Raw genomic sequence first — 230,686 nt, forward strand, 5'->3', positions numbered from 1 at the left:
CTGGCGCAGCTTTGCCGCCAGTTCAAGATAACGCCGGTCGCGCTGCGACTGCGGCAGCACGTGGGCCGGGACCAGATACGGTTCGATGTGGTACTGGACACCTTTCAGGCGCGCGCCCTCGGCAGCAGACGCGTTGTAGGCGGCGTAGGCGCGCATGCGGGCGACGGCCGCATCCTGGGACGCAGGCAGCACCATCTCGGGCGCGCCTTCCATCGCACTGACGGCGATGCCGCGGCTGCCGGCCTGACGCACGAAGGCGCCCAGCTGGGCTGCGTCGTCGACACTGCCGTCCCGCAGCGGGACCGTGATGAAGACCGCGCCCATCTTTTGCTCGGCGGCCCAGTCCAGCAGCGCTGCGCCGCGTTCGCGCCATTCGTTCGGGCTCCAGGTCCAGGTCGCACGTGATGCCGCAGCCGCATCGGCGTCACCGGCAGGCTGGAGCGTCAGCGCGGCGAGCGTGAGTTTGGCGGCGCCTTGCGGACAGGCCAGCGACAGCGCGCGCCAATTGGCACGGTCCAGTTTTTCGGGCAGGTCGAAGCGCGCTGTCTGCACCGGTTGGCCGGCGTCCAGGCTGCCCAGGCTGAATGCCTGGTCCGGCTTGCCCGGCGCGCCGCTGGCGAGCTGCAGCGCAAAGCGGCCTTCGCCGGAAAACGCGGCCTGCATGACGGCGCGTGCGCGGGGCATGAACCACGGGCCAAGCAGCGTGACGCTGGCGGGCTTGGCGCCGGCGCGGCACGTCAGGTACAGCCGGCCGTCCTTGACGTCGGCGCCCATGCGCGCCGTATCGCCATGGGTGCGGGTCTGCATCGCGCCCAGCAGACTGGCGCCGAACGGCATCGGGGTCTGGGGGCGTGGGGCGGGCTGGTCGCTCACCAGCGTGTGTTCGCTGACGCTGAACGACTTGCCCTTGTCGGCCTCGATCCCGCGCAGCAGGATGGTCTTGCCGGGGCTGGCGTCTGGCGGCAGGAAGTGCAGCCCCTGCACACCCATGACGGCCGTGGGCAGTGACAGCACGCGGCAGTTCGCCTGCTGCTTGCCGGGTTCTTCGGTGACGATGGCATGCAGGATGGTGCCGTCGGGCGCGGTGGTCTGCGCGGTGATGGCACCAGGGGAGACGACCAACGGACCCGGGCACAGCTGCAGGCTGGCAGCAAACGCGGGTGTGATCGACAGCGAGACAACAAACAGGAGTGGGAGCGAACGGGACATGACTTGATTTTAAGTCAAGAGCCCGAATCGGCGCGTACGGTTCGGTCCTGTCAGGCGGCCTGGACCTGGATCAGGCGCCGCACGCGCGCGAGCAGCGCATTGGGCTCGAACGGCTTGCTGACGAAATCGTTGGCGCCGGCGTCGAGCGCGCGCACCGTATCGCGTTCAGTGTTTTTTGCCGTGAGCATCAGGATCGGCACCGCGTTCCAGTCGGGCCGTGCACGCACCAGCGCAACCAGCTCGAAGCCGTCCAGGTAGGGCAGCATCACATCCATCAGGATCAGGGCCGGCGCCTCGGCGGCGGCGATGTGCGCGCTCGCGGCGCGGCCGTCGGCCAGGTGCGTGACACGGTAGCCCTGGCGCTCGAGCATGAAGCGCAGTACCTGTGCGATGTGGTCATCGTCTTCGACGACCAAAACCAGTGGCGATGATGCTTGTTCGTTCGGCATGATGAACTCGTCAGTGAATGTACGATTATACCGATCCGCATCGGCGGTATGTCACATTAATTGCCAGAAAGTATCAATTATCCGCGCCGGTTCGACGGGCCGCGCAGCGGATCGAGCAGGCCGCGCAAATCGTTGTGATCGAGTTCGTACATCAGGGCCAGCAACTGTCCCAGTTCGCCGCGCGGAAAACCCTCGCGCGCGAGCCAGCCGAGATAATGGCTGGGCATATCGGCAATCTTGCGGCCTTTGTATTTACCGTAGGGCATTTCCCGAACCAACAGGAGGGCTAAATGGTCAGCATTCATTGTGCGGCACTTTAGCAAACAACGGCGACGTTGTAGCATTTCGATGACAAGGGAGACCACCATGAACAATCAATTTGATCTCGACCGTTTTGTGCAGGCGCAGGATCCGGTATATGCCGCGGTGTTGACGGAGCTGCGCGCCGGCCACAAGCGCACGCACTGGATGTGGTTCGTGTTTCCGCAGATCGCCGGCCTGGGCACGAGCGCGATGGCGCAGCGCTATGCGATTGCGTCCGCCGACGAAGCGGCCGCCTATCTCGCGCATCCAGTGCTGGGAAAGCGCCTGCGCGAGTGCGCCGGCATCGTCGCCGTGCTCGACGGCGAATCGGCCGGCGCCATCTTCAGCCATCCGGACGAGCTGAAATTTCACTCGTCGATGACGCTGTTCGCCGACGTGGCGCCAGATGAAGCCGTGTTCCAGGCCTGCATCGACAAATACTTCGATGGCCAGGCCGACCCGGCCACGCTGGCCCGGCTGTAAAGGGGCAGCTGCCGGGGCGCTCAGGCCTCGGCCAGTTGCGCCAGCAGTTCGTCCGGGCGCCCGCGCATGGCCACGTGCAGGATGACGGCCGTGTTCAGGCGCAGCGCCGGGTGGCTGGCGCGGTGGCGCGCAAACCAGAACACCTCGTCGAGGTCTTCGTCAGCGTGCTGCGACACCGTCACGATCTGCTCGGGCGGGATGTCGTCGTAGTCGAAGGCTTCAAGCGCGGCGTCCTCGACGGCGTCGTGCCAGCTCTCGCATTCCTTGCCCCAGGCCAGCATGCTGCGGCAGCCCGATGCGACGAGCCAGCGCGCCACGTCCCAGCGCCACATTTCGTCGCTGTCATCGTCGATGACGACGATTGCCATGAACGGCGCCAGATGGGTCAGGTCGGGCAGGGCGTCGTGGGGCCGTAGTTGCAGGTAATGGGCTTTGGCTTGCATGGTGTCGGTGCCGGGTCGTGGTGTAAAGGCGTCATTATCGCAGGCTCCAGGTCGCAACATGCGGCGGCCTGCAACTGATGCGGACGAACAATAAAGTGGACAGAAAATAATAAAGTTCGACACTAAATGAAAATGTTTGACACAAGAGGCCGAGACGGACATGCTCCCGTGAACTTGTGCTTTTCAAAGATTGTATTTTGTGCAGAAGCGCTATTTCACCAAGAACAATGCAATGTTCCTGATATGGACGGTGACCGCGATGGCTTTCCGTGCGAGCAGCAATGGTGCAATGGCCTCAGGATTGGTGACTCTTTCTAATTGATGATCTGCTAACTTAATGCATTATCCCATATCAACAGATTAGCTATGCCAAACCGAATTTTAGCTGCACTATTTCTTTGTGTCCTCAATTCCTTTTGTGGTGTCGTCAACGCGGAAGAAATTTCATCAGATAAATGTCGATTTGACCGTGCTCGTCTACTTGCCTTGGACGAAAACGAATTTGATCAGGATATTTCGGGAGGATGGCGAGCACTGGCATCGACACCTGGATGCCTCTTGATTGCAGCCGACCTGCTTCGCGATTACCGGAACACTCATGATAAAGAATCTGGCCTGTTGTTCTGGCATGAGGCGCAGGTGAGGGCTGATGCTGGGCAGTATCCCGAGGCGATCGCTTTGATGGAACATGCTTACAAGCCCACTAAAGACGATAAGGCTGGTTGGAATCCGTATGTCGATGCAACAATTGCCTTCCTCCGCAGAGACAGGCCTGCACTAAAGCGGGCACGGGAAAGGCTCACTGCAGTCCCACCGCCAGCAGGAGTGGGCGTGCCGCCTGTCATCGACGGCTACATGGAGGCAGACTTTGACGATGGTTCAAAAAAGAGAATTCGTTGGCCGATAAATATCGACGTCGTCGAAGGACTCGAGAATTGCTTCGACAAGACCTATGCAGAAGCATACAAGGAAGTCTGTCGCCCGAAAAAGCAATGACGTCATGCGGGCGTTGTTCGGCTGGATCAGGTCGGCAGCTGCCTGTCGATGCAGTCGGCGACTTTTCCAGTCCAGCAACCTGCTAAGCTGACGCGAATGGCGGGGTCCGGCCAAAAGCGGACTTGTTGATCCACTAAGATTTTTTGCCTTTCGCGCCGTCTTTAAGGAAAATATGCTCCTAGATTTATTTGTTAATATCGTTGGTCCCATTGCAGAAAAACGCTATCCAGCAGTTCGCAAAGCGGTCAGATGGTCCAGTGCGGTCTTTCTGGGTGCATTCGCTCTCTACGTCGCATATTCGTTCTTCGCGTCCTAAGTAATGGCGGCTTTGGGAAGTATGTCGCAGCTATTTCGATATTCCTACAGGTCAGTCGAAGCTACTCAGCGAAAATTCGTCGCAGCTATTGGCAAAATCTGTTGGACGCAGCCCTGTGCCGCAGTACCTTTCGTCGCATCTATTCCAGAAAGTCGCACAACGCGCTGAAAAACCACAACGTACAGATCGAACGGGTTTATTACTTGTAGTTATGATCGCCTCCTCCGTATAATTTTCTTTTTAACAACGGTGGGGCATGGGATGAAGACGAACAATTTGGCGGGCCTGCTGCTCGTTGCCATGGCAATGGCTGGATGCGGGGGTGGCGGCAGTGATGGCGGTGGCGTCAGTACGACGCAGCCGGCGCCTGTCGCTGTGCCGTCTCCGGTTCCGACGCCCGTGCCGACGCCTGTGCCAGAACCGATTCCTGTCGCCACAATGACCGTGCAGTCAGGCGCCATCGCCCGGGTAATTGCCAAGGACACCGGCATTCAGATCGACGTGACGGCGCAAGCTGCGAACTTTACGCCAGCCGGCACGCTGTTTGCGAGCGCCAGCGACAGCGCCGGCCTGGTGCAGCCGGCCGTCACGGTGACAGCCAACGGCGCCGGCAGCTACACCTTTACGCTTGCGACCCTCGCATCCCAACCGGCCAGCCGTTACACCGGCAATGTGACCATCAAACTGTGCAGCGACGCGCCTTGTACCGTCGCGCAGGCTGTCCCATCGATCACCGTCCCTTACGATGTGACCGTGCAGTCGAACCTCAGCGCCTGGCCTGGCGACAAGCTCACGGCCTTGTCCGCATTGAGCGGCGTGGCCGACTGGGCGACGTTTCAGGGGAACAATGCCCACACTGGCTATGTGCCAATCGACATCAACGCCGACAAGATGGTGCTGCGCTGGAAGCGCGGCGCAGTCAATAACAACGGAAGCAACTACGGCGCCATCTCCCCACTGGTGACGTCAAATGGACGCTTCTTTGCCAGCGGCGATAAAAAACTCACGGCCTACCAGGAAAGCGATGGCGCGCCGCTCTGGAGTTACGATACCACCGGCTTGACGTACGCCTCGGTCAATCCGCCAGCTGTCGATGGTGGCGTGGTCTACATGGCAGCCGGCCAGCAACAATCGACCTACATGATGGCGTTCGATGCCGCCGACGGCAGCTTGCGCATGAAGTCGACGATGACCTCGCAGTGGGAGAACTACCTGTCGCCAATCGTGCAGAATGGCGCGGTTTACACCAACGGCGGGTCGTATGGCGGCATCTACGGTTTCGCCACGACTGGCGAGCAATTGTTCTTTAGCAGCTTGTCCCAAACTTCGGGCTGGTCGCCAGCAGGGGATGCACGCGCCATTTATGCCTATACCGGCGATGCACTGACATTGTTCGAACCGAAAACGGGCACTGTGCTGTCCTCGATCAAGGACACCGGTTTTACCAACTACGTCTATCAGGTCGGCGGTTCCGCCGTCATCGGCGCCAATGGCGGCGTGTATGCGGCTGCCTATGCCAACGGCTACCTCAACGGCGGCAACATCGGCAATGCACTGACCCGCTTCGATACGCTCAAGGGTTTCGTGGACTGGCGCGTGCCTGGCGTGTACCGGGTCACGCCGGCGTACGCTGACGGCGTGCTGTATGCGCCCAACGCCAATCCGTACCGCATCGAAGCGCGCGCCGAGGCCACTGGTGCGCTGCTGTGGTCGTGGATTCCACCGCTGAGCGGCGAGACATCGTTTTTCGCGTCGCCTGTCGTGACAAAAAACCTGCTGATCACCAGTACCAACCTGAACACCTATGCGATTGACCTGAAAAGCCATAAAGTCGTCTGGAGCTACCCGGCGCCCGGCTACCTGGCTATCAGCCAGAACGGCATCCTGTACATTCAAAATACCGATGGGCTGGTCGCGGTCAACCTGAAATAACCAGCGGCACGCAGACAAAAAAAACCCCGCAGCATTGACGCGCTATGGGGTTTTTTTTATTGATGCAAATTCTAAATATGACCGGCTTACCTTTGCTGAGCTTAGCTTTGGGGGGCTTTCCGAAATAGATGCGACGTTTTTTTTTGGAAATTACTGCGGCGGCAGGGCGTGAAGTAGCGAAGTCCACCGCTTCTTGCTCAGTTACACTGGCAACCACGAACTTCCGCTCTCGGCCAAGAGCGGACGGTCACGATAGACACCTCAACAATCAACTGGGAAGTCAGTATGTCCTTATGCGATGCACTCGTGCGTGACCTTTCAGCATTGATTGGGGAAGAATGTTGGGGTGTCGTTTGCGGTGAAGGCTCAGGGTCTGTCCTCGGGCTGCACATGGGCCTCCGAACACTCGCACGTAAGCCCGTTAACAATCCTCATTTGAGTGAGCTAGTTCGGCTATATGACGGTGCCTATTCGTTGTTGGTCTGGTGCCCTTGGCGGATCGATTCAGACTCGAAAGTCGTTGCTGGAAGCTATATGTCGAACGCCAACGATGGTCCAATGGTCAACGGCAGCCAATCTATTTGTGGACAACGAATCATGGCTGTGACTTGTTCCACTCCGGCTTTTGACCTGCGTCTCGACTTTGAAAACAGGCACTCGCTCGTCGTTCATTGTGGCGCCATCGGAAGGGATTACGAAGATTGCTATACGTTTGGAACACCGCTCGGTCACTATGTCATTGATCTGGAAGGAGAACTTAGCTTCGAAGCCTGAAAGTGACCGTCTGATTCGGGTCGAAAACGGTCTTCATGACAGTCAGAGGTTTCAAGCCTTGGCGGCCTGCTATGCTGAGCCCACCGCCTAGGTTAGGCCATGAGTGGACGCGACAAGGTATACGAGCGACCTGAGAGAATTCCCGTTCACAGTTACCGAGGGTGCGGCTAACCGCCGCAGAGATTACCGATGTATCCGCTGACACGACTCATACCTTGGTTATTGGTCATTGCCAGGGCACTACTCGCTCCGGTCGCAATATGGATCGCAGTTGCAGGACTACCTGCAGCGCTGTGGATGGGGCAGTTCGTCGTGGCTGCGATGTCTGATTGGTTTGACGGGAAGCTGGCCCGCCGCTGGGGAACTGCAACACCAGGTTTGCGCCAGCTGACAGCATAGCGGACACGATCTACGCTTTTGGGATCGCGATCAGTCTCTGGGTGAGTCATCCTGAAATTATCTATGCGCATCGCTGGGGTATCGGCATCGTGATCACATTGGAGCTACTTCGTTATCCATTGGATTGGTGGCGATTTGGGCGCGGCGCGAGCTACCATGCGTTGAGCGCAAAGCTTTTTGAAGGTTCACTGCTGGTCGCAGTCAGTATGATTGTGATGTTCGATTATGCGGGACCCTTGCTCTGGATCTCCTTGTTCGTAGGCCTTCTGTCGGAACTGGAAGGTATTTTGATTTCACTAGTCCTTCCGAAATGGACCCATGACGTCAGGAGCCTAAAAAGTGCGATTGACATCCGTGCCGGCAAAGCGCAGTAACAGGCCACGATGCTTGATCCTATGTCTGCATCGGGTCGCATCCGGCCAGTTTCGACAGGCAGGAATCGGCCAAAAGCAGACCTTGGACGCAAGCTGCAATTGCGTCGCTTCAGCTAATGCGTAAAGATAGATTGGAAACAGTAGGCGCAGTTCGCGTGCGCAAGAAGTGGGGCATTTGCTATGGGTAGAGGTGGATTGGACGAGTACGAAGCATGGCTGGGTACACTCGATGCCAAGTTTCGTATAGTGAATGGAGGAATTCGTTCTGATTTTGATGTACCTTTCTCCATATCTCTTCTTGACTGCAACGACGTTGACGGGATTGTGAAGTGCGCGACAAAACTAAGGACTGTTTTTTTGTCGAACTCATCACATCTTCCCGTTGAGTATCTTCTCAAGCGATTCATACGGCTTGCCATCGACGCAAATCGCCTTCCGATCCCGAAAGCAGAGATCCTAAGCCGACTTCCAAAAGAGTGGGATTTCAGCAATTGGATTTGATGATGTCCGGTTAACTCGTCACCGCTTAGGCAACGGCTGCTTCAGGGCGGTACCGGCCTGTCGTGACAGGCGGTGCTTTTTCAAGCGAAGCAACCTGCTAAGCTGACACAAACGGCCTGGTTCGGCCAAAAGCGGTTAGTCGATATGAATACGGATGACCTATTTAATCGAAATTCTATGAAAAAAGAGGTGTTTTTTTTTGGCATCAGCGTCATATGGACTGCGGCTGCTGGTGCGATCCAGCCAGCAGAAACAAGTGATGAAGATTGGGCCTCAGCTGCGCGTATTTCACTGGTTTCAGCTCATCGGTTCCTGCCTGTCGCAGCCACCGCCGGATTTTCGACTTGGCAACCTGCTATGCTGGCCTCAATGGCCGAGTTCGGCCAAAACCAGGCAGCTAGTGTCCTTGGTGAACAGTTGCACCGCGACCATTCCTATGCAGAAGAAGATCCTCATTGACCTGGCACTGATGCTGGCCGGCTGTTTTGTCGTGCGCCTGGGCGGCTATTGGCTGGACATCGGTATCGGTCTGTTTTTGCTGGGCTGCGTAATGGCGTTATTCCGCGTACGTGACATCATCCATCGCACTTTGCAACGACGTGGCTTGGACGTCAGCCGCGACCGGGTGCTAGTCCATCTGTGCGCGGTGGTGATGGCCGCGTTTGGTGCGGCCATGACGCTTGACGATACTGATCCTCGTATGGCTGGCATCCGCTGGCCATTAATCATTGGACTTGCGCTCAGCGTCTACGCGTTCGATGCCTTGTGGCGGCTACTGTTCGGGCGCCGCTGATCGCTTCGCGTCCCTGGAGCGCCGCCCCCAAGCCGCTAGCCCGGCTGGGTTATCGTTTCAGCGATGAAGATGGGCCTGAGGACAGTTGGTTTGATTCAACCTTCTTGAGCGAGAGTGACTGTCCGGATTGGGTCGGATGCGGCCTGTCGCACCGGCCCCTACTTTTCGTTTGGCAACCTGATAAGCTTCACCCTACGATCGGGTTCGGCCACAAGCCGCCAGTGCACCTGTGCAGGGAATACAATGGTCCGGCGAGGCGATTCGCCTGACGCCGACATCATTAATCAAGCCGCGAGCCGGACCTATCCATGTACCTGATCAACTCGAAGACCGGAAAACCTGTAGAGGTCACCGATGACGACCTTAAAGGGTATGGGCGTGGCGAAAAGCCGAAGCGATCAAGCTTCGGAGCGAGACCGAAGAGCAAGGATGACCAGACCGACCGGCCCAGCAAGCTTCCGCAACATACTTTTGAGACGGAGGAGGCGCCGGCGCAGGATGGTGTGCCCAAAATCACACGCAGCTCTGACTACAAGAAGAAGGTTGCCAAGACCAGTTTCGGGACGAAAAAGCCTGTTCCTGGAGAATATGCAAGGACATCCGACAAAAAGCCAAAGTACAAGGCGCGCGACCCGGCTCAACCACAGCAAAAACCGAAGCAACCGGCGCACCAGTATGCCGGATGGCTCCTATCCAAACGGGAGTATTCGGCAGACGTACTGCGGCGCAAGCTAGTCCTGCGAGGCTACAGCGAACAGGAGGCAGATGACGCACTGATCCTCCTGCAGGGGTTGAATTACCAGTCAGATGAACGGTATGCGGAGATGAAAACCCGGCAGATCGAACCACGGGTCGGCGACGCGCGAGTCGCCCTGACTCTCCGACAGAAGGGTATCGATGAGCAACTTACGAAGGCAACCATCGAGCAAATGGAGCCGGAAGATGAGCGCGTTGTCGTTGTGGTCGAGAAGTTTCGCAAGGACATTGCACAGACGGGGATGACACAAGAACTGCGGCAGAAGGTTTATCGCTTCCTGGCTTATCGGGGCTTCAGCGGCCATTCGATCAATATCGCCATGGAGCATCTGAAATCGGGTCCTGAAGATGACTAGACATTGCACTAGTGATGCGATGTGAAGCGATCAAGGCTCAGAAATTATTCAAGATTTCCCTGCGCGATTGCGAGTGACACGGCGTTAGAATCCCGAGGCGGTTTTTCTTGAGCCAATAATTTCCCGCTTGATAGGCTGCCTCGGGGCGACGGGAGCTAACGGGTGGCTGGGAAATGATGTGCTTGGACCGGTTGGCGGCTACAAGCCAGAACCAGGACAGTCAGCCACCTAGGCCGTACCCAAATTTTTCAAATGAGCAATTCTGTCCGGTCGACTGCGGATGATGGAACTTCCGCTATCGGCCAAGAGCAGCCGATCAGTGTGTGACAAAGCGTGCATTTTCGGGTACGGCCATCTGGTAGTGTAAGCGGCTGATTACACAATAAAGCTCATAACGAACTCAGGCGTGTCTATCATCCCCGTTGCGGTCGAACACGCAATTGCCCTCGCGTCATTGGTCGAGAAAAATATCGAACACCTAGCGTCCTTTTTTCCTGCTGTCTCAAATCTATCCTCAGTCGAGGCCGCAAATGATCATCTTTGCTCTGCCTTGGAACGAGCCTCAAAAAGGTGATATTTTTGAGTGGCACCTTTTTGTTGAACGGGCATTATGCGGATCGATCAATGTCTTCTCGACGTCTGGTTTCGGGCAGGGAGAAGTCAAGAGTTCCAGCAGCTATGTCGCTGCCAAGTATGCAGTGCCGCTGAACGAGCGCCTTTCGGCCTATGGCAAGCTGGGCGTGGCCCGTAACGAGCGCAAGGTCAATCTGGCGTCCAACGGCGTCGGCTATTCGGACAACGACAATGGCGTGTACGGCGCAGTCGGCCTGCAGTATGCGCTGGGCCAGAACCTGTCGCTGGTCGGCGAATATGAACGCTATGGCAAGCAGCCAGAAATCGGCGCCAAGGCCGACGTGGTGTCAGTGGGCCTGAAGGTCGGCTTCTAACAGGCCGAGCCCCGCGCGAGACACCGCTCGCTCAAGCGCGCGGCGTCTCGCGTCCGCCCATCACGGTCGACGGTTCTGTCGCGTTGTTAATCAAACGACAGAATTTTCCTAGAACGACACTGCACCGCTCAAACTGGACGGACTATTCCTGCCAGCGCAAAAAATTGGTCGGCGAACGACATGGCCTCAACGCCGTCGATCGCGAACTGGCCCTTGCGGATCATGTGCATCAATTCGATGCCGACAACTCAGTGCGTCGTTTTCATCGTCACAAGTCCGTAAAGCGAGGAAGCAGGTCTTGATCGACCATTCGAATCTCGATGGCATTGGCGATCTTGACGTGCTCGGGGTTCTTATCTAAAAACGGCTCATCTGTGACGCTGACGACAATGGTTCCAACTTGCCTGTTGTTGCCCTTCGCGTCCTTGCCCATGACGGGCACAAACGAGCGAGCCTCGGGGATTTGCTGGACGGTCAACACTCGAGGCAGGTAGAGCATCCAACCGACGCCGGGGCGATCCTTAAACACCTTGATATCCGAGTACCCGTTACTTTCCACTGCCCCGTAAAGTGGCGACCAGATTTTCGCACCAGTAGCGATGACATTAGCAACCTTCTGCCAGTCATCCGAGAATGATTCCGGCCGACCGACGAAATTAACGATACTTAAGTGGGGGGCAGGTCGCGCCATAACGCGAAGGGACGCGCCTGCATGTCCTTCATGCCCATTCCAAATGGCAACAATCCGTGGGTCAATCTGATTTTTGAGGCGTACGTCAAGAACTGCCAGTGCAGCTGTAGTTACTTTGTCTTCTTTGAAAGCTTCATACAGCAGGGCCGCTTCCTTCGTCTCGCCAACCAGTAGCCACTCATTGAGCGTGGGGGACAATGTACCAAGATCGACGGTTAGTCTGCGTAGCTCTTCGACCAGCACGCTCACGGACAAATCTTCCACGTGGCGCAAAGACATCGATATTTCGTAGGCATGTTTCATAGTTGAAAGACCGTTTTCATTGGGAATTTTGCAGTTGCAAATATCTTGGAGAAATACCGATAACTGCTCGGCTCCATAAAGTACCAACGCAGCTGGACGGGAGGCTGCGGTAAGGCAACGCCAGATTGACTTGAGGCTTGTTTGAGGAGGGCCTCTTCTCCCTAAGTGCTGATTGCCGACCGCGGTGCATTTTTCGGCGCCATTCACGATTAGAGCTGGCAGAAACTTTCCCCTCGGGTCGAAACCGAACGCCCGTAGGGACAGATCGTGGATATTGCGTCTCACTTCATTGCTGCAAGCTACGAACCTTGAAGCTCCGGTATGCGATCGCAGCTAACTTTATTGTTACTGGACAGCCGATCGCGGCAGTGCGCTAGCCGACGCCATCCAGCAGCGTGTACAGCTGCGCGATATCGATCGGTTTGACCAGGTGATGGTCGAACCCGGCCTGCAGGATCTGCTGGCGGTCGCTGTCCTGGCCGTAACCGGTGACGGCGATCAGCAGCGCGTGGGCGGTGCCGGGGCGGGCGCGCAGGCGGCGCGCCAGTTCGAGGCCGTCGATGCCGGGCAGGCCGATATCGAGCAGGCATACCTGTGGCGGGTTGGCCAGCGTGGCGGCCAGCGCCTCCAGAGGATCGTGCTCAACCTGCACCTGATGGCCGCTCGCTTCCAGCAGCATCGCCAGCATGACGGCCGCGTCGACATTGTCATCGACGACCAGCACGCGCAGCAGCGCCGTTTCCGCGCCCGGCTGCATATCGGGCACTGGCGCAGCCGCCTCGGGTGCATGCAGCAGTGGCAGGCACACCGAGAACCGGCTGCCCTGGCCCGCGCCCGCGCTCTCGCAGGCGACCTCGCCGCCATGCAGCTCGATCAGGCTTTTCACGAGCGCCAGGCCCAGTCCCAGCCCGCCCGATGAGCGGTCCGAACTGCGCTCGGCCTGCGTGAACAGATCGAACGCGCGCGCCGCCAGCTCGGGCGCCATGCCGATCCCGTTGTCGAGGACATCGATGTGCAGCCGATCGCCGTGCGCGAAGGCAGTCACGGCCAGGCGGCCGCCCTCGGGCGTGTACTTGGCGGCGTTGCCCAGCAGGTTGGCCACCACCTGCACCAGGCGCTTGCGGTCGCCCAGCACCTGCGTGCCGGGCGGGGGCAGGTTCAGCGCCAGCGCGTGGCCACGTGAATCGATCAGCGGCGTGACCTGTTCGACCGCTTCGTGCAGCACGGCGCTCACGTCCAGCACGGTCTGATCGAGTTCCACCAGCCCGCGCGTGACGCGCGAGACGTCGAGCAGGTCGTCGATCAGCGCCGTCATGTGTTTCACCTGGCGCCCGATGATCTGGCTGGTGCGCTTGAGCATGCCTTCGTCGAGCTTCGTGCGCTGGAGCAGTTCTGCCGCCGCGCCGATCGGCGCCAGCGGGTTGCGCAGCTCGTGCGACAGCATCGCGAGAAATTCGTCCTTGCGGCGGTCGGCTTCGCGCAGCTTGTCTTCCCAGGCCTTGCGCTCACTGATGTCGCTGGCCGCGCCGATCCATTCATAGAGTTCGCCGGCCGCGTCGAACATCGGCACGGCGCGCGACAACGTCCAGCCGCAACTGCCATCGCTGCGCCACACACGGTGCTGCAGTTCGAGGACGGCACTGTCCTGCATGGCACGCGCGATCCCGGCCCGGACCAGGGCATGGTCGCCAGGCGGAATGTAGTCGTCGAGCCAGTTGCCCGTGGGGGAATCCGTGTCCTTCATGAAGCCGCGTCCTTCGAGGCGGCGCATTTCGGACCAGTCGGCGCTCATGCGGTAGATGACGTCGGCCGTCGCATTGGTCAGCGCGCGGAAGCGTTTCTCGCTTTCGCGCACGGCCGCTTCGGAATTGACCTGGTCGGTGACGTCGATATTGCTGTGTGAAATGCAGACCAGTTCACCATCGGCGCCGAAGATCGGCGTGCTGGTGGCGGTCCAGAAGCGTTCTTCGAACCCCGTTTCGCCATTGGGCAGCACGACCGGAATCGGATAGCGCAGGGCGGGAAGGGTGTCAGGATGCCTGCTGGCGCGCACGCGCGCCAGCGAGTCGCGCAGCAGCGCCTCGCCGAAGTCGGCCGGGTCGGCCGGATTGTTGGGGAATGCCGTGAACAGGCTGAGGCCCACGAGTTCGGTGCGCGTGCGCGCCGAGGCCTTCAGGAACGCGTCGTTCACGGCCAGGATCGTCGCTTCGGGCGTAGGAGACAGCAGGTAATGCCCGAAGGGCGATCGGTTGAACACCGACTCGAACAGGTTGGTGGGCAGCATCGATGTTCGACAAATGGTTGCAAAAGGTTAAATAATTATAGGCCACATTTGACGGATGCTGCACCAATTCCAAATGTCAATTGTGGCCGTTGATCATTCGGCGACGCGTACCACCAGCTTGCCGAAATTCTTGCCGTCCAACAGGCCAATGAATGCCTCGGGCGCCTTGTCCAGCCCCTCGACGATGTCTTCGCGGTAGCGCAGCGATCCATCCTTGATCCAGCCTGCGGCTTCTTTCAGGAAGGTCGGCTCGAGCCGCTCGACAAATTCGTTCTGCAGGAAGCCGCGCACGGTCAGGCTCTTGAACAGCGTGAGGCTCAGGTCGATCGACGCGCCCGCGCCCGCATCGTTGTAATGCGACATCAGGCCGCACACGGGAATGCGCGCGAAGTTGTTCAGCAGTGGCTTGACGGCTTCGAGCACCTGGCCGCCGACGTTCTCGAAATACACGTCGATGCCGTCCGGGCAGGCCTTGGCCAGCTGCTCGGCGAAGTCCGGTGCGCGGTGGTCGACGACGGCGTCGAATTTCAGCTCGTCTTTGACGAACGCACACTTCTCGGGCCCGCCGGCGATGCCGACGGCGCGCGCGCCCTTGATGCGGGCGATCTGGCCGACGACCGAGCCGACGGCGCCGCTGGCGGCGGCCACGACGACGGTTTCACCTGCTTTCGGCTGACCGATTTCGAGCAGGCCGGCATACGCCGTGAAGCCCGGCATGCCGAGCACGCCAACGGCGGTGGAGACAGGCGCGCTGTCCGGATCGACGCGGCGCAGGTTGCTGCCATCCGAGATGGCGAACGACTGCCAGCCGGAGTAGGCCACGACGACGTCGCCTTCTTTCCAGTCCGGATGGTTTGACTGCTCGACGCGGGCGACGGTGCCGCCGACCATCACGTCACCCAGCTCCAGTGCGGCGGCGTAGGTGGCGGTGCCGTTCATGCGCGTGCGCATATACGGATCGAGCGACAAAAACAGCGTTTCAAGCAGCAGTTCGCCGTCGCCCGGCGTCGGGATCGGTGCATCCTCGATGCGGAAGTTCTCTGCGGTTGGCTTGCCCTTCGGGTGCGAGACGAGGACGACGCGGCGGTTGGTTGTTGCGGTCATGTGTTGAGCTCCTTCGAGTGGATCGGATGGCGTAGCATAAAGAACCTTGGCCGATGCTGCCCACGCACCACACCCAATCGCTGAAACTGGCCGCCGGGCAATGTCATACGGCGCGAAACGGAAGGGCGTGCGTATAATCGCCATACGTTTGCCCTATCACTACAGAAAAAACAACTCATGGCCTCTTCTTCCGACAACATCAGCATGGCGGTGTTCTGCGACTTTGAAAACGTCGCACTGGGCGTTCGCGACGCCAATTACGAAAAATTCGACATCAAGCCAGTGCTGGAACGCCTGCTGCTCAAGGGCAGCATCGTGGTCAAGAAGTCGTACTGCGACTGGGACCGCTACAAGGGCTTCAAGGCGGCGATGCATGAAGCGAACTTCGAGCTGATCGAGATCCCGCACGTGCGCCAGTCAGGCAAGAATTCGGCCGACATCCGCCTCGTCGTCGATGCACTCGATCTGTGCTACACGAAGTCGCACGTCAACACGTTCGTCATCATCAGCGGCGATTCCGACTTTTCGCCGCTGGTGTCGAAGCTGCGTGAAAATAACAAGCAGGTGATCGGCGTGGGCGTCAAGCAGTCGACCTCCGACCTGCTGGTGGCAAACTGCGACGAATTCATCTTCTATGATGACCTGGTCCGCGAACAGCGCCGCACCGCCGCCAAGCGCGACGAGCGCAAGGCCGCGCCGCAACCGCGCCGCTCGAACGCCAGCAACAATACCAACACGAATGTCGGCGACGACAAGCGCAAGGAAGAACTCGAAGCGCGCAAGGTGCAGGCGCTCGACATGGTGGTCGAGACGTTCGATGCGCTCACGTCCGAGCGTGGCGACACCGGCAAAATCTGGGCTTCGCTGCTGAAGGACACGCTCAAGCGCCGCCGTCCCGATTTCTCGGAAACCTATTATGGCTTCCGCACCTTCGGCAACCTGCTCGAAGAAGCGCAGACGCGCGGCCTGTTCGAATTCGGCCGCGACGAAAAATCCGGCACCTATGTATTCCGCAGCGCGCATGCAGGCAACGCAGCAGCAGGCCAGGAAGCCCAGCAGGACGGCACGCAGGCGCCGGACGCCGTGGTGCAGGACATGCTCGACGCGGCAGCGCCGGTCGAGGGCAATGACGAGCCGGTCAAGAACGATGGCCGTCGTGGCCGTGGCCGCGGTGGCCGCAAGGGCGGTAACCGCAACGAACCGTCGAACGTGCCGGCGCTGATGGAACCGGTGGCGGTCGAGCCGGAACCACAGGAAGAACTGTTCGAGGAACCGAAAGCGCAGCTGGAATCGCAACCGGAAGCGCAACCGGCCAGGACCGACGGCCGCCGTGGCCGTGGTCAAGGTGCACGCAAGGGCGGCAACCGCAATGATGCATCGAACGTGCCGGCGCTGCTGGAGCCGGTCGCTTTCGAGCCCGAAGCCCAGGACGAGACCTTCGACGAACCGGCATCGCAACCGACGCTGGTCGTGAGCGACGCCGAGCCGGTGGAAGCTGAAGCAGCGCCGGCGCCGGTCGAGAAAGAACGTCGCCGCGCACCACGCAAGCCATCGGCCAAGAAGCTGGCGGAGCAGGCTGCAGCTGCTGAAGCCGAAGCTGCTGCAGCAGCCGAAGCCGAAGCCCAGGCGGCGGCTGCCGCAGCGCAGGAAGACGTCGCGCCCGAGCCAGAAGCAGACGCGGATGCAGAAGCCGCCACGCCGGCACGCACCAAGGGCGCCCGTCCGGCGCGCAAGGCTGCACCGCGCAGCCGTCGTCCGGCCAAGCCGAAAGCCGGTTCCGACAACGGCTAATCGCAGACTGCCGCGCGCCGCGCACCGCTGCGCGATGCCATAATCACGACGCCTGTCCGGTTTTCGGGCAGGCGTTGTCGTTTGATGGAGCCTCGCATGCGCGCACGTGCCGTCCTGTTCCTGCTGTCCTGCCTGGGCGCGCCGGCGCTGGTCGCCGCACCGGCGGTTCCACCGGCGGGCGTCGCCGCCGGTCATCCGCTCCTGGGCATCTGGCGGCTGACGGTGCCGGGCACCGAATGCGCCGAGACCTACCGCTTTCGCGCCGACGGCACCACGTTCGTCACCAGCGCCGCCGAGGTCTCCGAAAGCGTCTATACCGTTTCCGCGCAGCCCGACAAGCAAGGCTTCTACCGCCTGCAAGACCGCATCGTCAAAGACAACGGCAAGCCCGATTGTTCGGGCAACGTGATGAAGCCGGGCGCGCAGGTCATCAACTTCATCCAGTTCCACCCGTCACGCACAATTTTCCTGATGTGCGCCGACCAGACCATGCAAACCTGTATCGGGCCATTCCGGCGGGTGCGCAGCGAAGAGGTTTGAGCGCCGGTTGCCCGGCAGTGTATATTGCTGGGCAAAACGATCATCCCCGGCTTTTCATGTCACCGTTACTCCTGTTTTGCATCCTCATCGGCTACTTCGCCTTGTTGCTGGCCGTGGCCTGGGCCACCTCGCGCGGCGCCAACAACGACAGCTTCTTCATCGGTAACAAGAGCAGCAACTGGGTGCTGGTCGCCTTCGGCATGGTCGGCACCACGCTGTCGGGCGTGACCTTCGTCAGCGTGCCGGGCGCGGTTGGCGCCGATGGCTTTGGCTATGCGCAGATCCTGATCGGCTACGTCATCGGCTATCTGGTCGTCACCTGGCTCCTGCTGCCGCTGTACTACCGGCTGCAGCTGACGTCCATCTACCATTACCTTGACGTGCGCCTTGGCCGGCGCGCCTACCAGAGCGGGGCCGGCTTCTTCATCATCTCGCGCCTGCTCGGCGCCACCGCGCGCCTGTACCTGGTGGTGAACATCCTGCAGGTGGTCATCCTCGACAGCCTGGGCGTGCCGTTCTGGCTCAGTACTCTTGTTGTGCTGGGGATGATCCTGCTCTACACCTACCAGGGCGGCGTCAAGACAATCGTCTGGACCGACACGCTGCAGACAACCGGCATGCTGTTCGGCCTGTTCGCGTGCGCCTGGTTCCTGCTGGGTGAACTGAACCTGTCGGTGCCCGATAGCCTGGAGCAGATGCGCTCCAGCGGCCTGGCGAGCGTGTTTACGACAGACCTGAACAGCCCGAATTTCTGGCTTAAGCAGATCGTGGCCGGCGCGCTGATCACCATCACCATGACGGGGATGGACCAGGAGATGATGCAAAAGACCATCTCGGTCAAGACGCTGGCCGACTCGCAAAAAAACCTGCTGGCGCTGACGGCCGTGCTGGTCGTCGTGCTGCTGTCGTTCCTGTTCCTGGGCGGCCTGCTGTATCTGTACGCGCCGACCGTGGGCGTGACGGCCACCGGCGACAAGATCTTCCCGGCCGTCGTGATGGGGCACCTGCCACCGGCGCTGCAGATCATCTTTCTGATCGCGCTGATCTCGGCGCTGTTCCCGAGCGCCGACGGCGCGATCACGGCGCTGACCTCGTCGACCTGCATCGACCTGCTGGGCATCAAGCGCAGGACGGATCTGACCCAGGCGCAGGCCGAGGGCCTGCGCCGCCGCGTGCACCTGGGTTACGCGTTCCTGTTCCTGCTGCTGGTGATGGGCTTCAAGGCGGCCGACAATCCCAGCATGATTGGCGTGATCCTCAAGCTGGCGGCCTACACCTACGGTCCGCTGCTTGGCCTGTTCGCGTTCGGCATGTTCACGGCGCGCGTGCCGCGCAATCGCCTTGTACCGCTGGTCACGATCGGTGCGCCGGTCCTGTGCGCGATCCTTGAGTACAATCAGGCATATCTGCTCGGCTCGTACCGGCTCGGGCTGGAACTCTTGATGATCAACGGCATGCTGGTGTTTGCGGGGCTGTACGCGATTTCGCTGCGCCACCAGGACCGTCATGCCATGCAGTCTGCTTAATTATGCATCAACCTTCCATGCAACAACCTTTTATGGAGTATCGATGGCCTTCAAGCCCCTGAGCGCCCTGCGGCGCGGGTTCGTCATGCTGTGGACCGCGCTCGACGTGACCCGCCGCACCTTCGTCAACCTGCTGTTCCTGCTGATCGTGATCATCGTCGTCTCGCTGTTCTTCAGCGGCGGCGTCAAGCCGATTTCGACCAAGACGGCGCTGGTGCTCGAGATCCGGGGCGACCTGGTCGAGCAGTATGAAACCACGCTGCGCGACGCGGTGCTCGACAATGTCGGCGGCGATTCCAAGCGCACCGTGCGCCTGCGCGACGTGATCGTCGTGCTCGATGCAGCGGCGCGCGATCCGAACATCTCGAGCGTCGTGCTGCTGCTCGACGAGATGCAGGGCGGCGGCATGGCCATGCTGCGCGAGATCGGCGCGGCAGTCGACCGCGTCAAGAAGAGCGGCAAGACGGTCGTCGCCTGGAGTGGCAGCTATGACCAGAAGCGTTACCTGGTCGCCTCGCACGCCAGCGAAGTGTATGTCCATCCGATGGGGATGGTCATGATCGAAGGCTTCGGCGGGCGCCGCAACTATTACCGCGATGCGCTGGACAAGGTCGGCGTCACGGTCAACCTGATCAAGGTCGGCACCTACAAGAGCGCCGCCGAGCCGTACATTGCCAACGGCCCGTCCGACGCTGCGCGCGAAGCCGACGCCTATCTGTACAACGCGCTGTGGTCCGGCTACACGGGCCTGGTCGAGAAAAACCGCAAGCTGCCCGATGGCGCGATCGCGGGCATGATCGAATCGCTCCCCGAGCGCATGGACAATGCTGGCGGCAGCGCTGCGAAAGTGGCGCTGCAGGCAAAACTGGTCGATGGCCTGAAAACCCGCGACGAACTGCGCGACCTGATGATCAAGCGCGGCGCGCCGGACGACGACAACAAGTCGTTCCGCCAGATCGGTTTTTATGACTACCTGTCGCGTCATCCGCAGAAGCAGTTCGGCGATGCGGTCGGTGTCGTGGTTGCCGCTGGTTCGATCACCGACGGCGACGGTGGCCCCGGCGTGATCGGCGGTCGCAGCATGGCCAACCTGATCCGCCAGGCGCGCGAGGACGACAATATCAAGGCGCTCGTGCTGCGCGTCGATTCGCCGGGCGGCAGCGCCTATGGTTCAGAGCTGATCCGGCGCGAGCTGGAACTGACGCGCGCTGCCGGCAAGCCGGTGGTCGTGTCGATGGGCAGCGTGGCAGCGTCCGGCGGCTACTGGATCTCGATGGCGTCGGATGAAGTGATCGCCGACCCGGCCACCATCACCGGTTCGATCGGCGTGTTTGCGCTGCTGCCGACGGCCGACAAGGTCGCCGCCAAGCTGGGCATCCACACCGATGGCGTGACCACCACCTGGCTGGCCGACGCCTACAATCCGCTGCGTCCACTCGATCCGCGCTTCCAGCAGCTGATCCAGTCGAGCATCAACAACGTCTACAGCGACTTCACCACCAAGGCGGCAGCGGCGCGCAAGACCACGCCGGCCAAGATCGATGAAGTGGGGCAGGGTCGCGTCTGGACCGGTGTCCAGGCCAAGGAACGCGGCCTGGTTGATCGCCTGGGCGGCTACAACGATGCGCTGGCCTCAGCTGCCGGCCGCGCCAAGCTGGGCAAGGATTACCGCGTCGTGTATGTCGAGCGGCCGGTTACGCGTGTCGAGCGTTTCCTGCAGATGGCAGGCGCCTCGGCGGTCCAGGCCATGACCATTCAGGTCAAACTGGGCCTGATCGAGAACGCGATTCCTGCCGGGCCGGTAAACCAGGTTGCCGCCGACATGGCGTTCCTATCGGAGCTGACCACCGAGCGCAAGCCGTTTGCTGCCGTCACGCATTGCTTCTGCGGCAACTGGTAAAGCACGGTAGCGCGCATGGTCCACATGTAGCGACTTTGTAACTGATTGAGACAAAGGCGGGACGGGCGCAACACCCTGGTGTTGCGCCCGTTTGCCGTTTACAGCCGTCATTCAGGGGCTAACCGTGTAAATCGGTGTTAAGCGAGTTGGCAGGGCGCCGTTTCAAGGCCGGTTCGCCCGCTTTTCTATGTACGTTACGAAACATTCCATGCGAAATTCGCATGCTACAGTCGTCGTGAGTAGTAGTGCGTAGCGCGCATTGACAAAAAAATCGACAAGGACAAGCATGGACCAGCATTCTCCGATCCCTCCCGCCACCAGCCGCCCGCCGCGTAAAAAGCGCACCCGTGTCATCGGCGGCACCATCGCCGTGCTGTCGATGGCCGCCCTGGGCTACCTGGCCTGGACGCTGATCAATCCGGCACCTGCTAGCGGCCCGGGCGGACCGGGCATGTCGGCAGGCGGGCCTGGCGGGCCTGGCGGTGGTGGCGGTGGTGGACGTGGCCCTGGCGGCCCTGGTGGTGGACGGGGCGGCCCGGCGACGACGGTCGGTGTCGCCACCGCAACGGTGGCCGACATCCCGGTCACGCTCGAAGCGCTGGGCACCGTGGTGCCGGCCGCGATCGTGACAGTGCGTCCGCAGGTCTCGGGCGTGGTCCAGAAGATCCACTTTACCGAGGGCGAGCTGGTCAAGCCGGGCCAGGTGCTCGCGACGATCGACCCGCGCCCGTTCCAGATGGCGCTGCTACAGGCGCGTGGTCAGCGCCAGCGCGACGAAGCGCAGCTCGACAGCGCGCGCGTCACGCTCAAGCGCTTCCAGACCCTGCTCGAACAGGATTCGATCGCACGCCAGGAAGTCGATACCCAGGCCGCGCTGGTCAAGCAGCTCGAAGGTACGGCGACGATCGACCGCGCCGCCGAAGGCACTGCCCAGCTCAATCTCGATTACGCCACGGTGCGCGCACCGATCGGCGGGCGCGTTGGCCTGCGCACGGTCGACGTGGGTAACCTGGTGGGCAGCGGCGACACCGCCGGCATCGCCGTGATCACGCAACTGGCCCCGATCGACGTCGAATTCGCGGTGCCGCAAGATGGCTTGCCGGTGCTGCAGCAGCGCATCACGCAGGGCGCGAAGCTGCCGGCCACCGCGCTGGACCGCACCCGCACCGATGCACTGGCCACGGGCAGCTTCATCGCGCTGGACAACCAGGTCGATACGTCGACCGGCACCGTGCGCGCCAAGGCCCGCTTTACCAATACCGATGGCAAGCTGTTCCCGAGCCAGTTCGTCAACCTGCGCCTGACCGTCAACACGATCCAGAACGCCGTGCAGGTGCCCGTCACGGCGCTGCGTCATGGCACCGACGGTGACTTCGTCTACGTGCTCGACGCCGCCAAGCGCACCGTGTCGCTGCGCACCGTCAAGCGCGGGCAGGCGACCGTGGACAAGGTGCAGATCGCCAGCGGCCTGAAAGCTGGCGAGCAGGTCATCACAGAAGGCGCCGACCGCCTGCGCGATGGCGCGAGCGTCGTGCTGCCGGGCGATAAACCGGGCGGCGGGCGTGGGGCGGGGCAGGGCGGGCGCGAGGGCGCAGGCCGGCCAGCGCGGGGAGCACCGCAATGATGGTTGGGAATTTCGTGCATAGCGCCAGCATGCGCCTGGCCCGTGCCCAAGGCACGTCGTTCCCGCGCAGGCGGGAACCCAAGGGTGCCAGCGTCGCCAGAAGCGCATGCCGCGTCGACGGCGCCACGAACTTGGGTTCCCGCCTTCGCGGGAACGACGTTGGTATGCCAGCAGCCGGCCTGCGCTTGGCCCGCGCCCACGACGGTAGCGGGAGCAACGCGTGAGTCCTTCCACCCCCTTCATCCAGCGGCCGGTCGCCACGGCCCTCCTGATGCTGGCGATCGTGCTGTCCGGCCTGGTGGGCTACCGCTTCCTGCCGCTGGCCGCGCTGCCGCAGGTCGACTTCCCGACCATCCAGGTGCAGACACTGTATCCGGGCGCCAGCCCCGAAGTCATGGCGCGCACCGTCACCGCGCCGCTCGAACGCCAGTTCGGCCAGATGTCCGGCCTGACCCGCATGAGTTCCACCAGCGCCGCCGGCGTCTCGATGGTCACGCTGCAGTTCGCGCTGGGCGAGACGCTCGACGTGGCCGAGCAGGAAGTCCAGGCCGCGATCAATGCCGGCGGCTCGCTGCTGCCGACCGACCTGCCGGCGCCACCCGTCTACGCCAAGGTCAACCCCGCCGACGCGCCGGTGCTCACGCTCGCGATCACGTCCGACACGCTGCCGCTGACCGAAGTCCAGAACCTCGTCAACACGCGCCTGGCCCTGAAGATCAGCCAGGTGTCCGGCGTGGGCCAGGTGTCGCTGTCGGGCGGCCAGCGGCCGGCCGTGCGCATCCAGGCCGATACCGACGCCCTCGCATCGTATGGCCTGGGTCTCGATACGCTGCGCACCGCGATCACCGCCGCCAACGCCAACAGCGCCAAGGGCAGCTTCGACGGCCCGACGCGCTCGTACGCGATCAATGCCAACGACCAGCTGGTCACGGTGCCCGACTACCAGAACCTGATCGTCGCCTACCGCAATGGCGCGCCGGTCAAGCTGCTCGAGGTGGCCAAGGTCGTCGACAGCGCCGAGAACGTGCGCCTGGGCGCCTGGGCCAATATGAAGCCGGCGATCATCCTCAACGTGCAGCGCCAGCCGGGCGCGAACGTGATCGCCACCGTTGACGCCATCAAGGCGCGCCTGCCCGAACTGCAGGCCGGCTTGCCGAGCGCGCTGCGCATGGATGTGCTGAGCGACCGCACCACGGGCATTCGCGCTTCGGTCAAGCACGTGCAGATCGAGCTGGTGCTGGCCGTGATCATGGTGGTGCTGGTGATCTTCGCGTTCCTGCACGACCTGCGCGCGACCGTGATTGCCAGCCTGGCCGTGCCGATCTCGCTGATCGGCAGCTTCGGCGTGATGTACCTGCTCGGCTACAGCCTGAACAACCTGTCGCTGATGGCGCTGACGATTGCCACCGGCTTTGTCGTCGACGATGCGATCGTCATGATCGAGAACATCGCGCGCTACATCGAAAAAGGCGAAGCCCCGATGGCCGCCGCGATCAAGGGCGCCACGCAGATCGGCTTTACCATCATTTCGCTGACCGTCTCGCTGATCGCCGTGCTGATTCCGCTGCTGTTCATGGGCGACGTGGTCGGGCGTCTGTTCCGCGAATTTGCCGTCACGCTGGCCATCACGATCCTGATTTCGGGCGTGGTCTCGCTCACGCTCGTGCCGATGATGGCCGGGCGCTGGCTGCGCAGCCATGAGAACGACAAGCCGAGCCGCTTCGCTGTCAAGTTCCAGGCATTCTTCGACCGCGTGATTGCGCGCTATGACGTGATGCTGGGCTGGGTGCTGAAGCGCCAGGGCCTGACCCTGCTCGTCGCCCTGGCCACCGTGGTGCTGACCGCCGTGATGTGGACGATCATCCCGAAAGGCCTGTTCCCTACCCAGGACACCGGCCAGTTGCAGGCGCGCGTGCAGGCACGCCAGTCGATCTCGTACACCGATATGGCCAAGCTGCAGCAGGAAGCGGCGCGCCGCATCATGCAGGACGAGGCGGTCGAGTCGGTTGCGTCGTACGTGGGCGTGGACGCGGCCAACAACACGATGCTCCATACGGGCACCATGCTGATCAACCTGAAGGCCGAGCGCGGCGACCAGTCTGAAACGATGGTGCGCCTGCGCGAACGCGTGGCGGGCGTGGCGGGGCTGCAGTTGTTCCTGCAACCGACCCAGGACTTGACGATCGACGCCGAAAGCGGTCCGACTCAGTACCGCTTCTCGGTCGAAGGCGCCGATACGGAGCTGGTCAACGCATGGGCGCGCAAGCTCACGACCAAGATCGGCACCTTGCCCGAGCTGCGCACGGCGGTGACCGATGCCGGCGCGACGGGCGCCGCCGCCTTCATCGACATCGACCGCGACACGGCGTCGCGCCTGTCGATCACGGCGGCGTCCATTGACGATGCGCTCTACAGCGCCTTCGGCCAGCGCATCGTCTCGACGATCTTCACCGAGACCAACCAGTACCGCGTGATTCTGGAAGCGCAGCGGGACGAGGCGATGTCGATTGCCGCACTGGGCCGGCTGCAACTGCGTACCGGCTCGGGCCAGTCGACGCCCCTGTCGGCGGTGGCCACGATCACTGAACGCCAGGCGCCGCTGCAGGTGATCCACGTGGCGCAGTACCCGGCGGCCACGGTCGGTTTCGATACCGCAGCCGGTGCCTCGCTGGGCGATGCGGTGGCGGCGATCCGCGCCGCTGCGGTGGACATCGGGATGCCAGCGTCGGTCAGCATGACCTTCCTGGGCGCATCCGGTGCCTACGAGTCGTCGCTGTCGAACCAGCTGTGGCTGATCATGGCGGCCGTCGTCTGCGTCTACATTGTGCTGGGTGTGCTGTATGAAAGTTATATCCACCCGCTGACCATCCTGTCGACGCTGCCATCGGCCGGCGTGGGCGCGCTGCTGGCGCTGTGGGTCAGTGGCCAGGGCCTGGGCGTGATCGGTATCATCGGCATGATCCTGTTGATCGGCATCGTCAAGAAGAACGCGATCATGATGATCGACTTCGCGATCGAGGCCGAGCGCGAAGAAGGCAAGTCGCCACTGGATGCGATCCGTCAGGCGGCCTTGCTGCGCTTCCGCCCGATCCTGATGACGACACTGGCGGCGCTGTTCGCGGCCGTGCCGCTGATGCTGGGCACGGGCGAGGGCGCCGAACTGCGCCGTCCACTGGGCCTGGCGATGTTCGGTGGCCTGGTCCTGAGCCAGCTCCTGACGTTGTTCACGACACCGGTGATCTACCTGGCATTCGACCGCACCGCGCGGCGCCTGACGGGCAAGGCGCCGCACAAAACCGAGGGGGCGGGCGCATGAACCTGTCGCGCCCCTTCGTCGAACGGCCGATCGCCACGGTCCTGCTGACCATCGGCATCGCGCTGGCCGGCATCGCCGCGTTCTTCGTGCTGCCGGTGGCGCCGCTGCCGCAGGTCGATTACCCGACCATTTCGGTATCGGCCTCGCTGCCGGGCGCGAGTCCCGACACGATGGCCTCGAGCGTGGCCACGCCGCTCGAGCGGCGCTTGGGCGCGATCGCCGGCGTCAACGAAATGACGTCCAGCAGCGGCACCGGCTCGACCCGGATTAACCTGCAGTTCGAACTGAATCGCCAGATCGACTCCGCCGCGCGTGAAGTGCAGGCGGCGATCAGCGCCTCGCGCGCCGACCTGCCGGCCACGCTGCGCAGCAATCCGACCTACCGTAAAGCCAACCCGTCGGATGCACCGGTACTGATCCTGGCGCTGACGTCCAAGACCAAGGCGCCGGCCGAGATTTTCGAGTCGGTCTCGAATCTCGTGCAGCAGCGCCTGGCCCAGGTCAAGGGCGTGGGCGAAGTCGAAATCGGCGGCGGCTCGCTGCCGGCCGTGCGGGTCGAGCTGGTGCCGTATTCGCTGAACCGCTACGGCGTCTCGGCCGAGGACGTGCGCGCCGCGATCCAGGCCACCAACCCGAACCGCCCCAAGGGCGAGATCGACAGCAACGGCAACCGCCTGCAGATCTATTCGCAGCCGGCCGGGGGCGATGGCCGCAGCGCTGCCGATTACAAGGACCTCGTGGTCGCGTGGCGCAATGGCGCGGCCGTGCGCCTGTCCGATGTGGCGACCGTGTTCGACGGCCCGGAGAACATCTACACGCTGGGCCTGTTCAATGGCCAGCCGGCCGTCATCGTGCTGGTCACGCGCCAACCCGACGCCAACGTCATCGAAACCGTCGACGGCATCCGCGACCTGCTGCCGTCGCTGCAGGCGCAGCTACCCGGCGACATCCAGCTGGCGATTGCGTCGGATCGCACCAACTCGATCCGCGCCTCGCTGCACGAGATCGAATTCACGCTCGTGCTGTCGATCGTGCTGGTGGTGGCCGTGGTCAGCGTGTTCCTGCGCAGCCTGCGCGCGACCGTGATTCCTGCGGTAGCCACGGTCGTCTCGCTGCTGGGCACCTTCGGCGTCATGTATGCGCTGGGCTTTTCGCTGAACAATCTGTCGCTGATGGCGCTGACCGTAGCCGCTGGCTTTGTCGTCGACGATGCCATCGTGGTGCTGGAAAACACGGCGCGCCATATCGAGAACGGCATGGATCGCATGGCGGCTGCATTGCTCGGCGCGCGCGAAGTGGGCTTCACGGTGCTGTCGATTTCGCTGTCGCTGGTGGCCGTGTTCATCCCGCTGCTGTTCATGGGCGGGCAGGTGGGCCGCCTGTTCCGCGAATTCGCCGTCACGCTGTCGGCCGCGGTCATGATTTCGCTCGTGATTTCGCTGACAACCACGCCGATGATGTGCGCCTGGCTGCTGCGCGCCGAAGACAAGGACAAGAAGCCGGGGCGTCTCGCGCGCTGGTCGGAAGGCGGCTTTGCGCGCGTGCTGCGCGTCTATGAGCATGCGCTCGACTGGGCGCTGGCCAGCAAGGTGCTGGTCATGATCATCCTGCTGTTTACGGTCGGCCTGAACATCTATCTGTTCACCAACGCGCCCAAGGGCTTCTTCCCGCAGCAGGATTCGGGCCAGATGAATGGCGGCATCCGCGCCGACCAGAGCATCTCGTCGCAGGCCATGCAGAAGAAGATTTACCAGCTGGTCGAGATCATCCGCAAGGATCCGGCCGTTGAAACGGTCGTCGCGTTCACGGGCGGCGGGCGCGCCGGTGGCGGCTTCATGTTCGTCAACCTGAAACCGGTGCGCGAGCGCGATGTCGCGGCGCAGGCCGTGATCGCGCGCCTGCGGCCGCAACTGGCCAAGGTCACCGGCATCTCGATCTTCCTGAACCCGGTGCAGGACTTGCGCATGGGCGGGCGCTCGAGCAACTCGACCTACCAGTACACGCTCAAGAGCGACAACGCGGAAGACCTCAAGCAGTGGGCCGCCAAGCTGGCCGAGGCCATGAAAGGGCAGCCCGCGCTGGTCGACGTCGACACCGACCAGGCCGAAAACGGCGTGGAAACCTATGTCATGATCGACAAGGAAAGCGCGGCGCGCATGGGCATCACCACGCGCGACGTGACCAATGCGCTGTACAACGCGTTCGGTCAGCGCCAGGTGGCGAACATCTACGATGAGCTGAACCAGTACCACGTGGTGATGGGTGTGGCGCAGAAGTATGCGCAGTCGCCCGAAGCGCTGAAGGACGTGTACGTGCCGGCGCGGGCCGCCGGCGGAAGCGAGAACGTCGTGTCCTCCAGCACCGGCACGGCGGCCGCTGCCGGCGCTGCCGGCGCGGCGACATCGGCGACCGCGAGCCTGACGGCGGCGCGTGATCCATCCGGTGGCCAGGCGCTGGCCGACAACGCCGCGACGATGGTGCCGCTGTCGGCGATTGCCCGCTTCGCCGAGAGCGCGACCGCCACCTCGGTCAGCCACCAGGATGGCGAACTGGCCACCACGGTGTCGTACAACCTGAACGAAGGCTTCACGCTGACCGACGGCGAAGCTGCCGTGCGCCAGGCCGAAGCCGACATCGGCATGCCGATCAATGTGCGCGGCAGCTTCCAGGGTACTGCGGCCGCAGCGCAGGCGTCGAGCCAGGAGCAGCCGCTGCTGATCCTGGCGGCGATCGTCGTCATCTACATCGTGCTCGGGATTCTGTACGAAAGCCTGATCCACCCGATCACCGTGCTCTCGACGCTGCCATCGGCCGGTGTGGGCGCGGTGCTGGCGCTGTTGATGTTCAAGATGGAGTTCTCGATCATCGCGCTGATCGGCGTGTTCCTGTTGATTGGCATCGTGAAGAAGAATGCGATCCTGATCATCGACTTCGCGCTGGAGGCCGAGCGTGCGCGCGGCCTCACCGCAATGGAAGCCGTGCGCGAGGCCTGCATGCTGCGCTTCCGCCCGATCCTGATGACGACGCTGGCCGCGGCGCTGGGTGCATTGCCGCTGGCGATCGGCTTCGGCGAAGGCTCCGAATTGCGCCGGCCGCTGGGCATCGCCATCATCGGCGGCCTGGTCGCCAGCCAGCTCCTGACACTGCTCACCACGCCGGTCGTGTATGTCCTGCTCGACAAGCTGCGCACCCGCAAACCCGATGAACACGCGTTGACCCGCCACCCGCACGACGTCGATCCGACGCCGGGTTCCGGTCCATCGCTCGCCAAACCATGATGCCCATGCAAATCTCTACTTCCCTGCGCCTGACCGTTCTCGCACTGGCCCTCGGCCTTGGCGGCTGCGCCGTCGGGCCGGCTTATGAACGGCCCGCAGCGCTGCCGGCCGGTCCGGTACCGGCATCGTACAAGGGCGTCAACGCGCCCTTGCCGGGCTGGGCGCCTGCAGCGCCCGCCGACGCCCTTGAGCGCGGTCCCTGGTGGCAGCTGTTCAACGACCCGGAACTCGATCGCCTGAGCCGGCAGGTGGAAACGGCCAACCAGAACATCGCTGTCGCCGTGGCCAACTATGCCCAGGCGCGCTCGATCGTCGCGCAGCAGCGCGCATCGCTGTTCCCGGTGGTGTCGCTTGGCGCCGGGGGTGATCGCGCCGGCGGTGGTAGCGGCGACACTAACCGCGGCGCCGCCAGCGCGTACCGCCTGCAGATCGGCGCAAGCTGGGAGCCGGACGTATTCGGCCGCCTGCGCACGGCGGTCGATGCGGCCGAAGCCAGCGCCCAGGCCAGCGCCGCCGACCTGGCCAGCGTGCGCCTTGCGGCGCTTGGCGAGCTGGCCATCAACTATTTTTCGCTGCGCCAGACCGATGCCCAGATCGGCATGCTTACGGCCACCATCGAAGGTTACGAACGGGTGCTCCAGATCACGTCCAACCGCTTCGCAGCTGGCGTCTCGGCGCGCTCGGACGTGCTGCAGGCGCAGACGCAGCTGGCCACGGCGCGCAGCGACGCGCTGGGCCTCGCGCGCTCGCGCGCTGAACTCGAACACGCGATCGCGGTGCTGGTCGGCCAGAGTCCGTCGAGCTTTGCGCTGGCAAGCACGCCATGGCAGGTCGTGGTGCCGGCCGTGCCGGTCGGCGTGCCATCCACACTGCTGCAGCGTCGGCCCGACATCGCCGCCGCCGAGCGCGATGTGGCGGTGGCCAATGCCAACATCGGCATCGCCCGCTCGGCTTATTTCCCGACTTTCGGGTTGTCGGCTTCGTACGGCAACAACACGAGCCGCGTGGGCGACCTGTTCTCGCTGTCGAACGCGGCCTGGTCGTTCGGCCTGTCGGCCGCGCAGACGCTGTTCAATGCCGGCGCTACGCGCGCCAGTGTCGAAGGCGCCGAGGCGCGCCAGCAGGCCACCGTGGCCAACTACCGCCAGGTGGTCCTGACGGCGTTCGCCGATGTCGAGAACGGCCTGGCCGCCACCCGCGTGCTCGAGCAACAGCAGCAGTTGCGGGTCGAGGCGGCCGAAGCGGCGGGCCTGGTCGAACAGCAGATCCTGAACCGCTACCAGGCGGGGCAGGTGAGCTATACCGAGGTGGTGCAGGCGCAGGTCACGGCGCTCAATGCGCGCCGCCAGCTGGTGCAGGTGCAGGCCGACCGCCAGACGGCGGCGGTGGCGCTGATCCAGGCGCTGGGTGGTGGCTGGACCGACGCAGACGTGAACAACACGCCGGCGATTGTCAATTAAGCCGCGCCAGGGCTTACAATGACGCATCCGAGGCCCGAGCGACTTTATGAAAAAATGGATTGACCGTATGCTGGGCGCCGACAAGGCGCCGGCCCCCGATGCCAGCGAAGCGCCGGCCGGTGAAGCGGCGCACGACCTTGCCGTAGAGGTCGATGCCGCGTATTACCGCTGGCTGACCGCTTCGGCCGGCTACGAGGCCACGCCGGATGTCGAAGAGCACCTGCTGGACCTGGTGCGCACGCTGGCGCTCGACCCGGGCGCGGCCAGCGGCCTGGTGCCGCGCATCCCCGAACTGATCCCCGAACTGCTGCGCGACCTGGCCGACGACGCCGTGTCGCAGGGCGCGCTCGCGCGCTCGGTCGAGCGCGACACGGTGCTGGTGGCCGAGGTGATCCGCGAAGCCAACAGCGCGTATTACCGCCCGCTGCAGCCCATCAAGTCGCTCGATGCCGCGCTGTTGATGCTCGGCCAGAACGGCCTGCGCATGCTGCTGGCGCGGATTGCGTTCCGACCACTGCTACGCATGGCCGACACCGGCTTTGCACGCCACGCCGCGCCGCTGGTATGGCACCAGGCCGAGAAATGCGCCCTGGCGTCGAGCCTGATGGCACCGGGCATGGCTGCTGGCGTGTTCGAAGCTTACCTGGCTGGCCTGATGCAGAACCTGGGCTTGCTGGTGGCCTTCCGCCTGGCCGAGCGCGCGGCCGAAGCGGGCAAGATTCCCGGCTCGAGCGAATTCGGCGCCCGGTTGTTTGCCGTCAGCCGGGGGCTGTCGGCGGCGATCGCGGCGCACTGGGAGTTCCCGCCGGACGTCGTGCACGCCATCGCTACGTCCAGCACGCCGGCCGCATCGGCGCTGGCCCGGGCGCTGGAGCGGGGCGACCAGATCGCCAAGCTGCGCCTGTTGATCGATGCGCACGTCGTCGCAGAGGACGACAGCCTCGTCACCGCTGGCCTGAACAGCTTTGAACGGCGCTGCCTGGGCAAGCTGGCCGACAGCCGCGCTTAAGCTCGGGGCGCCGGGCAAATCCGGTTGCGTCCATCCTGCTTGGCCGTGTAGAGCATCGCATCGGCCTGCACGAACAGTTCGTTTTCGCTGCGCTGCGCGGGAAACGCGGCCAGCCCGCCGCTGAACGAAAAGCGCCGTTGATCGCCCGGCGCCACCTGGAACGCGATGGCGCCGAAGGCCGTGCGCAGCGCATCGAGGCGGGGCCAGGCCTGCGCCAGCGTGCAATCCCAGAACACCACCACGAACTCCTCGCCGCCAAAGCGGCTGAGCAGATCGCGCTCGCCCATCTGCGGCGCCAGGCACAGGCATAGCCGCTTGATGACGATGTCGCCGAAATGGTGGCCCCAGGTGTCGTTGATGGTCTTGAACTTGTCGATGTCGATGACGCCGAAGGCCAATGGTTTGTCTTCCAGCGTGGCCTGGCGGATCAGGTCCTGTGTTTTACGCCGCAGCCCGACCTTGTTGAGCAGGCCCGTGGCGCGGTCCTTGCCGATCAAATCCTTGTTGACCCGGATCTTGGCCGCGCGGTTGGCCAGTTGCGCTTCGAGCATGCCCGAGCCGGTGTCGGGCAACACCGCATCGAAGCCATCGCCCAGCGCGCGCCGTGCCAGGGCGTCGTCCGGGCGGCGTTGCAGCAGCACGATTTCGCGCACCGGGTCGGCTTCGATATTCTTTTGCATCACGCGCGCCAGGGCGTCCACCCGCAGGTAGTCACTGTCGGGGATCAAGACCAGGTCGGGCTGCAATTCCTTGACGCGCAGGTGCAATGTCGATGGGTCGGCATGGTAGCTGACATCGATGCGCTGATCGCGCAGCGTGGCGTCATCAAGGCTGCCGGGCAGGCCGAGCGTGACCAGCGTGACGGCGTCGCCCCGCTTGCTCTGCACGAACAGGTTGAACAGCTTGTCGACCAGCACATCGTTGGCGATCGGCTTTTCGGCATACGCCAGGCAGTGGCTGTCGACCAGCCGCTGCTGCAGCAGGAAGCGGCTGCCCTGGCGGCTCGATTGCAGGTACACATAGCTGTGACCGGGCGGCAGCCGGGCCAGCAATTCACCCAGCATCAGCGTCTTGCGCGCATCCTGCAGGTCGGCCTGCATATTGTGCAGGGTGTCGAGGTCGATCACGAACAGGCTGTTGCCGCGATCGGCTTCAACCGCCGCGACAAATTGCGCCAGTTCGCTGAAGAAGCGGATGTCGAAATCGTATTTGTGCGCGTGCAGCAGCAACTCTGCCCGGTTGTCCTTGATGAAGAAACTCTGGCAGAGATACAGAACAGTATGTCGGTACAGTGATGCCTCGCTTGTCATGTTTGCATGCCTTCCCTGGATGCCCGTCTTGCAAAACGACAATATTACATCCTGCCAGACCAATATGACGCAGTGTTGACGCGACCGGTGCGGAGGTCGCATCGCCATAAATCGACACGGTTGGGATACAACGGCGATATACTCCCGCATTGCTTTTTTCATCCAGGGTGTTGTCTTGTTCAAATCGATTTTCCTGCCTGTCGCCCTCCTGGGCGCCGCGACCGCCGCCTTCGCCGACGAAGGCCAGTGGCAACCGCACCAGCTGCCGCAGCTCTCGTCCGAACTGAAGCGCATCGGCATCACGATGCCGGCTTCGAAGCTGGCCGACCTGAGCAAGCACCCGATGAGCGCCATGGTGTCGCTCGGGGGCTGCTCGGCCTCGTTCGTCTCGCCCGATGGCCTGGTGGTCACGAACCACCACTGCGCCTACGGCGCGATCCAGCGCAATTCGACGCCAGAGCAGAACTACATCGTCAATGGCTTTCTGGCCAAGACCCGCGCCGAAGAACTGCCGGGTGGCCCGAACACGCTGATCTACGTGACCGAAAAGGTCGAGAACGTCACCAGGCGCGTGCTGGATGGTTTGAGCCCCACGCTGTCGGGCAGCGAGCGCCATGCGCTGGTGGCCGCGCGCGTGAAGGCCCTGATCGCCGAATGCGAGACCGACAAATCGACGCGCTGCTCGGTGCCGGCGTTTCACCGCGGCCTGGAGTATTACCGCATCAAGCAGCTGATGATCCGCGACGTGCGCCTGGTGCACGCGCCGTCAGACCGCATCGGCAACTTCGGCGGCGACATCGACAATTACGAGTGGCCGCGCCAGACGGGCGATTACTCGTTCCTGCGCGCCTACGTCGGCAAGGACGGCCGTCCGGCCGACCCGTCGCCGGACAACGTGCCGTACCGCTCGAAGGACTTCCTGGTGGTGTCGGCCGAAGGTCTGAAGAACGGCGATCCGATCCTGCTGGCGGGCTACCCGGGCCGCACCAGCCGCTACAAGCTGCCAAGCGAGATCCGCTTCGCACGCGACGTCGATTTCCCGGCCAAGGCAGCCACGATCACGGCCGACCTGGCGATCATCGCTGCTGCAACCAAGGACAATCCGGCATGGGACGTGCGCTATGCGAGCGTGGCCAAGAGCCTGAACAACGTGCTGAAAAAGACGCAGGGCCTGATGGATGGCTTCGCGCGCAAGGACATCGCCGCCATCAAGGACGTGCAGGACGCGGAGTTCCGCACCTGGCAGCAAGCCCACGCCGGCGCCAACAAGAACCTGCTGACCGAACTGGACGCCGTGATCGCCCGCGACATGGCGCTGCAACGCCAGGAAGCCGCCTGGAACGAGGCGACCCACAGCGACCTGCTCAAGAGCGCGCGCACGCTGTATCGCCTGGCCCTCGAGCGCCAGAAGCCGGACGCAGAGCGCGAAGGCGGCTACCAGGAACGCGACCTGTCGTTCATCAAGGCGCGCCTGACACGGCTCGAGCAATCGTTCGTGCCGAGCGTGGACGAAGCGCGCTACAAGGCCGCATTGGCCCGCTATGCACGCATCGACGGCGCCATGCGCCCGCAGGGCCTCGATGCACTGCTGCCGACTGAAGCGGCGCTGCCGGCAATGTACCGCAGCAGCGAGCTGGCCGACACCGCCAAGCGCCTGGCCTGGATCGGCAAGGACCCGCAGGCATTCCGCGCCTCGAACGATCCGTTCATCGCACTGGCCGTGCGCCTGCACGACGCCGGCATGGTGCTGGAAAACGGGCGCAACGAGATCGACGGCAACCTCGAACGCGTGATCCCGCAATACATGGCGGCCGTGATCGCGTTCAAGACGTCGCAGGGCAAGCCGGTCTACCCGGACGCCAACTCGACGCTGCGCGTGACCTACGGCACGGTGTCGCCGTACTCACCGCGCGATGGCCTGCTGAAAGGGCCGTTCACGACCGTCGAAGGCATTCTTGAGAAGGAAACCGATAAGGATCCGTTCATCGTCCCGGCCGCGCTCAAGCAAGCCATCCAGGGCAAGCGCTACGGCGTGTTCAAGGACAAGGCGCTGGGCACCGTGCCGGTCAACTTCCTGTCGAGCGCCGACACCACGGGCGGCAATTCAGGTTCGGCCGTCATGAACGGGCGGGGCGAGCTGGTGGGCCTGAACTTCGATTCGACCTATGAATCGATCACCAAGGACTGGTACTTCGACACCGCCATCACGCGCGCGATCCACGTGGATATCCGCTACATGCTGTGGGTGATGAAGGAGGTCGACCATGCCGACAACCTGCTCAAGGAAATGACGATCAAGTATCCGAAGAAGTAATCCGGGTACGTCCGCATGAACGAACCTCTTGTCCTTGCCGGCCTGACGACGTCGCCACTCGAACTGATCTCGTTCGTGCTGGCCGTCATTACCGTCGTGCTCAACATCCGCCAGAAACACTGGGCCTGGCTGTTCTCGATCGCATCGTCCGCCACCTACGCGGTGGTGTTCTTCGACGCGCGGCTGTATGGCGACATGGGGCTGCAGTTCGTGTTCATCATCGCGTCGATCTGGGGCTGGACCATGTGGCTGCGTGGCGCCGGCAATGGGCCGCTGGTCGTCAAGCGCCTCAATCCCGGCACCCGCGCCTGGGTGCTGGTCGCCTGGTTCGCCGGCTTCGTGGTGCTCTCGACCTTCCTCGATCATTTCACCGACACCGACGTGCCGCACGCCGATGGCTTCCTCACCGCCGGGAGCCTGATGGGGCAACTGCTCCTGGCGCGCAAGAAGCTCGAGAACTGGCACATCTGGATCGCGGTCGACATCCTGTATGTCGGCCTGTATGTCTACAAGGGCCTGATGCTCACGGCGGTGTTGTACGGCGTGTTCGTGCTGCTGGCCATCGCTGGCCTGCGTGCCTGGTCTGCGCATGTGGAGCAGCGGGCGTGAAGATGCCAGTTGCCGGTATTGATGGAGTAGCCCGGGTTGCAATCCTGGGTGCGGAATCGTCGGGCAAGTCCACCTTGTCCGAAGCGCTGGCGCGCCGCTACAGCACCGTGTGGGTGCCGGAATACCTGCGCGAATTCGTCGACGTCCATGCGCGCGTGCCGCGTGAGGAAGACCAGTTCGGGATCGCGCGCACGCAACTGGCGCGCGAGGATGCGGCCGCCCATGTCGCGCAGCGCTACCTGTTCTGCGACACGACCGCGCTGATGACGGCGCTGTACAGCCGCGTGTACTGGGACCGTGTGGACGCGCAACTGGCGCAGCTCGCCGCGCGTCACGCCTACGCCATCACGCTGGTGACGGCGCCCGATGGTCCGTGGGAGCCGGACGGCTTGCAGCGCGAATCGGAGGAGGTGCGCCAGATGGTGCACCGGCTGCTGCTCGAGACGCTCGACGCGCGCGGCATCGCGTACACCTTGCTGGCAGGGGACCTGCCGCAACGTTTGCGGCAGGTAGAACAGCTCCTCGGCGCACCGTAAGTCATATCGTCGGCAGGCTTGCCACGACGTTTGATCGCCATCATGCGCTTGTCGCGCGCTGCGCCGATAGGACAGAGACGGGCAGGGTGACGGCAAATAGTTTCACGACCGCGTTACTTTGTTTCTTTGTGGCATTACAATATGCTACTTTCTGAACACGGGGCGGGACGCGATGAAAAATTGGATTGGTCGTTTGCTGGGCGGCGCCGAGAAGGAAACCGTCGCGCCGGCACCCGTCAGCGCAACGCTGACGTTCGACGACGCTCGAACCATGGCGACCGAGGTCCAGGCCACCTACTACCGCTGGTTGACGGGCAGCAGCCGCTGCACGGCGTCCCCCGAACAAGAGGCGCAGATCCTGCGCGAAGTGCGCTCGCTGGCCGCCGATCCCGTCTGCGCATCCGGCCTGGTGCCACGTATCCCCGAACTCATTGCGCAGCTTCTAACTTCGCTGTCGGACGAGAACATCTCGACCGGCGCGCTGTCGGCCCAGGTGGGACGCGACCTGGTGCTGGTCGCCGAAGTCATTCGCGAAGCGAACAGCGCCTATTACCGCCCGGTGACGCCCATCGAAACGCTGGAAGGCGCGGTGACGATGCTGGGCCTGAACGGCCTGCGCATGCTGCTCGCGCGCATCGCGTTCCGCCCGCTGCTGCGCGTGACGACCCAGGGCGTGGCGCGCCAGGTCGCGCCGATCGTCTGGAAGCATGCCGAACGCTGCGCATTCGCCGCCAGCGTCATGGCGCCGGGTCTGTCGGCCGGCGTGTTCGAAGCCTACCTGTCCGGCCTGATGCAGAACCTCGGCTTGCAGGTGGCGTTTCAGGTGGCTGACCGCGTGTGCGAAGGCAAGGTGCCGGGCTCCGGCGAATTTGGCATCGCCTTCTTTGCCGCCAGCCGCGAGCTGTCATCGGTGATCGCCAGCCACTGGGATTTTCCGCCGGATGTCGTCAAGGCGATCGCGCACGCACATGAGCCGGAGGGTTCGCATCCGGCGCAGGCGCTGGCGCTGGGTGACCGGATCGCGACGCTGCGCTTGCTGCTGGACGCGGGGGTGATTGGTGATGATGATCCGCTCGTGATGCAGGGGTTGAATGGGTTTGAGCGGCGGTGTTTGGGCAAGTTGTTGGAGTTGTCGGAATAAGTCCTGGTCCAGTCCAGGCGTGCAGCAGGAGGGCGATGCTTTCCTGTGGAGTTTCTGCTCTGCCTCATCAGAAATTCACGCGGTATCTTGGTAAAGACCCGTCCCATAATAAGGCAAATATGTGGCGCCGAATCGACACGCTCCCGTGATTTCTCTTCCTAACCAAGAGTTCGCTCAATAGTCGGCACGGCGGTATTCCCCGTGCATGGACAGTCAAATACCTCAAAGTTACGATCTCTTCCGTCTAGCCGACAAGCAGTCGACAGATCCTGCGCTACTCATCGCAGCGACTCGACATGGCGGTGACGACGTCAATTCAGAGATGGAGGTTACCCAAGCATGGCCGGTCCGCATCCATCCCTGTCTCTTCGCCAGGCACTGATTGCCCAGCACGACCGACTTCTCAAACTCACCACGATTCTCGGTGATGACATGTTGCTGCCGCAGCGTGTGATGGGACATGACAGACTAGGGCGCAGTTATGAGTACGTGGTCGACACGGTCTCAGCGCGCAGCGATATCGAGCTGAAAAAGCTCATCGCTCAGCCAGTCACGCTGTGGATCCAGCAGGCGAACCGCTCGTATCTGCCAATCAGTGGTTATGTCCATACCGTCAAACGATTGGGGAGTGACGGCGAGCTCACTTTTTGCCAACTGACGTTCGCGCCCTGGCTGCACTTTCTGAGATTCCGCCGCGACGCCCGGTTATGGCAAGAGAAACCCGCCGACGACATCCTGGCCAGCGTCTTTGCCGCTCACCCGCAGGCCCAGGGGCAGTTCCGTTTCGAGGTCAGAACACCGGTATTGCGCCGTTCATATTGCACCCAGTATGAAACGGACTGGCACTTTGTACATCGCATGATGGAAGAAGAAGGCTGGTACGGTTATCACGAACATAAAAGTGATGGCTCCGGACATATCCTCGTGATCACCGATTCGCCCCATCAGTTGGATCCATTGGCGCAGAAGCGCGTTTTTTTTCATGGCGGCGCGACAGACGATGAAGCACACAAGATAGTGCATTGGAGCGCGAGTCGCTGTTTGACGTCAACCCGGCTTACGACTCAATCAGACAATTACAAGTCCCCCAATTCTTCGATGCGCACTGAAAGCTGGGTGTTTCCGGAACATGGCGATCTCCCAAGCCAGCTCGAAATTTACGAATACACGGGTGCTTATTCATTTTCAAAACACGATCAAGGCGTGTGGCGAGCGCGGGTTCGTATTGAGCAGTGGGAGTCGAGCATGAAACGCTTCTACGGCGTTTCGTCCACGCGTTCGATGCAGCCCGGTCGCTGGTTCATACTGGAAGACCATCCAGTGCACCGGTACGATACGGACGAAGACCGGGAGTTCATGATCATTGCGGTTGATTGGTGCATCGAGAATAATTTGCCGCTGTCGAACCGGGTGCGTGAGTTTCCCGGTAGCCTCGCGGCGCAAGTCGAGGCATTCAAGGAGTCCATTGGGCGCGATGTCCAGAATGGACCAGCCAATAGCCCAAGCGCTGCGCGCAGGGCGCAAACAGGTCATTGCTTCAATCGTTTCGAAGTCCAGCGCCGTAAAATTCCCTTTCGAAGCCCGTTCGAGCATCCGAAGCCGACGCTCCACCCGCAGACCGCAGTCGTGGTCGGGCCGGAAGGTGAGGAAATTTTTACCGACCAGCTCAACCGCGTGAAAGTCCGGATGCGCTGGGATCGGATCAATCCCAGCAATGAAAGAGCCTCATGCTGGGTCCGTGTCAGCTACCCAAACGCGGGTCAGCATTGGGGCGCACTGAATGTGCCGCGCATTGGACAGGAGGTCATCGTCACCTTCCTGAACGGTGACGCAGACCGCCCCGTTATCACTGGTCGCCTATACAACGACCTCCAGGGACCGCAGTGGCATTCAAATGGCAGGCTGTCGGGTTTCAAGTCCAAGGAATTCGAGGGGAGCGGTTTCAATCAGCTTGTAATGGATGACACGAACTCCCAAAACCGGGTGCACCTGTATAGCACCAATACCCATGCACAGCTCAATCTCGGTTACCTAGTAAGTCAAAGCGGCAACGAACGCCGACGCTTCTTTGGGGCCGGTTTTGCTCTGAGTACCGATGATTACGGCGCAATCGTCACGCACAAAGGTCTGTATATCAGCACGTATGGCCGCCCCGGTGCGCAAGGTACCCAACTCGATGCGATCGAAGCGACAACCAGACTGAAGGCAGGCGCCTCGCTGACCAAAGCATTGTCTGACACTGCATGCAAGGCAGGGGCCGATGCGTTGATCGGGCAGGGTGCACTCAACCACTTTATTGAGGCAACGCAGGAGCGTTATCCGGTTCACGGGCAAGGCGACGCGAACCGGTTCAAGGAAGCGATATTGCTGGCCGCCTCCTCGGATGGACTTGGTCTCACGAGTGCAAAAGGCACGCACGTGCATGCTGGGGAGGAGGTGACGGTGTCGTCAGGCTTGGACACCAATATCGCCGTAGGCAGGAGCTTGCTTGCCAGTGTCGCAGAGAAGGTCAGTCTGTTCGCTGCAAACGCAGGCATCAAACTGTTTGCGGCGAAGGGCAAAGTCCAAGTCCAGGCCCAGAGCGACGATCTTGACATCATTGCGGAGAAAGTCCTGCGTCTGCTGTCGACCACGTCTCGCGTCGAAATTCATGCGAAAGATGAAGTGATGCTGTCTGCCGGTGGCTCGTCCATCAGAATCAATGCAAGTGGCGTCACCGAATCGACTTCCGGCACATCGACTGCACATGCATCGCTGCACACCATGCTTGGGCCGGCAACGTCCAACTATGTGATGCCGCACGTGGAGAAGGCTGAACTTGGAAAGACGGACCTGGAATTTCGGCATTTAACGGATTGGGGCGCCCCACTCGCTGGCGCCGCCTACAAGGCGACCTTGAGCGATGGAAGCACCCGCGAGGGCACACTCGATGCGATGGGCATTGCTCGTATCAGCGGCATGCCTGCAGGGGCGGCGGCGAAGATCGAGTACGACTATCGACCGTTGGATGCCAGCTCGACTGTTTCTGTTGAACTGGATGACGATATAGATGAGTTGCTGAACTGGACAGCCGAAAATGTCAGCAAGAAGGGGGGCGCATGAATAAGCCAATCCCGAAGCCAGATAACGACTCGATTCTCCACGAGGCCTGGGGCCGCGTTGTCGGCTGCATGACATGGCTGCAAGCGGTCCTCTACGGCGAGTTTGCCGATCATCGGCCACTGTCGGCCGTCATCGCAGACATGCTTCTGAGTTTTATGCCGGGGGTGGTCATCGTTACCAGCGCACGTGACGCAGTTGCCATCGTCCTGCGACTGGCATGCCATCCTGAAAAACGCGAAGAGTTGATGGAGTGGGTACTGCTTTGCTCCTGCCTGATCGTGATTGCATTGCCGATAGCGATGGCAGCAGGCGGCGCACTAGCAGCAGGTGCTGGCGCAGCCGTCGGAGGAATCGTGGGCTCCGAGCTTGCTGCTGCCCTGCGTGCAGTCATGCTTTTGATGATCAGGAAGTCGTCGACGTTGGTTGAGCTTGTGCTGTTTTTGCAAAAGTTCATCAAAGGCGATGTGTTGAAACTTCTGCGTACTGTGAAGTTTGTAACGTATGAAAAGGTGCTCCTTCAGGCACTGAATAAGATCATTGGCAAGCTTCGCGGGATTGCAGGCTCGCTTCGAGCGCATCTGGAAGGTTTCCGGTATTTTGATTCCGTTAAAGTCACGATTGCTAGATTAACGGAGTGGGAAGGCAGGTTCTACAGTCTCCAGCAGGATGCGCTACGGCAGATCCCGAGGGCGCTGGGCGAGCTCGATGCACGGTTGGCGAAGGTACTAACAGAAACCTCCCCAAAGGAAGCGCATACTATTGCATCCGGCGTTCAGGTGGAGAAGCAAGCTTTAACGGAGCCTCAACGTTATCGAGTTCATGATACGCCAGGCAAAATATTAGCGAAAGTCGACAATACAACCCCTGAAGCTGCCGCTCCACTGCATCCGAATTCTGAACCCAAATCGTTGCTCAAGGCTAAGCCTAGCGCTGATTCTACTGCGCATGCCAGAAAAAATCCTGATCCAATCAAACCTCCTGAAGAAGGAGCGAATACCAAAAAGCAGGTTGCCGCTGATGCCGCCGCTGCAGCCGATCGTAAAAAAATTACTGAACTATCTGATGAGGCGCGCTCGGCAGAAAAAAGTGGTAATAAGGTACTGGCCGATGCAAAGATTAAACAAGCACGGGATATATTGGAGCCTTACTTGCCAAAGAATCCAGATGACAGTTGGGCTGAGGTGATCAAACGGCTGGACGTGTCATCGCCAAAAGATCTTGCAGTTTTTTGGTCAGGTGATAACGCTGCAGCGAAAAGATTTGCGGAAAGCATCGGCGGAGTAACCTTGGAAACTACCGCAGGCGGACGAATAATCGATAATTGGCCCGCACTGGACAAGTACTCTTGGAGTGTTGACAATGGCGCACCTCCATATGCCCGTGACCTTTGGGCGGGAGTGTCAAGTGAATATGCGAAAGGTGCGATGGGTAGGATAAATGTGGTGCAAACTATATATAAATTAACTGATAGTCGTACCTTATGGCACAATGTCGAAAAAAATATTTTGAAGACCAAGATGTTGTCAGGCGATATAAGCTCTATAAAAATACACGAAATAACCGATCAAGGAAAAATAAATATTTTGGACAGCGGTGTTATTAAATCTTTGTTAAATCTCAAGGGAACTGCTCCGTTATGAATGCGAATCCACCTTCAGGATTGGAAAGACTGTACCGGTTTTTCCAAAAAAAAGACTCTGAACGGTTGCATGGACTAGACGAAAGTTATTTTCTTGGTCTTTCCCCAATTGAAAAAATTCAGGCTTGGAATTTTATTTCAAGCTCTTCTAGATTGTCAGATGAAAGAATAAGCGGATTATTTCTACTGGATCCAGATCGTGCCATTGAGTTTTTCAAAAAGATTTGTTTAAGTCCTGTCGAAGAATCTGATTTTCCAGCGGAGCGTAGAGCATTTGAACGGGCTCGCCTTGCGTTGTTGCATTATATAAACTTGGTTGAGCCAAATGCGGAGTATATGAATCAAATGTGTAATTTCTCTTCAAGCAAATTTGAAGAAATCAGGATAATGTTTGCGACATCGGTGCCAGAAAAAGTGACTACCCCAGAGATAATCAGTGCATTGAAAAGCATGATTTTTACTGAAACTGACGAGATGGCAGTAAGTTCTGCGGTTATGAAGTTTATGGCTATCTATGGAATGGAATTTGATGCTGACAACGAAGATTACAAGGTAATTTATAATGTATTGCGGGGTGGCGACGGAAGCGGGAAATTGGCTGCTATGAAACGGCTAAAGAAAATTAGTAATCCCAATCTTATTTAGCTATCGCTTGGATTTTCCGTCTACATTTAGTTATGTGACGTCGCTTTTCCCTGCGTCAACTTGAAGTGGTTTAAGAGCCGGTATTCACTAAAAGAAGTGACAGTTGACCAGGATATCTTTGAATATCCATCGTTGCGATGCAAGCATTTCAACTGGTAGTGGTGTCACGGGTCTTATGCCAAGCTATTAGAGAAATATACGCCCCGGCTTTGTATTAACTACGGTTATTTTAGAAACCGTAGTTAGGTACTCAATCAAATCAAAAATCAATCTGCGCCGACACCCTGAACGTCCTAGGCGCCCCTGGCAGCAAATACCCACCCAGCGACTGCGTCACGTCGCGCCAGTAGAACTTGTCGAACGCATTGTCCATCCGCGCCCGGATGATCGTGTTCAAACCACCCGCACGCAGCAGGTACGATGCGCCAAACCCGGCCACGTGGTACCCCGGCACCTTGACGCGATTGGCCGGATCGAACACCTTGTTACCCGAGTACTGCCACTGCGCGTCCAGCTTGAGCCCCGCCACCTGCGGCACCACGTACTCGACCCAGGCGGCCGTGCGCAGTTCCGGCACATTGGTCACGCGCTTGCCTTCGGTGCTGGCGTCGCCTGTGTCCTTCTGGTCGGTATCGAGCGCCATCAGCGACAGGTTGTAGTTCAGGCCGGGCAGGGCGCGGCCCTGGGCCGACAGCTCGACGCCGCGGTGCGTCTGCTCGCCCGCGCGCACGAAGATATTGGCGGCGTTCGTGTATTCGAGGCCCTGGGTGATTTCAAACACGGCGCCCGACAATGCCAGCTGCTCGTTCACATTGCGTTTGACGCCAAATTCGAACTGCTTCGAGCGGCTTGGCGAGAGCACTGTGTTCTGGTTGACCGTCTCCATCGGCGCGATGCCGCCGTATTGCAGGCCATGGCTGATCGAGCCGTACACGCGCCAATCCGGCGCCGGCGCATACACCAGCGCCACGTTTGGCAGTGCGAACGAGTCTTTCGATTTCACGCGCGCCTGGTCGATTTCTTCGAGCGCGTCGAGCTTGAGCTGGACGTAGCGCACGCCGGCGTGCAGCGTCCAGGCCGGTGACAGGGTCAGGATGTCCTGCACGAACAGCGAACGCTCTTCGGTTGCGCGGCGTTCCATCACCGGGCCGGTGACGCGGCTGCTGTCCACCGGCGGCACGATCTGGTTTTGCCAGATATTGCTCGAGCCGACGTAGTCGTAGACGTATTCGCCGAAGCTGTCGTGGCGTTCGGCGTAGGCGCTGCCGATCGTCAGTGCGTGGCGCACCGCGCCCGTGTCGAAGCGGCCCTGCAGCATCGCTTGCGCGCCCCACGGCGTCTTGCGCTCGCCGGTGCTCTGGAAGTCATACACGTCATAGTCGCCGTTCGAGCAGTAGCCCGGATAGTAGCCGTCGCCCTCGTTGCTGCAGCCGTATGGGAACGCGGTGAAGTCGTCGCGCTTGAACCAATGCTTGTTGGCGTTGACGGTCGCGGTCCAGGTGTCGCTGATGCGGTATTCGAAGCGCAGGCCAAGGTTGCTGCTGTCGGTGTCGACGGGGCGCGTCCATGGCTGGTCGTTGAGCAGCGTTTTCGCCGAGATCCCGGTGGGCAGGACTTCGTTGCGCAGCAACTGGTAGCCGGGGGCGGTGACCTGCTCTTTGTGCTGATGGTCGACGTCGATCTGGAACAGCGCGTCGGGCGACATCTGCCAGTCGAAGGCGGCCGAGATGAACTGGCGCTTGCCGTCGGCGCCGCGCACGTACGATTTCAGGTCTTCGGCGGCCGCATTGACGCGGTAGCCGAAACGCCGGTCGGCGAAGCGTCCGCCCAGGTCGACCGCGCCGTACACGGTGCCGCGTTCGCGCACTTCAACGGTGGCCGAGCGCAGCGGCGCATTGGTCGGCCGCTTGGTGACGAAGTTGAGCATGCCGCCAGGCGCCGCGACGCCGGCCTGCAGGCCCGCCAGGCCGCGCAGGACTTCGATGCGCTCCTTGTTCTCGAGCGGGATCTGGGTGTCGCCCGAGATCGCGATCATGTCCTTGCGGTAGCTGGTCGCGTTGTCGAGCGTGAAGCCGCGTACCGAAAACTGTTCGGCGTAGCCGATGGCGTTATAGGCGTCGCCGATCGAGGCGTCATAGCGGCTCGCATCGCTGACGCTGCGGATCGACAGGTCCTGCATCTGGCCCTGGCCGATCGAGGTAATCGACGCCGGCGCGTCGAGCAGCTGGGTTTCGGCGAAGCCGCCGACGCTGGCGCGGTCGAGCGCGATCCATTTGCTGCTGGTGACGACGACCGAGGGGATGGCGTCCTGCGCGACTGCAGCAGGCGTGACAACGAAGGCCTGCACGATGGCGCAGGCAAGGACTGGGTGCTTCAGAGTGAAGGTCATGGTGTGCTCGTGTTTGCGCGCCACGAGGGCGCGCCGCTTTGAAATCAAGCCGGAGCCAACGTGGGGGAAGGGCAAACGAACGGGAGGGCTGCTTTGCGCTTTCCTTCGCTGGCATTATCCAGATCAGGTACGAAGGGTATGTCTCACCCGGAACAACGTTCCAGGACCCCTAGCGAAGGCGCGAGTGTAGCACGGCGCTTGACAGCCGTGGTGAATCTGGCAAGCGTCGAGAAGGTTCAGGCTTGCGCGGTGGTGGGCGCTCTGGCCGCGGCAGCGGTCGTGGCGACCGGCGCCATATAGTGCAGCAGCGCCGTGCGGGCAGCTTCGCCGATTGCGCGCCACTGATCGCGGCGCTGGGCGGCGCGCTTGCGGTGCTTCGATGGCATGTCGGCCAGCGGCTTGAGGTAGAACGGCAGCGTGATCTGGTAGTGACGCGCATCGTATTCGGCGCCGCCGAGAATGCGCCAGAAACCATCGTAGCCGCTCTCGAAAGTCGCGTGCTGGTCTGCCTGGTAAGTCGGGTGCGCGGTGGCGCGCAGCGCGAGCACGCGGTCGATGCCCAGCGCCTGCGCCGCGCCCTGCAGGGCGGCAAACGCAAAGAAGCTGGGCGAGTTGTTCGGGAAGGCGCGCTCGAACGCATCGAAGGCCGGACCCGCATTGCGCCACAGGCCGGCGTTGTGGGTCACCAGCGGCACGCTCGCCACCGGAAGCGCGAGCTGTGCACCGTCGGCCCAGGTCCAGGACAGGCGATGCAACACCGCGTCATTGGCAAGCAGCGTCAAGGTCAACCCATGCTGCGAATCGTCGCGCTGCGCCGTGCGCAGTTGCAGCGCAAAGCGCCCATGCTCGCCATCGTGCTGCCACAGGATCAGGCCGGCGCTGCCATGCACCGCATCGCGGTACGCCCGGTTGAAGGTCGTCTCCTCGAAGCGGGCGTGAGAATCGGGGGACTGGTGCGCGCGCCAGCGGCGCAGGGCGTGCCAGCGTTGGGTCAATCGCGCGATGATCATGGGCGCTCCATTGGACAAAAAAGTGACGGGTAAACTTTATTAAATTAGTTCCTCAGTGCAATTATGTTCCCGATTGCCAACGTGTGCTTGGAGAAAGTGTAATGATTCGTCAGGAACCAACGCGATCAGGGGCAGTGGCCCTGCTGACGGGGTTCAGTGCCCCTGAAGGGCGTTGCTCAATAGCCACAATCGGTCCATGTCTGTGGCGCGCCACGCTCGCCGCGTCACGTTGACGACCGCGAATGCCCGCTTGCCATCGGGAGCAGGTCATAATGGCGGCACTTATTTATCAGCACGGAAGAACTTTTATGACGCACAACCAGCCGCCGGAAGGCCCCCTCGCGCAGGGCCCTGTGACCGAGCACGAATCTGCGAATGACACGCAGTCCCGCAGCATGCACCGCACGGCGTCCAGTCGCGTTGTCGGCCAGGCAGCGCGCGCTGCGACCGCCAAGACGGCCAAGGGCAAGGACAAGGACAGCACGGGCATTCCGCAAAGGCCGAACGCCAGCCAGGTTTCGGCATGGAAGAAAGAAAACAAGGCCTCGATTGCAGAAACGGCGAAGCATTTCAATCTGCCGCCAACGATCGCCAAACGGTGGTGCGCAGTCGCCTGAAAGACAGGCAAAGTCCGCATGGCCGGCGTACCGTGCTTCCCGGCCTTCCGGATCGGTCTACCATAACTTTTCTCCATCAACAGGAAAAGCAATCATGGTGCAACCCTACGAACTGTTTTACTGGCCGTCGATCCAGGGCCGCGGCGAATTCGTACGACTGGCGCTGGAAGAAGCGGGCGCCGATTACGTCGACGTGGCGCGCCGCGATGGCGGTGTCGATCTGCTGATGGCCGCGCTCGAAGTCGGCGACCATCCTTCCTTTGCCCCGCCGTTCCTGAAAGCCGGTGAGCAGACCATCGGCCAGGTGGCCAACATCCTGCTGTACCTGGGCGAACAGCATGGCCTGGCCCCACGCACCGAACCTGGCCGGCTCTGGGTTCATCAGCTGCAACTGACGATCGCCGACCTGGTCACCGAGGCGCACGACACGCACCACCCGATCGCCTCGATGCTGTATTACGAAGACCAGAAGCCCGAGGCCAAGCGCCGCGCGGCCGATTTTGTCGAGACGCGCATTCCCAAGTTCATGGGCTATTTTGCTCGGCTGCTGGCCAATCCCGAGCCGCGCGACTACCTGTTGGGCGAGCGCGTGAGCTACGCCGACCTGTCGCTGTTCCAGGTCATCGAGGGCCTGCGCTATGCATTCCCCAATGCGATGAAGAAGGTCGAGCAGGAGCATCCCGAGCTCACCGGCCTGCGTGACCGGGTGGCGGCGCGGCCGAAGATCGCAGCCTATCTGGCATCGCCGCGCCGCATCCCGTTCAACCAGGACGGCATCTTCCGTCGCTATCCCGAGCTGGACGCATAAGCAGGTCAGTGCAACGCGACCGTCGCGGCGGTCATGCCTTGTGCAGGCACGCCGTCGCGGCGATCGAGCCACCCGGCCAGCGTCGTGAGCAGCAGGGCGCCCACGACCACCAGCGCGCCGATCCACGGCGTGGCCATCAGGCCGAGGTGCGCGACGATCAGGCCACCGCCCCAGGCGCCCAGCGCGATGCCGACATTGAAGGCGGCGATGTTCAGGCCAGAGGCCACATCGACGGCCTGCGGCGCATCGCGTTCGGCGCGCCGCACCACATACACTTGCAGGCCCGGCACGTTACCAAAGGCGACCGCGCCCCAGGCCAGGACCGTCATCAACACCAGCGGTTTGCTCGGCGCCGTGAACGCCAGCACGAACAGCACCAGCGCCAGCAGCGCGAACACGATCTGCAGCGCGCGCACCGGTCCGAGGCGATCGGCCAGCTTGCCGCCCCAGATATTCCCGGCCGCGACTGACACGCCGTACACCAGCATCACGAGGCTGACGGTCGACGCCGCAAAGCCGGCCACTTGCTGCAGGATGGGTGCCAGGTACGTGAAGGCGATGAAGCTGCCGCCGTAGCCAAGCGTCGTGATTGCATATACCAGCAGCAGGCGCGGCTTCTTCAGCACCGCCAGTTGCATCAACAGCGGCGCTGGCTTGCTGCCGGCAATATCGGATGGCACCAGGATAGCGCTGCCGATGACGGCAATTACGCCCAGCAGCGACACCGCGAGGAACGTCGCCTGCCAGCCGAAGTGCTGGCCGATGAACGTTCCGAGCGGCACGCCGGTGACCAGCGCCACAGTCAGGCCGGTAAACATCAGCGCGATGGCGCTGGCCGCTTTTTCCTTCGGCACCAGGCTGGTGGCGATGGTCGAACCGATCGAAAAGAACACGCCGTGCGCCAGGCCCGTGAGCACGCGCGCGGCCATCAGCGCCGTGTAGTCCGGTGCCATCCAGGCCACCAGGTTCCCGATCGTAAACAACATCATCAGGCCAAGCAGCAGTTGCTTGCGTGGCACGCGGCCCGTCATGGCGGTGAGCAGGGGCGCGCCGATGGCCACGCCCAGCGCGTACAGGCTGACCAGGAGGCCTGCCGAGGGCACCGACACCTGCAGGCTGGCGGCGATGGTGGGGATCAGGCCGACGATGACAAATTCGGTCGTCCCGATGGCAAAAGCGCTCAATGCGAGCGCCCAGAGTGCGAGTGGCATGGTGTACTTTCTTCAGAGATGGCAGGCGTGCAGTGTGCCGCCTTTGCCAGCCCGGAAAAACAGGTCCGGCTACAATGGACTTTTGATTCGGAGTCATCAATGATCGACGTGGATGCGCTGATTGTGTTTTCGGCAGTCATGGATACGGGCTCGTTTTCACGCGCTGCCGAACGTCTGGGACAGACGCCGTCGGGCGTCTCGCGCACCATCTCGCGCCTCGAGGGCAGCCTGGGCATGACGCTGATCCAGCGCACGACGCGGCGCCTGCAATTGACGGAAGAGGGCACTTGGTTGCTGGGCCGGGCGCGGACGATCCTGGCCGACCTGGCCAACACCGAGGCTGAAGCGGCGGCGCGCCGCTCGCAGCCGGCGGGCCTGGTGCGGGTGAATGCCGCCACGCCGGCGCTGGGCCACTTGCTTGCGCCGCTGGTCGCCGAATTCCTGGATGCGTATCCGCTGATCGGGCTGGAACTGGTCAGCGGCGAAACCTATGTCGACCTGATCGAAGAGCGGGCCGACCTGGCGATCCGTATCGGCGCGCTGCCCGATTCGACGCTCAATGCGCGCCGCCTGGGCGCGGCGCGGCTGCGCGTGCTGGCGTCACCTGCCTATCTCGAACGCCATGGCGCCCCGCCTGACACTGCGGCGCTGGCCGGGCATCGCACGCTGGGCTTCACGGCGCCGGCGCTGTTGAATACCTGGCCGCTGCGTCATGGCGGCGGCGAAGGCTGGACGATCACGCCGCAGGTGGTGGCGTCGAGCGGCGAGACGCTTCGGCAGCTGGCGCTGCATGGCGCGGGGATCGCATCGCTGTCGGATTTTCTGACGCGCGCGGATGTCGCGGCGGGGCGGCTGGTGCCGGTGCTGGAAGAACACACCCTGCCGTGGACACAGCCCGTGTGGGCCGTGTTCTACAAGCAGGGTGCATTGGCGCCGCGGGTGGCGGCGCTGGTGGACTTCCTCGCCCACAGGCTGGGCGAGGTGCTGGAACGCTAGATCAGAACGCGTAGGTGGCGCGGCCGTAGATATAGCGGCCCGCACGACCGAACGGCGCATACGTCGAGAACGGCGTATTGCCGGTGGTGTTGATGGATGGCGGTTGCGTCTCGGGATACTGGTCGAACACATTGTCCGCGCCCAGCGCCAGGGTCAGCTTCGGCGTGACCGCCATGCGGCCTTCCAGGTCGACCGTGGTCTTGGCGCCCATCTCGAAGTCGAACGCCGCCGTGGTGCCCGGCGAGAGCACTTCGCCGTAGCGCGTGGCGCGCAGCGTCGCGCCCCACTGGCCCAGCTTCCAGTTCACGTTCGCGCTGACCTTGTTCTTCGGCTGGCCTTTTTCAAGCGACAGCACGTTGAGACGATCGAACAATACCGGCGCCGGGCTCAGGTTCGAGAGCTGCGTCGTCGTTGGCGTCTTGGTCACCTTGGTGTCGGTGAAGTTGGCTGCCAGCGTGAAGTCCAGCTTGCCTGCATCGCCGGCGTTGTACGGCATGCTCAGCACGATGTCCACGCCCTTGGTGGTGGTGTCGACGCCGTTGATGAAGAAGCGCCCGCCGCCCACGCCGATGAAGCCCTGGCTGGCGATGTAGTTGCGCACGTTCGTCTGCGTCAGGTTCTCGGACAGGATGATGCGGTCGTCGATGTCGATGCGGTAGGCGTCCACCGTCAGGCTGACGGCGCCCAGGCGCATTACGGCGCCGAGCGATGCGTTGATCGATTTTTCGGCGTCGAGCGGCTTGGCGCCCAGCGCGACGGCGACCGGATCGTCCGGGCGGAAGGTGGTGATTTCGAACGGCACGCCGTTGATGAAGTTGGTCGAGGTCGCGGTAAAGTTCTGCTGCTGCGGCGAAGGTGCGCGGAAGCCATTCTGGATCGCGCCGCGCACGGCGAAGTTCGGGTTGAAGTCGTAGCGCAGCGCGAGCTTGCCGGCCAGGCTGTTGCCGAAGTCCGAATAGCGCTCGCCGCGCACGGCCACCGATGCCAGCAGCTCGGGCGTCAGGTTCGCTTCCAGATCGACAAAGGCGCCAATGGCGTTGCGGTGCGCATCGACTTCGTTCGATGGCCGGAAGCCCGGGAACACCTGGGCGCCCGGCGCCGTCGGCGTGCCGTTCGGCAGCAGCGCGCCGCCGAAGCTGTACGACTGCTCTTCGCCGGCAAACAGCTCATAGCCTTCGCGGCGCGCTTCGATACCCACGGCCACGTTCAGCGGCGACGAGAACGACGCCATCTCGACGCTGCGCACACCGGTCAGGTTCAACACCGCCTGGTCGTACGAATAGCCACCCGCATAAAACGCGGTCTTGCTGGTCGGGCCAAGGGAGCGGTTCAGCGTGTTCTCGATGGTGTACTCCATCTTGTTCTTGCCGTAGCCAAGCGAGGCGTCCATGTCCCATGCGCCGGCAACCCAGGTCACGCCGCCGGTGGCCGAAAAATCTTTCACGGTCGGCGAGATCAATGGCAGGAAGCCATCCGGGTAGATCGACTGGATGTTGCGCGCGTCCTGCGGAATGCGGGCGTAGCCGGCCGACGTGGCATCGCGGTCCTGGTAGCTCGCCCAGCCGTACACCTTGACGCCGCCGCCCATGTCGTTGCCCGCATTGGCAAACAGCGTGGACTGCTTCATGTCGGGTTCACCGGTCCACGCATTGAAGCGGTTGATCGTGTTCTCGCGCGGGTCGAACCGACCATTGACCAGCGCGTACTGCTGGCGCATGTCGTAACCGGCCCGCTCGGTGCGGTTCTGGTCGCGGAATTCGCCGGCGATCGTCAGGTAGCCGGTCTCGCCCAGCGCCAGGCCTTTCCAGATGCTGACCGTCGCGGTCTTGCCATCGGTGCGCTTGCGCGAGGCCGGGGCGGTCCAGGTGCCGCCGGCCGGTGGCGCTGCGTTGTACAGATCGTATTCGGTCTTGTTGGCGCCGTAGTTGACGGTCGCTTCGCCGCCCGTGCGGTCGGTGCGCAGGCGCATGTTGACGACACCGGAGATCGCGTCCGAGCCATACTGGGCCGCAGCGCCGTCACGCAGCACCTCGACCGTTTTGACGATGGCGGTCGGGATGGTGTTCAGGTCGACTGCCGCCGAACCGCGGCCAATCGAGCCGTTCACGTTCACCAGCGACGACGCATGGCGGCGCTTGGAGTTCACCAGCACCAGGGTCTGGTCGGGCGACATGCCGCGCAGCGTGGCAGGGCGGATGGTGTCGGTGCCGTCCGTCAGCGCCGGGCGCGGGAAGTTCAGCGAAGGCAGGGCCATCGACAGCGCCTGCGTCAGCTCGGTGCTGCCCGAGTTCTTCAGGGTCTCGGCCGAGATCACATCGACCGGTGCAGTGGTATCGAGCACGGTGCGGTTGGCCACCCGGGTACCGGTGACGACGACTGTCGCGGACGCTGCGGTGGTCTCGGCTTGCGGCGCCTCCTGGGCGTGGGCAAAGCCTGCGCACAGCGCGGCAATGGCAAGGGCAACTGCTGTCTTTTCCGTCTTGGCTCTCTGCATGGTGCAATCCTTTGATATTCAAACGCGGGTGTTCCACTGGGAAGGGCGAGGCCGGGACCTCCATTCCATACTGCTCAGCGCTTGCCATGGTGTCAATTCGTGCTAATCGCGAATGACGTAATTACAACAATAGCGGGATGTCAGGCTCGTGTAAGGGCAGAAGCGCACGCGCGGGCCGGTCTTTTTTTTTCATGACGGCCCCGTGTATATTCGATGTTGCGGCAGCAAGCCGCTCACCGAATACGAGAGACGATGACAGCCCTGTTCCCCCATTTTCGCGCCCTGCAAGTCGAGATCGACCCGACCGTGACCATCAACGCCATCGTCGGTGGTTCCGGCCCGCCGCTCCTGCTGCTGCACGGCCACCCGCAAACGCACGCCATCTGGCACCGCGTCGCACCGCGCCTGGCCGAGCACTTCACGGTCGTGGCCTGTGATCTGCGCGGCTATGGCGAGTCGTCCAAGCCGCAGGGCGCGCCGGACCACGCCAACTACAGCAAGCGCGCGATGGCGGCCGACATGGTGGCGGTGATGCAGTCACTGGGATTTGCCACCTTCCGCGTGCTGGCCCACGACCGCGGCGCGCGCGTGGCGCACCGGCTGGCGCAGGACCATCCGCAGGCCGTCGAGCGGATGGCGCTGCTGGACATCGCGCCCACGCTCGCGATGTACGAGCAGACGTCGGACACGTTTGCACGCGCCTACTGGCACTGGTTCTTCCTGATCCAGCCGGCGCCGCTGCCCGAGCGCCTGATCGAGGCTGATCCGGCTGCCTACGTGCGGGACGTGATGGGCAAGCGCAGTGCAGGCCTGGCGCCGTTCGATCCGCGCGCGCTGGCCGAGTACCAGCGCTGCCTCGCGTTGCCGGGCGCCGCGCATGGCATCTGCGAAGACTACCGCGCCGCTGCAACGATCGACCTCGAGCACGACCGGGTCGATCGCGATGCCGGGCGCCGTCTGGCGCTGCCGCTGATGGTGCTGTGGGGCGAGCAGGGCGTGGTGGGGCGCTGCTTCGATCCGCTCAAGGAGTGGCAACGGGTGGCGGCTGATGTGCAGGGTGGGGCGCTGCCGTGTGGGCACTATATTGCCGAGGAAGCGCCGGATATGCTGCTCGAGCGTGTGCTGCCGTTTTTGGTGCAAGGCTGACAAAATCAGGCTGCTCGCGGCGACTACGAATGGATGTCACCAGCGACGCATCTACTTCGCCCACGCCAAGGCCAGCAAGGTGAAATGCGATTCTGTGCAAGCGCCTTGTTGGCCAGTAGATCCGTCGGCGGAAACCTGACCGGCCAGGCCGCCGTCGCCCCCTCACTCTTCGCGCATCAGGTCGACGTGGCTCAGCTCAACGCCAAGGACGACGGTAGCGCTGACGACATAGAGGCCTGCAAAAGTGCACTGACTTGTTCTCCCGAGACCGAATAGTCCGGGCCCGGGTTAGGTGGGAGATAACTTTGACCATGTCGGCGTTGTTCTAACAGGACACGCTAGGAATACCCTTTCCACTGATTAGATCGACACCGACCCAGCACCGATAGCCCATGCCCGTCTCAGAAGCCTTGAGCGCTGTGAAGGTACACTGAACGGCCCCTTTCGCCCGCTCACGGTCGCCGTTCGATGTGCTGCACATATCTTGCGCACGTGCGTCGGGACCAATCGAGTCAAAAATTTCCTTGGCCGCCTGCCCCCTGAGCAGGATGCTCAATTTGCGATCTTTAGCCGTAGGGGCATCACTGTACGCGACAGTTTCACCGGAAAATATCCGATAATTTGCCCCGGGTATTGGAGTCCACCCTCCGAGCGTATCGGACGCCAGCGCGGACAGCGTGGCCAATCCGCACACGGCGATTGCTGAGATAGCGCGTCGCATATCATCCCCTTAGTCCGACATGAAAGTGGTCGTGATGGCCCCGCATAGGGCGAACGAACGGTATCGACATGTCGTTGAACCAGACCACTTGGACTGGTGTGAACGCACGAAACAACTCGATAATTTTGGTGGTTGCTGCTCGGTCATACTCTGGAGAGAAGCAGCTTACCGGACATTCGACGCCGTCTTTGCGAATAGGCCGTAAGTCAACTTGTAGCCCATCCAAATGAGTAGCATGCTCGCCATCGTCGCGCATGTCGGCTCGGCTGATATTGCCAACACCAACGCGGCGCGGATCTATCTTCTGCCATTCGTGCGCTACACGCAGGATGGCGGTCATCATGATCGGGTGGGCGTATTGGTACCCGCCACGATCAGGTCTTTTATCCATCGTGCCGTAGGTGTAATAGCCAGCATCACGAGCCGCTCGCGGCAGCATGAAGAACCCGCGCGAATCTTGGGTGGGCCGCAGCGGATCAGGTTTTGCGTCAGTCATGATTACTCCGGCTAAGCGCACGAATTGTTGCAGGACAGATCCCATCCATCAGCAGTTTGGCCAACTTCGCCGCCGCCGATTCTCTGCTGAGAGTTTTTCCATTTCACTTTGCTAAATTGCAGGGAGACGAGGTCAATCAGAAGCATCCCCTCGGTCCCCTCGATATGCAAATAGACGTCAATCGCCATGTTGAGCTTTCAAGAAATGGGGAGATGGCCAATTTTGAACTCATCCTTTGCAGCGAAATTTGGCGTGCCACAAGCTAGTCCGCGTTGTTGCTCGGACTCCAGTCTGCCGAGATGCGACGCTTGAAGGTCGGTGTACTTCGCCAGAACGTCTGGATAAGGTACAACTTAATTGCTGAGCTACGCGACCAACTCTCGGCGCGGCGACTGTGCAAAGTCCTCGAAGCGCATTCGAAAGGCTTCCATGTCTGGCGGCTAAACCCTGAACGCAAGCGTGATCTCCGCACATTGATCCCGAGTTCGAGCGGTACCAGCGGCTCGACAGCCATCGAGGCCAGCGCCGGGCCCGGCAAACCGGTTACAGAGCCAGCATCCTGCGCAGCCGCAGCGCATCCATGCCGTCGTGGTAATACGCACCATGGCTTCCGAACGCAACATAGCCGCGCCCGCGGAATAGCGCGAGTGAGGCGGCATTGTCGGCTCGGACTTCGAGACGCACTTGCACGCAGCCGTGGGCCGCAGCCCAGCGCTCGGCCGCAGTCAGCAGGCGTGCGGCCACGCCGCAGCCCAAATGGGCCGGATGCGTGGCGATGGAATACACCCGCGCACCCCGCCAGCCAGTCCGTAGCAACAGCAGGATATAGCCCCGCACGGCGGCGCCGTCCACGTCGACGAATGTCACGCTATTGGCTTCTCTGAGCAGGTAGCGAAAGCGGCGCCGGTCGAGCCGGTCGCCGGGAAAGCTGGCGTTTTCAATGGCCACCAGCGCGGCGATGTCGCCCGGTGTTGCTGGCCTGATGCCGCTGTTCGCGAAGGCGTTCGTGGACACCTCTGCTGCGCGTCGCGCGGTCGGACCATCAGGTGTTGCGTGCCGCATGGTCACTCGCTTCGCGTTGCAGTCTTACGGATAAATGAATTGCAAATAGTGACGCGCCGCGCGTAAAAACGGTGTCAGCACCTTCAGCGCCACAGCGCATGACCCGCGCCCATCCGCGCTTCCATCGAATGCGCCATGGTCGGCAGCGTGGCATAGACCTCGTCGTACAGTGCCTGCATTTCGGCGGCGGCGTCCGGGTCACAGGCCGCCGCATCCGATACGCAGCGCCCCAGGCCGTAGTTGACGTCAGCCGGCGCGTGCAGGATGGTCGAGGCCAGCGTGGCGTTCTGCACCCGACTCACGTGCGCGAGCACGGCGGCGCGCTCGTTGGCGTCCGGCCCGTCCGGGCCACTGACGGCGACGAACAGCACCCGCAGGCCAGGATTCAATACGCGCGCACCGTTCAACCGGGCCAGCAGGCGGTATTGCAGGTCGAGGTCGAGCGCGCCGCCGCGCACCGGCACCACCACCAGGCGGCTCGCCGCCAGAACGCAGCGGCAACCGTCGGTATCGCGCGCACCGGCGTCGATCAGGATGTCGTTGAACAGCGGGCGCAGCGCGGCCAGGCGCGTTTCGACAGCGCGACTGCCCACGTGACGCGTGTCGATCCAGGGCCGCACGCCGCCGCTGCTGCGGTCATTGCACCAGTCGCTGTCCGCACCTGCGGCGGTGGTCATCAGGCATACGCGTCTGCCGCTGCGTGCGCGCAGAACCGCCAGATTGCGCGCCACGACGGTGCGTTCCGGGGTGCCGTGCTGGTTGACGATGGCGATGATCATTGAAACCCTTCCGAAGTTGATGCGATGTTCGCCAGCGTAGCGGGGCGCCCGTAAAAACAGGACAAAAGGGGCGGGCGCCTCCGTCAATGCCGTGTAAACGCGCCCTGTCGCGGCCTGCGGGGCAGGGCTAAGCTGCGCGCTTTTCCACTGCGAAGCGAGCCACGTCATGACCCCGATCAACCCTGTCAGACTGGTGACCCCACGCCTCTACCTGCGCGTGCCGACGGACGCCGACACACATGGCTTGCTGGCGCTGTATGGCGACCGCGAGGTGATGCGCCACTGGAGTCACCCGGTGTGGACGTGTCCTGGGCAGGCGCGCGCAGCGATCGCCGAAGCGCAGACTGACCTTGCACGGGGAAGCGGGCTGCACCTGATCATCCTCAGCCGCAGCGACGACGGCCTTGCGGGCAGTTGCGCGCTGTTCGATATCCATCCGCAGCATCGTCGCGCCACGCTCGGCTATCTGTTGGCGCGGCCGTACTGGGGGCAGGGCCTGGCCGGCGAAGCCGTGCGCGCGCTGCTCGCGCACGGCTTCGATGCGCTCGAGCTGGTCCGCATCGAAGCTGAAGTCATCCCCGGCAACGACGCATCGACGGCGCTCCTGGCTCGTCTCGGATTTCGCTGCGAAGGGTCGCTGCGCGCGCGCTGGCGTGTCGATGAAAAAGCGATCGACGTTCAGTTGTGGGCCTTGCTGCGCCCCGACCGGTCTGCATGAAACCTGCGCGAGGTGATGAGCGCCTCATTTACGCGGGCTTGTCGCGCTGCGCCGTTTTCTTTACGCGGTTTTTACGGACCAGTCGCTAGAGTCTGGACAGCGCCGGCCATCGTGCCGGGCGCGCGTTTCGATCCACCCCCGATCAACTCCGATACCTCCAATGACCACGCTTCGCATGATTTCTCCCGCCGTCACGGCGACCCAGGCAGCGCCTCCCGAACCCGAGCCTCACGCCCCCGCCTTCCTGATCATCGTCGACCGTGCCGGCGACTGGCGCGCCGCGCGCACTGGTTGCACCGTCATCGAAGCCGATGACTTCCTGGCCAACCCTGTGCTGGACGCAGACATCCTGGTCATCAACCTGTGCCGCAGCTACAAATACCTGTCGGTCGGCTACTACTGCTCGCTGATGGCGCAGGCGCGCGGCCAGCAGGTGCTGCCGTCGGTGAAGACGATCAACGACCTGTCGCGTAAGGCGATCTATTCACTCGACACGGGCGAACTCGATCGCGCCCTGAATGATGTGCTGGGCGCCGACGGCAGCGCCCCGATGCCGGTCGAGTTTTCGATGGACATCCGGTTCGGCCGCACCGACTACACGCCGTTGGCGGCGGTGGCGCGCAGCATTTTCGAGACCTTTCCGGCGCCGCTGATGCGGGTCGAATTTGCGCGCGGCGATGAGCGCGGCGAAGCGTTGCATATCGCGGCGATCCGCACCCAGGGGCTCAAGGCGCTCGGCGAGCATGGCCGCGCGGCCTGCGAGGCGGCCCTCGGGGCATTCGCCGGCTTGCCGCAGCCGGTGCCTGGCGCGCGGCGCTACCGCTACCGCATCGCGGTGCTGCACGATCCCGATGAAGAGCTGGCGCCGAGTAATACCGGGGCGCTGGCGCGACTCGGCGCAGTCGGGCGCGAACTGGGCCTGACGGTTGAACTGATCGGGCGCCAGGACTTTGCGCGCCTGGCCGAGTTCGATGCGCTGTTCATCCGCGAAACCACGGCCGTCAACCATCACACCTACCTGTTCGCCAAGAAGGCCGAGAGCGAAGGGCTGGCGGTGATCGACGACGCCGGCTCGATCCTGCGCTGCACCAACAAGGTGTACCTGGCCGACCTGCTGCGCCTGCACGGGGTGCCGACACCGCGCACCTTCACGCTGCAGCACGCCGACGCCCAAGCGCTGGCCGCGATCGAGGCGCAGATCGATTATCCGATGGTGGTGAAAATCCCGGATGGTGCCTTTTCGCGCGGCGTGATGAAGGTAAAGGATGCGGCTGAATTCACCCGCGTGGCCGAAGAACTGCTGCAGCAATCGGCGCTGATCCTGGTGCAGGAATACATGTTCACCGAATTCGACTGGCGCATTGGCGTGCTCAATCGCCAGGTGATCTTCGCCAGCAAATACTGGATGTCCAAGGGCCACTGGCAGGTCGCCAAGCGCGACGCCAATGGCAAGGCCGAATTCGGCATGGCAAGCGCCGTGCCGCTGGACGAGGCGCCGGCCGACTTGCTGGCCCACGCGCTGCACGCGGCGAACCTGATCGGCGACGGCCTGTATGGCGTGGACATGAAGATGACGTCGCGCGGCCCGGTGGTGATCGAAGTGAACGACAACCCGAATATCGATGCCGGCGCCGAAGACAGCGTGCTAGGGGACGAGTTGTACCGGATCGTGCTGCGCGAATTCGTGCGCCGGCTGGACCTGCTGCACCGCCAGGTGCCGGCCGCGCCGTGCTGACAGTTTTGCCGCATTTTTGACAAAATTTTTACGCGGCGCTGCGTAGAATCGCGGCCACGATCAATTTTGTACGCCGAGACCGCATGACTATCCGCCGAGACATCGCCAGGGGGCGCAACCCTGGCCAGCGCGCATTGAAGGAGCCAATCCGTGAATGAAGTGGCCGCGCGCATCAACTGCACCGTGTACCGGAAGGGCGTCAAGCTGGAAGAAATCCGGATCGAGGACATCAGCGTCGCGCTGGAAGACGAGGACACCTTTGTCTGGCTCGGCTTGTTTGAGCCGGACAAGGAATTGATGGACATGGTGCAGGACGAATTCGACCTGCACGACCTGGCGGTGGAAGACGCGCGCAAGGCGCACCAGCGGCCCAAGATCGAAGAGTACGGCGAGAACCTGTTCGTCGTGCTGCATACCGTGTCGCTGGTCGAGCAGATGCTCCACTTTGGCGAGACGCACGTGTTTGTCGGGCCGCGCTTCGTGATGACGATCCGGCATGGAACGTCCAACGGGTATCGCGCGGTCCGCGAACGCGCCGAGAGCGTGCCGGCCAAACTCGCGACGGGCCCCGGGTACGTGCTCTACACGATCATCGATTTTATCGTCGACCATTACCAGCCATGCATGGACATGCTGCAGGACCGGTTCCGCCAGGTGGAGAAGGCATTGTTTCTGCCGAATCCATCGTCGGACAACCTGGAAGAATTCTACAACCTGAAAAACGAGCTGCTGTCGGTGCATGGGGCGGCTGCGCCGTTGATCGACATCTGCAACGAATTGCTGCGTTTTCACGGCGATATCATCCCGGCCGGAAACCGCATCTATTACCGGGATATCCTCGACCATGTCGCGCGCGTAACGCAGACGGCAGACCGGATCGGCGAGATGATCAATGCCGCCATGCAGGTCTCGCTGGCGCAGGTGACGATCCGCCAGAATGATGTCGTCAAGCGCCTCGCCGGCTGGGGCGCGATCCTGGCGGTGCCGACGATGGTGTTCAGCCTGTATGGCATGAACTTCCAGCACATGCCGGAGCTGGCCTGGCGCTGGAGTTATCCGGCGGTACTATTCGGGATCGTCGCCGGTTGCGCGCTACTGCACCGGCGCCTGAAGCGCGTCGGCTGGCTGTAGCCGGCGCCCGGAAAACTACCCCACGGCGCCAGTGAACGTAATGGTCGCGCACACGCCGCGGCGGTGCTCGCCATCTTCCAGCGAGATCGTGCCGCCATTTCTCGCTGCGCCCCGTTCGGCAATCGCCAGCCCCAGTCCGGAACCCAGTTGCTCCTGCCCCGGCACCCGGTAGAACCGTTCGAACACCTTGTCGCGCAGGTCTGGCGCAATCCCCGGCCCGCCGTCGCAGATCGCCAGCCGGTAGCCGTGCGCAGCGCGTGTCAGGCGCACGGTGATGCGGCCATCCGTCGGTGAATACTTGATCGCATTGCTGATCAGGTTATCGACCGCCGACGCCATGCTTTCCAGGTGCAGCGGCAGCGCGCCACCGGCGTCCGGGGCGGCGTCGAATTCGATTTCGATATTGCGTTGCACCGCCAGGTGCGCCGCCGTCGCGACGCGCTCGCGCACGAAGTCGGCCACGTCCGTCAGCGGACACGCCTGCGCCACCTGCGGTTCGGCCCGGGCACGTTCGAGCGCCAGCAACTGGTGCACCGTGTGCGTGGCGCGCGCGACGCCACTGCGCAGGCCGGCCGCCGGCTCGGCGCAGCGCTCGGCCATTTCGGCGCCGGCGCGGCTCATCAAGACGTGGGCGTTGATCTGGATGGCCGCCAGCGGCGTCTTGAGCTCGTGCGCAGCGTCGGTCAGGAACTCGTGTTCGTGCTCGATGCGTTGACTCAGGCGATGCATCAGGCCATTGATCGCCACCACCAGCGGCGAGAGTTCCTTGTACTTCGAGTCGGGCAGCGGCGTCAGGTCGGCATCCGTGCGCTGGGCGATGCTCGACGCGATCGAGCGCAGCGGCCGCAGGCCGATGCCAACGATCAGCCACGCCGGGATCAACAGCAGCGGCAGGCTGAAAAAGGTCGACGACAGTAAAAAGCTCACGCCCCAGATGGTCAGCATCCACTCGTCGTCGACTTCGTGGCGGCGCTCGACGACGATACGGTTGCTGGCATCATGCGCCGTCCAGCGCACCCACGCGTAGGCGCCGCGCGCGGCCACCTCGGGCAGCACGTCCGGCAGCTCCGGCATCGAGTTGTAGAGCAGGCGACCATCGAGCCAGACCCGCACGCGTACGCGCGAGTGGTAATCGAGCTCCCTGAACATGCGCTCGCGGTTCACCTCGATCGCGGCGAGCGCCGGCAGCATGCGCTCTGGCCGGGCGCCGGTGTCCACCAGGTGCGACAGGATGTTGAGCGTGTGCGCCTTGTTTTCACTGAAGGTGCGTGTGCGCTGCGTGACCTTGGCTTCGTAGAACATCCACAGCACGCCGATGATTGCGACGCTGACGATCACGCCGGCAAAGCTGAACATCAGGCGCCGGAACAGCGAGGACTGTCTAAACGTCACGCTGCACCATGTAGCCGACGCCACGCACGGTGCGGATCACGCCTTCGCCCACTTTCTTGCGCAGGTTGAAGATGTGCACGTCGAGCGTCTGACTCTGGCCTTCGCCGGAGGGCAGGGCGCGCCGTTCGAGTTCGACGCGCGTGAGCACGCGGTTGGCCTGCTTCATCAAGGTGAGCAGCAGCGCGAATTCGGTTTTTGACAGCGTGACGCTCTGGCCGCCGCGCGTGACGAGCATGCGGTTTTCATCCAGCTCAATATCGCCCGCCACCCACAGGTTTTCTTCGAGCGCGCCGTGGCTGCGGCGCACGATCGCGCGCAGGCGCACCAGCAGTTCGGGAATCTCGAAGGGCTTGATCAGGTAGTCGTCCGCGCCCAGGTCGAATCCCTTGAGGCGGTCCTGCAGGCTGTCGCGCGCGCTGATGATCAAGACCGGCAAACGCACGCCCTCATCGCGCAGCGCGCGCAGCACGTCGGTGCCGTCGCCATCGGGCAGGCCCAGGTCGAGCACCACGGCGTCGAACGATTCGCTGCGCATGCGCGCGGCTGCGCCCTGGGCCAGGCGCAGCCAGACTGCCGTGTGGCCTTCGTCCTGGAACACCGACAGGAGGGCCTGGCCGATCGCCAGATCGTCTTCGATCATCAGAATTTTCATGCCGGAAGTGTATCAGTGCGCTGCGCTTCGGGCGCCGCAGCGAATCTTCAGATTCGCTTCAGCCGCACATTGACCGCGCATCCCCGATGCCGGACTATCCGGGGCGACCGCTTTCAGGTTGAAAATGCAACAGAAAACAAGACGAGACAGGAGACGAAGGATGCGTACCAGTTTATTGAAGATGAGCCTCGTGGCGCTGGGCATGGTGATCAGTACCGGCGCGTTCGCCGCCGAAGACCTGATGGCCACCGTCGAGTCGCCCGGCAAGGTGCTCAAGGTGTCGTTGCAGGTGGCGCCGGACGGGCGCCTGTCGTACCAGGTCGAGCGCAATGGCCAGCCGGTGATCGCGCCGTCGCGCCTGGGCTTCGTGCTGGCCAGCGACAAGCCACTCGACGCCGGCTTCGCGATGGAACGTCACCTCGTCACGGCCCATGACAGCACCTGGGAGCAGCCGTGGGGCGAGCGCCGTACGGTGCGCAATCACTACAGCCAGCTGCGCGTGGACGTGCACCAGAAGAAGGATGGCCGGCGCCTGGCCATCGTGTTTCGCGTGTTCGACGATGGCGTGGGCTTCCGCTACGAATTCCCGAAGCAGGCCAATAACCGTGCCATGCACATCGCTGACGAGCTGACCGAATTCGTGGTGGCGCAGCCGGCCACCGCCTGGTGGCAGCAGGCCGGTGAAGTCTGGGCGCTCGAATACCCGATCCAGAAAACGCCGCTGCGCGAAGTGGGCATGGCCAACACGCCGATGACGGTGCGCATGGAAAACGGCACGCACATCGCCTTCCACGAAGCAGCACTGGTCGACTACGCGTCGATGTGGCTGCGCCGGGTCGAAGGCCAGCGCCTGCGCGCGCACCTGACGCCGTCCGCCAACGGCGCGCCGGTCGTGCGCACCGGCAGCTTCACGACGCCGTGGCGCACGATGCAGATCGCGGGTGATGCGGCGGGCCTGTACATGTCCGACCTCGTGCTGAACCTGAACGAACCGAACAAACTGGGCGACGTCTCGTGGGTCAAGCCATCGAAGTATGTCGGCGTCTGGTGGGACATGCACCTCGAAACCAAAACCTGGGCCGCGGGCGACCGGCTCGGCGCGACCACTGACTACACGAAGCGCTACATCGACTTCGCGGCAAAGAATGGCTTTCGCGGTGTGCTGGTCGAAGGCTGGAATCCGGGCTGGGACAGCGACTGGGCCGGCAACGGCGCGGACATGGACTTCACCCGCTCGAACCCGCGCTTCGACCTGCCGGCACTGGCGGCGTACGGCAAAGCGCGCGGCGTGCACATCATCGGCCACCACGAGACCGGCGGCAATATCGCGCACTACGAGAAGCAGCTCGATGCAGCGCTGCGCCTGTATGCAAAGAACGGCGTGGACAGCGTCAAGACCGGCTACGTGACCGATGGCGGCGCCGCGCAGTTCATGGGCAAGAACGGCAAGGTCCATTTCGGCTATACGGATTCGCAAGAGGGCGTGCGTCACTACCAGAAGGTGGTCGAGGATGCGGCGCGCTACAAGATCGCGATCAACACGCACGAGCCGGTGAAGGACACGGGCCTGCGCCGTACCTATCCGAACTGGATCTCGCGTGAAGGCGCGCGCGGCGTGGAGTACAACGCCTGGGGCAATCCGGTCAACAGCGTCGAGCACGAGGCCAATCTGGTGTTCACCCGCATGCTCAGCGGCCCGCTCGATTACACGCCGGGCATCCTGAGCCTGGAGGGCAAGGACAAGAAGCCGTTCAACTCGACCCAGGCCAAGCAGCTGGCCAACTTTGTGGTGATCTATTCGCCGGTGGTGATGGCGGCCGATCTGATCGAGCATTACGACCGCTACCCGGGTGCGTTCAAGTTCATCCGCGACGTGCCGACCGACTGGGACGATACGCGCGTGCTGCATGGCGCTGTCGGTGAATACGCGACCATCGCGCGCAAGGACCGCAACTCGAGCGCCTGGTACGTCGGCTCGGTCACCGATGGCAATGCGCGCACGCTCGATCTGCCGTTGTCGTTCCTGGATGCCGGCAAGTCGTATGTGGCCGAGATCTACCGCGATGGCGACAAGGCTGACTATCGCAGCGAGCGCCGGTTCGACCTGGTGATCGAGAAGCGCACCGTCACCAGTGCCGATACCATCAGGATGGTGCTGGCGCCGGGCGGCGGGCAGGCGATCCGGCTGGTGCCGGCGGGGTAGCACCTCGCCTGTAGCGGCAAGCCCGTCTCCGTCGTTCCCGCGGAGGCGGGAACCCAAGTCGTTTGCCTGGCCACCAATACGCAAGTCGGTGGCTGCTCGTGCAAAACTGGGTTCCCGCCTGCGCGGGAACGACGTGCATATGGCAGTGGTGTATGCCAATACGTCACACGTTATCAGGATTTTTCGCATATCCTGTCGGACTGTTCTGTCCACCCGCGTCGTCCATGTCCACATCTTCCTCGCCGTCCAGCACCACCGCCGCTACCACCCAGGCCGTCCCGGGTGCGGTCATGCAAATTCTTCTCTCGGTTGCCTTCGTCCACCTGCTCAACGATTGTGTGCAGGCGGTGCTGCCGTCGATCTACCCGCTCCTGAAGCACGAATTCAACCTGACCTTCACCCAGGTCGGCCTGATCACGCTGACGTTCCAGTGCACCGCCTCGTTGCTGCAGCCGTGGATCGGCCTGTACACCGACAAGCGGCCGATCCCGTTCCTGCTGCCGGCCGGGATGTGCGTGACGCTGCTCGGCGTCGGTCTGCTCGCGTGGGCGGGCAGCTATCCGATGCTGCTGGTTGCGGCCGGCATGATCGGCGTGGGCTCGTCGACCTTCCACCCGGAAGCCTCGCGCGTCGCGCGCCTCGCGTCGGGCGGGCGCTTCGGTTTTGCGCAGTCGGTGTTCCAGGTCGGCGGCAATGCCGGCTCGGCCCTGGGGCCGCTGCTGGCCGCGGCGATCGTGGTCGGCCGCGGGCAGGCCGAGATTGCCTGGTTCATGCTGCTGGTGCTCGTTGCGGTGGCGGTGCTGGTGGGCGTGAGCCGCTGGTACAGCCATCACCTGATGAACATGGTCAAGAAGGCCGCGCTGCACGCCGGTCCGGCGCTGCCGCGCAAGAAGGTGATCCAGGCGCTGGCCGTGCTGGCGCTGCTGGTGTTCTCCAAGTACATCTATATGGCGAGCCTGCAGACCTATTACACCTTCTTCCTCATCGAGAAGTTCAAGCTGCCGGTGGGCACCGCGCAGATGTACCTGTTCCTGTTCCTGGCCTCGGTGGCGCTGGGCACGTTCGCGGGCGGGCCGATCGGCGACAAGATCGGACGCAAGCGCGTGATCTGGTTCTCGATCCTGGGCGCGGCGCCGTTCACCATCGCGCTGCCGTACGCTGACCTGTTCTGGACCGGCGTGCTGTCGGTCATCATCGGCTTGGTGATGTCGTCGGCGTTCTCCGCCATCGTCGTGTTCGCGCAGGAACTGGTGCCGGGCAAGGTCGGCCTGATCTCGGGCATTTTCTTCGGCCTGATGTTCGGCATCAGCGGCGTGGGCGCGGCCGCAATGGGCACCATCGCCGACGTGCACGGCATCGCGCAGGTGTACCAGATTGCCTCGTTCTTACCACTGCTGGGCATCCTGGCCGTGCTGCTGCCGCGCATCGACGCCCGGCGCTAGCGGCCTGGCGCTATGATGGGTGTTTCCAATTAGTGAGGAAGCAGCCATGCGCCAGGATATTGAACTTCTCGCCGCCTTCGACGACCATGGTCAGGGCGGCAATCCGGCCGGGGTCTGGATCGGCGCGGTCTTGCCACCGGCCGCCGAGATGGCTGCGATGGCGCGCGACGTGGGTTTTTCCGAAACCGCGTTTGCCGCGCCCGAAGGCGAGGGGTGGCGGGTACGCTATTTTTCGCCCGCGTCCGAGGTGCCGTTCTGTGGCCATGCGACCATTGCCCTGGGCGCCGCCCTGGCGCGCCGACATGGCGCTGGCCGCTTTGCGCTGACCCTGAATGCCGCTGCCATCTCTGTCGAGGGACGGCAGGACGGCGCACGCATGCAGGCGGCGCTGCAGTCCCCGCCTACCCGTAGCCATCCCGCGCCGCTCGCTCTGGTCGATGCGGCGCTCGCGCTGTTCGGCTACGGGCACGCCGACCTCGATCCGCGCCTGCCGCCCGCCTGCATCCACGCCGGCGCCGACCACCTGTTCCTGGCGCTGTCCAGCCGCGCGGCGCTGGCGGCGATGGCGTACACGCTCGACGCGGGCCGGGCGCTGATGGACGCCCACGGCCTGGTGACGATCGTGCTGGCGTGGCCAGAACACCATAATCTGTTTCATACGCGCAACGCTTTTGCTTCTGGTGGCGTGCTGGAAGATCCGGCGACAGGCGCTGCAACGGCCGCGCTGGCCGGCTATCTGCGCGATCTCGGCTGGCCGCATGGCGGCCGGATCGACATCGTGCAGGGCGAAGACATGGGCATGCGCTCGCTCATTACTGCCGAATTCGGCGACGAGATTGGCGGCCCGATCCGGGTCTCGGGCAGTGCGCGGATGCTGTGATGACGGCCGTCATTATGCAACGCACATGGTCCTCGTGACGCAGCCATTTTTCCCGGTTTCTCGCTCATTCAAACTGAAGGTGAAAAGTACGCCTGCTCTGTAAATAGATTCTCCGTATGCGGATTGATAATTGAATCCAGTTAATTTCTGTTTCTCTCAATCAATCAAGGAGTTCCGCCATGGAGCAGTTCACCGCCGCCGTCATCCACCCAGCCACGCTGTCGCGACCACGTTCGGTGCGTCCCGCAGTCACCGGCAGCGTGACCGAACGATTGCCGTTCACGATCCGCCGGGTACAGACCCAGGCCGACTTGCTCAAAGCCGTGAAGATCCGCCACGCCGCCTATGCGCGCCATGTGCCGGATTTCGCACGCACCCTGGCGCAGCCTGAAGCGGCTGACTTCGATGCCGACACGATCGTGCTGCTGGCCGAGTCCAAGCTCGACGGCACGGCAATCGGCAGCACCCGCATCCGCACCAACCTGCACCGGCCGCTGGGCGTGGAGGGGTCAGTGGTGCTGCCCGACTGGTTGCAGGGCAAGCGGCTGGTCGAGGCTACCCGGCTGGCCGTCGATGAAGGGCGGGTGGGGCGCATGGTAAAAATTGCACTGGTCAAGGCGTGTTTCATGTATTGCGAAGACAATGCCATTGATTTCTCGGTGGCGACAGGCCGCCCGCCGGTCGACCGGCAGTACGAGCAGATGCTGTTTGTCGACGTGTTTCCGGAAGATGGCCTGGTGCCGCTGCGCCATGTCGGCAATATCCCGCACCGCGTGATGGCCTTCGAGATCGCCACCTTCCAGCAACGATGGACCGAGGCGCGGCATCCGATGCTCGACTTCTTCTTCAACACGGTGCACCCGGATATCGACATCGGCCCTGTCGTCGCCCCGTCGGTACCGGAATGGCCGGCGCGGAAAGAACTGGCAGTCGCCTGAGGCCGCATTACACGGCGCGAAACCGACGGTTGTTCAACTACGAAGGGCATGACGGCACTACGCTAAAGCTGTATCCTTGCGCTTTAGTGGCCGTCGTTGTCTGCGCGATGGTCATGCGTATTACCAAGGCCGCTCATGCCCAAGCTTTCCCATCAGTTTCGTGCTTCGCTGCCAGCCGCGTCGCAAGCGGCGGTCGAACTGATCCTGAAAACATTTTCTTACTACCTCATCCCGATCGGGATCGCGGTGGTGTCGCTGATTGCGCTCGTTTTCTGGCACGACGAATACCGCACCAGCGGCGACGTGCCGCTGACGATGCACGTGCTGGTCGACCCGGCCGGCACGCTCGATCCTGCCAGTGCACTCGGGCCGGCGCGCGAGCGCCCATTGACCAACACGCATGACACCCATCTGTCCGAAGCGCCGGTCTGGTTCGTCGTCGAGCCGATGCCGCGCCCCGGTGCACAGGTGCTCGAATTCCCGTCGCGCCATGCGCTCGATATCGCCTGCTGGAACGCGGCGTCGCTGGCCCCGCTGGGTACCGCCAGCCGCAGCGACAGTACCGGCCTGCTAAGCGCCGACAAGGCCGGCTTCGCGCTGAGCGTGGCGCCGCTGCCGCGCCAGTTGCTGTGCCGCGGCACGTTCGCGGGCCCGGCGCGCCTGACGGTCGTGCAGTGGCCCGTCGAACAGTACGTGTTGTCGGTCAAGCAGTACCACCGCAAGTCGGGGCTGCTCGACGGCGGCATGATCGTGCTGGCGCTGTTCATCCTGATCACGGCACTGATCAACCGGCAGCCGGTGTACGTGATGTTTGCCGGCTGGCTGATCCTGAACCTGCGTGTGGGGGCGCTGTCGGCCGGCTGGGACATCCAGTGGCTCGGCCAGGCGGTGCCGTCCGACTGGCTGCTGCGCAGCCGCGCCGTCACGTTCACGATGTATGGCATCGCGACGCTGACGCTGTACCAGGCGCTGCTCAAGGATCACCTGGCCGAGATGCGTTACGTGGTGCCGATGCGCGTCATGCAATGGCTGTGCATGCCGATGCTGGCTGCTGCCATCCTGGTCCCGTATGGCATGTACCTGCCGCTGATGTGGGGCATCCTCGCGTGCTGCTTCTCGTTGATGACGATCGGCCTGTTCAAGATCATCATCGAATCCCGCACGCGGGTCGCAGGCTGGTTCGCCGCCTCGTTCGCCGTCACCTTCATGGCGTCGCTGGCCGAAGTCGCGTCGGCCGCGTTCGGCATGCGCGAGCTGCTGGGGGTGATCAACAGCGTCACCGCGGCGCTCGCATCGAGCCTGCTGGCGGCACTGGCCGTGGCCGAACAGATGCGCATGGAAACCGAGAAGCGCCAGGAAGCACAGGAAGAACTCGAGCATGCGTACAAGGCGATGCCGGTCGGCCTGTTCACGCTCGATATCTATGGCCACTTTTTGAGCGTGAATCCGGCGCTGCAAAAAATGCTGGGCATGACCGACTTCACGGCGGGCCGTACGGCGTGGCGCCAGTACTTCACTGAAGCGAGCTGGGCCGCGCTGCACGAACAGGTCCATGCAAAAGTCGAAGCCGAGATGGAGCTGACCAGCCGCGACGGCGGCCAGCGCTTCCAGGTCAGCGCCACGCTGGCCAGGTCGCGCATCGAGGGCGTGCTGCAGGACACCACCGAAAAATACAAGGCCACCGAGCAGCTGCGCTTTATGGCCAACAACGATCCATTGACCAAGGTCTTCAACCGGCGCGGCATCGAGCGCGAGTTCAGCAATGCCAGTGCAAGCCTGGCCGCCGGCCGGCCGATGGCGCTGGCATACGTCGACCTCGACCGCTTCAAGCTGATCAACGATCTGTTCGGACACGGTGCCGGCGACGAAGTGCTCAAGCAGGTCTGCGAACGCATGGGCGCGATGCTGGCCGGTGGCCAGCAACTGGGCCGCGTGGGCGGTGACGAATTCGTGATCGTGATGCCCGAGACCGCAATTCCGCTGGCCTCGATCATCATTCGCGGCATCGTCGACCGGCTCGGCAGCACGCCCTACCGCGTGGGGGACAAGGCGTTCCACGTGCGCGCATCGGTCGGGCTGATCGAGGTGGTGCCGGGCATGCCGATGAAGGACGCTGTCTCCACCGCCGACCGCGCCTGCCGCGAAGCCAAGACCGGCACGGGCGACGGGCTGGTGGTGTACGAGCGCGACGCCGATGCATTCCGCCAGCGCGCCGCCGAACTCGACATGGTCGAGCGCCTGTCGGGCCCGGGCGCCACCGACGGTCTGCTGCTGGAAATGCAGCCGATCATGTCGCTGCGCACGCCGCTGGAATCGCTCAATTTCGAGGTGCTGCTGCGCATGCGCGAGCCCGATGGCCGCGTCGTGCCGGCCGGTGCCGTGATTGTCGCCGCCGAAAAAAGCGGGCGCGCGAGCATGATCGACCGCTGGGTGCTCACCAGCACGCTGGCGTGGATCGCCGAGCACAATGACGAGCTGGTCAATACCCGCTTTGTCTGCATGAACCTGTCGGGCGCATCGCTCAACGACGAGCGCTTCGTGCAGGACACGTTCGACATTCTCGGCCGCTACGTGCACGTGGCCAGCCGCCTGTGCCTCGAAATCACCGAGAGCGTGGCCCTGCATGACCTGGACAACACGCGCCGCTTCATCGACCAGGTGCGTGGCTTCGGCGTGAAGGTCGCGCTGGATGATTTCGGTGCCGGCTACACCTCGTTCTCGTATCTCAAAGAGCTGCCCGCGGACGTGCTCAAGATCGACGGCAACTTCATCGTCAATATCAATGCGCACCCGGCCAACGTGGCGATCGTCGAGGCCATTGTCAGCCTGGCCGTCAACCTGGGCATGAAGACGATCGCAGAGTGGGCCGAGGATGCCGCCACGGTCCAGACGCTGCAGGAAATCGGTGTCGATTACGTGCAGGGGTTCGTCGTGGCGCGCTCGATGCCGCCCGAGCGCATCCTGGAAGGGCGCTCCAGCGCCAGCTTCATCCAGGATCCAGCCTTGCTGGCGCTGCTGAGCGAATGGGACAAGCCGCCCACGTCACATCTGGCCAGCGTCACGCGCTTGCACTAGCAGGCAATAACGGCTGTAACAAGCGACAAGCAGCGACAGGTGGTGCTTAGTCGAGGCCCGCCAGCACCGGCGTCGAGCGCACGTCGCTCAAGACGAACTGGGCACGCGCCGCCTTCAGTGTGGCGACATCACTGGCCAGCAGTTTGGCAACTGCACGCGGGGCCGGAACATAAGTACGTTGCATCGCGCGTGGCGGCGGCAATACGCTGGCTTCGGTCACCAGGGGATGGGCGTGGGCACGCGTCACGCCGTCATTGGCAGGCTCGCTCGCCATGTGCACGGTGGTCGCGCCGGCTTCACAGGGCCGATCGGTCAATGTCACGCGTCCTTCGTCATCAACGCACTTGACGATGCTGGTCTCGGAAAACGCGACCGGCGCTGCCATCGTGGTGGCAGCCAGCAGCAACAGTTGGCAGAAATGACGCTTCATGATCGACTCCTCGGCTTTGCTTTAATTTCAACAATTTAATTGTCTTATTTGCATCATTTTGCTTCTGTGCGTCAGTTCACACAGGCTTGTAGGCCTGCGCGCCGTCCATTTGACAGCCTGCGACGGTATGACTGTCCTTATCGCGTCCGAGGGCGTATAAGAAGTTGACCATCATCCAGCAGGAGAACCGTTTGAAAACAGCCGTATTCAGTGCACGTCGCTATGACAAGACCATGCTGGCGCAGGCCAACGACGGCGTCGGCCATGCGTTGCTGTTCATCGAAGAGCGCCTCACCGTGCAGACGGCGAGCCAGGCGGCCGGGTGCATGGCAGTCTGCGTCTTCGTCAATGACACGGTCGACGCGGCCGTCCTGGAGATCCTCGCGCGGCAGGGCACGCGCCTCGTGGCCACGCGCTCGACCGGCTACAACCACATCGACGCCGCCGCTGCACGCCGGCTCGGCATCGAGGTCGTGCGCGTCACCGACTATTCACCCAATTCGGTCGCCGAGTTTGCGGTCGGCCTGTTGCTGGCCGTGAACCGCAAGATTGCGCGCGCCAGCGTGCGCACGCGCGAAGGCAACTTCGACCTCGACGGGTTGATGGGCTTTGACTTGCACGGCAAGACAGTCGGTGTGATCGGCACTGGCAAGATCGGGCTGATCTTCGCCCGCATCATGGCCGGTTTCGGCTGCACGCTCGTGGGCCACGACCTGTATCCGACGCAGGCATTCGAGGCGCTGGGCGGGCGCTACCTGGGCGTGGATGAGCTGCTGGCATGCAGCGACGTCGTCTCGCTTCATTGCCCGCTGCTGGACGCGACACACCACATCGTCGATGCGGCCGCCCTGGCGCGCGTCAAGCGCGGCTGCGTGCTGATCAACACCAGCCGCGGCGGGCTGGTCGATACCGATGCCGTCGTCCAGGCGCTCAAGACCGGCCAGCTGGGCGGGCTGGCAATCGACGTCTACGAGCAGGAGGCGAGCCTGTTCTTCCAGGACCTGTCGTCGACGATCATTCTCGACGACGTGATCCAGCGCCTGGTGTCGTTCCCGAACGTTATCGTCACTGGCCACCAGGCGTTCTTCACGGTCGAAGCGATCGGCCAGATCATGCGTACGACCATCGACAGCATCAGCGCCTTCGAACGCGGTGAAGCGTTGGTTAACCGCATTCCCGGCTGACGAAAAGCTGCGTGAACCGCCCTGACTACTGGACAGCGCACCTGGCCTGCGTTACGGTGCTGTGAGCAGGCCAAACATGGGAGAACACACATGTACATTGAGACAGTCCGCTTCGAGCGGGTATTCGACGTCCAGTCGGGGACATTCAGTTTTGAGGCGGGCGGCAAATGCGAGTTCGCCGTCGTGTTAGACCACGCACGCGCACCCACGGCAGGATCGACCTATGCCGTAGCGCTGAGTGAGCCGGGTAACTGGCAGAAGATACTGGGCTGGCGCGATTTGTCCAGGCCCACCGTCGGATTCACCTACAGGCCCTGGTTCCTGGCCGTCGATCTGGTGCTGGATCTGTACCTTCTCGGTTTCGCAATCCTTGTCGCCGCCTGGTTGTTCGGTGGCCCCTGGGCAGCGCTGGCGGCGTTCGTTTCGCTGGTATTGGGTGCGGTCGCCCGCATCGCCTTCAGCGCCCTGCGCAACCGCCAGATCGAGCAGGCGCTGCTGGCTGTCTCGCCGGAGCAGACGCGCACGGTCACAATGCCTGACATGCAGGTGCGACATTCGGATTCCACGGCGCCTGCGCGCTGAGCAGGGCGCCCTTCGGCGCGCCGCCCGGCGGATCGAGTACGAAGCGCGGCACCCACAGCGTCAGGCCTGATTGCGGCAACGGCACGCCATACACGCCGCCCGACTGGCTGCGCCTGGCCGCGCCGCCCGTGCCGACCAGGGTGGCAAAGCCGAAGTCCTGCATCACATTGGCAAACAGCACGCTCGACGAATAGGTCAGCGGACCGATTGCTACCTCAACTTTGCCGTTGAAGTGTGCGGGATGGTCGGGTTGCGGCTCGCGCCACGTGGCGATCTGCGTGTGGATGATCTGGCCGACCTGTTCGCCGCGCTCGGGGTTGGCACGCAACACGCGCTTGACGGCGCTCGAGCCGGTGCGGTAACGCGCCGTTGCCAGATACGGCATCAGGCCGTCGAGCCACATCACGTCGTCGCCGCCGGTATTGGCGCGGATGTCGATGACGAGGTGCCTGATGTGTTCCTGCTGCATGCGCGTGAACGCGGCCTGGGTAAAAGCGACGAAATCTGTCAGGTGAGAACTATCGAACGCGTTGACGGTCAGGACCGCCGAACAGCCGGGCACGGTGTCGAGCCGGTACAGGCGCGCGATGTCCACCTCGTCCTGCAGCATGCGCGGCTGGTCCGGGCTGCCGGGTACAACGAGTTCGCTACGCTGGCCATCGCGTTCGATGACGAGCCGGTACTGCTGCGCAGCGCCGAGCGTTTTCCAGTGATACAGCCACCAGCGCTGCGCCAGCAGGGCCATGCGCATCGCGGGCGTATCGCCGTGGACGCGGGACGCCAGGCTGGTCACGAGCGTGTCGACCGGCACGCCGTCGATGGCGACGATGCGCGCCCCGGCCAGGGGTGACGCTGCGCCTCCCAGTGCGGCATCGATGACGAGCCGGCCCTGCGGGTCGAACGCCACATCGAACGGGAACAGGACCCCGCCGGCAGCACGGTGCAATGCGGTATCGGCGCGCCAGTCGGTCAGCGTGATCGCAAGATGCCCGTCGGCCAGCAGCGGATTGATGCGGGCCACCTGGCGCCATGCTTCATCGCGCGTCATCGATGGTGGCAGGTCGCGCCCGATCGCTTCCAGCGCAGCGGCGACGGCCGCATCGCTCGTCGACAACCCCAGGTCCGGATGCTGCTCGCGCACGGTCCTGAGCACGAGATCGATATCCTGTTGCAGCGCTTGTTTCGTGATGACGGGCGCGGCGTGGGCAGCTTGCCCCAACAGCAGCAAAGCGAACAAACTGGTGACGGCAAAATGCAACGGATACATATGCTTCCTCGGTGTATGCAGCGTGGCGCCTCTTGGGACGATCGGTTACTGTACCAACAATCACATCGTAAAACTATCTAATTGACAACGTCTGCATACGATTGTTCAGCCACCTTGCCGGCGCGTTTGACGTTCGTCCGGGTGGCCGATAGACTGCGCCATCGCCTTCCTTACCCATGCCCCTGAAAGGACCACCCGCATGACCATGCTCCAGCTTCCCACGTATGACGACGTCGTCCAGGCCGCCGAACGCATTGCCGGCGCCGCGCACCGCACGCCGGTGCTGACTTCGCGCACCGTCAACGAGGAGTTCGGCGCCGAGGTGTTCTTCAAGTGTGAAAACATGCAGCGCATGGGCGCCTTCAAGTTCCGGGGCGGCTACAACGCGCTGGCCAGGTTCAGCCCGGAGCAGCGGCGCGCCGGCGTCGTGGCGTTCTCGTCGGGTAATCACGCGCAGGCGATCGCGCTGTCGGCGCGGCTGCTGGAGATGCCGGCCACGATCATCATGCCCGAGGATGCGCCGGCCGCGAAGGTCGCCGCCACGCGCGGCTACGGTGCCACCGTCGTCACCTACGATCGTTATACCGAGGACCGCGAGCAGATCGGCCGCGCGCTGGCCGAGCGCGACGGCCTGACGCTGATCCCGCCCTACGACCACGCGGACGTGATCGCAGGGCAGGGCACCGCGGCCAAGGAACTGTTCGATGAGGTCGGTCCGCTCGACGCGTTCTTCGTGTGCCTGGGCGGCGGCGGGCTGTTGTCGGGCTCGGCACTGGCCACGCGCGCCCTGTCGCCGGGATGCCTGCTGTATGGCGTTGAGCCCGAAGCGGGCAACGATGGCCAGCAGTCGTTCCGTACCGGGCAGATCGTGCACATCGACACGCCGCGCACGATCGCCGATGGCGCGCAGACGCAGCACCTGGGGCAGCTGACGTTCCCGATCATCCAGCGCGACGTCGACGACATCCTGACCGTCAGTGACGACGAACTGGTGGCCTGCATGCGGTTCTTTGCCGAGCGCATGAAGATCGTTGTGGAGCCGACGGGTTGCCTGGGCTTTGCGGCGGCGCGCAAGATGAAGGACAGCTTGCGGGGCAAGCGGATCGGCGTGTTGGTCAGTGGGGGGAATATCGATCTGGCCCGGTTCGCGAGCCTGATCGGGGCTTGACGGCCTAAACGCTCAGGCCGCCAGCGGTAACGCCACCTGCAGCAGGAACCCGCCACCGTCGCGGTTGCTCACTTCGAGCCCCGCATTGTGGCGCGTGAGCACCCGTTCGACGATGGCCAGGCCCAGCCCGGCGCCATTGGCCTGGCCCCGCGCGCTGTCGAGACGCGTAAAGGGCTTCATCAGCTGCGCGATCTGGTCCGGCGGTACGCCGACGCCATGGTCGCCGATCTCGATCACGGCGCGCCGGCCGTGGCCCGTTGCTTTCACGCGCAGCACGATGTCGATCTCGGTGTAGTCCTGCCCCGGCGTGACGCCGTAACGGCGCGCGTTCTCGATGATGTTGTTGATCACGCGCCGCAGGTCGGTGGCATTGCCCTGCACATGCACGTCCGGCACCAGGTCGGTCCTGATGCGCAGGCTCGGGATGCGGCCCGCGTGGTGGCCGATGTCCGCCAGCAGCTCGGACAGATCTACCGGCACGAACGTGGCCGCTTCGGTCGGCTTGGCGTAGTCGAGGAACTGGCCGATGATGGCGTCCATCTGCGCGATGTCCGACTGCATGCCGTCGCGCGCTTCCTGCGACAGGTTGGCCATCTCGACCTCGAGACCCATGCGCGCGAGCGGCGTGCGCAAATCGTGCGAAATGCCGGCCAGGATCACGGCCCGGTCCTTCTCGACCTGGGCCAGGTCTTCGACCATCTGGTTGAAGCTGCGATTGGCTTCGATGATCTCCTGCGAGCCTTTTTCGGGCAGCCGCGCCGGGCGCTCACCCTTGGCGATGGCGCGTGCGGCGGACGTCAGGCGCGCCAGCGGCCGGTTGACGAGGCTCGAGATCAATGCTGCGCCCAGTACCGACAGCAGGCCGACGACGACCGCCCAGCCGAGCCACTGGACGCGCGTCAAGCCCGCCAGGCGCTCGCGCTCGAGCATCAGCCAGTACTTGTCATCCTCGATATCAAAGCTGATGTAAAAGCCGGGCACGCCGTTTACGCCGCTGGAAAAGCGGGTGTCGGCACCGAGTCGCTCGCGCACGATGGCGGCGATCTCGGGCATCAGGGGATTGTGCGGCGGTGGATCGATGATGTCCGTGTCTTCGAGCGTGAAGATGCGGATGCCTTCGTTCGAGGCCAGTTCGAGCAGCAGTTCGAGCCGCAGGTCGGGCGCCGAGTGCGTCAGCGCGGCCTTGGTGATGGTGACGACGGACACGACCGTTTCGGCCGTCTGCTGCACTTGCGGGCCGCGCTGGTAGACGTTGATCATGCCGATCCAGGCGCCCATCGAGACGGCAGTAAGCACCGACATCAGGAAGAACGTGCGCCAGAACAGGCCGCTCTTGAACCAGGCAAAGCGCACGGCGCGATGCGCCGCCGCGAGCGACGTAAATGCAGGAGGCTTCACTAGCGCGGCTGCCCCTCAGGAATGAACACATAGCCCAGGCCCCAGACGGTCTGGATGTACAGCGGGCTGGACGGATCGGGTTCGATCAGCTTGCGCAGGCGCGAGATCTGGACGTCGAGCGAGCGGTCGAACACTTCGTATTCGCGGCCACGGGCCAGTTCCATCAGTTTTTCGCGTGACAGCGGCTGGCGTGCATGGCGCGCAAACACCTTGAGCACCGAGAATTCGCCGGTGGTCAACGGGACGGTCTCGCCGTTTTTCTTCAGCGTGCGCGTGCCGAGATCAAGGATGAAGTCGCCGAACTCGAAGGTTTGCGGGGTTTCCGATGGCGCGCCAGGGATTTCGTCGGGGCCTTTGCGGCGCAGCACCGCGCCGATGCGGGCCACCAGTTCGCGCGGGTTGAATGGCTTGGGCAGATAGTCGTCGGCGCCCATCTCGAGGCCGACGATGCGGTCGACGTCTTCACCCTTTGCTGTGAGCATGATGATCGGGGTCTGGTCGCCGGCGCCGCGCAAACGGCGGCAGATCGACAGGCCGTCTTCGCCGGGCAGCATCAGGTCGAGCACGAGCAGGTCATAGCGTTCGCGCAGCCACAGCTTGTTCATGGCGGGTGCGCTCTCGGCGGTCACGACCTGGAAACCCTGTTCGGTCAGATAACGGCGCAGCAGATCGCGCAGGCGCACGTCGTCGTCCACGACCATGATCTTGGCGGAGTGGCCGCCCTGCGTGCCGGTACCCACGTTAATGTTCGGAGTCGTTGAAGTCATGGAACTGTCCAGAATTGTCAGATGAATGTCGCTATGGTAACTTCTTATGGCTGCGCCGCAGGCACGACTCAGCTCAGCCATTACAATGTGTTACAAACTTTACCCAATTAGTCTTACCCCGCCTGCGCGATCAACCTACACTGGCGTCAAGTGATCAACACAGCTTATCCGTTTATCAGGCATCACGGAAGAGGAACACCATGAACCACGCGCTCAACGACAATCCAGCAGCACCCGGTACCGCTTGCGGCCGGTTGGCACGGCTTGTGCGCCTTGGTGTTTTCGCCTGCGCCCTTGCGGCAACCGGTGCCGGTGCATTGGCCCAGGACCAGGACCGCAACCGCCGCAGCGATGACGCCCAGGCGCGCGAGCGTTACGAGATGCAGGCGCAGCGCGACGCGCGCGCATTCGAAGTGCGCGAGCAGGGCCGCCGCAATGCCGAGGTCCAGCAGGACACGGTGCGCGAAGAGCGGCCGCGCGGACGCCTGTCGCCGGACGAGCGGCGCGACCTGCGTCGCCAGATCAAGGAAGGCGCTGACCTGTATCCCAGTTCGCGCCGCCGCTGACAGGCGGCTGTTTCAGTAACGACAACGGCGCCTCTGGCGCCGTTGTTGCGTCTGGCGTTTGATCAGCCTCAACGCATGGGGCTGGCCCCGGCTGACACTGCCGCGTCCATCCGTGTCCATTTTCTTTTTCGCAAATATTATTGCTATATGTTTATTTAATTAGCGCAACATGCTATGTTGGCGGGCGCCTTACTGTTGGTAAGGTTTTTCGCCAACAATATCCGTCACCTGGAGCGCAAACGTGTCCGATGTCGCCTTGTCTTCTGCAGCACGCTTTGATTTTGACGGGCCCGAACACTGCATCGTCCAGCGCGAGGACGGCGTGTATGCCGACCCGGAAGCGCTCGGCACGACACTCGCGGCGGCGCTCGACAACCTGCTGCGCGCCGGTCACTATCTGGCGGGCCTCGATTACCCGATACTGATCAAAGCCCTGTATGACCATGGCCCGGCGTTGCCACGCGATGCTGCGGGCCGGGTGCAGGTGTGCATCGCCAATCACATCCTGCCGTTCACGCCGGCCCGCCAGTCGCTGTACCGGTCAGCCAAAATCACGGACGGCCAGGCCGAATACTATTTCGAACCAGTGGTCGAACCGGATCCCGACGGCGGCGAGCGGCCAGCCGCGCTCGATGCCGACGAATTCGTCGCCGACCTGTGGATCAAGGGGATCCGCTTCGGCGCCGATGTCGCCGCCATCGCCGAGGCCATCGGCAAGGGCGCGGCTGGCCGCTGCGTGGTGGCGCGCCGCCTCGCGCCCGTCGATGGCGACGCCGCGCGCGTCGAAGAAGTCACGAGCGAACTGCACCGCAGCAATGCGCCGCTCCAGCTGGCCAATGGCAAGCTCGACCTCATGAGCTTCCAGAACCGCTTTCCGCAAGTGCGCATGGGGACGCGCCTGCTGCGCAAGGTGCCACGCACGGCGGGCAGCCCGGGTTTCGAACTGACCGGCATTTTGCTCCTGGCCCAGATCGGGGCGGACCTCGACCTGGCCGCATACGCCGGCGAAGGCACCGGCATCGACATCGTGCCCGCCGGCGAATTTTTGATCGCGCGCCGCGACGGCTTTTTGAATGTCGATCCCGACAGCAGCCGCATCGCCATCTCCGACAAGATCGTCAGCCGCGATGGCGTCAGCGCCAGGACCACAGGCAACCTGAACCTGAGTGGCGATTACGAAGAATTCGGCGAAGTCCAGGAACAGCGCACCATCGAAGGCGACAACATCACCGTGCATGCGGACGTGTATGGCCACGTGCTCTCGCGCGGCGGCGTCATCCGCCTGGAGCGCAACCTGGTTGGCGGCAGTGCGCGCAATATGAACGGCGGCGTGCGCGTGCTGGGCGTGGCCTCCAGCGCGACGATCCAGGCGGCCCGGGGCGACGTGGTGCTGGGACGGGCCGAGAACTGCGTGATTTCCGGTGCCCGCATCCGGGTCGACACCGCGATCAACTGTGAAATCATGGGCGACGACGTCGAGGTCACACATGCCGAGGGCAGCGCGATTGCCGGCCGGCGTGTCCGGATCGGCCACGCCGCGCCGTGGAAGCAGGGCGAGATGCTGGTGTATCTGCTGCGGCCTGATTGCGCGCGCATCGACGATGCCATGGCCCAGGTGCGCGAGCGGATCGGGCAGTTCGGCCAGCTCGCAGCACGCCACCGCGCATCGATCGAGACGCTGACGGCCCAGCCGCACCTGAGCACCTACCTGAAGATCGCGCCGCGCATCCGCAGTGGCGACCTGGTCCTCAAGCCCGAGCAGGTACCGCAATTCCAGCGCATGACCGATACCGCGGGGCCGGCGCTCAAGGAGCTCGGCCGCCTGTCGGACGAAGCGAAAAAGCTCGACGCCGAACGGCAGTCGGGGATGGCGGTGCTGGGTCGCCTGGAAGCGCAGCGCTACGACCGCGTCGGCGCGGCGCAGATCGCACTCGAGGCCATCGCCGGTGAGGTGCAGGTACGCGCGTTGCCGTACGAGCCGGATCTTGGCTGCATCTGGGACCAGGGGCCGCGCGACATCCGGCTGCGCCTGCGCGACGCCATCGGCACCGAATTGCTGCATGCCGGCCGCGAGGGCGCCTGGGCCTGGGATTCTGCATCCGCGACCGCCATGGGGTGATCCTCCCCCCCCGGGAGCGGCCAGTCTGAATTGATGGTAGTCAACATCAGGCTGGGAGGCAGGCATACGATGGTGGTCGGACTGACGAAGGATCCACCATGCACACCACATCGCGCGCGCCACGGTCTGGCGCACCCCGGGATTACCTCAGCTTCATGCTCGACGGGCAGGAGTACGGACTCGATTGCGCGCGCGTGCAAGAACTCAAACTGCTCAAGTCCCTTGAACGCTTCGCGGAAGACGGCGACATCATCGGCGGCGTGGCGCTGTCGCATGGCGTGATCCTGCCGGTGATCGATATGCGCACCACTGCTACCCAAGTAGTGGATGCGCACGGCGGTGTGGTGCACCCCGACACCGACGTGATCATCCTGCGCCTGTCGAGCGGTCTGGTAGGAATGGTGGTGGAAGGGGTGACGGGCATCGTGCACGTGCGCCCGGAGGCCGTGCAAACCGTCCCGGGCGAGGCGGGCGCCAGTTACCTGATCGGCATTGCCCGCATCGACGGCCGGTGCGTCGTGTTGATCGACATCGATGGCCTGATGTCGTTGTCACCGCGGCGGCCGCTCCGGGCCGCCTGACGGCGTCGTACTGCCAGCTTACGCCAGCGCTTCCAGCTGTTCCTGCAACTCTAGCCACTCCATCTCGAACGTTTCCAGATCGCGCGCGACGAATGCCTGGTCGGCCACCAGCGTCTTGAGACGATCCTTGTTGTGCGCATCGTAGATCGTCGGGTCGAGCAGGGCGGCATCGATCGTGGCCTTCTTTGCCTGCAGCTTGGCCATCTGCTCGTCCAGACGCTTGACCTTGTTCTCGATCGGTTTGCGCTGCGCGGCATTGCGCTGGCGTTCTTCGGCGCCCAGGCGCTTCTGTTCCTTGCGCTCGGCCGGCGTGGCGCTCGGCACCGGCGCGACGGGTGCAGCGGCCTTGGCCAGCGGCAGGATGTCGGTGCCTTTGCCCAGCTTGGTCTTGAACAGCCAGTCCTTGTAGTCGTCCAGGTCGCCATCGAACGGTTGCAAGCGGCCGTCTGCGACGATGATGAATTCATCGGTCGTCGCGCGCAGCAGGTGACGATCGTGGGACACGACGATCAGCGTGCCTTCGAACTGCGCCAGCGCCATCGTCAGCGCCTCGCGCGTTTCCAGGTCCAGGTGGTTGGTCGGTTCATCGAGCAGCAGCAGGTTCGGGCGCTGCCAGACGATCAACGCCAGCGCCAGACGCGCTTTCTCGCCGCCCGAGAACGGCTTGATCGAGCTGGTCACCATGTCGCCCGGGAAGTTGAAACTACCCAGGAAGTTGCGCAGTTCTTGCTCGCGCACGGTCGGCGCGATCTTGGCCAGGTGCCACAGCGGCGATTCATCGTGGCGCAGCATCTCGACCTGGTGCTGGGCGAAGTAGCCGATCGACAGGCCTTTACCAATGGTCGCTTCGCCGGTCAGCGGCATCAGCTCGCCCGCGATGGTCTTGATCAGCGTCGATTTACCGGCGCCGTTCACACCCAGCAGGCCAATGCGCTGGCCGATGGTCAGCGAAAAGTCGATGTGGTTGACGATGGTTTTCTTGCCGACCTTGTCGCCATGCTCGTCGAGCAGGAAGTAGCCGGCGTCGACCTTGTCGAGCACCAGCAGCGGATTCGGGGCCGACAACGGCTCGCGGAAGTCGAACGAGAACTCGGCCGCGGCGCGCAGCGGCGCCAGCTCTTCCATCTTGGCCAGGGCCTTCATGCGGCTCTGGGCCTGGCGCGCCTTGGAGGCTTGCGCCTTGAAGCGGTTGACGAACGACTCGAGGTGCGCGCGCTGGCGCTGCTGCTTCTCGAGTGCGCCAGCGGCCAGGATCATCTGGGCGGCGCGCTGGCGCTCGAAGCCCGAGTAGTTGGCCGTGTAGCGCTTCAGCTTGCGCTCGTCGATATGCACGATCACGTTGACGACTTCATCGAGGAAGTCGCGATCGTGGGAAATGATGATCAGGGTGCCCGTGTAGCGCTTGAGCCAGTCTTCGAGCCAGATGATCGCATCCAGATCCAGGTGGTTGGTCGGTTCATCGAGCAGCAGCAGGTCGGACGGGCACATCAGTGCCTGCGCCAGGTTCAGGCGCATGCGCCAGCCGCCCGAGAAGCTCGCCACCGGCTGGTTCATCTGCGCCAGCGAAAAGCCCAGGCCCAGCAGCAGTTGCTCGCCGCGCGACTGCACCGTGTAGCCATCGGCGTCGGCCAGCATGCCATGCAGCTCGCCCAGGCGCATGCCGTGGGCGTCGACGTCCGGGTGCGATTCCAGCTCTTCCAGCTCGGCCTGGAGTTTACGCAGGCCGACGTCGCCGTCGATGGCGTAATCGAGCGCCGCGCGGTCCAGCGCTGGCGTCTCTTGCGCCACGTATGCCATGCGCCATTTGGCCGGGAAGTCGATCTGGCCCTGGTCCGGGTGCAGCTCGTTACGGAGCATGCCGAACAGGCTCGATTTGCCGGCGCCGTTGGCGCCGATCAGGCCGATCTTGTCGCCCGGGTTGAGGGTCAGGTCGGCATCGACGAGCAGCGGCTTGGTGCCGCGCATCAGGCTGACGTTCTGGATACGGATCATGGTGTCGCTATCTTGTTGTGTGGCCGGCTGTGCCGGCCACGCGGTGATTGTGATGGGTTCCGGTTTTGTGCCGGATGATCTTGCTGGTATCGATCACCGCGTGGTCGGCATAGCCGACCACCCTACGATCAATGAGCGGCAGGAGTGTTGTTAAACGTTTTGCAGCTGTTCGGCCGTCAGCAGGAACACGGCGTCGTCGCCGATGCTCGTGGTCAGCCAGGTCAGGCCCAGGTGGCCGAAAGCGGCTTCGGCATACTCTCGCTCGTTGCCGATTTCGACCACCAGGATGCCTTCCGGCGTCAGGCGCTCGGCGGCGCCGGCGATGATCTTGCGCACCAGGTCCATGCCATCTTCGCCGCCGGCCAGCGCGATCTGCGGCTCGACCATGTATTCCTGCGGCAGCGTGCGCATCGATTCGGCGTTCACGTACGGCGGGTTGGTGATGATCAGGTCGTACTTCTTGAACGGCACGTTCTCGTACAGGTCGGACTCGATCGGGTTCACGCGCCCTTCGAGTTTGTATTCGCGGATATTCGTTTCGGCCACGGCCAGCGCATCCTTCGAGATGTCGATCGCATCGACCACCGCGTTGGCAAACGTATCGGCCATCATGATCGCCAGGCAACCACTGCCGGTGCACAGCTCGAGCACGTTTTCCACGCCATCCGGGTCCACCAGCCATGGGCTGAATTGCTGCGGAATCAGCTCGGCGATGAACGAGCGCGGCACCAGTACGCGTTCGTCGACATAGAAGCGGTATTCGCCCAGCCAGGCTTCCTTGGTGATGTAGGCGGCCGGCACGCGCTCGGTCACGCGGCGCTCGATCACGGCCAGCACCTGCAGCACTTCGTCGTCCAGCAGCTTGGCGTCGAGGAACGGCTCCAGGCGGTCGAGCGGCAGCTTCAGGGTGTGCAGGATCAGGTAGGCGGCTTCGTCGAACGCTTCGACGCTGCCGTGGCCGAAGAACAGCTTGGCACCGTTGAAACGGGTGATCGCATAGCGCAGCAGGTCGCGCGGCGTGGAGAATGAGGTGGTGGTCATGGCCTGGATGATGGGTTGTAAGACTTCAAGCGGCCAGCAGGCGCTGGAGCGTACGGCGATAGATATTCTTCAGGGGATCGATGTAGCGCAGTTCGATGTGCTCGTCGATTTTGTGAATGCTGGCGTTCGGTGGGCCGAATTCTATCACCTGAGGGCAGATGCGGGCGATGAAGCGGCCATCCGAGGTCCCTCCGGAGGTCGATAATTCGGTCTGCACGCCCAGTTCGTCGCTGATCGCAGTGCAGACGGCGTCCGACAACGTGCCTTTCTCGGTCAGGAAGGGCAGGCCGGACAAGGTCCAGTCCAGATCGTAGTCCAGGCCATGGCGATCCAGGATCGCATGCACCCGCGCCTGCAGGCCTTCGGCCGTGCTGGCGGTCGAGAAGCGGAAGTTGAAGTCCAGGCTCACGCTGCCCGGGATCACGTTATTGGCGCCGGTGCCGGCGGCGATGTTCGACACTTGCCAGCTGGTGGGCGCGTAGTACTCGTTGCCTTCGTCCCACACTTCCAGCGTCAGCTCGGCCAGTGCCGGCGCGGCCTGGTGGATCGGATTGCGCGCCAGTTGCGGATAGGCGATGTGGCCCTGGACGCCATTGACCGTCAGGTGGCCCGACAGCGAACCGCGGCGGCCATTCTTGATCGTGTCGCCCAGCACGTGGTTCGAGGTCGGCTCGCCCACCAGGCAGTAGTCGGGCGCAACGCCCCGTTCTTCGAGAAGGTCGCAGACGATGGCCGTGCCGTCGACCGCCGGGCCTTCTTCGTCGCTCGTGATCAACAACGCGATCGAGCCGCGGTGGTCAGGATACGCAGCGATGAACTCTTCGCAGGCGACGACCATCGCCGCGATCGACGTCTTCATGTCGGAGGCGCCACGGCCGTACAGCTTGCCGTCGCGCTGCGTCGGCATGAACGGCTCCGAGGTCCACTGGTGCAGCGGGCCGGCCGGCACCACATCGGTATGGCCGGCAAACACGAACAGCGGCGCATTCTCGCCCTTGCGGGCCCACAGATTGGTCACGCCGTTCGAGACGATCGTCTCGCACACGAAGCCCAGCGGCGCCAGCAGTTCGATCAGGCGCTGCTGGCAACCCTTGTCCTGGGGCGTGATCGAGTCGAGCGCGATCAGCTCTTCAGTGAGCAGCAGGGTGCGTGATGGCCTCATGCTGCTGCCCCGAATTTTTCTTCAAATGCAGCCGGTGAAAAACCGACCGTCACTGGTCCGGCGCCTTGCACGACCGGGCGCTTGATGACCGACGGGTTCTCGAGCATCAGCGCCATGGCGCTGTCGGCATCGACGATGGCCGCCTTGCGTTCGTCCGGCAAGTTGCGCCAGGTGGTGCCCTTGCGGTTGACCAGCGTAGTCCAGTCGAGGTCTTGCAGCCAGCTCTTCACCAGTTCAGGCGTAAGCCCCTGCTTCTTGAAGTCGTGGAAGGTGAAGTCGATGCCGTGATCCTGCAGCCAGGTGCGGGCTTTTTTCACGGTGTCGCAATTGGGGATGCCGTAGAGGGTAGTCGTCATGGGGGAAGTAAAATAGCGGGCGGCAGCACCGCCCGGGAACATCAGGTATTGAGCGTGAACTCGGTAAACGAGGCGCCGCCCTTGGGCTCGCTGGCCTTGTCGTCCAGCTGCTGCTGGACCTGGCTATCGGGCCCGTTGTTGAGCAGCCAGAGCAGGTTGGTGGCCGAGTCGGCGTTGGCCAGGCCTTCGTCCTGCGTCACGTGGCCTTCCTTGATCAGGTGGAACAGGGCGCCTTCGAACGATTGCGAGCCGGCCGACAGGCTCTTGTCCATCGCTTCCTTGATCTGGCTGATTTCGCCCTGTTCGATCAGGTCGGCAATGTAGCGGGTATTGAGCATGACTTCGACCGCGGCGCGGCGCGCACCGCCGGCAGCGGCCTTGACGAGTCGCTGCGACACGATGGCCTTGATGCTCGAGGCCAGGTCCTGCAGCAGCGCGTTGCGGTTTTCCAGCGGATAGAAGCTGATGATGCGGTTGAGCGCGTTGTAGCTGTTGTTGGCGTGCAGCGTGGCCAGCACCAGGTGGCCGGATTGCGCATAGGCCAGCGCGGCCTGCATCGTTTCGCGGTCGCGGATTTCGCCGATCAGGATGCAGTCGGGTGCCTGGCGCATCGAGTTCTTCAGCGCGATGCCGAAGTCGTGCGTGTCGCTGCCGATCTCGCGCTGGTTGACGATCGATTTCTTGTTCTTGAACAGGTACTCGATCGGGTCTTCCAGCGTCAGGATATGTCCGGTGCGCAGGTCGTTGCGATGGTCGAGCATCGACGCGATGGTGGTCGACTTGCCGGAGCCCGTGGCGCCTACGATCAGCATCAGGCCACGCTTTTCCATGATCAGTTCGGCCAGCACGGGTGGCAGGCCCAGCTCGGCCAGCGGCGGGATGGTCGCCGGGATGAAGCGGAACACGGCCGAGATCGAGCCGCGCTGGCGGAATGCCGACAGGCGGAACCGGCCCACGTTCGCGACGGACACGCCCATATTCAATTCATTGTCGCGCTGGAGTTCGTCGATCTGTTCTGGCGTGGCGATCTCGGACAGCAGCGACAGGATGTTCTCGGGTTCGAGGCGATGCTGGTTGATGGGAATGAGCGCACCGTTGATCTTGATGTGCACCGGGGAGTTCACGGCGAAGAACATGTCGGACGCGTTCTTCTCTTTCATCAGCTGGAACAGGCGGTCCATGGCCATCGCATCGTCTCCGTCAATCGGGAAATTACAAAAGCCGGGCGAACAGGTCGTCATGTCACCCGTTCGACCGGCTGGTCCTGCTACCTGCGCAATCAGTCGCCGCGCAGCAGATCGTTGATGGCCGTTTTCGAGCGCGTCTGTGCATCGACGCGCTTGACGATGACGGCGCAGTACAGGCTGTACTTGCCATCGGCGGACGGCAGGCTGCCCGAGACGACGACCGAGCCCGATGGCACGCGGCCATACGACACTTCGCCGGTGGCGCGATCATAGATCTTGGTCGACTGGCCGATGTACACGCCCATCGAGATCACCGAGTTTTCTTCGACGATCACGCCTTCGACGATTTCGGAACGGGCGCCGATGAAGCAGTTGTCTTCGATGATGGTCGGGTTGGCCTGCATCGGTTCGAGCACGCCGCCGATACCGACGCCGCCCGACAGGTGAACGTTCTTGCCGATCTGTGCGCACGAACCGACCGTGGCCCAGGTGTCGACCATCGTGCCTTCATCGACGTAGGCGCCGATGTTGACGTACGACGGCATCAGGACGACGTTCTTGCCGATGAAGCTGCCGCGACGTGCGACTGCCGGTGGCACCACACGGAAACCGCCGCGGGCGAAGTCTTCGGGCGTGTAGTCGGCGAACTTGGTCGGGACCTTGTCGTAGAACTGGATGTCGCCCGAGACGACCGGCACGTTGTTCTCGAGGCGGAACGACAGCAGCACGGCTTTCTTGATCCACTGGTTCACGACCCAGGTGCCGGTATCCTTCTGCGCGACGCGCAGGCTGCCGTCGTCAAGGCCCGCGAGCACATGGGCGACTGCGTCACGCAGTTCGGCGCTGGCGCTGTTCGGGCTGATGTCGGCGCGCTGTTCCCAGGCGGTGTCGATGATGTTCTGGAGTTGTTGGGTCATGGTGCTGTTCTTGGTTGGAATGATTTCAGGGGTGCAGAGGCGTCAGGCGAGGCCCTGGCAGAACTGGACGATGCGGTTGGCCGCTTCCAGTCCTTCGTCGACGCTGGCCACGAGGGCCATGCGGATGCGGTCCTGGCCCGGGTTCTGCCCGTGCGCATCGCGCGCCAGGTAGCTGCCCGGAAGGACCGTGACATTATAGTCGGCGTACAGGCGCCGTGCGAAGTCGACATCCGATAGCCCGGTACGGCGCACGTCGGCCCACAGGTAGAAGCCGGCGTCGGGCAGTTCGACGTCCATCACCTGCTTGAGCAGCGGCGTGATCAGATGGAACTTCTCTTTGTACAGCGTGCGGTTGTCCTGCACGTGCTGCTCGTCGTTCCAGGCCGCGATCGACGCTGCCTGCACGGGTGGCGACATCGCGCCGCCGCAGTAGGTGCGATACAGCAGGAAGCGCTTCATCGCCACCGTGTCACCGGCCACGAAGCCCGAGCGCATGCCCGGCACGTTCGAGCGTTTCGACAGGCTCGAGAACACGATCAGGTTGCGATACGGCTGCTCGCCGCTGCTGCGGCCCAACTGGTGCGCTGCTTCCAGCGCGCCCAGCGGGGGCGTGCTGCCCGTATAGATCTCGGAATAGCATTCGTCGGCCGCAATCAAGAAGCCCCAGCGGTCCGACAGCGCGAACAGGTCGCGCCAGTCGTCCAGCGTCAGCGTGGCGCCGGTCGGGTTGCCCGGCGAGCAGACATACATCAGCTGCACGCGCGGCCATACGTCATCTGGCACGCTTGCGTAGTCGGGCGCGAAATTGCGGCCCGGCTCCGAGTTGACGAACCACGGCGCGGCGCTGGCCAGGTAGGCCGCGCCCTCGTAGATCTGGTAGAACGGGTTCGGGCAGACCACCAGCGGATCGGGCCTGGACGCGTCGATCACGCACTGCGCGATGGCAAACAGCGCCTCGCGCGAGCCGTTCACCGGCAGCACCATCGTGGCCGCATCGAGCGCCGGCAAGCCGTAGCGCCGTTCGAGCCAGCCCGCGATCGCGGTGCGCAAGGGCTCGCTGCCGATCGTGCTCGGATAACTGGCCAGGCCCGATACCGCATGCATCAGTGCTTTCTCGATGAACGCGGGCGTCGGATGCTTCGGCTCGCCGATGCCAAGACTGATGGGCGTGTAATCCGGGTTCGGTGTGACGCCGGCAAACAACTGGCGCAGTTTTTCGAACGGGTAGGAATGGAGTTTGTCGAGATGGGGGTTCACGGCGATACCAGTGTGCGCTTTTGGCTAATTTTTCATTATAGCGCCAGGAATCGCCGCCACGGCGCATACACTTAAAGTGATTTGCGGTAACATCTGACGTCAATACCCACCTGTAATGTCCACGCCGAAAGTCGATTTCCGTGCCGATCAATTACGCGCGCAGCCTGACCGGACACGCCCGCACGCCGGGCGCCAACCGCCACCTGGGCGTGGCGCTGGCTTTTGTTGCCGGCGCCATCAATGCAGGCGGCTTTCTGGCAGTGCGCGAGTACACGTCGCACATGACCGGCATCGTATCGGGTGCGGCCGATCATCTGGTGCTCGGCCAGACCGACCTGGTGCTCTCGGCGCTGGGCGCCTTGTTCAGCTTCATGCTGGGCGCGGCCAGCACCGCGATTCTCGTCAATCTCGTGCGCCGTCATGGCCTGCACAGCGGGTTCGCGCTGCCGCTGGTGCTCGAGGCGATCCTGCTGCTGGTGTTCGGCATCCTGGGCGCCCGGCTCAATGACATCGATGCGCTGTTCATCCCGCTGACCGTGATGCTGCTGTGTTTCATGATGGGCTTGCAGAACGCCGTCATCACCAAGGTCTCGCACGCCGAAATCCGCACCACCCACATGACCGGCATCGTGACCGACATCGGCATCGAGCTGGGCAAGCTGGCGTACTGGAACCGGGACGGCGGCCTGCACCAGCCGAAGGTCACGGCCAACCTGGGCCGCCTGGCCCTGATGACGGCGCTCCTGGCCGCATTCTGTATCGGCGGCGTGGTCGGCGCGCTGGGCTTCAAGCACCTGGGCTACCTGTCGACGATTCCGCTGGCCGCGTTCCTGTGCGTACTGGGCATCGTGCCGGTGGTCGACGACACGCTGCGCGTGCTGGGGCGTGGGCGGCGGGCCGGGCACGACGCCTGAACGCAGTTTGCCGGCCCGGAGTGACCGCTCAGGCAGCCTGCGCGCGCCAGGCGCCGGGATTGATGCCGCTCCACTCGCGAAACGCGTGCGTGAACGCGCTCTGGTCCTGGAATCCCAGCAAAAAGGCGACGTCGGCCAGGCCCAGCTCGCGCCGCCGCAGGTAGTCCTGCGCCAGAGTGAAACGCACGCCATCGAGCACCTGCTGGAAGCTCGATCCGGCCTCGGCCAGCTTGCGCTGCAATGTGCGCGCCGACAATCCCAGTTCCGCCGCCACCGGCGCCAGGCGTGCCTGGCCATCGGGCAGCCGCTGCGTCAGCGCCGCCGTCACCCGCGCCACGATGCCGTCGGCGGCCAGGGCGCGCTGCGCCAGCAGCCCCTCGGCATGCTGGTGCAGCACCGGATAAAGGCTGGGGTCGGCGTTTGGCACCGGCATGTCCAGCAGCGCCACGTCGAAGGCGGCGCAGTGGCGCGGCGCGTCGAAGGTGGGCGCAATGCCCAGCACGCGCCGGTATTCGTCGTGGCCGTGGCCCGGATCTGCGTGCCGGAAGCGCATCGCCTGCGGTAGCAGCGGTCGGCCCGCCATCCAGCTGCTGAACACGGCAATGCCGGCATACACGCTTTCGGCCAGGTGACGCGTGGCGTCCGGATAGCGGCTGAGCCATTCATACTGAGCCTGCGCGCCCTCGATTCCCAGCCGGCTGCGGCCCAGGTCGTGCGCGAGCGATTCATAGCGCTGCGTCAGCGCCATGGCATGGCCGAAACTGCTGCAGGCCAGCAGCAGCAGGCCGTATGCGCTGTAGGTTGCGGGGCGCACCTGTTCGCCGACATGCAGGCCGAAGAACGGATCGTTCGCCAGGCGCGCGCCAGCATCGAGTAGAGCAATGTAGCGTGCTGTCGACAGGGTGGCGGGCAACGGCTCGAGTGCATCGGCGGCAAGGCCGACGGCAGCGGCAAGCGCATCGCGCGTCACACCGCGGGCGAGCGCAGCATCGAGCAGCGCCTGCAGGTAGGCGCCAGTCACGCGGGCGTGATGGGGCAAGTGTGGCGTGATGGAGCAAGGCGATGGCATGAATGCGCAATACAGTTGGCGAAGCCGTGACTAGTCTGGCAAAAAGGGCAACTTGTGCCCAGTATAACGGGAAGCGTATCGATGCGGCGTTGGAACGGCTGGAGTAACAAGGTAATGGCGGTACGACTGCAAGACCGAACCCGGGCGCTGGATGCCCGGCGATGTGTGGTGTCACGCCGGTCCGGTCCCCCCGGCTGCATGCGCGCCAACGCAATGGTGCGGCCATGGTGACGTTCCCGCCACCGCGCGACTGGGACGTGCTCGTGATCGGCGGCGGCATCACGGGCGCCGGCGTCCTGCTCGAAGCGGCGCGCCGTGGCCTCAAGACGCTGCTGGTCGAGCAGGCCGACTTTGGCTGCGGCACCTCGAGCCGCTCGTCGAAGCTGATGCACGGCGGCCTGCGCTATCTGGCTGCCGGCAGCCTGCGCCGCACGCGCGACGCGGTGGCCGAGCGCGAGGCGCTGCTGCGCGCAGCGCCCGGCCTGGTCGATGCGCAGCCGTTCGCGTTCGCCAACCATGGCGCCGACCTCACGCGTCGCCTGGGCCTGCTGTCGATGCTGCGCGTGGTCGACCTGCTCACCGGGCGGCGCGAACCGCAATGGCAGCGCCAGGACGCGCTGCGCAAACCGGCGCCGGATGCGCCCGATCCGCGCAGCGCCGGCAGCATCCGCTACACCGATGCCAAGACCGACGATGCGCGCCTCGTGCTGCGCGTGCTGGGCGAGGCGCGCACGCATGGCGCGGTGGCCTGCAATTACGTGACCGTGCAATCGCTGGTGCGCGATGGCGGCAAGGTGCATGGCGCCTTGCTGCGCGACGAGCGCACCGGCGCCGAGACGGCCGTGCGCGCGCGCCTGGTGATCGACGCCACCGGCGCGCCGCCGGCGCCTGCCAGCGCCGACGGCAACACCAATGCGCCGCGCCTGCGCTGGCTGCGCGGCAGCCACCTGCTGCTGCCGGCCGACCGCCTGCCACTGACCGAAGCCGTCAGCCTGCTGCATCCGGTCGACGGTCGTCCCGTGTTTGCCTTTCCGTGGGAGGGCGTGACGCTGGTGGGCACAGCCGACATCGACCAGGCCGACGACGTCAACGCCCAGCCGAGCATCACGCGCCGCGAATTCGATTACCTGATGGCGGCCGTGCAGGCCCAGTTTGCGCCGCTGTCGCTGGTTGATGCCGACGTGCTGGCCACATTTGCCGGCGTGCGTCTCGTGTTCGACAGTGGCAGCGATGGCGTATCGATCAGCGACAAGCGCGAGCACCTGGTGTGGTCCGAGCCCGGCCTGGTGTCGGTTGCGGGCGGCACGCTGACCACGTTCCGCCTGGCCGCGCGCGACGTGCTGCGCGAAGCGGCGCGCCAGTTGCCGGGCTGGCAGATGCGCACCGAGCGCGGCGCCGTGTTCGCGCGTGCCAGTGCGCCGGCGCGACGCGACCTCCCGCCCAATGTACTGCGCCGGCTGACGGGCCGCCACGGCGCGCACGTCAAGGCGCTGCTCTCGGCCGCGCACGCGGGCGAACTCGAATGCATTCCGGGCACGCACACGCTGTGGGCCGAGCTGCGCTGGGCGGCGCGCGCCGAACAGGTGTACCGCCTCGACGACCTGCTGCTGCGCCGCACGCGCCTGGGCATCCAGCTGAACGACGGCGGCGCCGCCCTCATGGGCCGGGTGCGCGCGATCTGCCAGAGGGAGCTGGGGTGGGACGATGCACAGTGGGAGGCGCAGGAAAAACGGTATATCGCGGCGTGGCGGTTGCAGCACGCGGTGCCGCCTTCCGCGTAGCCGGCAGGCTCAGGGCGCGCGGCCGCCGCGCACGGTTTCCAGCGTCGTCCCCGCCTGCAGCATGACGACCTGATTGCGCCCGCGTGCCTTGGCCTCGTACATGGCCCGGTCGGCCGAGATGAACAGCGAACGCAGATCGTCGAACAGCGTCGGCACGATGCAGGCCACGCCCACGCTGGCCGTGACCACGCTGGCGCACTCGGCGCGCGGGTTCGGCATGGCCAGGCGCTCGATATGGGCGCGGATGGTTTCACCGAGACTCGCGGCGTTTGCGGCGCTCGTATCGGCCAGCAGCACGACGAATTCTTCGCCGCCATAGCGCGCCGCGAGATCGGTCGGGCGCATCGCATGCGATTGCAGCGCTTCGGCGATCGCCTGCAGGCAGGTGTCGCCGGCGGCGTGGCCCAGGCTGTCGTTGTAGCCCTTGAAATGGTCGACATCGATCACGATCAGCGACAGCGGCTGGCCATTGCGGATCGCGCGCTGCCATTCTTTTTCGAGGAAGGCGTCGAAGTGGCGGCGGTTGGCGATGCGCGTGAGCGGGTCGACCAGGGCGGCATGCTGCAGCGCCGTCTCGGACTGCTTGTGGTGCGTGATGTCGTGCAGCAGGATCACGAACAGGGTTTCGTCGCCGGCCATCGGCGAGAGCCCCATGTCGATCGCGCGCAGTGCGCCGTCGGGCTGGCGCAGCAGCACTTCGCGCGTGCCGCGGCAGCGCGCAGCAGCATGCTCGTTCGACGGGTTGGCGAAGAAGGCGGCGTAGTCGTGGGCCGCCGGCGGCTCGAGCAGGTCATACAGCGGGCGCCCAACGAGCAGGTTGCGCGGCTGCGCCAGGAAGCCTTCGCTGGCCGGGTTGGCAAAGGCGATGCACCCGCTTGCATCGACGAGCATCAGGCCTTCATCCATCCCGTCGACGACCAGCTGGAGGCGCTCGGCCTGCTGTTTCTGGCTGTCGCTGCTGCTGCGCAGGCGCAGTTGGGCGCGCACACGCGCGCAGACTTCGGCCATGCGCACCGGCTTGGCAATGTAATCGGCAGCGCCGGTGTCGAAGCCGGCGACGACGTCATCGGTCTCGCCGCATTCGGTGATGAAGATGACGGGAATATGGGCGGTGTCGGGCGCGCGCTTGAGGCGGCGGCAGATTTCCAGCCCGTCGAGGTCGGGCAGGCGGACGTCGAGCAGGATCAGGTCGGGCTGCACGCGCTGCGCGATGTCGAGCGCGCGCTTGCCGGTGCTGGCGACAAAGGTCTGGTACCCCTGCTGTCGCATCATGTCTTGCAACAAGCCGACGCTGTCGGGGGCGTCGTCGACGATCAGAATGGCGGATTGGCGCGCCGGAGCTGCGAGCGCTAGAGCAGGGTGCATCATCAATTGCGGAAAGACCTCATCAGTGTGAGGAAATCATAACCGCAATCCAAGGTAATCAGACAACTGATCTTGCCAGAAACCCACCGCATGATACAGTTGTTGCAATAATGCAACTGAACCGGTGTTGGCCCGCGAATGACCCGCGGGCCACACGGGCTGTTACAGCATGCCGGCGATGAGCTTGCCGAGGATGGCGATGCCTTCGCGAATGCGTTCCGGCGGCACCGTCACGAACGACAGGCGCAGCGTGTTCGACGCCGGATCGTTGGCGTAGAACGGCGCGCCCGGCACGAAGGCCACTTTGGCGGCCAGCGACTGCTCGAGCAGTTTCATGGCATCGATCTGCTGCGGCAGCGTGACCCAGATGAACATGCCGCCTTCCGGCTCAGTCCAGCTGACGCTTGTCGGGAAGTGTTCTTTCATCGCGTCGAGCATGCACTGGCACTGGTCGCTGTACAGCTTGCGGATGGTCGGAATGTGCTCGTCGAGGAAACCGTCCTTGACGACTTCATGCACGACCATCTGCGTGAGCTGCGCGGTGTGCAGGTCGGCGGCCTGCTTGGCCAGCTCGAGGCGGCGCACCAGCGGCAGCGGGGCGCACACGTAACCAAGGCGGATGCCGGGCGTGAGCACCTTCGAGAACGAGCCCATGTAGATGACGCCGTCCGGGTTCATCGCAACCATCTTCGGCATCGGCTCGCCGCGGTACGACAGCGAACCGTACGGATCGTCCTCAATCAGCGGGATGGCCAGGCGCGCGCAGGTTTCCACCAGTTCGCGACGGCGCTCGAGCGACAGGCTGCGGCCGGTCGGGTTCTGGAAGTTCGGCAGCGAATACAGCATGCGCGCGCCCTTGGCGACGGCATCGATCGACGACGGCACCAGGCCATGCTCGTCGGTGTCGACCGATTTGAATTCGGGACGGTACACCGAGAACGCCTGCAGCGCGCCCAGGTAGCTCGGGGTTTCGACCAGCACGCGGCTGCCTTCGTCGACCAGCACCTTGCCGAGCAGGTCGAGCGCCTGTTGCGAGCCGGAGGTCATCAGGATCTGTTCCGGCAGAATGGTCGAGCCTTCGGTCGACAACGAATTGGCAATCCATTCGCGCAGTGGCGCGTAACCGTCGGTCGGGCCGTATTGCAGCGCCACTTTGCCGGCTTCGCTCAGCACCTTGTCGTAGGCCGCTTTCATGCGCTCGACCGGGAAGGTCGCAGGCGATGGCAGGCCGCCGGCAAACGAAATAATGTCCGGACGCTGGGTGATCTTCAGGATTTCGCGGATGAAGGAGCTTTGCAGCTGCGCGGCGCGTTCCGAGAACTGCCACTGGATAGGATTGGGGTTGTCGATTTTCATACTTGTCTCGCAGGAAGGGGCACGGTCGTGCCGGGCCATTATATAGAACACGCCGGGTAGGCGATCTCTTGTCGGCGGACGGCGCCGGGTCAGCGCCACCCGTCATGACAGTAAAGGAAACACCGGCGAATGTGCGCCGGTTATTGCCACGCAAACGCTGTTTTTATGCCACTTCGACGATCATCTCGATCTCGACGCAGGTGCCGCGCGGCAGCGAGGCAACGCCAAAGGCCGAACGTGCATGCTTGCCGGCGTCGCCGAATACGTCGCCGATCAGTTCCGATGCGCCGTTCGTGACCAGGTGCTGCTCGTTGTACTCCGGGGTCGATGCGACCAGGCTCATGAGCCTGACAATGCGCTTGACGCGGGTCAGGTCGCCGCCGACGGCTTCCTGCAGCGTGCCGATCAGGTCGATGGCGACCGAGCGTGCAGCAGCCTGGCCGTCGGCGGTGGTCTTGTCGCGGCCCAGGATGCCGGCGTTCGGCGAACCGTCGGCGTTCTTGGCGATGTGGCCCGAAATGAACACGAGGTTGCCGGTCTGGACATACATGACGTAGGCCGCTGCCGGGGTCGCTGGCGCTTCCAGCGTGATGTTCAGTTCTTTGAGTTTGTCGTAGACGGTCATGGAATTTCCAGGGTGCGTGAATGAATCCGGTATTGTACGTCGAGCGCAGTTGGTCGAGCGAACCGTGCTGCCCGTCGTGCGACCCGATCATGCGGCGTGGCGGCGTACCTGCAGCCGACGGCCGGCGCATACGACGCCGATCACGGCCAGTGCAAACAGGCAGTTGCTCAGCGCCAGCCGCTCGCCGAGCAGCACCGCCGCGCCGAGCAAGCTCATGAACGGCTGCAGCAGCTGCACCTGGCCGACTCGCGCGATTCCGCCTAACGCCAGGCCGCGATACCAGAAAAAGAAGCCGACGAACATCGAGATCGCCGTGACATACGCCAGCCCTGCCCAGGCAGCGGGACCGACGGCGGCAACGTCGACCGGGTGGCGCGCAAGATGCCAGGCCAGCATCGGCGCGGCGAGCGGTACGGCCAGCAGCAGCGCCCAGCAAATCGTCTCGGGTCCACCCAGCGTGCGCGCCAGCTTGCCGCCTTCGGCATAGCCCATCGCGCCGGCGGCCAGCGCCGCAAACATCAAGAGGTCGGCCGGTGCCAGCACGCCGCCACCCTGGAGCAGCGCGAACGCCACCACGATTGCCGCGCCGAGCACGGCCATGAGCCAGAAGGCCGGTGAAGGCCGCTCGTCGCCACGCAGCGCTGCATAGATCATTGTCATCAGCGGCAGCAAGCCGGCCAGCACGGCGCCGTGCGCGGCGGGCAGGGCGCGCAACGCCATTGAACTGAGCAAGGGAAAGCCGATCACCACGCCCAGCATCACAAGTCCAAGAGGCAACCAGGCGCCCCGTGGCGGCAGCGGGCCGCGGCGCCAGACAAGCCAGCCGGCAGCCAGCGCGGCCGCGCCCAGCGCCCGGGCCAGCGCCGCGAACAGCGGATCGAGATCCATGACCGCCATGCGGGTGAATGGCATGGTCAGGCTGAACATGGCCACGCCTGCCAGCCCGAGCAGCATGCCGCGGGATTCGTCGCGGCTGGTGGGCGAGGCGGGGTGGGCGATGGCGGTCATGCGGCTCCTTTAGCAGGGGTTGTGTGAGTGAAGTACTTGGGACTATCCTACGACCACCGACCAATACAGTCCCAGTACAGTTGCCCCGATAATTTACCCACTGTGGTGGAGCGATGACCAATACACCCGCTTTTGCTTTTACCCGTGCCGAGGGCGAGCCGCTGGCCGAGCAAATCGTGCGCGCCGTGGCCGCGCGCGTCGACGAGCGCCTGCTGCGGCCGGGTGCACGCATGCCGTCGATTCGCCAGTTCGCTGCCAGCCACGGCGTCTCGCCATTCACCGTGGTGGCCAGCTACGACCGGCTGGTGGCGCAGGGTTATCTGGAATCGCGGCGTGGCGCCGGCTTCTTCGTACGAGAGAGGCAGCCGGTGCCGGCGCGGCTGGCGACGCAACCAGCCGCGGTGCCGGATTCGCTCGACATCGCCTGGCTGGTGCGCAGCATGTTCCGCCAGGCGCCGCTCGGTTTTCAGCCCGGTTCCGGGGTGTTGCCGGTCGGCTGGCTGGATGGCCCGGCGGTGGCCAATGCGCTGCGCGCGCTGAGTCGCCAGAATTGTGATGGCCTGCTGGGCTATGGCCCGCCGCACGGCTTTTTGCCGCTGCGCCAGCAACTCCAGCTGAAGCTGGCCGAGATGGAAATCGAGGCCGGGCCGGAGCAGCTCGTGACCACGCTCGGCGTGACCCAGGCGCTCGACCTGGTGGCGCGCGAATTCTGCCAGCCGGGCGACACGGTGCTGGTCGACGATCCGGCCTGGTTCCTGATGTTCGGATCGTTCGCGGCCCTGGGCCTGAAGGTGGTCGGCGTGCCGCGTCGGGCCGATGGGCCGGACCTGGCGCAGCTCGAGCACCTGGCCGCACTGCACCGGCCGCGCCTGTTCGTCATCAATTCGGTCTTGCACAATCCGACGTCGTCGTCGATATCGGCGGCCAAGGCATTCCAGGTGCTGCGCCTGGCCGAACAGCACGGGTTTCTGGTGGTCGAAGACGATATCTATTGCGACTTGCACCCGGGTGGCGCCACGCGCCTGGCTGCACTGGACGGCTTGCAGCGCGTGATCTACCTGGGCGGGTTTTCGAAATCGATGGCGGCCAATCTGCGGGTGGGCTTCATCGCCACCTCGCGCGAGCGCGCGCTGCGATTGTCGGACCGCAAGATGCTCGCCACGCTCAGCACGAGCGACCTTGGCGAGCGGGTCGTCTACAAGATCCTGAGCGAGGGCCACTACCGCAAACATCTCGACCGCATCCGGGCGCGCCTGGACAAGGCGCGGCCCGGGGCGCTGCGCCGGCTTGAAACGCTGGGCCTGGCGGTCGAGTCGGCACCGGCGGCCGGCATGTTTGTCTGGGTCGATGCCGGCTGCGATACCAATGCGCTGACGGCGCGCGCACTCGGGTTGGACATCTTGCTGGCGCCGGGCAGCCTGTTCTCGCCCAACCAGCAGCCATCGACCCGCATGCGCCTGAACCTGGCGGCGCTGCAGGATCCGGCCGTCTGGCGCTTTCTGGAGACGCGCGGCGCCTGACGTCGGGACGTCTGGATATTGCTTATCAAAAATATCTCTTGAAATCCCCCGGCAGGGCCACATATGCGTCCGAGTCTGACCAACCCCTATTTGTCTTTAACGAGGAACAAGATGGCACACGCCGAAAAAGAAACCCTTGGATTTCAGGCTGAAGTAAAACAGCTGCTGCAACTGATGATTCACTCCTTGTACTCCAACAAGGAAATCTTCCTGCGCGAATTGATCTCGAACGCGTCGGATGCCTCCGACAAGCTGCGCTTCGAGGCGATCAACAATGACGCCCTGTACGGCAACGACCACGAACTGAAAATCAAGGTGGCGTTCGACGCCGCCGCCAAGACGATCACGATCTCGGACAACGGTATCGGCATGAACCGTGACGAAGTGATCTCGCACCTGGGCACCATCGCCAAGTCGGGCACCAAGGAATTCTTCAGCAAGCTCTCCGGCGACCAGCAGCAGGACGCAGCGCTGATCGGCCAGTTCGGCGTGGGCTTCTATTCGGGCTTCATCGTCGCCTCGAAAATCACCGTCGAGACCCGCCGCGCAGGCGCCGACGCAGCCGAAGGCGTGCGCTGGGAGTCTGCCGGCGAAGGCGATTACAGCATCGAACAGATCGAAAAAGCCGGTCGCGGCACCGATGTGATCCTGCACCTGCGCGACGGCGAAGAAGAACTGCTGTCGGCATGGAAGCTCAAGTCGATCATCCGCAAATACTCGGACCACATCTCGCTGCCGATCGTGATGCAGAAAGAAGAGTGGGACGAAGAGAAGAAGGAAACCGTCCTGAAGGACGACGTCGAGACCGTGAACCAGGCCAGCGCGCTGTGGGCACGCTCGAAGAACGACATCACCGAAGAGCAGTACAACGAGTTCTACAAGCACGTCTCGCACGACTTCCAGGAACCGCTGACCTACACCCATAACCGGGTCGAGGGCCGCAGCGAATACACGCAACTGCTGTACGTGCCGGCGCACGCACCGTTCGACCTGTGGGACCGCAACAAGCGCGGCGGCATCAAGCTGTACGTCAAGCGCGTCTTCATCATGGACGACGCCGAGCAGCTGATGCCGACCTACCTACGCTTCATCAAGGGCGTGATCGACTCGAGCGACCTGCCACTGAACGTCTCGCGTGAAATCCTGCAGGAGTCGCGCGACGTGCGCGTGATCCGCGAAGGTTCGACCAAGCGCGTGCTGGGGATGCTGGAAGAAATGGCGAACTCGGACGAGCAGGCCGGCAAGGACAAGTACGCGACCTTCTGGAAGGAATTCGGCCAGGTGCTCAAGGAAGGCGTGGGCGAGGATGCGACCAACAAGGACCGCATCGCCAAGCTGCTGCGCTTTGCCTCGACCGCCAATGACTCGGACGCCCAGACCGTCTCGTTCGCCGACTATATCGGCCGCATGAAGGAAGGCCAGGACAAGATCTATTACGTCACGGCTGACAACTACAACGCCGGCAAGAACAGCCCGCACCTGGAAATCTTCCGCAAGAAGGGTGTCGAAGTCATCCTGATGACCGACCGCGTCGACGAGTGGATGCTGTCGTTCTTCACCGAGTTCGAAGGCAAGGAACTGGTATCGGTCGCCAAGGGCGGCCTGGACCTGGGCGCGCTGGAAGACGAGACCGAGAAGAAGGAACATGCCGAGACCGAAGCCGGCTACAAGGAACTGGTCGAGAGCATGAAGGGCGCGCTGGGCGAGAAGGCCAAGGAAGTGCGCGTGACGTTCCGCCTGACCGATTCGCCGGCCTGCCTGGTGGCGGATGACAACGAGCTGTCGGGCAACCTGTTGCGCATGCTGAAAGCTGCAGGCCAGGACGCGCCAGAGTCGAAGCCGATCCTCGAGATCAACCCGGACCACCCGCTGGTGCAGCGCCTGAAGTACGAAGACACGACGAGCCCGCGCTTTGCCGACTGGTCGCACATCCTGTTCGATCAGGCGATGCTGGCCGAAGGCGGCAGCCTGAGCGATCCGGCGTCGTTCGTGAAGCGCCTGAACGAAATGCTGCTCTCTGGCGCGAAGTAAGCGCTTGATCGCTTAGTGTAAAAGCCGCCGCTCCCGTTACCGGGAGCGGCGGCTTTTTTATGCGCGCTGATCGGCGCTGCTGGTCGACCTACAGGTGGCGCACTTCGGCTGGCGCTGTATGCCAGTTGTCGTTGCGGCCATCGATATAGCGCACCGGCGCCGCCATCAGCGCATCGACCGGCAGATCGTCCAGGCTGGCGACCGTCACCGCAACGAACGGTCCCGCAGCGACTGTCGTGAAGACATGGATGCCGCACACGCTGCAGAAAGCGTGACCGTCACGTTGCGCGCCGAAGCGGTAGTCGCGCAGCGTCTCCTGCCCCTGCAACAGGTGAAACGCCGTGGGCGCGACGATAAATGCCCAGAACCGCAGCTTGGTGCAGATCGAGCAGTTGCACTTGACCGTGCCAGCGGCCAGGTCGATGTCGGCCTCATAGCGTACCGAACCGCAGTGGCAACTGCCGTGAAAGGTGGTCATTCAGGTCGCCATGCCATGGCCATGGCGAAGGGTCCAGGTAGCACGGTTGATGCCGTACGCCGCGACGGACGTGCCATGCCACGTTTCAACGCTGCGATACGTCATGCCCAATTTGTCCATCACGCGCCGCGACGCGGCGTTTGCAGGGTCGCAGATCGCGCACAGCAGCGGCACCTCCAGATCGTCGAAGGCAAAGCGTGCCATGCGCTCGGCTGCTTCGATCGCATAACCCTGGCCCCAGCGATCGGGCCGCAGGCGCCAGCCGATTTCATGCGGGTTGGATGTGTCGTGCTCGAGATGCTGGATACAGCCGGCGCCGATCAACTCGCCCGAGTCGCGTTCGATCAGGCTCCACCACGCGTAGCCGAGCGCTTCCCAGCGCGCCTTGACCCGAGCGATCACGGCGTGCGTGTCGTCGGGTGTTTCGGGCTGGCCCGAAATGAAGCGCATGACGAGCGGGTCACTGTTAAGCCGGCGCAGGCCGTCGTAATGTGCTTCCTGCATCGGTTCGAAGCGCAGCCGCGCGCTGTCCAGGACCGTCATCGTTTATTGTTGATGTCGGCGCAAAACGCGTCCAGCAGACGCAAGCCGTCGGGCCAGTCGCCATAGCCTGAATCGGTGGTGACGTGGCCGGCGTCGCCGATCTCGACCAGTTTGCTGCCCCAGGCGTCGGCAAACGACTGGGTGCGCTCGAGGGTGGCGTAAGGATCGTTCGTGCTGGCCACGATCATGCTGGGAAACGGCAGCGGCGTGCGTGGGGCCGGCGCCCAGTTCCCAGCAGGGATCGGGAACGATGGCCGCTCGACGTCGCTGGGCGCCACCAGAAACGCGCCCGCTACTTTCAGGGGCGAACCCGACAGCGCCCAGTGCGCGACCAGCATGCAGCCGAGGCTGTGCGCCACCAGCACCGGGGCGCCGCTGCAGCCGGCGATGGCTTCTTCCATCTCGGCCACCCACTCGTCGCGGTCGGGGTTGGTCCAGTCGCGGTGCTCCGCGCGGCGCCATGCCGGATTGCGCTCGTGCCACAGCGATTGCCAGTGGTGGGGCCCGGAATTGAACAGACCGGGCAGGATCAGTACGTCACACGTCATCTTGTTTCTCCTTGATGGGAATGGTCAGCGTCGGCGCCATTGTGATGGACTGGGCGCGGCGCGTGGCGCCGCAGCGGGCGCAGCGCGCGCTCGAACAGGCGCTTGAACACGTCCTTGCGCTGCTCGGTCAGCATGCCGAGCAGGGCCGTTGCGAAGGCGACGGCGGCCGACAGAGCCAGCACGTCGGTCACGCTGGCGGGATCATGCGGATACAGCTCGGGCCAGCCGATCAGCACCAGCGCATGCGACAGGTACAGCGTCAGCGTATAAGCGGCGAACAGCCGGATGGGCCGCGCCACGCGCAGCAGGCCGGTAAAGCCGGCAAAGCGTGCACAGGCGAAGTTGAGGACAACGATCAGGCCGAAGGCGTAGTCGGCCAGGAAACGGTCGGCATTACCGAGTGCAACGTATTGACCGAGCCAGCTGGCGCGGCCGGCCTCGCGCAGCAGTTCCTCGACGCCGTATGCCTCGTAGGCAACCAGCAAGACCATGCTCAGCCCCCAGCCGGCGCGCGCCGCTGTACGGCCCAGGCTGTAGCGCACCTGCCAGTGATACAGCGCGACGCCGGCCAGCCAGACGGGCAGCAGGAGCCACAGCTTGTAACCCATGACGGCCAGCAGCAGGGCAATTGCCGGCAGGCGCCATGGGCGGCGCACGTAACAGGCGACGCCGAACAGGACATAGAACCAGACTTCATAATTGAGCGACCACCAGGGGGCGAGCCAGGGCGGGTACTCCGACAGTTTCCACAAGTCGCCCATGAACAACAGGTGGAATGGGACATAGAACCAGGGCTTGGCCACCTGATAGCTCGCGTCCATGCCGGGGACATGCGGGCCCTGGCTCAGGTAAGCGCACAGGAAGCCCAGCAGCAGCACGGGCAGGGCCACCGAATAGATCCGGGCCGCGCGTGCAACGGTGAAGTCGAGTGCATCGGGGCGGCGTGTCTGTGTGGTGTAAGCAATAACGAAGCCGGACAGCACGAAGAAGGCCATGACCGATTCGCGGCCAAGCAGCGTCCAGTGCTGGGAGCCGGGAATGTCGACCAGCCTGAACATGCGCATATGCATCAGGACCACAGCCAGCGCGGCCAGGAAGCGGACCAGGTCGAGGTACACCGAGAACGGCTGGTTGAGGGGAGTAGGGGTAGTGCGCATTGTGTTAATAATAAAGCAAAACGCGGATTGCACGATTTTTGGCTAGGCACCGATGCGACCAAAAAAAGTTCAAAATTTTTTGCAGCGAACCCTAAAGTTCCCGCAGGACCGTCCGATAACAGTCCCAGATAGGCAGCGAACCGCACCTATTTTTTTTAAAAAATAGTGGTGAATCGCCCTAAAGTCGGCGGCAAGGCTGCCGTAAATGGAAGAGCAGGTGGGATCAGCAGTTTGGGCGGTCACGAAAATATTGAAAATTTTTTCAATCAGACCCTAAAGTTGCCCCGCGAGCTGCCGTTAAAGAGATTAGCTGCTGTTGCCGAGTGGCAAAATTGCGACAAACGCGTTTTGTTGCTGCATATCATCAAGGTGCTTTCCTGCACCAAACAGCCCTGGTTTTTACCAGGGTTTCATAGGGAACCAGATGGGTTTGTCAGACAAACTCCTATGGGTCCGTCTCGTCGTTCACTGACTGAAAATACAGACTTTCTCCAATTTGTGAATAGTTTCTCCACGGTCAGAATCTATCTCATCGGCAACACAACGGCAGCCGACACAACGACTGGAGAGAGAAAATGACGATGAACGACATGATGGCTGAAATTCGCGACGCTAACCTGAGCTACCTGATGCTGGCACAGCAAATGATCCGTGCCGACAAGGTCACCGCCATTTTCCGTCTGGGCGTCTCGGCCGACATCGCTGACCTGATCGAAGGCATGAGCAACGCGCAAATCCTGAAGCTTGCTGGCGGCAACATGATGCTGGCCCGCTTCCGCTTCGACGACAGCGCGATTCTGTCGATGCTGACGAGCCACACGAAGGACCGCAGCCTGGCCCAGTCGCACGCCGCCATCCTGATGGCCGGCCAGCCAGTCGAAGAGATCGTATAATCGCTGTCAGCGGTCTTGCTGTAAGGCCGACAGTGCCGGGAGCCGTATCGCCATGAGTAAAAAGAGCGTTGTCACCGAGGCGCAGGAAATCCAGCTCGCCATTGAACTGATCAACCTGGGCGCACGCCTGCAACTGCTCGAGACTGAAGTCTCGCTGTCGCGCGAACGCCTGCTCAAGCTGTACAAGGAGCTCAAGGGTGTCTCTCCACCCAAGGGCATGCTGCCGTTCTCGACGGACTGGTTCCTGACCTGGCAACCGAATATCCATTCGTCGTTGTTCATTAATATCCACCAGTTCCTGGTGGAGCATGCCGGCGCCACCGGCATCCAGGCCGTCATGAAGGCCTACAAACTCTACCTCGAACAAATGCCGCCGGCGCCGAACGAAGAGCCGTTGCTCTCGCTCACGCGCGCCTGGACACTGGTACGCTTCTTCAATGGCGGCATGCTGCAACTGGCCCCCTGCAGCAAGTGCCAGGGCAAGTTCATCGTCAATGCCCTCGATCTCAACAGCGACTACCTGTGCGGGCTGTGCCACATGCCTTCGCGCGCCGGCAAGACGCGCAAGGCCAAGGAAGCGCTCGACCAGGCGCGCGCCGACGAAGAGGCCGAGGGCAGGGCCGCCGGCCTGGACCCGGCCTGATCCAGCGCGCCGGCAGCCTGTCTTGCCCGCATCACCTTCTTCTCCGTCGCCCCGGCGCCTGCTGGGCGCGCCCGCGGTCCGGGCGCTGCTGCTGCAGCTCGCTGCCTTTCCCCTCACGCTCGCCGTCATCTACCTGCTCGCCACGGGCGGCCTGACCGTCTCGTACTGGCACGTGGCCCTGGTCCAGGGTCTGCTCGCGGCTGGCCTGACCTGGTGGCGCGGCCTGGCGATCTGGTGGCGCGCGATCCAGTTCGGTTTCCCGCTGGCCCTACTGGCCACGAGCACGCTGGCGATACCGCCGCTGGCATTTCTCGTCATCTTCGTCTTCCTGTTGCTGCTGTACTGGTCAACCTACCGCACGCAGGTGCCGTATTACCCGTCCGGCCGCAAGGTGTGGGAGGCCGTCGATGCCGCGCTGCCGCAGGGCAGGGCGCTGCGCGTGATCGACATCGGCAGTGGCATCGGCGGGCTGGTGCTGGCGCTGCAGCGCCGCCGTGCAAACGCGAGCATCGAGGGCATCGAGCTCGCGCCTCTGCCATGGCTGGCCAGCTTCGTGCGCGCGAAACTGGCGCGCAGCCCGGCGGTCTTCATCCGTGGCGACTATGAGCAGCTCGACCTGGGCGACTACGACGCCGTGTTCGCCTACCTGTCTCCGGCCGCGATGACTGCGCTGTGGCGCAAGGCCGCGCGCGAGATGCGTCCCGGTTCGATGCTTTTCAGTTACGAATTTATCGTTGTCGGACAAACACCGACGCGTGTTGTGCATCCGTACACAGGCGGACCTGCTTTGTATATATGGGACTTTTAAGAGACAAACGGTGAGTTTCCAGGGTGGTTTTGCTTGCCGGACAGCACTTCTCCAGCTAAAGTAATTCCCTGAATAAACATTTTCTGAAATTACCGGTTCCGAGTCGACATGTCGCGACACGGCGCGGGTTTTCTGGAGCAAAATCCTTTGTTAGTTATTGTTGGTTACATCATCGTCTGTGCCTGCGTGTTTGGTGGCTTTGCCCTGGCGGGTGGTCACCTTGCGTCGCTGTGGCAGCCCATCGAGCTGTTGATGATCGGCGGCGCCGCGTTCGGCGCCATCTTCGTCGGTAACAATGGCAAGTCGATCAAGGCCACGCTGAAAGCGTTTCCCAGCATTTTCAAGGGCTCGAAGTACACGAAGGACATGTACATGGAACTCATGGCGCTGCAATTCGACGTGCTGTCCAAGGTCCGCAAGGAAGGCCTGATGTCGATCGAGGGCGATATCGAAGCCCCGGACGCGTCGCCGCTGTTTTCCAAGTACCCGGCCGTCGTGTCCGACCATCACATCATCGAATTCATGACCGATTACCTGCGCCTGATGGTGTCCGGCAATATGGACGCGATGCAGATTGAAAACCTGATGGACAACGAGATCGAGACGCACCACCACGAAGGCGCCATTCCGGCCCACGTGATCGCCAAGATCGGCGACGGCCTGCCGGCCTTCGGTATCGTGGCTGCCGTGATGGGCGTGGTCCACACGATGGAATCGGTCGGCTTGCCGCCGGCCGAGCTGGGCATCCTGATCGCCAAGGCGCTGGTCGGCACCTTCCTGGGCATTCTGCTGGCCTATGCGTTTGTCAGCCCGCTGTCCAGCGTGCTGGAGCAGAAGCTCGAAGAGTCGACCAAGATGTTCCAGTGCGTGAAGGTGACGCTGCTGGCGAGCCTGAACGGCTATGCGCCGGCGCTGGCCGTCGAATTCGGCCGCAAGGTGCTGTACTCGACCGAGCGCCCGACCTTCGCCGAGCTCGAAGAACACATCAAGAAGAAGAAGTAAGCCGCGATGACCGCATCCGATCTTTCGCCGCAGTACACCCGGGAGCATGAGCGTGGCTGACGACAACGCACGTCCCATTGTCATCAAGCGCATCAAGAAGGTGGCGGGCGGCCACCACGGCGGCGCCTGGAAAATCGCGTACGCCGACTTCGTGACCGCGATGATGGCGTTCTTCCTGCTCATGTGGCTGCTGGGCTCGACCGCCAAGGGCGACCTGGTGGGCATCTCGGAATACTTCAAGACCCCGCTGAAGGTGGCGATGCAGGGCGGCTCGGGCTCGGGCGACTCGTCGTCGGTGATCAAGGGCGGCGGCGAAGACCTGACGCGCACCGCCGGCCAGGTCAAGCGCGGCGACTCGGCGCCGGCCAACAAGAGCTACGACCTGCAGGCGGCCAAGGCTGCGCTGGCACGTGAAGAGGGCGAGCGCCTGAAGAACCTGAAGGCACGGATCGAGTCGGCCATCGAAGTCAATCCGATGCTCAAGAAGTACCAGAACCAGCTGCTGCTCGACATCACCAGCGAAGGCTTGCGCATCCAGATCGTCGACGAAAAGAACCGCCCGATGTTCGCGATGGCCAAGGCCGAGCTGCAGCCGTACACCAAGGAAATCCTGCACATCATCGGCATGGTGCTCAACGAGGTGCCGAACAAGCTGGGGATTTCAGGCCATACCGATTCGACGCCGTATCACAGCGATGCCGGCTACAGCAACTGGGAACTGTCGGCCGACCGTGCCAACGCATCGCGCCGCGAAATGGTGCTGGGTGGCCTGCAGGACGACAAGGTACTGCGCGTGGTCGGGCTGGCCTCGGCCGCGCACCTGGATGCTACCGACCCGTTCAGCCCCATCAACCGGCGCATCAGCATCATCGTCATGAACAAGCGCACCGAAGACGCGGTGCGGCGCGATGCGTCCACGCTGGACGTGCCGGCCGAGGATGCCGAGGCGGCAGCGACGGCAACGCTAAATGCGGTGAAACCGCGATGACCGACGCTGTGCGGGCAGGTTTGGAGAGAACACGATGACAAGAAAAAAGATACTCGGATCGCACGTCAAGCGCCTGCTCTCAGGCGTGTCGGTGCATGGCCGGCGCCACCTGACCGAAGTGGAAGCCGATCTGCTCCAGACCGAACTGCTGCTCGAAGAAGCCATCGACAAGCTCACCGGCAGCTTCGTTGCGGTGCACGCCGTCGTCGGCGCGCGCCAGGAAGCGATCGACCGCATGCTGGCCGGCGGCGCGCTGTCGCTTGAAGATCGCGCGCTGCTCGGCTCGATGTCGGACGATGTGAGCGAGCACGTGAACACGGCGATCACCAGCATGCAGTTCCAAGACCTGACGGCGCAACTGATCGAGCGTACGCTGCGCCGCGTGGCGGGCTTGCGCGACTTTCTGGGCACGTTGAACGACCACGGCGAAGGGATCACGCCAGAGCACGGCAGCGACGAAATTGTCGACCGGCTGGGCCAGGTCAGCGTCGCGCTGGCGATCCAGTCGCTGCAACTACGCAGCAAGCTGCGCAGGTCGGTCGAACAGAAACACCTGGAAAGCGGCGACGTCGAGCTGTTCTGACCGCGCCGCCGTCCCGTAGTCACCTAACAACCAATTCAACCCGGGTCCGCCCGGTGTAAAACAGCAGGAGCACAAGATGGCAAAAACGATTCTCGCAGTCGACGATTCCAGTTCACTACGCCAGATGGTGGCTTTCAGTCTGAAGGCAGCCGGCTACCATGTGGTGGAAGCCGTGGACGGCCAGGACGGCCTTGACAAGGCGAAGCTGCAGGCCGTCGACCTGGTGCTGACCGACCAGAACATGCCGAAGATGGATGGCCTGGCGCTGATCAAGTCGCTGCGCTCGCTGCCCGGCTACGCGAAGACGCCCATCCTGATGCTCACCACCGAGTCGTCGGACGAAATGAAATCCAAGGGCCGTGCTGCCGGCGCCAATGGCTGGCTGGTCAAGCCGTTCGATCCGCAGCGCCTGATCGAGGTAGTCAAAAAAGTGATCGGTTAAGCCATGAATTTTGGCTTAGGCAACCACGAGCGGACATCCCCATGAGCATCGACATCAGCCAGTTTTACCAGGTCTTTTTCGACGAAGCAGAAGAACTGCTCGCCGAAATGGAGCGCCTGCTGCTGGGCGTCGATCTGGCAGCGCCCGATGCCGAAGATCTGAACGCGATCTTCCGCACCGCGCACTCGGTCAAGGGCGGCGCATCGACCTTCGGCCTGACCGATATGTGCGACGTGACCCACGTGCTCGAGTCACTGCTCGACCGTATCCGCAAGGGCGAGATGGCGCTGACCTCGAACCACGTGGACGCGTTTTTGGCAGCCAAGGACGCGCTCAAGATGCAGCTCGACGGCCATCGCCATGGCAAGCAGGTCGACCAGGAAGTCGTCGCCAACGTGCGCATGGCGCTGCATGATCTGGCCGAGGGCGTCGTGCCGGTCGCGCCGGTCGTCGCCCCATCCTACCTGTCGGCGCAGGCACGCGTTGAAGTGCCCACCGAAGGCGCGCACCGCTACAAGATCGAGTTGCCGCAAGTGGCGCAGCGCGACATCGATGCGCTTGTGGACGAGCTGGGCCTGATGGGCCGGATCTCGGTCGCACCGCTCGACGGCGGGCGCACCGCCGTCATCATCACGACGCTGGAAAGCCTGGACGACATCATCGCCATCTGCTCGTTCGTGCTCGACCCCGATGACCTGAAAATCTTCGAGGCGCCGGCGCTCACCCCAGAGCAGCGGCTGATCGAAGCGGCCGAACGCAAGCGGATCGAAGACGACCAGGGCTACGGCTTCTTCGGTCCGGACGACGACGTGGCGCCTGCTGCCGGTGAACCATCCGAAGACGAACTGGGCTACGGCTTCTTCCAGCCGATCGAGCAGATCCGCGCTGCCGCCGGCATTGTCGAGAGCGCGCCGGAACCGGTTGTCGCGCTCGCCGCGCAGGCCCAGAACGTCGTGGAGCACCTGGCCGAACTGGCGCTGGAAAAGAAAGCCGCGCGCAAGGACGACAAGAACGAATCGTCGTCCATCCGCGTGTCGGTCGAAAAAGTCGACCAGCTGATCAACCTGATTGGCGAACTCGTCATTACCAATGCGATGCTCGAGCAGCGCAGCGCCGTGCTCGACCCGATCCTGCACGAGCGCCTGTTGTCGTCGGTGAGCCAGCTCGACCGCAATACGCGCGAGCTGCAAGAGGCGGTGATGTCGATCCGCATGATGCCGATGGACTTCGTGTTCTCGCGCTTCCCGCGCATGGTGCGCGACCTGGCCGGCAAGCTTGGCAAGAAGGTCGACTTCATCACCAATGGCGCGGCCACCGAACTCGATAAAGGCCTGATCGAGCGCATCGTCGATCCGCTGACGCACCTGGTGCGCAACTCGATCGACCATGGCGTCGAGATGCCGGCCGCGCGTATTGCCGCGGGCAAGAGCGAAGCAGGGCGCCTGTTCCTGTCGGCCGGGCACCAGGGCGGGCATATCGTCATCGAAGTGGCCGACGATGGCGCCGGCCTGAACCGCGAAAAAATCCTGGCCAAGGCGGCCCAGAACGGGCTGGCCGTGTCCGACACGATGACGGACGCCGAAGTCTGGCAACTGATCTTCGCACCGGGCTTCTCGACCGCCGATACCGTGACCGACGTGTCGGGCCGCGGCGTGGGCATGGATGTCGTCAAGCGCAATATCACCGCGATGGGCGGCACGGTCGACATTCGCTCGGCAGCCGGTTTCGGCACGACGATCTCGATTTCGCTGCCGCTGACGCTGGCGATCTTGGATGGCATGTCGATCCGCAGTGGCGAAGAAATCTATATTTTGCCGCTGTCGTTCGTCGTCGAATCGCTGCAGCCGACGCCGCAGGACGTGCGCGAGATCGCCGGGCGCGGGCGCGTGCTGAAAGTGCGTGGCGAATACCTGCCGATGATCCCGCTGTACCAGATGTTCGATATCGAACCGGTGCACCGCGACCCGTCCGACGGCATCGTCGTCATCCTCGAAACCGAGGGCAAGAAGGCGGCGTTGTTCGTGGACGAACTGGTCGGGCAGCAGCAGGTGGTGGTCAAGAACCTGGAAGCGAATTACCGTAAAGTGGCCGGGATTTCCGGCGCAACCATCATGGGCGACGGTGGTGTCGCCCTGATCCTCGACGTGGCAGCGCTGGTGCGCTCGTCGCGCCAGCTGGCCGACGATCCCGTCGTTCAATAAATTTTTATTTTCACTGCAAACAAAGGAATACCATGTCCAACCTGGCAAACACCCTCTCGACCGACGGCACCGCGCACGACGGCGCCGGCAGCGAATTCCTTGCCTTCACCCTGGGTTCGGAAGAATACGGCATCGACATCCTGAAGGTGCAGGAAATCCGCGGCTACGAAGCCGTGACGCGCATCGCCAACGCCCCCGAATTCATCAAGGGCGTGATCAATCTGCGCGGCATCATCATTCCCGTGGTCGACATGCGCATCAAGTTCAAGCTGGGTACGCCGGTGTACGACCAGTTCACGGTCGTGATCATCCTGAACATCGGTGGCCGCATCATGGGCATGGTGGTCGACAGTGTTTCGGACGTCACCACGCTCACGCCGGACCAGATCAAGCCGGCCCCGGAAATGGGCAGCGCCTTCAATTCGGACTACATGATTGGCCTTGGCACCGTCGACGAGCGCATGCTGATTCTGGTCGACATCGACAAGCTGATGTCGTCGAGCGAAATGGGCCTGATCGACAAGCTGGCGGCGTAAGCCACCGTCTGCGTCGGCACCAAGCACAACAATCCGGCCGGCTCGTGGAGCCCGCTATCGTATTCAAGAAAGTCACGCACAGTGCCGCAGCAGAAAACAGAAACCAATAAAGAGTTCGATTTCACCCGCCGTGATTTCGAACGGGTGCGCGCGCTGATTCACCAGCGCGCCGGCATCTCGCTGGCCGACAGCAAGCAGGAGATGGTCTACAGCCGCCTGGCCCGGCGCCTGCGCGCGACCGGCATCCAGTCGTTCACACGTTACCTGGACGACCTGGAAGCAGGGCGCATGGACCGCGAGTGGGAGTCGTTTACCAATGCGCTGACCACCAACCTGACGTCGTTCTTCCGCGAGGCGCATCACTTCCCGCTGCTGCTCGATCATCTGGTGGCGCTGCACAAGAAGGATGCGCGCCCACTGCGCATCTGGTGCTCGGCCGCGTCCACCGGCGAAGAGCCGTATTCGATCGCGATGACGGCCTGCGAAGCGTTCAACACGCTGACGCCCAAAGTCGAGATCATCGCCACCGATATCGACACGAATGTGCTGGCCACGGCGTCGAATGGCGTGTACCCGATGGAGCGCATCGAGAAGGTGTCGCCGGAACGCCTGCGCCGCTTCTTCTTGCGCGGCAAGGGTGCCCACGAAGGCATGGTGCGCATCCGCCCCGAGCTGCGCTCGCTCGTCACGTTCAAGCCGCTCAACCTGCTGGCCGATGGCTGGCCGCTGGACGGGCAGTTCGACGCGATCTTTTGCCGCAACGTGATGATCTATTTTGACAAGCCGACCCAGCGCACCATCCTGAGCCGCTTCGTGCCGCTGATGAAGGGCCACGGCCTGCTGTTTGCCGGCCACTCCGAAAACTTCCTGTACGTGTCCGATTCCCTGCGCCTGCGCGGCAAGACCGTGTACGAACTCGACGCGCGCACGGCGTAAGAACGAAGGGCGACCATGAACAGCCAATTCGCAACCAATCTGTACCACGACCGCACGTTCGCGATCGACGCCGCCAAGATCCTGCCCGGCGAGTATTTTTATACCAAAGAGAACATGCTGATCTCGACCGTGCTCGGCTCGTGCGTGTCGGCCTGCATCCGCGACCGCGTCACGGGCCTGGGTGGCATGAACCATTTCATGCTGCCCGACGGCGCGGCCGAGCCCAACAATCCGGTATCGGCCTCGATGCGCTATGGCACCTTCGCCATGGAAATACTGATCAATGATCTGCTCAAGGCCGGCGCGCGCCGTGAACACCTCGAAGCCAAGGTGTTTGGTGGCGGCGCCGTGCTGCGCGGCTTTACCGCGATGAATGTCGGCGAGCGCAATGCCGCGTTCGTGATGCAGTTCCTGAAAACCGAACGGATTCCGGTGCTGGCCGAAGACCTGAACGATATCTATCCGCGCAAGGTGTTTTTCTTCCCGCGCACGGGCAAGGTCCTGGTCAAGAAGCTGATGCAGACCCATAACGATACGCTGGCAAAGCGCGAACTCGATTACGCCAAGCGACTCAAGGTCGAACCGGTCGGCGGCGCGATCGACCTGTTCTGAGTAACCACGGAGACACCATGAAAATCAAGGTCCTGATCGTCGACGACTCGGCACTGATCCGCAGCGTGATGAGCGAGATCGTCAATTCGCAACCCGATATGGAAGTGGTGGCCACGGCGCCCGATCCCCTTGTCGCGCGCGAGCTGATCAAGAAACACAATCCCGACGTGCTGACGCTCGACGTCGAGATGCCCAAGATGGATGGCCTCGACTTTCTCGAAAAACTGATGCGCCTGCGCCCGATGCCGGTGCTGATGGTCTCGTCGCTGACCGAGCGTGGCTCGGAAATCACGATGCGCGCGCTGGAACTTGGCGCAGTCGACTTCGTCACCAAGCCCAAGATATCGATTCAGAGCGGCATGCGCGAGTATGCAGACATGATCGCCGACAAGATCCGCGGCGCGGCACGGGCGCGTATCGCGCCGCGCAGCCGCACGCCCCAGGTGGCCAGCACGCAGCTGTCGGCGCTGAGGAGTCCTCTTATTTCTTCCGAAAAACTGATCATCATCGGCGCCTCAACCGGCGGCACCGAAGCGATCCGCGAATTTTTGATGCAGATGCCGTCCGATTGCCCGGGCATCCTGATTGCCCAGCACATGCCGGAAGGCTTTACCACGTCGTTCGCCAAGCGCCTCGATTCGCTGTGCAAGATCAGCGTGGTCGAGTCGGCCGGTAACGAGCGGGTGCTGCCCGGTCACGCTTACATCGCGCCCGGTCACTCGCACCTGTTGCTGGTGCGCTCTGGCGCGAATTACATGACGCGCATCGAGCAGAGTCCGCCCGTGAATCGTCACCGGCCATCGGTCGATGTATTGTTTCGCTCCGCTGCGCAGGCGGCCGGTAAAAACGCCGTTGGTGTTATCCTGACCGGGATGGGCAAGGACGGCGCGGCGGGCATGCTCGAGATGCGCGAAGCCGGCGCCCACAACTTCGCGCAGGACGAAGCGAGCTGTGTCGTATTCGGTATGCCGCGTGAAGCGATTGCCATCGGCGCAGCCCACGAAGTCGGTCCATTGCAGGCTTTACCGCGCCTCGTACTCGACCATCTGGCCGCCCAAGGCAGCCGGGCGTTGCGTGTTTGAACTGAATTCATCATCCTTCCATGCTTTGTGGGCGATTTTATCGCCGCAGAGCAACAAAAATGCTATTCTTGCGTCTGTAAAAGTAGCTTACCCAACAAACCAAATTAGTAGATTCAAACGGAGTAATTCATGGCTGATCCAAAGATGCGTTTTCTGGTTGTTGACGATTTCTCGACGATGCGCCGCATCGTCCGGAATCTGTTGAAAGAACTGGGTTATGCCAACGTCGACGAAGCAGAAGATGGCGTCATGGCGCTGGCAAAACTGCGCAGTGAATCGTTCGACTTCGTCGTGTCGGACTGGAATATGCCGAACATGGACGGCCTGACGATGCTGCAGCACATTCGCGCCGACCCAGCACTGGCCAAGCTGCCAGTGCTGATGGTGACGGCCGAAGCGAAGAAGGAAAACATCATCGCTGCAGCACAGGCAGGCGCCAGCGGCTATGTCGTCAAGCCATTCACGGCGGCGACGCTGGACGAAAAGCTCAACAAGATTTTCGAGAAACTGGACAAAGCCGGAGCCTGAAATGGTTGAGCAGAACACCGCGCCGGTTGCCGGCGCGTCGTCGCACGATGAGGTGCTGAGCCGGGTCGGTCACATGACCCGCGCGCTGCACGAGAATCTGCGCGGCCTGGGCCTCGACAAGCTGATCGAGAAGGCCGCCAGCGACATCCCCGATGCGCGCGACCGGCTTGACTACGTGGCGCATCTGTCCGAGCAGGCGGCCAAGAAGGTGCTGGACGCCACCGACGCGGCCGGTCCGCTGCAGGATGCCATCGAAACGCGTTCGACCGACCTCAAGGCAGGTTGGCAGGCGCTGCTCGATGCGCCTGCAAGTGAGGCAACTGATGCGCAGTGGCGCGCCATGGCGCAGCGGACGATTGCCGGCCTGGACGAGTCGCGTGCTGGAGCGGTTGCCACCCGCAGCGAGCTGATGAGCATCATGATGGCCCAGGACTTCCAGGATCTCACGGGCCAGGTCATCGGTCGCATCACGAGCATTGCCCAGAACCTCGAAAAGCAGCTGGTCCAGGTCCTGATCGATTTCGCACCAAGCGAGATCAAGCGCGAACTGGACAATGGCCTGATGAACGGTCCGCAAATCAAGCCGACCGGCACCGAAGTCGTGGCAAACCAGGGGCAGGTCGACGACCTGCTCGACAGTCTCGGGTTTTGAGCTTGCGCCGAGCAATTTGAAACGGCGCCTCCATGCATCGCACCAACTTCATTGTCCGTGAACCGCTGCTCGATCCCCGGCAGCGCGTTCTCGGTTACGAGCTGTCGTGGCAACAGCACGACGGCCGTGTCCCCACCGGCCTCGATCTCGAGGGGCTGGTCGGCTTTGTCGCCGAGCACGTCAACCATGTCGACCAGGGTTGGCTGCTGCGCGACAAGATCCTGTTCCTGGACGCCGTGCCGGCCATGCTGTCGACCGATGCGCTCCATGCGCTGCCACCCGAACACACCGTCCTTGCCTTCGATATCCGCCAGTTGACCGACGTCGACGTGCGCTCGGCCGTGCAAGCGGTGCGCGCCGGTGGCGTGGGCGTGGCCATCCGCGGCTGCGACCTCACGCTGCTGGGGCGCAACCTGGCGCCGTACGCCTCCTACGTCGAAGTGCGCTTTACCGGGGTCGACGTGGCCGATCAGGCCCGCACCTATGCGAGCGCCAAGCATTCGTCGCTGCGCATGGTGGGGCGGCCAGTGGGCACGTGGGCCGATTTCGACGCCTGCGCCGCGCTCGGGCTCGACGCCTTTGTCGGCAAGCTGCACCTGACCCCACGGCCCGGCAATCCCGTCAAGGGCATGAACCCGAGCCAGCAAATCATCCTGCAACTGATGCAGATGGTGCAGGCCAATGACGACGTAGGGCGCCTCGAAAGCGTGCTCAAACGCGATCCGGCGCTGACCTACAAGCTGCTGCGTTACATCAATACCGCTGGCTTTGGGGCAGGGCGCGAAGTTCAGTCACTGCGCCAGGCCATCTCGCTGCTCGGCTACGCGCCGCTGTACCGCTGGCTGGTGCTGCTGCTGGCCACGGCCAGTGCCAGCGGCTACTCGCCGGTGCTGATGGAAACGGCCGTCGTACGCGGTCGCCTGGCCGAACTGCTGGGGCAAAAAGCCCTGGGCCGGGGCGCTGGCGAACACCTGTTCGTCGCCGGCATGTTTTCGCTGCTGGACCGTCTGCTGGGCTTGTCGATGCAGGAAGTGCTCGATGCGATTCAATTGCCCGACGAAGTCGTCAAGGCATTGACGAAGCGCGAAGGCAGTTACGGGCCGTATCTCGCGCTGGCCGAAGCCTGCGAGCTCAATTCGAATCTGGTGGCATCATTGGCGGCGACGCTGGGGCTGAGTCCGTCTGACGTCAATGAGGCGCATCTGTCGGCGCTGGCGTGGGCGCAGAGCGTGGGGCTGGACGGCTAGTCTGTCGCCTCCTGTGCATACGTGGCGGCGTGCGTTTGGCGGCTCTGCTAGCATGCCGGATGAAAAATATTCTCCTGGTCGACGATCTGGGCATCGATGTCATGCTGACGCGATTGGCCCTGCAAGAGTTCGCATTCGACCACCAGCTGGTCGTGGCGAGCGATGGCGCAGAAGCCTTCGAGATGATCCGCGAGCAGCGCTTCGATCTACTGCTCCTGGACATCAAGATGCCGCAGGTCGACGGGTTCGAGCTGCTGGCGCGCCTGCGCGCTGAGGCGCTGGCCGGGATGCCCGTCATCGTCGTGTCGGGCTCCGGCCTCGCGGCCGACCGTGAGCGCGCCCAGGCGCTGGGTGTCGACGACTATGTGCAGAAAGCCGTCGATTACACCGGCTTCAAGCGGGAGTTGAAAGCAGCGCTGGTGCGCCAGGGCTGCCCGGCGGGCTGAGGCCCGCGGCGCGGCCCAAACAATCAGATTTCCAGATTGTCGATCAGGCGCGTGTTGCCCAGCTTGGCTGCGGCAAGCACGACCAGCGGCTCGCCATTCGTCAGGTCGGCCGCGTCCGGCGCCTGCAGGTCGCCGCGCTTGCGCACCGAGATATAGTCTGGCTTCCAGCCACGCTCGGCCAGCGCCGCCATTGCGCGCGCTTCGACTTGCGCGATATCGCGCTCGCCACCACGCACGCTGTCGGCCACTGCATTCAGGTTCTGGTACAGGGTCGGCGCTTCAGCCCGCTCGGTCGCCGACAGATACCCATTGCGCGACGACAGCGCCAGACCATCTTCGGCGCGGTAGGTTTCGGCGCCGATGATCTGGGTTGGCATGGCGAACTGGCGCGCCATATTCCGCACGATCATCAGCTGCTGATAATCCTTCTTGCCGAACACCGCCACGCGCGGCTGCACGCACGAGAACAGCTTGGTGACCACGGTGCAGACGCCTTCAAAGAAGCCGGGGCGGAATTCGCCTTCCAGCGTGCTGCCCAGGCCGTCAGGCGGGCGCACACGGTACTCTTGTGGCTCCGGGTACAGATCCTTCTCGGTCGGCGCGAACAGCACGTAGACGCCTTCTTTTTCCAGCTTGGCCACGTCTTCGTGGAATGTGCGCGGGTATTTGTCGAAGTCTTCGTTGGGGCCGAATTGCAGGCGGTTGACGAAGATCGACGCGACGACCGGGTCGCCATGGCGGCGCGCCAGGCGCATCAGCGACAGGTGGCCTTCGTGCAGATTGCCCATCGTCGGCACGAATGCCGTGCGCAGTTGGCCGCTGAGCTGGTCGCGCAGTTCGTCGATGGAAGAGATGATTTTCATGATGGATCGGGTCAGGAGAAGCCGGCGTTATGCCGGCGAATAGGCCAGTCGCACGTAGATCGGTGCAAACGGTTCGGCCTGGGTAATTTCAATCAGGGTTTCTTTGGCAAGTTCGAGCATCGCGACGAAGTGCACGACGACAATCGGCACCGTGTGCTGGCCCGCGAACAGGTCGCCGAATTCGACGAAGCGCTGCGATTGCAGCGTGCGCAGGATGGCCGACATGTGCTCGCGCACCGACAGTTCCTGGCGCCCGATCCGGTGATGCTGGGTCAGCTTGGCGCGGCGCAATACATCGAGCCAGGCGCGCTGCAAATCCCACGGATCGACATCGGGCAGCGGCTGGACCAGGCCCTGTTCGACAAACAGCTCGGGCCGGACAAAGTCGCGGCCTTCCTGCGGTACATTGCCTAGCGCGACGGCGGCGGTCTTGATCTGCTCATAGTCCAGCAGGCGCCGCACCAGCTCGGCGCGCGGGTCGCCTGCATCTTCGATCAAGTCGTCCTGGCGCTTGGGCAGCAACATGCGCGACTTGATTTCGATTAGCATTGCCGCCATCAGCAGGTATTCCGCAGCGAGCTCGAGATTGCTTTTGCGGATCTGCTCGACATAGACGAGGTATTGCAGGGTGACCTGCGCCATCGGGATGTCGAGAATATTGAAGTTTTGCCGGCGGATCAGGTACAGCAACAGATCGAGCGGTCCTTCAAATGCGTCGAGAAAGATCTCGAGCGCATCGGGCGGGATATACAAGTCATTCGGCAAGCGCGTGAGCGGTTCGCCGTACAGGCGTGCCAGGGTGGCGTCGGCCGGCGCAGGATGCGGTGTTTCCATGGCGGGCTGGACAGGCACCTGGTGTCCGTCAGCCGCCCCGTCGGGCATCATGCGCGCGTCCGTCCTCAGACCTTGTTCTGGTACGGATAAGCTCGCTGACGCAGGCGCGACTCTTCAGTGCGTGCCTGTTCGTCGAGCGAGACTGGGGCCTTGTCCCACAGCAGCGCGCGACCGGCCACCTGGCCGGCATCCATCTCTGGATGCTGTTTCTTCAGTTCCGAGATGAACTTGGTGTGCTCGGATTCGTAGTTCACGTGTTTTTTCGAGAAGATCATGATTGGCTTCGTGGATGCAATGGAACAGCGGCTTGACGACAATGGCAGTGGGGCAGATTCCTGTGCCCCGCGCCAGTCGCGTCAAGTATGACGATGTTGCGCTTACTTGTGCAGCGCGTTCAGCTGGCGCGCGATGATGTCGTGGTTCAGCCACACCACCGGGGCAATCTTTTCCGACGCGCCATGGAACATCAGCGGGCCGGCGCCTTCCAGCACCAGGCTCGACAGGTGATCGGTGATCAGCGCTTTCTTGTCCTTGTGCAGGGCCGTGATCGCTTCCGAGGTGCCAATCATCACATCGGCCAGGGCCGGCGTGTTGTCCATCGGCCAGGCCTCGAAATTGCGGAACTCGGCGCTGGTGGCGTCGTTGTTGTAGCCCTCGATGGTGTCCAGCAGTTGCTGCAGCGACGTGCCTTCGCCCAGCAAGTCTTCGCAGATGCGCCATTGCTCATCAGCCCAGGCGCCGCCGCCTTCGCGCTTGAGCGCGACCAGCAACGGGAACAGCGACAGTTCCACGCCGACAAAGATGTCCGACGAATTCGTGCGGATTTCAGGGCAGTTGAACACGGTGGCAGTGATGCCGTTCTTCCACGCTGCTTCGGCCACCGACTCCAGGCGCATCTTGGCGTAGCCCTGCGTGTAGTTGGTGTAGGTCTGCCAGTGGTACTTGCCGCCGATCAGGATCTCGGTGCCATGGTAGCCATAGGCCGTGTAGCGCACTTCGCCGCCGCCTTGAGTGACGCGGTCGCGAATGGTGGCCGACGCGTCGATCAGGTACTTGAGCGTGTTGGCCGAGACTTCGTCGAAGTTCATCAAAATCAATTTGCCCAGATCGCTCTCGAGCAGGGCGCGTGAGGACATGAAGCGCTCGCCGCGGCCTTTGTAGATGCGATTGGCAATGGCCAGGAAGGCCTTGATCTTCGGGATGCCGCCGGCCATCGTGTGCGCGAAGAACACATTCGCGCCCTGTGGCACCAGCTTGTCGATCTCCTGCATGACCTGCGCGGCCGAGGTCGTGAAGCGGCGCACGCCGGCTTCGCGGCAACGCTCGATGTGCGCCCAGTCCAGCGTTTCTTCTTGCCAGGTTTTGAGCGTGATCCCGGACAGCATTTCGGTCGGGTTCTTTTCGCCCTCCGGAGCATCCATATCGAAGCCGGCCATCAGCGGCACATTGATGATGCGGCCGCCCAGTTTTTCTTCGGCTTCGGCCAGTTCAGCCGCGTCCAGCGGGCGCAGTGCGCCGGTCTCGTCGCGGCGGCCCACGGTGATGCCGACGATCGTCATGCCGGCGGCGCGCGCTTCGTCGATCAGGCCATTCACGTAGCCGCGGCCGAACAGTTCACCGAACAGGACGAACACGTCGCCTTTGCGGAACACGTTGGCGGTCGGAATATGGCGCAGGGGAGTCAAATCGGTCATGGTTCTTGGCTACCTATCAAAAGAGTTTGTAGGGCGTCTTGTCATAGTTTAAACATGGCATTGTACACCCGGTACTAGCCCCGGAATTCGCGACCCGGGGCCGTCCGGCGACTGCCTGGCGGCCACATCATCGTGGCATGCCAGACCAGGCGCCGGCGTGAAGCATCAGCGGATGCGCATGCCTGGCGTCGCGCCCGGCATCGGGTCGAGCAGGTACAGGCCCGGATTGGTTTTTTCGTCAGCGGCGGATGCGCACAGCACCATGCCTTCGGACACGCCGAACTTCATCTTGCGCGGGGCCAGGTTGGCCACCAGCACCGTCAGCTTGCCGATCAGGTCTTCCGGCTGGTACGCCGACTTGATGCCCGAGAACACATTGCGGTGACGGCCTTCGCCGACGTCGAGCGTCAGGCGCAGCAGTTTGGTCGACCCTTCGACGTGTTCGCAGTTGACGATTTTCGCCACGCGCAGGTCGATCTTGGCGAAGTCGTCGATCGTGATGGTCGGGGCCAGGGCTTCGATGTCGCTTTCGCCGTCGCCTTCGCCGGCATCGGTCGTCGGCGCTGCCGCCGGGGTAGCAGTAGCCGCGGCGGCGACCGCCGGAGCCGGTGCAGCCGGCGCCGGCTTGTCGAACAGGTTCTCGACCATCTTGGCATCGACGCGCTGCATCAGGTGCGTGTAGGTGCCGATGGTGCGGCCGAGCATCGATTCGTAGACGGCGGCGCCATGGGTGTCGGCCCAGCTCAGTTCAGCGTCGCCCAGGAATTCGGCAACGCGCGCGGCCACTTGCGGCAGCACCGGTTGCAGCATGATGGTCAGTTGACGGAACAGGATCAGCGCGGTCGTGCAGACGTCGTGCAGTTCGGCCGTTTTGGTGTCGTCCTTGGCCAGGATCCATGGCTTGTGTTCGTCGACGTACTGGTTGATGACGTCGGCGATCTCCATGATTTCGCGCAGTGCGCGGCCGTACTCGCGCGCCTCGAAGCTGGCGGCCACCGATGCCTGGCGCTCGGCGCCGTCGTGCATCAGCGCCTTGCAGATCCAGTCGCGGCCCAGCGGCGAGACGCTGTCGGCCAGCTTGCCGTCGAAGCGCTTGGCGATGAAGCCGGCGCAGCGGCTGGCGATATTCACGTACTTGCCGATCAGGTCGCTGTTGACGCGGGCCACGAAGTCGTCGCCGTTGAAGTCCAGGTCTTCCACCTTGGCGTTGAGCTTGAAGGCCAGGTAGTAGCGCAGCCACTCCGGGTTCATGCCCAGTTCCAGATAGCGCAGCGGCGAGATGCCAGTGCCGCGCGACTTCGACATTTTTTCGTTGTTCACCGTCAGATGGCCGTGGACGGCGACCTTCAGGTTGTCGATGATCGGGTGGCCCGAGAAATTGAGCATTGCAGGCCAGAACAGCAGGTGGAACGAGACAATATCCTTGCCGATGAAGTGCAGCTGCTCGGCGGCCGGGTCGTTCAGGAACGCCTCGACATCCAGGCCCTGCTTGTCGAAGTAGTTTTTGAGGCTGGCCAGGTAGCCGACCGGCGCGTCCAGCCATACATAGAAGAACTTGCCCGGTGCATCCGGAATCGGGATACCGAAGTAGGGCGCATCGCGCGAGATATCCCAGTCAGCCAGCTTTTCACCGGCTTCCCCGAGCCACTCGGACACCTTGTTGACCATTTCCGGCTGCAGGCGGCCCGGGGTGTTCAGCCACTGTTTGAGGAACGCGAAGCAGCGCGGGTCGGACAGCTTGAAGAAGTACTGCTCCGACGGCTTGAGCACGGGCGTGGAGCCGGTGAAGACCGAGAACGGGTTGATCAGTTCGGTTGGCTGGTAAGCGGCGCCGCAGACTTCGCAGTTGTCGCCGTACTGGTCCTTGGCGTGGCACACCGGGCACTCGCCCTTGATGTTGCGGTCGGCCAGGAACATGCCCTTGACCGGATCGTAGAAGCGGTCGACGGTCTTGGTGACGATCAGGCCGGCATCGCGCAGCTTGCGGTAGATGCCTTGCGAGAGTTCGACGTTTTCGGGCGAATCGGTGGAATACCAGTTATCGAAGGCGATGTGGAAGCCATCGAGATATTGCGCGCGGCCGGCGGCGATCTTGGCCACGAATTCCTGCGGCGTGATGTTTTCTTTTTCGGCCGCGATCATGATCGGCGTGCCGTGGGTATCGTCGGCGCAGACGAAATGCACTTCGCGTTTCTGGCCGCCCTGCGCATTGCCTTCGCGCTGCATTCGCTGGAAGCGGACCCAGATGTCGGCCTGGATGTACTCCATCATGTGGCCGATATGGAAGGCAGCATTGGCGTAGGGCAGTGCGGTGGTGACGAACAGCTTGCGGGTCATGGTTGAAACGCTTCGGTTATATGAAAAGAAGCATTTTAACAGCGGATGGCCCTGTGCGCGCAGGGGGTATTCCCCGTGGTTTACGACCAACAGGCTGGCTGCCCTGCCGTTTTGCGCTACACTTCGCCCCAATATCAATCGGAGAACACCCGGAGAGCACCATGAGCATCACTGAAAGCGATATCAAGACGGCATTGGCGAGCGTAATCGACCCCAATACCACCAAGGATTTCATCACCACCAAGTCGATCAAGAACATCAATATCGACAATGGCCAGGTCACGTTCGAGCTGGAACTGGGTTACCCGGCCGCCAGCCAGGTCGAGATGCTGCGCCAGATGGCGGCCAGCGCCGTGCTGGCCCTGCCAGGCGTCGAAGGCGTGGCGATTCGCGCCTACAGCAAGATCGTCTCGCACACGGTCCAGCGCGGCATGAAGGTGATGCCGAACGTGAAGAACATCATCGCTGTTGCCTCGGGCAAGGGCGGCGTCGGCAAATCGACGACGGCCGTGAACCTGGCCCTGGCGCTGCACGCCGAAGGCGCCAGCGTCGGCATCCTGGATGCGGACATCTATGGTCCGTCGCAGCCGATGATGCTGGGCGTGAGCGGTCGTCCGCTGACCAATGACGGCAAGAGCATGGAGCCGCTGGAAAACCACGGCATCCAGGTGTCGTCGGTCGGCTTCATGATCGATCCGGATGAGCCGATGGTGTGGCGCGGCCCGATGGCCAGCGGCGCGCTGCAGCAACTGCTCGAGCAGACCAACTGGCGCGACCTCGACTACCTGATCGTCGACATGCCGCCAGGCACCGGCGACATCCAGCTGACGCTGTCGCAGAAAGTGCCGGTCACGGGCGCCGTGATCGTCACCACGCCGCAGGACATCGCCTTGCTCGACGCGCGCAAGGGACTCAAGATGTTCGAAAAAGTCGGGATCCCGATCCTGGGCGTGGTCGAAAACATGAGCACCCACACCTGCACCAACTGCGGCCATACCGAAGCAATCTTCGGTCACGGTGGCGGTGAAAAAATGTGCGCCGATTTCGGTATCGAGTTCCTCGGTGCGTTGCCGCTGACGATGTCGATCCGCGAGCAGGCCGATGCCGGTCGTCCGACCGTCGTCGCCGATCCGGATGGCGCCGTTGCCGCGGTCTACAAGCAGATCGCCCGCAAGGTCGCGATCAAGATCGCCGACAAGGCCAAGGACATGAGCAGCAAGTTCCCGAGCATCGTCGTCAGGAACGACTGATCTCAAGCCTGGCCGGGCCTGGTGCCCGGACCCGTTTCACAAAGCCCCTGCGCAACGCTGTTGTGCGGGGGCTTTGTTCATTTTGCAGGCCGATGTCGTGTGGGGGGCGGCCAGTGGCGCTGTGCGTACCCTGCCTGGCCGCTTGGCCCAGCGTGCCGTGGTGTGCGGTTGAAGAGGCTGGGCCAGGCGCCGTGGGGATGCATGCTGGCCGGCCGGGCGTCGGGGTAGAATACGCCTTTTACCTGATTGCTTTCCGCCATGACCGTCCGCACCCGTTTTGCTCCCAGCCCGACCGGCTACCTTCACGTTGGTGGCGCGCGCACCGCGCTGTATTCGTGGGCCTACGCCCGCCACTTCGGCGGTACCTTCATCCTGCGCATCGAAGACACCGACCTCGAACGCTCGACGCCGGAAGCCGTGCAGGCCATCCTCGACGGCATGAAGTGGCTGGGCCTGGAGCACGACGAAGGCCCGTTCTATCAGATGCAGCGCATGGACCGCTATCGCGAAGTGGTCGCTGGCATGCTCGACGCCGGCACCGCGTACCTGTGCTACTCGTCGCCCGACGAAGTGGAAGCGATGCGCGAGCGCATGCGCGCAGCCGGCGAAAAGCCGCGCTACGACGGCACCTGGCGCCCGGAAGATGGCAAGACCCTGCCTGCCGTGCCGGAAGGCGTCAAGCCGGTGGTGCGATTCAAGAATCCGCTCGATGGCGACGTGACCTGGACGGACGTGGTCAAGGGCACGATCACGATCGGCAACAAGGAACTCGACGACCTCGTCATCGCGCGCCCGGACGGCACGCCGACCTATAACTTCTGCGTCGCGGTCGACGACTGGGACATGAAGATCACGCACGTGCTGCGCGGCGACGATCACGTCAACAACACGCCACGACAGATCAACATCCTGCGCGCACTTGGTGCCGAGCTGCCGCTGTACGGCCACCTGCCGATGATTCTGGGCACCGATGGCGCGAAGCTGTCCAAGCGCCACGGCGCCGTGAGCGTCATGGATTATCCGGAGCAGGGCTATCTGCCGGAAGCAATGCTCAATTACCTGGCGCGCCTGGGCTGGAGCCACGGTGACGACGAAGTGTTCTCGATGGCGCAGTTCACCGAGTGGTTCAACCTGGAACACCTGACCGCATCGGCCGCCCAGTTCAATCCGGAAAAGCTGAACTGGCTGAACAACCACTATATCAAGGCGGCCGACAACGAGCGCCTGGCCGCACTGGCGCTGCCAAAGCTCGAGCGCGACGGTGCGCGCTTCGATGGCGCGCCGGCACTGCCAACCGTGCTGGGCCTGATGAAGGAACGCGCGAACACGATCAACGAGCTGGCCGATGCCGCCATGCTGTTCTACCGCGATCCGCAACCGGATGCCGAGCAACTGGCGCTGCACCTGACCGAAGCCGTGCGCGGGGCGCTGGCGCTGTTTGCCGAGCGCTGCGCCACGGTGGCGTGGGACAAGGCGTCGCTGGCAGCCATGATCAAGGAAGTACTGGCTGCCCACAGCCTCAAGATGCCGCAACTGGCCATGCCGCTGCGCCTGCTGCTGACAGGTCAGTTGCAGACGCCGGCGATCGATGTGGTGCTCGAGTTGTTTGGCCGCGACGTCGTGCTGGCGCGCGTGCAGAAGGGGCTGTAACAGCCCGCATGGGACACCTCGCTTCGACGTCTCAAAACGTTGTTTGCGAAATGCAAGGGTGTCCTATATAATGCTCGCACTTCAGCGCTGCGGGGGTATAGCTCAGCTGGGAGAGCGCTTGCATGGCATGCAAGAGGTCAGCGGTTCGATCCCGCTTACCTCCACCAACTCTGAAGTGTGGCAGTGGTTTTGCCTCGGTTGTAATGTGACGCTGTGTAGCCAGCAGCAAAGCAGTAATGCAGTATCGGTTGTTCATGGTCCCCATCGTCTAGAGGCCTAGGACATCACCCTTTCACGGTGAGTACCGGGGTTCGAATCCCCGTGGGGACGCCAGCTTGCTGGTTAGAATGACCCGACACAGTATGCAAGCAGCATGCGCTACTGGTCGAAGCAGGTGCAGTGTAGTAAAATGTTGTTTTCCCGTGGGGGGTATAGCTCAGCTGGGAGAGCGCTTGCATGGCATGCAAGAGGTCAGCGGTTCGATCCCGCTTACCTCCACCACGTAAAAGAAAACGACATTCGGCAGTACCGCAGTAGTAGTAAAGCAAGCGCAGTAAAGGTTTTAGCAAGTCCAGGGTCCCCATCGTCTAGAGGCCTAGGACATCACCCTTTCACGGTGAGTACCGGGGTTCGAATCCCCGTGGGGACGCCAAGAATTTGGCAGATGTGCCGCGCCAGCGGCGGCGCATCGAAGTCAGTAGCATCATGTAGTTGCAGTGCGCTCGTTAGAGCAAAACAGTTTTAGGTCCCCATCGTCTAGAGGCCTAGGACATCACCCTTTCACGGTGAGTACCGGGGTTCGAATCCCCGTGGGGACGCCAGTTTAAAACCGGGGTAGACCAACGCGCTTGCGCGGAGAGGTGCTCCGGTTTTTCTATTGTGACGCCGCATTTGTGTGCACAATGGTTTGGTTGTAAAGTAGGATCGCAGAATCGTCGTTGTGACGGTATGCGAAGGTTGCGACAGTGTTGTGATGTTTTGCCTTGCAGTCAGCAGCATCGGGCAACACGCAGTTGGTAATATGCAGCACCAGTTTTAGGTCCCCATCGTCTAGAGGCCTAGGACATCACCCTTTCACGGTGAGTACCGGGGTTCGAATCCCCGTGGGGACGCCAGACAGAAAGCCGGAGCCGGCCACGACAGTGGGGCTCCGGTTTTTTTTCGTCTGCGACAGTGTCGCGCAGCGCTTTGTACTTCACCAACCGGACACTCGCAGCGTGCCGAACGGATAAGGCAACGCCGGCCCTTGATTCGGCATGCCCTGCTGTTGCATACCCTGCGGCTGCATGCCCTGTGGCTGCATACCCTGCTGTTGCATGCCCTGATGCTGCATGCTGACCCCGGCCGCGCTGAGCCATCCACTATCGTGCGACGCCATCCCGTGCATGCCAACCGGCGCACCGAAGCCTGCTGTCGTGGTTTGCCACGGCATCGTTTGCTGCGCCGCAGGCAAGCCCAGCGCCACCAGCGCATCGGGCAAGCCGTAGCCAATATGGTTGGGATCACTCAGCGTGACAGGGCGCGCGCTCATCCGTAGAACCTGGAACAGACGTTCGACCCGCTCCGGCGAACGCGCCTGCACCATCGATCCGAATTCGGGCCTGTGTGCCAGCACGAGTGCAGCCAGGCCCGTTACATGCGGCGCCGCCATCGATGTCCCGTCCCATGCGGCGAAATTATTTGGCGGCACCGACGACACGACGGCCACACCGGGTGCGCAGACATCAACCTGTGGCCCGAAGCAGCTGAAGCGCGCGGTGAAGTAGCCATACATGTCGATGTCGGTGCCGATGGTTTCGGCATGGTAGCTGTCGGCCGGGAATTCGCCGATCTTGCCGATGGCCGCAACGGCCAGCACATGCGACGACGAGGCGGGATATTGCACGGCAGCGGCCGAATTGCCGGCGGCGGCAATGCAGGCAATCCCGGCCTGTTTGGCGCGCACGATCTGGCGCTCGAGCGCTTCGGACGGCGCCGAGCCACCCAGGCTCATGTTGACGATGTCGATGCCTTGCTCGATGCAGTATTCGAGCGCGTCGATCAGCTGGCTGACCTGGCCGCCGGGGAACAGCTTGCAGACGTGGATTTCTGCCTCGGGCGCGAAGCCGCGGATGCCCCAGGCCGGATCGGTGGCGGCAATCACGCCGGTGCAATGCGAACCATGGCCGAGCGTGTCGACATTCCAGGTGCTGCGGTCGGTGCGCTTGTTGATGACGTCGAAACCGTCGTGGATGGCGTTCAGGTTGCCGTGCGTGGTGGCGGCGCCGGAATCGATGATCGCCACCTTGATGCCACGCCCCCGATAATGCTGGGGCACCTGGTCGAGGCGCATGGCCCGCGCGCCCCAGCCCATCGCATTCTGCTGCGGCAGGCCGCGCAGCGCCGGCCATTCGGACAAGGGGCGCAGCATGACGACGTTGGCCTCTTGCAGGCTCAGGTCGGGATCGCGCTGGTAGAAGCTCCAGTAATCGACCCGCGGTTTCACATACAGGCCGCTGATCATATGTGCGTCGTCGCCATATAGCTGCAGGCGCGCCACGCCGTCGGCGCCGGTGACGGCTGTGCTGGGCAGCACGCCACCGAACAGCGAGACCTCGACCTCGGGCAGCGGCGCACCGTCGGTGCCCACGACCGCCAGCAACAGTTCGCACTGCGGCCCCTGGTAGGGCGTGAGCGAGCTGACCAGATCGGGGCGGCGCAGCATGGGGTCGAGCAGTGCGAGATGCTGGTCGCGTTCGACAAGCAACTGGCCCTGGCCGCGCTGCAGCAGTTCGCCCGCTTTTTGATCGGTCATGCGCGCCACGACGATGCCTTCGGCGCCGTCGCCCATCGACGATGGGCCGAAGCCGGCCGTGGTCAGTCCTGCGCGCGGTGCAATGGTGTCGACCACGTCGATATCGGGCATGGCGGTGAGCGCCTGCTGCACCGCTGACAGGCCCAGCGGCGTCATCCAGCTGCTGGTGCCAAATGCGCCGAGCACGGCTCGCGGCGCCACCAGGTATTTTTTCTTGCGCTCGGTGACCGGGCGCCCGCGCAGCGGAGCAGGGCTGCTGCTGTTATCGGCACGGGCGTCTGCGGCGCCGTCATGCAACTCGTTGGGCGTCTGCTGCGGATCGGCAGCACCGCCTTTTGCTTGTTTGGCCATAGTGGGTCCTTTGCCCGGCGCCGCTCAGTCGGACAGCGAAAGCGGTTGGTCGGGTTCGATCGTTAACTGGTCCAGAGTCTGCTGCCGTAGCCGCTCGGCAGTGGGCGCGTCGGTTTCAACGACTGCCGTGTGCGGCGGGCCGGACGACGGGCCGATCAGGTCGACGACCTGCACGCCGGGCTCGGCGCTCAGGGTCGCCAGGAACCGGACGAGTTCGTTGTCGTCGCTCGCAGCACGCACGATGTAGCGGCCGGGAGAAGCAGGGGGCAGGGAAGCCGGCATGGCGGGAACTCCTCGGCGCCAGATCACTGCAGGCAGCTGCCGGCAGTGACCTGGCTGTGTGTCATGGTGAGGTGTGGGTGATGGTTCAGTGCACGGTTTGCTGGCCGAACTGCGCTTGCTGACCGGCGAACTGGGCACCGAGCGGACTACCGAGCTGGCCACCGAACTGCTGCCCATACGGATCAGCCGATGCGGGGATATAACGGCCGAGCTGCGCCGCCACGCCGCCGATCGCGGCGCCCAGGCCCTGGTTGCCCAGTTGCTCGCCGATGAAGCCGCCGACCGGGCGTGCATACTGGGTGATCGCATTGCTGATCCAGCCCTGCGGCGCTAGTTGACCGCCTTGCTGCACGATCTGCTGTTGCAGCATCGCGGCCTGTTGCTGCACCTGCACGAGCAGTTGCTGCAGCTGCTGTTGCTGGGCTTGCAGTTGCTGCAGCTGGACCAGCGGATGTTGCACTGGTGTTTGCGGCTGTGCCTGTTGCTGCGCCTGCGGATCGGCGCCGAGTGGCAGCATCCGGCCATACCCGGAATAGTCGCTGATCATGTTGCCGAGGTGACGATTGCCGGTGACATGCCCGACCAGGGCGCCGGCGGGCTTGCCGATTGTGCTGATCAGATTGCCGAAGAAGCCGCCCTGCGGTGTCAGCTGCCCCTGTTGTTGCAACTGCTGCATCTGTTGCAGCTGCTGTTGCTGCTGAAGTTGTTGCAGTTGCTGAAGTTGCTGGAGTTGCTGCAGCTGCTGTAACTGCTGCAGCTGTTGCGGATCGATCTGCGGCTGCGCCCCCATGGCAGCGGAGGGATCGGCCGCAAATGGCGACAGGTTCCCGAGGAAGTTGCCAGCCATTTCACCAATGCGCCCGCCCGTGCCGCTGTGGCCGACCCAGCCGCCGATGCCACGCCCGATGACACCGCCGAGCGCGCCGCCGAACATGCTGCCCAGCCCCTGTGGTGCAAACTGTGGTTGAGCAAATTGCTGTTGAAATTCATTCATGGTGCTAGCCTCCGGTTGATCGGTCGCGCTGAGCCGGCTTTACATCAGGTGCCTGCCACAAACGACCGTGTTCATATGATTCGCGCCCCGGCATGACCGGTGGTGCGAGGTAAGGGCAGGATGGCGGCCTTTCGAGGCTGCTTTTCCTGCAGGTAGGCGTTCGACCGGTGCCTGGCGGTGAAGTTTTGCTCTTGTGGCGATGTGGGCAACGTTAAAATCGCGCCTTGCGGTAGCGCAGACGCGCGTCAAAAAGGCCCAACTTTCTTCGCAATGCGCACTGGAGCTTGAGAAAAATCACCACGTAAAGTCGGGTAAAATGACGACCCCCGCTTCTGCGCATCACGGCGCCGCCCGCACCCATGTCCCTGTCTTCCTCCGCGCCGTCGCTGGCGATTTTCTGCAAAGTAATCGATAACTATGGGGATATCGGGATCTGCTGGCGCCTGGCGCGCCAGTTGTGCCACGAGCATGCGCTGGCGGTCACGCTGTGGGTCGACGACCTGGTCAGCTTCCGGCGCATCTGCCCCGAAGTGAATCCGGCAGCGGCGCAGCAAGCGATTCAAGGTGTCACAGTGCGTCACTGGCAGGATCAGGATGGCCAGTTCGACGCGCGCGACATCCCCGATGTCGTCATCGAGTTCTTCGGTTGCGAGCTGCCGCCGGATTATCAGCGGGCGATGGCTGCCCGCACGCCGCGCCCCGTCTGGCTGAACTACGAGGGCTTGACGGCCGAGGACTGGGTCGAGGGCTGCCACCGCCTGCCGTCGATGCATCCGCGCCTGCCCCTGACCAAGCATTTCTATTTCCCGGGCTTTAATGCGCGTACCGGCGGGCTGCTGCACGAAGCGGGGCTGGACGCGCGCCGTCGTGCGTTCCAGCAGGATGGCGCTGCGGTGACCGATTTCCTAGCCCGGTTCGGCGTGACCGCGGCCGAGGCAGCAGGGCGCAAGGTGTCGCTGTTCTGCTACCTTGACGCGCCGGTAACCGCACTGTTCGACACCTGGCGGGGCGGCGCCACCCCCACGCTGTGCCTGGTGCCGGAAGGCGTCGCGTCAGGGCAGGTCAGCGCCTTCCTGGGTACCGCGCCAGTGGCCGGTGCGAGCGCAACCCATGGCCAGTTGACCGTGCGCGTGCTGCCATTCCTGCCCCAGGCCGATTACGACCTGTTACTGTGGGCCTGCGACGTCAATTTCGTGCGTGGCGAAGATTCGTGGGTGCGCGCGCAATGGGCCGGTCGCCCTTTCGTCTGGCATATTTATCCGCAGGACGAGAATCTGCACCACAAGAAGCTGCGCGCGTTCCTGGCGCTGTACGCGCGAGGGGCGCCGGCACTGGTGGCGTACATGCTCGGCTGGAACGGTGCGCAGCCAGTGGACGACCACCGCGCCGCCTGGAATGCCCTCGACGCCACGTTTCCCGACATCGCAGCGCAGGCCGATGCGTGGTGCCAGACAGTGCTCGCGCAGGGTGATCTGGTTACGCAACTGCTCGATTTCGTGCGCGATCTGCGGTTTGCCCAGGAAAACCGCGTATAATGCCCGGTTAGTTTCTAACGGATTCCGACGATCAAACGCAGGTCCGGGGCCTTCGGCCCACCAGCCGGCGATGATTTAATGCAACTATCTTTTTACGTAAAATATCTATGAAACCCGCAAAAGAAATTCGTGTTGGCAACATCATCATGGTTGATGAAAAGCCGTTCATCGTGCTGCGTTCCGACGTCAACGGCTCGAGCCGCACGGGCTTCACCTACAAGTGGAAGATGAAGAATCTTCTGACCAATGCTCCGCTGGAAAACGTGTTCCGTGGCGATGACAAGTTCGACGTCGTCGTGCTGGACAAGAAGCCAGTGACCTACTCGTACTTCGCCGATCCGCTGTACGTCTTCATGGACGCCGACTACGAACAGTTCGAAATCGAAGAAGAGAACCTGGGCGACGCGCTGCACTACCTGAAAGACGGTATGGAATGCGAAGCCGTGTTCTATGACGGCAAGGCCATCTCGGTCGAACTGCCAACCACGATCGCACGCCAGATCGTGTACTCGGAGCCAGCAGTCAAGGGCAACACGTCGGGCAACGTCCTGAAAGAAGCCAAGATCGAAAACGCCATCGAAGGCAAGCAGCACACCGTGATGGTGCCGTTGTTCGTCAGCGGCGACGACATGATCGAAATCGACACCCGTACCAACGAGTACAAGAAAGTCGTGCGTAACTAAGCACGGGTTTCCCCATGAAAAAACGCTGCCTTGGCAGCGTTTTTTCATGGGCGGGGCAAACCAATTCGTACCACATTGGATGATGCGGTGACGTAGGGTGGACGGCTTTGCCGTCCACGCGTTCAATCAAGCCCATCGAACCACGCGATTTAACACAGCGCCGTTTTGGTTTGAACGCGTGGACGGCGTAGCCGCCCACCCTACAGCCAGCTGTACCAACCAACCCTACCTGCGGCGCAACTGCGTCAGATCCCGCACCGCCCCGCGATCGGCCGACGTGGTCAGCGCTGCATAGGCCTGCAGCGCCTGCGACACATAACGCTCGCGTCCCAGCGGCAGCCACGCATCCGCGCCCAGCGCGTCCATCGCCGCGCGGCGGTGCGCCAGTTCCTCGGTCGTCACGCGCAGGTTGATGGTGCGCTCGGGGATGTCGATGTCGACCATATCGCCTTCCTGTACCAGCCCGATCGCGCCGCCTTCGGCCGCTTCGGGTGACGCATGCCCGATCACCAGGCCCGACGAACCGCCCGAGAACCGGCCATCGGTAAACAATGCACACGCCTTGCCCAGGCCCTTGGACTTGATGTACGAGGTCGGGTACAGCATCTCCTGCATGCCCGGTCCGCCTTTCGGGCCTTCGTAGCGGATGATGACGACGTCGCCGGCCACGACGTTGTCACCAAGGATCGCTTCGACCGCCGCGTCCTGGCTCTCGAACACGCGCGCCTTGCCCGAGAATTTGAGGATGCTTTCATCCACGCCGGCCGTTTTGACGATGCAGCCTTTTTCGGCGATGTTGCCGTACAAGACTGCCAGACCACCATCCTTCGAATACGCGTGTTCTCGGTCGCGGATGCAGCCCACGGCGCGGTCGAGGTCGTTCTTTTCGTAGCGCTCGGCCTGCGAAAACGCCACCTGGGTCGGCACGCCGCCCGGCGCTGCGCGGAACCACTGGTGCACGGCGTCGTCGGTACTGACCGCGATGTCATATTTTTCAATGGCCGCTGCCATCGTCGGGCTGTGGATCGTCGGCAGCGACGTGTCGAACAGGCCGGCGCGCGCCAGTTCGCCCAGGATCGAGAAGATGCCGCCGGCGCGGTGCACGTCTTCGATATGGTATTTGTCGGTCATCGGCGCCACCTTGCACAGGCAGGGCACCAGGCGCGAGATGCGGTCGATGTCGGCCATCGTGAAGTCGACTTCGGCTTCGTGCGCGGCGGCCAGCAGGTGCAGCACGGTGTTGGTCGAGCCGCCCATCGACACGTCGAGCGCCATCGCGTTCTCGAATGCGGTCTTGGTCGCGATCGAACGCGGCAGCACCGAGTAGTCATCTTCCTCGTAGTGGCGCTTGGCGGTTTCTACGATCAGGCGGCCGGCGCGCAGGAACAGTTCCTTGCGGTCGGCGTGGGTCGCGACGATCGTGCCGTTGCCCGGCAGCGCCAGGCCCAGCGCCTCGGTCAGGCAGTTCATGGAGTTGGCCGTGAACATGCCCGAGCACGACCCGCAGGTCGGACAGGCCGAGCGCTCGATCTCGGCCACGTCGGCGTCTGACACGGAGGCGTCGCCGGCCTTGATCATCGCATCAATCAGGTCGAGCTTGATGACCTTGCGCTCGTTGTTCACGACCTTGATGACCTTGCCGGCTTCCATCGGGCCGCCCGAGACGAACACGGTCGGAATATTCAGGCGCATCGCGGCCATCAGCATGCCGGGCGTGATCTTGTCGCAGTTCGAGATGCAGACCATCGCATCGGCGCAGTGCGCGTTGACCATGTATTCGACCGAGTCGGCGATCAGGTCGCGCGAGGGCAGCGAGTACAGCATGCCGCCGTGGCCCATCGCGATGCCATCGTCGACCGCGATGGTGTTGAATTCCTTGGCCACGCCGCCGGCCGCTTCGATTTCGCGCGCGACCAGCTGGCCCAGGTCTTTCAGGTGGACGTGGCCCGGCACGAACTGGGTGAACGAGTTGACCACGGCGATGATCGGCTTGTCGAAATCGCCGTCTTTCATGCCAGTAGCGCGCCACAGGGCACGGGCGCCTGCCATATTGCGACCCTGGGTCGTGGTGTGTGAACGGTAAGTCGGCATGGCAATCTCCCAGAATAATGCAAAAACAATGATTGGATCAGGGTGACCGCTGGCACTGGATTTGTCCAATATATGATCGGCTCTTCTGTGAGTCGTTTCACCTATCACAGCTGGACAATCCGCCGGACGCGTTGCTGCTATGCTATTGCTTGGCCATTTGACGGAGTACATAGGCATGGAGCGCAGGGATTTTGTACGAATGGGCGTGGCCGGCACGGTATCGGGCACAGTTGCTGGCACCAGCGTGCTGGCGCATGCCGCGCCATCAAGAACGGCGCCGGCCGCCATCCTCGAGGCCGGCGTCCACGCACAGGGGCAAGCCATGCGCGCCGGTAAGCTGACGGCGCACGAGCTGGCATCTCGCTACCTGGCCCGTATCGCGGCCGTCGACCGCGCTGGTCCACGGCTGCGCTCGGTCATCGAAACCAATCCCGATGCGCTCGAGATCGCCCGCGAGCGTGACCGCGAACGCAAGGGGGGCAAGCTGCGCGGCCCGCTGCACGGCATTCCGGTCCTGCTCAAGGACAATATCGCCACCGCCGACAAGATGAGCACGACGGCCGGCTCGCTGGCGCTGGACGGCGTCAAGGCCCGGCGCGATGCTCACATCGTGGCCCGCCTGCGCAATGCCGGGGCGGTCATCCTCGGCAAGACGAATCTGTCGGAATGGGCGAACATGCGCTCGACCCGCTCGACCAGCGGCTGGAGCGGGCGCGGCGGCCTGACACGCAATCCATATGCGCTCGACCGCAACACGAGCGGCTCGAGTTCCGGCTCGGCCTCGGCGATGGCCGCCAGCCTGGCCACGCTGGCTGTCGGCACCGAAACCGATGGCTCCATCGTCTCGCCCGCATCGACTTGCGGCATCGTTGGCATCAAGCCGACGCTGGGTCTGGTCAGCCGCAGCGGCATCATTCCCATCGCGCATTCGCAGGACACGGCCGGCCCGATGACGCGCAGCGTGGCCGACGCGGCGCTGCTGCTGGCGGCGCTGGCCGGCGCGGATCCGCAGGATGGCGCCACGGCGCGCGCGCCCGCCATCAATTATGCGAACGCGCTACGCAAGGATGGCTTGCGCGGCAAACGCATTGGCGTGGCGCGTGACTTTTTTGGCGGGCACGATGGTGTCAACGCGCTGATCGAGAAGGAGCTGGGCGTACTCAGGGCGCAGGGCGCGGTGCTGGTGGATGTCACGGTGCCCAATACCGACAAGTACGGCGCGTCCGAACTGACCGTGCTGCTGCATGAATTCCGGCCCGATCTCGAAGCGTGGCTGGCGGCGTACGCTCCGCATGCGCCGGTCAAGACCATGGCCGATATCATCGCGTTCAACCTGCGCAATGCAGCGCGCGAGATGCCGTTCTTCGGTCAGGAGCACCTGATCGCGGCGCAGGCCGCCGGTGGACTGCAGGCGCGCGACTACGTGAAGGCGCTGGCCAACAACCAACGCTACTCACGCGACAAGGGAATCGACCAGGTGCTGCGCGCCTACAAGCTCGACGCGCTGGTGGCGCCGACCGGCGGGCCGGCCTGGCTGACCGACACCGTCAACGGCGACCATTACGGCGCGAGTTTTTCGTCACCCGCGGCAGTGGCCGGCTATCCCCACATCACAGTGCCGGCGGGCTTCATCCACGGCTTGCCGGTCGGGCTGTCGTTCGTTGGCACCGCGTGGAGCGAGCCGGCACTGATCGGGATGGCGTATGCCTACGAGCAGGCCAGCCGGCGCCGCCGCGCGCCGACCTACCGGGCGCGCGTGGGCACCTGAATTACTAGCGGCGTGCCGCCTGCTTGGCCTGACTGAACGCCGGGCCCCACAGCGGATGGCCGTGTTCGCCGGGGCTCAGGTCGAAGGCCGGATCGAGCCGGAAGGCGGCGTCGAACGTCTCGCGGCACAGCGCCTGGCGCCCGCTCACGCAATAGCTGAACGCCGTGTACTTGGCGGCTGACAGGCGTTCGCGTGGGGTGCCGCTTTTCATGTCGGCGCTCGTCAAGCGCCGGATTGCGCCGTTGTAGTCGCCATCGTTGTAGAGCGCGATGCCTTCGCGCAGCGCGACATCACTGCGGTCGACGGTGCCGGCGGCGGGGCGGTTTGTGCGGTCTGCGCGCTGGGCGCGTTCGGCGCGCGGGCGCGCATCGTCGGCGCGCGGGTGAGCGCGCGCAGCTTCCTTGCCGCCCAGTGCCGGGCCGAATTCGGCGCAGCCCGTCGCCATCACGGCGATCAGCGCCGCTGCCGGCAGGTGTTTCATGAAACGGATACTCAAGGCGTTTTCTCCTCGGTGAAATCAAGTTCGATCGTGCCGCTCTGGCCCTCGACCGATTGCACGGTCACGGTGTGCTCGGGAAAGCCCGGATTGACGATGCGGATCGTGTGCTCGCCCGGCGGCAGCGTGATGTGCTTCAAAGGTGGCGTGGCGCCGCGCTCGACGCCGTCAACGACGATCGTGCCCCACGGCTGGATCAGGAGTTTATAGGTGGTGCCGGCGATGGCCGCTTCGGGCGGCGTGCCTTGCGGCGCCAGACGCACCGCGGTCGGTGGCACGGCGACGTCCGGTTTGGCCGGCGGCGGGGTAGTCGTGGCTGCGCGCGGTTCGGTCTCGTCGATGACCGGTGCGTCGGGTTGCGCCGGTTCTTCGGCAAGCGTGACCAGCGGCGCCGGGGCAGCTGCCGGAATAGGTGCCTCGGGCGTTGCCGGCAGCGCAGACCTGTCTTTCATGACGCTCAGGTCAGCCTGGGGCATCAGTGCGAACAAGGCGGCCAGCGCGGCGAGGATCAGGACGATGGCGCCGATGATCAGCGGCCAGCGTGTCCTGGTACGCCGGGCAGCGACCGGGGCCGCTGCGGGCGCCATCGGCGTCGATGCATTGGCGGCAGCGCGCATCGGGAGCGGACCGGGAGCGGGAGCGGGGGAAGGGGCTGGCGCTGCCGGCGCTGGCTTTGGCGCCACCACTGGTTCAGGCGCGCGGACAGGTTCTGGCGTCGGCGGCGGTGCTGGCGTCGGGGCTGGCGTCAATGCAGGCGCTGGCGTTGGCAGCGGCATGACCGGCGTCACGGGCTCGTCGTCGATCGGTGGCAGCGAGATGGCGGGCTTGGGCGCGATGACGGCAATGCCCAGCAGGCCGCGCATCTGCTCGATGGTTTGCGGACGTACGGCGGGATCGGGCGACAGGCAACGGTCGAGCGCCGCAAGAAAGCCCTCGCTGTAGTCAGTCAGGCCCAGCGTGCGCAGCTGCGCGACCGGTGCCAGTTCCTGCGAAATCGCGTAATGCATCACGGCGGCCAGGTCGTACAGGTCGCGCGCTTCGTAATCGGCAGGCACGGCGGTGTCGGGCAACTCGCTGTAGCCAGGCACCAGCATCGGGTCGCCAGCCTCGAGGATATGCAGGCTGTCGGGCGTGATGCGGCGATGCGGCACGTTCATGCCGTACTGGACTTCGAGCGATTGCAGCACCTGACGGATGATGCGGCGGCACCATGGCTCGCTGACTATCTCGTGGTTGTACTCGACGATATCGCGGACTGTGCGGCCATCGAGTTGCTGCGGGGGCGTGCTGGGGTTCATGGCATCTTGCCGGTCGCCGCTTGCGCGGGCCGAACGAATGTTTATTTATTGCAAATAATGCCAGATTTGTGGGGAAGACGGTACCCCCATCTTAAGCGTGCGCGGCAGATGGGGTAGTAGTTGTCTTTCCGACGTATAGCACGGAGGCATCCTGTACGAACGCATATAGGACATTGCGCTGCTCGTTCATCCTGGTCAACTCGAGGGCCAGCTCTTGGCTGCGTAGGTGCCAGCTGCCTACCTGTTCAAATCCGATCTGCAACAGCCGCCTGATGGGACGTTCATTTCGATGTAGCGCCCGAGGCCGCCGTGGCATTGGCGCAGGATGGCCCGGATCCGGGAGAGATAGATGGCTACTTCGGTTTGCCTTGCTCACAGGGTGCGCTAGGTTGACGCCGTATGCTAGGCCCCGTTCGGTCAGGCGCAGGAAGTGCTTAATCTCGCCTGATTCGGACGAGGACGTATATTCGATGTCTTCTATCAGGCCGGCCCATTGCATCATTTGCAGCACCGATGCCGCTGGCAGGGGAATGGCGCTCTTTGAGCGCGGCCGTCATGGAAACTGGGTTGCTCATGCGGCCTCTAGTGTGGCGGTGTCTGTCGCACGGGCAACCTGCGGGATGACCGTGAATCCATGGTGTTCGAGGACCGCCCTGCACACTCCGAGGAAGGCCGGGATGTCCAGGTCGTGCTTGGCAGCGTTGACGCGCCAGCCGCAGATCTTGAAGTCGGCCGGGCCCAATCCGTCGCCGACGTGGTCAACCGTCGGGAGTCGTGCGAAGCCGTGCTTGTACGTGCGGCCACCTTCGGCCGACTCGACGTTGTCGTAGCGGCTCAGCAAAGACCAGTCGAGCAATTCTCCTGTATAAGCATCGCGCCCACCGCCCGCAGCGACTGCCGCGTGGATGGCCACGCGGTACGCCTCGCCGATGGCGGCGGCGTTGCCGCGTTTGCGGTCCCGCTTTACGTGGGCCTGCGCCTTGTGTGCGAGCCAGCGTTGGTACGCCGCCTGGTTGACTGTGCCATCGAGGAAGGCGGGAAGGGCATATTTTTTTGACACGGCGGTCTCCGCATATTTCTTGACGACATCATACGCGACGCTGTCAAGCTTTGGGATCTTCCGGTTCGCCATACAGCCTGGCCGCCTCCGCCGCCAGGCGCTTTTCGCGCGCCTTGACGTAGATCGCCGTCGTTGCCGAGTCCTCGTGCCCCAAGATCTCCTGCACTACATTGAGGGGCATGTCCTTGTCAACGGCGATTGAGCCGAACGTGTGGCGGAAGACGTGCGGGCTAGTCGACGCTGCTCGATGTCCTTGATCGTCACGCGCGCCGCTTCGCCGTCGGGATCAACGGCTTCGAGTTCCCTGCGCACCCTGGCGAGCGCGGACTTGACCAGTGCGTAAACCGCGTTCGCGACCGTCGTCGTCGTCCGCATCGCCGCCAAGGGCAAGCCGGTGCGCTTTAACTTCACGTTCGACCAAGTTAATGTGCTTAAGTGCGAGAAGCGCGACGGCAAGGTCGACAGAGTGCCGTGGCAGCGGATGGGTCTGGCCATCTTGGATGAACTCGGGTATCTACCCTTTAGCCAAGCCAGCGCCTAGCTGTTCCACGTGCTGTTCAAGCTGTACGAGCATACCAGCGTCATCGTTACTACCAACCTAAGCTTCGCAGAGATCCGCACTTTCTACGTCAACTATGGATGATTTGCTGATTTAATGGGAAATATCGATAGCTCTGAGGCAATTTTGCTGTCGTCGTTCTTTCGCGCGCGAAACTACCGCTGCCATGATTACTGCCCTCCACGCTCGTTGGGAACCTGACCGGCACATACATGGAAAAAATTGTGACCAACCAGGGTCGCGATAAGTACAGTGTGAACATTTGTAGGATAGACTTATACACACGGCAATAATGACCTATCATAGAAAAAGGCGAAACTTGAAAATCGAAATATGGGATGGCGGCCTTCAAGAGCAAGAGATCAGCGCTATTAAAGTATTATCAACCACGTTTACCGACGTACCGATCGACGACGCAAAAGTGCGGGGTGGGTCGCTGAAAGACCAGTTGCAGAATAAGCTCGGTCGACATGATATGTTTCCTTGGAAGGGATATGCAGGGTTCCGCTTCGTCGACTCAAAAGGAAAAGAAGGGGAGTTTGATCTTGTGCTCGTCACTCACTGCAACGTGATTATTGTAGAGTTGAAGGACTGGAATCATGCTCCCGTCACAGCCAATGGCGACGTGTGGTTCAAAGGTGACAAGAACATGGGGCGCTCGCCTGTAAGCGTTACTAGGAGCAAGCAATACACCCTAACGAATAAATTAAAAAAATTAAGTCAACGATTCACAAATAAGGGATACGTTCCCTTTGTCGATTATTTCGTTGTGATGACTGGAAACGCCGATTTCAGTCAACTTCCGGAAGTTGAGCTTCGACACACTTTGTCCTTGAAGGACTTCCTGACATTCTCGGACAAAGGCGTATTCGACAAGCACTTCCGGCCTCATCCAAATGCGAAGGTTTTGAATCAGGACTTTGCACTGTTTGATGAACTTTTCTTGGGTGGCAATACGTCGCCAAAAGCCCTTAGAATTGGAGGATTCACCGCAGTCGAGGCCGTTTTTGAACATCCAAACCATGTTTACAAAGAGTACTTAGCTAGTTCGGAAATATCAAAAAGCTCTGAGGCTCTACTACGAGTTTGGAACTTCAACAAGCTTGAGGGGAAAAAGGCGCTAACATCACAGGGGCGAGCCGAGATCGTGTCCCGCGAACGCGAAGTGCTGCAGTTTGTGAATCACCATAATCGAGATCTCTATAACCATTGTTTGCGCTCTCTTACTAATTTCGAAAAGGATGAAGTCACCTCGCAATATAGCGAAGTGTATGAAGTTCCGCCTGGGCACGTTAGGTTTAACGAGTTTGTTGGGAAATATGGCCAAGTATTTAGCCATACTGACCGACTTAATCTCACGAAACTGCTTATAGCAAAGTTCGCCGATTTACATGCTATAAAGATTGCACATCGGGACATTGCTGATCATAGCCTATGGCTGTCTCCCTCCAAGGAGATTGCGCTCTCTAATTTTATTTCTGCCTATCACCAACCGATCGGTACGGTTGGGGATTACCGAAGCAGCCTGTCCGCTGGTGCTGTAGAGGTCAAAGAAATGTTGGACGGGATATCAACAACCCCGTTCCAGCAGGATGTCCATGCGCTCGGCCTTGTAGCTTGGCACTTGCTAACTGCACAACGCATGTCTCCAAAAAGCCTTGAAAAAATTCAGGACGAGATGCTTTCTAGCAGCGAGTGGTATGCCGGTATTCTCTTGGAGGCGGTGACAGGGAAATTTAAAGACGCGTCATCATTTTTTCATGGCCTGAAAAATGCAGAACCGCAAGCCGACTCAATTCCAACGTTCGACGATTCAGAACTTGAAGCCTATCGCCATCCAATCCACCATACTCGGCGTTTCCCTGATCACGACGAGTTTTTGGTTTCGACTGACGACAAAGAGGTGTACTTTTCGGACGGTCGGCTCGTTAAGGCTTGGTTAAATGTTGGGGGGAAGGGCGATAGCCCAATAGTTAACTTCCGCATTCTTTCTTTTCTAAAACGCCTGGACAAGATTGGGACAGTCAACCCTACTTACCTGCCGTGTATTCGGGAATATGGGCTTGCAACGCGGTCGGGTAGCATGTACTTGGTAACGGACGTAATTGACGGAACGACTTGGGCCGAGGCAGAATTCGCAGAATCCATAAAGTTGGCCGTTATTGGTAAGTTGATCGTTGCGGTCGAACATCTGCACGGCCTCGGGCTGACACACGGCGATCTTCACCCGGGGAACGTGATGCTGAGCCGTCAGGATGGAAATTTATACCTGATAGACATTCCCGACTTTTCTCAGAATACGACCGAAGTACGTAACCATCGCTATAGTCCAGAAAATATTGACTCAAGCACTCCCGAGAAACGCGATATCTTTGCGGTACTCCGTATGTCGTGCGAACTTCTCGGATTGGAATGGGGAAAGGAATCTAGCCCCTACCCTCGCATTGCCGATGCGATTCGGTCAGAACTTGATGATGTCGAATTCGGTTTTAAAGATCTTGGGCGGTTTACGAAGGCACTGACGACAGCGTCGAAATCTGAAGAACAGCATTTTGTTGAAATTACCCTTCCCAATGCTAGCGAGCAAGTGACAATCTTGCCGGACAACGGCCATCTGTACGTTAAGGTTGACGCAGCGAAACAAGGGAAGGGCGACTATTCGGTTACGTTTACCGGAGTTGGCGGATCGTTTGTAGCCTTCTACAGTAAGGAACACCGATGTTTTGTCGGAAGTGCCGCACCGCGGCTCCGATCTGATGTCTATTTTAGAACTGCAGAGGAAAGTCAGTTTGAAATCAGTATTGCAATTCGGATCAAGCCAGGTCGACCCATGCAACTTTCTGCCTTGTCTGAACATCTTCGCGACGATGAGGCATTTCACCGCGCAATCGAGATGGTTGAGATTCTTCCGCAGGAAATCGACGAATCCGCGCTGAGCCAACAGCTGAAGGATGTTTTTGAAAAGGCCGAAGCCTCGGTGGGGGAGGATCGCTCGGATATCATCGTCGATATTTCGACTCAGGCCCTGTGGCGCGCAATCCTCGCGACCGAAACCGAGTCAAGTCCCAATATTGAATTGAATGGTACGTCCATCAAGCCATTGGAGTCTGATTCAGAATTGATACTTCCTTATAATGCAGATGTTGATCCTCTTGGCACTTTTGCGAGTACAGATGAAGTTGACGCACTTCTCATAGATCAGGATGGTGGAGAGAAGATCATTGGCGAGGTCGTTCTAAAAAAATCGGCCTTGAACGAGGTCAGGCTCAGTAAGGTGAGAAGTACTGCTTACGGACTTAAAGACGGCGATTCTGTCTTCTTCAGGACCAAGCAAGACAGGGCTTCCTATCGTAAGCGGAAGGCTGCCCTTGAAAGGCTACTCGACAGAGAGGGAGTGTTGCCGAATCTTCTCGATTTGTTCGATCCAGCCTGTCATGAGGACGCGACTGCATACAATATTTCGATTACTGAAGACGACTTCGCAAGGTACGATCGTGAAGATCAGCACGGAAATAAGATCAGCCTCAACGAACAACAACGCGAGGCATTTACCAAACTCTTGAACAACGGTCCATTGTCTTTATTGCAGGGCCCGCCGGGAACAGGAAAGACTGAGTTTATTGCAGCATTCGTCCATTTTCTTATCGAGAAATTAAATGTTCGAAAAATTTTGTTAGTCAGCCAGTCTCACGAAGCCGTGAACACGGCCGCGGAGCGCATAAGGAAGCACTGCAGAAGGTTAGGTACCTCGCTTGAAGTTGTCAGGTTTAGCAATCGTGAAGGAGCGGTTTCGCACGGCCTGAAGGACGTCTATTCCCATGCATTGACCTCAGAAAAGCGTGAGCTGTTCAACGCCGAAGTTCGGTACCGCGTTGAAGCGTTAGCGGGCGCATTAGGCCTTGAAGCGCCGTTTATCTCAAAGGTAGTTGAAGCTGAATTGAAGTTGTTCAAGCAAATTGATCATCTGGAATCACTCCTCAAGAGCTTCGAGAAAGTCGGCGACGACGAAGATATTAAGGCACTGAAGCCGATCGCGGTTGAACTGGATGAGACCATTCGATCCAAGCTCCACACTGATTACGGGATTGCACTTTCAAGAGAAAGCGACCTTTCCGCAGCGAAAACGATGCTGCTTGAGAAGCTTTGCACGGAGTATGGTGTTCGCCCAAGCGAGTCGAAGAGGGTTCGGGCACTAGCTCGAATATGCCGTGATATCCAAGATGCGTTGTCGGCGGAAAAAGTTAACTGTGACGAGTTTTACGCCCGTTCGAGGCAACTTGTAACGGGCACATGTGTCGGGATCGGGCAGGGGCATATCGGCATTCACGACAATATTTATGACTTCGTAATTATTGATGAGGCTGCTCGTTCCATCGCGAGCGAGCTGGCAATTGCAATGCAATCTGCGAAACGTGTCCTCCTGGTGGGCGACCACCTGCAACTTCCCCCGTTATACTCTGACGCGCATAAGGCTGCCTTGGCACGCCGACTTGGCATCAACGACAAGCACATCGAAATCGATGAAGTTTTGCGCAGCGATTTTGCACGCGCGTTTAATTCTGAATATGGGAAACGGGCGAGTGCAACGTTGTTAACGCAATATCGAATGGCGCCTGCTATCGGTAATTTGGTTTCGCATACGTTTTACAGCGGGATGTTGAATAATGGGGACCGCGCGATTCCTGACATCTATGCGACTGCGCCGGACGCTCTTCAGTCGGTGGTGACATGGCTTGACACATCTTCGCTCGGTGATCAAGCTCATCATCAAAGTGATCGTGGGGTCAGCATCTATAACCGTTGTGAAGCAGAGCAGGTGATCGATGTTCTAAAACAGATATCCGAGAACATCCCTTTCTTAACCGACCTCTCGAATCTTAAGGACAAGGATGATGCACTGATTGGCGTCATTTGTATGTACGCCGAACAAAAGCGTTTGATCAGGCAAAAATTTAATCAAGGACTATGGAGCGAAGGCTTCAAAGCGCTCGTGAAAATCGATACTGTCGATAGCTATCAGGGAAAAGAAAATAGGATCATTATATTGAGCTTAACGCGTTCCGATAAGCGAAAAAGCCCAGGTTTTTTGCGCACGCCCAATCGCATTAATGTAGCAATGTCGCGCGCCATGGACCGATTGTTGATCGTTGGAAACGCCGAGGTGTGGCGTACACATAACAAGGATAAGCCTCTCGGACAAGTGGTTTCCTATATGAATGATATGGACAATCTTAGTTCGTACAAGTTCATATCCACAAAAAAAACTCGCTAGGGGACAAGATTGGAAAGTGCTAAGACTTATCACGAAATTGACTTTTTGTTGCCTGCGCAACGCTTCAACATCAATTTTTCCTATGTAACCCAAAAGGGGTTGCCGTTCGTTCGCGAATTCGTTTTGCGACTTATACATCTTTCGCCGATGTCGAGGTCGCAGGTTGCCACTTTTTTTGGCTTTTCGCGCAACGAGGTGCAAGAGGCAGTCGATGATTTGGTCGACCGCGGGGAATTGACGTTGTCTGATAATGGTCGTCTAGTCCTCACGGAGGCGTCAAAATCCTATTTCAGCGACATTGGGGAGGTCCCAACTTTGTCTCTGTTACGCGACAGCGCCGTTTGTCTTTCTTTCGATTTGGCAGTTTTCTCCTGTCTTGGGAAAGACAACTTCTCTGAAAAGTGGAAGGCCGGGCTTTCGATCAAGGTCGCCGATGAGAACGCTTCCTGCAGCGAGAGCTTTGTTGAGAAACAGTTCCAGCGTCAATTCCACGAAATCCTACAGAAGGGGTTCCTTTCGAAGTCGCTGACCCAGGACGAAAAGGATTCGCCCCATGTTTACACCGTCAATTCGGTGAACAAGATCAAGCAGATGCCCGTCAGGTTACCCGTTCAGTTCAAGATGGACGAAAGCGGGAGAAACGTTGAGCGCGAGGACTTCGAAAAGCTGAGAAGCTCAGATTATGTCCATGAGCAAATCTCTCTGGAACTAGACCGTTTGGCGAGGCCTAGCAATTTCGGTGAAATTGCAAAGGTGATGATGGAAATTGGCGATGCCCAAACACTGAATTTGTTTGACGCGAAGGGTAGTGGCATTAGCATGCAGTTTTTCGAAGATCTCGCCAGGATCGAGTCTAATAGCTCGACGAAGAGGTCTAGTTTCATCGGTCCTATCTACTCGTCGGCAAACTGGGGATTAGTCCAGAAGCACTTGGGTCCGCTCATTAAGTCAAGGCGTGAAACGAAGGCGGATGTGGGGCATACGCCACTGTTTTGGATTGCACCAAGCGATCCTTTTTGGGGCAAGAGCAGCAATCTCCAAGTGCGGATTAGTGAATTGTTTGAAAAAGCAAGCACCAAAGACAGGAAGCTATATTCGCCGACTGTATATTTGCCGGTTGGCGGCCCCGACGATTTTAGAACAGCGCGCCAGTGGCAGAGGGAGTTCGATGCTGGAGCCGAGGCACGGGGATTAATTGAGGGATTTCTCGGGGGCAGCGTAGAAGTTCTTCTCTTCGAGAATGAGTTTGTGGTGGTGGTGTATCATGTCTCCTTGAGAGATTCGTACCCCGTCAGCGTTCCAGTTGGGTTTATCAGTGCTGAGCAGGATGTCGTCACTTCTATCGGAAAATTCGTACAAGATTATATCGATTCGACTTCTGGATTTGAACGACCTAACGATTGCGGACTCATTTCCAAACTTGGACGGGGGGGATAGTAACTTTAGCGCGCGAAAGTCAGGGTCGAAGGGCAGAAAAAGCAGCCCTGATCTTCCGCTCGCTAAGGTGCATGTCTGAGCGAATTTATCCACATTTTCTGCGCGTTAAGTTGTGGACAACTCTGCGAAATTGCTGAACTTTCATGGAGAGAAGTTTTCCTTGCTCAAATGAATGGCAGGCAGGATTACGCGCCGGGCGAAACTTCAACGCGGTGCAGCGTTGATTCATGGCGGTGCCTTTCTCCTCCCCGCTTGTCGATCGGCCTTTCTTCAGACTAAGCGAAGCGATGAGCATGTAAGATGTTTTCGACTATGCTTGCGCAGTCTTTCGCATGTACGTGCAGGCGCACAGCGTCGACGCTAATCGGGGGGGGGGATCGAAAGTGAATGCCATGTCGCGGTATCCTGGCGCATTACCGTATGTGACGAGTTTCGCTTCAAGATCAATCTCGCCAGTACCGGCCGTCAAGTCGGATAACGAGGCTTCGTCACGGGCACCGCCATTGGCCTGCGCCATCACCACGTTGGTCGCGTCGATTGTGCGTGCACCTGCTGAATGATTGTTGTCGTTCCTCGACGATGCAACAAAACTCCCAGACAGTTGTGCTGCTGTGGCTATATAAGCAGAACGATTACGATCGAAGCGAGAAATAGCAATACACCTGTGACGCTACTGATACGGTCTGCCATCGGCTTGCGGAACTTCTTTGGTACCAGCGCACTCGCGAGCGCCATGGCTAGTAGGACCACGCCTAGCATGAGCACCATGGTAAATGTGCCTCCGACGCCTTGATCCTTGAGCCATCCGCCACCGAGCACTGTCACTAAGGCGAGGTTGCTGAAGAAATTGGAAGCCCAGGTGCCACGGCGTTGGCGAACTAGTTTAGCTGTAGTGTGCATGTGTGAAGGCAAAGCGCTTGCCCAAGTTGTTGATATTTTTGCATCTTTACATTGTCACCGCGGATAGGCAAGATTTATCTCATATATTCTGGTGGATACTTGCGACACACTTTCATTATCTCGCGCCCATCCATATAACCGTATAGTTTTTCCGTGGAGTTATTGGAAAAATTGGCTCGCACTGTCGAAGGCGTGTAAGGGACCGCTTGCTGTCGCGATGCAGGGCGTGGATGCATGAGGCTATTCGTGATATCCAAAGCGAGAATCAACGTCTGGACCGAAACCCTTACCTCTCGTAAACCGAGCCCCGAAAAGCATGGGTTTAGGCCTTCGGCTCGGCCAAGTGGCATTCCGCTACTCTCCAGCGCGCAGAGCGCTCGGCGACGTGCTGCGGCAGCTGCCCGGCTCCTATTTCCTATCCTGCAAACGACATCGTGAAGTGGAGACAACCCGCTTCAAGCGTCGCGCCAGCGAACCCCGCGCTGTCATGCTCCTTGAGCGTCCGCTTGTGCTGTGAAGCCGGCCGCGGTTCTTCCAGCCGGCGCCTGGTGCCGTCAAGGGCAGTGCCAGCACGCCCCGCTGTCACACCTCTTGAGCCGCCGCTTACGCTGTGAATCTGGCGCACCTGGCGCCTGACTTCATGTGGGGAGCACGGGCCGCGGGCACCCGTTCCTCAATCCCCAATTCAGCCCCCCTGAAATGTGAGGGGGGCTTGCTTGCGGATAAACGACGGAACGGGCTAGATACAGCGGCCCCTTACCTCGCTGCTTTGGCCCCCATCCATCCCCACCCTGCCCGTGAGGGCAGGGCCTTCCCCACCCCCCCGCCCGCCCAGGCAGGTTGCGCAGCAAATGCGTTGCCGCGCAACCGTTCAGGCGTCAAGAAAACGCATCTTGAACCAGCGGCCCTTGATGACGCCAAAGCCCGGTCCCGGCGCTTCGCCTTCGCCCAGGCGCTTGACGGCGGCCTGCGCCACGCTGCGCTCGAGCGCGACGTAGCTGTTGAATTCACCGATATTGATCTTGCCGACCTGGTCTTTCGTCAGACCGGCGTCGCCCGTCAGCGCGCCCAGTAGGTCGCCCGGACGCAGCTTGGCCTTCTTGCCGCCGGCGATCACCAGCGTGACCATCGGCGCCGGTTCGGCCAGTTCGGCGTCGCCGCCCAGCGCAGCCAGGCTTTCCCATACGGCCGGCTGGTCCTGGTACTGCTCGATCAGGCCAACCCATTTCTTTTCGTTCGGCGCGCACAGCGTATGCGCCATGCCACTGCCGCCGGCGCGGCCGGTACGGCCGATGCGGTGCACGTGGACTTCGGGGTCTTTCGACACGTCCACGTTGATCACGGTGTCCAGGTCGGCGATGTCCAGGCCACGCGCGGCGACGTCGGTGGCCACCAGTACTGAGCAGCTGCGGTTGGCGAACAGCACCAGGATTTCATCGCGTTCGCTCTGTTCGAGTTCGCCGTACAGCGCGCGCGCCGAAAAGCCCTGCGCCTGCAGTGCGTCAGCCAGTTCGCGGCAGCGCGCCTTGGTGTTGCAGAAGGCCAGCGCCGACACCGGACGGTGATGGCGCAGCAGACGGCCGACCGCATCTTCGCGGCCTTCGAAGCCGATCTCATAAAAACGCTGGTCGATCTGCTCGAAGCTGTGCTTGCCCTCAACCTTCACTTCCAGCGGATCGCGCAGGAAGCCTTGCGTGGCAAAGCGGATATCGTCAGGGTAGGTGGCCGAGAACAGCAGCGTCTGGCGATGTTTGGGCGTGGCCGACACGATGCCCGCGATCTCGTCGTAAAAGCCCATGTCGGTCATGCGGTCGGCTTCATCCAGCACCAGCGTCTGCACATTGGCCAGGTCGAGCGTCGCGCGGCCCAGGTGGTCGCGAATGCGGCCCGGCGTGCCGACGACAATGTGCGCGCCATGCTCGAGCGAGGCGATTTGCGGGCGCATCGAGACGCCGCCGGTCAGCGTCAGGATTTTGACATTGCCCACGCCGCGCGCCAGCCGGCGCAGTTCACCGGCAACCTGGTCGGCCAGTTCGCGCGTCGGGCACAGCACCAGGCCCTGAATGGCGAACCATGCCGGATTGAGCTTGTGCAGAATGCCGATGCCAAATGCGGCGGTCTTGCCGCTACCGGTCTTGGCCTGGGCGATCAGGTCGCTGCCAGCCAGGACGGACGGCAGCGTTTCCGCCTGCACCTGCGTCATGTGGTCGTAACCGAGGGTGGTCAGGTTGGCGAGAAATTGCGGCGTGAGGGCCAGCGAGGTAAACGAATCGGATTGCATGGAAGCCTCCAGCCGGCAGGGCCGACGCTATTGGGGATCGGGCGCCCAGACCGGCAGGCCGGTCAGGTCGAGCTTGTCGTCGCGGCGCCAGACAGGCAGGCCGGAGTTGTCGGTTTCGTCGATCAGGCAGAGTTGTTCTTGCTTGAGCGAGCTGCGGCGGGGACGAGGGCCGGTGCGTTTGGGTTCGGTGACCGTATCGAGCGGCGCTGCCGGCTCGAAACCAGGCAGGTCGAACGTTGCGTGGTCTTTCTTGTCTCTCATCCTCTGCCTTCGAGGTTGCATTTTGTTGCCATAGAAAACAAAAGCCCGGCTCTGTGAGTCGGGCTTTTGTATTGAATTGGTTGCGGGGACAGGATTTGAACCTGTGACCTTCGGGTTATGAGCCCGACGAGCTGCCAGACTGCTCCACCCCGCAGCGCAATTATAGCGCGCTGCGCAGCAATATGCAATGCGCGACGTGCAGAGGGGGTAAATCCCTCAAATGGCGCTGCTGCGCAGGCGCCACAGCGACGTGACTTCCTGCGAGCGCGCCGCGTGCAGCGGATCGTCGGCATCGGTCGCGCGCGGGTGCACGGGCCGCGTGTCGTGGCGCTCGATCACTTCCAGGCCGCCCGCCGCAATCCATCCAAGCAACTGATCACGGCTGCGCAAGCCCAGGTGCTCGGCAAAGTCCGACATGATCAGCCAGCCTTCGCCACCTGCCTCCAGATGGGCACCGAGGCCCGCCAGGAACGCGCGCAGCATGCGGCTGTCCGGATCGTAGATCGCATACTCGATCGCCGAACTCGGCTTGCCCGGGAGCCACGGTGGATTGCAGACCACCAGCGGCGCGCGGCCTTCCGGGAACAGGTCGGTCTGCGCGATCTCGACTTGTGTGCCCAGGCCCAGCCGTTCGATGTTCGCGCGAGCGCAGCCCAGCGCCCGCGGGTCGACCTCGGTGGCCAGCACGGCTAGGCCGCGCCGCGCCAGCACGGCCGACAGCACGCCGGTGCCGGCGCCGATGTCGAATGCGCGCTGCGCGCCGGCAGGCAGCGGCGCCTGGGCGACCAGCTCGACGTATTCGCCGCGCACGGGCGAGAACACGCCGTACCACGGGTGGATGCGGTCGTTCAGCGCCGGAATCATGACGCCCTTGCTGCGCCATTCGTGGGCGCCGATCACGCCCAGCAGCTCACGCAGCGAAGCGACATACGGCGCGTCGACCGGGCCGTAGGCTTCGAGGCACGCCTGCTGCGCATCGGGCGCACGGCGCAGGGGGATGCTGTGGTCGGCCTCGAACGGCAGCACCAGCATCGCCAGCGTACGGGCGCGTTGCAACTGGGACAGGCGATGGCGGTGGAAGGCTTCGAGTGGCGTGGGCGCTGCCTTGCCGGCCTTGGCGCGGCGTGGCCGCTCGCCCTTGTGGTCGATCCGGCGCGCGAGCGCCTGCACCAGCTGGCGGGCGTTCTGGAAGTCGCCGCGCCACAGCAGCGCCGTGCCGTTGAGCGCGAGCCGGTAGGCGGCGTCAGCGCTCATGGTGTCGTCGGCCAGCACGACTTTTTTTGGCGCGGGCCAGCCGCTCTCCGAGCGCCAGACGGCCGAGCGTTCGACGCCGTCCTCGACCCATTCGATGCGTGCCATCGCTTGATCCCTCTTATTGGTGATATTAGTGATGGTGGTTCCAGTTGCCATCGCTCGAGGCTAGGTAGGACGCCACGGCGTCCGCATTGCCGGTGGCGTGGCGCTTGACTTCACCGCAGCCGCAGATGCCCTGGTAAGGCTGGATGTGCGAGCAGGCGGAGACTTTTTGCAGATAAACGGTGACTGGCTTGGTGCACTTTGCGCACTTGAACGTCAGGGTACGGGCTGGTTTCATGATCACGGAGCAGGTAAAGGAAAGGAGGGCGGCATTTTACACCGCCTGACTCGGTTTCATTCGACCACCACGGCGCTGCTGCCGCCACCCGCCGGGCGCACCAGCACCTTGGTTGCGATGCGCTCGGTCATCTCCTGCACGTGCGAGATCACGCCCACCTTGCGGCCCAACGACTGCAGCGCGTCCAGGGCATCCATTGCCACGCCCAGCGTTTCGCTGTCGAGGCTGCCGAAGCCTTCATCGATGAACAGCGACTCGACCCGCACCCGGTTCGACGACAGCGAAGCCAGCCCTAGCGCCAGCGCGAGCGACACAAGGAACGATTCGCCACCGGACAGCGAATTGACCGAGCGCACTTCGCCGCCCATGTCCTGGTCGCGCACCATCAGCGCCAGCGACGGCATGCCCGCGTAACTGACGCGCTCGAGGCGATAGCGTTTGGCCAGCTGCGCCAGGTGCGCATTGGCATAGCCAAGCAACACGTCGAGTGTGAACTGCTGCGCGTAGTTGCGGAACTTCTTGCCGTCGCTCGAACCGATCAGCTCCGACAGCTTGCCCCAGCGCTGCTCCTGCACCTGTTGCCCCTCGATCTCGCGGAGGCTCGATGCCGCGGCCACGCGCCGCTCATCGTCCTGCATGACGCGCAAGCGCGCCGAGGTCGACGCTTCGATGGCCGCATGGCGCTCGGCCTGGATCGCGTCGAACGCCGCGGTGACGGCCTCAACCGGCTGGCCGTCCGGCGGGGCCGAGGCCAGATGCGCCAGACGCTGGGCGCGCCGCTCGCTCAGGATCGTGCTGGCCTGGCCGACCTCGGTGTCGATCGCGTTCAGGGCCGTGCGTTCCTGCGCCAGCCACGCGGCGCCCACTTGCAGCAGGCGGGCCAGCGCATCCAGATTGGCGATGTCGTCCACGCCGTCGGGATTCTTGCGGTAGTCCTCCAGCCAGTCGGCCAGGGCGGTGGCTGCAGCCGCGCCGGCGCTGTCGAGTTGCGCGACCCGCTCGACGAGACCGGACAGTGCAGTGCGCGCCGTCGTTTCGCCCTGTGCCGCGTGCTGCGCCACCAGCTGGCGCGCCGCGAGCGCTTCGCGCGCGCCGGTGACGGCGGCGTTCAGTTCGCGCTCGACGTCGCGTGCCGGTCGGCCGGCCCACAGGGCGGCGCGCGCCGTGCGTTTCTGCGTGAGCTCGGCGTCGATGCGTTCGAAGTCGAGCGCACTGCGCGCGCTGGCCGCATCGATCTCGGCGATGCGTGTGGCCAGCGCCGTCGTTTCCACGTCCAGTGTCGTAATCGTGGCCGTGGCGCGGGCCAGTGCGTCGGTTTGCTCACGCCACGCGGCGGCTTCCTGCGCACGCGCCGCGCGCCAGGTGGCCGGATCGCGCCGCCATGCCGCTTGCCAGCCATCGCCATGCGCATCGGCCAGCGGGGCGTCGAGTTCGGCCAGCAGCGCATCCAGCTGCGCGCTTGCTGCCTCGTGGCGCAGCGTATGGATCTTGAGCGCGGCCTGCAGCCCGGCTGCGGCCTCGCGCCCGGCTTCTGCTGCCGAGCGCAGGCGCGCCAGATCGGACTGGGCAGCGTCGACCTCGTGCTGCGCCGCGTCGCGGGCGGCGGCAGCGGCGCGCCACTGTTGTTCTTGCCGGGCCAACGCGTCCAACGCGTCGCGCAGCGCGCTGCGCTGTGCGACGAACCAGTCGGCGCGTTCGTCGGCCGGCGGCGCGGCCGCCGCCAGCGGGTCGGCGTGCCAGGCTTGCTCGAGGCTGGCGACGCGCGTGGCGAGCGTGCTGCGTTCCTGCGCCAGCGCCGCCAGCCGCTCGTGCGCCGCGCCCGCTGCCGCCGCATGCTGCGCCTGCAGCGCGTTGTTGTCGCGCACGCGCAGGCGGCAGCCGTCGACCTCGGCGCGCAGGCTGGCCAGCATGTTCTTCAGCGGCGCGGCCTGATGGGCATACGGGTGCTCGTGCGCCCCGCAGACGGGGCAGGGCGCGTCGTCCTCCAGGTTCGCACGCAACTGTTCGACATCCGCTGCGCATGCGAGTTCCGCTGCCGCCAGCGAGCGCTCGGCCTGTGTCATGGCTGCTTCCAGCGCCGGGGCGCCAGCGCGTGCCTCAGCCAGTCCCTGTTCGGCGCTGGAGCGCGCCGTCTCGACGCGATCGACGTCGCGCGCGAGGCCAGCCAGCGTGGCGTGCGCGGCCGCCAGGTCGGTCCAGCTGCGCTCGGCCTGCGTCAGGCGCTCGCGGCGCACATCGAGAGCCTGGCGCTCCGCGCCGATCGCATCGGCATCCAAGCCGGCCAGCGCCGCCATTGCGGCGCGGCGTGTCGCCTCCAGCGCATCGAGGCGTGCGGTGCTGGCCGCCAGCGCGCTCGTGGCTTGCGCTTCGCGTTCGGCAGCGCCCAGTGCCTGGGCCTGGATTCTCTCTGCCGCCGCCTGGTTGGCGGCGAGCGTGGCAAGCGTGTCTTCGCCCTGGCGCAGCAGGCGTTCCCATTGGCCCCAGGCGCCGGCCACCGCGTCCAGGCGCGACTGGGCTGCGAGCCAGGCGGCAGCGCCATCGCGGGCTTGCTGCGCACGTGCCAGTGCAGTTGATTTGACCTGACGCTGCTCGCGCGCCTGGCGCGCTTGCGTGCGCGCGGCGTCGAGCGCCGACTGTGCCTGCGCGTGGTTCGGCGCCAGTGTCGTCAGCGCCGCATCGAGCGCCTTGGCATCGTCCAGTTGCGGCGTTGCTGTACGCAGTGCTGCTTCGGCGGCGTCCAGCTGCGCGGTGGCCGCGTCGGTTTCGGCCACGCTGGTGCGTCGCACCTCCAGCGCGGCCGCCAGCTGGGCCTGCGTCGTCTCGATGGCCGAATGGGCTTGTCGGCGCTCGGCTTCGAGGCGCTGCACTTCCAGGCTCAAAGGGCGCGCCGTCTGCACCGCGTCGAGCGTGGCCAGGCGCTGGCGCCGCTCGCCGGCGTCCGCGCGCTGCGCGTTGGCCGCCGCCAATACTTGCTCGGCCTGCGCTTCGCCGCGCGTGAGCTTGTCCTGTTCCTGGTGCCAGCGCAGTTGCCCCTCGAGCAGGGCGTGGCGATCGTCCAGCGCTTGCCGGGCCAGGTCGGCATTCGTGCGTTCGGTGTCCAGCAGCCCGCGGTCTTCCGGCGACAGCGGGGCGGCATTGGCCAATTTGGATTGCAGGACCTGCGTGCGGACCTGTTCGGCCTTGTAGCGCTCGAATGCCCGGCGTGAGATGTCGCTGTAGATCGTCGTGCCGGTGAGCGTTTCGAGCAGTTCGCCGCGTTCGTTTTCGTCGGTCTTCAAAAACGCCGAGAATTCGTTCTGGGCCAGCAGCACAGCGCGCGTAAACTGTTCGAACGACAGGCCGATGCATTGTACGATCTCTGCCGCGGCTTCCGTGTTGGTGCCGCCCACAGGGATCAGTTCGGGCAGCCGGTTCAGTGAAATTTTGACCGGTTGCAGTGCGCCGTTCGGTTTGTTGCGCGAGCGCCGCACGGCCCAGCGGGCGCGGTAGCGGCGGTCATCGCTTCCCACGAAGTCGACCTCGGCCCAGCCTTCGGCCGCGCCCCGGCGCAGCAGCGTGCGGGCATCCTGCGCGGTGACGGTTTCTTCGCCGACATCGGGCAGGCGCGTGCTCGAACGCTTCAGCAGGCGTGGCGTGTCGCCATACAGCGCCAGGCACAGCGCGTCGAGCAGGGTGCTCTTGCCGGCGCCGGTCGGGCCGCTGATGGCAAACAGGCCGGCGGAGGCGAGCGGTTCGGATTCGAAATCGATGGCGAATTCGCCCGCCAGCGAAGCGAGGTTCTTGCCGCTGATGCGCAGGATCTTCATCGCGGCTCGCCTTCCACCGCGTGGAACAGCTCGGCAAACGACGCGATCTGTTCGGGCGGTGCCTCTGCGCCGTATTTTTGCAGCCACAGGCGGCGGAACACATCGTCCGGTTGCAGCTGCGCCAGTTGATCCAGGCTCAGCGCGAGTTCCGTGTCGTCGATGGCCACGTGCTTGCGCGTCGGTTCGATCTTGGCCAGGCGCACGGGCTTGCCGGCCAGTACTGCCTCGATGCGCGCGCGCAGGCCGGGTTCCGGGCCATCGAGCAGCACCCTGACTTCGAGAAAAGGCCAGGCATGCTGCGGCAGGTCGGGATCGAGTTCGAGCGCCTCCAGGGCCGCGAGTGCTTCGTCGAGCGGTGCGGGTTTGGCCGGCACCCGCAGCAAGGCGACCGCGCGTGGCACGAACAGCGGCGTGATTTCCACCGCATGATCTCCTTCCAGGTCGATCCGCAGCACTTGATGCTGGTAATTGACTTCGGAAAACGACAGCGGCAGCGGACTGCCGCTGTAGCGCACGTTCTCGCGCCCGCCAACCTTCTGGGCCAGGTGCAGATGGCCCAGCGCTGCATAGGCGATGCCCGGGTCGAACATGCTGCTGGGCAGCGCCTCGGTGCCGCCGATGACGATGCGGCGCTCGGAGTCGAGCGACGCCTGGCCATCGACCATATGGCAGTGGCCCATGGCGATGATGGCTTGGCCGTCCGTGGCGCGCTCGCGCGCCAGCGCATACGCCTGGCGGTACAGCAGGGTCGTGCCCTGCAGATACGGATCGAGGCCTGGCGCATTGCTGGCTGCCTCGCTGGCCGCATCCCCCGCCGCAGCGCGCAGGCGTGGCACATCGCCAGGGCGCAGGAACGGCACGGCCAGGCACCAGGCGGCAACCTTGCCGTCGCGGTCATGCAGCGGCACCAGCAGACGGTCGAGGTCGACTTCGCCATCGCTGCTGCGCAGCACGTTGCCCACGACAATCGTGCCATAGGCCTCGAGCAGCGGCGTGGGCGCTTCCAGCCGGCCGGCGGAATCGTGGTTGCCCGCGATGACCACCACCTGCAAGTGGGGAACGCGGCTGCGGGCCTGCTGCAGGAAGCGGTACAGCTGGCGATGCGCGGCCGACGACGGATTGGCGTTATCGAAAATATCGCCCGCGATCAGCAGCACGTCGATGCGCTCTGCGTCCAGCGTCCCGACCAGCCAGTCGAGGAAGCACTGGTGTTCGTGGATCCGGTCGAAATTGTGCAGGGTCTGGCCAAGATGCCAGTCGGAGGTGTGCAGCAGCCGCATGGAAGGTTCTACCGTTGGGAAAGCCGAAATCGGGGCCTACTATAACGCAGCCGGCGACCCGTCGTGGCGCGCCGTGCAATACCATCTCGCAAGCATGTTGTGTGGGGAAATTCGTTGTGCCTGACCCCGCTCTTGTTGTCAAATCGCATTTGACGAACATCAAACCTGGCCAGGACCGTGTCTCTACACTAGCTAGTTCTTGTCGCCGGCTACTACTACAAAATCCATCGCCGGCTACCCCGACACCCGCATCCCCAGCCGCTCCGGCATGGCCTCCCATGTGCGCTGGCGGCGCATTGAGAGGAGACATCATGCTCACTTCCACCTACACACTGGTGGCGCTGTCCGTTGAACAGGCCCGGGTACGCGTCGATTTGCAGGCGCTGCTCGACCGCTGGCGGCCCGCCGCCTGGTGGGGCGAGCCGCCAGCGGCGCACCAGTACCAGGCGGCATGCGACGCGCTGCGCCAGGTCAGCGACGCGTGCCAGTGGCGCAAGCTCGACAAGTTCGTGCTGCCGGCACTGCGCCGGCGTGGCGCCGATGCCGGCGTACTGCTGGCCGAACTCGATGCGCTGAGCCGGCGCGCCAACGCGGCGCGCATGGCGGCCCAGGCCGCCGCTGCCGAAGGCGATCCCGGGTGCCTGGCAGCGCTCGAAGCCTGCTGCGAACTGCTGCTCGAGCGCCTCGAACGCGAAGAGATTGAGTTGCTGCCGCTGGCGCGCACACTCATTCCCGGCGACCACTGGTTCACGATCGCCAATCAGATGCTGGCCCACGACACGGTGCAGAACGAACACCGTGACGCGGGGCGCGGCATCGTGCGTGCCAGGCTTCCTACAGAAGTTTCAACCAGGAAATCGCCCGCTTTGCCACCTGTCGTGCCCATCGTGAATTAGCCGCTACAGCAGGGCGTGCGCGCCGGTTGACGCCATGTTCTTTGCTATGATGGCAGTTTTAGCGGTGCGAATTTCCTATGTTCGATTTTCTCTTCAAGCGGCAGGGCAGCAAGCCGGCCGCGTCCGGCGAGCAACAGGGCGCCGCCAAGCCGGCCCCGGCAAAATCGGGTGCAGCCCAGCCCCCCGTTAGCAAGACCGGTGGCAAGGCCGGTAGCAAAGCCGATAACAAGGCCAAGGCGGCCGCAGCCGCCGCTGCCGAGCAGGCGGCAAACCAGGCCGCAGCGCAGGCTGCCGAAGCGCGCGCCGCCGTGGCCAGCGCCCGCGAGCGCCAGGCCGCGCAGCTCAAGGCGCTCGGCAGCGACGAAGCCGCCGCTGCCGAGTTCATCCTGCAATCCCCGTTTTCCGAATTGCGCCTGGCCGCCGCCGAGCTGCTCCATGGTCGCGAGCACCTCGAGCGCGTGTATGGCGCGATGCGCAATGTCGACCGCCGCGTTGCCAAGCTCGTGCATGGCCGGCTGGATGCGATCCGCCATCATGAAGCCGAACTGCGCCGTGCTGAAGACACGCTGGCGCAGGCGCGCGCCATGCTGGCCGATGCGTTGCTCACACCCAACCACGTTGGCGAACTCGACCGCAAATGGTCGGTCATCCGCGCGCCCGAACTCGCTGCCGACTTCGAGGCCGTGCGCGCCCAGCTTGGCGCCCGTCTCGAAGCGCAGGTCCAGTTGCAGCGCGCCATGATCGATCGCCTGACGACGCTGCGCCAGCTCGACGGACAGGGGCTGGACGCCGCCGCGCTCGGCGAGGCGCTGGCCCGTCTGCAGCAGGAACAGACAGCGGCACTGGCCGATCCTGGACACCCATCACTGCCGCGCGCGCTGGTCGGCGAGGTGAGCAATGAAATGGCACGCTTGACCGCCAGCCTGGCCACCGCCGAGAAGGATGCCGCAGCGCTGACGGCCCGTGACGCGGCACTCACCGCGTGGGCGGCGCAGCCGCAAGAAGCATTGACGCCGGATGCCCTGCGCCGCGACTGGCAGCGCCTGCCGGCCATGCCTGCCAACGCCGCCGCTACTGAAGCGTTGCAAGCACGTTTCGACGCCTTGCTCGCGTCGTTACCGCAAGCAATCCGCAAGCCGAAAGCAGTTCAGGCTGCAGCGCCAGCCGATAGCGGCGCCGCGCCCGCCAAAGACAAGGGGGCCGACCAGGCCTTCCTCGACCAAATGGACGCGCTCGAAGCTGCCCTGCAGCAGGGCTCGCTCGGCACCGCCGCGGAAATCGACAAATCGCTGAAGGACGCCAAGGACAAGGGCGTGCGCCTGACGGGCGCCCAGCTCGAGCACCTGACCCATCTGCGCGCCGACCTGAAGCGCTTGTCCGACTGGGCGCGCTGGGGCGGCAATGTGTCGCGCGAAGAATTGATCAAGACGGTCGAGACGCTGGCCACGCAGAACCTGGCGATGGGCGAACTGGCCAAGAAGGTTGGCAGCATGCGCGAGCGCTGGAAGGCGCTCGACACCTTGTCCGGCCCGGCGCCGCGCAGCCTGTGGGAGCGCTTCGACGCCGCCTGCAGCGCTGCCTACGCACCGGCCGCCGCACATTTCCGCCAGCTGGCCGACGAGCGTCATGCGAATGCCGCGCGCGGCCAGGCGCTGGTCGACGAAGCCCAGGCCGAGATCGCCAACCTGCAGCAGGACAATGCCGACTGGAAGCACGTGTCGGCCACTGTCCAGCGCCTGCGTACGGCCTGGAGCCATCTGGGCGCGGTCGACCGCAAGGAAAAGAAACGTCTCGACGGCTTGTTCTCCGAGGCACTGACCACGTTGCAGCGTCCGCTGGAAAACCAGCGCAAGGTCGAAGTTGCCGTGCGCGAACAACTGATTGAAGAAGTCCACAAGCTCGACCCGAACGAACGGCATGCGGTCGACATGCTGCGCGAATTGCAGAGCCGCTGGCAAGACCATGCGCGCGCGCTGCCGCTCGAACGCAAGGCCGAGCAGGCGCTGTGGCAGCGTTTCCGCGCCGCCTGCGACGCGCTGTTTGCGGCCCGCAAGGAGCACGCTCACGCGGCCGACAGCGAACGGCGCACCCACGAAGCGGCCAAGGAAGCGCTGTGCGCCCGTCTCGAAGCGGCAGCGCTCGATGCCACGCCTTCCAACGTCGCCAGGATGCTGCGCGAAGCGGCCGCCGAATGGCAGGCGATCGGTCCGGTGCCGCGCGCCCACGAGGCGCGTGTTGAGGGGCGTTATCAGGCGGCCGTGGCCCAGGTGCAGGCCCAGGTAGCCGAGGTGCGGCGCGCCGCCGACACGGTCCTGGCCGGCGTCGTGCGCGACAAGCTGCGCCTGATCCAGGCGCTCGAAACGGCGCTCGCCGATCCGGACAGCAATGCCGGCACCCACACGCAGGGTGACGACTGGCGCGCCCGCTGGGCGGCACTGGCGCCCGTGGACGGTGGTTACGAGCCGATCCTGCAGAAGCGTTTTGACGCGGCGCTGGCGGCGCTCGAAGGCGACCGCGCCGCGTATGCGCGCCAGCTTCAGGAAAACCGGCCGCGCCTGTTGAACGATCTGCTGCGCCTGGAGATCGCCGCCGGGATCGACAGCGGCGCCGAATTCGCCCGCGACCGCCTGCGCCTGCAGGTCGAGGTGCTGCAAAGCTCCCTCAAGTCGGGCCAGAAGCCGGGTGGCAATACGGCTGAACTGCGCGCATTGCTGGCGCTGCCGGCCCTGACCGACGTGCGCACCGAAACGCGCATTGAGTGTCTGATGCTGCGCCAGCCCAAGGAGGCGTCATGAACAATGTGCGTGTGCAAACCGGTGACTTCGACCTCGGCCTTGAAGTCGCGCGCCTGCGCGAGGGCGATGCCCGCGTCGGCGCCGTCGTGGCATTCGTCGGCACCGTGCGCGACCTGAACGATGGCGCGCAGGTCGCGGCGATGGAACTCGAACACTATCCCGGCATGACCGAGAAAGCGCTCGACGACATCGCGGCCCAGGCCGCGGCGCGCTGGCCGCTGTTCGCCACCCTGGTCATCCACCGCGTGGGGCCGCTGCTGCCGCTCGATCAGATCGTGCTCGTGGCCGTCACCGCGGCGCACCGGGGCGATGCATTTGCGGCCTGCGAATTCATCATGGATTACCTGAAGACGGAAGCGCCGTTCTGGAAGAAGGAAGACACGCCGGACGGCGCGCGCTGGGTCGATGCGCGCGTGACGGACGATACAGCGCGGGCGCGGTGGCAAGCCCGCTGAATTTTCTCGCGATCGGGCTCGGCGCCGCCATCGGTGCCTGGCTGCGCTGGGGCCTGGGCCTGTGGCTGGGCAGCCTGCACGGCTTTGTCCAGATCGGCACGCTGGCCGCTAACCTGCTCGGTGGCTTCCTGATCGGCTGCGCGCTCGCGTTCTTTGCCGACCAGCCCGGACTGGCGCCGCACTGGCGCCTGTTCATCATTACCGGCTTCCTGGGTGGCTTGACGACCTTTTCCAGCTTCAGTGGTGAATCGATGACGCTGCTGCAGCGCGGCGACATTGGCTGGGCGCTGGCGCACACGGCATTGCACGTGATCGGCTCGCTCTTGTGCTGCATGGCCGGTTTCGCGCTGCTGCGTACCCTGCGCGGGTAAAGTCGGCAGGGCAGGGCGGTTTTCCCGGATACCGCACCTGTGGCCCCGTTGAAGCATGCTAGAGTTCCCGTCGAGTAATTACACAGGAGCTCGAGCATGAATACCAATTACCGGCCGACCGCGGCCTTCGTCGGCGCCTCCTGGGGCGCGCTCATCATCGGCATGGCGGCCTATCTGATCGGCCTCTGGAACGCCCAGATGCAGCTCAATGAAAAAGGCTACTACCTCGTGCTGCTTCTGTACGGCCTGTTCGCTGCGATTTCTCTGCAAAAAACGGTGCGCGACCGTGCGGAAGGTTTGCCGGTCACGGGCCTGTATGCGTCGCTGTGCTGGTTCTCGCTGATGGCATCGATCGGACTGCTGGGCGTGGGCCTCGTCAACGCCACGCTGGCGCTGAGCGAAAAGGGTTTTTATGCGATGTCGTTTGCGCTGTCGCTGTTTGCCGTGGTTGCCGTGCAAAAGAACGTGCGCGATCTGCAAGCCGCCGGGCCAGCGCCCGAGTCCAAGTTGTCTGACAGCTAAGTTCTTTCCTGCTTGTAGGTGTTTTTCTTACGCGCGGCGCTACGCCGCGCTTGAAAAGCATCTCGTCATCCCAATCTTGTATCGCAACCAAGAACAAACTCAGGAGTCACACCATGCGACAAGATAAATTGACGACCAAGCTCCAGGAAGCGCTGGCAGATGCCCAGAGCCTGGCGGTCGGCAACGACAACCAATACATTGAAACGGTCCACTTGCTAGTGGCGCTGTTGAACCAGGACGACGGCAGTGCGCGTTCGCTGCTGCAGCGCGCCGGCGTGAACGTCGGCGCGCTGTCCAATGCGCTGAAGGCGTCGCTCGAGCGCCAGCCCAAGGTCACCGGTACTGGCGGCAACGTCCAGGTCGGGCGCGACCTGATGGGCCTGTTGAACCTGGCCGATCGCGAAGCGCAAAAGCGCGGCGACGGCTTCGTCTCGTCCGAGATGATCCTGCTGGCGCTGCTGGAAGACAAGTCCGACGCCGGTCGCCTGGCGCGTGAAAACGGCTTGGCGAAGAAGTCGCTCGAGTCAGCGATCCAGGCAGTGCGCGGTGGCGAAAGCGTCAATTCGCCTGAAGCCGAAGGCCAGCGCGAGTCGCTCAAGAAATACACGCTCGACCTGACCGAGCGTGCCCGCGCCGGCAAGCTGGACCCCGTGATCGGCCGCGACGATGAAATTCGCCGCGCGATCCAGGTGCTGCAGCGTCGCAGCAAGAACAACCCCGTGCTGATCGGTGAGCCGGGCGTGGGCAAGACCGCCATCGTTGAAGGCCTGGCGCAGCGAATTGTCAATGGCGAAGTGCCCGATTCGCTCAAGGGCAAGCGCGTGCTGTCGCTCGACATGGCCTCGCTCCTGGCCGGCGCGAAGTTCCGCGGCGAATTTGAAGAGCGCCTGAAAAGCGTGCTGAAAGAGCTGGCGCAGGACGAAGGCCAGACGATCGTCTTCATTGACGAGCTGCACACGATGGTTGGCGCTGGCAAGGCGGAAGGCGCGATGGACGCCGGCAATATGCTCAAGCCGGCGCTGGCGCGCGGCGAGCTGCACTGCGTCGGTGCGACCACGCTCGACGAGTACCGCAAGTATGTCGAAAAGGACGCCGCGCTCGAGCGCCGCTTCCAGAAGATCATCGTCGACGAGCCAAGTGTCGAGGCGACGATTGCCATCCTGCGCGGGCTGCAGGAGAAATACGAACTGCACCACCAGGTCGACATCACCGACGCGGCGATCATCGCGGCGGCCGAGCTGTCGCACCGCTACATCACCGACCGCTTCTTGCCCGACAAGGCCATCGACCTGATCGACGAAGCGGCGGCCAAGATCAAGATCGAGATCGATTCGAAGCCCGAAGTCATGGACCGCCTCGAGCGGCGCATGATCCAGCTGAAGATCGAGCGCGAAGCCGTGCGCCGCGAAACCGACGAAGCATCGCAGCGCCGCCTCGAGCTGCTGGGCGAGGAAATCGTGCGCCTTGAGCGCGAGTACAACGACTTCGAAGAAATCCTGAAGGCCGAGAAGGCCGCGGTGCAGGGCACTACGCATATCAAGGAAGAGATCGAGCGCATCCGCTACCAGATGGAAGAAGCGCGTCGCCAGAGCAATTGGCAGCAGGCCTCCGAGCTGCAATATGGCCGCTTGCCGGAACTCGAAGCGCAACTGCGTGACGCTGAGGCGAGCACCGCGCGCGCCGAACTCGATGGCCAGAAGCCCAAGCTGCTGCGCACGCAGGTTGGCGCTGAGGAAATTGCCGAAGTGGTTTCGCGCGCAACGGGCATTCCTGTGACGCGCATGCTGCAGGGCGAGCGCGACAAGCTGCTGCACATCGAGGACGAGCTGCACAAGCGCGTCGTGGGCCAGGACGAAGCCATCGAAGCCGTGTCGGACGCGATCCGCCGTTCGCGTGCGGGCCTGTCGGACCCGGATCGCCCGTATGGCTCGTTCATGTTCCTGGGGCCGACCGGTGTCGGTAAAACCGAGCTGTGCAAGGCGCTGGCCGGCTTCCTGTTCGATACGCAGGACGCGATGATCCGCATCGACATGAGCGAATTCATGGAGAAGCATTCGGTTGCCCGCCTGATCGGCGCGCCACCGGGCTACGTCGGCTATGAAGAGGGCGGTTACCTGACCGAAGCCGTGCGGCGCAAACCGTACAGCGTGATCCTGCTCGACGAGATCGAAAAGGCGCACCCGGATGTGTTCAATGTGCTGCTGCAGGTGCTGGACGATGGCCGCATGACCGATGGCCAGGGCCGCACGGTCGACTTCAAGAACACGGTGATCGTGATGACGTCGAACCTCGGTTCGCACCGAATCCAGGCAATGGAAAGCGATGAGCCGGCCGTCGTGAAGATGGCGGTAATGGCCGAGGTACGCGGGCATTTCCGCCCCGAGTTCATCAACCGCATCGACGAGATCGTCGTGTTCCATGCGCTCGACGAGAAGAACATCGGCGCCATTGCCCGCATCCAGCTGCAGATCCTGGAAGCGCGCCTGGCCAAGATGGACATGACGCTCGACATCGACGAAGAGGCGCTGCAAAAGATTGCCGAAGCAGGCTACGACCCGGTGTATGGCGCACGTCCGCTCAAGCGCGCGATCCAGCAGCAGATCGAGAATCCGCTGTCGAAAGCGATCCTGTCGGGCCGCTTCGGACCGAAGGACGTGATTCCGGTGCGGGTGCGGGGTGGCGAGCTGACCTTCGGCGAGCAGACGGTCGAACTGGCGAAGTAAGCCGGTGCGGTTGATATGAAAAGGGCGCGGCAATTGCCGCGCCCTTTGTCGTTTCTTGACGGGAAATAAGACGCCATATTTCAGGATACGAAATGATCGTCGTGCGATGCGAAATGCGCAGCATGCCAGCGAGCGCTTTTCTTACCATCGTAAGAAATTTCATTCCGCATCATGATATGTGCAATACAAGCCATTGATATTGCTAGTAATTATTTTAGTCGTATGTCTTATAGAAGACTGATGGTGCCGCGCACAAACGGCTTTATGATTGTCTCAACGGATTCGCAGGCTTGATCAAACGTCTTACCACCCTTCAGGAGAACACACCATGACTACCCGTGAACAGCAAATCGCCGAACTGCAGCAAGACTGGGACACCAATCCACGCTGGAAAGGCGTCGTGCGCAATTACACCGCCGCCGACGTCGTCCGTCTGCGTGGCTCGGTGCGCATCGAGCACACGCTGGCCAAGCGCGGCGCCGAGAAGCTGTGGAACCTGGTCAATGATGAGCCGTATGTGAACGCGCTGGGCGCGCTGACCGGCAACCAGGCCATGCAGCAGGTGAAAGCAGGCCTGAAGGCGATCTACCTGTCGGGCTGGCAAGTGGCGGGCGACGCCAACGCCGCCGGCGAAATGTATCCCGACCAGTCGCTGTATCCGGCCAACTCGGTGCCGCTGGTCGTGCGCCGCATCAACAACACGTTCCAGCGCGCTGACCAGATCCAATGGTCGGAAGGCAAGGACGACATCGATTACTTCGCCCCGATCGTGGCCGATGCCGAGGCCGGTTTCGGCGGCGTGCTCAATGCCTACGAGCTGATGAAGTCGATGATCGAGGCCGGCGCATCGGGCGTGCACTTCGAGGATCAGCTGGCGTCTGTCAAGAAGTGCGGCCACATGGGCGGCAAGGTGCTGGTGCCAACCCGCGAAGCCATCGAGAAACTCAACGCGGCCCGTCTGGCGGCCGACGTGATGGGCACCACGACGCTCGTCATCGCCCGCACTGACGCCGAAGCGGCCGACCTGCTCACGTCCGACGTCGACGCCAACGACAAGGAATTCTGCACCGGCGAGCGCACGGTCGAGGGCTTCTTCCGCGTCCAGCCGGGCGTCGAGCAAGCGATTTCGCGCGGCCTGGCCTACGCACCGTTCGCCGACCTCGTCTGGTGCGAAACCGGCAAGCCCGACCTCGAGTTTGCGCGCCGCTTCGCCGATGCGATCCACGCCAAGTTCCCAGGCAAGATGCTGGCCTATAACTGCTCGCCCTCGTTCAACTGGAAAAAGAATCTGGACGACGCAACCATCGCCAAATTCCAGCGTGAGCTGGGTGCGATGGGCTACAAGTTCCAGTTCATCACGCTGGCTGGCTTCCACTCGCTCAATTACGGCATGTTCAACCTGGCCCATGGCTATGCCCGCACCGGCATGTCGGCCTTTGTCGAGCTGCAAGAAGCCGAGTTCGCCGCCGCTGAAAAAGGGTTCACCGCCGTCAAGCACCAGCGCGAAGTGGGCACCGGCTACTTCGACGCCGTGACCCAGGCCATCCAGCAGGGCCAGAGCTCGACCACGGCGCTGCACGGCTCGACTGAGGACGAACAGTTCTTCGAAGAAAAGAAAGTCGCCTGATCGATCCGACGTAGGGTGGACGGCTTCGCCGTCCACGCGGTGATGGTGATCGGTGCCGTCGCCGCGCCGGATGGGCTTTTAACCAACGCCGCTTTCGTTCCGAATGATCTCTCGATAGCGATCAGCCGACTCCACTTACGTCCTCAATGATTTTTCTGATCGCGATCGACGCGTGGACGGCGGAGCCGCTTCGCCGGCCGCGTCCACCCTACATTCCCAAATTCCGGGTTCGCATTCCCGAAAGTCCGTACCCGCATTCCCAAAAGTTCATACCCGCATTCCCAGCCGCGGTCGGTTGTAGTGGATAATGGCGCCTAATATCGCCGCCAGTTTCGCGCGGCAACGTCACTTTTAGGAATTCCAGCTTATGTTGAGCTACCGCCACGCCTTCCACGCGGGTAACCACGCCGATGTCCTCAAGCACTTCATTCAGGTGCAACTGCACCAGTACATGAACCAGAAGGATGCCGCCTATACCTATATCGATACCCACTCGGGCGCTGGCGTGTATGCACTCGATAGTTTTCAGTCGACCAAGACCGCCGAATTCGATACCGGCATCGGCCCACTGTGGGCGCTCACTGACGTTCCGGCACCGCTGAAGGAATACCTCGATCTGATCAAGGGCATGAACCCGAGCGGCAAGATGCGCTATTACCCGGGCTCGCCGTATGTCGCCGAGCAGATGGCGCGCGAGCAGGATCGCCTGCGCCTGTTCGAGCTGCACCCGGCCGATTGCAAGATCCTGGCCGATAACTTCCGCAAGCTCGACGCCCACAAGGCCGAGCAGGGCGAGCGCTCGCGAGGCCGCCGCGTGATGATCGACCGGGGCGACGGCTTCGACAGCATGAAGGCCCTGCTGCCGCCACCGTCGCGTCGCGCGCTGGTGCTGATCGACCCGCCCTACGAAGTCAAGGATGACTACAAGCGTGTGAAAGAAGCGCTCGACGATGCGCTGCTGCGCTTCCCGAGCGGCATCTATGCTGTCTGGTATCCGGTACTGCAGCGCATGGAATCGCGTCAGTTCGCCGATCGCCTGAAGCGCGTGCCGGCCAAGGAGTGGCTGAACGTCACACTGACGATCCAGACGCCGACCCCGGACGGCACCGGTCTGCACAGCTCCGGCATGTTCATCCTGAATCCGCCGTACACGCTCGAGCCGATCCTGCGCGAAGTGCTGCCGTATCTGGTGCGCGTGCTGGGCAAGGACGCCGGCGCACGCTTCACGATCGAGAAGGGCACCCAGGTCACGGGCACGGCACTCGGCCGCAGCGCCAGCCGCACCGATGGCGCTGCCGGCTTGCCGCGCCAGCCGATCGGCAATGCGCGCCGCGCCAGCCCGCTGTCGGGCAAGGGCAGTCTGCGCCTGCCGGGCCAGGTCATGCCGCGTGAAGGCGACGAGCCGGCAGCACCGGTCAAGCCATCGCGCACGGGTACCGGCACCGGCGCGGGCCGTCCGACGCAGGGCACAGGCCGTCCGACGCAGGATGCTGGCCGGCCGGGCGCGCCACCGCGCTCGAGTGCGCCAAAGACCACTGCACCTCGCGCGCCCCGCGCACCCGGCGCCTCATCACGCGCGGCGTCGGATGCTGCCGCGCCGCGTGCACCCCGCACCGGTGGCGATCGCCCGGCGACGCCGGGTGCACCGCGCACCGGCCGCACCCGCCAGGGTGGCGGTCGCAGCTAGCGTTCGATTTGATGTCGAAATGCTAAGATTGATGTTTTTGTAGTATAGTCGGTGCAGGTGGCGCGCGGGTGCGCGTCGCCAGCGCGCCGCGATCCGCCGCGACAGTTTCCAGGAGTAATATTTCAATGCATGCTGATGCAACGGCAGCGGTCTTGGTGCCGTCTGACGATTTTTTCCTCGCACGGCAACCCATTCTCGGGCGCGACCAGCAATTGCTGGCGTTCGAGCTGCTGTTTCGTGCTGCCGGCGAGGATGAAGACGCCAAGCTGACCGATGGCGCCGCCGCGACGGCGGCCGTCATTTCGCATGCGTCCCAACTTGGCATGGAGCAGGTGGTGGGCGATCAGCTCGCTTTTGTGAATGTCGACGCTGTCGTGCTGATGAGCGACTTCGTGCGCTTCCTGCAGCCGCATAAAGTCATTCTCGAAATCCTGGAAACCGTCAAACCCACGCCGGAGTTACTGGCGCGGGTGGACGAACTCAAAAACCTCGGCTTCAAGTTCGCCGTCGACGACGTCATCGAACATTCGCCCGAACTCGATCAGCTGATTTCGCTGATCGACATTATCAAAGTCGATATCAAGGGCGTGGCCCCGGATGCGCTGGGCGGTCTGGTCGCGTCGCTGAAAAAGACCGGCAAGCGCCTGCTGGCTGAAAAAGTCGAGACGATCGAAGAGTTCAAGCTGTGCATGGAACTCGGTTTTGAATACTTCCAGGGGTATTACTTTGCGCGGCCCGTGATCCTCAGCGGCCGCAAGATCGCCCCGACCGAAGTCGTGCTGCTGCGCTTGCTGGAGCTGGTCAATTCCAACGCCGACAACCAGACCATCGAGACGGCCGTCAAGCGCGACGCGCTGGTCAGCCTGAACCTGCTGCGCCTGGTCAACAGCCGCGCAGTGCCGGGTCCGCGCATCGAATCGCTGTCACAGGCGCTGGCAGTGCTGGGCCGGCGCCAGCTGGGCCGCTGGCTGCAGATTCTGCTGTACACCGCGGCGGGCGCGCAAGTCTCGCTTCACTCGCCGTTACTGCAGCTGGCCACCACACGCGGCAAACTCCTCGAACTGATGACGCTCCGCGTGCGCCCTGGCGATACGGCCAGCGCCGACCGCGCCTTTACTGTCGGCATCATGTCACTGGCCGAAGCGCTGTTCTCGGTGCGCATGGCCGACATCCTCGTGCACGTCGAGGTCGCGCATGACGTGCGCGACGCGCTGATCGACCGCGATGGCGACTTCGGCACGATGCTGCGCATTGCCGAGCTGCTCGAAACGGCCGTTGGCGGCCGCAAGCTCAATGCCGAACTCAAGAAGATTGGGTTGACGGTGCCCGAGGTGCGCGAGATCGAACTGGCAGCCTTCGACTGGGTCCGCGAGCTGACCCACGACGTGCGCTAAAGTCCACCGATCCTTTATTGCGCCAGCAGCAGGAACACGGTCGGCTTCTTGTGGAAGTCCGGCCCCTTGTCGGCTGCCAACGCCGCCTTCCACTTCGCCGCCGTCATGGTGCGCACCGACTCGCTCGGCAGCGACAGGTCGGTGGCCACGCACACCAGCGTGCCCGGCTGGCAGCCCGCCACCAGCGCCTCGAGCATCGCGCCATTGCGATACGGCGTTTCGATGAACAATTGCGTCTGGCGCTCACCGCGTGAACGCGTTTCCAGTTCGCGGATGCGCTTCGTGCGCAGCGCCGCGTCGGTCGGCAGGTAGCCGTTGAAGGCGAAGCTCTGGCCGTTCAGGCCGCTCGCCATGACGGCCAGCAGCAGCGACGACGGGCCGACCAGCGGTCGCACGGCAATCCCGTGCTGATGCGCCAGGCGCACGAGGTCGGCGCCGGGATCGGCCACGGCTGGCACGCCGGCCTCTGACACCAGGCCCGCATCGCGCCCCGCCAGCAGCGGCGCCAGCAATTGCGTCAGCGCGGCAGCCGGCGTGTTCACGTTCAGTTCGGCGATTTCGATTTCCTGCAGCGGCTTGGCCAATGGATGGTCGATCGCGATCAGTTTCAGGAATGCGCGTGCGGTCTTGGCGTTTTCGGCCACAAAATAATCGAGCGAGCTGGTCAGTGCCTGCACTTGCGTCGGCAGCAGGCCGTTCAGGCAGCCGGGCGCAGCATCGAGTGGGCCGAGGGTATTGGGAATCAGGTACAGGGTGCCGGGCATGGGTCGTTTCAGGTAAAGGGTCAGGTGCCGAAGAAGCGCACGCCGGCGCGCCGCAGCATGCCGGTCAGGGCGATGAGCGGCAAGCCGGTGAGGGCGGTCGGATCAAGCGAGTGGATGTGGTCGATCAGGGCAATGCCCAGGCCTTCGTTCTTGGCGCTGCCGGCGCAATCGTATGGCTGTTCGATGCGCAGATAGGCGTCGAGTTCGGCGTCCGGCAAGTCGCGAAAGCGCACGCGGACCTGCACATTGTCGAGCTGGGCAGCGGCGGCAGGGTTCGCAGCGCGCCCGTCCCACAGGCATAGCGCGGTGTGGAACACGACTTCACGGCCCCGCATCAATTGCAGCTGCGCCAGCGCGCGCGCATGGTCGCCAGGCTTGCCGATCTGCAGGTCGTCGAGTGTGGCGACCTGGTCGGAGCCGATCACGAGCGCATCCGGATGCAGTGTTGCCACAGCCTCGGCCTTGGCGCGCGCCAGGCGCAGCGCGGTTGCTGGCGGCGTTTCCCCGGGCAGCGGCGTTTCATCGAGATCGGGTGCGATGGCCTCGAATGGCAGGCCGAGCCGGCCCAGCAATTCGCGCCGGTACGCCGAGCTCGAGGCGAGGATCAGACGGGGCGGGGTAGAACTTGGTAGCATGCGGCCTTCGGGATAAATCGGCAGCGAAGCCACAGTTTCATGGCGCTGCGGTGAAAAGCCTGCTATTATCGCAGGTTTTCCGGGACGACTTTCTAAATGAGCGCTTTCATTATTGATGCCTTCGAGTTTTGCAAGAGCGATGGTTTTCGTGAAGGCAGCACGCCCCTGGTCGAGATGACCCGGCTGGCCGCAGAGAGTTCCGAAAAAGGCGGCGACATCCGCTGGACGATGCAAGGTGGTCAAACCCGTCACGGTTATCCGTCGCTGACCCTCGAGGTCGCCGGTCACGTGAAGCTGGAATGCCAGCGTTGCCTGCAACCCATGGACTACGAGATCGATTCGTCGACCATGCTGGTGCTGGGTAAGGATGACGAAGAAGCCGATGCCATCGAGATCGTTCTCGACGACGACAGCATCGATGTGATCGTCGGCAGCCATACCTGCGATATTCGTCAGTTGCTCGAAGACGAAGCGCTGCTGGCGTTGCCGCAGTCGCCAAAGCACGATGTCTGCCCAGAAAACAAGCTGCTGGACAGTCTGAAGAACGAGAAGCCGTCGCCATTTGCCGGCCTCAAGAATCTCAAGACAGAATGATGTAGTACCAAATACAGCAGGATCGGTTTCGCAGTACGGTGGCGGCAGCGTAGAAAGAATGTCGCCCAAAATTTGCAAAAAGAATGTGTCAGACGCGTGCAGCGCTCGAGTATGGCATTGGTAGTAGAAGTAGACGGAAACGTGTCGGCAATCCCGGGGGACATCCTTGAAGATTGCTGCTGGGATACTCGATGCGCAAATCGTTGCACGTCGAATGTGTTAAAATTTTAGAACTTAGTATTAGGAGTTATCATGGCTGTTCAGCAGAATAAAAAATCCCCATCGAAGCGCGGTATGCACCGTTCGCACGACTTCCTGGTTGCACCAAACCTGGCAGTCGAGCCAACCACCGGCGAAACGCACCTGCGTCACCACATCAGCCCTAACGGTTTCTACCGTGGTCGCAAAGTTCTGAAGACCAAAAACGACGAGTAATCGACGTCCTGGCTTTTAGAACCATGAAAGCGGCGCAACGTATGTTATCTGCGTGGCGCCGCTTTTTCTTTGGCATCTGCTCAGGCATTGTTGGCATCACGGGCATGCATTTCGCCCCGTCATGTTGAGCAGCGCGGATCCTGTGCGCCTCCTGGCGACGAATCGATCCCATCTGGCCGCCAGTCCTGTGTGAGCCGCGGCATTCCCAATACATGACCATAAAAATTTCCATTGACTGCATGGGTGGCGATCACGGCCCGTCAGTAACCATTCCGGCAGCAATCTCGTTCCTCAAGAAGCAGGATGACGCCGAGCTCGTGCTCGTGGGCGTCGAAGAGGTGCTGCGCGCAGAACTCAAGAAACACCACGGCGACAAATTGCCGCGTCTGACGATCAAGCACGCGACCGAAGTTGTCGCGATGGACGATCCGATCGAGGTGGCCCTGCGCCGCAAGAAGGATTCGTCGATGCGCGTGGCGATCGAGCTGGTGAAAGACGGCAGCGCCAATGCCTGCGTCTCGGCCGGCAATACTGGCGCCCTGATGGCCGTCTCGCGCTACGTGCTCAAGACGATGCCCGGCGTCGACCGTCCGGCGATCTGCTCGATCATGCCGAACCAGAAGAACGGCCCGACCTACATCCTCGACCTTGGTGCGAACGTCGATTGCGAACCGCATCACCTGCACCAGTTCGCGATCATGGGCTCGGTGCTGTGCTCGGCAATCGAAGGCATTCCCCGCCCGACCATCGGCCTGCTCAATGTGGGCACCGAAGACATCAAGGGCAACGAGGTGGTCAAGGCCACCGGCGTGCTGCTGCGCGACGATGCTGCCCGCGGCAAGCTCAATTTCTACGGCAACGTCGAAGGCAATGACATCTTCAAGGGGACCGTCGACGTCGTCGTCTGCGACGGCTTCGTTGGCAACGTGATGCTCAAGGCGATCGAAGGCCTGTCGCGTTTCATGAAAACGACGTTCAAGGCGGACATCATGTCGATGGTCGGCGCCGTGTTCGCACGCAAGGCGCTGAAGAAACTCAATCCCGAGCGCTACAATGGCGCCGGTCTGCTGGGCCTGAAGGGCCTGGTGTTCAAGAGCCACGGCGGCGCCAACGCCTATTCGTTTGAATGGGCGATCAAGCGTGCCTACGAGGCCGCGCACAATAATGTGCAAGAACAGTTGTCGGCACTAATTACCGAGCTGATGCCGAATTCAACGGGCGCTGCCGAAGCGCCCATGCCGGTGCTCGAGCCCGTGTCCACGATCGAGCGCCAGGCGCAATAACCGAGCGGATGGTGAAGCAATGACCCTGTACAGCAAAATCACCGGCACTGGCAGCTACCTGCCGGCCAACCGTGTCACCAATGAAGCGCTGGCCACGCGGCTGGCTGCGCAAGGTGTCGAAACGTCGCACGAATGGATTGTTACCCGCAGCGGCATCGAGGCGCGCCACTTCGCCGCCGCCGATGAGCTTTCCTCCGACCTGGCCGTGCACGCCGCGCGCCGGGCGCTCGAGATGGCGGGCCGCGAGGCGGGCGACATCGACCTCGTCATCGTCGCCAGTTCCACCCCCGACTTTCACGGTAGCTTCCCGAGCACGGCCTGCATCGTCCAGCAAAAGCTGGGGATGGCCAATGGCAGCGCCGCCTTCGACGTGCAGGCGGTCTGCAGCGGCTTCGTCTACGCCTTGTCGACGGCCGATGCGTTCATCCGCGCCGGCAACCACAAGCGCGTGCTCGTGATCGGTTCCGAGATTTTCTCGCGCATCGTCGACTTCAATGACCGTGGCACCTGCGTGCTGTTCGGCGATGGCGCCGGCGCCGTGCTGCTGGAAGTGTCGAACGAGCCGGGCATCCTGGCCACCAAACTGCACGCCGACGGCAGTCACGCCGACATCCTGTCGATCCCGGGCAACCTGGCGGGCGGCGCCGTTGCCGGCAGCGGTTTCCTGCACATGGATGGCCCGGCCGTGTTCAAGCTGGCCGTGTCGGTGCTCGAAAAAGTCGCGCACGAGGTGCTCGATACGGCCGGCGTCACGCCGGACCAGATCGACTGGCTGGTGCCACACCAGGCCAATATCCGCATCATGAATGGCACCGCCAAGAAGCTCGGCCTGCCGCTGGAAAAAATGGTCGTCACCGTCAACGAACACGGCAATACCTCGGCCGCCTCGATTCCGCTGGCGCTCGACCAGGCGGTGCGCGATGGCCGCATCCAGCCGGGCCAGAACGTGCTGATGGAAGGCGTGGGCGGCGGCTTTACCTGGGGCGCCGTGCTGGCGCGCATGTAACGAGTCGCACACCGCGTCGCAATCATAGCGCGGCACTCCCAAGAACCAATGACTACGGAACTATCACGATGAGCAACTTCGCATTCCTGTTTACCGGACAAGGCGCCCAGGCAGTGGGCATGTTGAACGGTTTCTCCGGCAACCCGGTTGTTGACCGGACCGTGCAAGAAGCCTCCGACGCCCTCGGCTTCGATCTGCAGCGCCTGATCGCCGATGGCCCGAAAGAAGACCTCGACCTCACCACCAATACCCAGCCGGTCATGCTGACCGCCGCCGTGGCCGTGTACCGCGCCTGGATCGCGGCCGGCGGCCCGATTCCGTCGGTTGTCGCCGGTCACAGCCTGGGTGAATACTCGGCGCTGGTCGCCGCTGGCGTGATCCCGTTTGCCGATGCCGTGCCGCTGGTGCGCTTTCGCGCGCAGTCGATGCAGGACGCGGTGCCGGTCGGGCAGGGCGGCATGGCCGTCATTCTCGGCCTGCAGGCCGACGACGTGCGCGCCGTCTGTGCTGAAGCCGCCCAGGGCGAGGTCGTCGAAGCGGTCAACTTCAACGAACCGACCCAGATCGTGATCGCCGGCCACACAGCGGCGGTCGAGCGCGCCTGCGAGATCGCCAAGGCCAAGGGTGCCAAGCGCGCGATGAAGCTGTCGGTCTCGGCGCCGTTCCACTCGTCGCTGCTGAAACCCGCATCGGACCGCCTGCGCGAGTACATGCGCACGCTGACCTTTGCCGTGCCACAGATCCCCGTCATCAACAACGTCGATGTCGTCGTGTTGAACGATCCGGAACAGATCAAGGATGCGCTGGTGCGCCAGGCCGCCGGTCCGGTGCGCTGGGTCGAGACGATGCAGAAGATGGCGCAGGATGGCGTCACCCAGGTCATCGAGTGCGCACCGAGCAAGACGCTGGTGGGCATGGCCAAGCGGATCGATCCGGCGCTGGTCGGCGACGCGCTGGTCGACCAGGCCGCGCTCGAGCGCGTGCTGGCCACGTTCAACGCGTAACGCCGGCGCAGCACCAACAACCCCAACAAGAGGACCACCATGAATCTGGAAAACCAAGTCGCCCTGATCAGCGGCGCATCGCGCGGCATCGGCAAGGCCATCGCTCTCGAATTGGCCCGCCAGGGCGCGAAAGTCGTTGGCACCGCCACGAGCGACGCCGGCGCGCAGGCGATCTCGGACTACCTGGCGCCGTTCGGCGGCAAGGGTGTCGTCCTGAACGTGCTCGACAGCGAACGCTGCGCAGCCGTCGTGGCAGATGTGCAGAAGGAATTCGGCAGCCTGTCGATCCTCGTGAACAATGCCGGCATTACCCAGGACAACCTGGCCATGCGCATGAAAGACGAAGAGTGGGACGGCGTGATCGCCACCAACCTGACCGCCGTCGGCCGCCTGTCGCGCCTGGTGCTGCGCGGGATGATGAAGGCCAAGGCCGGCCGCATCATCAATATCACGTCGGTGGTGGGCGCCTCGGGCAACCCGGGCCAGATGAACTACGCGGCGGCCAAGGCCGGCGTGGCCGGCATGACCCGCGCGCTGGCGCGCGAGATTGGCAGCCGCAACATCACCGTCAATTGCGTCGCGCCGGGCTTCATCGATACCGACATGACCAAGTCGCTGGGCGACGACCAGCACGCTGCACTGCTGACCCAGATTCCGCTGGGCCGCCTGGGCCAGCCGGAAGACATCGCCCATGCGGTGGCCTTCCTGGCCGGACCGCAAGCGGCCTACATCACGGGCACCGAGCTGCACGTGAACGGCGGCATGTACATGAATTAAGTATATTAAGCATCAAGTAAGAAATCAGCAGCAATAAAGGGATGGATTGCACGATAATTGGCCCCGTTTGAACAGGACGATATCGGTGCAATCCCGACTTTTAGCAGGACTTTCCGGCGAGTTAGGCGCAGTCGCCGAAAATAGTTTTTCAGGTCGCAAACCTGATAAAATGCGCGCACTTTCCGCAACACATACCTTAATGGAGCTACAACATGTCGGATATCGAACAACGCGTTAAAAAAATCGTCGCTGAGCAACTGGGTGTTGCTGAAGCAGACATCAAAATCGAATCCTCGTTCGTTGACGACCTCGGTGCTGACTCGCTGGACACCGTCGAGCTGGTGATGGCTCTGGAAGATGAGTTCGAAATGGAAATCCCTGACGAACAGGCTGAGAAGATCACCACCGTCAAGCAAGCCATCGACTACGCTACCGCGCACGTCAAAGCCTGAGTCGGGTCTGAGTAGTCGCTTTACAGTTTTTGGGAGAATCGCTTGAGTCGTTCACGCAACCGCCGTGTCGTCGTCACTGGCCTGGGTTGCATTTCACCAATCGGTAACACCGTTACCGAAGCGTGGGATGCAGCGCTGGCTGGCAAGTCGGGTATTGCCGCCATCACCAAGTTTGATGCGTCGCAATTCACGACCCACTTCGCTGGTGAAGTAAAGAACTTCGTCGTCGAGGATTACCTGCCGGGCAAAGAAGGCCGCCACATGGATAGCTTTATCCATTACGGTATGGCAGCCGGTATCCAGGCCCTGCAGGATTCGGGTCTGGTTGTCACCGAAGACAATGCGGACCGCATTGGCGTGGTGATCGGCTCCGGCATCGGCGGCTTGCCGCTGATCGAAGCCACCAAAGAGGAATACACGAATCGCGGCGCACGCCGTATTTCGCCATTCTTCGTGCCAGCCTCGATCATCAACATGATCTCGGGCGATCTCTCGATCAAGTTCGGCCTGCGTGGCCCGAACCTGGCCATCGTTACCGCTTGTACCACTGGCCTGCACAGTATCGGCGCGGCAGCGCGCCTGATCGAATACGGCGACGCCGACGTGATGATCGCGGGCGGCGCCGAGTCGACCGTGTCGCCACTGGGCCTGGGCGGCTTCGCCTCGGCACGTGCGCTGTCGACCCGCAACGATGATCCGGCCACGGCCTCGCGTCCCTGGGACCGCGACCGCGACGGCTTCGTGCTGGGCGAGGGCGCCGGTGTCATGGTCGTCGAAGAGTATGAACACGCTGTCGCGCGCGGCGCCCGCATCTATGCTGAAGTCATCGGCTTTGGCATGAGCGCGGACGCTAACCACATCACCTCGCCGGTCGAGGATGGTAGTGGCGCGGCACGTTGCATGGTCAATGCCCTCAACAACGCCGGCATCAATGCCGACCAGGTGCAGTACGTGAATGCGCACGGTACCTCGACGCCATTGGGCGATGCTGCAGAAGTGCGCGGCATCAAGCGTGTGTTTGGCGACCATGCCAAGAAGATTGTCGTGAATTCGACCAAGTCGATGACCGGTCACCTGCTCGGTGGCGCCGGCGGCCTGGAATCGGTGTTCACGGTGCTGGCGATCCATAACCAGATCTCGCCGCCGACGATCAACATCTTCAACCAGGATCCCGAGTGCGACCTGGACTTCTGCGCCAACACGGCGCGTGAGATGAAGATCGATTACGCGGTGAAGAACTCGTTCGGTTTCGGCGGTACCAACGGTACGCTCGTTTTCGCGAAAATCTGAACTTGACCAGCCCCATCCCGGTCGAATGGGATGGGCGCTTCTGTAGCCCGGTGCATTGCCCGCTTGTTGTTCTACAGCGGTGATGTTCCGGTGCTGGCGGCAACGTCCGCAGCTTGCCCGCCGGGCCAGCCGATTCTTGTTATTCATGCTTCCCTCGTTGTATGAACTGTGCGGTGTCTGTCATCGTCCGGCCGTCGCCTTGCCTGTACTGGCTGTGCGCCGGGTTCGGCGGCGCCCTCATTGCGACCGCTCTGGTCATCGGCCTCGGCACGCCTGACCGCTTCGTGTTTGGCGGGTTCGTCGCCCTTGTGCCGCTGGCTGGCGCTGCGGCGCTGGGGTGGCCACTGGTCCGCGCACGTCATCGTCATCGCCATCGCCATCGTCTGCAGGCTTGCTCACAGGCTGATTCCCATGCACTTTTGCCCGAATTTGGAACGGCGCAGCGCCTTGATATTTCTGGACTTGGGCAGCTACGCCTGACGGTACAACAAGAGATGCGCCCAGCTGGCGCGGCGGGCGCACCGCACGTAGCGGGGTCATCCGGACCCACGTCCGAAGGCGTGGTCGTGACGCTGGTGCCGGGTGCCACGGTCTGGCCGGGCTGCATCCTGCTGCGTCTGCGCACGGCGGCTGGCAAGACGGTAGTGCTCGTCGTACTGCCCGACAGCATGTCGCCAGGCGACTTTCGGGCGCTGTCCGTGGCGGTACGGTCGTTGGCGCAGGATGCGCGCGACGAAGCGACAAAAATACTTTGAACTTATTGCAGGGGATCAACTCTTAGGAGAGGGTCGCCAATGGGGCATGGTCCGTGACGACAGAACGCGAGAGTGATCAAGTGCTGGTGGAGCGCGTGCAGGCAGGGGAACAGAAGGCGTTCGATCTGCTCGTCTCCAAGTACCAGCGCCGCTTGATGCGCCTGGTGTCGCGTCTTGTTCACGATCCGGCGGAAGCCGAAGACGTGGTACAGGAAACATTCATCAAGGCATATCGGGCACTGCGCCATTTTCGCGGTGATTCCGCGTTTTATACCTGGCTCTATCGGATCGGCATCAACACGGCCAAGAATTACCTCGTGACCCAGGGCAGGCGTGCGCCGACATCGACTGAGACCGACGCCGAAGGGGCCGAAGGCTTTGACGATGCGGACAGTCTGCGTGACATTAATACGCCAGAGTCAATGTTGGCCAGTAAGCAGATTGCCCACACGGTGAATGCGGCGATGGAAGCGCTGCCCCTGGAACTACGCACGGCAATTGTCTTGCGCGAAATAGAAGGACTCAGCTACGAAGAAATATCCGAAGTCATGGCCTGTCCCATCGGTACGGTACGCAGCCGTATTTTTCGGGCGCGCGAAGTCATTGCCGAAAAATTGCGGCCCTTGCTTGAATTTCCGGTTGACAAACGACGGTAGGTAGCGGGATCGTACGAACACAGCATTAAGATTGAACTTACCGTGAACACACCGACGTCGACGGACACCCCGATGGACACCAACGAGACACTACGTGCGCATATCTCCGCATTGGTCGACGGCGAATTGCCGCAGGCCGATGCCGAGCTGGCGCTTGCCGCACTTCAAGAGAAGGATGGCAAAGCGGCGTGGGACCGGTACCACCTGATCAGGGACACGCTGCGCGCCACGCCGGCGCCAGTGTTGTCGCCCGGTTTTGCCGAACGGCTGGCGGCGCGCCTGGCGGCTGAGTCGGTGGAATTGGCGCCCGAAGGTGGCGATGGTGTCAGCGGCGCCACCGAGTCGACGGGCCAGGCAGCCATCCTCGCCAAGCGTGGTGCTTCCTGAGCGGCGCTTCCTCCCCAGATCAGGCTGTCACGCTGTGCAGCCCGGGCTGCCCTGCACGCGACACCTGGCGACGCGACAAAGCGCCGTTTTTGGCTTACCATTTGGTCAATCTTAGCCATTCAACAGCGAATCCATGACCAGTAAAACTGCCAGCCTGATTTTGTCGGCACTGCTCGTGTCCGGCACCTCTGCATTCACCCTGTCGCCGGCCTGTGCCGCTGGCGCCGCGCCTGTGTCCGCGCCCACCGTCACGGGCTTGCCCGACTTCACCGATGTGATCGACAAGGTCGGCCCGGCCGTCGTGAACATCCGCACCACCGAGCGTGTCAGCACGCGCGGCGGGGCGCCTGGTGAAGAAGAAATGCAGGAATTCCTGCGCCGCTTCTTCGGCGGCCAGATGCCGCCGCGCGGCGGCCGGCGCGGCCCGCCGCAGGCCGAAGAAGAGCGTGAAGTCCAGCGCGGCGTCGGCTCCGGCTTCATCATTTCTGGCGATGGTTACGTGCTGACCAATGCCCACGTCGTCGAAGGCGCCGACGAAGTCACGGTCACGCTGACCGACCGCCGTGAATTCAAGGCCAAGGTGCTGGGCGCCGACCGCCGCTCGGACGTCGCACTGCTCAAGCTGACCGCCACCAACCTCCCATACCTGCGCACTGGCGACTCGAGCAAGATCCGCGTCGGCGAATGGGTGTTGGCGATCGGCTCGCCATTCGGCCTCGAAAATACGGTCACGGCCGGCATCATTTCGGCCAAGTCGCGCGACACGGGCGAATACCTGCCGCTGATCCAGAGCGACGTGGCGGTCAACCCCGGCAACTCGGGCGGTCCGCTGATCAATATGCGCGGCGAAGTCATCGGCATCAATTCGCAGATCGCCACGCTGTCCGGCGCGTACAACGGCATCTCGTTCGCGGTACCGATCGATGAAGTCACGCGCGTCTCCGAACAGCTCAAGGCCACCGGCAAGGTCACGCGGGGCCGCATCGGCGTACAGATCAGCGAAGTCACGCGCGACGTGGCCGAATCGCTGGGCCTGGGCAAGGCGCGCGGCGCCGAAGTCTCGATGGTCGAGGCGGGCGGGCCGGCCGAAAAGGGCGGCATCAAGGTTGGCGACATCATCCTGGCCTTCAACAGGCAGCCGGTGGAGACCACGCGCGACCTGCCACGCCTGGTGGGCGCCGCCAAGGTCGGCAGCCGCGCCAGCGTCACCGTCTGGCGCCGCGGTGCGCAGGTCGAGGTGCCGGTCACGATCGTCGAGCTGCAGGACGAGAAATCGACACCCGGCAAGCCTGCGGCGAAAAAGCCGGCACAGGGCGCGACGGCCAATGCACTCGGATTGACTTTGTCAGCCATCCCGCAGGCCGACCGCCGCCAGCTGGGCGTGGAGGGCGGCGTGCTGGTCGAGAGCGCAACGGGCGCTGCAGCCAGCGCCGGCATCGAGCCGGGTGACGCGCTCCTGCAGTGGAACAATACGCCGCTCACGAGCGTCGAACAGTTCGCGGGCTTGCTCGCCAAGCATGACAAGGCGAAGCCGGTGGCGTTGCTGGTGCAGCGCGATGGCGCCACGCAATACCTGACCATCAAGCCGCGTCCCTGATGCGCCCAGTGCCCGCCGCGCCACCAGCATCGTTCACGCTGTATGCGCGCGGGTATTGCCACCTGTGCGACGACATGCTGGCAGCGCTGCAGGCTCTGGAAACACCTTCGCAGCCATTCGCCATCACTGTGGTCGACGTCGACGCCGATCCCGCGCTGGGGGCGCGCTTCGACGAGCTGGTGCCGGTACTGTATGGCGCGCTCGACCAGCCCGAGCTGTGCCATTACTTCCTCGACCGCGTCGCGGTGCTGGCCTACCTCGAGGGGCAGGCCCGAAATCCCGTTGGCCGTCCCGAAATCCGGTAAAATGCCGGGTTGGCGTGTTTCAAGACGGCCCTCCCCAGAATTGTTTGCTTTGCCATGGCGCTCGCCTGGGGACCGGCACGGCCCCGGCGCGGCGCTTTTTCTGTTTGCCGCGCGCGGCACGTGCACCCTGATTCAGTCGTATCCGCCGCATTCGCGGTCTATTTGGTTTTGAGCTCTGTTAATGAACAACATACGTAACTTCTCCATCATCGCCCACATCGACCACGGTAAATCGACCCTGGCTGACCGCATCATTCAGCTGTGCGGCGGCTTGTCGGACCGTGAAATGGATGCCCAGGTGCTCGATTCGATGGACCTGGAACGCGAGCGCGGCATCACCATCAAGGCCCAGACCGCGGCCCTGCATTACAAGGCGCGCGATGGCCAGGTCTATAACCTGAACCTGATCGACACCCCGGGCCACGTCGACTTCTCGTACGAAGTGAGCCGCTCGCTGTCCGCCTGCGAAGGCGCGCTGCTGGTGGTCGACGCGTCGCAGGGCGTGGAAGCCCAGACGGTCGCCAACTGCTACACCGCACTCGACCTGGGTGTCGAAGTGGTGCCGATCCTGAACAAGATCGACTTGCCGCACGCCGACCCGGACAACGCGCGCAAGGAAATCGAAGACGTCATCGGCATCGACGCCAGCGACGCGACGATGTGCTCGGCCAAGACGGGTCTGGGCATCGAAGACGTGCTGGAAACGCTGATCGCCCGCGTGCCGCCACCAAAAGGCGATGCTGATGCGCCGCTGCAGGCGCTGATCGTCGACTCGTGGTACGACCCGTACGTCGGCGTCGTGATGCTGGTGCGCGTGATCAACGGCACGCTGCGCCCGAAAGACAAGATTCTCTTGATGGCGACCGGTTCGGTGAACCTGGTCGAAAGCATCGGCGTGTTCACGCCACGCTCGGTGTCGCTGCCGTCGCTGTCGGCCGGCCAGGTGGGCTTCATCATCGCCGGCATCAAGGAACTGACCGCCGCGAAGGTCGGCGATACGGTGACCCTGGCCAACAAGCCGGCCGCTGAACCGCTGCCGGGCTTCAAGGAAGTCCAGCCGCAAGTGTTCGCCGGCCTGTTCCCGGTCGAGGCCAACCAGTACGATGCGCTGCGCGATTCGCTGGAAAAGCTCAAGCTGAACGATGCGGCCCTGATGTACGAACCAGAAGTCTCGCAGGCGCTGGGCTTCGGCTTCCGCTGCGGCTTCCTGGGCCTGTTGCACATGGAAATCGTGCAGGAACGCCTCGAGCGCGAATTCGACATGGACCTGATCACGACAGCCCCGACCGTCGTGTACGAAGTCGAAATGCGCGACGGCACCATGATCCGCGTCGACAATCCATCGAAGATGCCGGAACCGTCAAAAATCAACGAAGTGCGCGAGCCGATCGTCGACGTCAATCTGTACATGCCGCAAGAATACGTGGGCGCCGTCATGACGCTGTGTAACGGCAAGCGCGGCATCCAGATGGACATGGCCTACCACGGTCGCCAGGTGAAACTGCACTACGAAATCCCGATGGCCGAGATCGTGCTGGACTTCTTCGATCGCCTGAAGTCGACCTCGCGCGGTTACGCGTCGATGGATTACGAGTTCAAGGAAAACCGCGCCGCCGACGTCGTCAAGGTCGATATGCTAATCAACAGCGAGAAGGTCGATGCGCTGGCGATCATCGTGCACCGCGCCAACGCGCCATACCGTGGCCGCCAGGTGGCTGCGAAGATGCGCGAACTGATTCCGCGCCAGATGTTCGACGTGGCGATCCAGGCCGCCATTGGCGCAACGATCATTTCGCGCGAAAACGTGAAAGCGCTGCGCAAGAACGTGCTGGCCAAGTGCTACGGCGGCGACATTTCCCGTAAAAAGAAACTGCTCGAGAAACAAAAGGCAGGTAAGAAGCGCATGAAGCAGGTCGGTTCGGTGGAGATTCCACAAGAAGCGTTCCTGGCGATCCTCCAGGTGGAAGACAAATAATGAACCTGCAACCCGTGTTGAGCAATTTCGCCCTGATCCTGTTCGTGCTGATGGTCATCACGGGCATCATCTGGTGCCTGGACCGGTTTGTGTTGGCAAAGCAACGCCGGCGCGCCGCCGATGCCGCGCTGCGCGAATACGATGCGCGCAACGCCAAGCTGGTGGCCGAGGGCATCAAGGTCGACCACAATGGCAACCGCGCCGCGATCGAAGCGGCGCACGTGCGCCAGCCGACCTGGGTCGAGTACTCGGGCAGCTTCTTCCCGGTGATTGCCATGGTGTTCATCCTGCGTTCGTTCTTGTGGGAGCCGTTCAAGATCCCGTCGTCGTCGATGGTGCCGACGCTGCTGGTGGGCGACTTTATCCTGGTGAACAAGTACACCTACGGTATCCGCCTGCCGATCATCAACAAAAAAATTATCCAGATCAATGACCCGCAGCGGGGCGACGTGATGGTGTTTAAATATCCGAAGGACATGAGCCAGGATTACATCAAGCGCGTCGTCGGCGTGCCTGGTGATACCATCACCTACGAAGACAAGCGCCTGACCGTCAATGGCAAGGCCGTCGAGTACACGCCGCTGGACGATTACCTGGACGACCAGCATCCGGTCTACCACAAGCAGCTCGAAGAAAAACTGCCGAGCCCGGGCGGCTTTACGCAACACCGCATCCTGAACACGGCCGATCGCCGCAACTTTGACTTCCCCAGCGTCGAGCAGTTCCCGCTGCGCGAAGCCTGCGACTATACGGAAGACAAATTCACCTGCGTCGTGCCGGCTGGCCAGTATTTCATGATGGGCGATAACCGCGACAACAGCGCCGACAGCCGCTACTGGGGCTTCGTGCCGGACCGTAATATCGTGGGCAAGGCATTCGTCGTCTGGATGAACTTTGGCAACTTCAAGCGCGTTGGCGGCATTCATTAAAGAGGTGCGTATGGTCCGGAGCAAACAGCAGGGCGTCACCTTGACCGGCCTGATCGTGGCCCTTGCCGTGATCGGCCTCGTGCTGGTCTTTGCGATGCGCATGATTCCGGCCTATATCGAGTACAACGCGATCAAGACCGCGATCGTCAAGACCAAGGCCGAAGGCGGAACCGTGCGGGCGATGCAGGCAGCGTTCGATCGCAATACCAGCATCAACGACGTCGAAGCCATCCGCGGCACCGACCTGGTCTTCACACGCGACGATGGCGACCTCGAGATCAGCTTCGCCTACGAAAAACGCCTGCCACTGGCCGGCAACGTCAGCATCCTCATCGATTTTTCCGGCACCACGGACCCGAGCGGCATCGTCGCCGAGGCCAGCACCGCCGCACCGTAACCGTACTTTCACGCCATATGGACTTCGTGGCAGGGCGCCTGGCGCCGGCCACGCACACGACACCGACAATGAATCATCAGTTATTGCAGACGCGCTTGGGCTATACATTCCGGGATGCCGGGCTGCTTCAGCAAGCCCTGACCCACCGTAGCCATAGCGCGCTGCATAACGAGCGCCTCGAATTTCTGGGCGACTCGATCCTGAACTGCGTCGTCGCCTCGATCCTGTACGAGCGCTATCGCGGCCTGGACGAGGGCGACCTGTCGCGCCTGCGCGCCAATCTCGTCAAGCAGCAGGCGCTGTTCGAAATCGCCCAGAAGCTCGACCTGTCGCAGTTCCTGCGCCTGGGTGAGGGTGAACTGAAATCGGGTGGCTTCCGTCGCCCCTCGATCCTGGCCGACACGCTCGAAGCCCTGCTGGGCGCGATCTTCCTCGATGCCGGGTTCGACAGCGCGCGCGACGTGATCCGTGCCTTTTACATTCCGCTGCTCGATACGGTCGACCCCGGCACGCTGGGCAAGGACGCCAAGACGCTGCTGCAGGAATTTTTGCAGGCCAAGCGGATCGCGCTGCCGACGTATAATGTGGTGGCCACGCACGGCGCTGCGCACAGCCAGGAATTCGAAGTCGAATGCCTGGTGCCCAAATTGAGTGTGCAAGTGTTCGGGCGCGGTGGCAGCCGCCGCGCCGCCGAGCAGGCTGCGGCCAGCCTGGCCCTGGGCGCCGCCCAGAAGGCGCTGGCCAAGTCGCCCGTCAGCCGCAAGGCCAAGCCGCGCACGGCCCAGCTCAAGCTGGCCGGCATCGCCACCAATCAGGGCGGCGCCCCAGACCAATCCTTGGCGCCGGCTGCGGCAAAGCCAGAACAACCAGGAAGCAAAAAAGCATGAACGCCATCCCCGACAATTTCCGCTGCGGCTATATCGCCATCGTTGGCCGTCCAAACGTCGGCAAGTCGACGCTGATGAACGTCCTGATCGGCGCCAAGGTGTCGATCACGTCGCGCAAGGCGCAGACCACCCGCCACCGCATCACCGGCATCCAGACCCGCGACGACGCCCAGTTCATCTACGTCGACACCCCGGGCTTCCAGACCCGGCATGCCAATGCGCTGAACAAGACGCTCAACAAGACCGTCTCGAACACGCTGATCTCGGCCGACGTCGTGCTGTACCTGCTCGAGGCGGGCACGTTCGGTCCGGCCGACCAGCAAGTGCTGGAACTGTTGCCAAAGAACGTGCCGGTGATCCTGGTGCTGAACAAGTCCGACCACGTCAAGGACAAGGCCGTGTTGATGCCGTTCGCGCAAAAGATCGCCGCGATGCGTGAATTTGCCGCTGTCGTGCCGGTCTCGGCCAAGCTGCGCTTCCAGACCGATGCGCTGGAAAACGAGATCAAGAACCACCTGCCGCAGAATGCGCCCGTGTTCGGTCCGGACGACATCACCGACCGCAGCGAAAAGTTCCTTGCCGCCGAGATCGTTCGCGAAAAAGTGTTCCGCCTGTCGGGCGACGAATTGCCGTACACCAGCACCGTGCTGATCGAGCAGTTCCTGCAAGAGGGCAATCTGCGCCGCGTGTTCGCCGCCATCCTGGTCGAGCGCGACACCCATAAATCGATGATCATCGGTAACAAGGGTGCGCGCCTGAAAGAAATCTCGACGCAGTCGCGCCTCGATATGGAAAAACTGTTCGGCGGCCCCGTGTACCTGGAAATCTGGGTCAAGGTCAAATCGGGCTGGGCCGACAACGAAATGGGCCTGCGCGCCTACGGTTACGAGTAAGTTCCCGGAGCGCGCCCACACAGCATGCCGAGCCACGATGACCTGATCGACGACGCGCCCGAGCAGGCGGCGCCACCGCCCGCCAAGCGGACCCGCGCGTCGGGCAGTGCATCGGCCAACGCATCTTCCAGGACCTCGGCGCGTGATGGCCGTGTCATCGGCCAGCCCGGCTTCGTGCTGCACAGCTATCCCTACAAAGAAACCAGCCTGATCATCGACATGTTCACGCGCGATCATGGTCGCGTGGGTGTCGTGGCCAAGGGCGCCAAGCGCCCGTTCTCCAAGCTGCGGGGCGTGCTGCAAACCTTCCAGCCGCTGTCCGTGTCGTGGAGCGGCAAATCCGAACTGCGCACGCTGATCGACGCCGAATGGGTCGGCGGCATGCTCCCGCTGGAGCGCACTGCGCTGCTGTGCGGCTTCTACCTCAACGAACTCCTCGTCAAGCTGCTGGCGCGGGACGACCGCCATCCGGCCCTGTTCGATCACTATGTCTCGACCTTGAACCAGTTGGCGCACGGCGAACCTGCGCAAATTGTCTTGCGAAAATTCGAACGGGCCTTACTTAAGGAGACAGGGGTTGCTGCCGACCTGAGTCGCTGCACGACCACGCGCAGCCGGGTGGAGGTGGGCGGTGACTATGTGGTGGACCCCGAACGCGGCGCCCGCGAGGCTGGTGCCGGCGAAGTCTGGCCAGTGGTGCTGGGCAAGACACTGCTGGACATGGAGCGCGAAGACTATACTGACCCGGCCACGCAGGCGCAGAGCAAGCAATTGATGCGCTTCCTGCTGGCGCACCACCTGGGCGGCCAGCCGCTCAACACGCGCCAGATCCTGATCGACTTGATGCAACTGTAAAACAAGAGCAAACACCATGAGCTTCCTGCAACCCGTTGGCCAGGTGATCGACCTGGGCGTGAACATCGACCACATCGCCACCGTGCGCAATGCACGCGGCACGACTTATCCCGATCCGCTGCGCGGCGCGCTGCTGGCCGAGCAGGCCGGCGCCGACCTGATCACGCTGCACCTGCGTGAAGACCGCCGCCACATCCGCGACGCCGACGTCATCGCGCTGCGCCCGCTGCTGGCCACCCGCATGAACCTGGAAGCGGCCGTCACGCGCGAGATGATCGACTTCGCCTGTCGCGTCAAGCCGCAGGACGTGTGCCTGGTGCCCGAGCGGCGCGAAGAAGTCACGACCGAAGGTGGCCTTGATGTCGTGCGCTACTACAACGAGGTCGAGGCGGCGGTGAAGCAGCTGAAGGACGAGGGCATCCGCGTCTCGCTGTTCATCGATGCCGACGCGCGCCAGATCGAAGCTGCGGCCGCCGTCGGCGCCACCGTGATCGAGCTGCACACGGGCCGCTACGCCGAGGCCACGCCGGACGAAGTCGCGCACGAGCTCGAACGCATCCGCCTGGGCGCGCGTGAAGGCGTCCAGCGCGGCCTGCGCGTGAATGCCGGCCACGGCCTGCACTACACCAACGTCCAGCCGATCGCCGCCATCAAGGACCTGCATGAGCTGAACATCGGCCATGCCATCGTCGGCCACGCCTTGTTTGTGGGCTTCGAAAACGCCGTGCGCGAGATGAAGGCGATCATGGTCGCGGCGCGCCTGGGCACGGCCTATACGAGCGGGACCGAGCCGGCATGATCTACGGCATCGGCACCGACATCGTCCAGATTTCGCGCGTGGAAGCAGCGCTGGCACGCAGCGGCCCACGCTTTGCCGAAAAAGTCCTCGGCCCGGAAGAGCTGGCCAAGTATCACGCCCGCAGCGCCAAGAACGCGGTGCGCGGGCTGCGCTTTTTGGCAACCCGTTTTTCGGCCAAGGAAGCGTTCTCGAAAGCCATCGGCACCGGGATCCGCATGCCGATGACCTGGCGCTCGATGCAGATGCTCAATGCCCCGAGCGGCAAGCCGATGATCGTCTGCAGCGGCGCGCTCGAAGAATTCATGCAGCAGAACCGGCTCAGCGCCCAGGTGTCGATCAGCGACGAAGCCGATTACGGCGTCGCGTTCGTCATCGTCACCCAGGCCCCTGCGCCAGTAGCCTGACCCCTTTTCAAGAGATTCATGTCCGAAGCAAAGCCCGTCGTACCCACCACGTCCACCGACAGCGGTGTCGAACTCACGCCCGAACTGACGGCGCGCCTGGGGCGCGAACGCCTGGCGGAGGCGCGTGAGCAGTCGCGCGCCGAGGCCAACCGCGAACTGAGCCCGAAGGTCGAGCCCGACGTGCGCGCGCAGGTGCTCGCGACCGTCAATCGCCTGCCGGGCCTGCCCGGCGTCTACCGTTATTTCGACGCGGCCGAGAACGTGCTGTACGTCGGCAAGGCGCGCAACCTGAAGAACCGCGTCTCGAGCTATTTCCAGAAGAACCTGTCGAGTCCGCGCATCGCGATGATGGTGTCGCAGATCGCGCGCCTGGAAACGACGATCGTCAGCAGCGAGGCCGAAGCACTGATCCTCGAAAACAACCTGATCAAGTCGCTCAAGCCGCGCTACAACATCCTGTTTCGCGACGATAAATCGTACCCGTACATCAAGATTACGGGCGGCGAGGCGCCGCGCATGGCGTATTACCGCGGCGCGCTCGACAAGCGCAACCAGTACTTCGGCCCGTTTCCAAGCGCCTGGGCCGCCAAAGAGTCGATCCAGCTGCTGCAGCGCGTGTTCATGCTGCGCACCTGTGAAGACAGCGTGTACGCCAACCGCACGCGGCCGTGCCTGCTGCACCAGATCGGCCGCTGCAGCGCGCCGTGCGTCAAGCTGATCGAGCCGGAGCAGTACAAGCTCGACGTCGAGAACGCCGCGCGCTTCCTGCGCGGGCGCCAGAGCGAGGTCATGGCGGACCTGCAGAACAAGATGCAGACCTACGCAATGGACCTGAAGTTCGAGCAGGCGGCCGGTGTGCGCAACCAGATCCAGGCGCTGTCGAAAGTGCTGCACGCGCAGAGCATGGAAACCGTGGGCGACGCCGACGTCGACGTCATTGCCGTCGTGCTGCAGGGTGGGCGCGCCTGCGTCAACCTGGCGATGGTGCGCGGCGGACGGCACCTGGGCGACCGCGCCTACTTCCCGAGCCATGTCGGCGAGTCGCTGGGCGAATGCCCGCTCGACGTCGAGGTGCTGTGCGCGTTCCTGGCACAGCACTACGCGGGCCAGTTCATCCCGGGCACGCTGATCCTGAACGTGGAGTTCGACCAGCCCGAGCTGATCCTGGCGCTCAGCGAGCAATGCGGCCACCGCATCAACCTAGTACTGCAGCCGGGCGGGCAACGCCGCCAGTGGCTCGAGATGGCGCAGAAGGGCGGCGAGATCGCGCTGGCGCGCCTGCTGTCCGAGCAGGGCTCGCAGCAACTGCGCACGCGCGCGCTGGCCGACACGCTGGGGCTGGAGACCGACGATCTCGACGCACTGCGGATCGAATGCTTCGACATCAGCCACACGGCGGGCGAGGCGACGCAGGCGTCGTGCGTCGTGTTCCACCACCACGCGATGCAGAACGGCGAGTACCGCCGCTTCAACATCAACGGCATCACGCCGGGCGACGATTACGCGGCGATGCGGCAGGTGCTGATGCGCCGCTACGAGAAAGTGGCAGCCGAGGTGCTGGCCGGCGCCGGCGTGATGCCCGACATCGTGCTGGTCGACGGCGGCAAGGGCCAGGTCGAGATGGCGCGCCAGGTGTTTACCGAGCTGGGGCTGGACCTGTCGATGATCGTCGGCGTGGCCAAGGGGGAAGGGCGCCGCGTGGGCCTGGAAACCCTGATCTTCGCCGATGGCCGCCCGGCGCAGGAACTGGGCAAGGAATCGGCGGCGCTGATGCTGGTGGCCCTGATCCGCGACGAGGCGCACCGCTTCGCCATCACCGGCATGCGCGCCAAGCGCGCCAAGGCGCGCCAGGCGTCGCGCCTGGAAGAGATCGAAGGTATCGGTGCCAAACGCCGCCAGCGCCTTCTGGCGCGCTTTGGTGGCCTGCGCGGGGTCATCGATGCCAGTGTCGAAGACCTGATGACGGTCGAGGGCATTTCGAGCGCCCTGGCCGAAGAAATTTACCGGCAATTGCACTGAAGATCGGCAGAGACCTGCGGTGCCCCATGGCGCCGCCAATCTCTGCACCCGGTGTCAACCGGCACCGTGCCACAGCCGTTGAGCTTGCACGCACCGCAGCGTCCGCTGTTCGTCGACATTACCGACGAGTCAACTGGCCCAAACCCCCTTAGCCATGTAGACTTACGGCCAAGCATTTTCCACGGTAATCAGCTCCCCCATGCCTTTAAATATCCCGATTCTCCTGACCTGGTTACGTGTCGCCCTGATTCCGCTGGTGGTCGGATTGTTCTATCTTCCCTCTGACTGGATGAGCATGACGGACCGTAATCTGGCCGCCACATCCGTCTTCATCGTGGCCGCCATCACCGACTGGTTCGACGGTTTCCTGGCCCGCCGCTGGAACGAAACCTCGGCCTTCGGCGCCTTTCTTGACCCGGTCGCCGACAAGCTGATGGTGGCCGTGGCGCTGCTCGTGCTGGTCCAGCTCGACCGCGTTGACGCGATCATCGCCGGCATCATCATCGGGCGCGAAATCACGATCTCGGCGCTGCGCGAATGGATGGCCCAGATCGGCGCCACGCGCTCGGTCGCAGTCAGCTCGATCGGCAAGATCAAGACGGCCGCCCAGATGACGGCGATCCCGATGCTGCTGTTCCACGACCGCCTGTTCGGCATCGATATCCACTTCTGGGGCGAGTACCTGCTGTGGATCGCGGGTGTGCTGACCGTGTGGTCGATGTTCTACTACCTGCGCCGCGCCTGGCCCCTGATCAAGGAAAAAGCGGGCCCGATTTAATTAGTTTCCGGGCATCCTTGACGTACGGAATAGAATCTCTATAATGCCTGCCTGTTGCGACAACAACGCGACAGATTGAAAGACGAAGCGGGAGTAGCTCAGTTGGTAGAGCGCAACCTTGCCAAGGTTGAGGTCGAGAGTTCGAGCCTCTTCTCCCGCTCCAAAGATTGCAAAGTTGGCACGCGATCTTGGAAAAACGTCTGAAACCTGTCATAATCGTTGTTCTGTACGCGGGAGTAGCTCAGTTGGTAGAGCGCAACCTTGCCAAGGTTGAGGTCGAGAGTTCGAGCCTCTTCTCCCGCTCCAGTTTCGGCTGGTTGTTGCAGAACGTAGCATTGGCGTAGTAAAGCAGTAGATGTGATCAGTAATTGCATGGCTCTAAGCGGGAGTAGCTCAGTTGGTAGAGCGCAACCTTGCCAAGGTTGAGGTCGAGAGTTCGAGCCTCTTCTCCCGCTCCAGTGTCCTGCAAATGGCGTAGTAATGTAGTACCCCCCAGCGGGAGTAGCTCAGTTGGTAGAGCGCAACCTTGCCAAGGTTGAGGTCGAGAGTTCGAGCCTCTTCTCCCGCTCCAGAATTCCAGGAAGATCTATTCTTCCCTTGTCGATGCGGTGCATAACCGCCCGCATCACGAGCGCATCAAATCCTCTGGCGAGGTAGCAAAGCGGTTATGCAGCGGCCTGCAAAGCCGTCTAGGTCGGTTCGACTCCGATCCTCGCCTCCAGAACGCATCGCACGGGCCCTTTCAGGGCCCGTTTTGCGTTTGCGCAGACGATACTGTCGATATCCTCGCGACCCAGCACCTCAGCCACAGAGCGGCGGCTGATACCCACGCAACTGCACAGCGGCCAGCGGCCGGATCCTGACGCCGCACCGGTGCGACGAGATGATGGCCGCCAGTGCCGACAAGACCTCACGTCCGATGCCGTGGTCACCGTCATCGACGCGCGGCGACACGTGATGCAGCGCGCTGAGAATGCAGGCATTCTCGGCCCGGTGCTCCGCCAGTCCGGCATACCGGACCTCTTCCATCACACGCTCTTCATCCCGGAAGGCCGTTTCGGTCCCTGCCACCAGGTCGGTCCAGCCGGCTGCGAAGGAGGCTTCCGGCTGCGCCGCCAGCGCGTCGATTTGGCGGCACAATTGAGTGTGCGTGTGCCGAAGGGCAGTACCGAGCGCGTGCGCCGCTTCGTCGGCAGTGAGGCTTTGCATAATGGCTCCTTGGCCGGGTGGGAACACGAAGAATGTCTTCGGGTGCGACTAGTCGCAGGCGACCAGCGCGACGCCGGTGCTGCTGTCGGAGACCGTGTGTGACTAGTGGCTTGTCAGCACGGGCACGACCGTACCGGCCAGCACGGTTTCAGTGACGCCGCCCAGCACCAGCTCGCGGAAGCGCGAATGGCCGAAGTTGCCCATGACGATCAGGTCGTGCGCCCCGGTTGCGGCCAGCCCGAGCAGCGCCTCGCCGATGGTGCCGGTTGGTGCCGGCGCTGGCGTCAGAATCTCGACGTCGATGCCGTGACTGGTCAGGTAGGTGGCAAGCTGGGTGCCCGCCTGGACTTGAGAGCCACTGTATTTCTGCGGGTGAAAGCACACTGCCGTCACGCTGCCCGCGCGCCGCAGCAGCGGCAGGGCGGCGCGCACGGCCCGGCTTGCTTCCATGCTGCCGTCCCAAGCGATCAAAGGCCGGACCGGCACTTTGGTGACCGCGGTCGTGGACGGCACCACCATCACCGGGCAGGGAGCATGGATGAGGATAGTGCGCGCCAGCGAGTAATCGTCGGCCAGGATCGCATCAGGGTGGGTGACCTGGCCAATCAGCAGCAGATCGCAATAGCGCGCCTCCAGCGGCAAGGCACGGATGGCTGATTCATCGCTGAGCTTGCTTTGTAACGGTATGACGCCTGCGGCGCGCACGGCGTGCTCGAAGTCCGTCAGCGTGCGTTTCGCGTTGTCGGTCAGGAAGTTATAGTCGTCGGGGCCGATGGGCGCAATGCCAGCGGCGGCGCTGCAACGGACGATGAATTCGATCGCGCCCGAGAGGGCGATGCCGGTCAGGCGCGTTCCTTCAGCCAGCGCGATCGCCGCTGCCAGCCGGTAGCGTGCTTGCGCCAGTTCTGGCTGGCACGCGTGGACGAGAATCGATTGGTAGGACATGGCTTTCCCCTCGGTGGGTGACGTGGCGAACACGGTCGGGCGGGCCGAATAATGCCTGCCTGTCAGGGCGTGATCGCCACCTTCAGCACGCCGTCGCGCTGGTTGGCAAACAGGTCGTACGCTTCTTCGATCTGCTCGAGCCGGAAGCGGTGTGTGATCATCGGTTGCAGGTCGAGGCGGCCGGAGGCAACGATGGCCATCAGACGGCGCATGCGCTCCTTGCCGCCGGGGCACAGCGTGGTCACCAGCGACTGGTCGGCCAGCCCGGCCGCAAAGGCGTCGATTGGCAGCGACAGCTTGCCGGAGTACACGCCCAGGCTCGACAAGGTGCCGCCCGGCTTGAGGGCGCGCAGGCAATTTTCGAACGTCTGCTGGGTGCCGAGCGCCTCGATCGCAACATCGACGCCCTGGCCGCCGGTCAGCCGCAGGATTTCGCTGACCGGGTCCGTTTCGCGGTAATCGATGGTGTGATCGGCCCCCAGCTGCCGGGCCATCTTCAGGCGCTCCGGGACGGCGTCGACAGCGATGATGCAACTGGCGCCGCGCAGCCGTGCGCCGGCGGTGGCGCACAGGCCGATGGGGCCCTGCGCGAAAATAGCGACCGTATCGCCCAGCCGGATGCCGCCGTGTTCGGCGCCACCAAACCCGGTACTCATGATGTCGGGGCACATCAGTACCTGCTCATCGGTCAGGCCGTCGGGAATCGGCGCCAGGTTGGCCATCGCGAACGGCACTTTCAGATACTCGGCCTGGCAGCCATCGATCGTGTTGCCGAAGCGCCAGCCGCCGATGGCGTGGCCGCCGCACTGTGACTGGCGCCCGTCCAGGCAGGTATGGCACTGGCCACACGGCGTGATGGCGCCCACGACCACGCGCTGGCCAATCTGGTAGCCGGTCACGCCGGGGCCCAGTTCGTGGATCGTGCCAACCGGCTCGTGCCCGATCGTCAGGCCCGGCTTGACGGGATACTCGCCCTTCAGGATATGGACGTCGGTGCCGCAGATCGTTGTCAACGTGATTTTGATGACGGCTTCGCCGGGCCCGGCGAGCGGAACGGGCTTGCGGTCCAGGATGATGCGGCCGGGGCCGGTAAAGACTGCTGCGTTCATCATGTTCATGACAACCTCCGGTGTCTTCGTGCTTGCTGTCGCGCTGCCGGCAACGACGTGCCGATCTGTCGTGTTGTTCGCAAGGATGACGGGGAGGGGCTGCCAAATCCATGACGTGCATCAAAACCGTCAGCGTGCCATGGCGCTGCGGCCAGTCACACCATCGGACTGCAGGGCGAGAAGCCGCTTGCCATCTCGGCAATCCGTTGTGGATCGGTCAGCACCACGGCGCGCTTGTCGACCGTGATCAGCCCCAGCTTGGTAAAACGGCCCAGCAGGCGGCTGATGCTTTCGATGGTCAGGCCAAGATAGCTGCCGATGTCTTCACGCGACATGCGCAGCTGAAATTGCGCGGGAGAATAGCCGCGCGCCGCGTAGGCCGCTCCCATGTCGGCCAGGAATGTCGCCATCCGCTGCTCCGCCCGCATATGGCCAAGCAACAGCATCAGATGCTGTTCGCGGTTGATTTCGCAGCTCATCAAGCGGTAAAAGCGGCGATGCAGGCCGGGAATGTCCTCGAACAGGCGTTCGAGCGCCGCGAACGGCAGTTCGCACACGATGCTGTCTTCGAGTGCGATGGCGTCGGACTGGTGGATGCCCGTGCCCACGGCTTCGAGCCCCAGCAGTTCACCGGCCATCGGGAAGCCCGTGATCTGGTCGCCCGCAGGACCGGGCCGGCGGATCTTGAAGAAGCCGCAGCGCAGCGCGTACAGGCTGCGCAGTGGCTGGCCGGTGCGGTACAGTGTGTCGCCGGCCGCAATGCGGCGATGCTGGCCAACCAGGCGATCGAACCGCATCTTGCTGCCCGAGTCCAGGCCGGTGGACAGACACAGGCCACCGGTGTTGCAGTCGCCGCACTGGCCCTTCATGACTGTTAGCAAACCGGGTGGGGCCGGGCCGGGGGATACGCGTAACGGTGCATTCATGGTGGTAGTACCTCATGGTGGTATTGCTTTCCGCCTGCCGTGGTGGCGACGGAAACATGGATGGGGCGCGCGCCACCGCGTGCTGCACGCTTGGCGGCATACATCGCGGCGTCGGCATGGGCAATCAGTTGCGCCGGCGTGGTGCCATCACGTGGAAACACGGCGACGCCGATACTGGCTGACACGCAGATTGCCTTGCCATCGATGACGATCGGCGCCCGCGCGGCAACGGCCACGCGGGCGAGCAGGGCGGCCAGCAGCGCGTCGTCGTGCATGCCGGGCAGTGCGGCGACGAACTCGTCGCCGCCAAAGCGCGCCAGCGTGTCCGACCCGCGCAGCGCAGCGCGCAGGTTCTGGGCGATGCTGGCCAGCAGGCGGTCGCCGGCCGGATGACCCATGGTGTCATTGACCTGTTTGAAACCGTCGAGGTCGATAAAGGCGAGCGCCACACTGGACGAGGCTTCACGCGCGCATGCCAGCAGCTGCTCGAGCCGCTCGCCAAGCAGGACGCGGTTGGGCAGGCCGGTCAGGGCGTCGTAGTTGGCGCGCTCTTCGAGACGGCGGCGCTGCATGCTGGCGCTGGTCACATCGGCGAACATGGCGATGTAGTGGTGCGGCTTGCCGTCTGCGCCCGGGACCGCAACGATCGTCAGGCGTTCGGCAAACAGGGTGCCATCCTTGCGCCGGTTCCAGGCTTCGCCCTGCCAGTAGCCCTGGCTGGTGATCGCTTGCCACATGCGGGCATAGAATGCCTGGTCTTGCACGCCCGACTTGAGGATGCGCGGATTCTTGCCGCACACGTCATCTTCGGTGTACCCGGTGATGGTGCAAAATGCGCGGTTGACGGCCAGGATCGCGCCATCCAGGGCCGTGATCATGATGGCGTCGCGGCTGTGGTGGAATACGGACGCTGCCAGTTCCCCGGCAGTGCTGACGCAAGCTGGTTGGGTGGCTGGCGTGGATGTCATGACGTTCCGGCGTGGTGTGCTGAATGTATTGACAATAGGCCCATCAGGACACCGCGTCGAGACCAAGCTGCCGAAGAGGTCACATATTTTATTAATTTTTGATTTGCATCAAAAAAATACTGACTGGATATTGACCTAAATCTGTACGTGCAGCGAGCTGGTCAGTGCCCATGCCGCCGCATCAACAGCGCCGGCACCAGCGCGCTGGCCAGACCAACGACGCCCGCGCCAGCGACCAGTGCCGGCGCCAGCACCGCAAACTGAAACACCGCCGCCAGCCACGGCACGTACAGCGCCAGGGCCAGCAGGCCCAGGGCCGCGGCCACGACCAGCCAGAGGATCCGGTTGGGCTGGCGCAGGGAGTCGAGCAGGCTTGCGCCCGCTGCGCGGTTGACCAGGATCAGCGACAGGTTGGCAAACACCAGCGTGGTAAAGCCAAAGGCACGTGCCTGCGCCGGCGCCAGTGCGCCCAGTGCCCAGCCATACGCCAGGGCCACCCCCAGCAGGGGGCCGAGGCCCATGGCCAGCGTGCGGGCCAGGGCACCGGGCGTAAACAGCGGCGCCTGCGCATCACGCGGCGGGCGCAGCATCGCACCGGGTGCCGCCGGCTCGTTTTCGAACACCAGCGTGCAGGCGGGATCGATGATCAATTCCATGAACACGATGTGCATCGGAAACAGCAGGGGCGGCCAGCCAACGAGGATCGGCAGGATAGCCATGCCGGCGATCGGCGCGTGCATCGAAATGACATAGCGGATCGACTTGCGCAGGTTGTCGTGGATGCGGCGGCCGGCGCCGATGGCATCGACGATCGACGCGAAGCGGTCGTCCAGCAGCACCAGCGCCGCCGCCTCGCGCGCCACGTCGGTACCGCGCCCGCCCATGGCGATGCCCACGTGGGCGGCCTTGAGTGCCGGTGCGTCATTGACGCCGTCCCCCGTCATGCCGACCGTGGCGCTACCCCGTGCGAACGCCTGGACCAGGCGCAGTTTCTGCATCGGGGCAATGCGCGCGCAAATACTGAGTGCACCGATGCGCGCGTCCAGCGCGGCATCGTCGAGTGCGTCGAGCGCTGCGCCGGTGAGGACCGGTGTGTCGGCCAGCCCAGCCTGCCGCGCGATGGCGCGCGCCGTGTCCGGATGGTCGCCCGTGATCATCACCACCCGGATGCCGGCCCCGGCGCAGCGGGAGACGCAAGCGGGGATCTCGGGCCGCAGCGGGTCGGCCAGGGCCAGCAAACCCGATGGCACGAACGGGATCTCGGCAGCGCGGGCGGGCCAGCTGGCGCCGGGCAGGGTGGCCTGCGCCACCGCCAGCATGCGCAGGCCGTCCTGCGCCATGGATGACGCCGCAGCCAGCAGCCCGGCACTAGCCCCGGCATCGGCATCGGCATCAGGATTGCACCACCCCAGCACGGTTTCCGGTGCGCCCTTGGCCGCAGCGATCAGGACGCCATCGGGGCGCTGCCACACCTGCACCAGTGCCCGTTGCTGCGCCCTCACGCCGAATTCGTGTACGAGCGACCAGTCCGGATGGCGCTGCGTCGGCGCCAGGTTCGCCGCGCCGAGTCGCTGGACGGCCCGGTCGATCGGGTCGGGGCCCGTCGCAGTGCTGGCCAGCACGGCTGTTTCAAGCAGCGGCGCCAGCGCCGCCGGTAGGGATTCCTCGATCACCGCATGGCGCGCGCCGTGCGCGTACAGCGCCACGATGTCCATCCGGTTGGCCGTCAGCGTGCCGGTCTTGTCGACGCACAGTACCGAGATGGCGCCCAGCGTTTCAATTGCCGGCAGGCGCCGCACCAACACCTGCTGCCGCGACAGGCGCCAGGCGCCGATCGCGGGGAACACGGTCATCACGATTGCGAGTTCCTCCGGCAGCATCGACATGGCCAGCGCGATGCCGGCCAGTACGGCTTGCAGCCAGTCGCCGCGCATGAGGCCATAGACCAGCACCAGGACGACGCTGAACGCCATGCCCAGCACGGCAAAGGCACGCGCCAGCGCAGCGCTCTGGCGCTGCAGCGGGGACGGCGCGGGCCGCAGCGACCGCAGTGACGCGGCAATCCGGCCCAGCTGGCTGCGCCCGCCGGTAGCGGCCACGCGGGCGATCGCGTGGCCCTGCAGCACCAGGGATCCGGCAAACAGCATGGCCGTTGCATCTTTGTCGACCGGCATCGATTCGCCCGTCAGCAGCGATTCGTCGGCTTGCAGTCCGGTGCTGTTGAGCACGTGGGCATCGGCCGGCACACGGTCGCCTTCGTGCACGGCGACGAGGTCGCCAGCGACGATCCCAGCGCTGTCGATCACGTGCCAGCAGCCGTCGCGCAGCACGTGCGCGCGCGGACTGGCCAGGTCGCGCAGCGCGGCCAGTGCGCGCTCGGTCTTGCCTTCCTGGTACAGGGCCAGGCCAAGGCTGACGGCGACCATCAGGCACAGCAGCAGCCCTTCGTCGAGCTGGCCCAGCGCCAGGTACAGCAGGGCCGCGCCCACGAGCAGCAGGAACATCGGCTCGCGGGCGCTGTCGGCAACGATGCGGCGCCAGTTGCGGCGCTCGGTCTCGGCCAGAGTGTTTGGCCCGTCCATGGCGATGCGGTGCGCGGCCTCGGCGGCGCTCAAGCCATCGGCCGTCAGGTCGGCGGCCATCAGTGCGCCATCAGCACTGGCACCGTCATGCGGTCCAGCAGCGTTTCCGTGACGCCCCCCAGCACCAGCTCGCGCAGGCGCGGCCGCCCGTAGGCGCCCATCACGATCAGGTCGGCGTCGAGGCAATCCGTGCAGGCCAGCAAGGCGGCGCCGTCGTCGATCGGTGACGGTTCGACGTGCACCTCGCAGCGCACGCCCTGGCGGGCCAGATACAGCGCGAGATCGGTGCCCGGCTCGCGCCCGGTCGCCTCGAACGGCTGGAACAGGACAATTGCGACCAGGCCGGCATCGCGCAGCAACGGCATGGCGCCGGCGACGGCGCGCGTTGCCTGCAGGCTGCCATCCCATGCCAGCATGATGCGCCCGCCGATCGTCTCGTGCCGGCGTACATGGGGAAGCACCAGCACCGGGCGGGCGCTGCCCTGGACTACCTGCGCCGGCACGGGCCCGGCCAGATGGGCCGCCGCCGGATCGTCGAGGTCGGTCTGGCTGACGATGACGAGGTCGGCGTAACGGCCTTGCAGTGCCAGTCCGCCAGCCGGCTCGTCATCGGCATAGCGCCGCTCGTGACTGGCCACGCCCGCGGCAGCGGCGATGGCGTCGAAGCGTGCCAGTGCGGTGTCGTGGTCGTGGTCGTGGTTGCCCCGGCGTTCGTGCTGCCGGGTCAGCAGCATGGTGCTGCCGGCCTCGGCGTAGCGCGAGATGCCGGAAAATGCGCTGCCGACGAGGTGTGCGCCACAGCGCGCGGCCAGTTGCGCTGCGTACCGTATGCGCGCCCCGGCATGGGGCGAATGGTCGACGTGAACGACGATGGTCTTGTAGCACATGATGCACCTCCGGATGGCCGTGACAGCCAGCGTACGGCGCGTCGTGGCGGTCAGTCCAGCGCGACGTTTGCGCTTGGTGCAACCGGTTTCACCGAATTTGACTTGCATCAAACTTGCCGGGCGGGACACGGCGAAGAACCTCCGTCAGGCTTCGCGTCGCCACGATTTTTGATGCATGTCATATCGGTGTTTGCGCCAGCACGACTAGGATTAATTCGATGCCCGACGACCCGTTGACGGCAGGCGCAGATACTATCCTCCGGAGAATGACCATGTCCCATTCCATGACCCGTTTCGATCCCGTCGCACGCATGCTGCGTGCCGATCCGTTTCGCACCTTCGATGACTTCTTTGCCGACCTGGCGCCGCGCGTGCGCATCGACGTCACCGAGAGCGGCGACGGCTATCGCGTCAAGGCCGACCTGCCGGGCGTGAAAAAAGAAGACATCAAGGTCAATATCGACGGCAACCACGTGTCGATCAGTGCCGACACGTCATCGCAGAACACGCATGAAGGCGCCACCACCATCTGCGCCGAACGCGCCTGGGGCCAGTTCTACCGCAGCTTCACACTGCCGCAAGCGGTCGATGATGTTGCGGCCCGGGCCGAATTCAAGGATGGCGTCCTGCAGCTGGAACTGCCCAAGAAAGCGGGCGGCAGCGGCACGCCGCTGGCGATCGCGTGACCCCGGACGTCCTGCACGTGCCGACCTTGCCTGCGCATGCGGCGCCTGAACACCAGCCCATGTTCCGGCGCATCCTGTTACCGGTCGATGGCTCATTGTCGATGACGCCCCTGGCGCGCACCTGCCTGGCGTATGCCGCCGGCACTGGCGCGGCTGTCATCGCCGTGCATGTCGTGACGGATGCCGATGCAGCTGGCGCCAAGCGCATCCACGCCGGCCGCATCCTGCAGAACGTGGCCGAGACGGCGCACACGCTGGGCGTGCCGTGCGAGTGCCAGGTCTTGACCGGCGCCGAACCGTGGCGTGAAATCGTGCGCGCCGCGCTCGACCATCACGCTGACCTGATCTGCATGAGCTCGCATGGCCGCCACGGCGCCAGCGAGCACATTCTGGCAAGCCAGACGGCGCGGGTGATCGAGCACGCGCATCTGCCTGTTCTACTGTTTCGCTGAGAGAAGGATATGCGCATTTCGGATCTGCCATCCCAGCCTGCGACCGGGGCCGCCACCCCTGGCGAGACGCCGGTGCGCGAGCTCGACCGCGCGCTGTACGCCCAGCTCGCCTGGTGGACGCAGGGCCTGTCCCCGGCCTCGCTGGCAGCGGCCGCCACGGACTGGCTGGTGCACCTGGCCGGCTCGCCCGACAAGCAGCGCGAACTCGTCATCAAGGCGCAGCGCAAGTTGCTGCGCCTGGCGGCAAGTGCCGCCGCAAGTGCGCATCAGAACGGCGCACCCTGCATCACCCCGCTGCCGCAAGACCGCCGTTTCGCCGCGCCCGAATGGCAGGCGTGGCCGTTCAACCTGATTCACCAGGCGTTCCTGTTCGAGCAGCAGTGGTGGTACAACGCCACCACCGGCGTACCCGGGGTGACGCGGCATCACGAGCAGCTATGGACCTTTGCCGTGCGCCAGGCGCTCGACATGTTCTCGCCATCCAATTTCTTGCCGACGAATCCGGTCGTGCTCAAGGAAACCTGGCGTTCCGGCGGCATGAATCTGGTCATGGGGTGGCACAATGCGCTCGAGGACGCGAGCGGCGCCGCCGCGACGGCGCCAACGGGGTTCGAGCCCGGCCGGGGCGTGGCCCTGACACCCGGCAAGGTGGTATACCGCAACCGTCTTATCGAGCTGATCGAGTATGAGCCGGCGACCCCTACCGTCTGCGCCGAGCCGGTCCTGATGGTGCCGCCATGGATCATGAAATACTACATTCTCGACCTGTCGCCGGCCAATTCCCTGGTGCGCTACCTGGTTGGCCAGGGCCACACCGTCTTCATGATTTCCTGGAAAAATCCGGACGCGGCCGATCGCGATCTGGGGATGGACGACTATCTGCAGTTGGGCGTGATGGCGGCCATCGACCAGGTCGCCGCGCGGCGCCCCGGGTATGGCATCCAGGCGCTCGGCTACTGCCTGGGCGGCACGCTGCTGGCAATTGCCGCGGCCGCCATGGCGCGCGAGGGTGGCGAGCGCGACGAGCGCCTGGTCAGCCTGACATTGCTGGCGGCGCAGGTCGACTTCACCGAGCCGGGCGAACTGGGCCTGTTCATCGACGAGAGCCAGCTGAATTTCCTCGACAACGTCATGGCCGGCAAAGGCTATCTCGACGGCACGCAGATGGAAGGCGCGTTTGCGCTGCTCAATGCGAAGGACATGGTCTGGTCGCGCATGGTGCAGAATTATCTGATGGGGAAGGGCCGGCGCGTCACCAGCGACCTGGCGGCCTGGAATGCCGATGCCACCCGGATGCCGTACCGGCAGCAAAGCGAGTACCTGCGCAGCCTGTATCTCGACAACGATCTGGCGCAGGGCCGCTACCGCGTGGGCGGCAGTCCGGTTGCGCTGTCCGACCTGCACTTGCCCATGTTCGTGCTCGGGACCCGGCGCGACACGGTCGCGCCCTGGCTGTCAGTCTACAAGCTGCACCTGCTGGCCGATACCGAGCTGACGTTCTGCCTGACGGATGGCGGGCACAATGCCGGTGTCGTTAACCCGCCGCTCGCAAACGGCGGGCACGGCTACCAGATCGCCACGCGTGCCCATGACGGGCGCTATCTCGATCCCGACGCCTGGTGCGCCGCGGCGCCGCAGCAGTCCGGCTCGTGGTGGCCGGCCTGGGAGCACTGGCTGCGCAGCCATGCCACCGCGCAGCTTGCCGCAACCGCTGTAACGCCGGTCGACCCGGACGCGGTGCTGGACGATGCGCCGGGCCATTACGTGCTGGTGCGGTAGGCACGGTTCACCGATGGAGTACGGTAACGGCAGGTTTTGACGTGCATCATTCAAATTGCGTGCCCATCTCGGCACACTGCATGCCATGACTGCCAATTAAATGGCGCTCACCCATCAACCAAGGAGCCCCTATGGATACCAAAAAACTGCGCCGCATGAACGCGGTCTTCTACGCGCTGCTGGCGCAGGCCGCCGCCGTCCACGGTGCTGCGGCGCAGGCACCGGTGGACACCACCTCGTCGTCCGTCAAGCAGGAGATTATCGACAGCGAACCCGTGAGCGACGCAGTCGCCGTGGTGTGATGCTGGTCAGGCGAAACAAGAAGGTGCAGGGCGCCGCGCCACGGCGGCGTGGCCCTTACTCCAGCTGCAGCGCCGCGATCAGCGCGGCATCGCGCCCGTAGATGTCGGGTGCAAACAAGACCCGGCCCTGATGATCGACCAGGGCCGTTGCATAGAACAGCACGACGGGCACCGGCGCGGCCAGCTTGACGAAGCGGTTCTTGCCCGCACTCATGGCGGCCGTCACCTGTGCACCGCTCCACTGCTGCGAGTCGGCCAGCACGAATTGCGCGAGCTCGGCCGGTTGTTCGACGCGGATGCAGCCATGGCTCAGGTCGCGGTGCGTGCGCTGGAACAGTTCCCTGGCCGACGTCGAATGCAAATAGATATTCATCGGGTTGGGCAGTGCAAACTTGACGTCGCCCAGCACATTGCGTGAACCGGGGCGCTGCCTGATCCTGGCGCCACCGGCCCGCAGGCGGCTTGCCGTATCGCCGGCGCCAAGCTGCAGCACGCGCCCGTCCGATCCCACCAGTTCCATGTCATTTTGCTGCAGATAGGCAGGATTGCGCACCAGCTTCGGGAGGATTTCATTCTTCTGGATGCTGGCAGGAACATTCCAGTAAGGCGCGAATTCCAGGTAGCGCATTTCTCCGATGAAAAGCGGCGTGGGCGTACGGCCGCGCGCGCCGACGATCACGCGCATTTCCAGTGCCGGCGCCGCAAAATTGTCCCTGGCATCGAAGGTCCACAAGCGGTAGGTGGGCACGTTCACGACGACGACGCGTCCGTGCGCCGGCGGCGGTGGCAGCCAGCGCAGGCGTTCGAGCGTCAGCGCCAGCTGGGCGATGCGATGCGCGGGCGGCACCGACAGGGCCGTGACCGTCCCAGCGCCCAGTACGCCGTCTTCATCCAGCCCGTGCCGCGCCTGGAAACGGCGTACTGCGCCAGCCAGTGCCGGCGTATAGATGCCGTCACTGCTCATGGGCGCCTGCGCGTCCAGATCACCCAGTAACTGGAGCCGCGCATGCAGCACGGCTGCGCCGGCGTAGGGCTCGCCGGGGTGGATGGCGGCCCGTGCGACCGGCGGCAGCGCGGGCCAGTCCGGCGCTGCCCGAGACAATTCGCGGTACTGTGCCAGCGCCGCCTTGACCCTGCCATACAGCGGAATGGCGGGCGCAGCGGCGTCGATGGCCTGTGCCAGCCCTTGCGCGTCGCGCACAGTGGCCAGGCGCTGACGCGGGTCGAAACCGGTGTCGGGCGCTGCGGCAACCCGGCTGGCCCAGGCCGCGCGGCCCCCGTGCAGATCGCACAGGTACTGCACCATTGCGCGGTCGAGGTCGCGCACGAATGCTGCCGATGCGCCTTCGGGGCCGGCCAGTCGCCGGGTCAGTTCGTCCACCTGATAGCGGCGCACGTCGAGCCCGTGCTCGGGCGCTGCGCGCAGCAGTTGCAGTGCCAGCGGCGCCAGTCCCTGCGCGCCGGACAGCCAGGATGCCGCAGTTGAGACGACCGGAACACACGGACCGATCGCGGGCGCCGGCGTCGTGACGTCGGCGCCCGCGACGACATCACGGGCAAATGCGGCGGAACTCGTGGCAGCCTGAAGCAGCAAGAGCAGGAGGAGATGCGCGGCGCCGCCATGTGCTTTGGCGGGCCAGGTCAGGCGGGGAACTACCATGGGGTGTGATGCATGCGCTGTGATGAAGGGGTGATGTGACAGGCATCAAAATTACACCCTGCGGCGTATGGCAGTCGTTGATCTGCATCAATCCGATGGGTCGCCGTAGCGCCGACGTCGTCACGCAACGACGCTCCCCGCCGTGGCCTGCGGCACGGTCGTCACGCGCCCTGGTTCAGCAGTGCGCGCAGCAAACCACCCAGTGCCGACAGCGTCGCCAGGCGGTCGGCATCGCGCTGGTCTGCCAGCGCGGCGCGCAGCAGGCGGGCCACCTCGGCGTAGCCCGCCTCGTCGAGCTCTGTCGCCTGTGTCAGCGCGCGCCGCTGCAGCGACGGCGGCATATGCCGCAACCCCTGGCGCGCGACCTGCTCCAGCAACGTGAACGTCATGCGCAGCAAGGCCTGGCCGGGATCGGCCTCGACCGGCATGTCGCGCACCGGCATCGGGTGTGGCGCGCTGGGTTCAAGCGCCAGGACGATCGCGCGCTGGTCGGTCAGCACGCCGGTCGGCTGGATGGCCACGCCGCCGCCCTCGCACGACACGGGCCCGGCGATGGCGTGCACGGCGCCCCATTCGCCAGCCAGCGCCCGCGCCAGCGCATCGACGGCGCCCGGGGTCACGCTCTGATAAGCGAGCCTGGTGCGCAGGATGGGCTCACCGGCGTCTTCCCACTGCGCAAACAGCGTCTGCTGCACGCCATCCCAGGCCCACCCCGCGAGCGTCATGTCGCGTACGTCGACCACATGCCAGTTGCTGCCTGCCTGGCCCGACCGGATGCCAGCCGGCGCACGGCTGCGCAGGTGCTGCTGCAGCGCGCGCAGGCTGTCGAAGCGCAGCGGCGCGCGCAGGTCATCCCACGCCTTCGGCGACAGCGCCAGCACGCTTGTTTGCCGGGCCTGCGAACCCAGTTCGACACTGGCGTTGGCGCGCCGTTTCGCGGCCCGGGTCACGACCTGGCCAGCCCCCAGCTGCCTGAGCGGATGGCCCGCGATGCGCCGGTTCAGCAGCAGCTCGGCGTCGTCCTGCGCATCGTCGCCACGCGGCCAGGTGCGTTCCAGGGTGCAGGCCGCCTGGGTATCGGGATCGGCGAACACGATGCTCGCACCAACGCCCGCGTCATCGCGCCAGCACGTCACGCCCAGTGACACCAGGCGCAGCAGATCGAGCGCCACTTCGCCCTGCTGGCCGAGGCCCAGGATCTGGCTGGCGGGCATGCGCGCGCCGGGTGTCGCGTCCGCATGGGCCGCGCCCTGCAGGCGTGCGTGCAGGCTGGCGCTGGCGTCGACCAGGTCGGCCATGCCGAAGCGATTCGAGCGCTGCGCCAGCGCTTGCACGATGCGCCAGACGGTATCGAGATCCTCGCGCACCCAGGTCCAGCCCAGCTGCGTCAGCGCGGCCAGTGCGGCTTCGTAACGTGCTTCCAGGCCCGGCAGGGGCTGCGCCGCGCCTTCGCGCCATAGCGACCACAGCCAGTCGAGCACCAGCGCGCGGGCGTGGTGCGCCGCCGCCGTGTCCATCAGGCCGACGGCGGCCTCGGGCGCCGCCACGCCAGACGGCGCGACCACCAGCGTCACCTCGTTCAGGCCGGGATGCGTTTGCCGCGCTTGCCGGAAGGCCCAGCAGGCCAGGACGACGTGGGCGCAGGCCGTGCCTTGCTGGCAGTCGCAGCGCGCCAACGCCAGGCTGGTACTGGAAAAGAAGCGCACCTGGCTCATGGGCAGGTGGGCCGCAGGCACGCTGCCGGCAGCGCCTGCCAGCACGATGGTGGCAGCAGGCCGTTCCAGGGCCAGCTTGCGCGCCTGCTCGAGCACCCTGGGCGTGCAGGCGGCAGCGAGCGCGGCGTCGTCGAAGTCGGCCGGATTCCAGCGGTCGGGCTGCGCCCCGGCCGCATCGTCTGCAGCACCCGGGGCGCCGGCATGCTCGGCCTGGTAGGCCAGCACGAGCATCACGCGATGCCGGCACATGCCGCTTGCGCTGCAGTTGCAGGCGGCGTCGCGCAGCGCGACCCCGGGCGGCATGCTGGTCTGCACCGCATCGGCAAACAGCGCGTGCACGGTGCCGTCGGGATCCTGGCGCAGGGCCGGCAGCGCGCCGGCGGCGACATCCTTCTGCGCGCGCTTGACAAACCCCGGGTTGGCCAGCGCCGTCAGGGCGTCCGGGCCCAGTTCCATCAGATCGGTGCGCACCATCGTCATGCTTTCAGTTTCTCCGCCAGCCAGCTCGCCAGCTCGCCGGGCGTCATGGCGCCGACCTGGGCGCCGGCATCGACCAGCCGCCCGGCCATCGCCCGGTCGAAGGCAGGATCGGCCCCGCTGTCGAGCGCCGCCAGACCCAGCACCCTGGTGCCGCCCGCAACCAGCGCCTTGACCCGCCGCACCAGATCGAACTCGCTGCCGCCTTCGTAGAAGTCGCTGACCAGCACGACCACGCTGCGGGTCGGATTGCTGATCAGGCCTTGAGCGTAGGCCACGGCATGGGCGATGTCGGTGCCGCCGCCCAGCTGGACCTTCATCAACAGCTCGACCGGGTCGGCGACGCTGGACGTCAGGTCGACCACGGCCGTGTCGAACGCGACCAGGCGTGTGCGCATGCCGGGCAGGTTCCACAGGCAGGCCGCCATCACGGCGCTGTGGATTACCGAGCTCACCATCGAGCCGCTCTGGTCGATCAGCAGGATGATGTCCCACGGCTGCGCGTGACGCCGGCTGCGGCTCATGAACACGGGCCGCTCGACATACAGGCGCTGGCGTGCCGGATCCCAGCGCTGCAGATTGTCGGCGACGGTGCGCTTGAAGTCGAAGTTGCTGGCGATCTTCAGCTGGCTGCGCTGGCGCCGGTCGCGCGTGCCGCTGAATGCCCGGCGCACCTCTGTATCGAGCTGTTCCATGATGCGCCGCACGACCTCGGCCACGAGCTTGCGCGCCGCGCCAAGCACCTCGGGATTCATCAGATGCTTGGTGTGCAGGACCGCGCGCAGCAGCGATTCGGATGGCGTGATGCGGCTCAGCACCTCCAGGTTGGTCACGACCTCGTCGATGCCGAAGCGCTCGACCGCGTCCGTCTCCAGCCGCTCGATCACTTCCTTCGGAAACAGCGTGTGGATGCTGTTGATCCAGTCGGGCGTGCTGAGGCTCGACGGGTCGAGGCCGGCGCCGCGTTCATCGCGCTCGCCGCGATCGGGATCGCGACCGTACAGCCATTCGAGCGCGGCGTCGGCCTCGGCGGCTTGGGCGTCCAGCGCGCCGCAGGCGGATTCGGCGGCTTCGCCCAGTATCAGGCGCCAGCGTTCGAGAGGCAGGGGAATCTGGAGGGTCATGCGGGTGCTCCGGGCGCAAACGCGATGCCCCATGCGGCCAGGGCAGCCAGCGCCTGCTGCTCGGCCAGGCGGTGAGCGGCGACATCCTCGGCGGCCCAGGCGCCATGGCGCGCAGTCAGGTCGTGGCGGGACAGGTGCGTCGCGTCGTGCAGGCCCAGCACCTGCGACGCCAGGTCGCCCCGCTCGCGCGTGGGCAGCCAGCCGAACGCGGCGCGCAGGGCGGGCAGGGCGCTGACGAATTCGTCGTCGGCCAGGCGCTGGATGCGGGCGTCCAGCCCGGCGACAAAGTGCGTCTCGTGCAGCAGCGCGTCGCGCGCCAGCGCCAGCAAGCCGCTGACGGCGTCGCCCAGTTGCGCCGGTGTCAGGCTGTCGAGCACGTTGAGCGCCAGTGCGGCGAGCGGCGCGGCGGCTTCACCGTCGTGGGCGCGCAGGCCGATCACCGCGCCCAGTGCGCCGCCACGGCTGAGCGGGGCGGACGCCACGCTGGCAGCCTTGCGTTCGAACACCGCCAGCATGCGCGGCACGTCGATCGACAGCACGCTGCCTGCCTCTTCGCGCCGGCTGCTGATCACGTCGAGTGCGATCTGGCGTAGCGCCACCAGCGCCGCGATGTGCTCGTCCACCTGGCCCGCCGGCACGGCGGCAGGCGGCTCAAGCAGCCACAGGGCGCGGTCGACCCCGGCCTCGATCACGACCCGCAGCACCGGCGCATCGGCCATGCCGAGCATGTGCCCGTGACGCAGCAGCATGAACAGCGTGCCGACGGCCGTGCCCAGCGGCTCGAAGCGCGCTTCCTCGGCCACGGCTGCCTGCAGTTCGGCCAGCACCGCCGTACTTAGCCCGGGCAGGCCGGCAAAAGCGGCGCGGTCGAGCAGGCGCGTCAGTGCATCGATCTGCCGGCCGGCGCTGCGCAGGCGGTCTTCCAGCCTGGCGCGGGCGGCGTCCAGCAGCGTCGCGCCCCAGGCGCCCGCCTCGATCAGCGCGGCCGTCTGCGCAAACGGCTGACTGATGGTCCAGCACTCGCTCGACTGGCCCGCCAGCGCCCAGCCCGGCCCGCTCTTGCGCACGAAGCCCGGCAGGTCGAGCAGGGCGATCCGGTGCAGCACCTGGCTGCGCCGCCGGTCCTCCGGCGTGTGCAGGTCCAGCTCGACGTCGACCGGTTGACGTTGCAGCGGCAAGCCGGCAGCGGCCAGCTCGGCCAGGAACGAGGCGACCAGCGGCGGCTGCGGTGTGCCCGGCGCCAGCGCACCGGCGCCGTCGCCAGCCAGCACGTCCATCGTCTGCACGAGCACCGGATCGGTGCCGGCGCGGATGGGGCCGCGGTAGGTCCACGGCAGCGGCACGTCCAGCGCATCGGCCACCAGCGTGCCGGCCAGCGCATCGAGCCAATCGCTCCGCAGCGGGGTGCGGTGGCCGCGCAGCATGGCCAGGCCATGGGCGCGCAGATGCACGGCCATCAGGTCTGCGGTCGACGCCGGCAACTTTTTCGCGCGCAGGCGTTCCAGCACCCGTTGCAGCAACTGGCGTCCGGCGCCTTCGAGGCCGTGCTGCCACACCCAGTCGTAATACGTCGGCGACGGCATGCCCGAGGCGTAGCCCGAAAACGCGTCCAGCCGCTTGAAGGTGTAGGGCACGAGAAACGACCCGTGTCGAACATCAATCGGCGTCGCGCCGCCAGGCGCCGGGGTGGCCGGTTCAGGGTCACCCGGCCGGTAGCCCGCATGCGCCGCCGGCCACAGACGCGCCAGCGCCGGCGCATGGTAGCCGCCGCACACGACCAGCACCGGGCCGTGTCCCTGCGCCATCGCCCAGCCGATCCACTGCGCCATCATCGCTTCGCGCGCGGCGTTGCCGATCGAGCCGGGATCGTCGTTGCGCAGATGCGCGAAATACTGCGTCAGGCTGGACTCGAGCAGGTCCAGGTCGGCGTGGTCCTCGAACAGCTGGTCCCACAGCGCATCGCGGCCCTCGGTGCCCAGCGCTTCGGCCAGGCCATCGAGGTAGGCGTGCGCGCGCGCTTCCTGGTCGGCGCCGTCGATGTCGGCGTAGCGGTTGAGCGTCTCGGAAAACGCATCGTGCCAGGCCGGCAGGTCGATGAAGCGCACCTGCGCATCCAGTGCGCGCCCGACCCACAACGCTTGCCATTCGGGCGAGTGTTCGGCGAACGGCGACCACGAGCCATGCTGGTTCTCGCCGTCCGACAGATAGCTGTAGATGGCGATGGGCAGCCGGTGCGGCAGCGCCAGTTCATCGAGCCGCAGGTTGAAGTCGGCCGGGCCCTCGATCAGCACATACGCAGGTCGGACGGCGCGGATGCGCGCCGCCACCAGCCTGGCGCAGGCCGGGCTGTGGTGGCGCACGCCGATGATCGACGGCGCGTGGGCTGTGGCGTCGGCTTGCCGGATCACGGCAGGCGGTGCCGGGCGTCGTAGTACGCGCGCCAGTGCTCGCCCGAGCGCTTGGCGACCTTTTGCTCGAAGTAGCGGCGCAGCTTGGCATGGTCGTCGGCATTGTCCTTGACCACCGTGCCGGCGATGCAGTCGACCACGTCGGCCGGGTTACCCTCGCGCCCCTCGAGATACCAGGCGCGGATGCCCACCGCATGCGCCACATTGACCGCTTCAGCGGTCGACATGACGGCGCTGAGGCGGTCCATTGCCGGCCCGCTGCCTGGCGCCGCATGGCCATCCTGCGCGCCGCGCAGGTCGCGGAAGGTGCTCACCAGCAGTTCGAGCACCTGCGGCGGCAGCGTCGTGGGGATGCCGCTGCGGGCCAGCAGCAGGGCGGCCGAATCGGCCACCAGGGTCAGCTCGCGCTCGAAGTCGAGGATCGGGAACACGGTCTCGAAATCGAAGCGGCGCTTGAGCGCTGCACTCATTTCGTTCACGCCCCGGTCACGCGTATTGGCCGTGGCGATGATGTTGAAGCCTTCGCGGGCGTACAGCATGCCATCGGCGCCCCCCAGTTCGGGCACGGCCATGACGCGGTCGGACAGCATGCCCAGCAGGCAGTCCTGCACCTCGAGGGGCGCGCGCGTGATCTCTTCGAAGCGCACGATCCGGCCCTGCTGCATGCCGAGGTACAGCGGCGCCGGCACCAGCGCCCGTGGCGACGGCCCTTCGTTGATCAAGAGCGCGTAGTTCCAGCCATACTTGATCTGGTCTTCGGTGATCGACGCGCCGCCCTGGATCGTCAGCGTCGACACGCCGGAGACGGCGCAGGCGAGCAGCTCGGACAGCAGCGATTTGGCCGTGCCCGGCTCGCCCACGAGCATCAGGCCGCGCCCGGTGGCCAGCGTGACGAGCATGCGCTCGATGCTCGAGACGGGCGCGACGATCTTGGCCGAGATGCCGAGCGACGCGTCGCCCAGGATGAAGCTGCGCGCCGCGCGCATGCTCAAGCCCCAGCCGGGCGGCTTGACGTTGCCATCGCGCGCGGCCAGTTGCGCGAGCTGGTCCGCGTACAGCAGTTCGGCCGGCGGGCGTTGGAGGAGCGCGCTGGCGCTGGTCTTCGGTTGTTTGGTGTCTTTGATGGTCATCGTGTGTCTCAGGAACGCAGGCGCTCCATATCGCGGATCAATTCGCTGGCAGCGATCGGATCGAGCGTGCCCATGGCAGAGAGCGTGTCGTTCTGGCCCCAGCCCCCGCGCTCGGCGTGGCCCAGCGTGATGTCGACCAGCGTCTGCTCGGGATACTCGTCGATCATCCCGACAATGATACCGGGGTCGAGCGTCAGTTCGAGCGTGCGCCCGCCGTCGACCGCCTTGTCGAATGTCCAGATGCACCCGCCGTCCTGGGCCGGGCCGCGGCGCCAGCCGATATTGGCCAGCCCCAGGATCTTGCCGGTCGGGACCACGAGGTCCTTCCAGTGCAGCAGCTTGTCGGCGCTGCGCTCCGCGTCACCCAGCGCATACGTGTCGCGGCCCAGCTGCGCGAACGGCTGCAGCAATTCATAGTCGGCCAGCAGCTGGCCGAACCCGGCCGCCTGGTCGGCCGGCAGCTCCAGCGCATGCGGCAGGCCGATCCGGATCTGCGCACCCTCGGGCAGCGTGAACGGATCGTCGTCAGCGGTGGTGTAGTCGCCATCCTCGGCCACCCGGAAGCAGCCCAGCAGCTCGCCGCCGTAACTTGCCACCTGTTCGCGTGCATCCTCGCCGTCGCCGACGGTCTCGAGCGGCATTGCATACACGCCCCACACCAGGCGCCGTACCAGATGACGCACCAGCGGATGGCCGGCGATGAACTGCGCGAACACGTCCGCGCTCCAGCGGCGCCGCGCGCACATCGCCAGCTCGAGCCGCAGCACCTGCTGGCTGGCGATCGTGCGCGCATCCTTTTTCAGCAGCTTGAAACGCTCGACGGCGTCAGCGGCCATGGCGGTGTCGTCGGTCTTTTTCGGCTTGGGCAAATCAGGCAGGCGCGCGCCCGGTGTGCCATCCTGCCATTCGCGCACATAGGGCTTGAGCGATTCGTCGAATCCGACCTTGTAGGCGCGCGGGCCGAAGTCCAGCAGCATGCTGCCCTGCGCGTCCAGACCCAGATCGGGCGCGAGGCGGTCTGCCAGTTCTTCCGGACTCAGGCCCCGCGCTTCGGCAACCTGGTCGATCTTTTCACGGGCCTTGTCCTGCAAGCCCTTGAACTTGACCTTTTGCGCGATCCCGTTCAACAGCATCAGGGCCACGTCGCTGCCGATCGCGGCCAGCACGTCCAGGCCCATCACGGCGCGGGCATGGGCCGCTTCGCCGGGCCAGGCACGGATGAACGGGGTGAGCTTGCGCGCCGTGTCGTCCTGGCCGAACAGGCCCAGGTTCGACAGCGCCCAACTGTCCTTCGATGGCGCCGACGCATTGAGCCAGCCCGAAAAACAGTCCCACGCGAAATCGGCCAGGCTCTGCGGCGTGCAGGCAGCTTTTACTTGATGCAAGCCCGCATACACTTCTTCATTGGTCGGGAACATCATCATCGTGCCCAGTGCATCGAGCGCCGCGTCGGGCAGGGCTTTGCCGTCCTGCAGAAGCGGACGGTGCCAGCCGCCGGGCTTCCAGAACCCGGGCAGCGCAGCGCGCTTGGCCGGGTAGCGATCGAGCGGGCTTTCGTCGAGCATGGCGTGCAGGGCGGTGAGCACCTCGGGCAGGTCATAGCGGCTTGCCACTTCTTCGATCAAGGCCAGTTTGCCGATACTGGCGAGGTAGCGCAGGCTGGCCGCGGCGCAATCACGCGCCTCGTTCCGCTTGCCCAGCGCCGGCGCGATCAGCGCGCAGGCCGCATGCTCGGGGAAACGCCGCAGCCATTCGCGGCCGGTACCGCGCAGCGACTTGAGCTTGGCGTAGGCGCGCGCCGCGATGGGCGCCAGTTCGACTGCGCCGAAGTGCAGGGCGATGCCGAGGTTCTCGGTCGGCGCGCTGCTGATCCGCGCCAGCAGCCCGGGCAACGCCGGCAAGCCCCAGGTCGCGGCAACCACATCGACGTCCGTGCATGAGGCTTCGGATGCAGCGGCGTTCCAGAACGGGATGCCCAGCGTGGGCGCCATCCGTGCCACCGCACGGCCGTTCAAAAAATAATAGAACCAGCGCTCTTTTTTCTTTTCGACCAGCAGGGCGCGCCAGGCGGCGAGCAGCGCGGATGCGTCGCCTGCGGCGACTGCCTGAAGTCCTGCAGCGAGCGCGGCTGCTCGACCCGGTGTCTGCTTGTCGTGCTTGAACCCCAACAACTCGACCATCACCTCGGGCGAGCGGGCGGCGTCTTTGTAAAGGTTTGATTGCCAAGTCATGCGGGTCAGGATCGCGTCCTTCTCGCCGTCATCCCAGTGCTCGATCGGGGCGCAGGGCAGGGCGGCCAGTTGCAGCACGCCGATGGTCTTTTTCTTCGCCTGCAGCCAGGGCACGCTGGCCAGTACGTCTGGCAGATCGGCGGCGTCGGCGACATCGACCGGGCCCGCCAGGCGCGCCGTGACACGATCGAGCAGGGCATTGGCAGCCGGCTCGAGCCAGGGTTGCAACAGCGCCGGCAAGGCAGGCTGATTGCGCACCAGGTCGATCAGCGTCGGCAGCAACAGCCCGCCATCCTTGCTGTTGCCGCCAAGGTGGCGCGCCAGCGCAACCGTCGCGGCGACCGGCCAGCGCCCGGCGGCCAGGACGAAGCGTGCCAGCGCCGGCTTGCTGCTGCTGGCGACCCGGGCCAGTGCATCGAGCGCGTCGGGGGTACCGATGCGCGTGAGCACGTCGCCCGTTTCGTCGAACGCCGCGCCCGGCGCGAGCCAGCGCACGGCGTCGGTACGATGCTCGAGCAGGAGCGTGTGCACCATGCTGGCATTGCCCCAGAACGTGACATAGCTGTCGACCTTGATCTTGCGCGCCTGCGCCAGCGCGGCGTCGTCGGTCGCGGTCAGTTGCAGCCAGTGCATGGCCGGCACCGGCTCGACGCCCTTGATGCTCAACTGGTCGAGGACGCCGTGCGTCATGTCCGGCAAGTCGGGAAACAGCAGCGCCAGCACGGCCTGGGATTCGAGGTCCAGCGTCCCCATCACGTCGCGGACCTTGGCGGCGCAGGCGTCGTAGAGCGCTTGCGGCGCGGCCGCGAGATGAGCGCGCAGGCGCCACTGGCCGTCGTGCAGCGGCTCGGAGACCATACTGTGCATGGGTGACGACGCGCGGTAGACAATGCTCACGGTGCGCTTTTTGTCAGTGCCGTTGGAATATGTCTGGTGCACACGATACTGCATGGCCTCGAGCTGAACGTCGATCACATACGGCAGGCCATGGCGCGCCACCAGGTAGTCGACCAGCAGTTCGGGGATGATTTCGTGGCCGTATCGGTGCTGGCTGCCGGCCAGTGCCAGAAGGATGGCGTCGGACTGGGGCGTGCCGCCCGGCACTGGATCGGCCATGCCGTTCCACGCTGCCTCGAAGTGCGCGCGAAAGCCAGGATCGGCGCCATCGAAGTCTGGCCTCAGCTGCGCGCCGATCAGCTTGCGCACCTTGTCCCAGGTGGCCTGCTGGTCTGCCATGACGACCGGCTGCGGGTTGCGGCGGGTTGCCTTCGCCCGTGAACGGGTAGTGTCGTCGGCATCGTCGAGCAGAATCGGTTCGCCATTGGCCAGCCAGGGCGCGACCTGATCCGCTGCCGGGGCAGTCGGGGCAGTCGCGGCAGTCGGCGCCGGTGCGCTCGACGCGGTGTCATCTTGCAGCGTCGCCGCGTCAACCGCCGCCTCGGCGGGCGCTGCCTTGACCGGAGCGGTGCCAATGACTGCGCCTGGCGTGGCAGCCTGTTCGGCATAGCCCTTGCCCGTCTTTTCCTTGATCAGTTTCAGCATGGCCGCGCCGGCGCTGGCGTCATCGGCAAACGACTTGGTCTGGCTCTGCCCGGCAGTGCCGATGCGACCCCAACGGATATTCAGGTCGAGCCCGGACTGCTCGATTTCCCAGAACTTGGCCGACTTGTCGTCGGTGAACTCAAAACGGCGCATTGGTGATTCCTTCCATGGCACAGAGGGCTGCATTGTGAATGTGATGTTTCATGCGCACAAGTGTTCCATGTCGCGAATCAGTTCACTGGCAGCGATCGGATCGAGTGTATCGAACGTGGCCAGGCTGGCGTCCTGGCCCCAGCCCGAGCGCCCGGCGCGGCCCAGCGTGACCTCGCCCAGGGTCTGTTCGGGCTCTTCGTCGAGCATGCCGGCAAACAGGCCAGGTGCGAATGTCAGTTCGAGCGTGCGCCCGCCATCGGCGTCCTTGCCGCAGGTCGAGATGATGCCTCCATCCTCGGATGACCCACGGCGCCAGCCAATGTGCGACAGGCCCAGGACCTTGCCGGTCGCAACCCTGACGTCCTTCCAGCGCAGCAGCTTGTTGGCGCTGCGTTCATCGGCCGTCAATGCATGGGTGGCGCGCCCCAGTTGCGGGAACGGCTGCAGCAGTTCGTAGTCCGCCAGCAGCTGACCGAACCCGGCGACCTGCTCGGCGGACAGGTCGAGCGCGTGCGGCAGGCCGATCCTGATTTCTGCGCCCTCGGGCACCGTGAACGGATCGTCGCCGGCGGTCACGTACGCGCCGTTCTCATCAACGCAAAAGCACGCGCGCAGCGCGCCGCCATGGCCTTCGTCAATGGCCTCAAGCGGCATCGCATACACGCCCCACACCAGCCGGCGCACCAGGTGCCGCACCAGCGGGTGGCCGGCGATGCACTGCGCGAACACGTCCGTGCTCCAGCGGCGGCGGGTGCACATGGCCAGTTCGAGCCGCAGCACCTGCTGGCTGGCGATCGTGCGTGCATCCTTCTTGAGGAGCTTGAAACGCTCGATTGCCGGCCCGGCCAGCAAGGCATCGTCGGTCTGTTTCGGCTTGGGCAGGTCGGGCAGGCGCTTGCCCGGTGCGCTGTCGTGCCACTCGCGCACGAAGGGCTTGAGCGCTTCGTCGAACCCGACCTTGAACGCGCGCGGGCCAAAGTCGAGCAGCAGGCTGCCATCCGCGTCGAGCCCAAGGTCCGGTGTGATGCGGTCTTCCAGTTCTTCCGGGGTCAAGCCCCGTGCTTCGGCCACGTCGGCGATCTTATCGCGCGCCTTGTCCTGCAAAGGGCGCGACTTGGCCTTTTGTGCGATCCCGTTCAGGAACATGAGCGCCACGTCGCTGCCGATCGCGGCCAGCACGGTTAGCCCCGTCATGGCCCTGGCAGCGGCGCCCTCGCTGGGCCAGGTCCGAAGAAACGGCGTCAGCTTGCGGGCCGTGTCGTCGTTGCCGAGCGCGCCCAGGCTCAGAAGCGCCCAGTTGTCCCTGGACGGGGCCGAGGCGTTGAGCCAGCTCGCGAAGCAATCCCAGGCGAAATCGGCCAGGCTCTGCGCCGTGCAGGCGGCCTTGACCTGGTGCAGGCCAGCGTACACCCCGTCGGTGATGGGAAACATCATCATGGTCCCCAGTGCGTCGAGCGATGCGTCCGGCAACGGCTTGCCGCTATGGAGCAGTGGACGGCGCCAGCCGGCCGGCTGCCAGAACGCGGGCAGGGCGGGGCGCTTGGCCGGGTAGCGATCGAGCGGGTTTTCATCGAGCATGGCGCGCAAGGCCTGCATGACCCCGGGCTGGTCGTAGCGTCCTGCCACGGACTCGATCAGGGCCAGGTGGCCGCTGCCGGCCAGGTAGCGCAGGCTGGCGGCGGCGCAGTCGCGGGCCTCGCTCGGCTTGCCCAGCGCGGGGGCGATCAGCGCGCACGCGGCATGTTCGGGGAAACGGCCGAGCCATTCGCGGCCCGTGGCGCGCAGCGAGTTGACCCGGGCAAACGCGCGCGCGGCAACCGGTCCGAGTTCGACGGCGCCAAAGTGCAGCGCAATGCCGAGGTGCTCGCTCGGTGTGCTGCTGATGCGCGCCAGCACACCGGGGAGCGCGGGCAAACCCCAGGTTGCGGCAACGTACAGGGTGCCGTGGCAGGCGACTTCGGCGGCGGCCGCATTCCACAGCGGAATGCCGAGCGCGGCGGGCAGGCGCGCCGCCGCATTGCCGCCGAACCACATGCGCTGCCAGCGCGGGTTTTTCTTCTTTTCGGTCATCATGGCATCCCAGGCCGCTACCAGTTCCGTGGCGTTGCCCGCCTCGATCGCCTTGCAGGCGGCCTTGAACGACGGATGGAACTCGGGGGTGTTCTTGCCGCGCTCGAAGCCCAGGCCTTCAGCCCGCGCCTCGACCGAGCCCAGCTCCTGCTGGTAGCGCCGCTCGGTCCAGGCGTCGGGCGCCAGGATGACTGCCTTCTCGCCATCATCCCAGCGTTCGACCGGTGTCAGCGGCAAGGGGGCGAGTTGCAGGCTGATAGCCGCTTTCTTCCTGGGCTGTAGCCAGGGAATATTGGCCAGCACCGGCGGCAGGTCGTGGGCCGCGGCGGCATCGACCGGCCCGGCCAGGCGCGCGCCGATCGCATCCAGCACGGCGTGGGCGGCCGGGTCGAGCCATGGACGCAGCGCTGCAGGCAGCGCGGGATAACGCTGCACCAGCGCCACCAGGGCCGGCTGCAACAAACTCTGCTGCTTGCTGTTGCCGCCCTGTGCACTGATGCGGCGCGCCAACGCGGTCATTGCCGCGGCCGGCCAACGGCCAGTGGCCGTCGTCAGCCTGGCCAGCGCGCGCTTCGATTTGCCCGCAACAGCGGCCAGCGCATCGATCGCCTCGGGCGTGCCGATGCGCGTCAATGCGTCGCCCGCGGCGTCATGCGCTGCGCCCGGCGCCAGCCAGCGCACGGCGTCGACCCCGTGCTCAAGCACGATGGTGCTGGTCATGCCTGCCCAGTCCCAGAGCGTTCCGTAGCTGTCGATATCGACCGCCCGTGCCTGGGCCAGTGCGGCGTCGCTTGTCGCCGTCAGTTGCAGGTAGTGAACGGCGTCCACGGGTTCATTGTCGCTGGCGCACAGCCGTTCGAGCACGTCATGCGTCATCTCGGGCAGGTCGGGGAACTGCAACGCCAGGGCGATCTGGCATGCGGGCGCCAGCCCGGCGATCACCGCGTTCACCCTGGCGGCGCAGGCGTCGTAGACAGCTTGCGGTGCAGCCGCCAACTGTGTGCGCAGGCGCCACTGGGCATCGGTCATCGGATCGGCGCCGTCATCCGAGCGGGTGGCCGATGCGCGGTGGACGAGCGCCACCAGCTTGGTGGCCCAGTCTTCTTCGATCGTGTATCGCATTGCTGCCAGCTGGGCCTCGATCACATACAGCAGGCCGCGCCGCGCCACCAGACCGTCGACAAACGGCACGCCGAAGTCGTTGCGTTCCATACTGTGGCGCTCGACGCACAGCGCCATCAGGACCGCGTCGCTCTGCGGCGTGCCGCCTGGCGTGGACTCGGCCAGCGTGCGCCAGGCCGCCTCGAAATCGGCGCGTAAGTCGGGATCGGAACCGTCGAAGTCGGGCGACTGAACGGCGCCCACCAGGGCGCGCACCGTTTGCCAGTTGCTGTGTTCGTCGACTGCCCCGACCGGCTGCGGATGGCGGCGTGTCGCCATGGCCAGCGCACGGGTCTTGTCGGCAGGATCGTCCAGTAACAATGGTGTGTCATAGGCTGCCCAGGGCGCGACGTCGAGCGAAAAATCGGCCCCATCGCCGGTCGGGTGGTCGGTGTATTTCATGGTCGCTTTCTCGGTAGTGGATTATCAAGGGCAGGCATCGTCAACGTGAGGGAGAGGTCGGCTATCCGGTCAGACGGCCCGGGCGAATCGGGTGAGGCGAGGCGGGGTGGGGCGATGCCGGAAACATGCAGGATGCATGGGTCTGGATGGCTGGAAGCGTGACGCGTGGTGCGGATCAAAGAACAAACACGATTTTTTTGTTGGGGCTCTCGTATCGCCCCATCCAAGATGTCTCTCATCCAGTCAGTCAGGTGGCTTGCATTGTTGACATTTGCTCAACGAATGGTAGCGTAATTCTGCCTGCCAGGGCGCCACGTTCCGGATCGGGAGGCGTCCGATCGCATGCAACGACGTGATGCTGGTATCACCTATTTCTATTTCTTATGATTGTCTATTAATCTCTATGATGGCCGGAGCGCGCAGGCGACGTCGCACCGTCGCGTCCCATCCCATCGAGAAACAAGGAGACCCATGGTCGATCACGCACATCCGAGCCAGTTGCTGGCCACCTTCGCAGCGTCCCTGCGTTATGAGCAGATTCCCGACGCCGTGCGCATGCGCACCGAAGATCTGTTCCTCGACTGGATCGGTTCCGCGCTGGCCGGTCGCACGTCACGGGCCGTGCAGACCATCGACCGCTATGCGCAGACGATGGGGCCGGGCGAAGGCCCATGCGAGGTGCTGATCTCGCGCCGGACCACCACGCCGCTGTTCGCGGCGATGGTCAACGCGGCTGCCTCGCACGTCGCCGAACAGGACGACGTGCACAACGGCTCGGTGTTCCATCCGGGCGCTGTCGTGTTTCCGGCGGCGCTGGCCGTTGCCCAGTCGATCGGCGCCAGCGGGCGCGACCTGCTGACGGCGGCCGTGGCCGGCTACGAGGTCGGCATCCGCGTCGGCGAATTTCTTGGCCGCTCGCATTACCGCATCTTCCACACGACCGGTACGGCCGGCACGCTGGCCGCCGCGGCGGCGGCGGGCCACGTGCTCAAGCTCACGCCCGACCAGATGCTGCATGCCTTCGGCTCGGCCGGCACGCAGGCGGCGGGCCTGTGGGAATTCCTGCGCGACGCCGCCGACTCGAAGCAGTTGCACACAGCAGCCGCGGCCGCGAACGGCTTGACGTCGGCCTACCTGGCGCAGGATGGCTTTACCGGTGCATGCCGCATTCTCGAGGGTGCGCAGGGCATGGCGGCGGGCATGTCGAGCGACGCCGATCCGGCCAAATTGACCGACCGCCTGGGCGAGCGCTGGGCGCTGGCCGAGACGTCCTTCAAATTTCACGCGTCGTGCCGGCACACGCATCCGGCTGCCGACGCCCTGCAGCAGGTGATGCGAAGCCACGGCCTGCAACCAGAGCAGATCACGCGCGTCGTCGCGCACGTGCACCAAGGCGCGATCGACGTGCTGGGCGCGGTCGTCGATCCGCACACGGTGCACCAGGCCAAATTCTCGATGGGGACGGTGCTGGCGCTGATCGCGCATTACGATGTAGCCGGCCTGAGCCAGTTCGAGGACCATTTCAATGCCGCGCCGATCGCGGCGTTTCGTGGCAAGGTGGGCATGGAGTTCGACGACGAAGTCGACGCCGCGTATCCGGCGCGCTGGATTGGCAAGGTCACGGTCGAGACCACCGATGGCCGGCGCCTGGCTGGCCGGGTCGACGAACCGAAGGGCGACCCCGGCAACACCTTGTCGCGCGCTGAACTCGAAGGGAAAGCGCTGCGGCTGGCACTGTTCGGCGAGGCTGCGAGCGAGGCCGAGATGCACGCGCTGGCCGAACGCATCTGGCATCTGGCGGACGCGCCCAGAGTGGGAAACCTGTTTGCCTGAACAGACCTGATACAGTCGTGACACTCTCGTCTCCCGCTGTATCAGCTTTTCCGATGGCACTGAACAATATTCTCAGAAGGCTGGACCTCACCAGCCTGCAGCTTTTCCTGGCAATCCACGAAGAAGGTTCACTCACCCGCGCTGCCGAGCGCGAAGCCATTGCCGTCTCGGCCGCAAGCAAGCGGCTGGCCGACATGGAGGGGGCGCTGGGCGTGGCGCTGATGGTGCGCGCGGCGCGCGGCATGACCCTGACCCCGGCCGGGGAATCGCTGCTGACGCACGCGCGCCGCATCCTGCAGAGCGTCGACAAGATCGGCCAGGAACTGGCCGAGCACGCCCAGGGCTTGCGTGGTTACGTGCGCATGGTGGCGAACCTGTCGGCCATCGTGGAATTTCTGCCGGAGGATCTGCGCGCATTCCTGAACCTGCACGAGCAGATCCGGCTCGACCTCGAAGAGCGCCCCAGCGGCGACGTTGTCAAGGGCGTCGAAGATGGCTTTGCCGAGATCGGCATCTGCTCGGGCGATACCGATACCCGAGAACTGCACAGTCACCTGTACCGGCGCGACCGCATCGTGCTCGTCATGCGCCATGACCATGCGCTGGCGGGGCGCGGCCGCGTCCCGTTCGCGGACACGCTCGACTTCGACCATGTCGGGCTGCATGCGGACAGTTCGATCAACAAGCGCACGCACCTGGCGTCGCGCGCCTCGGGCCGGCCATTGAAAACCCGCATCCACGTGCCTGGCTTCGATGCCGTGTGCCGCATGGCGCAGGTGGGCATGGGCCTGGGCGTGATTCCCCATGAAGTGTTCACCGCTATCGGCCAGCCGCTGGGCCTTGTGGCTGTCGAGATTGACGAGCCATGGGCCGAGCGCGAGCTGCGCATCGTCGTGCGGGAAGAAAAGGGCTTGTCACCGGTGACGCGGGCACTGCTCGCGCATCTGGGAGCTGCCGAAGAGCGTTCGCGGTTGACGAAGGCTCGTTGAAAAGAAACGGTTGGACGGGCAGGGCCCGTTCTCTCTATGCTGGGTCGACAAGCTACAACCATCGACGAGACCAGCATGAACCTCAACAGCAGCATTCCCGACAGCGCCTTGCGCGGCGTGCGCGTCATCGAAATGGGTCAATTGATCGCCGGCCCGTTCGCTGGCAAGACCCTGGGCGAATTCGGCGCCGATGTCATCAAGATCGAGGCGCCCGGCAGTGGTGACCCGCTGCGCAACTGGCGCATGATCAAGGAAGGCACGTCGGTCTGGTGGCAGGTGCAGTCGCGTAACAAGCGCTCGATCGCCCTCGATCTGCGCAGCGCTGAAGGTCAGGACATTGCCCGCAAGCTGATCGCGGAAGCCGATGTGCTGATCGAGAACTTCCGCCCCGGCACCCTCGAAGGCTGGGGCATGGGTTGGGACGAGCTGTCCGCTCTCAATCCGGGCCTTGTGATGCTGCGCATCTCGGGCTACGGCCAGACCGGTCCATACCGCGACCTGCCAGGCTTTGGTGCCATCGGCGAGGCGATGGGCGGCCTGCGCCACCTGACGGGCGAACCGGACCGCGTGCCGGTGCGCTGCGGCGTGTCGATCGGCGACACGCTGGCAGCGCTGCACGGCACGATCGGCGTGCTGACGGCGTTGTACCACCGCAAGGTCAATGGCGGCAAGGGCCAGGTGATCGACGTCGCCCTGCACGAGGCCGTGTTCAATGTCATGGAAAGCCTGCTGCCCGAATACAGCGCCTTTGGCGCCGTGCGCGAAGCGGCCGGCAGCGCGCTGCCCGGCATCGCGCCATCGAACGCCTACCGCTGCAACGATGGCTACGTGCTCATCGCCGGTAACGGCGACAGTATCTTCAAGCGTCTGATGGCCGTGATCGGGCGCGACGACCTGGCCCACGACCCGGCGCTGGCCGACAATGCCGGCCGCGTCGTGCGTGTGGCCGAGATCGACGCCGCTATCAGCGTCTGGACGGCAACGCGCCCGATCACCGAGGTCCTCGACCTACTGGGCGGTGCCCGTGTCCCGGCCGGCAAGGTCTATACGGCCAAAGACATCGCGGAGGATCCCCATTACCGGGCGCGCGACATGATTCTGGCCCAGTCCACGCGCGACGGCTACGATCTCGAGGTGCCGGGCGTCGTTCCCAAGTTGCTGGGCACGCCAGGCACCGTGCGCAGCTCCGCCCCGGGCCTGGGCGACGATACCGATGGCGTGCTGCGCGAACTGGGATTGAGTGAGCCGGACATCGCCGCCTTGCGCGACAAGGGCGTGGTCGCATGAACCGGTGGAACGGCGCTGGCCGCCGCATCCACATGCAGGAAGTCGGCACGCGCGATGGCTTGCAGGCCGAGTCGGTGTTCGTACCCACCGCCGACAAGATCGGCCTGGTCAACAGCCTGTCGCGGGCCGGCATGGCCAAGATCGAAGTGACCGCCTTTGTTTCGCCCAAGGCGATTCCGGCGCTGGCCGATGCGCAGCAGGTGATGCTTGGCATCGAGCGCGTGCCAGGTGTGATCTACAGCTCGCTGGTGCCAAACGTGCGCGGCGCCGAGCGCGCGATCGAGAGCCGCACCGATGAGCTGAACCTGGTGATGTCGGCCAGCGAAACGCACAACCTGGCCAATCTGCGCATGACGCAGGCGCAATCGTTCCAGGGTTTGTGCGAGGTGGCCGCCCTGGCGCGACAGGCGGCGCTGGCCGTCAATATCTCGTTGTCGTGTTCGTTCGGCTGCCCGATGGAAGGCGAGGTGCCGGAAGACACGGTGCTGGCCTGGTGCGCGCGCTTCATCGACGAGGCGGGCGCCGGCGGCATCACCCTGTGCGACACGACCGGCATGGCATACCCGAGCCAGGTGGCGGCGCTGACGGCGCGTTTTCGCGCAGCCTGGCCGGATACCGAACTGAGCCTGCACTTTCACAATACCCGCGGCATGGGGCTGGCCAACGTGCTGGCCGGGATCGATGCGGGCGCCGACCGCTTCGACGCGTCGCTTGGCGGCATTGGCGGCTGCCCGTATGCGCCCGGCGCTTCGGGCAACGTCTGCACCGAAGAGGTGGTGCACGCGTTGCAGTTGATGGGTTACGACACGGGCGTCGATCTGGGCCGCTTGCTGGACGCATCGTCACGGCTACCGGCGCTAATTGGGCACGAGACGCCGAGCCAGATCGTCAAGGCGGGCCGACGGCTCGATCTGCACCGCCCCCCCAGGGATCTGGAAGCGATCAGGGAGCGCGCCGAAGCGCGCGCGGTGTAAACCCAGGCCATCGCCGATATGCAAAAAACTATTTTAATAATTCAGGAGACACCATGAAATCGATCCACTCGCTGCGCATGCGCGCCAGTATGCTCGCCGTCGGCGCAGCACTTGTCAGCATCGGCGCGCATGCACAGGATACCTATCCAGCGCGCGCCATCACCCTGATGGTCTCAGCCGCGCCGGGTGGCACCACTGACCTGGCCGCGCGCATGATCTCCGATCCGCTGTCCAAGGCATTGGGCAAACCGGTCGTCGTCGAGAACCGGCCGGGTGGGGCGGGCGCGATCGCTGCCTCGGCCGTCAAGCGGGCCAAGCCGGACGGCTATACCTTGCTGGTGCAGTACTCGGGCTTTCACGTCATCACGCCGCACGTGGTCAAGGCCGGATTCGATCCGATCAAGGACTTTACGCCGGTTGCGAACCTGATCGTGGCGCCGCAAGTGTTTGTCGTGCGGCCCGATCTGCCGATCAAGACGCTGCCCGAGCTGGTCAGCTACGCCAAGGCACACCCCGGCAAGCTCAATTACGCATCGTCCGGCAATGGCTCGCTGCAGCACGTCACGGGCGAAATGCTGAACCGGATGAGCGGCACCAATATCGCCCACGTGCCGTACAAAGGCACGGGCCCGGCGATTACCGATCTGCTGGGCGGTAACGTCGAAATGACCTTTACGACAGCACCGCCGCTGCTGGCTCATATCCGGTCCGGCAAGCTGCGCGCCATTGCGGTGACCGGCAACGTTGCGCTGCCGAGTCTGCCCAACGTGCCGACGACGGCGACGATCAAAGGGTACGAGAAGCTGGACGTGAGCTCGTGGTTTGCCGTGTACGCGCCCGCCAACACGCCCAAGCCGATCGTGGACAAGCTGACTGGCGAGATCAAGAAAATCATGGCGACCGACGCATTCAAGCGCAAGGCGCAGGAGCAGGGTGCGTATGCGGTCTACATGACGCCGCAGGAATTGGCAGCGCATACGAGCAAGGAATATCAGACGTGGGGCAAATTTGTGAAGGATGCGAAGATCACGGGGGAGTGAGGACCGTCAGCCTTCCACGTTGGGAGAACCATCAGTGCGATTTCCACGATGTTTACATCACAGTCTGGAAATCGCAAGCAACCTATTTCAGGTAGCTAGTGCGCAAACGTCGGTTCCGAAAACTCGATTTTTTGATTTCCCTGCTGAAAGGTAAAGACCAGGCGATCAGATTTCTCGTCATATCGCGTGTGAAGCGTCGTTTGATTGGGCGGAGTTCCCATTTTCAGCGGAATGGTTTCTGCAGTGATCATTGCAGCTAACACCGGCGCACTGAACGGCGACCCATCGTCAGGGTTCGAGGATTTCTTTATCAGAGCAGACATGATTGATGTCCGTTTGGACTTGTCGCTGACAGGTTCGGCTGCGTATAGGTAAGCATATCCTCGAATACCCCTCATATGCGAACCAAACTCTTCATCCTTATGATACTTTTTGACTTCCCGCGGGAGATCAAGAGGGACGATGTTTCTGACTTGATAGCAACATACTGGAATATAAGGCTGTTCCGTTCCGGCCATGCCAGTAAAAAGGGCAGGGGCAGTTAACTTCTTGTTTGTAAAGATATAGATGGGCCGTGCTATTACCTTGTAGTCTGCTCCCATCACGGGAATTTGTTCAAGCAAGCCCACAGCAGGAAACTCGATTGCAAGGCAGCCAAGTGAAAGCGTCGAGCAGAGAAAGCCAGTGAAGAATTTTGTCATGTAACAGCGTTTTTCGTCTGATGGGTCAAATATTTTAAGCCGAGAACTATACAGTCCAGTATTTGCACCTTGGCTGAGATTCCTTCAGATTTTTACTTCAGTTCAGTTTTTCAGCGCACCATGGATCTGTTCGACGTACATCCAGCGGCACGACCGATTGGTAAATGCGTTTCGCGCCACGAGACTTGGAGCAAGATCTTCATCAGAGATGCTGTCGTCAAAAAATGGGTCTTGCGTTAATCTTGGGTCGTTCGCGTGACGTCGGGCAAATTCGAGCATGCGGCTTTTGTTGATCCATAAATCATCCCGTCCGATGGAAGCCAGCGCTTCCAGCCCAAGCTCATTGAAGGTATTACAGTCGAGAAGAACGCCTTGTGGATTACCGGTCCAGCAGAACTGAGGCGTACCGTAGGGATCGTCGAGAGGGAGATACACCCCTGTACGAGCCGGTGTCGTGCCACTCACACCAAGGATATCTGGGCGCAACCGAAGTGAATCCGCTCGGTCGATATCATGCTTGCACTCGGAAGCAGCGAGCATCAGACTGAAATCATCCCAGCGCCCCGCCCGTTGATGCTGACTGACCGTGTCGTCGAGCTGACGGGCGTGCCATGAGATTGCTTGAAATTGATTGTCGAAGTTATCCTGCTCATCAGGCGTCATCCAGGCCAGCGATATTTCTCTCAAGCTGCGCTCGCATTCGTTCGCAATGGTGATTGAAAACGAATCGCTGGCACGTTCGGTCATCTGTCCTTCGACTGAACGTTCGAAATGCATAAGAATGGAGCAGGCATCATTGCGCCAATTTTCGGACATCTCACGTGCGCCACGCTGGGACGCGGTAATCAATGAGTTGCGGCGTTGCATTTTCGAGAGATCGAGTGTCGGATCGACTGCAACCATCAGCCCCTGCAACTTGAGGCGAAGTTCTTTCAGGTAATCGAACGACGCATAGAGGTAGAGCAGTGTGACTTGAATTTTTTGAGACTGACTTAACTCGAATGGAGCAGATTGCATACTGAATCCTTGCTTGTGCCAATGCGCTCGTTGTCCCGGAAAGGGAGGCCGGTTCCCGGTTCAAGGTCCATACCGTCAAAATTGGCACAAACCCGTTGTCTCGGGACCCGGGCGGCGATATTTGTAGCGCTAATCATCTCGCCTCTACCCAAAGAGGGGATTTTTTCGATCCTGTAGGGATTCTAGCCGATCTTGAAACTTGAGGGATTCTATTGTTCAAACGACGTCGATGATCACCAGCAGTAGCATCGTCGTACCTCCACAGTCAATAATTCGTCTGAAATACGTTCCAAGCGCAAGGCGAACTGTACCAGGCCAGAGATGCGCCATTTATTTAAGTGGAAGGAGCTGTTGTTCTATTTCTATGCCAGTGCAAAGCATGGCGCGCAGCGGCAGTAATTTTTTGATACCTGTGCATGACTGCATTCACTATGACTTAATCAACAGCGTAAAAAATTACTCGATCTACTGGGAGTCAGACTGTAACAACAAATAAATTAGGTGGCGATTATCTGAAACACAAGTGATGCCATTTACCAATCTACCGCCTTTGGTCATCTTTGCGCTGTAGGGACTGCAATCTCCGATCTTCGATATTTCGATACGACTATTCTCATGTTTGGCCATTAGTGTTTTAAATTCTTTTGACAGCCAAGGTCTGGAAGCTTGACGTACTATGTACTCCTCCTTGGGATCTACCGACGGGCGCGTTAGGAAGCTTCCATCCTTGATTTCAATTTCCGCGACGAGCGCGACGAAGTCGGATGGGCCTGGAATATTAGCGTACTCTGGTGATCTGAATACCTCCCATTTTGCAGAAAGTACCTCATTGGGTATCGCAACAACCTTCTTTAACGCTAATAGATCGTTGGAGTAAAGCTTATTTTCTATATCTTTCGAGCACGCTGTTAAAGCAGAAAGCAGCATTAGTGCCAGAATTCTTTTCAAATGGATTATAAAAAACATCATGTTGAACCAATTTCATTAAACATTGAGACCGCCTTGATTCAAATTTTCTATGGAAGCTCAAAAGGCTGATCATTCGGCAATCTCCTCGAGAAGCTAAAATTCGACGCTTTTGCCTTAGTAATGCCTTTTTTAAAAATTTCTAGCTCGTTATTTCGACGTTCTGTCAAGGAAATCATACACGAGTCGTGGGCGACCCCGGTGCACATTCCATTGTCACAGTTGGCTTCGCTTTCCAAATCGTCACATGTCTCGTCTCGCCAGCTTATCCAACTTGTTTGGATTTTCCGTAAATTTTCCTGGTCAGTCTTATTGAGCATTTTGCGTAGAATCGAATAAGAACGATTAAGTCTATTATCGTAATCTTTAAATTCGTCAAAATTTCGGCAGCGTACGAGTGGTGTGTTTTCGAGCGCACAATTTTGATCGCTAAGCGCACTCGTCAGGATGCAGTTCACTTCGCAGTGTCGTTTGCCATTAGCCGTGGTAGAGCATGCCAGCACCAACGAAATGGTAGCCATTTTGATTATTTTAGTAAATTGACGTCTCATATCGGTTCACATTCAAAGATTTGACTTTCAAATAGGTAAGGTTCGTTTTTTCTGCTTCCATAATCATCGACTTTGACAAAGCCGCTGATCCAGGCTCTTCAACTGCTGCGCTGCAGACAAGACGAATTGCACCGGATCTCAGCTGCAGATCACTTCGCAAATGGCCGGCACCAGTGCGTTACCGCTGGCCCAACCAGCCGCGCCATTTCCGGTTCCGTACACAATCGAGATTCGTGCATGCCTTGTGCATCACCTGATGCGGTTCGAATCATCGGCAAGCGCATAATACCTGATGAACGAGCAGGCCTGATTGGTAATCAGAGAGCGCATCAATGAGGCGGCGAGTTCGCCTGATTACTTACTCCTGGTCATTTCACAGGAAACGTCCGATGTCCATACGAACTAGATCGACCTCGGCCAACTGTGCAAGCATTGCAAGATGCTCGATCATTTTAACTTTGACGAGGTTTTCGATCTTGGGAAGCCCACCGATACTTAAGGCAGGTTCGAAAGCATATATCTCATCAGAATTAAGTGGCCCCAGTTTTTTTAGCGCTTTTTTGAACAAAAGTTTTTCTTTATCATCTCTGAAATCGAAGTTCTTCTTCACTTTGGACCCAAAAAAGGCTATCAGTTCCAGATCCTCTTTATCTTCACTGAAGTGGGGCTCGAACACTGTAACTGTGCCAAACAAAGGTTCAATAATCACGTTCATTCCAGTCTTCTTCCCCCATAGATGTATTTCCCCGAAAGCGCTGCGGGTAATTGCTGTGTACAAGCTTGCGTCCACCAAATCGACATTTTCCAGCCAAAGTTCGATTACGGGTTGCATCTCCTCCGGGTCGGTGGTCCATAACAAACCGTCGGCAAACCCTGACCAACCTACTTCTTGCCAAAATACGATAAGTGCATCTGGTACCCGTTCTATATATTTATCCAGGCTTGATTTGAAGGGCTTAACTCCGCCTGGCTGCAAAGGAAATTCCGTTAAAAAATCTTCTAGATATTGGTTCATGATAAATTTTAAAAAGTTGGGTATTGTATGCAACGTTGCTGTACGCATTGCATACCTCGTCTGTATGACTTTAGGGCCGCCAAATGCTTGTCAAAAGAGCGTCTTCGGAAATTGCGTGATCTCCTCATGCGTCGGTTGTTTCGACAATTCACTCGGGTCGTCGCACATCAATATCAACGAGTTCGACCTCGCCAAGTTGAGATAGGAAAACGAGATGCTCGACCATTTTGACCTTGACGAGGTGCTCAAGATTTGGAGTTCCTCCAATCGCTAATGCTGGCTCGAAACCGTACATTTCGTCAGACTGAAGTGGCCCCAGCTTTCTTAGCGCTCTCTTGAATAAAGGCTTGTCCTTGTAGTCATAGAAATCTGAGGATTTCTGCTTTTTTGATGCAAAAAAAGCGAGCATTGCGGCGTCTTCTCTGTCCTCGTGAAAATTTGACTGAAAATTGGTCACGGTACCGAGTAATGGTTCGATGATCACACTCATTCCTGTTTTCTTTCCCCATAAGTACAGTTCACCGAACGCGTTTCGCGCAATCACTGTGTAATTTTCTACCAAAAGGCCAGTCTGCTCTAACCACGCCTGAACAGCGGGATCGAACACTTCAGGATCGCTGCTCCACAGGATGCCATCACCATATCCCGACCACCCAGCATGCGTCCAGAAATCCACTAGAGCGATTGGAAGTCGTGACCTGTAAATGCTGTAGTCGCAACAGTGGAATTGGGGCCGAATTAGGTTGCTGGGGAAATTCTAGCAAAAATACTTTGAAATAATAATTCATTGTTTATTTAAAAGCAAATTCGAGACGCTCGTTAATTAAGATCAAAGAATTTTGCTGACATCAATATGCAAAATTTCGACATCTCCCAACTGCGCCAGGAAAATTAACTGCGGTGTAATTTTTACAATTGCGATGTTACCGAGGATTGGCGATCCCCCAATAGCGAGGGCCGGTTCAAAACAATACATCTCGTCAACTGCAACAGGTCCAAGTTTTCTTAATACCCTTTTGAAGAGATTGTTTTCCTTCGTGTCTTGCATATCGAGATAGTCAGGATCGATCTCGCATAAAAAATCCTGTAGAGCATCTGTATCATCGCCGGCGGCGACATCTTCATCAGGAGGAGAAGTAATTATTAATGAATCTAACGAAATAATTGTGATGTTCTGCCCTGTTTTTTTATTCCAGAGAAAAATGCGGCCAAATGCGCTCCTGGCAATCGCTAGATAATTTTGCTTATCCGGTATGTTGGTTGAAGCGAGCCATGCTTCTACAGAAGAAGCATATTCTTCCGGGTCGGTAAGCCAAAATAATCCGTCATAAAATCCGCCCCAACCGTAATCATGCCAATACTCAAGCAGCTTCCGCGGCAATTTACCGGAAAATTTCGCAATCTGGGCTTCGGTTGGCTGGGTTTTATTAAATTCTGGTCCCATAATCGACAAAAAGTATTCATATACTTCATCCATAACCATTCCTTTATAAATTTTTCGAATTGATCACTTGCCAAGCAATGTGCCGGTTTTATATCAGTAGCTGCGTACTTAACTTCAGAAAATCTCTTCTGCGTGATCTATGGTTCGATATTGTTACTCTGCGTGCGCTATCAGGTTCGGTGCTGTCAGGCCAGAATTTATATGCAATTCCTCCAGCCA

193 protein-coding genes, 12 tRNA genes, 2 pseudogenes and 1 riboswitch (1 of these 208 running past the window's edge) are annotated in these 230,686 nt (G+C 63.2%); of the genes and pseudogenes, 125 read left to right on the forward strand and 82 right to left on the reverse strand.

All coding sequences use genetic code 11. The features are described from left to right. From HD842_RS22290 to HD842_RS22300, 3 genes are all read right to left on the reverse strand, one after another. Positions 1-1,209: the 5' portion of a hypothetical protein gene (locus tag HD842_RS22290; RefSeq protein WP_183557756.1), read on the reverse strand. It extends 495 nt beyond the left edge of the window; 1,209 of the gene's 1,704 nt are visible here — the first part of the coding sequence; its start codon is at positions 1,207-1,209; its stop codon lies off the left edge, out of view. A 50-nt stretch (positions 1,210-1,259) separates the two neighbouring features. Beyond that, the gene (locus HD842_RS22295; protein WP_183557759.1) at positions 1,260-1,658 is read right to left on the reverse strand and encodes a response regulator transcription factor; all 399 of its coding nucleotides are present in this window, start codon (positions 1,656-1,658) and stop codon (positions 1,260-1,262) included. A 77-nt stretch (positions 1,659-1,735) separates the two neighbouring features. Continuing rightward, positions 1,736-1,963 (reverse strand): DUF3820 family protein, encoded by a 228-nt coding sequence (locus tag HD842_RS22300; protein ID WP_183557762.1) that lies wholly within the window; start codon positions 1,961-1,963, stop codon positions 1,736-1,738. Between the two features lie 61 nt (positions 1,964-2,024). On the opposite strand from HD842_RS22300, the gene HD842_RS22305 reads away from it, so the two are divergent. Then, entirely contained in the window at positions 2,025-2,444 is a 420-nt protein-coding gene (locus HD842_RS22305) for a DUF1810 domain-containing protein (protein ID WP_183557764.1), read from the forward strand. 20 nt (positions 2,445-2,464) lie between these two features. On the opposite strand, the gene HD842_RS22310 is transcribed toward HD842_RS22305, so the two are convergent. Beyond that, on the reverse strand, positions 2,465-2,887 hold the full coding sequence (locus HD842_RS22310) for a DUF7684 family protein (protein WP_183557767.1): 423 nt from the start codon (positions 2,885-2,887) through the stop codon (positions 2,465-2,467). A gap of 366 nt (positions 2,888-3,253) precedes the next feature. Between HD842_RS22310 and HD842_RS22320 the strand changes: the two genes are divergently transcribed. The 9 genes from HD842_RS22320 to HD842_RS24320 all read left to right on the forward strand — a co-directional run bounded on the left by HD842_RS22320 (position 3,254) and on the right by HD842_RS24320 (position 11,031). Continuing rightward, on the forward strand, positions 3,254-3,883 hold the full coding sequence (locus HD842_RS22320; RefSeq protein ID WP_221290809.1) for a hypothetical protein: 630 nt from the start codon (positions 3,254-3,256) through the stop codon (positions 3,881-3,883). Positions 3,884-4,637: 754 nt separating this feature from the next. Further along, positions 4,638-6,131, forward strand: coding sequence for an outer membrane protein assembly factor BamB family protein (locus HD842_RS22325; RefSeq protein ID WP_183557772.1), 1,494 nt, complete (start codon positions 4,638-4,640; stop codon positions 6,129-6,131). Between the two features lie 534 nt (positions 6,132-6,665). Next, a complete protein-coding gene (locus HD842_RS22330) occupies positions 6,666-6,905 on the forward strand; it encodes a hypothetical protein (RefSeq protein ID WP_183557775.1) in 240 nt (79 codons plus the stop codon). A gap of 189 nt (positions 6,906-7,094) precedes the next feature. Next, positions 7,095-7,304, forward strand: coding sequence for a CDP-alcohol phosphatidyltransferase family protein (locus tag HD842_RS24495; RefSeq protein WP_183557778.1), 210 nt, complete (start codon positions 7,095-7,097; stop codon positions 7,302-7,304). Between the two features lie 41 nt (positions 7,305-7,345). Next, positions 7,346-7,678, forward strand: coding sequence for a hypothetical protein (locus tag HD842_RS22340; RefSeq protein WP_183557781.1), 333 nt, complete (start codon positions 7,346-7,348; stop codon positions 7,676-7,678). A 573-nt stretch (positions 7,679-8,251) separates the two neighbouring features. Then, complete coding sequence (locus HD842_RS22345) at positions 8,252-8,638, forward strand: hypothetical protein (protein ID WP_183557784.1); 387 nt, start codon at positions 8,252-8,254, stop codon at positions 8,636-8,638. Continuing rightward, on the forward strand, positions 8,616-8,972 hold the full coding sequence (locus HD842_RS22350) for a hypothetical protein (protein WP_183557787.1): 357 nt from the start codon (positions 8,616-8,618) through the stop codon (positions 8,970-8,972). Before HD842_RS22345 ends, HD842_RS22350 begins: the two co-directional genes overlap by 23 nt. A gap of 308 nt (positions 8,973-9,280) precedes the next feature. Further along, positions 9,281-10,084, forward strand: a complete 804-nt coding sequence (locus HD842_RS22355) for a regulatory protein RecX (RefSeq protein ID WP_183557790.1) — start codon at positions 9,281-9,283, stop codon at positions 10,082-10,084. A 530-nt stretch (positions 10,085-10,614) separates the two neighbouring features. After that, on the forward strand, positions 10,615-11,031 hold the full coding sequence (locus HD842_RS24320) for an outer membrane beta-barrel protein (protein ID WP_267875195.1): 417 nt from the start codon (positions 10,615-10,617) through the stop codon (positions 11,029-11,031). 128 nt (positions 11,032-11,159) lie between these two features. Here HD842_RS24320 and HD842_RS24205 read toward each other — a convergent pair. From HD842_RS24205 to HD842_RS22375, 4 genes and pseudogenes are all read right to left on the reverse strand, one after another. Then, a pseudogene (locus tag HD842_RS24205) lies at positions 11,160-11,279 on the reverse strand (IS6 family transposase); the annotation flags it as partial. 20 nt (positions 11,280-11,299) lie between these two features. Beyond that, positions 11,300-12,310: an immunity 52 family protein gene (locus tag HD842_RS24405; RefSeq protein ID WP_370660876.1), complete on the reverse strand. Its 1,011-nt coding sequence runs from the start codon at positions 12,308-12,310 to the stop codon at positions 11,300-11,302. A gap of 88 nt (positions 12,311-12,398) precedes the next feature. Beyond that, the gene (locus HD842_RS22370; protein WP_183557796.1) at positions 12,399-14,309 is read right to left on the reverse strand and encodes a PAS domain-containing hybrid sensor histidine kinase/response regulator; all 1,911 of its coding nucleotides are present in this window, start codon (positions 14,307-14,309) and stop codon (positions 12,399-12,401) included. A gap of 93 nt (positions 14,310-14,402) precedes the next feature. Continuing rightward, positions 14,403-15,413, reverse strand: coding sequence for an NADP-dependent oxidoreductase (locus tag HD842_RS22375; protein ID WP_183557799.1), 1,011 nt, complete (start codon positions 15,411-15,413; stop codon positions 14,403-14,405). A gap of 177 nt (positions 15,414-15,590) precedes the next feature. Here HD842_RS22375 and HD842_RS22380 point away from each other — a divergent pair, with 177 nt between their 5' ends. The 9 genes from HD842_RS22380 (at position 15,591) to HD842_RS22420 (ending at position 31,857) form a co-directional block, all read left to right on the forward strand. Further along, the gene (locus HD842_RS22380) at positions 15,591-17,204 is read left to right on the forward strand and encodes an NYN domain-containing protein (RefSeq protein ID WP_183557803.1); all 1,614 of its coding nucleotides are present in this window, start codon (positions 15,591-15,593) and stop codon (positions 17,202-17,204) included. A 96-nt stretch (positions 17,205-17,300) separates the two neighbouring features. Then, positions 17,301-17,744: a hypothetical protein gene (locus HD842_RS22385; protein WP_183557806.1), complete on the forward strand. Its 444-nt coding sequence runs from the start codon at positions 17,301-17,303 to the stop codon at positions 17,742-17,744. A 56-nt stretch (positions 17,745-17,800) separates the two neighbouring features. Then, positions 17,801-19,270: a sodium:solute symporter gene (locus tag HD842_RS22390; protein ID WP_183557810.1), complete on the forward strand. Its 1,470-nt coding sequence runs from the start codon at positions 17,801-17,803 to the stop codon at positions 19,268-19,270. Positions 19,271-19,313: 43 nt separating this feature from the next. Then, positions 19,314-21,170 (forward strand): signal peptide peptidase SppA, encoded by a 1,857-nt coding sequence (sppA, locus tag HD842_RS22395; RefSeq protein ID WP_183557813.1) that lies wholly within the window; start codon positions 19,314-19,316, stop codon positions 21,168-21,170. 286 nt (positions 21,171-21,456) lie between these two features. Continuing rightward, on the forward strand, positions 21,457-22,794 hold the full coding sequence (locus HD842_RS22400; protein ID WP_183557816.1) for an efflux RND transporter periplasmic adaptor subunit: 1,338 nt from the start codon (positions 21,457-21,459) through the stop codon (positions 22,792-22,794). A gap of 220 nt (positions 22,795-23,014) precedes the next feature. After that, positions 23,015-26,110 (forward strand): efflux RND transporter permease subunit, encoded by a 3,096-nt coding sequence (locus tag HD842_RS22405; RefSeq protein WP_183557819.1) that lies wholly within the window; start codon positions 23,015-23,017, stop codon positions 26,108-26,110. Continuing rightward, positions 26,107-29,388: an efflux RND transporter permease subunit gene (locus HD842_RS22410; RefSeq protein ID WP_183557822.1), complete on the forward strand. Its 3,282-nt coding sequence runs from the start codon at positions 26,107-26,109 to the stop codon at positions 29,386-29,388. The genes HD842_RS22405 and HD842_RS22410 overlap by 4 nt, the downstream gene beginning before the upstream one ends. Next, positions 29,385-30,848 (forward strand): efflux transporter outer membrane subunit, encoded by a 1,464-nt coding sequence (locus tag HD842_RS22415; protein WP_183557825.1) that lies wholly within the window; start codon positions 29,385-29,387, stop codon positions 30,846-30,848. The genes HD842_RS22410 and HD842_RS22415 overlap by 4 nt, the downstream gene beginning before the upstream one ends. Positions 30,849-30,894: 46 nt before the next feature. Next, positions 30,895-31,857 carry an HDOD domain-containing protein gene (locus HD842_RS22420; RefSeq protein ID WP_183557828.1) on the forward strand — a complete coding sequence of 321 codons (963 nt, stop codon included), beginning with the start codon at positions 30,895-30,897 and terminating at the stop codon, positions 31,855-31,857. On the opposite strand, the gene HD842_RS22425 is transcribed toward HD842_RS22420, so the two are convergent. Next, the gene (locus tag HD842_RS22425; RefSeq protein WP_183557831.1) at positions 31,854-33,167 is read right to left on the reverse strand and encodes a GGDEF domain-containing protein; all 1,314 of its coding nucleotides are present in this window, start codon (positions 33,165-33,167) and stop codon (positions 31,854-31,856) included. The two genes, HD842_RS22420 and HD842_RS22425, sit on opposite strands and share 4 nt — an antisense overlap. A gap of 175 nt (positions 33,168-33,342) precedes the next feature. On the opposite strand from HD842_RS22425, the gene HD842_RS22430 reads away from it, so the two are divergent. The 7 genes from HD842_RS22430 (at position 33,343) to HD842_RS22460 (ending at position 43,153) form a co-directional block, all read left to right on the forward strand. After that, the gene (locus tag HD842_RS22430; protein WP_183557834.1) at positions 33,343-35,481 is read left to right on the forward strand and encodes a S46 family peptidase; all 2,139 of its coding nucleotides are present in this window, start codon (positions 33,343-33,345) and stop codon (positions 35,479-35,481) included. Between the two features lie 15 nt (positions 35,482-35,496). Beyond that, a complete protein-coding gene (gene pnuC / locus HD842_RS22435; RefSeq protein WP_183557837.1) occupies positions 35,497-36,090 on the forward strand; it encodes a nicotinamide riboside transporter PnuC in 594 nt (197 codons plus the stop codon). A 2-nt stretch (positions 36,091-36,092) separates the two neighbouring features. Then, the gene (locus HD842_RS22440; RefSeq protein ID WP_183558576.1) at positions 36,093-36,626 is read left to right on the forward strand and encodes an AAA family ATPase; all 534 of its coding nucleotides are present in this window, start codon (positions 36,093-36,095) and stop codon (positions 36,624-36,626) included. Positions 36,627-36,798: 172 nt separating this feature from the next. Beyond that, entirely contained in the window at positions 36,799-37,767 is a 969-nt protein-coding gene (locus HD842_RS22445) for an HDOD domain-containing protein (protein WP_183557840.1), read from the forward strand. Positions 37,768-38,106: 339 nt separating this feature from the next. Next, a complete protein-coding gene (locus HD842_RS22450) occupies positions 38,107-40,869 on the forward strand; it encodes a type VI secretion system Vgr family protein (protein ID WP_183557843.1) in 2,763 nt (920 codons plus the stop codon). After that, complete coding sequence (locus HD842_RS22455; protein WP_183557846.1) at positions 40,866-42,509, forward strand: hypothetical protein; 1,644 nt, start codon at positions 40,866-40,868, stop codon at positions 42,507-42,509. The genes HD842_RS22450 and HD842_RS22455 overlap by 4 nt, the downstream gene beginning before the upstream one ends. Then, on the forward strand, positions 42,506-43,153 hold the full coding sequence (locus HD842_RS22460) for a hypothetical protein (protein WP_183557849.1): 648 nt from the start codon (positions 42,506-42,508) through the stop codon (positions 43,151-43,153). The genes HD842_RS22455 and HD842_RS22460 overlap by 4 nt, the downstream gene beginning before the upstream one ends. Before the next feature lie 259 nt (positions 43,154-43,412). On the opposite strand, the gene HD842_RS22465 is transcribed toward HD842_RS22460, so the two are convergent. Both HD842_RS22465 and HD842_RS22470 read right to left on the reverse strand, forming a co-directional pair. After that, on the reverse strand, positions 43,413-45,542 hold the full coding sequence (locus HD842_RS22465; protein ID WP_183557852.1) for a TonB-dependent siderophore receptor: 2,130 nt from the start codon (positions 45,540-45,542) through the stop codon (positions 43,413-43,415). A gap of 83 nt (positions 45,543-45,625) precedes the next feature. Beyond that, a riboswitch (TPP riboswitch) is annotated at positions 45,626-45,723 on the reverse strand. Positions 45,724-45,778: 55 nt separating this feature from the next. Further along, a complete protein-coding gene (locus tag HD842_RS22470) occupies positions 45,779-46,552 on the reverse strand; it encodes a DUF535 family protein (RefSeq protein WP_183557855.1) in 774 nt (257 codons plus the stop codon). A 272-nt stretch (positions 46,553-46,824) separates the two neighbouring features. Between HD842_RS22470 and HD842_RS22475 the strand changes: the two genes are divergently transcribed. Beyond that, complete coding sequence (locus HD842_RS22475; RefSeq protein WP_183557858.1) at positions 46,825-47,169, forward strand: hypothetical protein; 345 nt, start codon at positions 46,825-46,827, stop codon at positions 47,167-47,169. Between the two features lie 94 nt (positions 47,170-47,263). After that, entirely contained in the window at positions 47,264-47,977 is a 714-nt protein-coding gene (locus HD842_RS22480; RefSeq protein WP_183557861.1) for a glutathione S-transferase, read from the forward strand. 5 nt (positions 47,978-47,982) lie between these two features. On the opposite strand, the gene HD842_RS22485 is transcribed toward HD842_RS22480, so the two are convergent. Next, positions 47,983-49,188 (reverse strand): MFS transporter, encoded by a 1,206-nt coding sequence (locus HD842_RS22485; RefSeq protein WP_183557864.1) that lies wholly within the window; start codon positions 49,186-49,188, stop codon positions 47,983-47,985. 99 nt (positions 49,189-49,287) lie between these two features. Between HD842_RS22485 and HD842_RS22490 the strand changes: the two genes are divergently transcribed. Then, positions 49,288-50,184, forward strand: a complete 897-nt coding sequence (locus HD842_RS22490; RefSeq protein ID WP_183557866.1) for a LysR family transcriptional regulator — start codon at positions 49,288-49,290, stop codon at positions 50,182-50,184. A gap of 1 nt (position 50,185) precedes the next feature. Here HD842_RS22490 and HD842_RS22495 read toward each other — a convergent pair whose 3' ends face one another. Beyond that, positions 50,186-52,678 carry a TonB-dependent receptor plug domain-containing protein gene (locus tag HD842_RS22495; RefSeq protein ID WP_183557869.1) on the reverse strand — a complete coding sequence of 831 codons (2,493 nt, stop codon included), beginning with the start codon at positions 52,676-52,678 and terminating at the stop codon, positions 50,186-50,188. A gap of 252 nt (positions 52,679-52,930) precedes the next feature. On the opposite strand from HD842_RS22495, the gene HD842_RS22500 reads away from it, so the two are divergent. Next, complete coding sequence (locus tag HD842_RS22500; RefSeq protein ID WP_183557872.1) at positions 52,931-53,824, forward strand: alpha/beta fold hydrolase; 894 nt, start codon at positions 52,931-52,933, stop codon at positions 53,822-53,824. A gap of 722 nt (positions 53,825-54,546) precedes the next feature. On the opposite strand, the gene HD842_RS22505 is transcribed toward HD842_RS22500, so the two are convergent. The 4 genes from HD842_RS22505 to HD842_RS22520 form a co-directional block, all read right to left on the reverse strand. Continuing rightward, entirely contained in the window at positions 54,547-55,041 is a 495-nt protein-coding gene (locus tag HD842_RS22505) for a hypothetical protein (protein WP_183557875.1), read from the reverse strand. 11 nt (positions 55,042-55,052) lie between these two features. After that, the gene (locus HD842_RS22510; protein ID WP_183557878.1) at positions 55,053-55,229 is read right to left on the reverse strand and encodes a hypothetical protein; all 177 of its coding nucleotides are present in this window, start codon (positions 55,227-55,229) and stop codon (positions 55,053-55,055) included. A 355-nt stretch (positions 55,230-55,584) separates the two neighbouring features. After that, positions 55,585-56,103, reverse strand: a complete 519-nt coding sequence (locus HD842_RS22515; protein ID WP_183557881.1) for a GNAT family N-acetyltransferase — start codon at positions 56,101-56,103, stop codon at positions 55,585-55,587. An 83-nt stretch (positions 56,104-56,186) separates the two neighbouring features. Continuing rightward, entirely contained in the window at positions 56,187-56,882 is a 696-nt protein-coding gene (locus HD842_RS22520) for a hypothetical protein (protein ID WP_183557884.1), read from the reverse strand. Positions 56,883-57,075: 193 nt separating this feature from the next. On the opposite strand from HD842_RS22520, the gene HD842_RS22525 reads away from it, so the two are divergent. The 3 genes from HD842_RS22525 to HD842_RS22535 all read left to right on the forward strand — a co-directional run bounded on the left by HD842_RS22525 (position 57,076) and on the right by HD842_RS22535 (position 60,466). Beyond that, on the forward strand, positions 57,076-57,600 hold the full coding sequence (locus HD842_RS22525) for a GNAT family N-acetyltransferase (protein ID WP_183557886.1): 525 nt from the start codon (positions 57,076-57,078) through the stop codon (positions 57,598-57,600). 160 nt (positions 57,601-57,760) lie between these two features. Further along, a complete protein-coding gene (locus HD842_RS22530; RefSeq protein WP_221290812.1) occupies positions 57,761-59,335 on the forward strand; it encodes a RimK family protein in 1,575 nt (524 codons plus the stop codon). A 150-nt stretch (positions 59,336-59,485) separates the two neighbouring features. Further along, the gene (locus tag HD842_RS22535) at positions 59,486-60,466 is read left to right on the forward strand and encodes a magnesium and cobalt transport protein CorA (protein ID WP_183557889.1); all 981 of its coding nucleotides are present in this window, start codon (positions 59,486-59,488) and stop codon (positions 60,464-60,466) included. A gap of 15 nt (positions 60,467-60,481) precedes the next feature. Here HD842_RS22535 and HD842_RS22540 read toward each other — a convergent pair whose 3' ends face one another. Both HD842_RS22540 and HD842_RS22545 read right to left on the reverse strand, forming a co-directional pair. Then, on the reverse strand, positions 60,482-61,858 hold the full coding sequence (locus tag HD842_RS22540) for an ATP-binding protein (RefSeq protein ID WP_370660877.1): 1,377 nt from the start codon (positions 61,856-61,858) through the stop codon (positions 60,482-60,484). Next, positions 61,848-62,510 (reverse strand): response regulator, encoded by a 663-nt coding sequence (locus HD842_RS22545; RefSeq protein ID WP_183557893.1) that lies wholly within the window; start codon positions 62,508-62,510, stop codon positions 61,848-61,850. Before HD842_RS22545 ends, HD842_RS22540 begins: the two co-directional genes overlap by 11 nt. A gap of 160 nt (positions 62,511-62,670) precedes the next feature. Here HD842_RS22545 and HD842_RS22550 point away from each other — a divergent pair, with 160 nt between their 5' ends. The 5 genes from HD842_RS22550 to HD842_RS22570 all read left to right on the forward strand — a co-directional run bounded on the left by HD842_RS22550 (position 62,671) and on the right by HD842_RS22570 (position 71,048). After that, positions 62,671-64,713 carry a glycoside hydrolase family 97 protein gene (locus tag HD842_RS22550; protein WP_183557896.1) on the forward strand — a complete coding sequence of 681 codons (2,043 nt, stop codon included), beginning with the start codon at positions 62,671-62,673 and terminating at the stop codon, positions 64,711-64,713. Between the two features lie 290 nt (positions 64,714-65,003). Further along, positions 65,004-66,155, forward strand: coding sequence for an MFS transporter (locus HD842_RS22555; protein ID WP_183558591.1), 1,152 nt, complete (start codon positions 65,004-65,006; stop codon positions 66,153-66,155). Between the two features lie 46 nt (positions 66,156-66,201). Further along, positions 66,202-67,035, forward strand: a complete 834-nt coding sequence (locus HD842_RS22560; RefSeq protein WP_183557899.1) for a PhzF family phenazine biosynthesis protein — start codon at positions 66,202-66,204, stop codon at positions 67,033-67,035. 179 nt (positions 67,036-67,214) lie between these two features. Next, positions 67,215-67,973, forward strand: coding sequence for an N-acyl amino acid synthase FeeM domain-containing protein (locus tag HD842_RS22565; RefSeq protein WP_183557903.1), 759 nt, complete (start codon positions 67,215-67,217; stop codon positions 67,971-67,973). A 135-nt stretch (positions 67,974-68,108) separates the two neighbouring features. After that, positions 68,109-71,048 (forward strand): putative bifunctional diguanylate cyclase/phosphodiesterase, encoded by a 2,940-nt coding sequence (locus tag HD842_RS22570; protein ID WP_183557905.1) that lies wholly within the window; start codon positions 68,109-68,111, stop codon positions 71,046-71,048. Between the two features lie 46 nt (positions 71,049-71,094). On the opposite strand, the gene HD842_RS22575 is transcribed toward HD842_RS22570, so the two are convergent. Continuing rightward, positions 71,095-71,478 (reverse strand): DUF4124 domain-containing protein, encoded by a 384-nt coding sequence (locus HD842_RS22575; protein WP_183557908.1) that lies wholly within the window; start codon positions 71,476-71,478, stop codon positions 71,095-71,097. 191 nt (positions 71,479-71,669) lie between these two features. Here HD842_RS22575 and HD842_RS22580 point away from each other — a divergent pair, with 191 nt between their 5' ends. Beyond that, positions 71,670-72,662, forward strand: a complete 993-nt coding sequence (locus HD842_RS22580) for a 2-hydroxyacid dehydrogenase (RefSeq protein WP_183557911.1) — start codon at positions 71,670-71,672, stop codon at positions 72,660-72,662. A 90-nt stretch (positions 72,663-72,752) separates the two neighbouring features. Next, positions 72,753-73,244, forward strand: a complete 492-nt coding sequence (locus HD842_RS22585) for a hypothetical protein (protein WP_183557914.1) — start codon at positions 72,753-72,755, stop codon at positions 73,242-73,244. On the opposite strand, the gene HD842_RS22590 is transcribed toward HD842_RS22585, so the two are convergent. Further along, positions 73,189-74,511, reverse strand: coding sequence for a S41 family peptidase (locus HD842_RS22590; protein ID WP_183557917.1), 1,323 nt, complete (start codon positions 74,509-74,511; stop codon positions 73,189-73,191). The two genes, HD842_RS22585 and HD842_RS22590, sit on opposite strands and share 56 nt — an antisense overlap. 199 nt (positions 74,512-74,710) lie before the next feature. Between HD842_RS22590 and HD842_RS22595 the strand changes: the two genes are divergently transcribed. Next, complete coding sequence (locus HD842_RS22595; RefSeq protein WP_183557920.1) at positions 74,711-75,679, forward strand: threo-3-hydroxy-L-aspartate ammonia-lyase; 969 nt, start codon at positions 74,711-74,713, stop codon at positions 75,677-75,679. Between the two features lie 12 nt (positions 75,680-75,691). On the opposite strand, the gene HD842_RS22600 is transcribed toward HD842_RS22595, so the two are convergent. Together HD842_RS22600 and ompR are read right to left on the reverse strand one after the other, a co-directional pair. Beyond that, positions 75,692-77,077: an ATP-binding protein gene (locus HD842_RS22600; RefSeq protein ID WP_441899751.1), complete on the reverse strand. Its 1,386-nt coding sequence runs from the start codon at positions 77,075-77,077 to the stop codon at positions 75,692-75,694. Further along, the gene (ompR, locus tag HD842_RS22605) at positions 77,077-77,844 is read right to left on the reverse strand and encodes an osmolarity response regulator transcription factor OmpR (protein WP_183557954.1); all 768 of its coding nucleotides are present in this window, start codon (positions 77,842-77,844) and stop codon (positions 77,077-77,079) included. The genes HD842_RS22600 and ompR overlap by 1 nt, the downstream gene beginning before the upstream one ends. A 200-nt stretch (positions 77,845-78,044) precedes the next feature. Here ompR and HD842_RS22610 point away from each other — a divergent pair, with 200 nt between their 5' ends. The 3 genes from HD842_RS22610 to HD842_RS22620 all read left to right on the forward strand — a co-directional run bounded on the left by HD842_RS22610 (position 78,045) and on the right by HD842_RS22620 (position 81,110). Then, positions 78,045-78,410, forward strand: a complete 366-nt coding sequence (locus tag HD842_RS22610) for a hypothetical protein (RefSeq protein WP_183558659.1) — start codon at positions 78,045-78,047, stop codon at positions 78,408-78,410. Between the two features lie 241 nt (positions 78,411-78,651). Further along, complete coding sequence (locus HD842_RS22615) at positions 78,652-80,529, forward strand: flagellar assembly protein A (RefSeq protein WP_370660878.1); 1,878 nt, start codon at positions 78,652-78,654, stop codon at positions 80,527-80,529. 98 nt (positions 80,530-80,627) lie between these two features. Beyond that, positions 80,628-81,110: a chemotaxis protein CheW gene (locus tag HD842_RS22620; RefSeq protein WP_183557956.1), complete on the forward strand. Its 483-nt coding sequence runs from the start codon at positions 80,628-80,630 to the stop codon at positions 81,108-81,110. Between the two features lie 18 nt (positions 81,111-81,128). Here HD842_RS22620 and HD842_RS22625 read toward each other — a convergent pair whose 3' ends face one another. The 7 genes from HD842_RS22625 to dapC all read right to left on the reverse strand — a co-directional run bounded on the left by HD842_RS22625 (position 81,129) and on the right by dapC (position 89,022). Then, on the reverse strand, positions 81,129-83,102 hold the full coding sequence (locus HD842_RS22625; protein ID WP_183557972.1) for an ATP-binding cassette domain-containing protein: 1,974 nt from the start codon (positions 83,100-83,102) through the stop codon (positions 81,129-81,131). A 150-nt stretch (positions 83,103-83,252) separates the two neighbouring features. Next, positions 83,253-84,143 (reverse strand): 50S ribosomal protein L3 N(5)-glutamine methyltransferase, encoded by an 891-nt coding sequence (prmB, locus tag HD842_RS22630; RefSeq protein WP_183557975.1) that lies wholly within the window; start codon positions 84,141-84,143, stop codon positions 83,253-83,255. Positions 84,144-84,168: 25 nt separating this feature from the next. Next, a complete protein-coding gene (gene dapE / locus HD842_RS22635) occupies positions 84,169-85,305 on the reverse strand; it encodes a succinyl-diaminopimelate desuccinylase (protein WP_183557978.1) in 1,137 nt (378 codons plus the stop codon). Next, positions 85,302-85,661 (reverse strand): ArsC family reductase, encoded by a 360-nt coding sequence (locus HD842_RS22640; protein ID WP_183557981.1) that lies wholly within the window; start codon positions 85,659-85,661, stop codon positions 85,302-85,304. The genes dapE and HD842_RS22640 overlap by 4 nt, the downstream gene beginning before the upstream one ends. A gap of 41 nt (positions 85,662-85,702) precedes the next feature. Beyond that, positions 85,703-86,848, reverse strand: a complete 1,146-nt coding sequence (locus HD842_RS22645; protein ID WP_183557984.1) for a PilT/PilU family type 4a pilus ATPase — start codon at positions 86,846-86,848, stop codon at positions 85,703-85,705. Positions 86,849-86,940: 92 nt separating this feature from the next. Then, positions 86,941-87,765, reverse strand: a complete 825-nt coding sequence (dapD, locus tag HD842_RS22650; RefSeq protein WP_183557987.1) for a 2,3,4,5-tetrahydropyridine-2,6-dicarboxylate N-succinyltransferase — start codon at positions 87,763-87,765, stop codon at positions 86,941-86,943. Positions 87,766-87,807: 42 nt separating this feature from the next. Then, positions 87,808-89,022: a succinyldiaminopimelate transaminase gene (dapC, locus tag HD842_RS22655; RefSeq protein WP_183557990.1), complete on the reverse strand. Its 1,215-nt coding sequence runs from the start codon at positions 89,020-89,022 to the stop codon at positions 87,808-87,810. 140 nt (positions 89,023-89,162) lie between these two features. On the opposite strand from dapC, the gene HD842_RS22660 reads away from it, so the two are divergent. Continuing rightward, entirely contained in the window at positions 89,163-89,936 is a 774-nt protein-coding gene (locus tag HD842_RS22660; RefSeq protein WP_183557993.1) for a YoaK family protein, read from the forward strand. 28 nt (positions 89,937-89,964) lie between these two features. On the opposite strand, the gene HD842_RS22665 is transcribed toward HD842_RS22660, so the two are convergent. Next, positions 89,965-90,975 carry an AraC family transcriptional regulator gene (locus tag HD842_RS22665; RefSeq protein WP_308638706.1) on the reverse strand — a complete coding sequence of 337 codons (1,011 nt, stop codon included), beginning with the start codon at positions 90,973-90,975 and terminating at the stop codon, positions 89,965-89,967. Positions 90,976-91,229: 254 nt separating this feature from the next. Between HD842_RS22665 and HD842_RS22670 the strand changes: the two genes are divergently transcribed. Then, positions 91,230-92,786: a glycerol-3-phosphate dehydrogenase/oxidase gene (locus tag HD842_RS22670; RefSeq protein WP_183557999.1), complete on the forward strand. Its 1,557-nt coding sequence runs from the start codon at positions 91,230-91,232 to the stop codon at positions 92,784-92,786. 9 nt (positions 92,787-92,795) lie between these two features. Here HD842_RS22670 and HD842_RS22675 read toward each other — a convergent pair whose 3' ends face one another. From HD842_RS22675 to HD842_RS22690, 4 genes are all read right to left on the reverse strand, one after another. Then, a complete protein-coding gene (locus tag HD842_RS22675; protein WP_308638708.1) occupies positions 92,796-94,151 on the reverse strand; it encodes a diguanylate cyclase in 1,356 nt (451 codons plus the stop codon). A gap of 162 nt (positions 94,152-94,313) precedes the next feature. Further along, positions 94,314-95,507, reverse strand: a complete 1,194-nt coding sequence (locus HD842_RS22680; protein ID WP_183558017.1) for an aminotransferase-like domain-containing protein — start codon at positions 95,505-95,507, stop codon at positions 94,314-94,316. 163 nt (positions 95,508-95,670) lie between these two features. Then, the gene (locus HD842_RS22685; protein WP_183558021.1) at positions 95,671-96,132 is read right to left on the reverse strand and encodes a RidA family protein; all 462 of its coding nucleotides are present in this window, start codon (positions 96,130-96,132) and stop codon (positions 95,671-95,673) included. Between the two features lie 87 nt (positions 96,133-96,219). Next, positions 96,220-97,140 carry a DMT family transporter gene (locus HD842_RS22690; RefSeq protein ID WP_183558023.1) on the reverse strand — a complete coding sequence of 307 codons (921 nt, stop codon included), beginning with the start codon at positions 97,138-97,140 and terminating at the stop codon, positions 96,220-96,222. Between the two features lie 113 nt (positions 97,141-97,253). Here HD842_RS22690 and HD842_RS22695 point away from each other — a divergent pair, with 113 nt between their 5' ends. Both HD842_RS22695 and htpG read left to right on the forward strand, forming a co-directional pair. Continuing rightward, the gene (locus tag HD842_RS22695; RefSeq protein ID WP_183558026.1) at positions 97,254-98,660 is read left to right on the forward strand and encodes an aminotransferase-like domain-containing protein; all 1,407 of its coding nucleotides are present in this window, start codon (positions 97,254-97,256) and stop codon (positions 98,658-98,660) included. Between the two features lie 111 nt (positions 98,661-98,771). Further along, on the forward strand, positions 98,772-100,691 hold the full coding sequence (gene htpG / locus HD842_RS22700) for a molecular chaperone HtpG (protein WP_183558029.1): 1,920 nt from the start codon (positions 98,772-98,774) through the stop codon (positions 100,689-100,691). Between the two features lie 88 nt (positions 100,692-100,779). On the opposite strand, the gene HD842_RS22705 is transcribed toward htpG, so the two are convergent. From HD842_RS22705 to HD842_RS22720, 4 genes are read right to left on the reverse strand one after another with little or no spacing between them, the layout of a single operon-like run. Further along, a complete protein-coding gene (locus HD842_RS22705) occupies positions 100,780-101,169 on the reverse strand; it encodes a GFA family protein (RefSeq protein WP_183558032.1) in 390 nt (129 codons plus the stop codon). Beyond that, entirely contained in the window at positions 101,170-101,712 is a 543-nt protein-coding gene (locus HD842_RS22710) for a GNAT family N-acetyltransferase (protein ID WP_183558034.1), read from the reverse strand. Beyond that, complete coding sequence (locus HD842_RS22715) at positions 101,709-102,260, reverse strand: RBBP9/YdeN family alpha/beta hydrolase (RefSeq protein WP_183558037.1); 552 nt, start codon at positions 102,258-102,260, stop codon at positions 101,709-101,711. The genes HD842_RS22710 and HD842_RS22715 overlap by 4 nt, the downstream gene beginning before the upstream one ends. Next, positions 102,257-103,417, reverse strand: coding sequence for an acyltransferase family protein (locus tag HD842_RS22720; RefSeq protein ID WP_183558040.1), 1,161 nt, complete (start codon positions 103,415-103,417; stop codon positions 102,257-102,259). The genes HD842_RS22715 and HD842_RS22720 overlap by 4 nt, the downstream gene beginning before the upstream one ends. A 168-nt stretch (positions 103,418-103,585) precedes the next feature. Between HD842_RS22720 and HD842_RS22725 the strand changes: the two genes are divergently transcribed. The 17 genes from HD842_RS22725 to HD842_RS22805 all read left to right on the forward strand — a co-directional run bounded on the left by HD842_RS22725 (position 103,586) and on the right by HD842_RS22805 (position 117,016). Further along, positions 103,586-103,996 carry a hypothetical protein gene (locus HD842_RS22725; protein ID WP_183558043.1) on the forward strand — a complete coding sequence of 137 codons (411 nt, stop codon included), beginning with the start codon at positions 103,586-103,588 and terminating at the stop codon, positions 103,994-103,996. Further along, entirely contained in the window at positions 103,993-104,310 is a 318-nt protein-coding gene (flhD, locus tag HD842_RS22730) for a flagellar transcriptional regulator FlhD (protein WP_183558046.1), read from the forward strand. The genes HD842_RS22725 and flhD overlap by 4 nt, the downstream gene beginning before the upstream one ends. 52 nt (positions 104,311-104,362) lie before the next feature. After that, on the forward strand, positions 104,363-104,953 hold the full coding sequence (gene flhC, locus HD842_RS22735; RefSeq protein ID WP_183558050.1) for a flagellar transcriptional regulator FlhC: 591 nt from the start codon (positions 104,363-104,365) through the stop codon (positions 104,951-104,953). Positions 104,954-104,975: 22 nt separating this feature from the next. After that, on the forward strand, positions 104,976-105,761 hold the full coding sequence (locus tag HD842_RS22740; protein WP_183558052.1) for a class I SAM-dependent methyltransferase: 786 nt from the start codon (positions 104,976-104,978) through the stop codon (positions 105,759-105,761). Positions 105,762-105,908: 147 nt separating this feature from the next. Beyond that, positions 105,909-106,763, forward strand: coding sequence for a flagellar motor stator protein MotA (motA, locus tag HD842_RS22745; RefSeq protein WP_183558055.1), 855 nt, complete (start codon positions 105,909-105,911; stop codon positions 106,761-106,763). A 52-nt stretch (positions 106,764-106,815) separates the two neighbouring features. After that, positions 106,816-107,751: a flagellar motor protein MotB gene (motB, locus tag HD842_RS22750; protein ID WP_183558058.1), complete on the forward strand. Its 936-nt coding sequence runs from the start codon at positions 106,816-106,818 to the stop codon at positions 107,749-107,751. Positions 107,752-107,785: 34 nt separating this feature from the next. Next, positions 107,786-108,334, forward strand: coding sequence for a chemotaxis protein (locus HD842_RS22755; protein ID WP_183558061.1), 549 nt, complete (start codon positions 107,786-107,788; stop codon positions 108,332-108,334). 76 nt (positions 108,335-108,410) lie between these two features. Then, a complete protein-coding gene (locus HD842_RS22760; RefSeq protein WP_183558064.1) occupies positions 108,411-108,776 on the forward strand; it encodes a response regulator in 366 nt (121 codons plus the stop codon). 41 nt (positions 108,777-108,817) lie between these two features. Beyond that, positions 108,818-110,977, forward strand: a complete 2,160-nt coding sequence (gene cheA, locus HD842_RS22765; protein ID WP_183558067.1) for a chemotaxis protein CheA — start codon at positions 108,818-108,820, stop codon at positions 110,975-110,977. Between the two features lie 32 nt (positions 110,978-111,009). Further along, on the forward strand, positions 111,010-111,513 hold the full coding sequence (locus tag HD842_RS22770) for a chemotaxis protein CheW (protein ID WP_183558070.1): 504 nt from the start codon (positions 111,010-111,012) through the stop codon (positions 111,511-111,513). Positions 111,514-111,594: 81 nt separating this feature from the next. Continuing rightward, entirely contained in the window at positions 111,595-112,449 is an 855-nt protein-coding gene (locus tag HD842_RS22775; RefSeq protein ID WP_183558074.1) for a CheR family methyltransferase, read from the forward strand. A gap of 15 nt (positions 112,450-112,464) precedes the next feature. Continuing rightward, positions 112,465-113,061, forward strand: coding sequence for a chemoreceptor glutamine deamidase CheD (gene cheD, locus HD842_RS22780; protein ID WP_183558077.1), 597 nt, complete (start codon positions 112,465-112,467; stop codon positions 113,059-113,061). A gap of 17 nt (positions 113,062-113,078) precedes the next feature. After that, positions 113,079-114,143: a protein-glutamate methylesterase/protein-glutamine glutaminase gene (locus HD842_RS22785; RefSeq protein ID WP_183558080.1), complete on the forward strand. Its 1,065-nt coding sequence runs from the start codon at positions 113,079-113,081 to the stop codon at positions 114,141-114,143. 129 nt (positions 114,144-114,272) lie between these two features. After that, positions 114,273-114,671, forward strand: a complete 399-nt coding sequence (gene cheY, locus HD842_RS22790; RefSeq protein WP_183558083.1) for a chemotaxis response regulator CheY — start codon at positions 114,273-114,275, stop codon at positions 114,669-114,671. A 1-nt stretch (position 114,672) separates the two neighbouring features. Continuing rightward, positions 114,673-115,323: a protein phosphatase CheZ gene (cheZ, locus tag HD842_RS22795; RefSeq protein WP_183558086.1), complete on the forward strand. Its 651-nt coding sequence runs from the start codon at positions 114,673-114,675 to the stop codon at positions 115,321-115,323. A gap of 32 nt (positions 115,324-115,355) precedes the next feature. After that, positions 115,356-116,570 (forward strand): EAL and HDOD domain-containing protein, encoded by a 1,215-nt coding sequence (locus tag HD842_RS22800; protein WP_183558089.1) that lies wholly within the window; start codon positions 115,356-115,358, stop codon positions 116,568-116,570. A 59-nt stretch (positions 116,571-116,629) separates the two neighbouring features. Further along, the gene (locus HD842_RS22805; protein WP_183558092.1) at positions 116,630-117,016 is read left to right on the forward strand and encodes a response regulator; all 387 of its coding nucleotides are present in this window, start codon (positions 116,630-116,632) and stop codon (positions 117,014-117,016) included. Positions 117,017-117,039: 23 nt separating this feature from the next. On the opposite strand, the gene panC is transcribed toward HD842_RS22805, so the two are convergent. The 5 genes from panC to metG all read right to left on the reverse strand — a co-directional run bounded on the left by panC (position 117,040) and on the right by metG (position 122,744). Then, on the reverse strand, positions 117,040-117,879 hold the full coding sequence (gene panC / locus HD842_RS22810; protein ID WP_183558095.1) for a pantoate--beta-alanine ligase: 840 nt from the start codon (positions 117,877-117,879) through the stop codon (positions 117,040-117,042). Between the two features lie 27 nt (positions 117,880-117,906). After that, the gene (locus HD842_RS22815) at positions 117,907-118,764 is read right to left on the reverse strand and encodes a segregation and condensation protein A (protein WP_370660879.1); all 858 of its coding nucleotides are present in this window, start codon (positions 118,762-118,764) and stop codon (positions 117,907-117,909) included. 14 nt (positions 118,765-118,778) lie between these two features. Beyond that, positions 118,779-118,988: a DUF3460 family protein gene (locus HD842_RS22820; RefSeq protein WP_183558098.1), complete on the reverse strand. Its 210-nt coding sequence runs from the start codon at positions 118,986-118,988 to the stop codon at positions 118,779-118,781. 102 nt (positions 118,989-119,090) lie between these two features. Then, a complete protein-coding gene (locus tag HD842_RS22825) occupies positions 119,091-120,407 on the reverse strand; it encodes an enoyl ACP reductase FabMG family protein (protein ID WP_183558101.1) in 1,317 nt (438 codons plus the stop codon). Positions 120,408-120,572: 165 nt separating this feature from the next. Next, positions 120,573-122,744 carry a methionine--tRNA ligase gene (gene metG, locus HD842_RS22830; protein ID WP_183558117.1) on the reverse strand — a complete coding sequence of 724 codons (2,172 nt, stop codon included), beginning with the start codon at positions 122,742-122,744 and terminating at the stop codon, positions 120,573-120,575. A 161-nt stretch (positions 122,745-122,905) separates the two neighbouring features. On the opposite strand from metG, the gene apbC reads away from it, so the two are divergent. From apbC to HD842_RS22870, 8 genes are all read left to right on the forward strand, one after another. Next, positions 122,906-123,994 (forward strand): iron-sulfur cluster carrier protein ApbC, encoded by a 1,089-nt coding sequence (gene apbC, locus HD842_RS22835; RefSeq protein WP_183558121.1) that lies wholly within the window; start codon positions 122,906-122,908, stop codon positions 123,992-123,994. A gap of 258 nt (positions 123,995-124,252) precedes the next feature. Beyond that, the gene (gene gltX, locus HD842_RS22840; RefSeq protein WP_183558125.1) at positions 124,253-125,644 is read left to right on the forward strand and encodes a glutamate--tRNA ligase; all 1,392 of its coding nucleotides are present in this window, start codon (positions 124,253-124,255) and stop codon (positions 125,642-125,644) included. Between the two features lie 91 nt (positions 125,645-125,735). Continuing rightward, positions 125,736-125,811 (forward strand) — tRNA-Ala (locus HD842_RS22845). A 90-nt stretch (positions 125,812-125,901) separates the two neighbouring features. Beyond that, positions 125,902-125,977 (forward strand) — tRNA-Glu (locus tag HD842_RS22850). Positions 125,978-126,069: 92 nt separating this feature from the next. Beyond that, a tRNA-Ala gene (locus tag HD842_RS22855) sits at positions 126,070-126,145 on the forward strand. Positions 126,146-126,220: 75 nt separating this feature from the next. Beyond that, a tRNA-Glu gene (locus HD842_RS22860) sits at positions 126,221-126,296 on the forward strand. Between the two features lie 93 nt (positions 126,297-126,389). After that, positions 126,390-126,465, forward strand: a tRNA-Glu gene (locus tag HD842_RS22865). A 218-nt stretch (positions 126,466-126,683) separates the two neighbouring features. After that, positions 126,684-126,759, forward strand: a tRNA-Glu gene (locus HD842_RS22870). An 80-nt stretch (positions 126,760-126,839) separates the two neighbouring features. Here the strand turns inward: HD842_RS22870 and HD842_RS22875 are convergent. From HD842_RS22875 to HD842_RS22885, 3 genes are all read right to left on the reverse strand, one after another. Beyond that, positions 126,840-128,789, reverse strand: coding sequence for a S8 family serine peptidase (locus HD842_RS22875; RefSeq protein WP_183558129.1), 1,950 nt, complete (start codon positions 128,787-128,789; stop codon positions 126,840-126,842). Between the two features lie 24 nt (positions 128,790-128,813). Next, the gene (locus tag HD842_RS22880) at positions 128,814-129,071 is read right to left on the reverse strand and encodes a hypothetical protein (RefSeq protein WP_183558132.1); all 258 of its coding nucleotides are present in this window, start codon (positions 129,069-129,071) and stop codon (positions 128,814-128,816) included. Positions 129,072-129,156: 85 nt separating this feature from the next. After that, on the reverse strand, positions 129,157-130,065 hold the full coding sequence (locus HD842_RS22885) for a hypothetical protein (RefSeq protein ID WP_183558135.1): 909 nt from the start codon (positions 130,063-130,065) through the stop codon (positions 129,157-129,159). A gap of 359 nt (positions 130,066-130,424) precedes the next feature. On the opposite strand from HD842_RS22885, the gene earP reads away from it, so the two are divergent. Together earP and HD842_RS22895 are read left to right on the forward strand one after the other, a co-directional pair. Further along, entirely contained in the window at positions 130,425-131,600 is a 1,176-nt protein-coding gene (gene earP, locus HD842_RS22890; RefSeq protein WP_183558139.1) for an elongation factor P maturation arginine rhamnosyltransferase EarP, read from the forward strand. 107 nt (positions 131,601-131,707) lie between these two features. After that, entirely contained in the window at positions 131,708-132,283 is a 576-nt protein-coding gene (locus tag HD842_RS22895) for an elongation factor P (protein WP_183558142.1), read from the forward strand. 225 nt (positions 132,284-132,508) lie between these two features. Here HD842_RS22895 and ilvD read toward each other — a convergent pair whose 3' ends face one another. Next, a complete protein-coding gene (gene ilvD, locus HD842_RS22900; protein WP_183558146.1) occupies positions 132,509-134,374 on the reverse strand; it encodes a dihydroxy-acid dehydratase in 1,866 nt (621 codons plus the stop codon). Positions 134,375-134,549: 175 nt separating this feature from the next. Between ilvD and HD842_RS22905 the strand changes: the two genes are divergently transcribed. After that, a complete protein-coding gene (locus HD842_RS22905; protein WP_183558149.1) occupies positions 134,550-136,142 on the forward strand; it encodes an amidase in 1,593 nt (530 codons plus the stop codon). Positions 136,143-136,146: 4 nt separating this feature from the next. Here the strand turns inward: HD842_RS22905 and HD842_RS22910 are convergent, their stop codons facing one another. From HD842_RS22910 to HD842_RS22925, 4 genes are all read right to left on the reverse strand, one after another. Further along, the gene (locus HD842_RS22910) at positions 136,147-136,638 is read right to left on the reverse strand and encodes a TssQ family T6SS-associated lipoprotein (RefSeq protein WP_229424893.1); all 492 of its coding nucleotides are present in this window, start codon (positions 136,636-136,638) and stop codon (positions 136,147-136,149) included. Beyond that, positions 136,635-137,936, reverse strand: coding sequence for a PEGA domain-containing protein (locus HD842_RS22915; RefSeq protein ID WP_183558152.1), 1,302 nt, complete (start codon positions 137,934-137,936; stop codon positions 136,635-136,637). The genes HD842_RS22910 and HD842_RS22915 overlap by 4 nt, the downstream gene beginning before the upstream one ends. Positions 137,937-138,507: 571 nt before the next feature. Continuing rightward, a complete protein-coding gene (locus HD842_RS22920) occupies positions 138,508-139,068 on the reverse strand; it encodes a hypothetical protein (RefSeq protein WP_221290814.1) in 561 nt (186 codons plus the stop codon). After that, complete coding sequence (locus HD842_RS22925; RefSeq protein ID WP_183558609.1) at positions 139,040-139,195, reverse strand: hypothetical protein; 156 nt, start codon at positions 139,193-139,195, stop codon at positions 139,040-139,042. Before HD842_RS22925 ends, HD842_RS22920 begins: the two co-directional genes overlap by 29 nt. Before the next feature lie 144 nt (positions 139,196-139,339). Between HD842_RS22925 and HD842_RS22930 the strand changes: the two are divergent. The 3 genes and pseudogenes from HD842_RS22930 to HD842_RS22940 form a co-directional block, all read left to right on the forward strand. Next, positions 139,340-139,609 (forward strand): annotated as a pseudogene (locus HD842_RS22930) (ATP-binding protein); the annotation flags it as partial. 265 nt (positions 139,610-139,874) lie between these two features. Then, on the forward strand, positions 139,875-144,827 hold the full coding sequence (locus HD842_RS22935; protein WP_183558155.1) for an AAA domain-containing protein: 4,953 nt from the start codon (positions 139,875-139,877) through the stop codon (positions 144,825-144,827). A gap of 9 nt (positions 144,828-144,836) precedes the next feature. Further along, a complete protein-coding gene (locus HD842_RS22940; RefSeq protein WP_183558158.1) occupies positions 144,837-146,264 on the forward strand; it encodes a hypothetical protein in 1,428 nt (475 codons plus the stop codon). A gap of 310 nt (positions 146,265-146,574) precedes the next feature. Here HD842_RS22940 and HD842_RS24555 read toward each other — a convergent pair whose 3' ends face one another. The 8 genes from HD842_RS24555 to HD842_RS22975 form a co-directional block, all read right to left on the reverse strand. Further along, positions 146,575-146,781 carry a hypothetical protein gene (locus HD842_RS24555; protein ID WP_441899752.1) on the reverse strand — a complete coding sequence of 69 codons (207 nt, stop codon included), beginning with the start codon at positions 146,779-146,781 and terminating at the stop codon, positions 146,575-146,577. Between the two features lie 1,254 nt (positions 146,782-148,035). After that, a complete protein-coding gene (dbpA, locus tag HD842_RS22945; protein ID WP_183558161.1) occupies positions 148,036-149,445 on the reverse strand; it encodes an ATP-dependent RNA helicase DbpA in 1,410 nt (469 codons plus the stop codon). A 27-nt stretch (positions 149,446-149,472) separates the two neighbouring features. Beyond that, the gene (locus tag HD842_RS22950) at positions 149,473-149,706 is read right to left on the reverse strand and encodes a hypothetical protein (RefSeq protein ID WP_183558164.1); all 234 of its coding nucleotides are present in this window, start codon (positions 149,704-149,706) and stop codon (positions 149,473-149,475) included. Between the two features lie 77 nt (positions 149,707-149,783). Beyond that, positions 149,784-149,860, reverse strand: a tRNA-Met gene (locus HD842_RS22955). 62 nt (positions 149,861-149,922) lie between these two features. Then, positions 149,923-151,065, reverse strand: coding sequence for a methyltransferase (locus tag HD842_RS22960; protein ID WP_183558167.1), 1,143 nt, complete (start codon positions 151,063-151,065; stop codon positions 149,923-149,925). Between the two features lie 25 nt (positions 151,066-151,090). Then, a complete protein-coding gene (locus HD842_RS22965) occupies positions 151,091-151,300 on the reverse strand; it encodes a hypothetical protein (protein WP_183558170.1) in 210 nt (69 codons plus the stop codon). Between the two features lie 56 nt (positions 151,301-151,356). Then, positions 151,357-155,106 carry an AAA family ATPase gene (locus HD842_RS22970; protein WP_183558173.1) on the reverse strand — a complete coding sequence of 1,250 codons (3,750 nt, stop codon included), beginning with the start codon at positions 155,104-155,106 and terminating at the stop codon, positions 151,357-151,359. Then, a complete protein-coding gene (locus HD842_RS22975; RefSeq protein WP_183558176.1) occupies positions 155,103-156,386 on the reverse strand; it encodes an exonuclease SbcCD subunit D C-terminal domain-containing protein in 1,284 nt (427 codons plus the stop codon). Before HD842_RS22975 ends, HD842_RS22970 begins: the two co-directional genes overlap by 4 nt. A 311-nt stretch (positions 156,387-156,697) precedes the next feature. On the opposite strand from HD842_RS22975, the gene HD842_RS22980 reads away from it, so the two are divergent. The 9 genes from HD842_RS22980 (at position 156,698) to HD842_RS23020 (ending at position 168,856) form a co-directional block, all read left to right on the forward strand. Beyond that, positions 156,698-157,282 carry a hypothetical protein gene (locus HD842_RS22980; RefSeq protein ID WP_183558178.1) on the forward strand — a complete coding sequence of 195 codons (585 nt, stop codon included), beginning with the start codon at positions 156,698-156,700 and terminating at the stop codon, positions 157,280-157,282. Positions 157,283-157,359: 77 nt separating this feature from the next. Further along, entirely contained in the window at positions 157,360-160,077 is a 2,718-nt protein-coding gene (locus HD842_RS22985) for a DUF349 domain-containing protein (RefSeq protein ID WP_183558180.1), read from the forward strand. Further along, positions 160,074-160,532, forward strand: a complete 459-nt coding sequence (gene moaE, locus HD842_RS22990) for a molybdopterin synthase catalytic subunit MoaE (RefSeq protein ID WP_183558183.1) — start codon at positions 160,074-160,076, stop codon at positions 160,530-160,532. The genes HD842_RS22985 and moaE overlap by 4 nt, the downstream gene beginning before the upstream one ends. After that, entirely contained in the window at positions 160,517-160,903 is a 387-nt protein-coding gene (crcB, locus tag HD842_RS22995) for a fluoride efflux transporter CrcB (RefSeq protein ID WP_370660880.1), read from the forward strand. The genes moaE and crcB overlap by 16 nt, the downstream gene beginning before the upstream one ends. A gap of 96 nt (positions 160,904-160,999) precedes the next feature. Continuing rightward, entirely contained in the window at positions 161,000-161,425 is a 426-nt protein-coding gene (gene yiaA / locus HD842_RS23000) for an inner membrane protein YiaA (RefSeq protein WP_183558186.1), read from the forward strand. A gap of 113 nt (positions 161,426-161,538) precedes the next feature. Continuing rightward, positions 161,539-164,148, forward strand: coding sequence for an ATP-dependent chaperone ClpB (clpB, locus tag HD842_RS23005; RefSeq protein ID WP_183558189.1), 2,610 nt, complete (start codon positions 161,539-161,541; stop codon positions 164,146-164,148). A 328-nt stretch (positions 164,149-164,476) separates the two neighbouring features. Then, a complete protein-coding gene (gene aceA, locus HD842_RS23010; protein ID WP_183558192.1) occupies positions 164,477-165,775 on the forward strand; it encodes an isocitrate lyase in 1,299 nt (432 codons plus the stop codon). Positions 165,776-166,142: 367 nt separating this feature from the next. Continuing rightward, complete coding sequence (gene rlmJ, locus HD842_RS23015) at positions 166,143-167,462, forward strand: 23S rRNA (adenine(2030)-N(6))-methyltransferase RlmJ (RefSeq protein WP_221290815.1); 1,320 nt, start codon at positions 166,143-166,145, stop codon at positions 167,460-167,462. Between the two features lie 125 nt (positions 167,463-167,587). After that, positions 167,588-168,856, forward strand: a complete 1,269-nt coding sequence (locus HD842_RS23020; RefSeq protein ID WP_183558195.1) for an EAL and HDOD domain-containing protein — start codon at positions 167,588-167,590, stop codon at positions 168,854-168,856. 14 nt (positions 168,857-168,870) lie between these two features. Here the strand turns inward: HD842_RS23020 and HD842_RS23025 are convergent, their stop codons facing one another. Both HD842_RS23025 and HD842_RS23030 read right to left on the reverse strand, forming a co-directional pair. Then, entirely contained in the window at positions 168,871-169,620 is a 750-nt protein-coding gene (locus HD842_RS23025) for an SAM-dependent methyltransferase (protein ID WP_183558198.1), read from the reverse strand. A gap of 20 nt (positions 169,621-169,640) precedes the next feature. Then, positions 169,641-170,255 (reverse strand): Maf-like protein, encoded by a 615-nt coding sequence (locus tag HD842_RS23030; protein WP_183558201.1) that lies wholly within the window; start codon positions 170,253-170,255, stop codon positions 169,641-169,643. Positions 170,256-170,351: 96 nt separating this feature from the next. Here HD842_RS23030 and HD842_RS23035 point away from each other — a divergent pair, with 96 nt between their 5' ends. The 28 genes from HD842_RS23035 to HD842_RS23170 all read left to right on the forward strand — a co-directional run bounded on the left by HD842_RS23035 (position 170,352) and on the right by HD842_RS23170 (position 191,453). Beyond that, the gene (locus HD842_RS23035) at positions 170,352-170,849 is read left to right on the forward strand and encodes a YceD family protein (protein WP_183558204.1); all 498 of its coding nucleotides are present in this window, start codon (positions 170,352-170,354) and stop codon (positions 170,847-170,849) included. Between the two features lie 252 nt (positions 170,850-171,101). After that, positions 171,102-171,284 (forward strand): 50S ribosomal protein L32, encoded by a 183-nt coding sequence (rpmF, locus tag HD842_RS23040; protein WP_028104096.1) that lies wholly within the window; start codon positions 171,102-171,104, stop codon positions 171,282-171,284. A gap of 212 nt (positions 171,285-171,496) precedes the next feature. Then, positions 171,497-172,567 carry a phosphate acyltransferase PlsX gene (plsX, locus tag HD842_RS23045; RefSeq protein WP_183558207.1) on the forward strand — a complete coding sequence of 357 codons (1,071 nt, stop codon included), beginning with the start codon at positions 171,497-171,499 and terminating at the stop codon, positions 172,565-172,567. A gap of 19 nt (positions 172,568-172,586) precedes the next feature. After that, the gene (locus tag HD842_RS23050; RefSeq protein ID WP_308638720.1) at positions 172,587-173,573 is read left to right on the forward strand and encodes a beta-ketoacyl-ACP synthase III; all 987 of its coding nucleotides are present in this window, start codon (positions 172,587-172,589) and stop codon (positions 173,571-173,573) included. A gap of 68 nt (positions 173,574-173,641) precedes the next feature. Then, positions 173,642-174,577 carry an ACP S-malonyltransferase gene (fabD, locus tag HD842_RS23055; protein WP_183558211.1) on the forward strand — a complete coding sequence of 312 codons (936 nt, stop codon included), beginning with the start codon at positions 173,642-173,644 and terminating at the stop codon, positions 174,575-174,577. A gap of 39 nt (positions 174,578-174,616) precedes the next feature. Further along, on the forward strand, positions 174,617-175,354 hold the full coding sequence (gene fabG, locus HD842_RS23060) for a 3-oxoacyl-ACP reductase FabG (RefSeq protein WP_183558214.1): 738 nt from the start codon (positions 174,617-174,619) through the stop codon (positions 175,352-175,354). 212 nt (positions 175,355-175,566) lie between these two features. Further along, complete coding sequence (acpP, locus tag HD842_RS23065) at positions 175,567-175,806, forward strand: acyl carrier protein (RefSeq protein WP_020653257.1); 240 nt, start codon at positions 175,567-175,569, stop codon at positions 175,804-175,806. A gap of 42 nt (positions 175,807-175,848) precedes the next feature. After that, entirely contained in the window at positions 175,849-177,096 is a 1,248-nt protein-coding gene (fabF, locus tag HD842_RS23070; RefSeq protein ID WP_183558217.1) for a beta-ketoacyl-ACP synthase II, read from the forward strand. Positions 177,097-177,269: 173 nt separating this feature from the next. Then, entirely contained in the window at positions 177,270-177,851 is a 582-nt protein-coding gene (locus tag HD842_RS24500; protein ID WP_183558222.1) for a protein YgfX, read from the forward strand. 53 nt (positions 177,852-177,904) lie between these two features. After that, positions 177,905-178,507 (forward strand): RNA polymerase sigma factor RpoE, encoded by a 603-nt coding sequence (gene rpoE, locus HD842_RS23080; protein ID WP_183558226.1) that lies wholly within the window; start codon positions 177,905-177,907, stop codon positions 178,505-178,507. 42 nt (positions 178,508-178,549) lie between these two features. Then, on the forward strand, positions 178,550-178,894 hold the full coding sequence (locus HD842_RS23085) for a sigma-E factor negative regulatory protein (protein WP_370660881.1): 345 nt from the start codon (positions 178,550-178,552) through the stop codon (positions 178,892-178,894). A gap of 133 nt (positions 178,895-179,027) precedes the next feature. Next, positions 179,028-180,491, forward strand: coding sequence for a Do family serine endopeptidase (locus HD842_RS23090; protein ID WP_183558229.1), 1,464 nt, complete (start codon positions 179,028-179,030; stop codon positions 180,489-180,491). Then, a complete protein-coding gene (locus HD842_RS23095; protein ID WP_183558233.1) occupies positions 180,491-180,796 on the forward strand; it encodes a glutaredoxin family protein in 306 nt (101 codons plus the stop codon). The genes HD842_RS23090 and HD842_RS23095 overlap by 1 nt, the downstream gene beginning before the upstream one ends. Positions 180,797-180,977: 181 nt before the next feature. Next, positions 180,978-182,771 carry a translation elongation factor 4 gene (gene lepA / locus HD842_RS23100; protein WP_183558236.1) on the forward strand — a complete coding sequence of 598 codons (1,794 nt, stop codon included), beginning with the start codon at positions 180,978-180,980 and terminating at the stop codon, positions 182,769-182,771. Then, positions 182,771-183,700 carry a signal peptidase I gene (gene lepB / locus HD842_RS23105; RefSeq protein WP_183558239.1) on the forward strand — a complete coding sequence of 310 codons (930 nt, stop codon included), beginning with the start codon at positions 182,771-182,773 and terminating at the stop codon, positions 183,698-183,700. Before lepA ends, lepB begins: the two co-directional genes overlap by 1 nt. A 10-nt stretch (positions 183,701-183,710) precedes the next feature. Next, complete coding sequence (locus tag HD842_RS23110) at positions 183,711-184,097, forward strand: DUF4845 domain-containing protein (protein ID WP_183558242.1); 387 nt, start codon at positions 183,711-183,713, stop codon at positions 184,095-184,097. A 68-nt stretch (positions 184,098-184,165) separates the two neighbouring features. Next, positions 184,166-184,984 (forward strand): ribonuclease III, encoded by an 819-nt coding sequence (gene rnc / locus HD842_RS23115; RefSeq protein WP_183558245.1) that lies wholly within the window; start codon positions 184,166-184,168, stop codon positions 184,982-184,984. Further along, positions 184,981-185,877 (forward strand): GTPase Era, encoded by an 897-nt coding sequence (gene era, locus HD842_RS23120; RefSeq protein ID WP_183558249.1) that lies wholly within the window; start codon positions 184,981-184,983, stop codon positions 185,875-185,877. The genes rnc and era overlap by 4 nt, the downstream gene beginning before the upstream one ends. A 24-nt stretch (positions 185,878-185,901) precedes the next feature. Beyond that, positions 185,902-186,732, forward strand: coding sequence for a DNA repair protein RecO (gene recO, locus HD842_RS23125; protein ID WP_183558252.1), 831 nt, complete (start codon positions 185,902-185,904; stop codon positions 186,730-186,732). Between the two features lie 16 nt (positions 186,733-186,748). Next, the gene (gene pdxJ / locus HD842_RS23130; protein WP_183558255.1) at positions 186,749-187,531 is read left to right on the forward strand and encodes a pyridoxine 5'-phosphate synthase; all 783 of its coding nucleotides are present in this window, start codon (positions 186,749-186,751) and stop codon (positions 187,529-187,531) included. Beyond that, the gene (gene acpS, locus HD842_RS23135; protein ID WP_183558258.1) at positions 187,528-187,935 is read left to right on the forward strand and encodes a holo-ACP synthase; all 408 of its coding nucleotides are present in this window, start codon (positions 187,528-187,530) and stop codon (positions 187,933-187,935) included. Before pdxJ ends, acpS begins: the two co-directional genes overlap by 4 nt. 18 nt (positions 187,936-187,953) lie before the next feature. Next, positions 187,954-189,954, forward strand: a complete 2,001-nt coding sequence (gene uvrC / locus HD842_RS23140; RefSeq protein WP_229424895.1) for an excinuclease ABC subunit UvrC — start codon at positions 187,954-187,956, stop codon at positions 189,952-189,954. 199 nt (positions 189,955-190,153) lie between these two features. Continuing rightward, entirely contained in the window at positions 190,154-190,732 is a 579-nt protein-coding gene (pgsA, locus tag HD842_RS23145) for a CDP-diacylglycerol--glycerol-3-phosphate 3-phosphatidyltransferase (protein WP_183558261.1), read from the forward strand. 87 nt (positions 190,733-190,819) lie between these two features. Further along, positions 190,820-190,895, forward strand: a tRNA-Gly gene (locus tag HD842_RS23150). Positions 190,896-190,962: 67 nt separating this feature from the next. Next, a tRNA-Gly gene (locus HD842_RS23155) sits at positions 190,963-191,038 on the forward strand. A gap of 76 nt (positions 191,039-191,114) precedes the next feature. Beyond that, positions 191,115-191,190: transfer RNA gene (locus HD842_RS23160), tRNA-Gly, on the forward strand. Positions 191,191-191,227: 37 nt separating this feature from the next. Beyond that, positions 191,228-191,303: transfer RNA gene (locus HD842_RS23165), tRNA-Gly, on the forward strand. Between the two features lie 76 nt (positions 191,304-191,379). Continuing rightward, positions 191,380-191,453 (forward strand) — tRNA-Cys (locus HD842_RS23170). A gap of 80 nt (positions 191,454-191,533) precedes the next feature. Here the strand turns inward: HD842_RS23170 and HD842_RS23175 are convergent. The 7 genes from HD842_RS23175 to HD842_RS23205 all read right to left on the reverse strand — a co-directional run bounded on the left by HD842_RS23175 (position 191,534) and on the right by HD842_RS23205 (position 199,358). Further along, complete coding sequence (locus tag HD842_RS23175; protein WP_183558264.1) at positions 191,534-191,941, reverse strand: hemerythrin domain-containing protein; 408 nt, start codon at positions 191,939-191,941, stop codon at positions 191,534-191,536. Positions 191,942-192,043: 102 nt separating this feature from the next. Next, the gene (locus HD842_RS23180; RefSeq protein WP_183558267.1) at positions 192,044-192,886 is read right to left on the reverse strand and encodes a universal stress protein; all 843 of its coding nucleotides are present in this window, start codon (positions 192,884-192,886) and stop codon (positions 192,044-192,046) included. Positions 192,887-192,948: 62 nt separating this feature from the next. Next, complete coding sequence (locus tag HD842_RS23185; protein WP_183558270.1) at positions 192,949-194,004, reverse strand: NAD(P)-dependent alcohol dehydrogenase; 1,056 nt, start codon at positions 194,002-194,004, stop codon at positions 192,949-192,951. A gap of 146 nt (positions 194,005-194,150) precedes the next feature. Continuing rightward, complete coding sequence (locus HD842_RS23190) at positions 194,151-194,921, reverse strand: helix-turn-helix domain-containing protein (protein WP_229424896.1); 771 nt, start codon at positions 194,919-194,921, stop codon at positions 194,151-194,153. Beyond that, on the reverse strand, positions 194,918-195,889 hold the full coding sequence (locus HD842_RS23195) for a diguanylate cyclase domain-containing protein (RefSeq protein ID WP_183558287.1): 972 nt from the start codon (positions 195,887-195,889) through the stop codon (positions 194,918-194,920). Before HD842_RS23195 ends, HD842_RS23190 begins: the two co-directional genes overlap by 4 nt. A gap of 161 nt (positions 195,890-196,050) precedes the next feature. Next, entirely contained in the window at positions 196,051-198,531 is a 2,481-nt protein-coding gene (locus HD842_RS23200) for a cation-translocating P-type ATPase (RefSeq protein ID WP_183558290.1), read from the reverse strand. Then, positions 198,531-199,358 (reverse strand): universal stress protein, encoded by an 828-nt coding sequence (locus HD842_RS23205; protein ID WP_183558292.1) that lies wholly within the window; start codon positions 199,356-199,358, stop codon positions 198,531-198,533. The genes HD842_RS23200 and HD842_RS23205 overlap by 1 nt, the downstream gene beginning before the upstream one ends. Before the next feature lie 272 nt (positions 199,359-199,630). Here HD842_RS23205 and HD842_RS23210 point away from each other — a divergent pair, with 272 nt between their 5' ends. The 4 genes from HD842_RS23210 (at position 199,631) to HD842_RS23225 (ending at position 202,577) form a co-directional block, all read left to right on the forward strand. Continuing rightward, positions 199,631-200,044 carry an Hsp20/alpha crystallin family protein gene (locus tag HD842_RS23210; RefSeq protein ID WP_183558294.1) on the forward strand — a complete coding sequence of 138 codons (414 nt, stop codon included), beginning with the start codon at positions 199,631-199,633 and terminating at the stop codon, positions 200,042-200,044. Further along, a complete protein-coding gene (locus HD842_RS23215) occupies positions 200,041-200,496 on the forward strand; it encodes a universal stress protein (protein WP_183558297.1) in 456 nt (151 codons plus the stop codon). The genes HD842_RS23210 and HD842_RS23215 overlap by 4 nt, the downstream gene beginning before the upstream one ends. A 9-nt stretch (positions 200,497-200,505) precedes the next feature. Then, on the forward strand, positions 200,506-202,275 hold the full coding sequence (locus HD842_RS23220; RefSeq protein WP_183558300.1) for a PHA/PHB synthase family protein: 1,770 nt from the start codon (positions 200,506-200,508) through the stop codon (positions 202,273-202,275). A gap of 131 nt (positions 202,276-202,406) precedes the next feature. Next, entirely contained in the window at positions 202,407-202,577 is a 171-nt protein-coding gene (locus HD842_RS23225) for a hypothetical protein (RefSeq protein ID WP_183558303.1), read from the forward strand. A gap of 55 nt (positions 202,578-202,632) precedes the next feature. On the opposite strand, the gene HD842_RS23230 is transcribed toward HD842_RS23225, so the two are convergent. The 7 genes from HD842_RS23230 to HD842_RS23260 form a co-directional block, all read right to left on the reverse strand. Next, positions 202,633-204,237, reverse strand: coding sequence for a L,D-transpeptidase family protein (locus HD842_RS23230; protein WP_183558306.1), 1,605 nt, complete (start codon positions 204,235-204,237; stop codon positions 202,633-202,635). A gap of 161 nt (positions 204,238-204,398) precedes the next feature. Further along, entirely contained in the window at positions 204,399-206,432 is a 2,034-nt protein-coding gene (locus HD842_RS23235; RefSeq protein WP_183558309.1) for an SWIM zinc finger family protein, read from the reverse strand. Beyond that, positions 206,429-207,553 carry a VWA domain-containing protein gene (locus HD842_RS23240; RefSeq protein ID WP_183558311.1) on the reverse strand — a complete coding sequence of 375 codons (1,125 nt, stop codon included), beginning with the start codon at positions 207,551-207,553 and terminating at the stop codon, positions 206,429-206,431. The genes HD842_RS23235 and HD842_RS23240 overlap by 4 nt, the downstream gene beginning before the upstream one ends. Then, positions 207,550-209,961: a DUF5682 family protein gene (locus tag HD842_RS23245; RefSeq protein WP_370660882.1), complete on the reverse strand. Its 2,412-nt coding sequence runs from the start codon at positions 209,959-209,961 to the stop codon at positions 207,550-207,552. Before HD842_RS23245 ends, HD842_RS23240 begins: the two co-directional genes overlap by 4 nt. After that, positions 209,958-211,091 carry an ATP-binding protein gene (locus tag HD842_RS23250; RefSeq protein ID WP_183558314.1) on the reverse strand — a complete coding sequence of 378 codons (1,134 nt, stop codon included), beginning with the start codon at positions 211,089-211,091 and terminating at the stop codon, positions 209,958-209,960. Before HD842_RS23250 ends, HD842_RS23245 begins: the two co-directional genes overlap by 4 nt. A gap of 8 nt (positions 211,092-211,099) precedes the next feature. Continuing rightward, complete coding sequence (locus HD842_RS23255) at positions 211,100-215,017, reverse strand: DUF4132 domain-containing protein (protein WP_183558317.1); 3,918 nt, start codon at positions 215,015-215,017, stop codon at positions 211,100-211,102. A 48-nt stretch (positions 215,018-215,065) separates the two neighbouring features. Continuing rightward, complete coding sequence (locus tag HD842_RS23260) at positions 215,066-218,650, reverse strand: DUF4132 domain-containing protein (RefSeq protein WP_183558320.1); 3,585 nt, start codon at positions 218,648-218,650, stop codon at positions 215,066-215,068. A 471-nt stretch (positions 218,651-219,121) separates the two neighbouring features. Here HD842_RS23260 and HD842_RS23265 point away from each other — a divergent pair, with 471 nt between their 5' ends. From HD842_RS23265 to HD842_RS23285, 5 genes are all read left to right on the forward strand, one after another. Then, the gene (locus HD842_RS23265) at positions 219,122-220,483 is read left to right on the forward strand and encodes an MmgE/PrpD family protein (protein ID WP_183558323.1); all 1,362 of its coding nucleotides are present in this window, start codon (positions 219,122-219,124) and stop codon (positions 220,481-220,483) included. A gap of 53 nt (positions 220,484-220,536) precedes the next feature. Next, positions 220,537-221,472 carry a LysR family transcriptional regulator gene (locus tag HD842_RS23270; RefSeq protein WP_183558326.1) on the forward strand — a complete coding sequence of 312 codons (936 nt, stop codon included), beginning with the start codon at positions 220,537-220,539 and terminating at the stop codon, positions 221,470-221,472. Between the two features lie 75 nt (positions 221,473-221,547). Beyond that, positions 221,548-222,759: a CaiB/BaiF CoA transferase family protein gene (locus HD842_RS23275; RefSeq protein WP_183558329.1), complete on the forward strand. Its 1,212-nt coding sequence runs from the start codon at positions 221,548-221,550 to the stop codon at positions 222,757-222,759. Further along, positions 222,756-223,733, forward strand: a complete 978-nt coding sequence (locus HD842_RS23280) for a hydroxymethylglutaryl-CoA lyase (protein WP_183558332.1) — start codon at positions 222,756-222,758, stop codon at positions 223,731-223,733. The genes HD842_RS23275 and HD842_RS23280 overlap by 4 nt, the downstream gene beginning before the upstream one ends. A 53-nt stretch (positions 223,734-223,786) precedes the next feature. Beyond that, positions 223,787-224,773: a Bug family tripartite tricarboxylate transporter substrate binding protein gene (locus HD842_RS23285; RefSeq protein ID WP_370660883.1), complete on the forward strand. Its 987-nt coding sequence runs from the start codon at positions 223,787-223,789 to the stop codon at positions 224,771-224,773. A gap of 95 nt (positions 224,774-224,868) precedes the next feature. Here the strand turns inward: HD842_RS23285 and HD842_RS23290 are convergent, their stop codons facing one another. The 6 genes from HD842_RS23290 to HD842_RS23315 all read right to left on the reverse strand — a co-directional run bounded on the left by HD842_RS23290 (position 224,869) and on the right by HD842_RS23315 (position 230,500). Further along, positions 224,869-225,474 carry a hypothetical protein gene (locus HD842_RS23290; RefSeq protein WP_183558335.1) on the reverse strand — a complete coding sequence of 202 codons (606 nt, stop codon included), beginning with the start codon at positions 225,472-225,474 and terminating at the stop codon, positions 224,869-224,871. Between the two features lie 102 nt (positions 225,475-225,576). Next, positions 225,577-226,491: a hypothetical protein gene (locus HD842_RS23295; RefSeq protein ID WP_183558338.1), complete on the reverse strand. Its 915-nt coding sequence runs from the start codon at positions 226,489-226,491 to the stop codon at positions 225,577-225,579. 1,016 nt (positions 226,492-227,507) lie between these two features. After that, the gene (locus HD842_RS24505) at positions 227,508-228,008 is read right to left on the reverse strand and encodes a lysozyme inhibitor LprI family protein (RefSeq protein ID WP_370660884.1); all 501 of its coding nucleotides are present in this window, start codon (positions 228,006-228,008) and stop codon (positions 227,508-227,510) included. 373 nt (positions 228,009-228,381) lie between these two features. Beyond that, positions 228,382-229,071: a GAD-like domain-containing protein gene (locus HD842_RS23305; protein ID WP_183558344.1), complete on the reverse strand. Its 690-nt coding sequence runs from the start codon at positions 229,069-229,071 to the stop codon at positions 228,382-228,384. 100 nt (positions 229,072-229,171) lie between these two features. After that, entirely contained in the window at positions 229,172-229,762 is a 591-nt protein-coding gene (locus HD842_RS24510; RefSeq protein WP_370660886.1) for a T6SS immunity protein Tdi1 domain-containing protein, read from the reverse strand. Between the two features lie 90 nt (positions 229,763-229,852). Next, on the reverse strand, positions 229,853-230,500 hold the full coding sequence (locus tag HD842_RS23315; RefSeq protein WP_183558350.1) for a GAD-like domain-containing protein: 648 nt from the start codon (positions 230,498-230,500) through the stop codon (positions 229,853-229,855). Positions 230,501-230,686 lie beyond the last annotated feature (186 nt).

This window comes from Massilia aurea, from assembly GCF_014200505.1.
In the GTDB taxonomy this organism is placed as follows: Bacteria; Pseudomonadota; Gammaproteobacteria; order Burkholderiales; family Burkholderiaceae_D; genus Telluria; species Telluria aurea_B.

Bases quoted from the DNA above. Each gene is read 5' to 3' on its own strand.
- HD842_RS22300 (WP_183557762.1), bottom strand. From the start codon at position 1,963: ATGAATGCTGACCATTTAGCCCTCCTGTTGGTTCGGGAAATGCCCTAC.
- HD842_RS23280 (WP_183558332.1), top strand. From the start codon at position 222,756: ATGAACCGGTGGAACGGCGCTGGCCGCCGCATCCACATGCAGGAAGTC.
- HD842_RS23175 (WP_183558264.1), bottom strand. From the start codon at position 191,941: ATGCAAAGCCTCACTGCCGACGAAGCGGCGCACGCGCTCGGTACTGCC.
- HD842_RS22320 (WP_221290809.1), top strand. From the start codon at position 3,254: ATGCCAAACCGAATTTTAGCTGCACTATTTCTTTGTGTCCTCAATTCC.
- HD842_RS22960 (WP_183558167.1), bottom strand. From the start codon at position 151,065: ATGGCACGCATCGAATGGGTCGAGGACGGCGTCGAACGCTCGGCCGTC.
- HD842_RS22950 (WP_183558164.1), bottom strand. From the start codon at position 149,706: ATGAGAGACAAGAAAGACCACGCAACGTTCGACCTGCCTGGTTTCGAG.
- HD842_RS23020 (WP_183558195.1), top strand. From the start codon at position 167,588: ATGCATGCTGATGCAACGGCAGCGGTCTTGGTGCCGTCTGACGATTTT.
- HD842_RS23035 (WP_183558204.1), top strand. From the start codon at position 170,352: ATGAGCGCTTTCATTATTGATGCCTTCGAGTTTTGCAAGAGCGATGGT.
- HD842_RS22880 (WP_183558132.1), bottom strand. From the start codon at position 129,071: ATGCCGGCTTCCCTGCCCCCTGCTTCTCCCGGCCGCTACATCGTGCGT.
- HD842_RS22425 (WP_183557831.1), bottom strand. From the start codon at position 33,167: ATGACAAGCGAGGCATCACTGTACCGACATACTGTTCTGTATCTCTGC.
- panC (WP_183558095.1), bottom strand. From the start codon at position 117,879: ATGAAAATCATCTCTTCCATCGACGAACTGCGCGACCAGCTCAGCGGC.
- HD842_RS22820 (WP_183558098.1), bottom strand. From the start codon at position 118,988: ATGATCTTCTCGAAAAAACACGTGAACTACGAATCCGAGCACACCAAG.
- HD842_RS22545 (WP_183557893.1), bottom strand. From the start codon at position 62,510: ATGAAAATTCTGATGATCGAAGACGATCTGGCGATCGGCCAGGCCCTC.
- HD842_RS23270 (WP_183558326.1), top strand. From the start codon at position 220,537: ATGGCACTGAACAATATTCTCAGAAGGCTGGACCTCACCAGCCTGCAG.
- HD842_RS22785 (WP_183558080.1), top strand. From the start codon at position 113,079: ATGAAAATCAAGGTCCTGATCGTCGACGACTCGGCACTGATCCGCAGC.
- HD842_RS22325 (WP_183557772.1), top strand. From the start codon at position 4,638: ATGACCGTGCAGTCAGGCGCCATCGCCCGGGTAATTGCCAAGGACACC.
- HD842_RS23090 (WP_183558229.1), top strand. From the start codon at position 179,028: ATGACCAGTAAAACTGCCAGCCTGATTTTGTCGGCACTGCTCGTGTCC.
- HD842_RS22515 (WP_183557881.1), bottom strand. From the start codon at position 56,103: ATGCGGCACGCAACACCTGATGGTCCGACCGCGCGACGCGCAGCAGAG.
- HD842_RS22440 (WP_183558576.1), top strand. From the start codon at position 36,093: ATGCCAGTTGCCGGTATTGATGGAGTAGCCCGGGTTGCAATCCTGGGT.
- HD842_RS22355 (WP_183557790.1), top strand. From the start codon at position 9,281: ATGTACCTGATCAACTCGAAGACCGGAAAACCTGTAGAGGTCACCGAT.
- HD842_RS23285 (WP_370660883.1), top strand. From the start codon at position 223,787: ATGAAATCGATCCACTCGCTGCGCATGCGCGCCAGTATGCTCGCCGTC.
- HD842_RS23180 (WP_183558267.1), bottom strand. From the start codon at position 192,886: ATGTCCTACCAATCGATTCTCGTCCACGCGTGCCAGCCAGAACTGGCG.
- flhC (WP_183558050.1), top strand. From the start codon at position 104,363: ATGAGTAAAAAGAGCGTTGTCACCGAGGCGCAGGAAATCCAGCTCGCC.
- metG (WP_183558117.1), bottom strand. From the start codon at position 122,744: ATGACCCGCAAGCTGTTCGTCACCACCGCACTGCCCTACGCCAATGCT.
- HD842_RS22445 (WP_183557840.1), top strand. From the start codon at position 36,799: ATGAAAAATTGGATTGGTCGTTTGCTGGGCGGCGCCGAGAAGGAAACC.
- HD842_RS22610 (WP_183558659.1), top strand. From the start codon at position 78,045: ATGAACCACGCGCTCAACGACAATCCAGCAGCACCCGGTACCGCTTGC.
- HD842_RS22915 (WP_183558152.1), bottom strand. From the start codon at position 137,936: ATGAACCCCAGCACGCCCCCGCAGCAACTCGATGGCCGCACAGTCCGC.
- HD842_RS23030 (WP_183558201.1), bottom strand. From the start codon at position 170,255: ATGCTACCAAGTTCTACCCCGCCCCGTCTGATCCTCGCCTCGAGCTCG.
- HD842_RS22970 (WP_183558173.1), bottom strand. From the start codon at position 155,106: ATGAAGATCCTGCGCATCAGCGGCAAGAACCTCGCTTCGCTGGCGGGC.
- earP (WP_183558139.1), top strand. From the start codon at position 130,425: ATGTCCCTGTCTTCCTCCGCGCCGTCGCTGGCGATTTTCTGCAAAGTA.
- clpB (WP_183558189.1), top strand. From the start codon at position 161,539: ATGCGACAAGATAAATTGACGACCAAGCTCCAGGAAGCGCTGGCAGAT.
- HD842_RS22465 (WP_183557852.1), bottom strand. From the start codon at position 45,542: ATGACCTTCACTCTGAAGCACCCAGTCCTTGCCTGCGCCATCGTGCAG.
- HD842_RS22675 (WP_308638708.1), bottom strand. From the start codon at position 94,151: ATGCACCCTGCTCTAGCGCTCGCAGCTCCGGCGCGCCAATCCGCCATT.
- HD842_RS22450 (WP_183557843.1), top strand. From the start codon at position 38,107: ATGGCCGGTCCGCATCCATCCCTGTCTCTTCGCCAGGCACTGATTGCC.
- lepA (WP_183558236.1), top strand. From the start codon at position 180,978: ATGAACAACATACGTAACTTCTCCATCATCGCCCACATCGACCACGGT.
- cheY (WP_183558083.1), top strand. From the start codon at position 114,273: ATGGCTGATCCAAAGATGCGTTTTCTGGTTGTTGACGATTTCTCGACG.
- HD842_RS23210 (WP_183558294.1), top strand. From the start codon at position 199,631: ATGTCCCATTCCATGACCCGTTTCGATCCCGTCGCACGCATGCTGCGT.
- HD842_RS23240 (WP_183558311.1), bottom strand. From the start codon at position 207,553: ATGACCCTCCAGATTCCCCTGCCTCTCGAACGCTGGCGCCTGATACTG.
- HD842_RS23305 (WP_183558344.1), bottom strand. From the start codon at position 229,071: ATGCGTACAGCAACGTTGCATACAATACCCAACTTTTTAAAATTTATC.
- HD842_RS22495 (WP_183557869.1), bottom strand. From the start codon at position 52,678: ATGCAGAGAGCCAAGACGGAAAAGACAGCAGTTGCCCTTGCCATTGCC.
- uvrC (WP_229424895.1), top strand. From the start codon at position 187,954: ATGTCCGAAGCAAAGCCCGTCGTACCCACCACGTCCACCGACAGCGGT.
- HD842_RS22640 (WP_183557981.1), bottom strand. From the start codon at position 85,661: ATGACGACTACCCTCTACGGCATCCCCAATTGCGACACCGTGAAAAAA.
- HD842_RS22885 (WP_183558135.1), bottom strand. From the start codon at position 130,065: ATGAATGAATTTCAACAGCAATTTGCTCAACCACAGTTTGCACCACAG.
- cheD (WP_183558077.1), top strand. From the start codon at position 112,465: ATGAACAGCCAATTCGCAACCAATCTGTACCACGACCGCACGTTCGCG.
- HD842_RS24505 (WP_370660884.1), bottom strand. From the start codon at position 228,008: ATGAGACGTCAATTTACTAAAATAATCAAAATGGCTACCATTTCGTTG.
- HD842_RS22905 (WP_183558149.1), top strand. From the start codon at position 134,550: ATGGAGCGCAGGGATTTTGTACGAATGGGCGTGGCCGGCACGGTATCG.
- HD842_RS22815 (WP_370660879.1), bottom strand. From the start codon at position 118,764: ATGATGCCCGACGGGGCGGCTGACGGACACCAGGTGCCTGTCCAGCCC.
- HD842_RS23265 (WP_183558323.1), top strand. From the start codon at position 219,122: ATGGTCGATCACGCACATCCGAGCCAGTTGCTGGCCACCTTCGCAGCG.
- HD842_RS22985 (WP_183558180.1), top strand. From the start codon at position 157,360: ATGTTCGATTTTCTCTTCAAGCGGCAGGGCAGCAAGCCGGCCGCGTCC.
- acpS (WP_183558258.1), top strand. From the start codon at position 187,528: ATGATCTACGGCATCGGCACCGACATCGTCCAGATTTCGCGCGTGGAA.
- fabD (WP_183558211.1), top strand. From the start codon at position 173,642: ATGAGCAACTTCGCATTCCTGTTTACCGGACAAGGCGCCCAGGCAGTG.
- ilvD (WP_183558146.1), bottom strand. From the start codon at position 134,374: ATGCCGACTTACCGTTCACACACCACGACCCAGGGTCGCAATATGGCA.
- HD842_RS24555 (WP_441899752.1), bottom strand. From the start codon at position 146,781: ATGGCGCAGGCCAATGGCGGTGCCCGTGACGAAGCCTCGTTATCCGAC.
- HD842_RS22800 (WP_183558089.1), top strand. From the start codon at position 115,356: ATGCATCGCACCAACTTCATTGTCCGTGAACCGCTGCTCGATCCCCGG.
- HD842_RS23275 (WP_183558329.1), top strand. From the start codon at position 221,548: ATGAACCTCAACAGCAGCATTCCCGACAGCGCCTTGCGCGGCGTGCGC.
- HD842_RS22975 (WP_183558176.1), bottom strand. From the start codon at position 156,386: ATGCGGCTGCTGCACACCTCCGACTGGCATCTTGGCCAGACCCTGCAC.
- HD842_RS23290 (WP_183558335.1), bottom strand. From the start codon at position 225,474: ATGACAAAATTCTTCACTGGCTTTCTCTGCTCGACGCTTTCACTTGGC.
- rpmF (WP_028104096.1), top strand. From the start codon at position 171,102: ATGGCTGTTCAGCAGAATAAAAAATCCCCATCGAAGCGCGGTATGCAC.
- HD842_RS22760 (WP_183558064.1), top strand. From the start codon at position 108,411: ATGGCAAAAACGATTCTCGCAGTCGACGATTCCAGTTCACTACGCCAG.
- HD842_RS22420 (WP_183557828.1), top strand. From the start codon at position 30,895: ATGAAAAAATGGATTGACCGTATGCTGGGCGCCGACAAGGCGCCGGCC.
- HD842_RS22400 (WP_183557816.1), top strand. From the start codon at position 21,457: ATGGACCAGCATTCTCCGATCCCTCCCGCCACCAGCCGCCCGCCGCGT.
- HD842_RS22555 (WP_183558591.1), top strand. From the start codon at position 65,004: ATGCAAATTCTTCTCTCGGTTGCCTTCGTCCACCTGCTCAACGATTGT.
- HD842_RS22755 (WP_183558061.1), top strand. From the start codon at position 107,786: ATGACAAGAAAAAAGATACTCGGATCGCACGTCAAGCGCCTGCTCTCA.
- rlmJ (WP_221290815.1), top strand. From the start codon at position 166,143: ATGTTGAGCTACCGCCACGCCTTCCACGCGGGTAACCACGCCGATGTC.
- lepB (WP_183558239.1), top strand. From the start codon at position 182,771: ATGAACCTGCAACCCGTGTTGAGCAATTTCGCCCTGATCCTGTTCGTG.
- aceA (WP_183558192.1), top strand. From the start codon at position 164,477: ATGACTACCCGTGAACAGCAAATCGCCGAACTGCAGCAAGACTGGGAC.
- HD842_RS22415 (WP_183557825.1), top strand. From the start codon at position 29,385: ATGATGCCCATGCAAATCTCTACTTCCCTGCGCCTGACCGTTCTCGCA.
- HD842_RS22720 (WP_183558040.1), bottom strand. From the start codon at position 103,417: ATGCGCACTACCCCTACTCCCCTCAACCAGCCGTTCTCGGTGTACCTC.
- HD842_RS22350 (WP_183557787.1), top strand. From the start codon at position 8,616: ATGCAGAAGAAGATCCTCATTGACCTGGCACTGATGCTGGCCGGCTGT.
- HD842_RS22410 (WP_183557822.1), top strand. From the start codon at position 26,107: ATGAACCTGTCGCGCCCCTTCGTCGAACGGCCGATCGCCACGGTCCTG.
- HD842_RS22680 (WP_183558017.1), bottom strand. From the start codon at position 95,507: ATGAAAATCGACAACCCCAATCCTATCCAGTGGCAGTTCTCGGAACGC.
- HD842_RS22920 (WP_221290814.1), bottom strand. From the start codon at position 139,068: ATGGCGAACCGGAAGATCCCAAAGCTTGACAGCGTCGCGTATGATGTC.
- acpP (WP_020653257.1), top strand. From the start codon at position 175,567: ATGTCGGATATCGAACAACGCGTTAAAAAAATCGTCGCTGAGCAACTG.
- HD842_RS22595 (WP_183557920.1), top strand. From the start codon at position 74,711: ATGACCATGCTCCAGCTTCCCACGTATGACGACGTCGTCCAGGCCGCC.
- HD842_RS23315 (WP_183558350.1), bottom strand. From the start codon at position 230,500: ATGGATGAAGTATATGAATACTTTTTGTCGATTATGGGACCAGAATTT.
- HD842_RS22370 (WP_183557796.1), bottom strand. From the start codon at position 14,309: ATGCTGCCCACCAACCTGTTCGAGTCGGTGTTCAACCGATCGCCCTTC.
- prmB (WP_183557975.1), bottom strand. From the start codon at position 84,143: ATGACCACCACCTCATTCTCCACGCCGCGCGACCTGCTGCGCTATGCG.
- HD842_RS23050 (WP_308638720.1), top strand. From the start codon at position 172,587: ATGACCCTGTACAGCAAAATCACCGGCACTGGCAGCTACCTGCCGGCC.
- HD842_RS22625 (WP_183557972.1), bottom strand. From the start codon at position 83,102: ATGATCCGTATCCAGAACGTCAGCCTGATGCGCGGCACCAAGCCGCTG.
- HD842_RS22805 (WP_183558092.1), top strand. From the start codon at position 116,630: ATGAAAAATATTCTCCTGGTCGACGATCTGGGCATCGATGTCATGCTG.
- recO (WP_183558252.1), top strand. From the start codon at position 185,902: ATGCCGAGCCACGATGACCTGATCGACGACGCGCCCGAGCAGGCGGCG.
- HD842_RS22695 (WP_183558026.1), top strand. From the start codon at position 97,254: ATGACCAATACACCCGCTTTTGCTTTTACCCGTGCCGAGGGCGAGCCG.
- HD842_RS22770 (WP_183558070.1), top strand. From the start codon at position 111,010: ATGTCCAACCTGGCAAACACCCTCTCGACCGACGGCACCGCGCACGAC.
- HD842_RS22570 (WP_183557905.1), top strand. From the start codon at position 68,109: ATGCCCAAGCTTTCCCATCAGTTTCGTGCTTCGCTGCCAGCCGCGTCG.
- dapD (WP_183557987.1), bottom strand. From the start codon at position 87,765: ATGACCCAACAACTCCAGAACATCATCGACACCGCCTGGGAACAGCGC.
- gltX (WP_183558125.1), top strand. From the start codon at position 124,253: ATGACCGTCCGCACCCGTTTTGCTCCCAGCCCGACCGGCTACCTTCAC.
- HD842_RS22480 (WP_183557861.1), top strand. From the start codon at position 47,264: ATGGTGCAACCCTACGAACTGTTTTACTGGCCGTCGATCCAGGGCCGC.
- pnuC (WP_183557837.1), top strand. From the start codon at position 35,497: ATGAACGAACCTCTTGTCCTTGCCGGCCTGACGACGTCGCCACTCGAA.
- HD842_RS22375 (WP_183557799.1), bottom strand. From the start codon at position 15,413: ATGACCGCAACAACCAACCGCCGCGTCGTCCTCGTCTCGCACCCGAAG.
- HD842_RS23190 (WP_229424896.1), bottom strand. From the start codon at position 194,921: ATGAATGCACCGTTACGCGTATCCCCCGGCCCGGCCCCACCCGGTTTG.
- HD842_RS23250 (WP_183558314.1), bottom strand. From the start codon at position 211,091: ATGACCATCAAAGACACCAAACAACCGAAGACCAGCGCCAGCGCGCTC.
- HD842_RS22505 (WP_183557875.1), bottom strand. From the start codon at position 55,041: ATGACTGACGCAAAACCTGATCCGCTGCGGCCCACCCAAGATTCGCGC.
- HD842_RS22620 (WP_183557956.1), top strand. From the start codon at position 80,628: ATGCACACCACATCGCGCGCGCCACGGTCTGGCGCACCCCGGGATTAC.
- moaE (WP_183558183.1), top strand. From the start codon at position 160,074: ATGAACAATGTGCGTGTGCAAACCGGTGACTTCGACCTCGGCCTTGAA.
- HD842_RS22490 (WP_183557866.1), top strand. From the start codon at position 49,288: ATGATCGACGTGGATGCGCTGATTGTGTTTTCGGCAGTCATGGATACG.
- HD842_RS22965 (WP_183558170.1), bottom strand. From the start codon at position 151,300: ATGAAACCAGCCCGTACCCTGACGTTCAAGTGCGCAAAGTGCACCAAG.
- HD842_RS22705 (WP_183558032.1), bottom strand. From the start codon at position 101,169: ATGACCACCTTTCACGGCAGTTGCCACTGCGGTTCGGTACGCTATGAG.
- HD842_RS22310 (WP_183557767.1), bottom strand. From the start codon at position 2,887: ATGCAAGCCAAAGCCCATTACCTGCAACTACGGCCCCACGACGCCCTG.
- pdxJ (WP_183558255.1), top strand. From the start codon at position 186,749: ATGAGCTTCCTGCAACCCGTTGGCCAGGTGATCGACCTGGGCGTGAAC.
- HD842_RS23235 (WP_183558309.1), bottom strand. From the start codon at position 206,432: ATGACGATGGTGCGCACCGATCTGATGGAACTGGGCCCGGACGCCCTG.
- yiaA (WP_183558186.1), top strand. From the start codon at position 161,000: ATGAATACCAATTACCGGCCGACCGCGGCCTTCGTCGGCGCCTCCTGG.
- HD842_RS22305 (WP_183557764.1), top strand. From the start codon at position 2,025: ATGAACAATCAATTTGATCTCGACCGTTTTGTGCAGGCGCAGGATCCG.
- HD842_RS23200 (WP_183558290.1), bottom strand. From the start codon at position 198,531: ATGGCCGCCGACCTGACGGCCGATGGCTTGAGCGCCGCCGAGGCCGCG.
- HD842_RS22380 (WP_183557803.1), top strand. From the start codon at position 15,591: ATGGCCTCTTCTTCCGACAACATCAGCATGGCGGTGTTCTGCGACTTT.
- pgsA (WP_183558261.1), top strand. From the start codon at position 190,154: ATGCCTTTAAATATCCCGATTCTCCTGACCTGGTTACGTGTCGCCCTG.
- HD842_RS23025 (WP_183558198.1), bottom strand. From the start codon at position 169,620: ATGCCCGGCACCCTGTACCTGATTCCCAATACCCTCGGCCCACTCGAT.
- apbC (WP_183558121.1), top strand. From the start codon at position 122,906: ATGAGCATCACTGAAAGCGATATCAAGACGGCATTGGCGAGCGTAATC.
- HD842_RS23095 (WP_183558233.1), top strand. From the start codon at position 180,491: ATGCGCCCAGTGCCCGCCGCGCCACCAGCATCGTTCACGCTGTATGCG.
- fabG (WP_183558214.1), top strand. From the start codon at position 174,617: ATGAATCTGGAAAACCAAGTCGCCCTGATCAGCGGCGCATCGCGCGGC.
- HD842_RS22385 (WP_183557806.1), top strand. From the start codon at position 17,301: ATGCGCGCACGTGCCGTCCTGTTCCTGCTGTCCTGCCTGGGCGCGCCG.
- HD842_RS23255 (WP_183558317.1), bottom strand. From the start codon at position 215,017: ATGCGCCGTTTTGAGTTCACCGACGACAAGTCGGCCAAGTTCTGGGAA.
- HD842_RS22455 (WP_183557846.1), top strand. From the start codon at position 40,866: ATGAATAAGCCAATCCCGAAGCCAGATAACGACTCGATTCTCCACGAG.
- HD842_RS23205 (WP_183558292.1), bottom strand. From the start codon at position 199,358: ATGTGCTACAAGACCATCGTCGTTCACGTCGACCATTCGCCCCATGCC.
- HD842_RS22590 (WP_183557917.1), bottom strand. From the start codon at position 74,511: ATGTATCCGTTGCATTTTGCCGTCACCAGTTTGTTCGCTTTGCTGCTG.
- HD842_RS23110 (WP_183558242.1), top strand. From the start codon at position 183,711: ATGGTCCGGAGCAAACAGCAGGGCGTCACCTTGACCGGCCTGATCGTG.
- HD842_RS23230 (WP_183558306.1), bottom strand. From the start codon at position 204,237: ATGGTAGTTCCCCGCCTGACCTGGCCCGCCAAAGCACATGGCGGCGCC.
- HD842_RS23260 (WP_183558320.1), bottom strand. From the start codon at position 218,650: ATGAAATACACCGACCACCCGACCGGCGATGGGGCCGATTTTTCGCTC.
- HD842_RS24320 (WP_267875195.1), top strand. From the start codon at position 10,615: ATGATCATCTTTGCTCTGCCTTGGAACGAGCCTCAAAAAGGTGATATT.
- flhD (WP_183558046.1), top strand. From the start codon at position 103,993: ATGACGATGAACGACATGATGGCTGAAATTCGCGACGCTAACCTGAGC.
- HD842_RS22715 (WP_183558037.1), bottom strand. From the start codon at position 102,260: ATGACGTGTGACGTACTGATCCTGCCCGGTCTGTTCAATTCCGGGCCC.
- htpG (WP_183558029.1), top strand. From the start codon at position 98,772: ATGGCACACGCCGAAAAAGAAACCCTTGGATTTCAGGCTGAAGTAAAA.
- HD842_RS22470 (WP_183557855.1), bottom strand. From the start codon at position 46,552: ATGATCATCGCGCGATTGACCCAACGCTGGCACGCCCTGCGCCGCTGG.
- HD842_RS22330 (WP_183557775.1), top strand. From the start codon at position 6,666: ATGTCGAACGCCAACGATGGTCCAATGGTCAACGGCAGCCAATCTATT.
- HD842_RS22685 (WP_183558021.1), bottom strand. From the start codon at position 96,132: ATGACCGTCTACGACAAACTCAAAGAACTGAACATCACGCTGGAAGCG.
- rnc (WP_183558245.1), top strand. From the start codon at position 184,166: ATGAATCATCAGTTATTGCAGACGCGCTTGGGCTATACATTCCGGGAT.
- HD842_RS22550 (WP_183557896.1), top strand. From the start codon at position 62,671: ATGCGTACCAGTTTATTGAAGATGAGCCTCGTGGCGCTGGGCATGGTG.
- ompR (WP_183557954.1), bottom strand. From the start codon at position 77,844: ATGACTTCAACGACTCCGAACATTAACGTGGGTACCGGCACGCAGGGC.
- HD842_RS22460 (WP_183557849.1), top strand. From the start codon at position 42,506: ATGAATGCGAATCCACCTTCAGGATTGGAAAGACTGTACCGGTTTTTC.
- HD842_RS24495 (WP_183557778.1), top strand. From the start codon at position 7,095: ATGTATCCGCTGACACGACTCATACCTTGGTTATTGGTCATTGCCAGG.
- HD842_RS22585 (WP_183557914.1), top strand. From the start codon at position 72,753: ATGTACATTGAGACAGTCCGCTTCGAGCGGGTATTCGACGTCCAGTCG.
- HD842_RS22565 (WP_183557903.1), top strand. From the start codon at position 67,215: ATGGAGCAGTTCACCGCCGCCGTCATCCACCCAGCCACGCTGTCGCGA.
- HD842_RS23185 (WP_183558270.1), bottom strand. From the start codon at position 194,004: ATGAACATGATGAACGCAGCAGTCTTTACCGGCCCCGGCCGCATCATC.
- HD842_RS22895 (WP_183558142.1), top strand. From the start codon at position 131,708: ATGAAACCCGCAAAAGAAATTCGTGTTGGCAACATCATCATGGTTGAT.
- HD842_RS22510 (WP_183557878.1), bottom strand. From the start codon at position 55,229: ATGGCGATTGACGTCTATTTGCATATCGAGGGGACCGAGGGGATGCTT.
- HD842_RS22485 (WP_183557864.1), bottom strand. From the start codon at position 49,188: ATGCCACTCGCACTCTGGGCGCTCGCATTGAGCGCTTTTGCCATCGGG.
- HD842_RS23195 (WP_183558287.1), bottom strand. From the start codon at position 195,889: ATGACATCCACGCCAGCCACCCAACCAGCTTGCGTCAGCACTGCCGGG.
- HD842_RS22475 (WP_183557858.1), top strand. From the start codon at position 46,825: ATGGCGGCACTTATTTATCAGCACGGAAGAACTTTTATGACGCACAAC.
- HD842_RS22875 (WP_183558129.1), bottom strand. From the start codon at position 128,789: ATGGCCAAACAAGCAAAAGGCGGTGCTGCCGATCCGCAGCAGACGCCC.
- HD842_RS22295 (WP_183557759.1), bottom strand. From the start codon at position 1,658: ATGCCGAACGAACAAGCATCATCGCCACTGGTTTTGGTCGTCGAAGAC.
- HD842_RS23295 (WP_183558338.1), bottom strand. From the start codon at position 226,491: ATGCAATCTGCTCCATTCGAGTTAAGTCAGTCTCAAAAAATTCAAGTC.
- HD842_RS22825 (WP_183558101.1), bottom strand. From the start codon at position 120,407: ATGACCGATTTGACTCCCCTGCGCCATATTCCGACCGCCAACGTGTTC.
- HD842_RS22710 (WP_183558034.1), bottom strand. From the start codon at position 101,712: ATGACGGTCCTGGACAGCGCGCGGCTGCGCTTCGAACCGATGCAGGAA.
- HD842_RS22520 (WP_183557884.1), bottom strand. From the start codon at position 56,882: ATGATCATCGCCATCGTCAACCAGCACGGCACCCCGGAACGCACCGTC.
- sppA (WP_183557813.1), top strand. From the start codon at position 19,314: ATGGCCTTCAAGCCCCTGAGCGCCCTGCGGCGCGGGTTCGTCATGCTG.
- HD842_RS22575 (WP_183557908.1), bottom strand. From the start codon at position 71,478: ATGAAGCGTCATTTCTGCCAACTGTTGCTGCTGGCTGCCACCACGATG.
- dapE (WP_183557978.1), bottom strand. From the start codon at position 85,305: ATGAGGCCATCACGCACCCTGCTGCTCACTGAAGAGCTGATCGCGCTC.
- HD842_RS22980 (WP_183558178.1), top strand. From the start codon at position 156,698: ATGCTCACTTCCACCTACACACTGGTGGCGCTGTCCGTTGAACAGGCC.
- dbpA (WP_183558161.1), bottom strand. From the start codon at position 149,445: ATGCAATCCGATTCGTTTACCTCGCTGGCCCTCACGCCGCAATTTCTC.
- cheZ (WP_183558086.1), top strand. From the start codon at position 114,673: ATGGTTGAGCAGAACACCGCGCCGGTTGCCGGCGCGTCGTCGCACGAT.
- HD842_RS23225 (WP_183558303.1), top strand. From the start codon at position 202,407: ATGGATACCAAAAAACTGCGCCGCATGAACGCGGTCTTCTACGCGCTG.
- HD842_RS22530 (WP_221290812.1), top strand. From the start codon at position 57,761: ATGACCACGCTTCGCATGATTTCTCCCGCCGTCACGGCGACCCAGGCA.
- cheA (WP_183558067.1), top strand. From the start codon at position 108,818: ATGAGCATCGACATCAGCCAGTTTTACCAGGTCTTTTTCGACGAAGCA.
- HD842_RS22560 (WP_183557899.1), top strand. From the start codon at position 66,202: ATGCGCCAGGATATTGAACTTCTCGCCGCCTTCGACGACCATGGTCAG.
- plsX (WP_183558207.1), top strand. From the start codon at position 171,497: ATGACCATAAAAATTTCCATTGACTGCATGGGTGGCGATCACGGCCCG.
- HD842_RS22500 (WP_183557872.1), top strand. From the start codon at position 52,931: ATGACAGCCCTGTTCCCCCATTTTCGCGCCCTGCAAGTCGAGATCGAC.
- HD842_RS22670 (WP_183557999.1), top strand. From the start codon at position 91,230: ATGGTGACGTTCCCGCCACCGCGCGACTGGGACGTGCTCGTGATCGGC.
- HD842_RS22390 (WP_183557810.1), top strand. From the start codon at position 17,801: ATGTCACCGTTACTCCTGTTTTGCATCCTCATCGGCTACTTCGCCTTG.
- HD842_RS22645 (WP_183557984.1), bottom strand. From the start codon at position 86,848: ATGGCCATGGACCGCCTGTTCCAGCTGATGAAAGAGAAGAACGCGTCC.
- era (WP_183558249.1), top strand. From the start codon at position 184,981: ATGAACGCCATCCCCGACAATTTCCGCTGCGGCTATATCGCCATCGTT.
- HD842_RS23220 (WP_183558300.1), top strand. From the start codon at position 200,506: ATGCGCATTTCGGATCTGCCATCCCAGCCTGCGACCGGGGCCGCCACC.
- HD842_RS22690 (WP_183558023.1), bottom strand. From the start codon at position 97,140: ATGACCGCCATCGCCCACCCCGCCTCGCCCACCAGCCGCGACGAATCC.